Origin of the sequence: cf. Phormidesmis sp. LEGE 11477 (assembly GCF_015207105.1) — a bacterium.
Classification (GTDB): Bacteria; Cyanobacteriota; Cyanobacteriia; order Phormidesmidales; family Phormidesmidaceae; genus Phormidesmis.
In genome coordinates, this window is the sequence record NZ_JADEXO010000001.1 from 1 (window position 1) to 221,969 (window position 221,969).

The window sequence follows — 221,969 nt, forward strand, 5'->3', positions numbered from 1 at the left end:
GGGGTGAGGGGGTGAGGAGGTGATCGAAGTGTCTGGATTAATGAGCTGGTTGACTAGGTCGGCGGCGTAGATTTCTATCTGTTCGATCACATCTCCTACAGTGCGACAGTCAGTGCGACAGCTTTGGGTTGGAGGAAGGCTAGATGATTGGTAGGGTGTCGCTGGATCGTCGGTGAGCGGGTCAAAATCGAGATTCCAGGTTTGGGCGATCGCCCGGCTCAATCCAATATGCTCTGAGTTGGGATGACGGGCGATCGCCACTATCAAGTCTCGCAGCCGATCGCCTGTTGGACACTGGCCAAAGATATGGAGGCCGTCTCGGATCTGAGCCTCTTTCAGCTCACAGAGATAGCCGTCAATCTGAGGTAGCCAGGTCTGTAAGTCGAGCGATGCGGTTGGGGTGTGGGTAACAGATAGGCCCAAATCTTGCTGAAGTTGAGTAGTTTGTAGCAGATCGACAATCTTGCGGCCAATAATCTTTAGCCGAGTCGGATCTAGATTTTGAGCCTCGTAATATTCATCAACTAGACTTTCTAACTGCTGTAAAGGGCCGTATAGTTCAGCGCGAGTCATTGGCGGCGTCAGGTGATCTAGAATCACGGCGCTTGCTCGTCGCTTCGCCTGCGCGCCCTCACCTGGATCATTCACGATGAAGGGATAAAAATGAGGCATCGGTCCAAAGGCTGCTTCTGGATAGCAGTTGGCTGAGAGGGCAATTCCCTTGCCAGGTAGCCACTCCAAATTGCCATGCTTGCCTACATGCACCATTGCCTGTGCGCCGAAGTGCGATCGCAACCAGTAATAGAAGCCCAAATAGGCGTGAGTCGGCTCTAGATCTGGGGCGTGATAGTTCAGCGTCGGATCAATATCGTATCCGCGACTAGGCTGAATGCCGACGAAAACGTTGCCAAACTGAACGCCTGAAATTGGCAGGCAATCAACCGCTTCTTGGGCAGAGCTAAAGCGCCGCCATTCCTCGCTAGCCTTGCCCCAGCGGTTGACGACGCCTGTTTGTACAGAGGGAGAAAGCGATTGAAAAAACGACTGATAGCTCTCTAGTGACAGCGTTTGGTAGATGGGCCTAAGACCATATCCTTCGGGGTCGTTAGTGATGCCTGCTGCTAGCTGTGCCATCAGTGCATCGCCTGTTTCTGGTAAGTCGGTGAGGGTGTAGCCCGCTCGCTGAAGCGATCGCAATATCTCCAGACAGCTCGCGGGGGTATCTAAGCCCACCCCATTGGCCATGCGTCCATCCCGGTTGGGGTAATTAGCCAAGACCAACGCGATTTTACGATCTTGAATAGGCGTACGGCGTAGCTGAACCCATTTGAGCGCCAAGTCTGCTACAAAATCGATGCGATCGCCCTCTGGCTCATACACCACCACATCCGTCTGCAAGCTCCTACCAGCGCTTTTCCTATCGCTCTGCTCATTACTTCTCTCATTGCCTTCTGCGATCTGAGCGGAGTTGTAGAGCTTTGCTCTTCTCGTAGAGTAGCTTGCCGCCTTGAAAGAAATCGCCCGAGTGATTACCCGCCCATCTACCTCCGGTAGTGCCACATTCATGGCAATATCCCTAGGTGTGAGTCCTTGCGGATGGCTTTGCCAATAGTCGCGCGAGCTACCGCTACAAATCAGCTGTAAAACCGGAACATCTAGCTGCTGCCAAAGTGATGGTTTCGAGGCGGGGCTTGAGAGGTTAGCTGAATGAAATCCGGTGATTGCAAAACTGGTTGTGTTCAGCACTAGGTCAATTGCCGGGTGCCCGTCTTCAGGCTGACAGTAGCGAAGCAGTACCTGCTGAACCTCTAATTCTTTAAGTGAAGAAACATAGATAGGAACAGGAGTAAGATTGCGTTTGACAAGCGCTCTAGCAACTACATTAATTGCTTTGGTATTACCTGATAGATAGTGAGCTCGATAGAAAATAATCCCGATTCGAGCAAATGACTTGGCTCTTTTTGAGCTAGTTTCCAACAGAGGTGGCGGAGTGTGATCGTTTCTTTTGAGTGGATAACTCCCTTTGGGGTGAGATAGCTTTGCCTTACTCAATGACAGCGGAAGATCGCTTTCATCTATCAAATTAGGTATGTTTTCTATAGCCAGATTAAAAGTTGTTTCTTGAGATGAATTCAAAGTCTTTGAGCTCTTCAAATTTATCTGTATGTCTGTAGATAGATCTGACTTTTTATATCCTTTTGTGTTGGCTCTTGTTTTTAATCCTTGAACAACAGTAGGAGAAGTGTAAATGTCAGTAGGTGTGTAGAGACCCACTTTGGCTACGGTTTGGGGGAGCGGTGGATTGTAGTTGGTTGATAGCGTGCGATCGCTAGCGTACATGAGCCCGTAACATAGATTATCCACGCCTCCTTCCGTAAAGTACCGCCACAAGCGGTTGACAACCGATAGCGCAACCGTAGAGTGGCTCATCAGATCTAAATCTGGTCTGTCGTCTCCTGGCATCACGATCAGCCTGGCACCTGTCGCAGACACTAATTCCTTTAGAACTTCTAGGCCATATGACCAGTAGGCACGTCCACCTAGAATTCTGACAATAATTAAACGCGCATAGCTTAGAACTGTCTCGGCATAGGTATCAATAGTGAGCTGCTGCTGTAACTGAAGCAAGTTGAGCGCACGAATTTCCTCAAAGTCTTTAGGTAGCTGATTCAAACCCTGATTTAGTGCAGAGATATCGGTATCAGCCGCTGTCAGCAAAACAATTGGTGCAGGCGATTGTTCAACGAAAATAACTCCCTCTTTCGTGTTGTCCCAGCCGCCTGGCGTAGCCGCTAATCGATGCATGTATAAGAACTGAAATGTTAAAGAACTAGGGAAATAATACAGACCACAGATGAACTCGCGTTATCCTGCTGACAACTACAGAGCTAATACTTTAACAAGGCTTAAACAAAAGTTCTCAACCAGTAAGCGGTTTTAACTGGCCAAAGTTCCTCACTGAACTATTGAATGTGCTTGCTCGAAAATCGTTTTTATAGCTTCACTTTGGTTGGCTTTGTATTTTAATCTCTTTTTTTTGCCAAATATAAAGCAAAATATTTGTTTCTACATACTCCAGATACATTTGAGCGCTGCTAAGAGAAGATCCTATTAGTCATAAAAACTTCGCTAGTGTGATAGAACTACATCCTTCCAGAGATTGTTTGTCTTTATTTACATATTGTCTACATATCTACACGACAAGCTATTAGATTCTGACTCGCCTTAAGGATCTACCTTCTACAGTCACTTTTGATAGCTATTGGTCGGCTGTTCTTGTAGTAGCCTGGTCGCTGGTTTTTCTGTCTCCGTTTGTGCCTATCTGTTCTGCACATGCTCCCTGGTCGCTCTTTAAGTAATGCAAACTCCTCACTATTCTATTGCCAATCAAGAGTTTTCTCTGAGTGCCTATCAGCGCCTGAGAGAATCTTTGATGCGTCAGGAGCCATTCTTTAATTCTGTGATGACAGCAGCACAGCTTGCCGAGCATCGAGCTGCCGAACCTCATCACAAAGTTTCACCTCAAGATGAGACCCAACTAGATAAGACCCTAGCAAGTAAGACAAGCGGAAATACCAGCGATACCCGCTCGATTAGTGGTGTCGCAAGTGGTGGTATTACAGAGAGCAGCGATATTGCAGAAGTAGATTTTGTTTTGATGCGATCGCCTAGCCTCAGTGTCTTACTGACAGCCAAGCCGCTAGCTTCTTCACCGTCGACTGCTTTATTTTCGAACCGTGCATCGCTGAACCATGAATTACTGAGTCAGGCGTCAAGCAATAGTAGTGCGTCTGTCCCTTATGCCTCGACTGGCAGCGTATCCGTAGAACGGGCGCACTTGTCCCCAGATATCAATCGCCACGCTTCTCTAAATCTATCTCCCTTATCCCAACGGCAGCCGAACATTCATCATGCTCCGCATGCTGACCACAACCTCTCGCTTAGCTCTGCCTATTCTAAACCCGACTACAGAAGCGAACATTCAAAGAGAAGCGAACATTTAGAGAAGATAACGAAATCTCATACTTTAGATCTTCTCGATTCAAAAGCTAATTTGCAGAAGGCTGATAGATATCTTGTCAACCTCACAATCGACAACATCAAAATTGAGGCATTTATGACAGAACTAAAGTCTAGCGCCGCAGTCTCCGAAATATCCTCTAATATCCCTAGGGCCAAGACCCCTGGATCTAAGAGTAGCCCTGAGTCTGCAGGCAATCATTGTGCCGCAGCAGAAGACTCCTCCCCTCTATTACAAGATGCTTTCTTCCTGTCATGGGCTAAGGAGCTTGCAACTTCACCCGAAGGGGACCGTCAGCTAGATCAACCTACGGCCCTTAGGAACGAGATTGAACAGAGCCTGTTGCTTAACCAGGTGATTACCCGTATCCGGCACAGCCTAGATCTGCCTTCTATCCTAGAAACAACTGTGGCCCAGGTTCGTGAGTTTTTACTAGCTGATAGGTTAGTAATCTATCAGTTCAATTCAACGGATGAAGCTCAAAGAGGTGTTCACTTAGGCAAACATTTTTTTGAGTCTACGACTCACTCTAGTGCGACAGATACTGATCAAACTAGCGATGCCATTGTGGGTCATCAGGTGCATGCAGGCCAGGTGACCTATGAGTCTAGACTCTCAGAAGAGATTTCCTCCGTTCTCAATTTTTCCGAAGCAAGCTGTTTTTGCTCTACGCTGCCTACCTATTCACACTATTTAATGGGTCAGCCTGTAGCTGTCAATAATGTGGATGAAAAATATGCTGAGACAAGCTGTCTACTTGATTTTTTGCACGAGGCGCAAATCAAGTCTAAGATTATCGCCCCTATTATTATTAAAGGTCAGCTGTGGGGATTGCTGATTGCACATCAGTGTAAAAACTATCGAAACTGGCACAAAACAGAGGCTGTTTTTTTGCAGCATATCGCCGAGCACTTAGCAGTTGCGATTGAACAGGCTTCTTTGTACCACCAGCTCCGACAACAGAAAACAAGCCTAGAAAGCTGCGTCGTAGAGCGTACTCGCAATCTACAGGATGCATTAGCCGCTGCCGCCGCCGCCGATCGAACTAAGGGAGAATTTCTCTCGACTATGAGCCACGAACTACGCACGCCTTTGACTTATATCATCGGTATGTCAGCAACCTTACTACGCTGGTCTTTTGGTGAGTTAAGCGATCGCCAGCGTAGCTATCTAAACACAATTAATCACAGCGGTGAGCAGCTACTGACAGTTATCAATGACATTTTAGAGTTTGCCAAGGTAGAGTCGGGGCGATCGCTGCTAAACGTCAGCGCCTTTCCTTTATCTAATCTGGTTTACTCAGTTGTCAATCGGCACCAAGAGGCCGCTAAAAACCATAACGTGTCGTTGAGCGTAGATTGCGCGATCGATCCTGATAGCGCTAATTTTCTTGCTGACTTCGAGCGGATGGAGCAAATTCTTTCTAATCTAGTCGATAATGCAGTCAAGTTCACGCCTGCTGGCGGACAGGTGGTTATACGGGTGCAAAAAGAGTTAGATGCCATTGTGCTACAGGTAGAAGATACCGGTATTGGTATTCCTGAGTCTCAGCAGCAATTCCTATTCGAGAAGTTCAAACAGTTAGAATCCCCCTTTCAGCGTCAGTATTCAGGAACGGGATTAGGGCTAGCGATGACTAAGCATTTAGTCGAGCTGCACGATGGCACTATCCAAGTCACTTCGGCTGTAGGTAAGGGTTCTACTTTCATGGTGAGCTTGCCAATACGATCGAAGCCAAATTTGAGCGATCGCTATCGCGTGCCTCCCACTTTAGAGCGCACTACCAAGCCGGTTGTACTTTTGCTAGAAACCGAAGAAAATAGTGCTGCTATCATTTGTGAGCTGCTGACAGCGGACGGTTATGAAGTTATTTGGCTAACACTAGCCGATGATATTGCAGTTCAAGTGACGCTGTTGAAGCCTGCGCTGCTGATTGCAGATCTTGCTTTGCTAAGCCATCGACAAGACGATATTAAGGCAATCGAGCAATCAGTCACAGCGGTAGGTACTAGGGTACTTGCTTTGTTAGGACAATCGACTTCTGCGTCCTCGCACATTGCTCACCACGATACTTTGGACAAGCCAGTTAATCCTAAGAATCTGATAGAAAAATCTCGACAGTTGACGCTGCCTAATCTGTAACTGGCTGTGCGTAAGTAACCACACATCAGTAACCTTGGGTAAGTAGATGTGCGGAGTCTATTTGCCAAAGCAGCACTGTATCTAGTAAGACGATTTGCTTGAATGATCTATCAGGATTTTTTAATTAGTAGACGATCCTTGTATCGATAATGCTTATATGCTTCTTGCCAGTTCCTGCTCTAAGAGATATTTCAGGGTACATTAATCAGTAGCTAAGCTTAACGAAGCGCCTATTCAGCCTTTCGATAGAGTTTTGGTACTGGAAGTATGATTTCTTTCAGTGCGAATACATAGGTTCCGTGTCTTGCACAACAAACTCCTCTTTTCTGGTATGAAGCGACTCTTCCTTTCCTACTTACGCACCGGCTGGAGACCATTTCATCGAAAGTGGCTGGCTAGAGGCCGATTTTTTCAGCGGCAAAGAGCCTTTTTCGTTGGTTTATTACTCGCTAGTGGGTTGTTGCTAGCGGGTACTGGGGAGATGGTGCCTCACTCTCTAAGGCAAGCGGCGGTTGCGGTTCCAGATGCTCAGATTGCGCGGGCTAGTGAGCCCTGGCAAATTGCTTCTTTCCCAGTTGAAAATTTTCAGGCGTATACTTCTCCCTACGGCTATCGGGGCTCTGGTTTTCACTACGGTATTGATATCGCTGCACCGACCGGGAGCTATATTCGTAACTGGTGGGAAGGGCATGTCGTAGAAGTTTCTGACGATAGTGCTTGTGGAACATCGGTCGTCATCGAGTCAGGCGATTGGACTCACGTGTATTGTCATATGCAGGGCTATGTAACGAATGAACAAGGGCGAAGAGTTTTCTTGGATGGACCCGGTGGGGTTCGGCTCGTAGAAGGGCAGGCGCTCTATACAGGCGATCGCATCGGTAGAGTCGGTATGACTGGCCGCACCACAGGGCCACACCTTCACTGGGGGATGCGTTATCAAGGTGATTGGGTAGACCCCGGTCTAGTGCTTCAGGCAATGGCCGATGGACAGAGTCGGGCTTCACTACCTCGCTAAGAGCTAAGTGGCGAACGCTTAAATGACACCTGGTAGACTCAATTAGGATACAGCCATAGTTCCATCAGAAGAACTCCATCAGAAAAGCCCCGCTAAAGACTCAACGCTTTAGTGGGGCTTTTAGTTTGCCCTTAGTTTGTCTCAAGAACAATCGTTAGCCAATCTTGACTTCTTCTTTTTGAGGCAGCGTAATGTATTCGCTGACGATGTCACGAAACTCATCGCCTTCTAGCGTTTCTTTCTCTATCAATATATCGACTAGCCGGTCGACTAACACCCGATTGTCACTGATGATCTGCCTAGCTCGATCTAGACATTCTTGGGCGATTTCTCTCATCCTGTCGTCGATTTCGGTTGCTAGCTCGTCAGAATATTCTTCGCCCCCCCCCATAATATCGGTACGTACCGCTGACGCTTTCGAGTCGTCTTTGGGTGATAGTGCTGCCATGCCATAGTTAGTCACCATATCTTTGACTAGCTTGCTGACATAGCTGATGTCGCTAGAGGCTCCTGAAGTCACTTCAGCTTCGCCGAAAATAACTTCTTCAGCGGCGCGTCCACCAAGTGTCATCACCAGATCATCAATAATTTCGCCATAGGATCTGAGAAACTCGCTGTCTAGTCGATCTTCTTGAACGGCAAAGCTAGCAAAGCCACCAATGCCGCCTGAGCGCGGAATGATCGTTACTTTATTGAGCAGCCCACCGTACTTGCTGAGCGAGCCAATCAGAGCGTGCCCGACCTCGTGATAGGCCAAGAGTCTTTTCTTCTTGCTGTCCATCAATGGGTTGAGGCTAAGGCCGATAGTGAGACGATCAATTGCGTCGTTGACCTCAAGCATCGTCACGGCATCTTTTCGCCGCCTAGCGGTAAGAATAGCGGCTTCGTTGAGCAAGTTGGCGAGCTGCGCGCCAGAAAAACCAGTTGTTCGGCGGGCGATCGCATCTATTTCCACGTCGTCAGCAATTTTCTTGTCACGCGCATGCACTGCCAAGATGCCCAGTCGACCTTTTAGTCCTGGCAGGTCAACGGTTACCTGCCGATCAAAACGACCGGGCCGCAGCAGAGCCGAATCTAAGACGTCAGGGCGGTTAGTCGCGGCAATGACGATGATGCCGCTATTACCCTCAAACCCGTCCATTTCGGTAAGCAGTTGGTTTAGCGTTTGTTCTCGCTCGTCGTTGCCGCCGCCAATGCCTGTGCCTCTTTGACGACCTACTGCATCAATCTCGTCAATAAAGACAATGCAAGGTGCGTTCTCTTTTGCTTTTTTGAATAGGTCACGTACCCGGGAGGCTCCTACACCCACAAACATTTCGACAAATTCTGATCCAGAGATGCTGAAAAAAGGTGTCCCGGCTTCGCCTGCGATCGCCTTAGCCAGTAGCGTCTTGCCTGTTCCCGGCGGGCCGACTAATAGCACCCCTTTCGGAATGCGAGCCCCAATCGCTGTAAAGCGCTCAGGATTTTTGAGGAAAGTCACCACTTCTTGCAGCTCTTCTTTTGCCTCGTCGATGCCAGCAACATCTTCAAACGTGACGCCCGTTTTGGCTTCCATTTGGAACCTAGCTTTTGAGCGACCAAAGCTCATCGCCCCACCGCTAGAGCTAGCAGAGCGCCTTAGCAGCATCAGCATGGCAAACACCACCAGCATGGCTACGATACCCGTCGTTACCAGACTAGTTACGGCGCTGTTATCGGCGTTGCGCGTGACCTCCCAGGTCACATCGTTATCGTTTAATCTGTCTTGCAAGTCTAGATTACGGTCATTTCTGAATACTCTGACTTCTATTGGCTCGGCGTCTGCTTCTGCGGATTTGAGCTGGACTCTAGCAACGCCGTTGATCTGATCGAGTTCAACCGATTCGACTTCGCCATTATCGATTTTGGTGAGAAGTTCTCCATACTCCAGCGCCTCCTCTTCTTCACCTTCTGATCGCGCAGAAGGTAGCTGTGCAGTGAGCTCTCCAGTTTCGGAGCTGGTTTTGAAGGTAGTTTCAGAGGTGGTCTGCGCGATCGCAGGTGTTCTACTAGACGTTCCTCCTATTAATAGCGTGGCCGCTAGCAGGCTGGCTGAGAATGCACCGATTGCTCCCTTTGAGGCTCTTTTATAGACAGCTTTGCTAGCGGCGGCAATTTGAGAGGAGGTCTGAATCTGAGAATGATTTTGCTGCATAGGGGCTGCACTAGAACGATAAAAACGCTAGGTGGAGAAACGCCGGGTGGAACCGTAAGCATAACTGCGCCCTAGTCTAACCTTTTAATCTGGTAACTGACCGCAGAAAAGACCCTTACGGCGCGCTTTTTGGTAAGAGTTCGTTGATTATTTGCGTCCTCGCAGTATTTTTCAGGTATAGTGTGAGATCTGCAAACATACTTTTGGAGACAAAATGTCCCGATATAGAGGTCCTCGCCTAAGAGTGGTACGCCGCTTAGGCGACCTGCCGGGTTTAACCCGCAAATCGGCTCGGAAAGCGTATCCCCCTGGACAGCATGGTCAGGCTCGGAAAAAGAAATCTGAGTACTGTATCCGTCTAGAAGAGAAGCAAAAGCTTCGTTTCAATTACGGCGTTACCGAGCGCCAGCTCCTTCGCTACGTGAAAAAAGCACGTAGAGCCGGGGGTTCTACCGGACAAGTGATTCTACAGCAGCTAGAGATGCGTCTAGATAACACCATCTTCCGCTTGGGCATGGGGCCAACCATTCCCGCTGCTCGCCAGGTTGTCAATCATGGCCATATCACGGTCAATGGCCGTGTGGTCAGCATTCCTAGCTATCAGTGCCGACCGGGTGATGTGATTGGGGTTCGTGGTAAAGACGCTTCTAAGAAGCTAGTAGAAGGCAACTTGGAATTCCCAGGTTTGGCGAATGTCCCGACTCACTTGGATTTTGATAAAGGCAAGCTAGAAGCGAAGGTCACAGGCGTGATCGAACGCGAATGGATCGCCTTGAACATCAATGAGCTACTGGTAGTTGAGTACTACTCACGTCAGGCTTAAGCGCTCAATAGATCTCTTCTTTTTGCTGCTTAGAGAGCCTCTTAGTCTTAGACTGAGAGGCTCTTGTCATGTGCAGCTGCAATGTCTTTGTTCTTTCCGCACCTACCGTAGATATCTGAGAAGTTCAATACGTGTGATTGGGTTGATTAAAAAGCTGCTTTAGCGGTCGGTGCTTATCGGTGCTTAGCCGCACTCTTCGAGACTATTCAGCTATTCTAGAGGAAAGCTCAAGAGTAGGTGCTTAGGTTCGAGTAATGAAGTGCGAAGCACATCGAGTGATTGATTACATGAAACGTTAGACAGAACAATAGATGAGTATTAGCCTTACCACCGACCAAGAACGCTTTGTTCAGCGCAAACTTCGGATTGGGAATTATCGTTCTGCTGAAGAGGTGTTAGAGATTGCTTTTCGCTTATTAGACGAATACGAGCAGTCTAACGCTGAGTGGGTTAATGAAGTTCGAGCAAAAGTTGACGCAGCAATCGAAGCTTCAGAAAAAATGCCTCCGGTGGACGGCGAAACGTTTGTTGATAGCATGTTGGAGCGGTTGCAGCAGGCGAAGCGAAAGTGAACCGCTACGTTATCAGTGTTCTTGCTACTCAAGATTTAGTCGAAATTACTGACTATTTTGCTGAGTATGATATTGAAGCTGGTGAACGCTTTCTTCGCAAGTTCAACCATAAGTGCTCTCAGCTAGTGACGTTCCCGAAAAGCGGTAGAAGCTATGCGACAATTCGGCCTAACCTGAGAGGAATGTCTCTAGATGGCTACATTATCTTTTATAGGCTTCTAGATGATGGTATTGAAGTTCTGAGAGTTGTCAGTGGTCGTCGTGACTTTCCAGCTATGTTTGAGGAACCGTAGCAGCAGTTCCGTTTCTATAGCGCGGATGGCTTGGTGTCTAGCCGCCGATTTGGGACATGGTACGGCTGTAGGCTCCGGTGACGCCGGACTCGCGCATTTTGAAGTTAATCTCTGGTTTTTCGTTGACTAATACCGCTACTTGCTCGCGTATTTTGGATAGTGGAATGCCGTTGCGTAAGCTGGTACGCAGATCGATTTGGCCATTTTCGTTGAGCAAGCAAGGGCGCAAGAGACCGTCGGCAGAGAGGCGCATACGGTTACATCTGTCGCAAAAGCATTCTGACATTTGACTGATAAACCCGATGGTTCCTTTCGCACCTGTGATCTGAAATACGTCGGCTGGGCCGTTTCCCTTGATACTGCTGGTCTTAATTCCCCATCGATCGCGGATCTGAGCGCGAATCGATTCGCTATCAATCCAACCTTTGCTGCCAAACAAAGTGTCATTGCCAATGGGCATAAATTCAATAAAGCGAACATGCCATTCTTGCTCAATAGATAGGGCGGCAAGGTCTAGCACTTCGTGATCGTTAATCCCAGGAATGACAACGACGTTGAGCTTGAGCGGTGAGAATCCTACCTTGTGTGCGGTTTGGATGCCCCGCCAGACGTCTTGCCAACGCGATCGCCCCCTCCCACCAATGATCTGTTGAAAGGTTTCTGCGTTGAGCGAATCTAGGCTGATGTTAATGCGTCGCAAGCCTGCCTCGTACAGCGGCTGAGCTAAGTCAGCAAGCAGGAATCCGTTAGTCGTGATGGCGAGGTCTTCGGTTTGGGGAAGCTGGGCGATCGCACGCACCAATTCCACAATGCCGGGTCGCAGCAAAGGCTCTCCCCCGGTCAGCCGAAATCGAGTAAACCCCAATGGAATGAAGACCTCGCGTAAGAGCTGTAAAATCTCATCGTGTGTCAGCCAATGTTCCTTCAATGCGTACTGCAAGTCAGCGCCTTCAGGCATGCAGTAGACGCATTGGAAGTTGCATCGATCGATTAAGCTAATGCGTAGATAGTCAATTCGATTGGGCGGATTGGGCGAAGTCATCGCAATAGACGAAGGGGACAGTTCGTTCCCTCTATACTCCACTATTAATCGATAGATGTGTTAGCACAAATAGCTTATCTATAAGCTATAGCGAAGCAAATGAATGAATAGAACGGCTGATGAAGAGACTGATGAAGAGACCGATAGAGAGATGGATAAATCGCAGTAAAAGGTGGCTATGGTGAGCGCTCAGCCTAGGTGTGGCTATACGTTGCCAGTATTTGCCTGTGCAGGTGCGATCGCCGCTCTCCATCAGCTTATTCACCACGCTTCAGTGCCGACGGTCGCCTTTAATCTACTCAACCCTGATGAAACCGTCGAAATTGAGATTGAGCAAGTAGCTCCACTTTCCAAAAACTCTGCGCTTGCTATCACCCGTAGCGATCCTGGTGACAACCTAGATCTGACTCGCCACACGCCTATTTGGTCGATTGTAAGCTGGGCTGAGGCGTGCCAAACAGAACAAATTCTGTTAGAAGGCGGAGAGGGCATTGGCCATCATACCGACGGTGATGCTATCTATGCCTATGCTCGTCAACTAATTGTCACACATCTATCGGCACAGCTAACAGATACTCAAAAAATCAAGGTAACAATCGTTTTGCCCGAAGGTCGCCGATTGGCCTTACGTACGTCTAATGCGGCGTTTGGCGTGGTTGATGGGCTGTCGCTACTAGGAACTAGCGGCATTGCTCAGCCTTTGAGTGCGCCAGATCAGCTAACGGTATATAGAGAAACGCTTCGGCAGAAAGCCGCTGACTATTTAGACCTTGTTTTTTGCCTGGGGGAAAACGGCTTAGATCTGGCCACCCAGCATGGCATCGACGCAGATAGACGCTTAAAGACGGCGAACTGGCTGGGGCCTTTGCTGGTAGAAGCTGGTGAATTAGGCGTGCGCTCTATTTTGCTGTTTGGCTATCATGGCAAGCTGGTAAAGCTAGCGGGCGGTATTTTTCATACGCACCACCATGTAGCAGACGCTCGGCAAGAGATTATGGCAGCTTGCTGTGTGCAGGCTGGACTAGAAACGACGGTAGCGCAGCAGGTATTGGCGAGTGCAACGACTGAAGCGGCGCTAGAAATCTTGAAAAGTTTGGATCGCTCGAGCGGAGAAAACTGGGTGGAGCAAGTGTACGGCGTGATCGCAAAGCGAATTGATCAGCGATCGCACGCCTATATCAAAACCCACACAGAACAGTCGGTTCAAGTCGGCAGCATACTTTTTGATCGGCAGAGACAGATAGTCGTTAAGAGTGAGATTGGCCAGATTTTACTCGCTAATTAGTGCCTTAAGTCGCAGCCGGTTTGCTACTGTAATTAAAAAGTAAAATAATATATTCGTAACCCTTTCAACTTCAGTCGTCTATTGCCTTTCAAATCAAAACTACTTGCTAGCAAGACCATTAACTAAAGTGATGTCAAATCTGCCCAACTTACTGAACAAGTATTGTAAGTTTGATGCCTTTTAGTCGCCGCCACCTCAGTCTTGGGCTAATCGCGCTGATGGCCGTTTGTATTTTTTAGCAGCTTGAAAAGAGCAGTTTACGTTCTCGTTTTGGTGTAGTTAGATCCTTAGTCAGTCGATCGCACGAGCCGAAGTACTTTAGTCCTTCGGCGTATTTTCATAACTTATTTTCAATATGAACGGTGGGTTTCCACCAACGCCGCCAGGCATGCAAACTCAATTAACAGGATTGATTGTGGCTCCTCAAACTCCAGTCTCATCAGTACACCCTACCGGCTCCTTAGCTACTGTCGAATCCTCTAGCCTAAATCGTCAAATGCTGGCGATTTTAGATTTTGGTTCACAATACTCTGAACTGATTGCGCGCCGTATCCGCGAAACAGAAGTCTATTCAGAGGTGCTCTCTTATCGCACCAGTGCCCAGCAGCTTCGTCAGCTAAATCCTAAAGGAATTATCCTCTCTGGCGGACCTAACTCTGTCTATGACAAAGGGGCTCCAGCTTGCGATCCCGAAATCTGGAACTTAGGGATTCCAGTATTAGGGGTGTGTTATGGCATGCAGCTAATGGTGCAACAACTAGGCGGCCAGGTTGAGCGGGTTGAGCGAGGTGAGTATGGTAAAGCCTCGCTGCTGATTGACGCTGGCATCGACATTCTAGAGGGTGTGACGAACGCTTCAACTATGTGGATGAGCCACGGTGACTCGGTGACTCAGCTACCAGAAGGCTTTGAGGTATTAGCCCACACGGTGAATACGCCGCAAGCTGCGATCGCCAACCATCAGAAGAAATTCTACGGTGTCCAGTTCCATCCAGAAGTTGTTCACTCCACCGAAGGCAGTACCCTGATTCGCAACTTTGTCTACGACATCTGCCAGTGTGAACCGACCTGGACTACCGAAGCCTTTGTCGAAGAAGCCATTCGTGAAGTGCGAGCAAAAGTTGGCGATCAGCGCGTTCTATTGGCCCTATCTGGTGGGGTAGATTCTTCTACGCTTGCCTTCTTATTACACAGAGCAATTGGCGATCAGCTCACCTGCATGTTTATCGATCAAGGCTTTATGCGTAAACGTGAGCCCGAGCGCCTGATCGAAATCTTCAACAATCGATTCCACATCAATGTGGAATACATTAACGCTAGAGACAGATTTTTAGCCAAGATCAAAGGAGTGACCGACCCAGAAGAGAAGCGTAAAATTATCGGCCACGAATTTATTCAAGTCTTTGAAGAAGAATCGACTCGACTAGGGCCTTTTGACTATCTAGCTCAAGGGACGCTCTATCCCGATGTAATCGAATCTGCCGATACCAACGTCGATCCGAGTACGGGAGAGCGAGTCGCCGTCAAGATCAAGAGTCATCACAACGTCGGCGGATTGCCAGAGGATCTAAGATTCAAACTTATAGAGCCGCTGCGAAAGCTGTTTAAAGACGAAGTGCGAAAAGTCGGTGTTGCGGTCGACCTGCCTGACGATATCGTTCGGCGGCATCCTTTCCCCGGCCCTGGTCTGGCTATTCGTATTCTCGGTGAAGTGACAGATGAGCGTCTACATATCCTGAGAGATGCTGACTATATCATCCGTCAAGAAATCCGCCGAAGTGACAGCTATCACGATTTTTGGCAGGCATTCGGCGTTTTGCTACCAGTGCGTAGCGTCGGTGTCATGGGCGATCAGCGTACCTATGCTTATCCAATTGTGCTGCGTTTAGTCAGTAGTGAAGATGGTATGACGGCTGATTGGTCACGCGCGCCTTACGAACTGCTAGAAAGTATCTCTAACCGGGTGGTTAATGAAGTTGAGGGGGTAAATCGGGTGGTGTACGACATCACCTCCAAGCCGCCTGGCACGATCGAGTGGGAATAGAGATATGACAGCAAGCATGGACTTTTGGGAAGTCCCCAATTCTGTATTGTGGATTATGCCTGTAGTCGTATCTATCTACAGTGCATAGTCAGGGTTTGAGGTTTGCGGCACAATGAATCATACAGAAACGAACTTATAGCGCTATGAATACCGACACATTGACTGAACTGTTACAAAAAGGCTACCGGGTAACGCTCGGTGCAGCGTCTTCGGCAGTAGAAGCCATTCAAGATCCGCAGCGAGCGGCGGCTGATTTCTCAGCGGTTGGCACAGACTGGGAGCGGCTGGCAGACAAGTTAGAAGTTCGCGGCGCGCTGACCGAAAAAGAGGCGCGTGATTTTGTGGAAGGTGTGACTAGCCAGATGCCAGAACCGTTTAGAAGTGCCTCATCCCCTTTTACTCAAAGTGCGCCTGAGCCAAAAACAGTAACAACCGTAGCAACGCCCGTCGTAGACACTGAACTCAAAAAAGAGGTTGAGTCTTTGACGGCTGAGCTAATTGCCATGCGCGAAGAAATCGAAGTGCTCAAGCAAAATAACGGCTAGCTCTCTATGTTTTGAGTTCAGTGTTTTGAGTTCAGTGTTTTGAGTTCCAGTTATTCAACTGGTATGAACTTAGGCGATCGCAGAAGTCCCCAAATCCGGTGGTACGTCTTGCCAGCGTCCGGGGCCTACCGCTTTAATGGCATCTTCGAGAAAGATATCACCCGTATACAGCGCTTTGCCCACAATCACGCCAGACACACCGGCGGGGACCAGTCCTAGTAACCGCATTAGATCTGAGATAGAGCTAACGCCGCCGGAGGCAACGACAGGTATTTTAATGGCTGTTGCTAGTTCCCTAAGCGCGTCTAGGTTCGGCCCCTTCAAGGTGCCATCCCGCTTGATATCTGTATAGATCACAGCGGCTGCACCTTGCGCTTCCATCTGTTTTGCTAGGTCAATAGCCATCACTTCAGAGGTTTCTAGCCAGCCTCGGGTGGCGACTTTACCTTCGCGAGCGTCTATGCCAACAAGGATACGTTCTGGAAATTGACTGCTCAGCTGCCCGACTAATTCTGGGTTTTCGACAGCGGCGGTGCCAAGAATTGCATATTGCACGCCAAGATCAAAAAGTGCGCTAACCCGGTCGGCATCACGCAGTCCACCCCCTACCTGGATAGGCAGGCTAACGGCTGCTGCGATAGCTTCGATGGCCTGCCAGTTTTCGGGCTTGCCCGCTTTGGCACCATCTAAATCAACTAGGTGTAGACGGGTGGCACCTTCAGCTTCCCACTGCTTGGCAACCTCTACAGGATTCTCATTAAAGACCTGTGACTTTTCGTAGTCACCTTGAAACAATCGTACGCAGCGCCCTTCTAACAGATCGATAGCTGGGATAACATCCATTCACTTTTTGTTGATAGAACTGTCCCAAATTGTACCAAGGAAGACTGGCGCTGAGCGACGGCGGTCTACTAGCTACGGTTGAGGCCAGCAAGGATCTGTCGAATTTTGAGACTGTCCGGCGGGGCGGGGTGCGATCGCAAGTAGTTCTCCAGGTCTTTTTTAGCAAGCTGATTATTTTGCAGCTGATGGTGTATCAGGCCGCGATCGCGCAACTGTAAAACGTCTAAAGGTCGAAGCAGTAGCAGCTTGTCCAACACAGTAATCGCCTGTTTGTACGCCTCTAGCTGTACATAAATGCCCTTCAAATTCATCAGTACCCTGGCCAAAAACGATTTAGGCATCACCCCACCTAGAAACTCTGGCTGCCACTGCGCCTGCGGAAATAGCTGACTAAATCGCTGTTGACAGTCGGCGGCAAACAGCACTTCGCCCTGATGAAATGGATCGACAAATACCTCCATATCTTCAATCACAGGGCGAATCAAAAAGTGGCCTGGCATGCCTACGCCTACCATTGGGAACCTAAGTCGATGAGCAATTTCTAGATACACCAGCGAGAGCGAAATAGGAATGCCCAATCGTCGATCTAGCACACAGTTCAGGTGGCTATTATCCGGATCGTAATAGTCTATTTGATTGCCTGAGAACTTCAGCTCATCAAATAGATACTCATTGATGACTTGAATCACCTTCAGAGGATATCGGCCCTTTGGCAAGCGCGATCGCACGACTGCTGCCATCTCATCTAGCTTCTCTAGATAAAACGTCGGATCCATATCCCAGTACTCTTCCTGCGCGATGTAGAGGGCAGCGGCTGCCAAACTAATGCGGCCATTGGACTTTTGAACTTCCTGATAGAAGCGCTGCCCAGCGGGGGAAAGTCTCATAGAATTTCAGCAAAAAAAGAGCAAAAAGAGAAAGTAGGTTCGTTTTATTGTAAGACAAGCTTCCTCGCGCCCTTCGTGTCTGATCATTCAGCCAGCGATCATTCAGCCAGCGATCATTCAGCTGGCGGTAGAGAACCCTTCACAACGGCACTATTGCCATTATTACTGCTATTTGTACCGTTACTGAGGCCATTGATCGCACCCGCCAAATCAACCCCCGACGTTTGCTTGAGCTGGGTCATGAACGCCGCCGCCTGGGTCGCTAGATTGCCAGACTGAGTGTCGATGACGGTGACATTTTGAACGGCAACATCAGGAACGGTAGCAGTCAGCGTCTTGAGCAAAACTTCTAGCTTCTGTAGCAAAAAGATATCGCGAGCACTCTCACCCGCTGCTACCCAGGATTCAGCTAGGCTGCGGGTACCTTCGGCCTGAGCCTTTCCTTCTTCAATAATGGTAGAAGCACTCCCTTTTGCCTGGGCGATCGCGCGCTTACAATCTGCCTCTGCGGGTGCGATCACATCTGCTTTGAGCTGTTCCATAATCTGCTTGATGCGCTCTTGCTGTACCGGCACATCTGCCTGAATACGAGCCAGCTCAGAGGCGATTTCCGACTCTGCTTCTGCAATCACAGCCGCTCGCATCGTCAGGGCATCTTGAGTTCGCTGTTCCGCCGCTGCTTGGGCAATACCGGTATCGCGCTCTAGCCGACGAACCTGAGTGATTTTCTCATTTTCAGCCGTTTGAATTTCCGACTCGGCTTTGGCTTCTGCTTCTGCAATTCGAGCATCTCTTTGCAAGTCGGCCTGCTGCTTGCGGCCAATCGAATCGAGATAGCGTACCTCATCAGAGATGTTCTGAATTTGCAAGGTGTCGAGCACTAAACCTAGCTTTTCGAGATCTTCTTCGGCCTCGCTCAGCAGGCTTTTGGCAAAGGCAATCTTGTCTTCATTCACCTGCTCAGGGGTCAAACTAGCCAGCACGCCTCGCAGATTACCTTCTAGCGTTTCCTTAGCCATTTTTTCGATTTCTTTGCGGGGCTTGCCCAACAGCCGCTCGATTGCGTTGTGGATAGTCGGCTCTTCGCCCGCAATCTTGATATTGGCCACGCCTGAAACATGCAGCGGGATGCCGCCTTTTGAGTAGGCGTTAGACACCTTTAGCTCAATGATCATGTTGTTTAGGTTCATTCGCATCACTTTTTCAAGTAAAGGAGTGCGAATGCTGCTGCCGCCTTTGACTAGCCGATAACCTACTCTACTGTTGCCCGTTTTGCGACTGCTACCAGCAAAGATCAGCACTTCGTTAGGCTGACAGATGTAGTAGAGATTCTTGATCGTAAAAGAACCTAGCCCAGCGGCTGCAAGCAAGATGATGAGTAGTCCTCCCATCGGTTTACGCTCCTAGTTAAGTGAATTAAAGACTGTCGTTGAAAAATGGTCGAGATATCGGGTTGGTCGCACTGTTCCGCTACGAGATCTCAGGCTCTGGGCGATCGCGCTCAGTACCAGGGCTAGCGATGCTGTGCGAATTTAGCGTCCCAATCACGTCAATTCCCAGCGTTTGCTTAACTTGATCCAAAAACTGTCTGACCACTTCGGGATAGACATTTGCCAAGCTTGCGATCGCCTTACCATCGCCGTTGTCAATCACGTTGATATTTTGCAGCTGCATTCGGTGAGGAATGGCAGCGGCTTCTTTCAAAATCATCTCGATTTGCTGGAGTAAGAAAATCTGACTAGAGCTAGTTCCAGTCTCCTGCCATACCTCGGCTAGCATCTCGTTCACAGCCGCCGCCGCTTTTGCATTTTCTGCAATGTCAGCAGCAGCGCCCTTGGCCTGAAGTGCCTGTGCTTCTCGGCGAGCTTCAGCGGGCAAAACCTCGTCAGCTTGTAGACGCAGTCTTTCTAACTTGGCTCTGACTGACTGCAACTGCTGTTCGGCTCTGGCTCTCGCTTCTTTAGCCGCCGCCGCAGTGCGCTCTTCTTCTGACTTAGAGCGTTGGTCTAGCTCGGCTTTGATTTTACGCAGCTCGTTTTGCTTTTGCTGAGTAATCGTCAAGGCTTGAGACTTAAACATCTCAGCCCGCTTTTGACAGTCCGCTTCGATACGTTCTGCCTGACCTAGCGCTTCTGCCTCGGCGATTTCGGCATCGCGGACAATTTTAGCGATCTGCCGACGACCAATAGAGCTGAGATAGCCCATATCATCGGTAACACTCTGAACTTTGAGCGTATCGAGCTGTAGCCCGAGCTTGTTCAAATCGCGGGCCACGTCTTCGGCAATACGCTCAGCGAAGTTAAGGCGATCTTCGTTGACTTGCTCGGGGGTAAGATTAGCGACCACACCGCGTAAGTTACCCTCTAGGGTTTCGCGCACAACCCGGCGAATTTCAGAGCGGTTGCGGCCTAAGAAACGCTCAATAGCGTTGCCAACGATGTTGCGCTTGCTAGAGACTTTGACGTTTGCGATCGCCTGAATATTCAGCGGTGTTCCGCCCTTAGCATAAGAATTACTCACCTCCACTGGAATTGGCATGGTGGTCATATCCATCTTTTCGACTTGCTCAATGATGGGGATTACCAGAGCCCGCCCGCCGAATACAACCCGGTAGCCGACTTCGCGACCATCCGGCTGTTTGTATTTGCGGCCTGAGATAATCAAGATCTCATTGGGTTTACAGATTCTTAGGCAGGCTTTTAAGAATGCGATAACTGCGGTGATCGCAATCAGCGTTAGAACAACAGAGCCTCCTAGCACTACCTGGCTGGTATTAACCGCCTGTTGAGATTCGGCTGGTAGTACGCTTAGCTCCGTCAGTCCTTGCTGCTCTAGTTCTTGCTGCTCTAGTCTTTTTTGATCTTCTATAGAGCCTGTCTGAGCGGGTAGATAGACTAATTGATTATCTAGATTGAATGAGAAATCAGATTGAGACATCGGTTCACTCATGGCTAGTTGCTCCACAGATTAAAAAAGATTAGAGATAAGGTTAGAAAAACTAACGGTTAGAAGCGTTAGCCGAATTTCTATTAGGTACTGCGTTGTCTGCTGAGACGACCCACAAACGGTCGTGTGTTCGTCCTACGACTAGTACCGGATCGCCTACACTAAAGTCGCGTGCTTCGTCGGTCTGGGCTATTAAGTGCAAGGTGGCATCGCCCACTTCCAGCGTGACTTTGCCCTTACTCTGTGGATCAAAAGGAAGTTCGACCACGCCTACTAATCCGGCAAAATCTTCGTTACGCAGTAGGCTATCGACCTGACGATGTTTGAGTTGGCGCAAGACGCCAACTAAAGTGCCGCCGCAGAGTAGACCCATCATCAGGGCGATCGCAAAAATCAACCCGCTGCCCAAACCTGGCTCTAGCGCTCCCATCACTAGACCCGTCAGCCCAAAGAAAAAGCCGCCAAACGTCCAAAACTTGAAGCTGGTCAGCATAGATAGACTAAAGAAGCTTCTTTTCTGCTTTCTAGCATGAGCGCGTAGCAAGTCTGGGTCAGTATCGATTTGCAGATCCGTGTCGGTATCGGCATCGGCGTCTACATCACCGTCAAAGTCATTATCAAAATCACCGTCAAAATCGGCATCGGCGTCGAAGTCGGCGTCTACGTCAGTATCTAGTTCAACATCAAAGTCAACATCGGCGTCAGCATCAAAATCTTCTAGAGCGTCACCACCTACTAAAGAAAGGGCGACAAAGATTCCGCCAATGATCAAACAAAACCAATAAACAGACTGCACAGCTTATCTACTCTAAAAGTTAGTAGTTCTAAAAGGGAGTGGTTCTAAAAGTCAACGACTGTAATAGATTCTTCTTTACGACGATACTTATACAACCTAGGTTGCTACAACCTACGGTGCCCACATGGGGCACAATGCCCATCTACATCAAAGATGTTTGTTCTATCGTGTCTGTAGATACCGAAGGCGTCATCGTCATTCCTAAAAATCTTTACAAGCCTCAACCTCTTGAAAGAATTCAGCCGTTTAAAGCTGTAGGGAACGCCCTGAAAGAGCATTCCCTATGGTGTTCATCAAACTAAGCTGCTGATATCAAGACTAGCTAGGTTTCTTTTCTGGCATCAGGCACTTATCAGAATCACAGCCGGCTGGTCCAGCTTCAATCAGCTCACCCGCGTCGTGCTTTTCTAGAGCATCATGGAAGTTTTCGGTTCTTCGACGCGATCGCACTTCAACCAGCATCTCTTCATACCGCTCTTTGCTAATTGGTTCAAACGGCAACCTAGGGAACGTCTGCAAATCGTCAAACCGAGCTAACAGCGCCGCTGATACATAGCCCTCGTCATTTTGAATCGCTTCAGTAATCCGCTGCGCCAAGGGTTCAATCTCATTTTCGCGTAGTTCAATCGTGGCCGACGTATTGTGCGCCGTATAGTATTTCTGCACTTGCATGTAGAAATCAAACTGCGACAGCGCCGAGAACTGCTCAATCGGTACCTCGTCTGCACCCGGCAGATTCGCCCAGTCTACTTCCACTGGTAGCTCGACTAGCCACTCGCTGCAGCGTGGATCAAACGGATCTTCTAGCAGATTGCCTTTTTCATCCTTATCAGACTGAGAAGGAATCACGGAATAGCCGTAGTCCATACAGGCTAGGGCAACTGGATCATCCTTGCGGAAAGTAATTCGACGGATGAACCGCTGAGCTTTGGGTGGGTGCCAGCCGGAGGATGCACCCGTCAGCAGGCTTTTCGTACCTGCGGGTTGGACAGTGGTACAGCGGTTGGGGCGGCGGATATTATGGCGATCGCAATACTCCCAAACCGTCTCATGCACTACCTGCTTCCAGCGGCTCAGGTATGCTCTTTCCTTTTCTTTGAACTCCAGGCCCTGCATCGTATCAGGCCGACCTGCTGCAAACCACTCTAGCCACTCCACGCCGAACGCCTTCACGCAGAAGTCGAAGAAGCCAGTGAACGAAACGCCCACAATCGGATCTTCTTCGCGAGACTTCTGATAGCGTTCTTCCATGAATTTGTGATTCAGCAATGCCGCTACCGCAATACCGCCAGCCCTAAACGCATCATCTTGAGCCTCTTCATCGTTGGGGGAAATTTGGTTAAGATGAATTTCAGCCAAGTTACAGTGAAAATCCTGGCCTAATATCTCACCGCAAGGATTTAGACCGTATCGCCCCTTGCCCTGTGCTCTTCTCTCGGCCTCACCCGCCCACTGAATCGCGCCTTCACCAGAATAGAATTGCTTTCGTACTGCAGTCTCAATCTCCTCAGGCGATGGCTTTTCGTGAAACACTCGGGTATGGTTGGCCATCCGCAGCGCGTCCTTGGTTGGGTCGATGCTCCAATTGCCATCTGCATCTTGTCGCCAAAGGTTTTCTTTCGCTCCAGTGGCAACGTCATCGTTGCTATCAAACTGACGCATACCTGCACTGTTATGAGTGAGGTAGCCGTCACAATAGAAGCAATGGGCTTCCTCAACTTCTATATCGTAGGTCTGTACATGGTCATAGCTACCTAATCCGTCGACAGTCACCGGAATATCTAAGTCGAGATCGGCTTCGACACTATAGCGCTCATAGTTAGAGTCAACGCTGTAACTACCTTGAAATCCCATGCCTCGCATTTCGCTATAGGAATACGCTTCGCGCATCATCGCGCCGCTCAAAGTGAAACCGTACGTCTTAAGCCCTATGCGGACAGGACCTTTTGCAGAATGTGGTGCAATCAACGCATTGTATTGCCCTTTTAGCGCAGGTAGCTTGAGGTTGTACTTAATCTGCCAATTCGCATTGGTCGGAACGGTGGTCGAAAGACGTCCTGCAATTCCCAAGCTAGAGAGAACAGCTGCTACTTGACGAACAAAATTGCGGTAAACGCTAGTTAATAGATGGGGAGGACGGTTGTTCACTGCACCATCGCTATCCATCAATCCAGCTAAGTAGGCGGCTCGTGTATCTATAGAGCCCTGCAAGATGTAGCTAGGAACCTCAAGTGGCTGATTGGGCTGCTTGATATGAGTATGAAAGTACTCAGCTAGGCGAATGCTAGAACAAACTGACTTGGCGGTATTTTCGCCTCGAACGCTGCCATGAGTCGCAGTTAGTCCGAACTCGGCTAGCCCAGCGTCAACCTTAGACCGTAGCTGCGAAAGCAATCTTGGATCATTGTCACGCTCGTTCATTGCCCATTCCACACGACCATAGGGCTTATTGTGTTTATTTCGTCCTGCAACGTATCCATCACCGTGCGTAAAGCCAATTAGCCATGCTACGGCAGCATTTAGTTCAGGGATACGAATGTCTTTGGCGGTGTGGCTTTGCTCCGGTCTTTGGGCCGTTGTATCAGCCGGTAGGTGAGTGAGCGTCCCGGTAAGTATTTGATTGCTGTGCATGAGGCGATCGCCCTCACTTAGCTCAGCTAGCCGCTTCCATTCAACTTGACCCTTCGCATTGCCAAAAACAGCCACTTGGTGGTTCAATGTTGCCCTTGGCACAGGTCCATTTGTCTCGATCTCATAGACATCTTGCTGCCCCTGGTCGAACTTGTTCACGACCTGGCGGTAGCCTATCGGTGTCTGAACCTGATCGCCAACCTGAACATCTTTGATTGGTACGAGTCCTCTTGCCGTATGTACAAGCGCATCCTCTGGTAGGCAGCGTCGGATATTTCCGGCCACCACACAGGCCGCTGCCTCATCAATTAGCAAACAGCATTCAATTGAATTGAGCTGACGTCCAACCGCCGCATTCAAAATCTTGGCACAGCGCTCATATAGCTCAGGCAGCTTCACGGGGTTTGCCATACCACCAAATCCCTTTAGTCGCTCTCCAGCCGGACGAATATCACTTAGATCGATAATCGCCTCTACTTCTCCATCAAAGCGCCCGTCAGTCGATAGCTCTAGCAGCGTTTGGTAAGACTTCACCCAACCCTGACGACTATCACCTGCAATGATTTCAACGCGGCTGTTGGCTTCGTCTACCTTGATCTCAGCCTCTTCTCGGCGCTGACTGGCAACTGTCATGCCGACATCGCCACGCATCGTCACCGTAAGCTTGTTTCGAATAGGCGGGAGCTGGTTGATGTACTTCGGCTCTAGCACTGCGCCGGTTCCACAGCCCATCATTGCTAGATCCATCATCAGTCCAAAGGCCCGCCAGTCGAGGACGTTTGTGCTCGTACAGTTATACGCACCAGAGAAATTCTTGGGGTTTTTGCTCCAGTCCGTACCGCCAACCCACAGCCAGCGACCCGAAGGCATCGCTTTGAGTTCTCGCTGCATCCTAGAAACAAGCTCGCGCTCCGCGTCGGTGAGAGTGCCGAGTTCTACTAGTCCTTTTAGAGTGCGATCGCACACATCCTGCCAAGTTTCCCGCTTACCCTCTTCAGAGCGACGGCTGTAGGTGCGATAGAAGACAGGATAAGCCGCAGGCGCAGCTTCCGGGAAAGGGCTTTTGGTACGAGACCGTTCAAGCTCTTGAACCATGATGATTAAGCCGTGATGATTGAGGTGGTGTCCGTATGTAGCGTCCTCTCAAAGGTAAAACCACTACATGTAGCTAATAAGCATAGACATTAACACAGTTCTCGCACTTGGCAATACATCTATTTGTAAGGATTAATGCAGCAAAGCTTCGAAGGCCGCTCTAGCCTCTTTACCCACGGCAGCCCAGCTAATATGCTGCTTGTAGTATGCGAAAGTGCTGTGAGCCAAAGCTTGATAGCGGCCTGAGTCCATCATGTACTTTTGGATGAATTCGCAATAGGCTGCCGGGCTGCTATCAATAGGGAACGTTTTTCCGGTGATGTCTGCTTTGACAACGCTGCTGATGCCGCCTACTTCACTAGCCAAGGCGGGTACTCCATAGGAAGCTGCTTCACTTAAGACGATGCCAAAAGTATCAGCTTTCGTAGGAAATATTAGAAAGTGAGATGACTTAAATAGCGCTGAAATTTTTGCTTTTCCTTCATCTGTTGCTCGATTGATAAAGCCGTAGGTTTTGACGAAATCTGGTACGCTCGTTGGCGGATTACAGCCCACAATATGTAGCTCTGTAGCAATTCCCTTGCGGTTGAGCTCTTGGGCAATATCTACCGCTTTGCTCCCGCCTTTTCTTTTCCAGTCGACACCGACAAAAAGAAGCTTGCACGGGCGAATAGGACGTTCTTGGATAGCCGTTTTGATATCGATATCCGTGAAGCTATGAGTGTGGTTCGATCCGCGAGGAATAATTTTTATTTTCGATGGTGAAATGTCGTATAGCTCATGCGCTTTTTGAGCAGCCCACTGAGAGGTTAAGACCACCAGGCTACAATTTTCTAATACCTGCCGTTCCATTGCCAGCAGGTTGTCGCGAGTTTCCTTGCACAGATTGCTGAGGTATGGATAGAAATCGATTAGGCTGCCGAGCGTCGTATCAGTCCAGAGCACTAAAGGTTTGTCGGATTTTACATTGGCTAGTGGAATTGAATTTTCTGGACAAAGTAGGATGTCTGCTTCTGAAAGTGATAGCTGAGATTGGATTCTCCAGGCGCGGTACTTTGCTGCTTGGGGATCTACTTTGCCATAGAAATTTTTTTTACAGACGTTTCTGTAAAATTGCCATTTCAATCGAGTAATTGGATTGCCTTTAAGCTTTACTGGACCAATTGCTGTAATTTCGACTTCTTCTTCTTTTAGAGTCTGAATGATCTTGGCACCCGCTCCATATAAACCCAGGTGTCGTCTGGGCCAGCTTTTAGGATTCTCCAAGTCGAAGGTTGTGACGTATGCAATTTTCATAAGCTTTATATCTGGGCGTAAGTCAGCAATTCAACCAATGACTTTTCAATCAAATGACTGGTGATCTGGTTATGAATCTCTGCTCTTTAATTTGCCCACTTATCGAGAAACCCTTGCGGTAGCGACTCTAGACGCTGTTGCCGCTGTCTTCCATAGGTGAGGAAACCCGCACTCATATATCACCGTCACCGCCCTTGCCAGCATCACTAAAGTTCGCAACATTGAGAGGTAGCAGTTTATCGCACCTCTTTGCAGAGGCAGAGCTTACTATGACGACGGTTTTGGAACAGGGAAATATTAGTATCCATACCGAGAATATTTTTCCTATTATCAAAAAGTGGCTTTACTCTGACCACGAGATCTTTATCCGCGAGCTGATCTCTAATGGTGTAGACGCTATCAGCAAGCTAAATATGCTCTCTCGTTCTGGCGAGTATAAAGGCGAGACCAGTTCAGAAATCTCCATCGCTGTTGATAAAGAAGCTAAAACGCTCAGCATTAGTGATAGCGGCATTGGCATGACCGCTGAAGAAATTAAGAAGTACATCAATCAGGTGGCTTTCTCTAGTGCCGAAGAATTTATTAGTAAATATAAAGACGAATCCGATCAGCAAATTATCGGCCACTTCGGACTAGGGTTCTACTCTTCCTTTATGGTTGCCGATCGGGTAGATATTGATACTCTTTCGTGGCAAGAAGACGCGCGGGCCGTTCACTGGTCTTGTGATGGCAGTACCTCTTTTGAGTTGAGTGAGAGCGATCGCACCACACGCGGCACCACTATCACCCTCTACCTCAACGACGACGAGCAAGAATATCTTGAAGATGCCCGCATCAAGCAGCTCGTCAAGACCTACTGCGACTTTTTGCCTGTGCCTATCAGCTTCGATGGCGAAGTCATCAATAAGCAAGAAGCCCCTTGGAAAAAGTCTCCTAGCGATCTAACTGACGAAGACTACCTCAACCTCTATCGCTACCTCTATCCTTACGAGGAAGAACCCCTGCTATGGGTTCATCTCAACACCGACTATCCCTTCGTCGTTAATGGCATCCTCTACTTCCCCAAGCTAAAGCCAGACGTAGAACTGAACCAGGGGCAGATCAAGCTTTTCTGCAATCAAGTTTTTGTCAGCGATAACTGCGAGGAAGTAATTCCCAAATTTCTGACACCGCTACGGGGTGTAATCGACAGCACTGATATTCCGCTGAACGTATCTCGCAGCTTCTTGCAGGCTGATCGAACCGTGCGGCGAATCTCGGACTATGTTGCCAAGAAAGTAGGCGATCGCCTCAAAGAGCAATACAGAGACGATATCGAGAAGTACATTAGTATCTGGCAAGACCTAGGTACCTTCGTCAAATTCGGTTCTCTCAATGACGACAAATTCAAAAAGCAAGTTCAAAAATACGTCATCTTCCGTTCAACTGCGGACCTAGCCAAGGCTGACGAACCCAAAGTCTCGGTAGAAGTAGATACTCAAGCAGAAGGTGACGATGCCTGGTCGGATGTCAGTGAAAAGAAAGCAGTTGACGCTAACGGCAACTCTTACACCACTATCCAAGAATATCTAGATCGCAACAAGGAAAAGCACGAAAACAGAGTCTATTACGCGACTGATGAAGTCTCGCAAGCTACCTACATCGGTCTCTTGAAGAGCCAAGATATAGAAGTGCTGTTCATGGACTCATTCATTGACACCCACTTCGTCTCTTTTCTAGAGCAAGAATATTCAGACGTGAAGTTTTCTAGGGTAGATGCTGATTTAGACGACACCTTGATCGATGATGACAAATCAGATGACATCGTTGATGGCACAACCAACAAAACTCGTGGTGAGCAAGTTAAGTCAGTCTTTGAAAAAGCTCTAAACCGCCCTCAGGTAACTATCCGCACTGAAGCTCTCAAAGGCGATAGCACTGCGCCTCCGGCCATGGTTCTTCTCCCTGAAGAGCTGCGTCGTATGCAAGAAATGAGCGCTTTTATCCAGCAGCAGAGCGTTCAATTCCCTGAAGCGCATACGCTCTTGGTGAACACTGCTCACCCTTTGATTAAGAACGTCGCTAACTTAGATCAAGGAATTGTGCAAGCAGACGGTAGTCCATCGCCTTCTAGCCAGCTTGCTAATCTAATCTGCGAGCAAGTCTACGATCTAGCGCTTATGGCCCAGAAAGGCTTCGATGCAGATGGGATGAAAGCTTTCACAGAGCGCTCGACCAGTCTGTTGACAAAGCTAACCGAACGATAGAGACCGAAGGACTTTAGTTTTGCTCAGTCAATAGGTGCAACTGCTGCTGCTGCTGAGCAAAGCTAGAGGAATACTAAGCACAGAAGGCAGTTCTTAACCTGACATTCAATTTCTGAAGTAGTCAAAACCTTTTGCGATCGCCCAATTAAGTCCTAATCAAGCCCTTTTTTGTGCTAATGGCCACAGGTGTCTATAATGATTAACTCCGTTAGCGTAGAAAACCCATGTCAAAGAAGTGCGACCTCACTGGCAAAAAAGCCAACAACGCCTTTTCCGTCTCTCACTCTCATCGCCGTACCAAGCGCCTTCAGGAAGCCAACCTTCAAGACAAGCGCATCTGGTGGCCTCAAGGTAATAGATTCGTCCGCCTGCGCGTATCTACCAAAGCTCTCAAGACCTTACAGAAAAAAGGTCTCGATGCAATGGCGCGTGAAGCCGGCATCGACCTAAACAAGTACTAAGAGGATAAGCACCAAAGAAAATAGTCAGTAATACTTTTGGCTGAGTAACCGCCGATATAGCAATCTTATCTGACCAGCTTTCCCCCTGTGATACGCAGGGGGATTTTTTATGTTCGTAATCGCCAGCTTCATTTTCCGTATTTCTTCTATCCGTATCTTCCGCTGCCCCGAAACTGTTTTTATACGGTAATTTGTCCAGTTGATAAGCACATTCGTTGTTAGAACCCTTCAATCCTAGCGGTTTTAGATAGGTAGCCCTACTGATTCTCTTAATTGTTAAGGTTGGGTAGTCTGAGCGGGTAGCCATGCAAAGAGTACTCGGAAAACTATTTTCTCCTTTTGCATCTCCCCAATCAGTTAGGAAGCCTACCATGTCCGCCAAAAAGCAGACCCGCAATAGAACTCCTCGTCAGTCCGGCTCAGACTTTCAGCGGCTTTCTCGCCGCTTTATGAGTGGTTTACTGAAAAGTCTCTTTTTTGTCAACAAATCTGCTCGCTACAGTAAAGCGGGGTTTGTGCTTCCTACAACAGTGCTGTTGCTATTAGTCACGACACTGACGGTGGGGGCACTCAGCTTTCGGACGGCTAGTCGAACACAAACAGCATACTTAGCCAGAGAGCAGCAGGTAATTGATAATATTGCAGCTCCTGCGGCTGACAGAGCAAAAGCAAAGCTGGAATACCTGTTTGATAGGGATACGCGCTTTCCTAGTTCTGCGACTCCATCTAGCGATCTGCTAGCTGCACTGATGGCAAACGTGACTAGTACGCCATTAGGAGTTACTAAATTTGCCAAAGACCCATATACACTGCCAAAAGAAACGAGAATAGACATTAACGGGGACGGTACTGTTGATAACGCCTGGAAGTTTTCATTTGATCTCAATGGTGACGGCAGCGAAGACGAAAACGAAATTGTTGCATATTCTGTACTGATGGATGATTCCTCAGATAACGGTACTCCGGCTGATCTCACCGACGATATTCGCACTGAAGATGATCTGAGTCCAGCAAAGGCGAATGCTTTAGTCACTCGAAATGGTCCGATCAACGCTAATGAAGCGTTGGATGCTTGTGGAGGTTCAAGGGTCCCTGATCAAGGGTGGTACGAGGTCAGTACGGCCCTACTTGAGAAAAACTTTCAGGTGACTGCGTATGTGAGCAACGGCAAGGACGTTGGCCGCGTCAATAGTGCTTTGGAACTGCAGCAGGTGCGACAAGCTAGCAAAGGAAATCGATGGGGTGCTTGGTTCAAATACGACCTAGAGATATTTCCAGGTCCAGAGTTCAACTTCAACGGTGCGATGCATTCTGATGGCAACTTGATGGTTGACAACAAAGCCTACCTACATATGATCAGCTCTCACAACTCGTGTTTGTATTCAAGGGAATCTTCTAAAATCACTTTAGCGGAATCTGATGATTTTGTTGGGCAGCTCGTTGTTGGTAATACAACCAAGAACCAAATTGCCAAAAGTCAAGACCCCAAAATTCATATTTACAAGAGTGCTAGCGAGGCACCTATAACAGCTGGCGAAGACGGGAAGCTAACAAAAGATAACGATTCCGTGACACCCGACAACGATAATGTATCACCTCTAGATATAGCCCTAGATCCGTTGGCGCTGTTTACACGAGACGCTTCTAGACATCGCAAGACTGATACTTGGATCCGAGCTGCAGACTGGGAGACTAAAAAATATTTTTCCGAGGAGCGAGTTACTAATGAAACTCAGAATCCTCCTTTTCTAGACGACTTCTATCGGGCTGATAATCGCTATGGGCCTTATCCTTCTTATGACACCATCAATTGGGTTGAAGATACAGACAAAAAACTAGGTGAGACAATTTCCAGTGGTAATAGCCTCAGCAACGAGACGGCTGGGCTAGATGGTTATTGGGAAAGGCAGGCTAGAATTCATGGATTGCGCTTGATTGTTGGACAGCGTCTAGAGCTAGGTAATACGTATGGATGGGGAAAGGATCTTGATGACGATGGCACTCGTGATCCTGATATTCTCTACCCGCCGAATAGTACGTCTATCTCTAACCTTCAGCGTCAGCGACGGACGTTACGAGATAATCTAGCTGCCGTTCAAGGCATGGTGGTCTATCACTATGAAAGTGATGGCGGAAATTTCCCATTGGCTTGCTATGCAGCGACTTCTCACCCAGGCACCCTTGAAACCCTCCAAAGTAGCCGCACCTTTACTAACTGGGAGAATGAAGCAGAAAGTGGAACAGGGACTACGCTCAAAGCTGACTTCTTATCAGGTGATGGCACTAATGGCTGGGAGTTTCAGTTCCCCTCAGCGTTTGATACGGAAAATAAATTCGCTACTCAGCTCGCTAGCGACCAGCCCTTAGGAATTGCTCTTAGGAACTTGGCGCAGTTTGCAGGAGATCCTGAGGGAGGTTCACCTTCGTTCAAACCTGTACAAGAAGCTGGTTTGATTCATCCAGCCCCTAATATGTCAATGTGGGGAGACTTCTCTATGCTACGTAGAATCTTTGACGAGTACCTGGATAACAGTGTTGCATATGCTGATCTGAGTATCGCTGATAAGTCTACGTTGCACTCTGCTGCCTGCACGATGGGACTACTCGCTTACAACTTAGAGAAAGCAATTGCTGTTCAATCCCGTGCATTATCTGGCTCTTCTTTAACCTCGCTAGGTAACAAAATCTACGCTCTGGTCGATGGCACTAACTCTAGCGGGACTCTGACGGGTGGCAACCAAGAGATGGAAGAATACATCGGTATAACTTCTGGAGGGGTTACGATTGGCGATCGCAACGGTGATGGCGATGTCTCAGATGTAGAAGACATCAAACCGACTACATCATGGGTAGATCCGACGACCGGAGGTACCTGCTCTGTTACTGACTCGGCTGCTTACGAGAGATCTTGCGACGCGGGTGAATATTATGAGCAGTTCACATTAGAAGAGTGGCTGGCTGTTTTGAATTATCGTAGTGACTTGGGCAGTACGCTAGCAGCCCGTATAGGTCAGGCCACTGCTTATGTTAATGGCGCTCAGATATTGAGAGACCGTGCGCTTGGGTTCATTGACTCCGGTCTGCCCGTACCGATTGGTACCGCTGACAACGTGACATGGGATGTCGCAACGGGTGATACCGAAGTAGTTGGTTCTGGTGGTACGGCTACCTCCTTTCGTACTGGCTGCGACCCAGATATCTTTCGCGATAGCCTGACTGGTGGTGGCGGCGGACTAGATACGAAAGCTGTCGGTTTAGCGCTTGGTTTTTGCTCTAATATTACTGGCCCTAAATATCCATCTCTTTATTATCTTTTCCCATTGTTTGATCACGACCAAGATGGTGACGATAATACTGGTGCAGATGGCGTTCTAACTGCTGGTACTGTAGGCTTTGACCACAGCCAAGCTACGCTGGCCTCTGCCGAAGAATACATAGCAGATACTCAGATCAACTCGATTAACCCACCCGCCGCTACTCCTATCACTAGCGCAGACCTTGTCTACAGCGTTGTCGGTGACGATCACGCGGGTGATGCCGGATACGAGACTACGGATGATACAGGACTAAGTGCGATTGCCCTCGTCCCCCAATCAACCACTGCATTCGCTGACTGGAAACTTCTGCCTGCTTCGGCTGCGAGTGTGTCAGATACCTTTAATCCCGAGTCGATGAATATTGTGGTACCGGGAGGCAATCTACTTTCACTTCCTCTGTTAGACAAAGTCATGTACAACGGTCGCGAGGAAATGGCCGTTCGAGTTCTAGATATAGATCTTGGGCGTCTAACGCAAGAGACAAATCCTAACGGTTCAGATTATTGGGTTTCGGACGATAGGGATTCTACTAGCGGAATTATCTATGCGGCTCGCGAAGATGCGGCTCGGGAGGATTCTATCGTGAGGCCAGCAGCAGGAGCTTGGACAGATTGCGATGAATTAGCAAATATTGCAAACTTCACTTCTAATTCGATGTCTGCTAGCTGCAAGATGGTTGTTAACAGCGCCACGCCAACTGATCCACCGCTGACCAAAAGAGCGGATGGTAGTGTTGTAGGCATCAGCATCAAACCGATTGACTTCGCTCCCGATCCCGATCGGCGTCCCTATGGTTTTCGTTTGAACGCAGATTTAAATGGCAACAAAGGCGACATTAGCAGAGACAAGAATCGTACATGGGGTTTGTCTTTTGTTACAGACAACGCAGCCTATATAAAGGGCAACTTCAATCCACATTCTACAGACGGCGATGACTCTATCGAAGAGTTTACCGATACTCTCTTCGATGCGGGCTCTACAGGTACGTTTACTCCTGCCGAATTCTACGGTGATCGACAGGTCTCTGAGCGTAACTTAGATAATTTTGCAGTTGCCAGCATAGACCGTTGGCGAGTCGCAGAAGTTCTGGCAGATGCAGTGTCGATTTTGTCTGATAGCTTTGTTGATGGTGCGATAGAAGAAGGGTTTACCAGAGACTGGGATGAAGCATCTCCCGACTTTGGCTCTAAAACTTCTTTTCACAACCAGCAGCGTCCGCTGCAAGACAACGGCAACGACGTAGATATAGATAAGTGGGCTGATGAAACTGGCTGGGTAAGAGAAGATTCTGATACGCCTCACGATAGTGCTGCGCCTATCTGGGTCGGCAGAAATGGAGAATCCAAAACGGCTACTAACACGGTTGAAGAGGCCACCAGCGATAGTGACTTTACAATACGAAAGAGTAAAGACAACTCAGACCTGTATAGGGACATGCTAATTGAAGAGGCTACACCTCACAGAGTCAATGCCACTATCATTTCTGGAATCGTACCTTCTAGAGAAAAGCAAAGCTATGGAGGACTTCATAACTTTCCCCGCTTCTTACAAAGCTGGAAAGTCGGCAACAATAATACCAGTTTGTTTATGCAGGGAGCTTTCCTCCAGTTAAACTTTAGTACGGCTTCTACAGCGCCCTTTAGTATCGTCGCCTGGGAGCCCGGTGAGTTTAGTAATAAGAAGAAGGATATAATTCCCTACTACCAGCCTCCCGCTAGAGCATGGGGCTATGACGTAGCTCTGCAATATGCACCAGCAGGCCCTATCGCTCAACGCTTTGTCACAGTCGGAAGACCGCGAAGTGAGCACTACCGTGAGCTACCCATTGATGACCCATACGTAGTGGGATTGCGCTGTGCAGTGGTACCAGATGGGACGCCAGATGGAACGCCAGTCTTCTCTGACGAAAGCTGTCCATAGGCAGCGGGCCAAGTCGATCAGTCCTAATCATGTGTAGCTCTTGTTATGTCAAAAGAAACCAATTCGAAAATGAGAGAATCATGCAAAAAGCTAGAACCAAGCTGGTTGATAAGCAATAAGCTGATGGTCGATCAGTCAAAGTCAGAGACATCAGGACTGACTTTGATTGAATGTTTAGTGGCAATTGCTGTTATTGGTGTAACGACCGCAGCAATTGGGCCGATGATGGTGTTCTCAGTGGCGACTAGAATCCAAAATCAGAGGGCAGAACAGGCACTACAGATTGCCCAGGCAGAAATCGACAAGGCTCGTCTGATTGTAGAGATCGGCGGCAACTACCGAGATGACCTACTAGCGATCCCTCTACCCTCTACAACAACAACAGATGTTGTCCGCAATGTTAGTGCGCCAATCGCCTTTGAATCTACACCTAGCAACGTTACGAGTGTGACCGATGCTCGCCTAGTAGATTTAGACGGAGACGGCGATGATGACTATGCCATTCAGCTATTTCGCACAGAAGGAGTAAGTGCGGGAAGTACACCCGTGTTTTTTGATATTGGGGCTAGGGTCTATGATGCGAGACGTTCTGATCCTGACGTTAGAGCGCTCTCTACAGCTACTGCTGGATTGACCTTTACTAGTGGGGAGGGCCAAGCTGGAACCCGTCCTTTGGCTGTGATATATAGCCAGATCAGTCAAGGCGATAGACAAGCTTCTCTGTGTCAGCAGTGGGAATTTTTGAGTACTACTGGCTCAGCACCCTCTAGCATGGTATGCCCTGACTGATATCAATATTGCGAGATGTCACTTTTTTGTTCTAAACGACTATCGTGTATCTGCTCACTATTTCTCATATTTGTAAGACTATGCAACACTACAAACGCATACTTTCCCACTGCCTATTGCGTAGGCAACGCAAACGGTTTTTAGGTTTCACTTTGATGGAACTGCTAATAGCGATGGTGATATCGAGTATCGTCACCTCTGGACTGTTGTATCTTGTTGTAGAGATCATGCAGGTGGACCGGCGTGAGGCATCTCTAGACCAGGTGCAAAGGGATATGCAAAGAGCTATTAACTACATAGGAGATGATTTGCAAGAAGCTTTGTACGTTTATTCTAACCCAACCAGAATAGCGGCTCTAGCAACTTCGTTAGAAAATGATCCTCAGTTTCCAGACGCGGGAGGAGATACTCCAGTATTAGCCTTCTGGCGAGTTGATCCGATTGAAAATAATCTTCCTGACTGCACTAGCTATGCCGCAGGTACTCCTGCGTTACGACAATGTGAGTCTCTAAGAATTCGTCAAGCTTCTTACACTCTGGTGGTGTATGTGCAACGTGTTAATGACGGCAATGCCAACTGGCCAGGTCAGTCGCGCTTGATTCGATACGAGCTTTCAAAATATACAAATACAGCCACCATGGCAGTTAGAAACGGCTACCGTGACCCTGCTGATTTGGAAGATGGAGCCTCCACATTCGAAGACTGGACGCCCGCAACTGGTGAAGTTCCAGCCGGTACATCAGCAGTGCTAGTTGATTTTGTGAATGATCCGGGTGCAACTCTAGACCGCTCACCTTTATCTGACCCGACTGCGGCTTGTAGTACTTATGGCACTGACGCTTCAGGCGATTTTCTATATCAGGTAGTCCCTGATGGCGCTAATATAACAACAAACACTAGTTTCTTTGCATGCGTGCGAAACGCCGATACAGACACTGAAGAACGGGCTAACCAAGACGTTTATGTTTTCTTGAGAGGCAATGCCTTTGATGGACCCTCAGGATCTATCAATATGTCAAGCGAAGAAAGCGCTTTACCCGTTCTAGAAACCAGGGTACTGGTAAGAGGTGTGATCAACAAAAGAATCTGAGCCGAATAGACAAACTGATAACAGTAGTCTGAGCAAGATGTAGTCGCGAGTTGGCAGGTCGAACAGAAAATGAAACATCAATACATGAACAACGCCAACAGTGCGAAGGGCTTTACGCTGATTGAGCTTTTGGTAGTGGTAGTGATAATTGGTATATTGGGCGCGATCGCCGCACCGGGATGGCTAAGTTTCGTACAGCGTCAGCGACTAAACGCGGTTAGCAGCGATATGCTAAACGCCCTACGAACCGCTCAGACGGAAGCGATGACGAAACAGCAGTCTCGATCGGTGATTTTTTCTTCTACTGAGCCATCTCTTATCACTAGGCCGAGCGCTGCGACTACAGGCGGCATTGTCATAGCATTGGGCAACGACGATGTTAGAGACAAAGTAAGTATAAGCGCACCAGCATCAGTCACATTCAATCATGATGGTGTTGTCGATGTAGCGACACCGTTCATCGTTGACGTTACTCACGAGGGTGGTATTGGTAAGCGCTGCGTAATTGTAACTACCTTATTAGGCGGGATGAAATCGGAAGCTAACGATACCTGCGATACCTTTAATTCAGATTTTTAGATTTTGTTCCAGTTAGATTTTGTTCCAGCAAGTCTTTGAAAGCTTTGCTGCTGTGCAAAGAACAAAACATGGATGATAAGAGTCGACAGTCAACCTGAACTAACTTCTTTAGGTTTAAATCAACCGTGCGTCAAAATCAAACTGGCTTTACATTGTTGGAGGTTCTTGTTGTAGTTGCTATTGTTGGCATACTCAGTGCGTTTATAGCCCCTAGCTGGCTGCAATTTCTAGAAGGGAACCGATTAACTGTTGGCAGAGATAAGATACATTCAGCTATCCAACAAACTCAGACGACGGCTCAGCGTAGAGGAGTTACATGGCAGTTTAGTTTGAGAGAGCGAAACGGCTTTGTAGAATGGGCTGTACATCCCAAATCTGTTTCTCCAGCGCTAGCACAATGGGAAGCCCTAGATGCTGCCTCTGTACGCATAGATGCAGAAACGACTTTTGCCCGCTCGGGTGACGTTCATTACGTTCGCTTCAATGAGGAGGGCAATGTAGAATATCGACTAGGACGAGTAACGCTTTCTAGCGAACAAGCCCCTGCTATCAAACGCTGCGTGATTGTATCCACTATTATTGGCGCTACGCGCAAGTCTAAAGAGCAGCCGACACCGCAGGACGGAAAAACATGTTACTAAGGCGGCTTGTTGTCAGTTGCCACTGCCGTTAATGCCGTCGAATAGAAGAAAGAGCCCGCCTAGGAATATGGCGATCGCACAGACAGCCAATATCCAATCGAGTGAAGCTGTACTTTCCATGGTTTCACTTTTTTGTATGAGCTGATTATAGAGCTTTGTGAGCAGAGACGAATCTATCTACGCCTGATAGATCTAGATGTATATTGATGTGATTGTAGTTACCCTGTTGTGAAAGTAGGCTGGCTACTGTTTTCGCTTGGCCCTTCATTAGCTCAATGAGCCAGAGACCGCCAGGCTGTAGGTAGGGAGCGCTGCTGTCGATCAGGTGACGGATGCAGTCTAGCCCGTCTGGTCCACCGTCTAATGCTAAGTGAGGTTCGTGATTAGCGACTTCAGGCTGAAGGGTGGCAATAGTTTGACTAGGAATGTATGGCGGATTAGAGATGATACCAGTGAGCTGTCCCTTGAGATGAGTAAGCGGTGATAGCCAACTGCCCTGGCAGAAGGTAATGCGATCGCCTAGGTTATGCTTTTGGGCATTGTACTGGGCAATTTTGAGCGCTGATTCACTGATATCGACAGCGTGGATCGTGGCCTCTGGAAAGGCACCTGCCAAGCCAAGGGCGATCGCGCCACTACCTGTTCCTAAGTCAGCCCACTCGCCGGTATATTCTTGCCTCGCGATAGGGCTGTCGGCGGTTAACTTAGTTGCAATGTCGATGATCAGCTCAGTCTCTGGGCGTGGAATTAAGACGTCTGGTGTCACTGTAAGCAGGAAGTTTCGCCAGGGCACTTCGCCAGTAAGATACTGGACAGGAACGCTTTGACCTATGCGCTGCTGCCATTTTTCGGTTAGCTCATGAAGCGATATAGTCAGCAGAATATTTGGCTGATCTTGATAGGTGTTTAGCCGTAATGATAGCGGCGTGAGTTGACTGAACCCCTGTAAGAACCAATCGACCTCACTTTGGTCGGCGTTATTTTCTTTGGCAAGCTGAATTGCCCACTGTCGCCATCGATATAAGGCTTGCCCAGATATAGCTACAGGCATCTAAAGGACGTGCAGCAAGCTAGGGATGTCTGTCACTTCAGGGAACTGACGGATTTCGTCGAGCGCCTGTTGAAAGGAACCTTCGGATACTTCGTGGGTGACGACGACGAGTTCGACTAGGCCGTTTTGAATGCCGATTTGAACGATAGATTCCAAGCTGACGTCGTACTGCCCAAAGCAGGTGCCGAGCTTACCGATAACGCCAGGAGTATCTTTTACTAGCAGCCGAACGTAGAGCCGAGTGACCACTTCGGCGCTAGGGACGATATCGAGCGAGTAAGTATGAGAGCAGGTAAGCAGAGGATTAGGGTCGTTTTGCCTGCTGGGGTTTGCAGCGATCGCAATCAGATCGGCGACCACAGCACTAGCAGTTGGACCTTCTCCAGCCCCTGGACCATAGAGCATAATTTGGCCAATCGGCTCGCCCTCGATCAGGACCGCGTTGTTGACGCCATTGACGCTGGCGAGGGGATGATTGATCGGAACTAGCGTCGGATGGACGCGGGCCTGGATCTGACTGGGAAGAGAATTGATTTTATTTTCTTTTGGTATCTGTTCAGGCAGCTTGGCGATCGCTAGCAGCTTGATCACAAACCCTAGCTTTTCTGCGTAGGAGATGTCGGCGGCGCTCACATTACGAATCCCTTCACAGTAGATGTCTTCTCGGCGGATACGGCCACCAAAGGCAAGTGCTGCCAGGATCGAAATTTTATCGGCAGCATCTAGGCCGTCAACATCAGCGGTGGGATCGGCTTCGGCATAACCCAAAGCTTGGGCATCGGTGAGAATTGCTGCAAAGTCACCCCCTTCATTCTGCATGCGAGTGAGAATGTAGTTGGTCGTGCCGTTGATGATCCCCATAACTGCCTGAATGCGGTTCACGCTGAGGGCCTGTTTGAGCGGGGCGATCACCGGAATGCCCCCGCCGACGGCAGCTTCGATCATGACGTAGACGCTCTTCGCGTTAGCGGCTGCGTAAATTTCTTCGCCGTAGCGGGAAATTACGGCTTTGTTCGCACTGACGATATGCTTGCCGTTTTCGATGGCTTTGAGAATGAGAGAACGCGCCGGTTCTAGACCTCCTATCACTTCGACGATAATGTCGATATTAGGGTCAGTGACGATGCTGTCAAGATCGGTTGTGTAAAGGGTGTTAGGAAGATCGACGCTGCGGGGTTTGAGCGATCGCACTCCCACTCGCTCAATCTGTAACCTATTCAACAGCGCATGTCGGCCTTTCGTCTCTAGTAGAATCTTTGCGACCCCTGTACCCACGGTGCCCAGTCCCAATATTCCGACCTTTAGTACCGCCTTAGAATTCAATGCCTTGTAATCTCACGAAATGATCTTCCTAATTGTACAAGGAGGGCCGCTCCCTTTCGAGAACAGCCCTCCTGATTCATTTATTCAGAAACTGTTTGAGTTTGCCTTAGATAGGTCATTTGCCCTAGTAAGTCTCTACATTCCAACGATGGGCTTTTTTAAGCGTACGGCGATACTCAGACCAGTCAACGCCTGCCTTTTCAGCCTCTGCTGCCATAGCCTCGTCAATGCCGTCCTCCATACCTTTTAGGCCACAGATATAGACATAGGTATCGTCATTTTGAACCATCTTCCAAAGACGTTCTGCATTTTCAGCTACCCGGTGCTGAATATACATGCGACCGCCCTCTGAGTTCTTTTGTTCACGGCTGATAGCGTAGGTCAGCTCGAAGTTGTCAGGATACTGAGCCTGAATTTCCTCTAGCTCTTCTTTGTAAAGAATGTTCTCAGTCTTCGGTATTCCAAAGATGAGCCACGCTTTCCCGTTGAACTGATAGTCAGGATTTGCCTCACGCTCTTTGTCTTTGAACATCCGCCATAGATAGGCTCTAAAAGGCGCAATTCCTGTGCCTGTACCCATCATCACGATGTTCGCATTAGGGTCATCAGCCAGCAGCATCTCTTTACCGACCGGACCCGTGATTTTGACCTTTTGACCGACATCTAATCCGCAGAGAAAAGAGGAACAGACACCTTTGACCTGCTCACCAGTTTCAGGATCTTTGTACTCTAGCTGACGTACACACAGCGAGACAGTTTTGTCATCTACATCGTCTCCATGCTGGGTAGAGGCAATAGAATAAAGTCGAATTTTGTGCGGCTTGCCGTTCTCATCTTCGCCATCAGGTATGATGCCGATGCTTTGTCCTTCTAGATAGTGCAGATCTCCTTCTGAGAGGTCGAACTTGAGGTGTTTGACTGTGCCGATGCCGCCTTCTGCGACAAGTTCATCGTTAGAAAGACATTCGCCTAGATAGGGCGCTTTTGGGCGATAGATGTTAACGGGAACTTTCTTCTTTTCTTTGGCTTGAGTCATTGATTTTTTCTTAGAGTCTGGGGAGGTTGCAGATTGCTTAGCTGGTTCGCTGCCATTCCTAGATACGTCGTTATTAGACGAACTAGACGCAGATCCACTTGCTGCTTCACTAACGGGTCGAATGCTGACAATAGTGCCCCCTAGTTTCATGATGCGCTTGGTTTCTTGCTGCATGCGACCGTAGGGCACCACGATAGAAATAGTCCCACTACGACGAATTGGGGCATTTATACCAGCGGCCTGACCACTTTGGCCTAGACCTTCCACTTCGTAAACATAAAGTCGGCTGTCTGCGCTGGTAACAGTGCTGCTAGAGTTATACATCCTTGATGATCGCCTCGGGTTGCTTCATATAGCTATATAAAACATAGACTATCATTGCAGGCTGATGGATTTCATCTGCTGCTAAATATCTGTCAGGCGATTAAGTGCCGGAATGGCCTCACTCTGCAGCAAATTGTAGTGTGCTTGCTTAGATCTGAGGTCATCGTTTGCTGAGTTTTCAAAGAGTAAGAACAATGCTCTTGGTGAAAACGGTAGTTCAGTGTACTAGCTGAGTAGATGGTCTAAGCGGATGGTGCGGCTGACGGGCTGTGACTGAAGCAATTGGGCGATAGCCTTTGGCGATGACCTTCAAAGTAGCTGAAAGTAGCTGCTAGAAGAATGGGCCAACGTCAGTGGGGATCGCTCCTTTGAGATTGCTTGTTGTGACGGCGTGGTGTCTGATAATATTCAATATACGTAATCAAAAGTTTCAAATCATTAAAAAGTGTGATTTGTCTAGGTTCATGCTTGAGCTGGCGATAGGTGGGTTGCAGTTGCCGTTAGAACTAGGAGAACCTTTTCTTTTTGGGCAATCGTAACTGGCTTTTTATTGCCATGCAAAAGATTGTCTGTCTTTGATTCTTTAAAAATGATTTTGTTGTAGAGGACCCTATGACCAGTAAAGACGGCCAGGTAGTTTTAATCGGTGTTGCCGGAGACTCAGGATGCGGCAAATCGACTTTTTTACGTCGGTTGGCGGACCTCTTTGGTGAAGAGTTTATAACAGTCATTTGTTTGGATGACTACCACAGTTTGGATCGTAAGCAGCGTAAGGAAAAGAAGGTTACGGCGCTAAACCCGAAGGCGAATAATTTTGATCTTATGTACGAACAGATCAAGGCGCTGAAAGCGGGTAATGCAATCGATAAGCCGATTTACAACCATGAGACGGGCGAACTCGATCCGCCAGAGAAGGTGGAGCCTAACAAGATTATTGTGATCGAAGGTTTGCACCCTTTGTATGACGAGCGGGTGCGTAAGCTTTTGGACTTTAGTGTTTACCTTGATATCAGTGACGAGGTAAAGATTAACTGGAAGATTCAGCGCGATATGGCTGAGCGCGGTCATACGTATGAAGATGTGCTGGCGGCAATCAATGCGCGTAAGCCTGATTTTGAAGCTTATATTGACGTGCAAAAGCAGTACGCTGATGTCGTGATTCAAATTCTGCCGACGAACCTGATTCCCGATGATAAGGAAAACAAAATCTTACGGGTTCGCCTGATTCAGCGCGAGGGTATTGAGGGCTTTGAGCCGGTTTATCTGTTTGATGAGGGATCGACAATCAATTGGATTCCTTGTGGACGTAAGTTGACCTGTTCTTATCCGGGACTACGGATGCAGTATGGCCCTGATAGCTACTTTGGCAATGAGGTTTCTGTATTGGAGCTCGATGGTGAGTTTGATCGCTTAGAGGAAGTGATCTATGTGGAGAGTCACTTGAGTAATACTTCGACTAATCACTATGGCGAGATGACTGAGCTATTGCTGAACCACCGTGATTATCCAGGCTCTAACAACGGCAGCGGTTTATTTCAGGTGCTGGTTGGGCTGAAGATGAGAGCGACGTATGAGAAGCTGATGGCGGCTGAGAAGGTACCTGCGAGTTCGGTTGCATAGAGGTTGCCTGGAAATAGGTCAACAGGGCTATGGAGCTGCTGCTCAAAGAGCGAACTAGTGCCCTAGACTGCAGCGATAGTGTGGGAGGTAGCCAGAAAAGACTGCCTCCTTAATTTTTGAGCTGATACTTTTGAGGGGGCGGTGGGCGATCGCGGCTGCATGTGCCTAATACCGAAAGCGTTGTAGAGTAATGACTAAATAAACGCCCTTTGTGCGTTATTAAATCAGTTTTCTTTGGCACGCTATTAATGTAGCCAAGGACGGATATCTTTTCCTAAGCTGGCCAAAGCTATTGCTTCTTAGTTTATTCTGGCGTCGATTATGTCTTCAAGTTTTCCGCTCACTAGTATTCTAATTGTTGAGGATAGCCAGGGCCGACGTGAGATCTGTCTGGATAGCTCGGTTTATTCGATTGGGCGAGACCCAAAGTGCGATATCCGATTAGCCTCGCAGTTTGTATCAAGGCACCACGCCACCCTGGTACAGCTACCCAAGGATGAGAAGAAGGTGCTCTATCGAATTGTAGATGGCAATTTGAAGGGCAAGCCGAGTGCGAATGGCCTGCTAATCAATGGCCGGAAAGTGCAGTCGCATGATTTGGTGAATGAAGATGAGATTGTGTTTGGGCCACAGGCGAGAGCGATTTTTTATCAGCTAGCTAGAGATACTTTTTCTGGGGTTGCCCCAGACGAGTTTGATATCACTTTGATTAGCCCCAACATGGTGGACGAAGACGAGGGCTAGACGATGCAGACTGGCCAGGGCTCTGATCAGCCTCCAGTTCAAAAGATCAGGCTAGGTGATGAAGCAGCGCTAGTTGAGCTGAAGCAGTGCTTTCAGCAGCTTCGCCGAGAGAGAAATCTGGTTGACCGTCAATACAGAATTTTGCAAGAAGCTGAACGGCGAGAAATTCCGCTCGATCAGTTTGAAATGATGTTTGCCCAATATTGCGATCACCACGCTTTAACTAGGCGATCGGGCAGTTTCCTGAGAAAGGCTGCGGATGTAATAGGCCAGCTGAGCATCTTGTTTGGACTCTTTCTGTTTATAGCAGAGTCAGGCAGCCGCAAGCAGCAGGCCAACGAGCAAGCCTGGGGCGTTGTGATCGCGGCGCAGCGCGCACAGATAGCTAATCAGTCTAACGAGCCGGCCAACGAGCTAGGTAACGACTCTCATCTGGGTCGAATTTCGGCACTAGAGTCGCTGAATGAGGGCTGTAGAAAGGAGCGTGAGCTAGCTCAGCAGATGTGGTTGGTGAACCTATTGCCCTGGGAATGGCCACTTTGGCGACCTAAATGTGCAACGCTTCGAGGGATTTTACTCACGAAAGTGCATTTGCCTAGAATCCAGCTGCCCTATGCGACGCTACGTAATGCCAACTTTACGAGAGCTGGACTATGGTCTGCCAACTTTAAAGGGGCTGATCTATCGGACGCGGTTCTAGAAAGAGCGTGGCTGAACGATGCTGAGCTATCAGAGGCAAATCTGACTGGCGTCAACCTCAGAGGCGCTGATCTATCAAAGAGTGAGCTAGAGGGAGCAATCCTACTTGGAACTGACTTTTCAGATTTTCCAGGAACGGTAGAAGAGATTTCGCCTCAAAAAACTAAACTGACGCCAGCACAGTTAGAGGGCGCTTTGGTCTGTGGCGTATTGCTTCCTAAGTTTGACGAAGTGGCCGGAAACGAACTAGATCCACAGCGAGATTGTTCAACAATAGAGAGCACACTGCATGAGCGATATCCAAACGAATTTGAGAATGAGGCAGCGGCTAAAGCGTTTGTAGATAGCCTGCTGGCAGCGGCGGAGAATTAAACTCTTCAGGGGTCAGAGCTAATTTTGGAACTAGCTGGAAACAAGTAGAGTAGTCCTGATATCCAGGTGAGCGCAACCGCTGCCCAGAAAAGGAAAAGAGCGGCGTTTTGCCAGAGAGTGCCTAGGGGAGCTAAGAGCAGGGCGATCGCAGCAATCTGTACAACCGTCTTTGCCTTTCCCCAGATGCCAGCACCAGGAACGTTGTCTTTTTGGAAGGCTGGGTTGACTCGCCACCCAGAAATAGTGAGCTCTCTCGCCAAGATAAGAAAGACGCCCCAAGCAGGAATCTCATTCAGGCCGACCAAAGCCATCAGGGGTGCCATCACTAGCAGCTTGTCAACTAGCGGATCGAGGAATTTGCCCAGATCGGTGACCTGATTGAGCCTGCGGGCAAGGTAGCCATCGAGCCAATCTGTACCGGCAAAGATTACAAAAACGACAACGCTAATCCACCGCCGTAAGTCTGTGGGATCTAAGAGCGCTACTAAGACGATAGGAGCACCGAGAAGTCGGGAAACGGTAATCCAGGTGGGTAGATTCATTCAATGCCTTAAACGCTCACCTCTTGAGCACTCACTTCCGAAATTGCCTGATTTACTTGGGTGAAGATAGCGTGGCAATGATTCTGCTGGCGCAGGGGTAGCTCCTCATTTTTGACGATCAGGTCAATCTTGGCACCTTGAGGTTCAACGGCAGGCGGATTAAGCAGAATTTCGACGGTTGCCAACTGCGCCAAAGAAACTCGTCCCGGTTTTTCTTTGGCGACGATGTAGACGGGATCTTGATAAACCAAATCAAGGTCGCAGGCTTTTAATGCCGTAACCAGCCCTTGATGGACTTCTTCTTTGGGAGCGCCAGTCATGAATAGATTGGTGTAGCGAGCCATAGTGGTGAAGTTTAAAAATTGAATGATAGCGCGGCTACAACTGCCGTGCCTGTTATCCTATCGAAGACCAATGACAGAATACCGCTGTTTTTAGGAATTAGGAAATAGGCACCCCTAAATTGTGGTATAAATCAACGCCATCGACGCTGCGGAGATTGCGGAGACGGTGGCTAGGAGATAGGTGAATGCGTGGAAAACTGATCGTTTTTGAGGGCGGAGAAGGTTGTGGTAAAACGACTCAGCTTCAGCGATTATACGGTTGGCTAGTTCAAAGCGAAAGTTGGCAGTGTTTGCTGTCAAAAAATCAAGTTGCAGGCGTGAAGATGACCCGCGAGCCGGGAGGCACATTGCTAGGAAAGCAACTGCGTCAGCTTCTGTTAAACGAATCAGCCAATGAACTGGCCGATAAACTGACGGATGAACTGAGTCCGCCAGCAGAAACACCGACCCCGATTGCCAGCAGAGCTGAACTGCTGCTATATGCGGCGGATCGGGCTCAACACGTGGAAGAAACTTTGTTGCCCTGGCTAGAGACAGGCTACTGGGTGCTGTGCGATCGCTACACGGATTCAACGGTGGCGTATCAGGGCTATGGTCGTCAGCTAGATCTGTCACTGATTACGACGCTAAATCAGATTGCAACCAAAGGTCTTAGCAGCGATCTGACGCTGTGGCTGAACGTTCCGCCAAAGGTCGGGCTCGCCAGGATGCGATCGCGTGGTCAGGCAGATCGCATTGAGCAAGCGAGTATGGCCTTTCATCAGCGCGTGAGTGAGGGATTTGCCGCCTTAGCAAAAGAGAGTGCAATGACGGTAAGCGTGGCCGGCGATCGCCCTATTGAGGAGGTCGCTATGAGTATTCAGCAAGTCTTGCAGGTGCGTTTGAGACAGTGGTACCCAGAATGGTTGAGTGCTCTGTAGAGATGAGTAAAGAGATGAGTGAAAGATGCGTAAGGTAGAGGTGGAAGAGGCAAATAGCGGCGTTGCTCCTTTTGCGAATTTGGTCGGTCAAGAGCAGGCGGTGACTTTGCTGCGCCGGGTGGCGCAACTGCAGCGAGTTGCGCCGGGCTATTTGTTTGTGGGCCCGGCTGGAACTGGAAAGTCTTTAGCAGCGGTAGGATTCGCCCAACTGCTGCTGCGATCTAGGCAGGAACTGGTTGCATCGGATGAAGCGGTTTTGGCGAGAAGAATACGCGATCGCAATCACCCAGACCTGCTGTGGATAGAACCAACCTATTTACATCAAGGTAAGCTCTTGACGGCGGCTGAGGCGAGCGAAGCTGGACTAAAGCGTAAGAGCCCGCCTCGCATCCGTCTGCCTCAGATTAGGGAAATTGCTCGATTTTTGAGTCGGCCTGCCCTGGAATCAGATCGGGCCGTGGTGGTAATTGAGCAGGGAGAGAAAATGGCTGAAAGTGCGGCCAACGCCCTTTTGAAAACGCTAGAGGAACCGGGGCAGGCGACGCTGATTCTGATGACTCCCAATCAGCAAGCGCTGCTACCGACGCTGATTTCTCGCTGTCAGGCAATTCCTTTTCGGCGGTTGAACGCTCAGCAGATGGCGCAGGTATTGACCCATGTGGGATATGAAGAGATTGTGCAGTCGATGGAGCTAATGGCGATCGCACAGGGGTCTCCAGGACGGGCAATCGATAGCTGGCAGCAGATGCAAGCTTTACCCACTGAGCTGTTAGCAAGCTTAGAAACGCCGCCCACTCGCCTCCCAACTGCGCTGGAGATTGCGAGAGATATTAATCAGGCTCTAGATACAGAAGCGCAGCTTTGGCTATTGGACTATCTACAGCACCGCTATTGGCAGTGTGGGCTCAGCCAGGCAGAAGATCTAGCAGCTTTGGAGAAAGCGAGAGAATATCTGCTGGCGTACGTGCAGCCGAGGTTGGTGTGGGAAGTAACGCTGTCGGCGCTAGCGAAGAATAGACGACTCAGCTTGTGAGCAAACAGCTATTGGCTGAACTCTGGTATAGCAAAGTCACAGCGAAAAGAGACGAACGGCTTCAACAATCAAAATAACAGCCCACACCATAATGCTGATTCCAACCGCTGCCGCTGCAATATCTTTCGTGATGCGAATACGGTCGTTTTGCTGGGGCTCTACAAAATCGCAGAGCACTTCAATAGCGCTATTAAATAATTCAGCGGTTAGAACTAGTCCCATGGCCAACAATATGAGGCTGACATCTACCCATCGTCTAAAGAGAAAAGCCCAGCCTAGAATGGGTGCTGATAAGATCACCTTGTAGGCAACGCTAAAATCAGTAACTACAGCAACATAGAGTCCTGAAAAGATAACATTCAGCTTACGGAGCGGCTGATAGTTGGGGGTGCGGAACTGTCTAGGCATAGAGTAAGCATTCTATATAGAAAATAGAGTCCAATGATATTTTTATTTTATGCAAGTATTCTATAGCGCTGATAGGCTGCTATCCGTCGGCAGTATCCGAAGGGCTAAAGGACAGAAGGCGCGGATAAGGCAACAGAGAAGGTCAAGACTCCCCATGTAGCCATCCCCGCAGCAAGCCCTGCTCCAAGAATGAAGGGGGCGAGCCAAGCTGCCGTTTTAGTCGAGAATGGATGAATTTGCGAGAGGCCGTTTTGGATAGTCATCACAGCATGAGAACAGGCCCAAAGCGCGGCTGCAAGCAGTCCAACGTGTGCCAACCAAGGACCGCGCTCACTTGCGATCATTGTCGCCAGGTCTGGCAGAACGGCGCTGATAATAGCCAGCAAGCTTAGGGGAAGCACAGCCGTACCCAGGATAAAAATATCAGCCGCCCACAGCCCTCTTATCTGTAGCCAGACTTTCGCCAGTGAGATCGCTAGTACCATGGCCACAAAAGTGAGTCCGCCAGTAACCCACAGCCATGAAGCAACTAACCAGCTACTACTCATGAGCTGCTGACTAGTTCCGAAGACAAAGCAAAGGTTGGCAAGAATGGCCAAACTGTAGCCCGCTAAGCTGGTTTGACGTGGGCTAAGCTTTTCGTAGAGTGAGACCATTTCTCCAGCCGGGTTGCTAAGAAGCTTGAAAAGGTCAGCGCCGCCCGATGCGGTGAGGCGACGCTGTCGGCTCATTTTTACGGGTGCTGTTCTACGGGACGGGTGCTGTTCGGTTTGGCGGTTGGTTTGACCTGTAGCAAGAACCCCTCTAATCCATCGCGCAAGTCGCGATCGCCTGGCGCGATGAGACGATTTTGAGAACTGCTCTTTGATTACCTGCTGTAGATGGTGATAGCTCGCCAAATCTCCCTGGTTGCGATAAAGCTGCGCTGAGCGTCTGATATCTCTAAGCGCGTCGGTATAGTCATGCAGCTCCTGGTAGGCAATACCGCGCTGGTAGTAGTATCGAGCGTCGCCATCATCTAACCTGATAGCCTCGGAGAAAGCAGCGATCGCACTTTCTACATACCCCAGTCGATAGCGGGCCATCCCTTGATAATAGGAGACCTGGCTATCTACCACACGGCTCGTGCCGTAGAGCGAGACGGCCCTTTGGCAGTCAACTAGCACGCCAGAATCATCTCCTAGGACGTAGCGAACTTCAGCGCGGCGCAAATAAGCCTCTACAAACTGATCATTGAGTGCGATCGCCTGAGTATAGTCGGCGATCGCATCCTCGTAGCGGTGAGCGATGGCGGCGCGAATGCCTCGAAGATAGAACTCATCAGGTGACTGGGGGCTGGCGGGCTTTTTGTTGCCCGATACACCGCTGCTGTAGGCTTGTCGTCTGTCGTCTTTTCTATCGGTCTGCCGCCAGCTCTGATCGTAATGCTGCCTTTGGATACGGTCTTTGAGAACTTCGTAAGCCTGTTGAAGGGCGTGGAATTTGGCGGTGATTCCAGGCTGGTTAGGATGGAGGTCAGGGTGATACTGCCGGGCTAACCGTCGAAAGGCTGTTTTGATCTCTTGATAGCTGGCATCTCTTGAGACATGGAGACGACGGTAATAGTCATCAGGAGGAGCCATAGTCAAAATAACAGAATGTAAGAGAGCAATTCGGACGATAGATAAAAGAAGTCAGTAGTGCGAAGTGGCGCAGGCTGCTTTATCCTAGCAAGCTGCCTTATCCTAGCAAGCTACAGAGTAGCTGTTCGTACAGATGGATACTCTTTTCTACCTAGATATTCTACTCTTCTACCTAGAAAATCTAGACTTCTTCCTATCATTCCCGGCTTCTTAATGCGCTCCGTACTATAAATAAAGATTCTGTTCAGCTAGCTTCAGCTATGTTAATCAGCTATTTTTCGCTGTTAACACAGACAGCTGGAACTACTGATGTACTCTTTATGTAAGATACTGCCATGATTCTAGAAGTTGCCATTCTAGACGTGAAGCCTGATCAAGTTGCTGCATTTGAATCTGACTTTTCCAAAGCTCAGGAGCTGATTGTAGCCATGCCTGGTTACTTAGGGCATGAGCTGAATCGGTGTTTAGAGAAGCGCGATCGCTACATTCTACTAGTCCGATGGGTGACGCTAGCCGACCATACAGAAGGCTTTCGCGGTTCTGCTGAATATCAACAATGGAGCGCACTATTGCATCATTACTACGATCCTTTTCCAACTGTGGAACATTACGAGGAAGTTGTTCTTCCCGCTTCTTGAATGGGCGCAGTTAGGAGGACATCAAAAAAAAGACAGCCCGAGGCAGTACGGGATTTTCTAGGATGGCGACGCCAATGACTCTTTATAATGGCTTTGGCAAAGGTTTGACTCGCATGCTTGGTGGCAAAAGGCGAGTGCCTACATGTCCTTTAGAATTAAGCGCATGTAGGTACTCGCTAAGCCCTTATACAGGTAGACAGATGCAAAACGCTGTCCCTTCTCCTGGCGCTGATTCTACCGTGAGCTGTCCCCCATGAGTTTCAACCACAATTTGGCGTGCGATCGCCAGCCCTAGTCCCGTTCCTTTGCCAACGCCCTTAGTCGTATACAAATGGTCAAAGATTCTCTCTTTAATTTCCTCAGGCATGCCTTTGCCGTTGTCGCAAATGCGAATCTCTACCATCTTCTGTTCTTTTTTCAGCCTGGTTATTACCGTGATCGTTTGCTGATTGCCGTTAACCCTAGCTGCTTCTAGTTCGTCAAAAGACGACTGCTGCGCCGCTTCGTCAAACACATCAATCGCATTGGCCAAAAGATTCATGAACACCTGATTGAGCTGTCCTGGGAAACAGTTAATAATTGGCGGCTCACCGTAATCTTGTACCACTTTGATTGCAGGCCGCTGTTCGTTTGGCTTCAGCCGGTACTTCAGAATTAAAAGCGTACTGTCGAGACCTTCTTGAAGGTTGGCGCTGACTTTGTATTCTGTATCAGCTCGCGAGAAGGTTCGCAGGCTAGTACTAATCGCTTTGATTCGATCATTAGCCGCTGACATCGCTTTCAACACCTTGGGAAAGTCGTCAGCAATGAAGTCGAGATCGATCTCTTCAGCGTCTTCTTGGATCAGTGTGTCTGGTTCAGGATAGGCCGACTGATACAGCTTCAGATGATTGAACACATCACTCAAATAGTCTTGAGCATTTCTGACGCTACCGTTCAAAAAGCCGATAGGGTTGTTGATTTCGTGAGCAACCCCGGCGACTAGGTTGCCCAAAGAGGCCATTTTCTCTGTCTGAACTGTTTGCAGCTGAGCGTCTTCTATCTGCTTGGCGTAAGACTGCGACTGCTGGTACAGTCGGGCATTTTCTAGAGAGATTGCAGCCTGGGCTGAGAGGAAGGTCAATGCCAAAGTTCGATCTCGGGTGAATACGCCCTTAGTCGATTGATTGTGCAAATACAACAGACCAATGAGCTGCCTTTGGTTGAGTAAGGGTAGACAAATCAGACTTTTAGGATGGGTTTCTCTGAGGTAGCGATCAATCACAGGGAGTTCGGTTTTAAGATCATCAATGACGACCGTTTCCTGCATATTTTTGACATAGTGCAGTAATTTGACCGGTAGCTGAGGATTGTTGTTTAGAGGCGATCGCGTCTGGTCAGTTTGACCCGGTGTCGCCGTAGCCTCCAAGTGCAAGGTGCCTTCATCATCAGCGAGCACTAGCGCACAGCGATCGCCCCCTGACTGCCTAAGAATAATTTGGGTGAGCTGACTGAGTAAGCCATCCAGTTCAATCGTTCGACTGAGCGCCTGAGAGGCTTGCAGGACGGCTGCAAAATCTAGGGCTTCGTTGAGATGGGTAGAAAATCGAGCTGTCTGGGTTGCGCTCTTGGTAGACCCTTTGGTAAAGGTAGTGGGCGCTATGATAGTTGCCATGGTATCGAGCGAATTGATGCTCGACTCTGGCGTCTGCAGAATGGGGCTAAGCAGCTCAGGATAGCGCTGCTCTAGATCGCTGATTTTGGCTTCTGCACTCCAGCGAGCATAGCAGTAGTAGGCTTCTTGTAAATAGCCAGCAGCGACCTTTGGCTTACCCCAGCGGCGATAGAAGTGCGCGGCACGCTCGTAGGCGATCGCCTGATCTTGAACGTACTCATGGGCCTTCGCGCCTGCGATCGCCTGATCATAAAAGTCTATTGCCGCTTGATGCTCACCTAGGGCCTGTAGTCGCTCCGCTTCAATTAGCTGGTGCTTGTGGTGATAGTTCATCGGCGCATGCGTTGCCCAGTTCGCAATCTTCTGCTGACTCTCTTCTGCTTTGGCCATGAGTGCCTGTCGCTTCGCGGCGGTCTCTTCTGAGCTGTCTGCCTGATCAAGCGAGTCTATATAGCTGGCAAGCTGACTGAGCGCATCGTAGAAATAGAACATCGGCACGACAATGTTGCCCGTTACGCCCTGAATGTATTGCTCAGCGCTCTGAGCTCGATCCACCGCCTGGGAGAAGTCTTCTAGCAGATAGCCCAGAATCATCTCGTTGTAATAAAGGTAGAAAATGGCAGTCGCATTATGGTCTTGCTCATGCTGTGGCAGCATGAGATTACGATCGTAAATGTCACCTAATAACAGCGTGGGCTGTTCACTATTGCCTAACAGGTTATTGATCGCTTGATGCAGCGCCTGAGTAAGATTAACTGCATTCTGTTGTTTGTTCTGTTGCAGTTGAACGGTGTAATGAGCGATTCTTTGATCGAGCTTCTTCAGATTGTTGCCGTTGGTGTAAGCGTGGTAGGCATAGATGTAACTTGCCAACGCGGCAAATTCAAAATTACCCGTTTCTAGACCGACGGCATAAGCCTCTTGTAGTCCAGGTAGCGTAGTTGCCACGTGCTCCTGATAGTGCAGCACGTCGGCATTGACCACAAATAGCGCCTCGGCTCTAACCGCGATCGCATCGAGCTTATCGACCAGCGCCAACGCTAGCTGCCCAAACTGGTAGCCAACTTCGATGTTGCCAAGCACACCGCACAAAATGAGTCCCCAAAACCCATAGCTGCTGGCTGATAAAGGCGCGTTACCGTACCTCATCGAGAGATTGACTTGCTCCATTACCGTTAGCGGCAGCAGCATGGGAGCCGCTTGATAGGCGCAGGGACCCACTCGAGCCAAAATGCTTAAGGCTCCTAGCTTGGCTGGATCGCTCATTAAAGGCAAATCGATCAGTTCGCTGGGATGCCGCCCTGCCAGCGTTTGGAAGGTGCGGTTGATAGCGGTATCAATGTCGTCAGGCACAGGACTAGCGGGCAGATGAACGCCTAGCTGTTCTAAAATTTCTAGACCGTAGGCGATTGCCTCTGACAGTTTGCCCTGGGCCATGTATGCCTGAATTTGCACTTCGTACACCTTGATCAAGTCAAGGGTGTCTTTGACGTTGCCTTGCACCGCCTTGATCAGGCGCGTCATCTCGTCGAATTCGGCGCTGAGATAGGCGGCTTCGGCGGCGTCTTCGTGGAGCGATCGCATCAAAACGTATTGTGCATCCCAAGCCTCAGCAGGCAGCAGCATAATGCCGGTTTGAAAGCAGGTCATGGCCGTACTATAGGCCGCTGATAGTTTTGCCTTGCGACCTGTTTTGAGATTAAGCTCAGCCAACTCTTCTTTTTGCTGAGCCGTGTTGAGCCGCGCCGTGCCCAAGTTGAGATGGTTTGTGATTTCAAAAAGGCGATCGCTTTGTTCAATATCAACCTGACTATTTTCTTGAACTTGGGCGAGTAAACGCTGTCCGATAGAGAGGTGTAGTTCTGTTCTTTTTTCTTCAGAAAGTAAAGAATAGGCTGCCTGTTGTACCCGGTCGTGTAAAAAGCGATAGCCTGCATCTGCAGCTTCGATCAAGCTATTTTCAATAGATCCCTTCTCAATCTGCTCAGCCTGATAAAACTTATAAACGTCAGTGGCAGAAAGAACAAACCCTTCTTGCAAGGCAGGCCATAGATCTGCTGCGGCTTCTGTATGGGTTTTGCCCAGTGCGATCGCCAGGGTAGACAAATCAAACTGAGCACCGATGCAGGACGCAAGCTTCAACACCGTTTGAGTTTGCTCAGGTAGCTTTTGTAGCTGAGAGGCCATCAAAGAGACTACGTCGTCGGTGAGTGCAAGCGATCGCACCTGTGTCATATCGCACTGCCAGCTACCCGCAGCATAGTCAAAGCTGATATAGCCTTCCTGGTGCAGTCTCTTCAAGAACTGAGTGGTGAAGAACGGATTACCCTGGGTCTGGGCATACACCCAGTTTGTAAGGGGCTGGGCAATCTCAGACGAACACTTAAGCGTATCGGCAACCATTCGGTTGATGTCGCGCTCATCTAGCGGAGCTAGCGTTAGCGTGTTAACGGTAACTTCTGCTTTTTCCAACTCATCGACCGTCAGCATAAATGGATGGCCCGCAGAGACTTCATTGTCTCGGTAAGCGCCTAAGAACAATATGTTTTTGGCATTGTTCATCAACAGCTCTAGCAGCTTCAGCGATGCACTGTCCGCCCACTGCAAATCATCTAGAAAAATAGTCAGTGGGTGAGTTGGGCTAGGAACCGCCTGAATAAACTGTTGAAAGAGCCGGTTAAAACGATTTTGCGCGGCACTCCCCGATAGGGAAATTACCTCGGGCTGTGGTCCCAAAATTCGCGCTAGCTCTGGCACCAGGTCAATCAATATCTGACCGTTTTCCCCAACGGCGGCCAACACCTTGCTACGCCACTGCGCGAGCTGCTCATCCGATTCAGAAAGCACCTGAGAAATCAGATTGCGAATTGCCTGAACAAACGCTAATAGTGGCTTGCTGCGGTTGAACTGATCAAACTTACCCTGAATAAAATAGCCCTGCTGTCGGGTGGTAGGCTTCAGCACTTCTTTGACGACTGCCGTTTTACCAATACCTGAAAAACCAGCGACTAGCATCACCTCAGCCTCGCCCTCAGCCACTCGATCGAACGATACCAGTAGGCTGGCTACTGCTGCTTCACGACCATACAGCGCTTCTGGAATGAGAAAGCGATCGCTCACGTCGCGATCGCCTAGCTCGAACACGCCCGTCTCGCCCGTCTCTTTTAGCGCGCGCAAACACTGGGTCAAATCATGCTTCAAACCCACGGCACTCTGATAGCGATCTTCCGCGTTTTTGGCCAACAGCTTTAAAACAATCTGAGACACCATCAGCGGAATCTCTGAGTTGACCTCATGAAGTGCTACAGGCACTTTTGCTATGTGGCAATGAATCAGCTCTAATGGATCAGCCGAATCAAAAGGAAGTTCTCCAGTCAGCAGCTCATACAGCGTTACGCCTAAGCCATAGAAATCAGTACGGTAGTCAATACCACGATTCATCCGACCTGTTTGCTCAGGTGCAAGATAAGCCAAACTCCCTTCGAGAACATTGGGATTTTGAATTTCTTGAGTCTCTTTTGGCAGCCGCGTTGCGATCGAAAAGTCGATGAGTTGGATTTGTCTGGAGCTGAGATTGATTAGGATATTGTCCGGTTTAATATCTTTATGAACAATCTGATGTTGGCTGAGCCCGCTCAATATGTCTGCCATTTGAAGTGCGATCGCGAGTGACTCAATGACACTCAGCCTTTTTTGAAGGGTTGGCTGCTCGGCGACATACTGCTGAAGAGACTGGCCGTCAAAGTCCTCCATCACCAGGGCATATCCATTTTGCCAGGGCTCTAACGACAATGGCTGAACAACGCCTGGCACGCTTAACCCCTGAGTAATCGCATACTGATTGCGAAAGTGAGTCAGCTCACTAAAGCTAGGGTATGCCTGCGAAAGCACCTTAATAATGACCGGACGCTGCGAGTCGTTATGCACAGCTCGATACACCGCTGTTCTAGCGCCTTTGTATAGCTGAGCGAGTAAGGTATACCCTATAACCTGCGGCAAGTCAGAAGGGTCAATACTTTTAGGGATAACCATTAGCCGGATGCAGGACTGCGTGGAGAACACCTATAGCGTTCCCATCCCACTACAGTGCGGCTTTACTCGGTTGGGACGCACCGTGGTTACAGTATTGGAGGCAGTTACAGTATTGGGGCATTTTCCTGCCTTTAACATGCAGAGCGAATCGTTTCTAGACTATTAGCACCAGTTGAACAGTCGCAGTGGTCAAGACTACGAGAAAGTTGTTTTACCTGCCGCCTGAATAGGCGCTGCTAGGAGGACATCTAAAAAAACAAAGACGGCCCGAGGCAGTACGGCATTTTCTAGGATGGCGACGCCGATGACTCTTTCTAATGGCTCTGGCAAAGACTTGACTCGCACGCCAGGTGGAATCGGTTCTGCCTCTAATCTGGCGAGGACGGCTGCGCCTAGACCTTTGGTGACCAAGCTCATTAGCGTCGAGTCTTCGCGAACGGCGTAATCGATTGGCAGATGATAACCGAACCGAGCCAGATGCTCTTCGACTAGCGTGTTGTTCTGCGTGGAGCGTTTGTTCGCGGCGCGAGAATAGCCAACTAGCTCTTCCCAGGTTAGTGGAACGTCAGCTTTGGCAGTAGTCTTTGGCAGTGGGGGTAGAAGGGCAATAAAGTCGTCGCGTAGGATCTCCCAAGATTGGAAGTCAGCGGCGGTCGGCAGTAGGACAAAGCCCAAGTCAGCCCTACCTTCTCTGATTGCTTGCTCAACTTCTGCGTAGCGATCGTATTCATCAATTTCAACAGTAAGGGCGGGGTGCGATCGCCGAAAGCGGGAAATGACCTCTGGCAGTATGTGCGTAGCAACCGTGCGAAAAGCGGCTACCCTTACCCGGCCTGTCTGCAACCCCTTGGCCTGCTGGGCGGTGTGACGAATGCCATCAAGCTGAGTCAAGATAGCTTTAGCCTGCTGACAGATTTGGCTGCCTATTGGCGTGAGAACTGCGCCAGTGCGGCCTCGAATCAAAAGCACGATGCCCAGATCTGTTTCTAGCGTGGCGATCGCATGGCTGATTGTAGACTGTGCCAGGTTTAAGTGCAGTGCTGCGGCGCTGAAACTACCGTGATCTGCAACGGCAATCAGTGCTGCGAGCTGTGAAATCTTGAGCTGTGCCGCGTTTGCCATGCGTTCTACTGCTAGAAAAGCTAGATACTCGCTTTTGTTAGATGCTCACCCTATCAGTAGAACCGAGTCTGATTAACTACGCCATCGCTTTTATCGATACGACCTATCATCTTTGCCTCTTGCTATAGAGAGAATAAACTCTCTACTCTAAACAAGTCTGGCTTAAAGTAGACGGATTGGAACAGTAGCGTAGAATCCTATGACTTAGCGATCTAGCGACCATGATTTAGCACCGATGACTCAGCCCAAAAACAATCTCGATCTTGCTGTTGTTCTGTTTATTTCTTTCTGTTTGCTCGTTGGCAGTGCGATCGCTAGCGTTTTCATTGCTTATGCCCTATCTATCTCACTCTTTCTCTTTGGGGTGGTGCTAAATCGTAGAGGGTTTGCGGTCATCGCCTTGTTGCAAATGGGAATGCGCGGCGCACGTCAGGCTTTCCCGGTGGTTCAAGTGCTGCTGCTAATCGGCATGGTAACGGCGGTATGGATGGCCGCAGGAACGGTGCCAGCACTGGTCTACTACGGGATAAAGCTAATCTCGGCTCAGTTTTTTATTCTGTGGACTTTTCTGCTGACGGGAGCGGTCTCTGTGCTAATTGGCACTTCGTTCGGTACGGTAGGTACGATCGGGATTGCGCTGATGGTAATCGCCAGAGGCAGCGATGTTGATGTTAATCCAGTGGCAGGCGCAATTATCGCGGGAGCATTTGTAGGAGATCGATGTTCGCCGATGTCTTCTAGCGCGTATCTGGTCGCCAGTGTGACCGGTACAGATCTATATCGAAATTTACGCAATATGATAGTGAGCGGTATGTGGCCGCTGCTACTATCGCTGGCGTTTTATACCGGGCTATCTTTGTTATATCCCGTGCAGCTTGTAGAAGCCTCGGCCACTACAGCGCTGCCAGAAGTGTTTGATCTATCTGCTGTGGTGCTGTCGCCTGCGATCGCGGTGCTATTGCTAGCAATGCTACGAGTCGATGTGAAATGGGCGATGGCGGTGAGTATTGGTTTGGGATGTGCGATCGCTCACGCCATACAGAACTATTCTTTTTCAGCTCTGATGCGGTTTCTTGTATTTGGCTATCAGCTAGACCAAGACACACCACTACAGTCTATTTTGCTAGGTGGTGGGCTGTTGCCAATGGCCAAAGCTATGCTGGTCGTTCTCCTTTCTACCGCGTTTGCTGGTATCTTTGCAGACAGTAAAGTCCTTAGCTTTTTAGATCGGTGGCTTAGCCGCGTTCGCAACCAGCGGCAACTAGGCCAGGCGACTATTTTAGTCAGCGTCGTTGCTAATCTGTTCGGCTGTACGCAAACGATTGCAATTCTACTCACTGAGCAGATTATGCGCCCTTACTATCAGCAGCAGTTTAATGGAAAGGGCCGAGAGCAGCTAGCTTTGTCTTTGGAAGATACGGCAGTTGTGATTGCGCCGCTCGTTCCTTGGAATATTGCTGGACTGATTCCAGCGACTGTATTAGCTGTGGGGCCAGGCTTCATTCCATACGCTTTATATTTGTTCTTGTTTCCAATGTTTATCCTTTTCCGTACGCACAAGGCCCGGACGATTCGACCTGCTCGTAAAGATCTCTCCCTTTAGGTACTGGCATAGTGCAAACTTGTCCCGTAGCGTTGGATCGATTGATAATGCTGGAGACAACCCGTAAACATATGAGCGCCCCACAGAGAGTATCAGATTCCTTTGCTCAAGCATTTTCCACAGCAGAGCAGCTAGGGGGTCTGGTATCTGCCGTAGGCACTCAGATATTCAATCAGGTCTCTAGATCTGCGATAGAAACGACTTCTTGGGTCAGTGAAGTTGCTACAGAATCGGCTCATTCGGCGCTAGAGCAGACGACTGAGAGCGTGGGTAGAACGTTAGAACCTATTGCTGAAAATTCGGCTGTTGACTATGTAGCGAAGGTTCCTGGGCTTAAATGGCTGACCAGTGCGCTGGGCCGAGTAGATAAGGAAAAAGCCATAGCAGAAGTTATAAAGCTAAAAGCAGAGCATCCGTACGAGTCGGATGAAGAGATTTCACATCGAATTATTGTCGATACAACGATTAAAGCAGGTGGCGTAGGTTTTGCGACAAATATTATTCCACCAGTGGCGCTGGGATTGTTCGCAGTTGATCTAGCTGCAGTCTCGGCCCTACAGTCAGAGATGCTGTACCGAGTAGCTGCTGCTTACGAGTTTGACGTCAGCGATCCGGCTAGAAAAGGTGAGGCATTGACGATCTTTGCGCTGTCTTTAGGCACCTCTAGCGCGCTGAAAACTGGGCTTAGCGTAGTAGAACTCATTCCGTTAGTCGGCGCAGCCGTGGGTGCAAGCAGCAACGCTGGGATTCTTTACAGCTTTGGGATAGCAGCATCTCAGTTTTATAAGCGAAAGCAAGAGAGACTAAAAGGAAGAGTAGTGATGAAGTCGGAATGATGAATGATGAGTTCAGATTGAGAGCACTGATTTGTTCATCTGACTTGTTTGTCTGACTTACTGCTATTCGCTACCTACAGCCTTACTCTCTGAACTTGCTAAGGATCGAAAATTTAATAAGATGCACATTTTCTGCCGCCCTCACCCCAACTCTCTCCCGAAGGAGAGGGAGCTTGAAGTCCTTCTCCCCCAGGGAGAAGGATTTAGGATGAGGGCCTGCGGTAAGACTTGAAATCAGACAGTTTATTAAATTCTCGTTCCTAAGGGCTAGCAGGGAAAAAGCTTGGCACTGTTCATTGTTGTTGCTAGCTTAGCTTCTCACCTCTAATAGAGAGATCTAACAGCTCCATTGGATGCTTTAGCATGACTTTTTGTCCTTGGTTTTCCAAAGACTGTTTGATCTGTAGAGAGCAGCCTGGATTGGATGATGCAATCAAAGTCGCCCCTGTTTTGACTAGGTTTGTCGCTTTCATCTGCCCTAACTCTTCAGCGATTTCGGGCTGGAGCATATTATAGACACCTGCACTGCCACAGCAAAGGGCCGCGTCCAACGGCTCTTTGAGGGCGAGCCCTGGAATCTGTTGTAATAGCTGTCTGGGTTGGCGACTGATTTTTTGACCGTGTAGCAGGTGGCAGGCATCCTGGTAGACCGTGACTAAGGGATCTGTTTGTAAGGGATGCAGCTCTGCGCTTAGTCCGACTTCTGCTAAAAATTCTTGAACATCACGGACCTTTGCGGCAAAGGCTTTAGCTTTATCTGCGTAAGCTGGATCGTCTGCCAGGATATGTCCGTATTCTTTGAGGGTATGACCGCATCCGGCAGCATTGATGATGATATATTCAACGCCTGTCCCCTCAAAGCTGTCAATCATTTGACGGGCTAGCGCTTGGGCCTGCGCGGTTTCCCCTTGGTGCTCGGGTAGTGCAGAACAGCAGCCCTGGCTTCTAGGCACAATAATTTCGCAGCCGTTCGCGCTCAAGACTCTAGCAGTCGCCTCATTGACGCCAGAGAAAAAGACCCTTTGAACACAGCCCAAAATCATACCGACTCGATATCGTTTGTCGGTAGTCGCTGGAATTTCTTCTGGTAGGTTGTCGGCAAAGCAGCTAGCGGTAACGGGTGGTAGCAGACTTTCCATAGCAGCGAGGTTAGGAGAGATCTGCTTTAGCAGGCCAGTTTTTTTGAGAAGTTTGGAGATGCCTAGCTTTTGGTAGAGAGCCAGGGGTGTCAGCAGCAGGCGGATGCGATCTGGATAGGGAAAAAGAGAGAAAATTAGCTGGCGAACGGCCTTTTGCTTAATCGGGCGAGGGTGATTTCGCTGGATTTGAGGGCGGACGCTAGAGATGAGCTTGTCGTACTGTACGCCGGAAGGGCAGGCAGTGGTGCAGGCGAGGCAGCCCAAGCAGGTATCGAAGTGCTGAACGGAGGCGGGGGAAAGTGGTGCTTCTCCTTTATTGATGGCATCCATTAGATAGATGCGACCACGGGGAGAGTCGTTTTCTTTGCCAATGACGCGATAGCTGGGGCAGGTGGGCAAACAGAATCCACAGTGGACACAGGCGTCGATCAGGTTTTGTGGTGGCGGCGCGCTACCGTCGAAGCTCGGTAAATCAATAGGCGATTCGTCGGGGGTGGCTTCGTTGGTAGCGAGGCTGGTGTCTAGCTTCAGCGGATTGTCTGTGGTTTGCATGTTTGCTGGCCTACGCAATTCGTTTAGGTTCCCTGCTTTTTAGCTTAGCGCGTTTACGGAATGCGATCGCCATCGCCTGTAGCACCCTAGACCAGGGACACAAAAAGCTGTAGACGCCACGCTGACAGAGAAAAGCCCGATTCATTGATGTCTAGCAATCGTCTTAGTCGTATGCATAAGAAAACGCTCTCAATGTGATAACAGGAACTGAATAATAACGATGACCCAAGATTCTCTAAAGGTAAGATCCAAAGGCCGAAGCTCGAACCATTTTTCTGTCTTAATTCGACTGCTGCGCGATCGCCGCACTTTCCTAGAAGAAGTCCGCAGCGAAACCAAACTAGAAAGCAAAATTGGCTCTTTACTGATTGCTAGCACCTTTTTCTTTGCCATTTACGGCGGTATTGTCGGCTCATACGGCGGCGGCTTACAGATTATCTCTTCAGCGATTAAGTTGCCTGCCCTCTATCTGTTGACGCTATTGATTTGTGTCCCAACACTCTACTTTTTCGATATCTTATTCGGCTCCAAGCTCAGCTTCAAACAGTACGTCACCATGTCGCTGACTTCGGTTTCTGTAATTAGCGTTCTACTTTTCAGCTTTGCACCTGTGGTTCTGTTCTTTTTGATCTCGGTGCAAGGCTACAGATTTTTCTTATTGCTGAACGTGCTGGTGATGACGATTACTGGCTGTGTAGGCGTGCGGCTGTTCTACAAAGGGATGGTAGATATGGCTGGGCCTGAAGGCTTCGATCAAAAAATGCGCCTAACTCTGCTCAAAGGTTGGGTGGTGCTGTATGGACTGGTAGGTTCTCAGCTTGGTTGGACGCTGCGACCTTTTGTCGGCTCTAGCGATCGCACCTTCCAGATTTTCAGACCCGAGGTTGAGGGCAACTTCTACTCCAACGTTTTTCGGGCGCTGAGGGTAATGCTGGGCCTTTAGTAGTCAGTCCGGTAAGTCAGTGAAGATATCGCCTCTACAAAATCCGGCAATGAATAATTTAGTTATGAAGAATCTGGACAATCTAAGAATTACCCAGCGAGAACAAGATGAGATTACCGGGCTTGATGTGGGCGATGCAAATATCGGCTGGGCCTACCGTCAGACGGCTTTTTTACCAGAGTATCGCCTAGCGTTGCTAAGTGAGCTAGCTCTGTTGCTAATCGTTGGGCTGATTTTCTGCCTGCCGTTGACCTTGATGGTAGCCCGCTCGATCAGTGGCGATGATGTGCGGGTGGTGTGGAGCGTCTTGCCCTTTGGCATGGGGGCTGCGATCGCGCTGACTATCGCCTGGACCTATTACCGCTGGCGTGAGGGCAGACGCCTTCTTACCCTTAGCCATCTGCTCGATGAAATTGACCGCTTCAATGAAGTGGTCTCAGCCGTTGAGATATTAGAAGAGCTGGTGGCGGCAAAAAATACCCGTCTCTCTTCTTCTGAAATGAGAGGAAAGCTAAGCCTAGAGAACAGGAAAGACGTTCTAGAAGCGCTTCATCTGACTAGAGAAAGTCTGGTGTGCGGCCTCATGACTGAGAAGGTGATGCGAAAACATCAACAGTTTATGGCGAGGCGTCAAGAAATGTTCTCCAACATCGAACGCAATCTAGCCACGCTACAGCTACTCCAAGTCAGTGACACAGCGAGCGACTACGGTCGACTGCTAAACGAAGCCATCCAAATCGGCACTATTGTCTATCAGGAGCTAAGCAGATAGAAAGACTATCAACATGCATAGTATCGACGGATGCACAACGCTGGGTAGATTGCCGTACCACCAAAGATACAGCGCAGCCTTGAACCATAGGATATGTCTCTGTTGCAGCTCGCTCTCATCGTATCCTAACGTTCTAACACCCTATCGCTCCATGCTTTTAATCGATAAGTCATCTAGCTAGGCTAATTCAGTCGCGTTCATTACTCAACAATGAGTAGAGCCAGTCGTGAGTATCTCTTGCATAAGGAAAATTAGGAAATTCTTTTATTAAGTCGTCCAAATCTCGAATGGCTTCTTGTATATCCTCTTGGTGTACTGCGTTCTCAACGCTGTTTTGATAAACTTCCTTTGACTTGTCTAAGTCTCCAGAAACTAAGCAATAAAGTGCTAGATTGAAAGACCTTTGACGACGCGCGCTACTTTTTTGGCAAGGCTTTTGGGCTATCTTAATGGCTTTACTAAGGCTAGTTTCAAAATGAACAGATTGATCTAGGCTCAGATAAGTTAGAGCGATATCGTAATAGACCCAATCATACTCATCATCGATCTCGATAGCCTTGTTCAAGTCCTCTAGAGCTTCTTCATAACGACCGAGCTGTCGATAGGTTTCTCCACGACTTGCAATAGCAAAGGCATACTCACTATCGATCTCGATAGCCTTGTTCAAGTCCTCTAGAGCTTCTTCATAACGACCGAGCTGTCGGTAAGTTCTCCCACGATTTACGATAGCCAAGGCATGACTATCATTAATCTCGATGACTTTGCTATAGTCAGCTAGTGCTTCTTCGTAACGACCAAGCTGTCGATAAGTCTTACAGTAGCAAAAACATAATCATTATCAATATCAATAGCTCTGCTTAGATCTACTAATGCTTCTTCATAGCGCCCGAGCTGCCAATAAGTTGCTCCACGATTTGCAATAGCGAAAGCATCATCACTATTAATCTCGATGGCTTTACTAAAGTCCACTAGTGCTTCTTCATACCGAGTGAGCGACTGATACGTCTCTCCACGGGAAACAATGGCAAAGGCATCATTACTATTAATCTCGATGGCCTTGTTGAAGTCGGCTAATGCCTCTTCATAGCGCCCGAGCAGCCGATAAGTTTCCCCACGACCTACAGTAGCAAAGACGCAATCATTATCAATATCAATAACTCTGTTTAGATCTACTAATGCTTCTTCGTATCGACTGAGCAGCCAATAAGTTTCTCCTCGATACGCAATAGCAAAAGTATAATCACTATTAATCTCGATGGCCATATTGAGGTCAACTAATGCTTCTTCGTATCGCCTAAGCCGCCGATAAGTTTCTCCTCGATACGCAATGGCGCGCTCGTTTCGAGGATTCAAAGCTATAGCCTGCGTAAATTTTTCCAACGCTTCTTTATATAGTTTCTTAGAAGCTGCACTGCGACCCAACTGAAGGAGTGCATTGGATGATAAGTGATGAGAAGACTTGCTCAGATCACTACCTAGCTCTAACAAAAGTAACGCTCTCTCAGCGGGCCATAAGAAAAAACTATTAACCATCCATTGGTTATACCAGGTTGTCAGTCGAGTACGGAAGGCACGAATGCGATTTGGTACTAGGCTATCCGGTACTCTATTGACTGAGCTGATGAAGGTTTGAGAGAAACTCTTAAGCGCATTTAAGAATGAGGATCGACGCCATAGTGTAGAAAGTCTTCTTGTGAAAGCTGATATTCCTAGATTTGCGAAGGTGCGATTTATCCAAGCGCTGATTCTAACTGCCCACTCAATTGGACTCGTTAATGTCATCATTATCCGAGACCAAAATCCAGGTCGATAGGTTTCGGCAAACCTTTGTAATTCAGCTCTGGCCTGATCAACCTCGATACAAAGTGGCAGCAGCAGAGGTTCAGGAATTGTGTAAAGACCTCCAGCGGCAACAATATCAAACTGTTCCCATCGTTTCGCCGCCTTATCTAACAGCATACTTGTTTGATTTCTCTGCCGCTTACCTAAAAGCTGCGCTGCATAGCGACGAATGCTGCTGGAGCGAGGAGTTACCCCCGCCGAGGAAAAGGTAACAATGCTACGCAGCAGGGGCTCAGACCCTATCTCTGTATTAAAGATATATCTCCGCTGTTCGGCCCAGGCTTCGATATCACTACGATTCAGCAGCTTTTTGATAGCCTCCGGCTGTAAGGAACTGGCTCGATTAATCTGCTGTAGCGCAAACACGATGCTATATGGTCTGCCGTCAGTTTCTTTCGCAAAGACATCCATAGCTTTTTGAGAAACGGAAACGTCAAAGATATCTTCGGACGCGGCAACGAGCTCTCTGCGCTGGGTCAATGTCAGATCGGGGATTCTGATAAGACGAAAATCTTGTTGATCTAACCATTGGTGACATGACTTTGTAAGACGTTCCCTTTGAATAGTGACCAAAAAGTAGGTGTCAGGTCTGCATTGACGGATCGTTTGAATGCATTGGGAAAGGCGACCTAGCCTTTCTGATTCTGGACGCAGTCCTAACTCATCTACAAAGAACAAACAGCGCTGACGCTCGTCTAGCTCTGCAGCAATTGACTGCGATAGCAATTCTTGATCTATTAGATCCAACGCTGCTGTTGGTTCATAGACCGCTGAGATAGTGCCCTCTTCTAGGGCTACTCGAATCAGCTCTGCGGCTTCGCGAGTTTTTCCAGATTTCATCCAACCAGCAATTGCTACCTGCCCATATTCTCGTAATACATTAGCTGATGCTGCCTGACGATCAACCCAGGGAATTTGACCACTGCGTCCTAATCTACTAATGAGGGTTTCGTAGTTTGTTTGTCGGATAGGTTTACTAGTATCAAGCGATGGGATGAAGTAAGGATGCTTCCGTTCAAACCATGACTGCACAGGGAATAGAGCAAAAATGGTCGCAATCGTTGCAGAGAGTGCTCCTAGACTCGTAGCTACCGTAAAGACATGCTGAAGCCATCTTGGTCTCAACCATAGAGGAAGTAGCTCAGGGTAGTGCGAGTAAACCAGCCAAAAAACAACACCCGCTACAGCGAGCAGCATTGAAATCGTAATTATCCACCGAGAGGCAGGCCGTTTGGATTTAGAAGGCATCACTCAGCATTGACTAGAACACATCTGGTAAACTTACATGATATTCTGGCAGACTTTTCTATCTTCGCCTTGTCTGCTTGGACTGGAGGAAGAAGTGATGAGAGTATTAAGATTCGCCAACCACTACTGACAGCTAACCGATGAAGTGTAACAAGCTATAATCGTTCTACCTCTAACCCAGCTTAAAGGTCTGCAGATATGACTTCACTATCTCAAAATCGAGTAGCCATTGTCCGCACGGAAAGGGGATTAACAATTGCTGGCACACGAATCACGCTCTATGACGTGATGGACTACGTGTCGACTCAATACCCTAAGGCATTTATTCGCTCTCTGCTCAATCTAACAGAGAATCAAGTCAATTTTGCTCTGGCTTATATCGAAGCAAACCGTTCTGAGATTGAAGCTGAATATCAACTTGTTCTCAAACAAGCTGAGAAAAATCAGAAGTACTGGGAAGAACGCAACCGTGAGCATTTCGATCGCTCTTTAGCACTGCCTTCTAGACCTGGTCGAGAACACCTTAGGAAAAAGCTGCAAGAACAAAAGGTCAAGCATGAAGTGGAGGTATGATCTTTCTGGTTGATCACAATCTAGGAGGACATGCAGAAATCTTGTTAGGTAGTATTGCTAGCCGAGGCTGGTTAGAACTGCTTCCGATTCAGTTCGTAACTTTCAAGGAAATCAACCTTCCCATTAACAGCGGTGACCGAGTTGTTTGGAGAACGGCTCAATCGAACAAAATGATTCTACTTACGGCTAATCGAAGTATGAAAGAGGAGGGTTCTTTAGAGCAAGTTCTACGCGAAGAAAATCAGGCTGATTCACTTCCTGTGGTTACGATTGGTAATCCTAACCGTTTTTTAGAAGATAGAACTTATCGAGATTGTTGTGTTGATCGTATTCTTGAAATCTTGGTCGATATAGAAGATTTTATAGGGGTCGGTCGCCTTTTTATTCCGTGACTCAACCCGCCAACTCAAGCAAAAGAGCAAAGAGAAATTAATAACATCAACGCTCTTCCAAACTGCGAGGATCGAGCGCGTCTCTAAGGCCATCGCCTAACAAATTAAAACAAAGAACAACAATCACAATCAGCGCAGCAGGAGGCCAAACCAGCCAGGGGTTGAGCACCAAGATCGAAGCGTCTGTGCCAGCAGAGAGCATATTTCCCCAAGAAGGATCAGGCTCTGTGATGCCGAGTCCAATTAGGCTGAGGACGGCTTCAGATACGATGTAGCTAGGAATAGACAGTGTAGCGGCAATAATCACATAGGTAGCGGTTTGCGGCAAGATGTGGCGGGTGATGATATGCAGGCTACGTCCGCCCATTGACCGTGATGCCTGTACGAACGTTCTCTCTTTAAGCGAAAGTACTTCACCTCGAATTACCCTAGCTAGACCTGCCCAACCGATAAACGAGATAATCAGCACAATCAATAAGAACCGCTGAGCGCTATCGAGCTGAGGCGGCAAGATTACCCCTAACGCAACCAGTAGGTAGATAGAGGGAATCGTCATAATCACCTCTACTAAACGCATGATCACAGAATCAACAATACCCCCGAAGTAACCAGAGATTCCGCCTACTAGTAAGCCCAGCGGAAAAGAAATTGAGATGCCGACGATGCCGATGCCGAGGCTGATGCGTCCTCCGAAGACTAAGCGGCTAAATACATCTCTTGCCGCTCTATCTGTACCAAAGATGTTGAAATAGGCAGGGGTCGTAGTGACCGGGCTAATATCTTCATCGGTTGCGGTGGGTAGCGCTATGGGTTCTAGGAAGTCACTGTCTATTTGGTCTACGTCTGGCTGTTCTGCAGATTCCACTACAGGGTCGACTGTTTGAACCGGTGGCGAGGCCGCAGGACCAACCGGACCGAATAAATGCAGATCGCTAGGGATACCTGAAAAGATCTGGATTTCTCGCATCGTAATATTGTCTTCAAACGAGAAGCCAGTAATCAGCGGCAGCGTGAACTTGAAAAGCTGATACTGATCGCCGCGTACGAACAGGCGTAGCGGCGCAGGCCGACTGAAATCGACTTCCTTTTCTCTAAGCCCAGTGTCGATATCGATGGGGCCTTGAATAGTGGGATAGATATGCGGACCGATGAACCGATTGGTTTCCTGGTTGACCCAATAGATACTGGTGGGCGGCAGTAAAGAGCCGTTGGGCTGCTGGCTCAGCGGATTGTAGGGCGCGACAAAATCGGCAAAGATGACCGCGATGTAGAAGACGATCAGGACGATCGCACCAAAGCGAGCGAGCGGGTTGCGTTTGAGTTTCTGCCACCAGGATTTGGTTTTCATGACCGCGACTGCTTTGATTTACTGATGAGCTGATGGGGTATAGGGTAACAGGTTTGGTCCTATTTTTTTGCTGGCTAAGAGATCCCCTCAAATAGGGAAGTGTAAGTGATAATAGAAATATTAAACTTTTGTAAATACTTCACCAGCCAAAGCACATCCCTGTGACCTACCAAGATCTTCAGAATAATTTTCGAGACGATGAGGATAGATTGACGGAATCGGATATAACGCCTCTCTTGGGCTCAAGCGATCTCTCGGATGGAATTGCTAAGCGTAAGCAGCCAAAAAATCGTTCTAAGAACGTGATTGATTGGCTCAGCGGACCTAGGGGATTGTTGTTAGGGCTGGGTCTGGGGCTAGGGCTAGCACTAGGCGGTCAAAAGCTGCTGTCTATGGCTGTCTCGCGATTGGCCGCGCCGCCAGTTGAACCGGAGGTAGTGGCGAGCGCGACGGTGACGACAGTGCGATCGCAATCCACCCCCATCCGGCAAACAATCGAGACTAACGGCACCGTTGAAGCGTTTGATCTGCTGTCGGTATCGCCTAGGGCAGGCGGTTTACAGATTCGGTCGGTGAATGTGCGCGAGGGCGATCGCGTTGCGGCGGGTCAGATTCTGGCCGTCTTAGACGATTCTGTTTTGCGTAGCCAAATAGAGCAGGCCAGGGCCCAGGTAGGCGCTGCGATCGCTACCGTTGAGCAAAGGCAGGCAGAGGCGGCTCAGGCCCAAGCTTCCCTCGCTGCGGCCAGAGAAAACTTTGATCGATACAATTCCCTGTTCGAACAGGGGGCAATTAGCGCGGAATCCTTGACAGAAAAGAGAACCGCCGTCGCCACTGAGGAGCAAACGCTTGGCGCTCAGCAGGCTTCTATTGCCAGTGCTCAGGCATCTGTTCGTAGCGCCCAGGCCGAGGTAGAGCGCCTAGAAACCCAGCTAGACCAGACCCTGGTGATTGCACCCAGCGACGGCGTGATTGCCGAAAGAGCAGCAACAGTGGGCGATACCGCCAGTGTAGGTACGCCTTTGTTCGAGCTGATTAGCAACGATGAGCTAGAGCTAGCAGTCGAGATTCCGCAGGCGCAGATGGCTCAGGTAACGCCTGGAACGCCTGTTCAGATCTCATCAAACTCCGATGCTAATTTGCAGCTTCAGGGCTTTGTACGCTCGATTGACCCTACCGTTGACGCCCAGACCAGGAAGGCGACTGTAAAAGTAGGATTGCCAGGGAGCGATCGCCTCCGTCCTGGTATGTTCTTGCAGGCGGCGATTGTGATTGGAACTCGTGAGGGCGTAACCGTCCCAGCGGCGGCAGTATTGCCACAGAGCAGTGGCGGCTTTGTCGTGTATCAGCTAGCGGCGGACAGCACTGTCAGCGCCCAAGCCGTAAGAACAGGTGAGCAGATTCCGGCCAGCGGTGGGGCTAGTGGTGGCGAGCCTGCTCAAATCGAGATTGTTTCTGGCTTGCAGGCCGATGTGCCCGTAGTTCTAGAAGGGGCTAGCTACGTGCAAGACGGCGATCTGGTCAACGTAGTTTCCAATCAGAGTGACTTAGAAGATAGCCCGGACGGCGTAGAAAACAGGTCAGGCAGCGGCGTGGGAGGCGTTAACTAGACATGTTCAATATTTCTGAATGGTCAATCCGGCGTCCGGTGCCGACGATTGTTTTATTTCTGGTGCTGACGATTACAGGTCTAGTTGCTTTTGGCAATCTAGGTATCGACGCCAACCCCAACATTGATGTGCCAGCAGTGCTGGTGCGGGTGAATCAGACGGGGGCTGGCCCTGCCGAAATGGAAAACCAGATCACCAGGAAGATTGAAGATGCTGTCGCTGGTCTTGGCAATATTGACTCGCTGACCTCGACTGTCAGCGACGGTTCGTCGGAGACGGTAATCGAATTTAACCTGGGAGTGGATACTAACCAGGCCACTAATGATGTGCGCGATGCGGTTACCCGGATTCGACAGGATTTCCCAGAAGATGCCAGCGATCCGACTGTGCGACGGCTAGAGTTTTCTGGCGGGCCTGTTGTCATCTATACCGTCGGCTCAGATCGGCGCTCTGTTGAGGAAATTAGCGATCTGGTCGATAGAGAAATTAGCCGCAAGCTGCTGGCGGCAGAAGGCGTCGCCAGGGTCGATCGCGTCGGCGGCGTTGATCGGGAGATCCGCGTCAATCTCGATCCAGATCAGCTCAACGCCCTAGAGATTACAGCGACTGAGGTAAACAATCAGATTCGTCAGTTTAATATCAACTTGCCAGGTGGACGTAGCGATATCGCAGGCGTAGAGCAGGGCATTCGAACGTTGGGCAGTGCCGAGACGGTGGATGAATTGCGATCGCTGCAAATTGTCTTGCCATCTGGAGGAACCGCACCGCTTAGTAGCTTGGGGTCGGTCGAAGATGACTTTGGCGAAATTCGTCAGTCTGCCTATCTAAATGGTCAGCCAGTAGTGGGCTTTCGGGTCTACCGCAGCAAAGGCAGTGTCGTAGTGACAGTAGAAGACTCGGTCTCAGAGGCGATCGCGGAGCTGGAGCAAACGCTGCCAGACGATATCACTTTCGAGCTGACATACACCCAGGCTACCGATATCAGAGACTCGTATCAGGCGTCTATCGATGCGCTGATCCTAGGCTGCATTTTGGCGGTGATTGTGGTTGGTCTTTTCTTAAGGAACTGGCGGACAACTCTGATTACAGCGACGGCTTTGCCCCTCTCGATTATTCCAACTTTTCTGGTTTTGCAGGCTCTAGGCTACACGCTCAACAGTATGTCTTTGCTGGCGTTGACCTTAGCGGTTGGCAACTTAGTAGACGATGCGATCGTCGAGATTGAGAATACTGAGCGCCATATTCAGATGGGCAAGCCGCCTTTCAAGGCAGCGATTGATTCGACGGCGGAAGTGGGTCTAGCGGTGGTGACCACCACAGCAACAATTGTGGCGGTGTTTTTGCCAGTTGCTTTTATGGGGGGCATTCCTGGCCAGTTCTTCAAACCGTTTGGGGTGACGGTGGCAGTGGCGACGATGTTCTCTACGCTAGTGGCTCGGCTGGTGAGTCCGATGATGGCAGCCTATTTGCTCAAGCCAGCTACTAAAAGTGATGAAGAAAACACGGTTGTTGCCGCTGACGGTCTGCGAGTGCCACGCTACCTGCTGCCGTATCACAAACTGTTGAACACAGCGTTGAATCATCGTCTGATTACGATTGTGCTAGCGCTGCTGTTTTTTGTTGGCAGTATGAATTTGGCTCGGTTTTTGCCGACTAGCTTGTTTGATTCGGGGAATACCAGTCGGACCTCTATTAGCATTTCGCTGCCGCCGGGAACGACTTTGGGTAAAACGGAGGCGGTGAGCGATCGCATTACCAATCTGCTGCTCTCTAAACCTGCGACAGAAGACGTGTTTATCACTAACACACCGGGTGATGCCTCCGCTTCAGTGCAGCTAAAGCCCAAGAATGAACGGGTAGAGCGCAGCACTTACGAGGAGGAGCTACGCAAAGAATTTCAAGATATTCCGGGCATTAGAATTAACTTTGTCAGTCAGGGTGCTGGCGGCGGCAGCAAAGACTATGAATTGGTGCTAACGGGCGAGAACCCTGAGCTGCTGACGCAAACCGCCCAAGACCTCACTCAGCAGATGCGCCAGATACCGGGCATGGTTGAAGTGAACTCGACCGCTTCGCTGGTGCAGCCAGAAGTTTTGATCCGGCCCGATCCGGCTAGGGCCGCAGATTTGGGCGTGTCGGTCAGCAGCATTGCCCGGACAGCATCTCTAGCAACTCTAGGGGATAGTGAATCGAACCTAGCTGATTTTGACATTGGCGATCGCCAGATTCCTATTCGCGTGCGGTTAGCACCAGAAGCCGTTGACGACCTCAGCACCTTAGAGAATCTGCAGGTGCCCGGTCAAAATGGTCAAATGGTGCCGCTAATTGCCGTTGCTGACATTAGCTTTGGCAGTGGACCCGCTCAGATTGATCGCTTCAATCGCTCTCGTCAGATCACCGTCGGGGCCAACCTCCAGGGCATTACGCTGGGCCAAGCCATCGAGGCCGTCGGCGAGCTGCCCGTCATGCAGAACCTACCTGATGGCGTCAGAGAGCAGTCTACGGGCGACGCTGAGATCCAGCAGGAAGTCTTTAGTCGGTTTGGCTTAGCGCTAGGAACGGCGATCTTGATGATCTACGCCGTTTTGGTGCTGTTGTACAACGACTTTTTGTATCCTATTGCGGTGATGATGGCGCTGCCGCTGTGCGTTGGCGGGGCGCTGATGGGGCTGTTGATTGCTCAAAAGCCGATGGGACTGTTTGCCCTGATTGGCATTGTGCTGTTGATTGGTCTGGTGACAAAGAACTCAATTTTGCTGGTGGACTATGCGCTAATTGCCCTAAGAGAAGGCAAGTCACGGCGGCAGGCCGTGATAGAAGCGGGCATTACTCGGCTACGCCCGATTTTGATGACTTCGATTTCAACCGTGGCCGGGATGGTGCCAATTGCGCTAGAGCTAGGCGCTGGTGGTGAGACGCGCAGTCCGATGGCGATCGCAGTCATTGGTGGCTTCTCAACCTCTACGCTGCTAACGCTGGTGGTGATCCCTGTCTTCTTTACCTATATCAGCGGAGCCAGAAGCCGAACGGCGAGGGTGCTGAGTAGAACGACCGGAATCGGTAGACCTGAGGTGGTTGGGGACACGGTGCCTGCGCCCTAGCAGTTTCAAGCGGCGTTTTCAGGAGTGTTTTCAACTTCGCACCAGCTCAGCGACTACACAATATATAATGGGGGACTTGTAAAATTAGGTGATCGCTGTGACTGTAACGCCTCTTACTAAACCGACTGCCTCTATCGATGACAAACCGCTTTCGCCAGCAGCGCGCCCCGATTCATTCGGTCGCTTTGGCCGCTTCGGCGGGAAGTACGTGCCCGAGACCTTGATGCCGGCGTTAAAGGAACTAGAGGAAGCCTACTATCGATATCGGCAGGAAGCCGATTTTCAAGCGGAACTAGCCGGGCTGCTAAAAGATTATGTCGGTCGAGCGAACCCTCTATATTTTGCGGAGCGCCTGACAGAATACTATGCAAAAGCAGACGGTAGCGGGCCGCAGATTTATCTAAAGCGCGAAGATCTAAACCACACAGGCGCACACAAGATCAACAACGCCCTAGGTCAGGTTTTGCTGGCGAAGCGAATGGGTAAAAAGCGAGTAATTGCCGAGACGGGGGCGGGCCAGCACGGCGTAGCCACAGCGACAGTCTGCGCTCGCTTTGGCCTAGAGTGCATCGTTTACATGGGCGTAGAAGATATGCGGCGACAGGAGCTGAATGTCTTTCGGATGCGGCTGATGGGAGCCACGGTCAGTCCGGTAAGTGCCGGTAGCGGTACGCTCAAAGACGCGACCTCAGAGGCTATTCGAGACTGGGTGACAAATGTAGAAACCACACACTACATTTTGGGTTCAGTAGCAGGGCCACATCCGTATCCAATGATGGTGCGAGACTTCCATGGCGTGATTGGGTCGGAGACTCGGGCGCAAAGTCTAGAGAAGTGGGGTGGCACACCCGATGTGTTGCTAGCCTGTGTGGGCGGTGGCTCAAATGCAATGGGCTTGTTCCATGAGTTTGTTCAAGAGACTGATATTCGCCTAATCGGTATCGAAGCCGCTGGTGAAGGCGCTGAAACCCAAAAGCATGCGGCGACATTGACGAAGGGTCGCCCTGGCGTGCTACATGGCGCGATGAGCTATCTGCTGCAAGATGGTGAAGGTCAGGTGACTGAGGCGCATTCGATCAGTGCTGGGCTAGATTATCCTGGCGTCGGCCCAGAGCACAGCTATTTCAAGGACTTGGGCCGGGCGGAATATTACAGCGTGACGGATGCTGAGGCGCTAGAGGCATTTCAGCTCGTGTCTAGATTGGAGGGAATTATCCCGGCGCTAGAGACGGCTCATGCGTTTGCTTATCTAGAGACGCTGTGTCCAACTTTGACTAGCGAGAAAGTTGTGATTAATTGTTCTGGGCGCGGCGATAAAGATGTCCAGACAGTGGCGAAAGTGCTGAAGTTTGACTAAGCATGGTCGCGTTTCTCTAGTGCATTGTTTCTCTGAGGTAGGAGATGCATTAGAGAAACGCAAGTCACTTGGCTTGTTGCTAGGTTTGTTGTTTGGTTTGTTGTTTTGGGGGAAGAGCCGGGGTGGAGAATTTTGAAGTGTGCGATCGCGATCTCACTCCGCAGTTGCTAGAACGGTATCTGCAAGCTGATGCGATCGCGATAGATACTGAAACGATGGGTCTCAATCCAAGGCGCGATCGCCTCTGCCTTATTCAGCTCTGTGACCCTGATGGCTACGTCAGCGCCATCCGAGTAGAACGGGGACAGAGCTCAGCGCCAAACCTAAAGCAGCTACTAGAAGCTGACAATATTACCAAGATATTTCACTTTGCCCGGTTTGATCTAGCTACCCTGCAGCATCATCTTGGCATTGTAACAGCGCCAGTATTCTGCACCAAAATTGCTAGTAAGATTGCTCGTACCTACAGCCCTAGTCACGGCCTGAAATCTTTGGTCAAAGAGCTGATTGGCATAGAGTTAGATAAGTCACAGCAAAGCTCTGATTGGGGCAATGCGGCTGCGCTGAGCGACGAGCAGCTAAGCTATGCGGCAAATGATGTTCGCTACCTGCATACGCTGCGCGCCCAGCTGACAGAGATGCTGAAAAGAGAAGAGCGATGGCTTCTAGCAGACCAGTGTCTAAACTGCTTGCCTGTCTTTGTAGAACTAGATTTGAGACAGTTCGGCAGCGTTTTTGAGCATTAATTAGTTTTGCTACGGGCTCTTGAGAGCTAGCTTCGTCCAGAGGAAGTCATTGTTTTGCCAGTTGAGGTAGTTGATTATGATGCGACCTGGCCCAAGAAGTTTGAGGCGCTGAAACTGGGCCTGTGGCCAGCGGTACGAGATGTTGCGCTAACGATAGAGCATGTCGGCAGTACGGCTGTGCCAGGGCTAGCGGCCAAGCCTGTCATTGATATCGATATTGTCGTTCAAGATCGCACTCGTCTACTGATAGCGATCACACGACTGACTGATCTAGATTACATTCATCGTGGGAATCTTGGCATAGAAGGCAGAGAGGCTTTTCTGTCGCCGTCCGATACCGTTGCCCACCATCTCTATGTCTGTTTATTTAACAGTCCTGGATTGAACAATCATTTGACAGTTCGAGATTATCTGCGGCTTCATTCTGATGCTGCAAGTGCCTACGGAAGTCTCAAACAACATCTGGCGCAGGCGTTTCCGCGCGATATAGACGGCTATATCGCTGCCAAAACAGACTTTATTTTGAAGATACTTCAGACTGCGGGCTTTTCGCCAGATGCGCTTAAGGCGATTGAACAAACAAACAAAAGATCATCAGTCAAATAAAGTTCATCCTGTTGCCAACGGAGGAGTGCTCAATAGATCAGGAGATCAGGCCGATAGCTACCTTACGCTAAACACGTACGCAATCTTCACTTTGCTATATAGAACATCGGACTGCTGGGTCAGCCTGCTAAAGCTTAGTCAACGGCCTCTAGTGCCTGTACTGAAAGATAAGGTCTACCAGCATATGCTTCTGCAACTTCTGGCGCTAGCTCAACGTCGTAGGCCGCTTTGATAGCCGCTTCATCTAGATCTAAAATCTCGCCTGTCACCTCTATATTTGTGCCAACCTCAGGAATAGGAAAGTTTGTGATTGCCAGAAGCTCTGCACCACGAAGGGATTCTATATCGTAGACAGTAAAAATGTTCGGTGAGATGACCTCAGTGATTTCAGTGCTAACAGTCACAGTTTCTCCAATCAAATCGCTCACATCAGAAGAGCCCTCGCCCACCTCAGCACCTGCTGGCACGTCAGCCTGTTCGGTAGGTGTAGAGACATCAGCCTCAACATTATCCAGAGTCGGTTCACCTCCACAGGCTGCTAGAGATAATGCCGCAGCCGCCAAGATAGCGGAACCAAACTTCTTTTGCCTAGCTGTATAAAACATATAATTCACTAATTAAATTAGTACTTACAACAATTTTCACCGTACATTGCTTTTGAATGGCCACACTGCACCTAACGATAGAACTTACAGCAACACTTCGTCGGTTATCACGCAAGATGCTCGAACTACTACGATGACTTAAGTATAGAGTTATCGTAGTAGAAGCCCGCTAAACAAGCGTTCTATTGGTACAAACTTCTTGGGTACAAACTTTTTGAAAGCCGGGTCAGTATCTTTCTAGCAGCTTGAATTACATTCTTGTAACTTTATAGATTTTGTTTATTAATTACATTCTCGTAACTTTTCAGCTTTTTCAAGAGCTATCCTCCTATCGGCAGAAGCCTTAGAAGATTGTGCTTGTTTACTCTCAAAGCGAACGTCTATGTTAAGGATAGTTAGCACTAATGATAAGTTCCAAGAAAAAGTTTCCCCGGCAGTACGCTATTGGTTTGCTGTTAGCCGCTTCTATGACTGTAGTGGCCGCTTGCTCTGAAACACCTTCGGAGGTGACTACGCAAGAAGAAGCCACAGAAAACGTCACTACTGAAGAAATTTCTAGCGGTGCTGAGGGACTGATTGGAGAGACTGTCTCAGTTCGAGCAGAGGTTGAGGAAGCCGTTGATGAAACTTCCTTTCTGCTAGAAGACGATCAGCTCTTTGGTGGCGAAGATGTTCTAGTCATCAACGCTTCTGGCGAACCGTTTGTGCTAACCGAAGGCGATGATACGCCAGTTCAGGTGACTGGAGAGGTTCAGCAGCTTGTTGTGGCTGAATTTGAGACTGAGTACGGCCTAGATCTCGATCCAACCCTGTACGCTGATTACGAAGATCGCCCTGTTGTAGTTGCTCAATCTATTGCACTCTCTCCTGATCCAGGTGATATCACTAGCAACCCAGAGCAGTATTACAATCAGAGAATTGCTGTTGCAGGTGAGATTGAAGACAAGCTCGATGACAACACGTTCACACTAGATGAAGAAGAGCTATTTGGCGGAGATGACTTACTGGTCATATCCAATATGCCTTCGCCTCAAGCTCAGGACGGTGAAAAGGTGACTGTGACTGGCGTACTGCGCCCCTATATCAAAGCTGACTTTGAGACTGACTACGATCTAACTTGGGATCTTTCTATTCAAGAGCAAGTAGAAGCTGAGTATACAGAGAAGCCTGTGTTTGTTGCTGATGAAGTTTATCCTTCTGCAATGTAGTCTGCAATGTAGAAGTAATGGTATTGCGTGCTCTATCTTATCTACGAGAACCTAAATACATAGAATAGAGCTGCCTAGTAAGTTTTGCTAGGCAGCTCTCTCTTGCGAATGAAAGCCTGATATCAGACGGTTAACTACTTAGGCGGTGACTAAGACGTACTCACAGTATTATTACGCTTAGCTATTAAAGTTCCATTTATTAGCTTGAAGTAGTTTAAAAGTTCTAGTTTAGAAATTCGCTTCATAACCTGAAACATGAAACAAGTCACTAGGGTTACGACTAATAGAATTGCGGTTGTCTTCGACTTCGATGAAACACTGACGGCTAAAGACAGCTTCGATGTTCTACTAGAAAGCTGTGAACTTGACCCAAAAAAATTTACAGAAGACCGCATTCAGCCATTGATTGACCAAGGATGGGAGAAGTATCTAGCGAGAGCTTATGCCCTTATTCAGGTGTCTCAGCAGCGAGAAGAAAAGATTACTCAGGAGACGCTAGCCAAGGTGGGTCAAGGCATTCAGCTATACAAGGAAACCGATAAGCTCTTTGAGCGCCTACAGCAAAGGATTCATAGTATCCATGGTGATATCGAACTTGAGTTTTACCTAATCTCAGGTGGCTTTGTCGATATTCCGCGAAACACACCCATTGCTGAGAATTTTGAACATATGTGGGGCTGCGAACTGCACTACAACGAAACTGGCGCAGTAGACTTTATCAGCAGGCAGATGACGCATACCGAGAAGACGCGCTATCTGTACTATCTTTCTAAAGGAATTAAAGAGTCTAACAATGAGAAAGATTTGATATACAACTATTCTAGTTTGCCGCCATCAGACTTGCACGTTCCGCTCAACCAGGTAGTGTATGTGGGCGATGGCGCTTCCGATGTGCCTTGCTTTGACGTCATTCGAAAGTATGGCGGTATGTCTATCGGTATCTATCCGGAAAGTAGCAATGCAGAGGGCTGGGAATATATGGAAAGTATTAGTAAAACGCAAAGGCTCTCTAATCTAGTATCTGCCGGGTTTGAAGATGATTCTGAGCTGATGCAATCCCTCTATCTCTGCGTTGAGTGTATCGCTAAGCAAATTCAACTTCAGCAGCTCAGAGAAAGAGACAAATAGTTATTGTTGAAGAGGCTGCTTACTTGACTCGTAGCTTAGTTGGCGGTGTGATCGTTAGATGTGGCAGCGATTACCTCTATTGTTGCTGTATGAAATGCGATGCCTAGCCCGTATCTTTTGTTTGCCAGCTAAGCATCGCTTTAGGTGCTAGTCTTCTTAAGCGCTACCTCTCTAGCGTAAAAAGTGTCATCTCTGGTGGACAGAATATACGCATTGGTACAATACTCATGCCAATCCCAATATTGACGTAGAGGTTGTTTCCTGGCTTGCCATACCCTTTTGCCCAGCCGTCTGCGTAGACTTTATCCTTCTGGGTAAATCGTAGCCATGACCACTGGGGTGAGTAAGGCACACGCATCTGTCCACCGTGAGTATGTCCGGCCACAGCTAGTGGCGCTGTATTTGCCGGAAACAGCTCGAAGCTGTCTGGGTTGTGCATCAAGGCAATGCTAGGGCTGTTGGCCGGAATATCTGCTAAAGCGGCTTCTGCGTTGTCTCTATCAGCCCAGAGCGAATCGACAGCAGCCAGGTATAGCGGTTCGTCGCTGTCAGGCAACTGCATCACAACAGATTCATTTTCGAGTACAGGGATACCAGCGGCCTCTAGCTCAGATTTGAGGCTGTTTGCTAGCTGTGTGTCGGGCTCTGCTTTCTTATCACTCATGCCGTAGTCGTGGTTGCCTAATACCGCATAAGTTGGAATGCCTGCTTCAACGAGCGGCCTAACGATATCTACCGCTTCTCTGATCTCTTCTTCTGGGTTGGGCTTAGCATGATAGATAAAGTCTCCGCTAATCAACACAGCCGCAGGCGCTGCTTCAATCATCTGCTCAACGCTGCGACGCGCTGTGCCGACGTTGTCTCCCCACAAGCCAATCTGAAAATCTGATAGCTGACCGATTTGCTTACCTTCCCAGCTATCGGGCAAATTCGGAATTGTTGCGACCTCTTCTTTGGTATTAAGAAAACGTGGCTCGATGAATCCCCAGACTATAAGTAGGACAATCGCACTTATAACTCCAGTCGCAGTATATTTCAGTTTTTTGTTCATTATTGTTTGTTGTTGTCTTGATATCTTTGGGGGTAGAACGGTTGAAACTACTCTCTACTTGATTAGTGGCACCTTCTTATTCCAGAGTACAGGCTGTAGATACCTATCCTTCCCTACCCTTAGAAGTGGAATATGGCATGTATGCTTTTCTGTTGAAAAATGATCGCCGTAGTTTGGTATATACGTGTTATTACTTCTCCGCCTCTTCATTAGTAGGGTTACTCCGAGCTGTCGGTGCTACCTAACTTTTTAGGTGGAAGTAGATAGGTGAGATGTCGATTTATCGTTAGCTAAGATAGAAGCGCAGCTGAATCGAGCATTCCTAGCAGATGCTTCTTGATTAAATGACCTTTACTATTACTTCACAAACCGTTTTTACTTTCAACTTCGTCTAAAGACAAAGACAATTCTTATGTGTCAAGTATATCTTCTGCTATGAAGCGCTGATTTTCTCTTCTGACGTCCGCAGGTGGAGACTCGCGATGCGGCGCTGATCTTTCTCTACTACCCGTCTTACTTTGCTCAGACGACAGGCGCTGTGCTGGGCCTACTTTGTACTCCTCGATGCCTGCTGCTGGCAATTAGTAGATTAACCCTTCCTAAATCAGTGTCTTAGCCAGATAAATAAACCAAAAAGCTCAGCTTCCAAATATTGAACCAGAGACTAAACTAAATTAGTATTTACGCGCAGATCGACATTCTTTCATCCCCTCAATTTGTGATGGACTACCCCAGCTTTTCTATCGTTGTACCGACTTACAATCGGCCTTCGCAGCTCCAAGGATGCCTAGAGGCGCTTGCCCAAATTGACTATCCTCGCGATCGCTATCAGGTAGTCGTGGTCGATGACGGCAGCGTGCAGCCGTTAGATACGGTCGTAGAACCTTTTCAACCGGCGCTAGAGATCAACCTTCTGCGGCAAAAAAATGCAGGACCGGCGGCGGCTAGAAATGCGGGTGCCCAGGCGGCAAAGGGTGACTACATCGCTTTTACCGATGACGATTGTATGCCAGCAGCCGACTGGCTAGCGCAATTTGCGATCGCACTCGGTGCTCACCCTGATGCGATGATTGGTGGTCACACGATCAACGCTTTGCCTCAAAACCTGTACTCTTCAGCTTCACAGGCGCTCATTGACTATATTTACGAATACTACGGTTCGAGCGATGCTGATGTTTTCTTCGCGTCTAATAATATTGCTATGTCGCGATCGCAATTTCTAGAGATTGGCGGCTTTGATATTTCCTTTCCGCTCGCGGCAGCCGAAGATCGTGAGCTGTGCGATCGCTGGCAGCAGAGCGGCTATCCGATGCAGTATGCGCCTAGCGCAACTATTCAGCACGCCCATGCGCTTTCCCTCAAATCTTTTTGGCGACAGCACTTTGGCTATGGCAGAGGTGCTTTTTGCTTTCACAAAGCCAGAGCGCAGCGAACAGAAGAAACTATCAAAGTTGAGCCGGTCAACTTTTACACCGACTTGCTCACCTATCCGATGAAAAACAACCCTATGGAAGAGAGTGGATTTAGCGCTCCTCTGCAGGTGTCGGGCCTGTTTTTTCTTTCACAGGTGGCGACAGCAACAGGATTCTTCTGGGAGAAATGGACCGCTCAGCGTCAGCAAAATAGCGTCGCAAGTAGCTGAATGTTTTCTTTCGAGCGGATGTTTGTTTTAATTCTGCTGTGCCAGCGCCAAAAAAAGTATGCCTATCAGACCCACTGTACGAAAGCCCGGATACGGACAGCTTTCTTCTAAACGGAACAGCCGTACGCTCCGCTCAGTTCTGACGGTTGAGAACGGTCTGATTGTGCTGTTCTTCGTATTGGGTTTAGCCGGCATTCTTAACCATGAGATCTGGCGAGATGAGGCTCAAGCTTGGCTAATTTCTAGAGACAGTTCCTCTCTCGCAGACCTATTCTCTAACACTACCTACGAAGGACACCCGATTCTTTGGCACATTTGTCTATTCGTTATTGCAAAATGGTCGCCTAATCCATTTTTTATGCAGATCTTTCATCTGCTTCTTTCCACGGCTTCGGTTGTGCTAGTAGTCAAATGGTCTCCGTTTTCCCTATTGCAGAAGGGACTGCTTAGCTTTAGCTATCTGCTTTTTTACGAGTACAGCATTATCAGCCGCAACTATGCAATCGGCATTTTCTTTATCTTCTTATTTTGCGTCCTCTATACTCGCCAGCAGCCTAGATACTGGCTACTGGCATTAATTCTAGCTGTGGTCGCCAATGCCAACGCATTTTGCTTTTTGATTAGTTTTTCGCTGGCCTCGGTGATGTTGTTTCGCCTATGGTGTGAATCATCCGTTTCGCTAGCCACGGCCTTCCGTCGTCAGATGATTCAACCGCTGGCAATATTGATCACAGGCTGGGGGCTGACGCTGCTACAGCTAACTCGGTTTACCAGGTTGCCAGAAAGAGAGGTTGTCACCGACTCAGCCCAGCGTGCTGCGAAACGTGCTGCGGAAGGCGCAGACTCTATTCCAGAACCTGTCTCTGATTTTGCTCTAAGTCAGTTTGATCAGGCGATCGCGCTCGTCAATCGACTAGCCGGGGTCTCCGAACCCTTCACCCGCTCGTACTTGCCAATGATGAGGCCAAAGCTACACTTTTGGACAACGCATTTTTTGCTGGATTCAGAAGGGATAGGCACTATCTTTGGCATAAAAATTGGCACGATGATAGCGGCTATTCTAGCGATTGTCTTATTTTTGCTTGCAGTCAAAGCCCTAAGAAGAACACCGCTTTACCTATGGCTGTATGTCAGTGGCAGTGCTGCGCTCTATAGTCTCTTTATCGCTATCTATAGGGGCAGCAACCGCCATCAGGGGCATCTGATCATTGTCTTGATCGTCAGCCTGTGGCTAGCTACCTGGTCTCAAAACAGACCAGAGCAAATCAGAAGGCTACGCTCTAGCTTCACCGGGTTCAAACGCCCCGTTGTCGGTGGGGCACTGTTGACGCTGCTGTTGGTCTTTCAAAGTGTGGCCAGCGTCCAAGCCTACGCGATGGATATTATCTATCCTTTTTCGGGTAGCCATGCGATCGCCCAATACATCCAAACTAACCAGCTTGAAGATCTGCCCCTCTTCGCACAGAATGGGCGGATTTCTACTGGCGTCATTAGCTACCTAGATACAGTCGCTTACTATGCTCAGCAGAACAAATACGCTAGCTTTGCAGTCAATCCGTATAGAAGAGACGAAGAAACTAACGAGATCGTCTTGGCTAACGTCGAATCCTTCGCCCAGCAAGAACCAGAATTTTTAATCATTTCTAGAAACCCGATTGACTTTAGCAGCGCCCCTAGACAGGTTGATTTGCTTACAGCAGTAGAAGAAACCATCATTGCAAATGAAAGACTTTATCTGTATAAAGCTGAAGCGCCCTCTCCCTGACGCACTGGCTCTTTAGCTGATTCTTTTACCGTTTCAGTAACGAATTCTAGGATCGAGCACGCCATAGAGTAAGTCAGCGACTAGGTTGAACAATACGATGAGAACTGCATAGATAAAAGTAATCGACATAATCACAGGGGTGTCATTGCGAGTAATCGAGTCGATCAGCAACGAGCCAATGCCCGGCACGCGAAAAACCTGTTCAGTGACGAGCGCACCAGTAAAGACAGTCGGCACATCTAATGCGATTAGCGTAACGACAGGAATCATAGCGTTGCGAAGCACGTGGCGGACAATAACCTGCCAACTGCTAAGCCCTTTGGCATAGGCCGTACGAACATAGTCCAGGTTGAGCTGTTCAATCACGGCAGCGCGAATGTAGCGCATGAGTACTGCTGTCTGAAAGAGAGTAAGCACGGCTACAGGCATAATCGACTGTCTAATTTGCTGCCACAGGCTGCTGAAACTGTTTACTACTAGCGTGCTGTCATAGATGAAAGGTAGCCAGCCTAACGCAACGCTAAACAACAGAATAAACAGCAGCCCTGTAAAGAAAGGCGGAATTGAAAAGCCAGCAAAAGCGAAGGTTGTGGCTAGCTGATCTATCCAGGTGTAGCGCTTGAGAGCAGACAGAACCCCTAGTGGAAAGGCCACCAAAATAGAACAGAGATAGGCGCTGCCCACCACCCAAAGCGTCGTTGGCAACCGCTGCCAAATGATCTCGCTGACGGGCACAGGGCTAACAAAAGAGTAACCCATATTGCCTGTGAAAAAGGCAGTAGCCCACCTGATGTAGCGGATGTAGATAGGCTGATCGAGCCCTAGCGCTCGGCGAATATTCTCTCGTACCTGTGGTGTAATGGAGGGGCTGTTCGCAAGTTCTCCTAGCGGATCGCCAGGGGCAAGTGATAGAACCAGATAGATCACCATGCTGATGGCGATAAGTGTGGGAATGGCGAGCAGACTGCGCTTTAGAAAGTATTTGAGCATGGGCAGTGTTGAATCTATCCTTCAAGAAGATGCAGCGCCAGCAGCTTCGAAATTCAGGTCAAGTTAGTTCAGCGATAAGCAGCCGACTCTATGAGAAGCCGACTCTATGAGAAGGTGAAGCGAGAAGGTGAAGCACCTACGCCGCTGCCCGACTGCAGCAAAAGCAGCCAGGCTAATCAATCACCTTAGAGACTTACCCGGTGGCTGAGCGGAGCCGAAGTCACGTTTTCCCCCAACCGTCCATCTTCCAGGTGCTAGCTGCCCATGGCGTAAATTCTAGATTAGTCAACCGATTGGCGATCGCATAGGCCTCACTGCGCCGCACCAGCGGAATGAGTGCCACATCTTCGATCAGCAGATCGTTCATTTCAACAAATAAAGCCACTCTCTTCTCAGGATCGATCTCCTGGGCTAGCTGGTCTAGCAGAGCATCATACTCCGGGTTGCAGTAGCGAGAAGAGTTTTCTTTTGACCACTGATTTTCTTTTTGCGAAATCTGATCGCAGGCATATAGCTCCATGTACGAATCAGGTTCAGGTGTCTCACTGTCAAAGGCAAAGAGCTGCAAATCTGCTAGAAAACGATTCACAGAATCAGGGTTGGTCGCATCGCCAAAATATACGCCGGCTTCTACGCTTTTGAGCTCGACAGACATGCCGATCGATTCTAGGCTTTGCTTGATAATTTCCTGGGTTTTCTGGCGAACAGGATTCACAGAGCTGGTGAATAACAATTCCATTTCAACGCCGTTCTGATCACGAATGCCGTTATCGTTGGTATCGATCCAGCCCGCATCGTCTAAAAGCTGAGCGGCCTGCTGCAGATCGAGCGCATAGGTTGTGTTTGGCGAGGCATACTTCTCGGGTGCGACGACAAAGTTAGTGGCGACTGTGCCGGCTTCACCATAGAGCTGAGTCGTAATTGTTTCTCTATCGATGGCCAGACTAATGGCTTGGCGAACGGGTTTTTCTGATAGGAAAGGGTGAGGGGTGTCTTTTTGCGATCGCTCTCCGTCCACTTCTCTATTCGGGTCCGAAAAGTTGATATAAATTCTCTCCATCATCGGCTTAAACACGTAGGTCATCTCACCTCGCCCCTCAGCCTCTAACGCTTCGATCACGGCTGGTTCTGCTTGGATATTCCAGGCATAGTCTGCCTCCCCCGTTTGCAAAACCGCCCGCGCCGCTGAGACGGTATCGCCGCCGCCTTTCATTTCTACCCGGCTAAAACCAGGCGGGTCGCCTCTAAAGTTGGGATTGGGCTCATAGACAATCGTGTCGTCCGGCTTAAACTCGGTGACCATGAAAGCATTTGTGCCAACGGGGGCTGTATTGCCGGGTGCAGAACGAGCCTGAGCATTGACGTAGTCTGCGAAAATATGCTCCGGTAGGATCATGCCGCTGCCGCCGACAAAAGGATTCATCGGGGCAGGGGTGGGCTGCTCAAACGTGATTTTTACAGTGAGATCGTCTACCGCCTCGACGCTAGCAATTTCACCGTAGAACTCTGTAGAGGTAGAGCCGACTTCAGGGCTGATAATAAATTCGTAGGTGAACACGACATCTGCTGCTGTAAACGGTTCGCCGTCTGACCACAGAACCCCTGGTTTTAGCTGCCAGGTGACGGTAGTGCCATCGGCGCTGATGCCGCCGTTTTCGACCGTAGGAATCTCGGCTGCGAGGACGGGCTCTAGTTCCTCAGCCTTGTTGTAGGCTGCGAGTGGCTCTAAAATCGGACTTGCTGCCTCACGATCTTTTGTGCCTGGTGATAGATGAGGGTTTAGTGTGGTTGGCGCTTGCCAGTACAGCAGCTTTAGCGTTTGATCGTCGGGTTGCCCATCCACTTGGCCAGAGACCTCTCCATTCTGAGCACTGGGTTCGGGGTTGCAAGCTATCAGCGCGCCTATGCCCAGAGCAGAAAGCACAGCCACTGTAAGGCACCGCTGAGCTGACTGCCTAATCACCTGCCTGATTGACCGCCTAGTCAGCTGTGTCTTGTTTGTCTTGAGGGGGTCTGCCTTGAGGGGGTCTGCCTTGAGGTTAGTGAGCTGCGTTTTGAGATCGATGAGCCGCATACGATTCCTTGCCTATCCTTGCTTCTGATGATCAAAGCTATGAGCCAAAGTTGCTGTAGTCCGAAGTTATGGTTAGGAGAAACTATAGCGTGATTTGTCAGCCTCTTCAGAATCTAGCTATTTTGTGGCTGGCCTTCTACAGTAGGCTTTCTACGAAAGGGGTGTTCCAAAAGCGCCAGTTTTCTTTGTTAAACGGCGATCGCCAATGTCGAATCAATGCCGATTCTAGCTGCTGTCTGGCTGTGCGATCGCTCGGTGCTTTTGGCCAGAAGGCGATTCCTAGCTCACTGCTAAGGCCATGATCGTAGTGAGCCTGACGATAGTTCAGCAGGTAGCGCTTGCAGTCATGTTCACCTTTCCATCGCTGGTTTGATTTGATCGTTTCACCGATGTACAAGACTACCGGACGGCTGTGGGCAGTGCTGGCGTAGTCGATCACAAAATACATAGCAGCTACCCCGACATCATCAAACTGCCAGCGCCAAAATTCAGTGTTTTGCTGGCGTAGCGCAAAGGGATCGATGGTACCCACCAGGCTAGACAACGTAGCTTCGCTGTCGCTGCTGTCGCCATTGCTATGATCAGCGCTGCCGTCGCCAAATAGACGTCCTTGCTGTTCGATCGTAGCTAGCTGGGTCTGAAAGCCAATCACCCTTTTTTTCCAAGCTTTCAGCTCCGTAAATCCTACTTTGGTCGGCGGCTGAAAGTTTTTGTAGGTAGAATAGCTAGCTGCCTGCATCGCTGAGTCAGAAAGCAAAAAGGCTTGACGATCTTCGCTCATGGCTGGTCTGTCACTCTAGATATATCTGACGTTCCAGAATAGAGTACAGCGTATGGCTTTGATTGTCGCGTTTTATGACCCCTCTTAAGAAATCACCTAAAACCGTTCTCGGCATCGTTTTGGTGCTGCTGAGCGCGGTTGGCTTGGCTGCACAAAACGTCGTTTCTAGGGTCTTTTTTGTCCCGAATCAGATTTTTGGCAGGATTGCTTTTGGTGGATTCATCACCTCAGAGCTCAGTAATGTGGTGATGCTGCTGGCTATCCGTATGGCGATGATGGCTGTTTTGCTGATGCTGCTTGTGCCCTGGCTGCATCCTGGAACGTTTACGGCGCTAAAGCGACTGCCGCGATCGCCCCAAGTATTTAGAGCCGCCATAGCCAGCGGATTTTGCATCTTTTGCGGCTTAACTTGCCTGTATACCGCTTTGAGTCAGATTGCAGCTGGTGTGGTGATCGCGGCTTTCTTCATCTATCCAGCAATCACAGTGCTTCTAGCGCGCGTCTTTTTCAACCAGAGACTGCGTCCCTACCAGCTCACTCTGATGATTGTTATCTTCATCGGCGTGGCTTTGACTAATGCCAGTACAACAGCAGCAGCTAGCACCGATATCACCAACACACTTTTAGGACTAAGGCCTGGCCTTTGGGCTGGCTTAGGCGCTGGCCTGTGCTTTGGGCTCTACGGTATCTTCGCCGAGCTTTGCTTACAAGACCCAGATCTGCCGCTGCACCCGGTACCTTTCTCCTTGGTCACCTTTATAGGTGTCTCTAGCCTAGCGACTCTTTCGCTTTTGGTCTTGCCGCCTGTTTCTGTTCTTTTGACTACCTGGCCTCTGATTTTGGTGGCCACGCTTTTCTCCGCTATCTTGACCTTAGTTGCCTACGTGCTTAATAATTTCGGTATTCGCTACATCGGTGCGTCTCTCACCGCCCTAATCAGCGCTAGTTCCCCTGCCCTGACCGCTCTATTCGCCTGGATTACACTCCAGGAATCTCTCCAACCGCAGCAAAATGCAGGCGTCGCGCTAGTGACTATCGGGGTTGCTATCTTGAGTCTCAAAGCCAAAGCTTGAAAAATTGAATTCTGAAGAACTATAGATAAAAAGACTATGTCCTATTTCCTTGAGACCATCAACCAGATGACACAGACTGAGTTTGTTTCGGCGCTAGGTACCATTTTTGAAGAGACTCCCTCTATTGCCGAGCAGGCGTGGCATCAGCGCCCCTTCAGATCTGTTGAAGGGCTGTGGCAAGCCATGGTAGATATTGTCAAAGCAGACTCAGCGGCAGCGCAGCTAGCGCTGATCAAAGCGCATCCTGACTTGGGTAGTCGAGCAAGCATGGCCGATGCCTCTGTGCAAGAACAGGCAGGCGCGGGGCTTAGCCAAATGAGTGAGAGAAACTATGACAGATTTCAGCAGTTAAACGATGCTTACAAGCAGAAGTTTGGATTTCCCTTTGTGATGGCGGTTAAAGGCTACCAGGTAGAAGATATCTTACAAGCTTTTGAAGACAGGTTAGACAATGACGAGGACAGAGAACGGACGCGATCGCTCTTTGAAATTTTTCAGATTGCCCGATTCCGTTTAGAAGACTGTATTAATTAAAAAGGCTGTTAACTGCAAGGCTCTGTTAATTCAGAGACAGTTTTACCTGCGAGAAATTCTATAAGCGAGAAATTTTGAGCATTTCATTTCCTCCTGGCTGAAGTTCGTACGCTACTTTCTCTATTTCACACTGATATCCTCTTGATTGAAAATGTCCGACCACTGGTAAAAGGTGTGGTGACTTCTTTTGATCGAGCGTCAGTAGTGGAAAGAGTCTAGCCTCTTGGCTAATTCTTAGCATTTCTGTAATTGCTTTCAAATGAAATTCTAAATCTAGCTGAGCAGAATATAGAAAGAGAAAGTGAGAACAAAGGCTGAGACTAAAGCTATTTGCCTCGTAGCTCAGATTTGGTAACTCTCCAAACAGGTAGCGGCCCGCCGCCTTTCCCGTCTCATAGTCTGCATAGAAGCGCTCAGTCACCTTGATTCTGTTCTTTCTAAGATCAGCAGCTGACTTGTGATAGCTCCATACCCAGTTGTTCGGCGTATTTTCTATCTGAGTGATGATATTATCAATAACTGCGTAGAAGCGATCGCGAATTTCATCAGCGCCAAACGCATATAGCGGATCGCATGACTGAATTCGGATTCCCTTGGCGCTGCCTTCGGCGTTGAAGCTAGCAGGCCCGTCCGCTACCCCTAAAATAGAGCGGCCTAGGTCCACAGCATCTAGCGCGAACATCCGAACATACTCGTCGAACGATCGCCCGAACGGAACCACCTGATCAAGTCGCATTGTCATAAGTCTTCTAGAGAGTTGAGGTTATCCACTAAATATAGCAACCCGCTAATGCCTTAGAGGATTGCTATGAAACTAGGCGCTACATGCGACAAGAGCCTCAACTGCTAGAGATGGCCTAGGCGAAGTGCGGATGCTATAGCTCTCTCGTATTATCACAAAATGCTCTGTAATACAAAGTACTCTATGAGGATACATTCATTTTGCTGGCCGTATTGTAGCAGTACCCAGACGACCAGCATAATAGCTTGTCTTTAGTGACAAATCTCTAGCGACTTATCTCCAACAGCTTATACAAATTCAAAAGCACTACTGCTAAGCTGAAGATTTTGCCCTTTTTGAATGACAGCGATCAGCTCATCTTTTTGACCTGCCGGACTATCAATAAACAGAGCCTGGCCACTTTCTGTGCCCTTTGGAGCAGCCCCTAAACGGTAGCTATATTCCGCGCTTAGCTGAATAACATCTCCCTTCGACTGACTAAAATCAGTAATCAGTGCGTAGTCTTTTATGCCCATAGAGTTCTTCTGTCCATCATCATAAAAGGTACGATTTTTGTCGCCTAAAACAAAGCGATCGCCACCGCCACCCCCTGTTAAGATATCCTTCTCATTCGATCCGTTCCTAGAAGTGCCTTGTAACAAGTCTCTACCGCCGCCGCCCAGCAGTACATCGTTGCCCTGGTTACCGAAGAGCTGGTCATTGCCGCCACCGCCTCGTAGTTTATCGTTGCCTCCTCTTCCGTCAAGAATATCGTCTCCACGCTTCCCAACCAGGATCTGATTGTTAGCATCACCTACTAGTTTGTCATTACCAGCACTACCTTTAATAACCGAACGGCTATTGAAAGTAGGTTCAGGGGTAGGAGAGGGTGCTGGGTTTGGCGACGACTCAGGCGGTGATTTAGCGGCTGTCTCTGTAACCTCTCCTTTGCCAAATAGCTGAGTCCAGTAGTTGTTGTAGTTGACGCTGCCAGTATCGTTTTCTAAGAGGTAGTGACCCAAGCCAATCTCGTTGTAATCGGACTCTAGCATGTTAGCCCGGTGTCCAGGGCTATCAATCCAGCCGTCAACGACTGCCTTAGGCGTTCCGTAGCCAGCAGCAATATTCTCTCCTACAAATCCAGACTCGTAACCAGCTCTCTCAGCTCGATCCCATGGCTCTGAGCCATCTTTTCCGGTATGGCTAAAAAAGTCGTCAGTGGCCATCGCTTTGGTATGGGCGTCGGCTGCTTTCTCTAGATTTTGATCGAGAGAAAGTGGCTTCAACCCATTTCGCTGACGAAAGTTGTTAGTAAGCTTGAGAACTTCTTGTTCAAATGCCTTATTCTGCATGGGATTTCTCCGCAATAAAAGTTTTCTGTTCGGAGCAAAAGAAGGCTTGATTGGACTCAACTACGAGCCAACAAGAACCCTCTTCGCAACAAGTCGATCTATTTGCCATCAAGACAATAGAAACCTGTTTCAGTAACGCTAGGAACAAATTTTTCACACCAGAGCTAGAACACTACTGCCGAGCATCTTTCGCTCGGAATGTTGTGTTTTTAGATAGTGATTTTCAAGGATTTTTTGTAGATAGCACATCTATTAAAAGGCTATCTAGTCGCTAAAAGAACAGCTTTAAGTAACTTGCTCTCAAATATTAGATTCAGAAGGGTTGCCTAGAAAAGAGCAATGGTTCGTAAACGCTTTTGTCTTTAATCAAGAACTTGTCAGAATCCAGCATTTCTACGAGTTGTCTCTATTCTCAAGTGTTGGTAAGTTGGTACACTTCTCGTTTTGGAGGTAGCAAGCGAGCTGAGTGACTAACGCTAGAGATAGCATCTTCAGGCAAATGGAATCCTACAGCAGTAAAACACCAACTAAAGCTTGAATTCATTCGGTCGTATTTATGATGATTCTGTGACAATTATATTACTGTCCTAAAACCACTTTTTATCGTTCTTTTCGTCATGTGGCCGGGTTAGGAACTGCTCTCCTTTTCAGCCGAAACCTTCTCTATAGTTGACTTCTTCGTAGATTTTTTGGCAGCCGCCGTTTTAGTCGATTTCTTAGTACCGGCTGTCCTAGTTTTAGTACTATCAGCTGCCGTTTTCTTATTAGCTGTTGTTCTTTTAGTAGTTGTCTTTTTTCTTGTCGTTTTTGCCTTTGCTGTTTTCTTTTTGGTTGTTTTCTTCTTAACTTCGCCGCCTTTTTCCTTCAACAGTGCGACCGCTTCGTCTACGGTCACCTCTTCTGGTTTTTTACCCTCAGGTACAGAGACATTCACCTTGCCATGCTTGATATAAGGGCCATATGGGCCGTCATAGACGTTGATGGGCTCTTCGTCAACCGGATGCTTACCAATTTCGTGGATAGGTGTTACTGCCTTTCGACCTCGGCTAGCTTTGGGCTGAGCTAACAGTTCTAAGGCGCGCTCTAGAGCGATCGTCAGCACGTTATCGTCGCCTTTGATCGAGCGATAGTCGTCTTTGCCGTCTTCTCTACCTTTGGAATGAACAACGTAGGGACCAAAGCGACCCAGGCTAGCTTTGATGTTGTTCCCTGTTGCGGGATGAACGCCTAGCAGCCGAGGCAAAGACAGTAGGCCAACCGCCATTTCCGGGGTGACATCTTCTGCCTTGACGCCTTTTGGTAAAGAGGTTCGCTTGGGTTTTTTGTTTTCCTCGGTGACATCGCCAAGCTGAACGTAGGGGCCGTAGCGACCGATGAGTAGATACATCGGCTCACCTGTTTCCGGGTGAAGATCAATTTTCTCGGGGCCTTCGGTCTTTTGCTTTAGCAGCACCTCAACTTGTTCATCGTCTAGATCAGCCGGACTCACACCGTCAGGAATCGAAGCGCGAACGGTTTCTTCTTCTTTGTCTAGCTCGACATAAGCCCCGTACTTCCCAATTCGCACCTTTGCGGCTAGGTCGTCTAGATCGACCGTACGAGCCTCGGTTGGATCGATGTTATCCTGACGCTCTTCTACTTGGTGAGCTAGGCCATCGTCCCCACCATAGAAGCCTTTCAGATACGGTAGCCACTCTGCATTACCGACAGAGATATCATCTAGCGTCTTCTCCATGTTGGCTGTGAAATGAACATCCACTAAGTCGGGAAAGTTCTCTTCCAACAGCTCAGTAACGGCAAACGCTGTGAAGGTAGGCACCAGACTATTTCCAATCAGCTCGGCGTAGCGCCTAGCAACGATGGTACTAATCACGGTGGCATAGGTACTTGGACGGCCAATCCCTTCTTTTTCTAGCGTTTTAACCAAAGAGGCTTCGGTATAGCGAGCGGGCGGCTGAGTTTCGTGGCCAATGGCTTCTAAGTCGGCGCAGTCTAGCGGATCACCTGCTTTCACGTTAGGCAAGATCACCTCTTGGTTTTCGATGGCGGCATCGGGGTTGTCAGAGCCTTCGACGTAGGCCCGGAAAAAACCGGGAAAGTCGATTCGTTTGCCAGTCGCCTTGAACACTGCATCGTCCGCTTCGATTAGCATCGTGATGTTGGTTTGGCGAGCTTCTGCCATCTGTGTGGCAACGGTACGTTTCCAAATCAGGTCGTACAGCTTCAGTTCGCGCTCTTTCAGGCGAGTCTCTTGAGGGATACGAAAAACTTCACCCGAGGGACGAATGGCTTCGTGTGCTTCTTGAGCGCCTTTACTCTTGGCCTTGAACTGCCGAGGCTTGGGGCTGAGGTAGTCTTTACCGTATTTCTTCTGAACGCAGCTACGGGCAGCGGCGATCGCCTGCTGCGACAAGCTGGTCGAATCGGTCCGCATGTAGGTAATAAATCCTTTTTCGTAGAGACCTTGAGCAGTCCGCATCGTATCGCGAGCAGAGAGTCCTAGCTTGCGGTTGGCTTCCTGCTGCAGGGTGGAGGTCGTAAACGGTGGCGCTGGCTTGCGGGTGTTGGGCCGCTCTTCTAGGTTCGAGACGGTCCAGGCACTGCTTTCTAGTCGCTGGCGCAGCGCGATCGCCTCTGCTTCATTGAGTAAAAGTACGTTGCGACCCGCCTTGACTTTACCAGTCGCTTCATCAAAATCGCTACCGGTAGCCACGCGGGTACCGCCCACAGAGGTAAGCTTGGCATCAAAAGGCGCTGCTTTCTTGCCAGACGCTAGCAGCGCTGCTTTTAGATCCCAATAGGAACCACGCCTAAAAGCCCTTCTAGCCCGCTCCCTTTCTACCAGCAGCCGAACGGAAACAGACTGCACCCGACCAGCAGATAGGCCAAAGGCAATCTTTTTCCAGAGCAGAGGCGAAACGGTATAGCCCACTAGCCGATCGAGAATACGACGAGTTTCTTGAGCGTGAACTAGCTTGTCGTCAATATCTCGGCAGTTTGATAGCGCTTCTTGAATAGCCTCTTTGGTGATTTCATGAAAGACCATACGCTTGATCGGCACTTTCGGCTTTAGCACTTGCAGCAGGTGCCAGCTGATACTTTCGCCTTCACGGTCTTCATCAGTCGCCAGAATTAGTTCGTCCACCCCTCTGAGCGCATCCTTTAGGGTCTTGACCACCTTCTTTTTATCGGTTGGTACGATGTAAAGCGGCTCAAAGTTGGCTTCGGTGTTGACCCCGATTTGAGCCCATTTCTCTTTTTTAACCTTGGCCGGAATCTCTTTGGCTGACTTGGGTAAGTCACGAACGTGGCCCATCGACGCCTCTACTTTGTACCCTTTGGGCAGGTAGTTGCGAATGGTCTTGGCTTTGGTGGGGGACTCGACTATGACAAGCGTGGACATACGACCTATGCGGTGTTGGTTGAAGGTGAACGAGAATAGCAGATAAGCACTTGGAGCGGCTAGCTAAGAGGAAGCAGCCTGGGCAGTTGGCTCAATCATTCCCAGATAGAAGCGTTTGAGGCTACATCGTGGGTTCGAGTCACCTCTCTCTATATATAGCGATAGATCAAAAAGGTTCAATCCGTCTACCCTGACTTTTGAGCTTTGCTAACTATTTGAAAAAAATTGATGAATCACAGCTATAGATTTAGCTCAATTATTGGCTCAATTAATAGATCAAGCGTCAGTAGCCGCCAATCAGTAGCAGGCGAATGGGAAAAAGAGCCTCAAACAGTTCATCTGAAGCGTAGCCTGTCTTTTTTCTTTTAACGCCGAAAGCAATCACTCGGCTATGCATGTTCTGGGGTGATGTCCGTACAAATCTTGAAAGGAAGTGGGGTAATCGGAGGATACAAGGTAAGATTTCAAGTGGAAAACATTATCTTGCCTGTTTCCTGGGCTGACCTCGATGGATTTTGCCAATATTGCCGCTCAGCTAAATGCGGGCATCATCTTGCCAGAAGGAATCGTGATCATCACGATTATGACGCTGATCGTGACCGACATCATTGGCGGGCGCGGTGTGACAAAATGGCTTCCTTACATCGCTATGGCCGGGTTGCTGGCGGCAGTGGCCGATCTTTATCTCCAATGGGGTGCCGCTGAGCCAATTGCCTTCTTAGGAAGCTTTAATGGCGACGATCTCAGCATTGTTTTTCGCGGCATTATTGCGCTGTCGACGCTCGTCACAATTCCGATGTGTATTCGCTACATCGAGCGCTCGGGAACGGCACTTGCAGAGTTCTTGGCGATCCTGCTGACGGCGACGTTGGGTGGTATGTTCCTAACAGGGGCAGATGAACTAGTGACCATGTTTGTGTCGCTAGAGACATTGAGTATTTCGTCTTATCTGCTGACGGGCTATATGAAGCGCGATCCCCGCTCGAACGAGGCGGCGCTGAAGTATTTATTGATTGGTGCGGCAAGTGCGGCTATTTTCTTATACGGGATGTCTTTGCTGTATGGGCTCTCGGGGGGTGAGACGAATCTGAGTGCGATCGCTACCCAAATTGCCGCCGCCAACACAACTGCGCCAATTGGCCTAATTATCGCTCTAGTTTTTGTCATTGCTGGCATTGCTTTCAAAGTTGCAGCGGTTCCTTTCCACCAGTGGACACCTGATGTGTACGAAGGATCGCCTACGCCTGTTGTTGCCTTCTTGTCCGTCGGTTCAAAGACTGCAGGATTTGCGCTTGCCATTCGCCTGTTGCTAACGGCCTTTCCAATGGTTGCCGAGCAGTGGCGGTTTGTATTCGCGGCCCTAGCCATTCTTAGTATGGTGCTAGGAAACGTAGTTGCCCTGGCCCAAACCAGCATGAAGCGGCTGTTGGCCTATTCTTCAATTGGTCAAGCTGGCATCGTCATGATCGGCTTCATCATCGGTACTGATGCGGGCTACTCTAGCGTCATCTTCTATCTGTTTATCTACTTATTTATGAACTTGGGCGCGTTTACCTGCGTCATTCTGTTCTCTTTGCGTACGGGCACTGACCAGATCAGCGAATACAGCGGTCTATATCAGCGCGATCCTCTGCTGACCTTGTGTCTAAGTATCTGCCTGCTCTCTTTGGGTGGAATTCCGCCGCTGTCTGGATTCTTTGGCAAAATCTACGTCTTCTGGGCGGGCTGGCAGGCGGGTGCCTATACCCTGGTACTCGTAGGTTTGATCACTAGCGTAATTTCCATCTATTACTACATCCGCGTCGTGAAGATGATGGTGGTCAAAGAGCCTCAGGAAATGTCCGACTCTGTAAAAGAGTACGAAGATAACGATTGGACATTGCCAGGAATGCGGCCACTGCAGGTGAGTTTGGTATTAGCAGTCGTAGTGACGGCTTTATCGGGTGTTTTGGCTAATCCGCTGCTGACGTTAGCAAATAGCTCTGTAGCCCGAACGCCGCTTCTGCAGCGGTCTGTGCTAGCGCGAACAGCCGAAATTGCCTCGCTACAGGCTAAGCCACCCGAGGCATTAGAAGTCTCAAAGCGCTGATATAAAACGCTGATAAAAGGCGCTGATAAGAAGCTACAGCGCCAGAGCAGTCAATTTACGCCATCAGTCCGTACTCTATGTCGTCTTGATGCATTCGCTGTTTTGCGTGGATGTTCTTGATATGCTTTTTGACCGTATCAAGGCTAATCCATAGAGCTGCTGATATTTCTTTGTAGGCGTCTCCGCGTAGGCGTAGCTGCCAGATCTCTGTCTCGCGTTCGGTCAATCCATAGAGAGCTGCTTCAGACAGGGCCTTGTTCCGAGTCGTCTGCTGCCGATCTTCTAGGACAACTAGCAGATAGGGCGTGTGGCCAAAGCTAATATTTTGCACCCGGATACGAACGGTACCGAGTTTTGGCAAGATTAGATCGGCGTCTATCCCTACACTTTGGGATGAAAGAACGTCTCTTTTTTTCAAGGCGGTTTCACAGACGTGCCAGATTTCAGGAGGCAATGTACCCTCTCTAGCCTTGCCTTCTGTATCGAGTAGATGACAAATACGCTCGGCTGGCTGGTTGATTTGCTGAATGCCGCCAGTAGGGTCAGCAACGATAAAGCCGTCCTGCAGGCTGCCGAAGGCAGCCCCTAGAATACTGACTGTATGAGTTGATCGAGGCGAACAGACAACTGAGAGAGTGGGCGCTTGAGCGCGAACAGATTTCATGACGATTTCCAGAAACATCCTACATGCATAGTTATCGGCAATAGGAGGCTCGTTTCTGCAAGGATTTACTGACCCTTTACATTCTATGGTCTTTGTCTAGCTTTTTAAGCTACCTTTCTAAGCTATGAAGAGAAGCGGTGAGCGCTATGCAAAACGCTTCTTTAGGTTCTTAAAGTTGTCTATCTCTGTTTGTCTATAGATCTATGGTTACCATGCCTACTATGCTCAATCTCACTGCTGACTGGTTCAATCGCCCATCTTCTCAAGTTGCGGTTGATCTAATTGGCTGCAGTCTGAACAGGCGAATTGGCGGCGAGACTATCACAGGTCAGATTGTAGAGACAGAGGCCTACGAAGCGGGTGACCCGGCGATGTATGCCTATCAAAATAAAACAGAGCGTAATTCTGTGATTTTTGGGCCGGCTGGTTTTGCTTATGTCTATCGCATCTACCGTCAGTACCACTGTTTCAATATTGTTACGGATAGCATTGGCTTTGCTAGCACTATTTTGATTCGCGCTGTTCATTTAGAACAAAGACCTAGCTGGATAGATCCTGAAAAAGACAAGCTAGAAAAGGTTGCGGCTGGCCCTGGGAAGCTGTGTATCGCTATGCAGCTAGATACTTCGCTAAAGGGGATTGCTATCGAGCCTAGCTCAGGGCTATGGGTTTCTGGACGTTCGGATGCGATCGCTCACCAAATCTCAGACCAGCCGCAGAGCATCACTCAAACTACCCGTATCGGCCTCTCAAAAGGCGCGGAGATTCCCTGGCGCTGGTATCTTACGAACTCACCCGCCGTCTCCAAGAAAGTGAAAAAGCGGTAGCCTCCTCACATTGAGAAAGACTACCGCTTATGACTGCATTCGTTCGTAGACTGTTCTTGAAGGCGCTGTTGGGATAGTAACGTTACGAACAGCACGACAAAACCAGCGCTTTAGAAGCGAGTACCTACGTCTTTCCATAGCGTGCCTTCACCGGGAACAACAACTTCTACATCATTGTTGGTCGCTGTTGGGGTAGCTGCATCGGTTTGAGCTAGGCTGGCTCTGACCACGGTATAACCCAAAAAGAAAGTAACTCCTGCAACTAGCAAGCCTGCGATCGCGCGATCGATACCCGTAGTCTGAGCAAAAGATCGGGTCGCGGCGCGAGTAGAAGAATGATTGAGCATAGGAGAAGAGCCCCTTGTGTGAAACTTGTCTTCTCTATAGTCTCAGCATTTTTTAGTAGCAAGATATACCATTTACATCTCTTGACTAATATCTACACACAGAGATTAAAAGATCTAACGTTGGGACTGAGAGTGCCTAGTCTTTTGGTACTTAGTTTCCTAGTACCTATTGCGTCTAGTCTTTTGTCGCTCTAGCCTGCGCTGTCCTTGTGTCGCCTAATCTCGTAGCGGTGGCTGCACAGACTCTAGAGGCATCAGCACCTGGTCGGCCAAAGACAGGGGTAGATTCATCTCGTGCGATATAACACCGTGCGCGACGCCTGCGATCATACCCAAAGCTGCTGGTAGAACCAAAGATGCGAGATAGTTCATAAATCCTCCTAGAGAAAGATGGCATCTACAGATTCTCAGTTGTGAAGAATAATTTTTGTAGCTAGCCTTACAGTTCCCTCCCTCCCTGCTAAGAAATATGCAGAAAGTCGATGACTTTAGTCCGTTTTCTGCATGAAGTTTCTTCGTAAAACAGCAGCGGCCTTCTGGTGATAGAAGGCCGCTGCTGCGAAAAGGCATAAAAACCTAGGAGGCAGTTGGTTTCTAGCTTCCTGATGTAACCGCATCTAGCTTTCGCTGGAACAGGTCAGTCAAGAACGTAATCACTCGGCGCTTGCGTAGTTTTATATTGGCGTTCAGCGACATGCCAGATCGTAGTTCTAACGGCACCCCATCGGCGACAAACTGCTGTGAATCTAGCAAGACTTCTGCTGGAAAGCGATAGAAAGGGAACACCTCGTCTGGGGGCAGCGCATCCGTGCCGATACTGGTCAACGTGCCTTCTACGTCGCCGAATTCGCTAAATGAGTAGGCGTCAATTCGAACGTCTACTTTTTGACCAACTTGGACAAAGCCAATGTCTCTATTAGGGATGAAAACCCGTGCTACGAGCGCATCTTGAGGCACAATCTCCATCATAGGCTCAGTAGAGTTGGCGACATAACCAGGGCGGTTGGCTTTCAAATTGAAGACCGTTCCAGTTACTGGCGCGGTTAAAGCCTGATATTTGATGCTTTGGGCCAACTGCGCTCTCTGGCTGGCAAGTTCAGATAGCTGGCGATCGTTCTCTAGCAGGCGCTGAGTAAGCTGACTGTCAATTTCAGCGATTCGTTGATTGTTGACCGAAATTCGATCTTGCAGCGTCTCTCGTGATTCAAAAGAAGTCCGCGAGACCTCCTGATTGGCCTGTGATATCTGAAAAGACAGCCGATCGACTTCTTCCTTGAGCGTATTTACTTGGGTTTGACTGTTGTTAACTTCCTGCTTTTGCTGTAAGTAGGAAAGTTCTGCAACTGCGCCTTCTTCATTGAGGACTTTGAACCGGCTTAAGATATCTTGATTGGTTGCTAGTTCGCTGCGAGCATTCGCTAGCTGTAGCCTGGTTTGATTGAGTTGCTCAGATAGCTGAGCAGACTGCAGCCGATTGATTTGCTGTTGGGAAGCGAGCCTAGAGGTGGCAGTCTCCATGCGGTCAAGCTGTTCAGGAGAAAGTCCGGCAGTATCACCCGTGATTTGGGCCTGATAGAGCTGATTGCTGGCTAATAGCTGAGCGCGATCACGTCCCCGTTGAACCAGATCAGCAGAGATACCAGCCGGAGCCACGGCGTCAGCCGCACCCGATAGCTGCGCCCGGTAGTAGTCGTTCTCAGCGTTCAGGCGCTCGGCAATGTCTCTATTCGATTCGAGCTGCGCCTCTGTGGCCGTTTCATCTAAAGTCGCGACCACCTGACCCCTTTCGACCAGCTCGCCTTCTGTGACCATAATCTCTTCGACCACGCCGCCGACTGGTGCCTGTACCACCTGCACAACGCCTTCTGGCTCTAGCTTGCCTTGAGCCGCTACGGTTTCTTCAACCCTGGCAATGCAGGCCCAGGTGACCGAAGCTACAGTGACGCCCATGATGGAAAGTGCGATCGCCTTTGCCCAGCGAGGGGACTGCTTCAAAATGACTGGCTGATCAAATGACTGGGGCACATAAGGCACCACAGGGGCATCGCCATCACCATTGCTGGGGCCGCCGTTCGTACTAAAGCCACCATTACCACTACCAGACGCACCGTTGCCGCCGGCCTGACCATTTCCGAGGCTGCCATTACCTGGTACTAGCTTGGGTCTATTAGAAGTACTCGTCATTTGATTTATTCTCCCTGCTGCTCATATAGGCAGTAATAGCGGCCTTTAAGAGCCATTAGTTCTTCGTGCGTACCCAGTTCTACAACTGACCCTTTGTCCATGACTAGAATACGGTCGGCCTGACGGATAGTACTGAGTCGGTGTGTGATAAAAAATACCGTGCGACCCTGCGCCCACTGCTTTAAGTTGTAGCAAACTTGAGCTTCGGTATCGTAATCTAGGGCGCTAGTGGCCTCATCTAGAATTAGCAGGCGAGGATTTTGCAGGACAGTACGGGCGATCGCAATGCGCTGCCGCTGTCCCCCTGAAAGTGAGGACCCACGCTCACCTACCCGAGAATTGTAGCCGCCGGGCAAATCCATGATGAAGTTATGGGCGTTAGCGATTTTGGCCGCCGTAATCACACTGTTGGTATCGGCTTGAGGATTAGTTAGCGCGATGTTGTCTTGAATGCTGCCTTCAAATAGCAAGCTGTCTTGTGGCACAATGCCGACCTGCTGCCGCAAAGAATACAGCTCAACCTTGCTGATGTCGTAATTGTCGATCAAGATCCGGCCCGATTCTGCGTTGTATAAACGCGGTAGCAGCTTCATCAACGTACTTTTACCCGAACCGCTTTGGCCGACGATACCGATAAATTCACCTTTGTGAAATTCTAGGTTGATATTGATCAGCTGCAGTGGCCCTGATGGAGTAAAGCGAAAAGAAAGATCCTCATACTTCACATTGCCCTGAATTTCAGGCATCGGGATCTGAGCGCGATCTTCTTCAGCCTGCTCCTGGGGATGGTCGATAATGTCGCTGAGACGCTCTAGAGACAGCGCAGTTTCCTGGAAGTTTTGCCATAGCTGTGTCAGGCGCAGTAGCGGCTGCGTCACGTAGCCAGAGATAATTCTAAAAGCAATCAGTCCACCTAGCGTCAGGTTGCCTTCTAGTACCAGAGACGCGCCAAACCACAGTACTAGTAGGCCAGAGAGCTTGTTTAGAAATCCACTAGCCGAGCCAGCCGTAGTCGAAGTCAGCACCGTTTTGAAGCCGTCGCTGACATACCTGGCGTATTTTTCCTGCCATTTCCAGCGGGTTTTAAGCTCCATGTTCTGTGCTTTTACTGTCTGCACACCCGAGAGCGCTTCTACTAGAAATGATTGCGTTTCGGCGTTGCGCTCTGCCTTGGCCCTGAGCTGCCGTCGCACGATCGGTGAGACAAAGAAAGTCAAGATCATAAACAGCGGAATCGTTGCTAGCGATACAAACGTTAGCTTGATGCTATAGATGAACATCACCAGAATATAGACAACCGAGAACAGTGCATCGAGCACTACCGTCAGGGCAGTCCCTGTCAAGAACTGACGGATATTTTCTAGCTCGTTAACGCGGCTAGAAAGCTCACCCACTGGTCGCCGATCAAAGTATCGCAGCGGCAGTCGCAGCAGGTGGTCAATAATCTCAGCCCCTAAGGCCATATCGATCCGGTTAGTGGTATCGACAAATAGGTAGGTCCGCAGACTGGTCAAAATAGCTTCAAAGACGGCTACTACCACCAGAAAAACGCCCAGCACGTGCAAAGTATCAATGCTGTTTTGCATGATTACCCGGTCAATGATCACCTGGACCATTAGCGGGTTAGCTAAGCCAAATAGCTGAACAAATAGCGAGGCGACCAGTACTAGGCTAAGCGTGCCTCTATATTTCTTTAGAGAAGGAATAAACCAAGACAGGCCAAACTTTTGCTGTGGCGTTTGCTCAGTGGTTTCGACCAGCAGCACTTCGCCTTCTGGTCCCCAGATCTCGGCAAATGCCTCGGGCGAGTGGCGAATAATTTTATTTTCTGCTGGAACGCCCAGCACATATTCAGAAGGAGAGGTTTCGTAAACAACAGCAAAGCCATCTCGCCAGTTAATCAATGCCAGTCTAGGCAGGCGATCTATAGAACTAGCCGGAACCTTAGCCAACTGCGGTTTTAGTCCGATTAGATCCGCGACTGCGCCACATGCCGTCAAAGATAGATGACCTAACCTTTCTTTTTGGTTAACTAAAACCCGCTCGACCACATCTCGCTTGAACGGCATACCAAAGTGCTGGGCGATCATGGCAAAACAGGCTAGGGCTGTCCCCACATCTTCGCGCCCGCGCATGACCGGATACTTCAGAGCTTTGGCCCGATCAGAGCCTTCTTCTACGATGTTAGAGTCATAGGTCAGCTCTGGGGCGTAGGGTGTGTTTCTACTGGTGTTATCAACAAAAGTCGGCGTAATAAGATCGGCTGAGGAACTGCTGATATCAACGCCTGTCGATAGATCGCTGATGTCCCTGGGCTCATCGCTAAGCGCTAAAGCAGCGTTAGAATCCGCACTCCTCGGCCCGCTTTGGCTGGCTAGCTGACGCATGTCAATGCCGATGAGCCGCGTGTTTCTCTCGCTGGTAATGCGTCCATCTAGCATCTCTTGAAGCAGCCAGCTACCCGCTGGGTATTGAGCGATGCTCTGTGAGCTGACAAACCATAGCTGACTGGGCGAAGCGCTGTCGATAGTGACGGGACCAGCGCGTAGGGTGCGGGCGATCGCACCAGCTTGCAGCCGATGCGCTGTTTCAGCTAGATCATCGACGCTGCGAGCCTGTACCTGAAAATACTGACTGACTAGATCAAAGACTTCGGCCAGATAGCAATAGTCAGTGACTGCCTGAGCAAATCGCTCGTTGGTGGTCAACAGCTGTCTGAGCATGCCAATCGGGATCGTAATCGCCTCTACTTCTGACGAGGCGATCGCCGTTTCACAAGGTACGCCTCTGACTAGCCCTGCGAGCCCTAGCACCGATTTTGGCTTGAGCAAATCCAGCGTCATCGGCGATCGCTTATTGGCGTCGTAGCCCAGCAGACGAGCTTGGCCGGTTAGGATCACTACGACCTGATGAGGCATAGACTCTCGGCGCAAAATTGGCTGTCCGATTCGATAACGCAATCGTTGGCTATCGACAGCGAGTGATTGTAAAACCGGCGGCGGTAGCTGATCGAAAGGAAAAACTTCCCCTAAGCTCTGGTCGAGTGAGATATCGGTATAGGTCATAGTAGGAAAAAAGCCTGGGGCGCTGCATCGAAAACTAGCTGAAGCAATCGCTATAAAACAGATATAGAGCTGTTTTATAGCTGTAGATCTAAAGCTAATCTAGGGCTATCGGCCCTGATTCAAGGCCAGGATTAGCCTTGAATCTTCATTAGATTAACAATGGATGGACATGCCGTAGGTGATTTCTCGGTGAACCCTTAACAAAGATAAGTACACGAAACTAGTACGATCGTCAGGAATGTATAGATGCTACGAAAGGATTAGCCCGCCATTGCCTGAGGCGAGAGCGTTTCGTCTGGGCCTACCGCATTAGGCGCGGCAGCGCTGAGCAACCTTTCGTCTAGAACCGCTTCGCCTGCTGCTTCATCTGGCGCATTAGGCATAATTGTATTCACAGAAACCGTCTGAATCTGCTGCTTTAGCCATGCTTGGAACTTTTCGGCTAGTAGGCGTCTACGCATAACGTCATCAAACTTTGCTGGTTCAAACTGCTCTAGTCTGGCAATGACTAACCACTCGCCGATCTGAGTTGGCGACCACAGCTGTCTGGGTTTACTGACGGTCAGCATTCGGCTCAAAATAGGATGAGGCACACTGAGCTCTACTGGGCCTACCACCCCGCCCGTTTTTGATTCTTGCCCTTCAGAATATCGACTCGCCAGCTCCGCAAAAGAAGCTCCGTCGTCATTCAAACGAAAGTAAAGCTCTTGCGCTAGGCTAGCGTCCTTAGTTCTGATCAGTGAATAAGTCACCTGGTCGAGCTGCGCCTTTCGCTCTAAAAAATACGACTCGATTTGAGTACCCCAGGTCTGCTCTTGAAAAAGCTCTAACCGCCGCTCTCTGATAGCTGCATCCAGCATTTCTTCAGGTGAATGGTTTTGCTGCTGGCACCACGCCTGACGCTGTTCTTCTGAGAAAATGCCCCGCTTGCCACAAAACACTTCCATCGCCTTTTGAGGGTCACAGGCGATATCTGCCGTCGCTTGATCGACGATAAACTCCTGCACAAACTGCGGCAGCAGACGATATTTTCGCAGCCTTGCTACTAGCTCTGCGGCGTCGAGTGTCTCTTGACCAATCTGAAGAATTGCTGACATACGGCGATTTCTTCCATAGCACACATCAAGGGATACACCAGTCGGGCGATTCCTACTTAGAAATATCTCGCCTAGCTAAACATCTCGCTTAACTAAACACCTCGCCTAACTAAGTAAGCCCAAAAGAGCACTCTTTCTAATCAAGGTATATAGTTACATACCCTACTAAATACCACACATCACCTCAAATACATCTGCATAAAAGCTTTACCATAGCTAGAAAATGCACAAGGGTTCTGTGAAGAGCGCTACCTTATATAAACCTCTATCTACTGCATATTTGCTGCAGTAGATAACTTAATTTAGATACAAAGTTGTGCCACCAAGCCGCTCTTGGAAATGAAACTTACTCTTCTACTGCTTATTAAAGGCTATCGGCAGCTAGTATCCCCTCTGTTCCCACCTATGTGTCGATTTGAGCCTACTTGCTCGCGCTATGCCCTAGAAGCGATCGATCGCTTTGGCCCACTACAGGGTAGCTGGCTAACGGCTAAGCGCTTTTGTCGCTGTCATCCGCTTCACCCTGGCGGATACGACCCTGTGCCAGAAAAAGAGTCAATACTTTAAGGGCCAACGCTGTAAAGACCATGCCGTAAAAGCCAAATTATGAAGAAAATTTACGTCCTCGATACCAATGTACTGCTGCACGATCCAAATGCAATGCTGCGGTTTGAGGACAACGAAGTGCTGCTGCCTATTACCGTGATTGAAGAGCTCGATCGGTTCAAGAAGCGACCTGAGGAAATGGGCCGTAATGCTCGTCAGACGTCGCGGATGCTGGATGCGCTTAGAAAGCAGGGCAGCATCACAGCGGGCATTACGCTCAAAAATGGCGGTCAGCTTAAAGTCGCTCTTTGTGATCGCGAAACCTTAAAGGCGCTACCAGTAGAGCTGATGACCAGCGAAGGTGGAGACAATGCCATTTTGGCAGTAGCGCTAGAGGCCAAACAGCACTGTGAGTGCCCGGTGGTGATGGTCAGCAAAGACACCAACATGCGGATCAAGGCTGACACGCTAGGACTGACGGCAGAAGACTATGAAACGGACAAAATTGATGTAGACGAACTCTACACGGGCATGGGGGAAGTGCTAGTGAGCGCCGAGCAAATGAGCGCACTCTTTCAGCCAGGGGGAACTGAGCTGGCGAGCCAGGAGAAGCTTGCAGGAAAGTTCTTTCCTAACCAAGCGCTGACGCTGATTGACGTGAATAACCCTAGCCATACGGCGCTGGCTATCATCCGCTCAGATGGGCATTTGACCTCTCTGCCCAAGCTGCCTTACAGCGGCGTTTCCCGTATCCAAGCGCGAAATAGAGAGCAGCGATTTGCGTTTTCTTTGCTGCTAGACGATAGCGTGCCACTAGTGACGCTAGTGGGTAAAGCCGGTACGGGCAAAACGCTGCTGGCGATCGCAGCGGGCCTGCAAAAGGTCACCGAAGAAAAGCGCTACACTCGCCTGCTAATCTCGCGTCCGGTGGTGCCGATGGGTAAAGATATCGGCTATTTGCCTGGAGATATGACCGAAAAGCTAACGCCTTGGATGCAGCCACTGTATGACAATTTCGATCTGATTTTTAATACTCAAGATACGACTGATAAACCGGCCCACTGGCGTCGCGGTCACGAAGATTTGTTAGAGATGGGCCTATTGCAGATCGAAGCGCTGACCTATATACGTGGGCGTACTATCCCCAAGCAATTTTTCGTCATTGATGAAGCCCAAAACCTAACGCCGCACGAGGTGAAGACGATCTTGACTAGAGCCGGGGAAGGGACCAAAATCGTGCTCACTGGAGACACCGCACAGATTGATAACCCTTATGTAGATGCGGCTAGCAACGGATTGACCTACGTGATTGAACGCTTTCGCAACGATCCGCTAGCAGGTCACGTGACGCTATATCAAGGTGAGCGATCAGACCTAGCAGCGCGGGCTGCAAACCTGCTCTAAACGGTATGATCTTTCTATAGGAGACATCATCTGTAGGAGATATCTCTAGCTAGACTTTCATCCTGAGGCAAGCTGTCATGAATGATGCGATCGTCGATCCGATCTTGCAGCGGTATAAATTGGCGATCACGCAGCTTCTAGATCAGCTAAATCACTTTGCTCAAGCAATCGATAACGCAACGCTGACCAAAACTGTTCAAAACCTACAGGAAAATATCAACCAGCCTTTTCTGTTTGTAGTCATTGGTGAGGTCAAAGCCGGCAAAAGCAGTTTTATTAACGCTCTCCTAGGCAGCGGTGAAATCTGTGAGGTTGGCGCTGACCCGCGTACCAATATGGTCGCCAAGATTGTCTACACTCCAGGCGAAGGCTACAGCCGTGAAATCAAGCCCGGCGAACTGCGAGAGATCGGTCGCCCGGTGCCTATCTTAAAGCAGATTGCTATTGTCGATACGCCAGGAACCAATAGCCCCTTTCAAAAGCACGAAGATATCACCAAAGAATTTATTCCTAACAGCGATCTGGTGATCTTTGTCTTCTTCTCGAAAAACCCCTACACCAACACCGCTTGGTCTTTAGTCGATTTTGCTCACAAAGAATGGAGAAAGCCAGTCATCTTTGTACTACAGCAAGCCGATCTAGCCGACGACAGAGAATTGCAGGCTTCAGAGCAATACATTAGCCAAGAGGCACAGCAGCGGCAGATTGCCAATCCAAGCGTGTTTGCAACCTCAGCAAAGCTAGCTGTCGATAGACTAGAGCGCGATCAGCTAGCAAGTAACCGCTCAGAAAATGAAGACGCTGGATTTACGCTGATTCAAGATTTCATTCGCAGCACTATTACAGGCGGACAGGGCTATCGGCTCAAGCTGACCTCAAACATCGGTGCGGCAGAGCAGATTGTAAATCGGCTAGGGGATGATATGCAGCTAATCAAACAGCAGCTGTATCAAGACGAGGCAGTAGTCGCTAAAATACGCGATCGCCTTGGTCAAGGCCAAAGCCAGTCCCACTATGAAATCGATGCTTTAGTTGAACGGTTGATGGTTCAATATGAGCGCACTATCTATCAGATCAAACAAGAATTTCGAGACGGCCTTTCTATCTTCACGCTAGCCAAACGCTCTGTGCTCTCGATTTTTAATCGTAAGCAGCGTATAGAAACTTGGATGAACGATCTGAAAACGCGCGCCCAGAAAGAGCTAGAAGAGACTTTAGATGAGACCTCAAAAGAGGGCGCTAAGCGGTTCATCGACAGCATTCAATCGATGATCAAACAGCTGCTAGCAGAGGTCACCACACTAGAGAACGATGCGCTCAGAAAAACAGAAATTACCTTGCCGATGCTGGAATATCGCTACGAGGTGATTGAAAGCGTCAAGAACAAGATTTCTACTTTGCTCAATGACGAAACGTTTATGAACTGCCTGAGCGATACAGTCGATGGCGTAGGCCCCGGAGTTGCAGGCGGTGGGCTTTTAGCGGTTATTGGCGGAACCATCGCAGCGGTAACAGAAGTGGTGATTTTAGATATTATTGGCAGCGTGTTTTTAGGTGTGGGTGTGCTGTTAGCAGGCGGTGTACTGGTCGCAAAAAGGCGTAGGTTGATTCAGAAGCTAGATACTGAGCTAGAGAGAAACAAAGCCAGATTCGAGGCGACCGTATCAGAACAGCTAAACGCCCGGCTAAGCGGCATTTACGATGAAATCGGCGCTAGCTTTGTCGATCTCTATGACTACGTAGATAAAGAGAGAGAAAGTCTGACGCCTTTAATTCATCAGTTTGAGCAGATTCAGCGTCAGACGAAAGCGCTTGCAGCCGATATTCGCCAGCTATGACCCTCTAGCTGTCATCATCTTGAGTAACTATATTGTTCGTCTAGCTAAGGAAGCAGATCTCGTTCATATTCCTGTAATTGAAGCGAGAGCGGCTAGGCAGTTTGAACCTTACGCCACCGAGCTGGAGATCTCGGTGGATCTGCTCTCGGGTCTAACGCCAATGACTTTTTTGAAACGGGCGCAGGCAGAAAAGCGAATTTGGGTCGCGGCAATAGAAGCGCAACCAGTAGGATTTATCGTCGCTAAGTTTTTGTTAGAAAGCTGTTTTATCGTAGAGCTAGATGTGCTACCAGACTATGGTCGCCGAGGGATTGGCTCGGCCCTGATTGAGGCTTGCTGTGAAGGGGCTAGGTTGCGTAACCACACACAAATTACGCTGACTACCTTCCGCTATGTCCCTTGGAACATTCCTTTTTATCGGCAGTGTGGCTTTGAGATTCTTCCCCCAGAGCGCTGTTCCCGTGAGCTAAAAGCCATCGTAGAGCATGAAGCTCGCTATGGTTTTGTCCAAAAGCACCGGGTCGTGATGCGGCGGCTATTATCGAAGCGAGCCGAGCGGCGTGAGTGATGTGAATCAGGGCATGAACCAGAATGTGAATAAAACAGAGCGGCTAAGCATGATCGATAGCAGGGCGATTAAACAGCAGGCGATCGCCCTGGGGTTTCACAAAGTTGGTATCGCCGCTATTCCGGCGGCCATGTCCGACCCTGAAGAAACGGTTAAGCGCTCGCTGCAGAGCTGGCTATCGCAGGGCTATCAGGCAGATATGGCCTGGATGAGCAACCCCAAACGGCAAAACATTCGCGCACTCATGCCAGAGGCGAATGCAATGATCTGCGTTGCCCTCAACTATTACACAGACCATCAAAGGCCCACGGGCTCGCAATATGCCAAGATCTCTCGCTACGGCTGGGGTCGAGACTACCACCGAGTGCTGACTAAAAAGCTGAAGCAGCTTGCTGCCTGGTTGCGATCACAAAGTAGTGGAGACAGTGAGATTCTCGCTCGTCCCTATGCCGATACCGGCCCCGTCCAAGACAAATTTTGGGCGCAGCAGGCAGGCATCGGCTGGAACGCCAAGAATGGTAATGTGATTAGCCGCGAATACGGCTCCTGGATATTCTTAGGCGAGATTGTCACTAACCTAGTTCTGACGCCCGATCCTGTGCATACCGCTCACTGTGGCAACTGCACCCGCTGTATCACGGCCTGCCCTACCGCCGCGATTCGTTCGCCCGGCGTGGTGGATGCCAATCGCTGCATTGCCTATCACACGATTGAAAACCGAGCTGAGCAGCTACCGGATGCGATCGCCTCAAATCTACAGAACTGGGTTGCAGGCTGTGATATCTGCCAAGACGTTTGCCCATGGAATCAGCGATTTGCCAAAGTCACAGATGTAGCCGAATTTGAGCCCTACCCTGACAACGTCGATCCAACCTTAGCCGAGCTAGCTAGCATTACAGAAGAGGAATGGCAGCAGCGCTTTCCAGCCTCGGCCCTCAGGCGGATAAAGCCTCGTATGCTCAGACGAAATGCCAGCGCCGCCCTAGAACACAGCAGAGATCACATACACTAGTTGAGCTGATTACAGAGATGACAAGACGCGGTGACTGAAGACAAAAGTACGGCCCAGCAGATCGCAGCGACCGAGACTAAGGCAACTAAGACCGAGCCCAAAGGCTGGCGGCGGCTAGTCTCTGAGAATGTCCGTCTTGTGGCGATCGCACTGGTCATTGCGATTACCGTTCGCCTGTTCATCGCCGAACCTCGCTTTATTCCATCGCCTTCGATGGTGCCAACGCTATCAGTCGGCGATCGTCTCCTCGTCGAAAAAGTCTCCTACCGTCTTCATCAACCCCATAGAGGAGACATCGTTGTTTTTGAGCCACCACCACAGCTACAGGAGTATGGCTATACCGCTAGTCAAGCGTTTATTAAACGAGTGATTGGCTTACCGGGACAGACCGTACAGGTCACTCAGGGCCGCGTTTACGTCGATGGTCAGCCACTAGACGAAGACTACATTTTAGAAATGCCTGAATACGAAATGCCTCCGGTAGAAGTTCCGGCCAGCCGCCTCTTTGTCATGGGCGATAACCGCAACGACAGCAACGATTCTCACGTTTGGGGCTTCTTACCCGTGCAGAATGTAATTGGCCGCGCCGCGCTGCGGTTTTGGCCGTTGGATAAAGTTGGAACCGTAAGTATCAGCTAGGCTCAGACTTCAGAGGCATAGAAGAATTCAATTGTTTAGAACTTGAGATAGTGCAATAGTTCAACGGTCACTTCTGAGGTGAGCCGCAGCCGGTCTTGTAGATCGGCTAGATCTTTATAAGGCCCAGACTGCCGGTAGTGAACAATCGCCCGACCTAAAAATGTGTCGATAGCAGGAACCGCCGTCAGCTCTATCGCAGTTGCCGTGTTGACGTTTACTTTTTGAGGCTCTAGCGCCTCCGCCGCATCGTAGTAGCAGAATTGCAAGATCACCTGCCAGGGTCGAATCTGTTGAACGGGTAAACCCAAGGCGGCGGCGATGTCTTCGATGCAGGTGAAAGAAACTTTTTGACTGACTTTTTGACTAGTAAGATTGGTGAGCGATCGCGCCTGATGAATTGACAGCCCCGGCAGTCGCAGCCAGTCATCGACCGACGCCGTATTGGCATCAATCCGCATTCCCCAGCTAGCCGCCAACCGCACCTCTTCAAAGGATTGAAAGCGATAGTAGGGCTCTTGGCGAAGCCGCCGCTGCAGTGGATGGCTTTTGCGAAGGAATCTATCAAGCAAGATCAAAGAGGTAAGGGTTCAAACCTACCTAGTAAGAGATTGAGACTGTTCAAAAATCAGGTCGCTAATCAATTTTCCCCAAAAGTTTGCGGCGCTTCTGTTCAAACTCGTATTCCGTAATCAGTCCATCTTGGCGTAGCTGGTCAAGTTCTCTAATAGCAATGGCTACCTGCTGTGTTCGCTGGGCTTGAATATTCCCAAGCTTAGAACTATCAGAGCTAGATGTAAGGGGCGGCTCTACCTGCCTGTCATCAGCCAACAGGGTTTCTGCCTTAGGAAAACGAACTTTGGGAAAACGAGACTCAAAGCCCTGGTCGCTCTGACTCAGGTACCAAATGCCTTCTATGCAACAGGCCACTGCCGGAACACCCGTCGGCATTAGGATCAAGTACACAACGCCCCAGAGATACTGTCCTAGGTAAAACTTGTGTAGCCAGGTCAGCGGTAGCGGCGTGGGTAGGCTACCGGCAAACGCTAGTGCGATCGCAATCTTTCGACGTTGCATAGAGCCTTCAAGCAGAGTGTACAGCCGGAGCCTAGGATCGAACCCCTACTAAATACATTTACGGGTAGTGACTGGGCATTCTAGGTTTGGGGGGAACAGGCGATCGCATCGCCACTTTTTTCATGCCAGCAGCCGAACTCTTCACAGAACTTACGAATCTAGTCGATGTCGATCCCTTTGCGCTGATAGGCATTTCAGTCAGTGCAGACGAAAAACGCATTGCTAAACGCTACCGCAGCATTGCCAAACAGCTCCATCCAGATATACTAGCTAATCTGCCGAACCAGCAAGGTCTGACATCCGCACTCGCCGCTCAGGTGATAGCGCGTATTGTAAACCCGTCTTACCAAAAGCTCAAACACGAAAAAAGCCGTAAAGAAACCCTTACCATGTTGCGGCTACGAGTCCGTAGGCTCAGCCGCAGTGACAAACTTATTCCCACCTTCGAGCATGCTCAAAAACTAGCCGCTATAGAAGATAGCGGTATCGATGTCTACTACGAACAGGCGGTCAGCCAGCTCGCTCAGACCCAATTTGCGACGCTCGATCGGCTACACGCGCACTCTCTCGAACTCGGCCAGCTCAACTTAATATATCTGAGCCGTAAGATGACAGCGCCCGCCATCCGCAAAAAACGCTCTGGCCTGATCTCTAGCCCCATTATCCCTACCGCTGGCAATACTGTTGGTAGCACTGATCCTATATCAGCTAGTTCCCAGAGCGAAAGTCGAGGGGAAAACAGCTCAGCTTCTATACCAGCACCGCCAGCACCGCCAGTAAACTATGTGGCTAGGCATACAGAAAGAGCCAAAACGTATCTTAAGCAGCGTAACTATGAGTACGCTGTCCAAGAACTGCGCGAAGCTCTCAAGCTCTCTCCCCAAAGTCCAGAAATTCACTCTATGCTTGCCCAAACCTATTACAAGCAGTCACTCATTGGCATGGCTAAAGCCCATTTCAAGCAAGCGTACCGCCTCAATCCAAACCACTCAGTCGTCAAGAAGTATATTGAACTTTTGGGTCTGAGTGCTGAATTAGAAAAGGAAACCGCCCAAAGGAAACCGCCATCAGCAGTCAGTAAGATAGCGACTGATTCTGATGAAGATACTACTTCTACGACCTCTAAAACAGCCTGGCTAGGTAAACTGCTGCGACGATAGCTCGGCAGTGGTGATAACTCACCTTGGCGCAGACTATGTAAACGCTTACGCTATAGCTATAGAACTTAAGCTTTTAGTTTGACGCGGCAGTCGTCACGGAGTGTTGATAATCATGGGAATGTTTGATTCAGACCTAGTGCAGCAGGAAGCCAACCAGCTCTTTCAGGACTACCAGTCACTAATGCAGCTCGGCGGTAACTATGGCAAGTTTGATCAAAAAGGTAAAAAGATCTTCATTGATCAAATGGAATCGGTCATGGAGCGCTATCGCATTTTTATGAAGCGATTTGAACTCTCAGAAGATTTTATGGCCAAGATGACAATGGAGCAGCTAAAGACCCAGCTCGGTCAGTTTGGTACCACCCCGCAGCAGATGTTCGACCAAATGCATCAGACCTTAGAGAGAATGAAAGCAGAAATTAAAGAGTGACTTTCTTGAAGACGCTCTTTTGGAACCACTACGTAAAAGGCTCCGTTCTCGCAACTAGTCCGTTTTGGCAAGTAGGACAACTAGCAAGTAGGACAACTAGATAGCAAGGACGGGCTCGATTTTAAGGGCGGATAAATTCGTTAGGCTTACGGAACTGCTCAACGGGTTCATCTCGCAGCGCCTCTACCATGAAATCACGCCACACTGGCGCTGCGTAGCCACCCCCAGTTGCCCCACTGCCTAGCGGTCGATTGTCATCGTTCCCGACCCACACTGCTGTCGCCAACTGAGGCACGTAGCCGACGAACCAAACGTCTCGTTGCGAGTCTGTGGTTCCAGTTTTCCCGGCTGCTGGCCGTCCGATTTTCGCATTTGTGGCTGTGCCCTGTGAAATCACGCCCTGTAGAACATTTGTTAGCGCTGCGCTGGCCCAAGGGTCTAGCAGCAATTGAGGCTTTGGCGTATTGTCTAGAATCATATTGCCTCTGCTATCGGTCACCTGCACGATTAGCGTCGGGTCAGAATGCCAGCCATAGTTTGCAAACGTTGCATAGGCTCCTGCTAACTCTAAGGGAGTCAAATCTACCGCACCTAGCGGTAAAGAAATGACCGGGTCCATCGGGCTCTCGATTCCTAAGGTTCTAGCAATCTCCACGATTCGATTGATACCTACCGTCTGACCGAGCTTGATGGCAGGTACGTTTCGAGAGGTTTCGAGAGCCTTTCTAAGCGGAATATCGCCCATGAAAGAACCGTCATAGTTTCGAGGTGTATAGGTCTTGTAGCCGTCAGGGTAGCTAACGGGCGAGTCGCTGATCATGCTATCAGGCGTATACTTGCCTGAAGCGAAGGCGGCGTAGTAGACAAAAGGCTTGAAGGCCGATCCCGGCTGACGGGTGGATTGGACAGCGCGGTTGAACTGACTAGAGCCGTGGTCGACGCCCCCGACGAGGGCTTTGACAAAGTGGGTACGAGGATCGACGGCCACTAGCGCCATCTCATCGGCGTAGGCACCGCTACCAAAGTAGCGATAGTAGCTATCGGCAACCGTATCTTCAGCGAGCTGCTGTAGGTCTAGATCAATGGTCGTCTGAATACGCATGCCGCCTTTGGCCACGGCTTCTTCACCAAACTGGTCAGTCAGCTCTTTCATGACAGCTTCAGTGACGTAAGGTGCCTGGCTAGAGCGAAAAGACGTGATCTCACCGAGAGTGAGCGGCTGCTTTTTAGCTGCTTCTACTTCCTCGGCGGAGGCCCACTGGAGCTGCTCCATTCTGTTGAGAACCAGAGCCTGACGCTTTTTGGCTTCTTCGTAGTCAAGAAAAGGACTGAAGCTCTCGGGGGCCTGAATCAGACCTGCCATCATTGCCGATTCAGCTAGGGTGAGGTCCTTGGCAGATTTATTAAAATAGCTTTGGGCAGCGGTTTCAGCGCCGTAGGTATTGTGACCCCAGTACACTTGATTGAGATAGAGTTCAAAGATTTCGTCTTTTTCAAAGATCTGCTCGATCCGCATCGCTAGGACGACTTCGACTAGCTTGCGGCTGATAGTGCGCTCTGGCGTCAAGAACAGGTTTTTGACAAGCTGCATGGTGACGGTGGAGCCGCCCTGTACGGTTGAACCCGCTTGAAAATTGGCGAAGAAGGCTCTGGCGATGCCCGTGGGATTGATCCCCTGGTGGGTGTAGAAGGCGCTGTCTTCCATGGCTAGAACAGCTCGCTTCATATCTGGCGAGATATCATCGAGGTCAATAACTTCGCGGTTGGCTTCGCCGTGAACGTTATCTAGCAAAGCGCCGTTGATATCGTAGACGTAGCTGGTTTCTGAAGGAATATAGTTCCGCAGGACGCGCACATCGGGTAGGTTGCGAAAGCTGATAGCTAAGCCAACTAGTCCGCCTGCGACGACTGAGCTACCGAGCATCGCTACTGTTAGCAGGGTCGCTGCGCTGATTTGGCTAACGTCCTGAATATAGCTGAGAACTTTGGGCGATCGCACCAAAGGTGACCGACGGGAACGCGATCGCACTTTTCGGAAACTATTTGAAGACACAGGTAAACAATACTTCCTTAGTAGAGTTGAAGGGGTGAGAGGTAGATCCTTGCTTGGCTGCGCGTCGGCATTTCGGCATTCGTTACAGCTGAGTAGTTGGTGTCAATATAGAGGATATTTTGCAAATGTCTAGTGGTTTAGGGCGATATTGTCAAATAATTTTCAAAATACAGTTTTCAAAATACATCTAGCCGTATTAAGCCGCAGTAAATAGATGACATCTCACTAATGGCATCACTAGTGCTAGTGGCCTAAGACTAATAGCACCTACTAACGGGATCTCAAGCGTAGCGCAGCAAATAGAAGCATGACGAATTAGATGGATTCAAGACAAGTTTGATCTAGGCAAGACTGTCTACAGACCTGTTGATACCCATAGTTGATACCAACCCTTTGATGCTGACCAGCAGTAGAGTCTACTTAGCGACGGTGCTGGTACGCTTGATGCCAGCACATCTAACACCAATAAGCGGTAGCCAGCAGCATCCTTGGGCGGCTAACTTCTTCAGCTATAGAAACCGAGGAAAGCTACACTATCAGAGCCCCTTGTAACCTTGTATTCGTTGTCCTTCTTATGACTGCTGCCGCCACCGAATCTACAACCGAATCCTCTGAGATTAACAACATATATAGGGGTGTGAGTGAAGTCTTCCCGCACCAGCCAGAATCAACCAATGTTGATGAAAACTTGACGGCAAGGCTGACAAAAAGCGATCGCCCCCTGCGGGTAAAGCTAGGAATTGACCCGACCGGATCAGAAATTCACCTAGGCCACAGCACGCTAGTGCGTAAGCTTAGAGCCTTTCAAGATGCAGGACATACTGCCATATTACTGATCGGTGATTTCACAGCCCGAATTGGCGATCCGACCGATCGCGCCGAAGTGCGTAAGCAGCTGAGCGAGGCAGAGGTCAAAGCCAACGCGGAAACCTACATCGAGCAGATCAGGCCAATCCTTGATTTTGAAACGCCCGGTCGCTTAGAAATTCGCTACAACTCTGAATGGCTATCGGATATAGACCTAAGCAAGATGCTAGCGCTGCTAAGTACGATGACGCTAGGTCAAATGTTGGCCAAAGAAGGCTTTGCTAATCGCTATGAGCAAGGTACGCCGGTCTACCTGCACGAGTTTTTATACCCGCTGCTACAAGGATACGATTCAGTCGCGCTGAAGTCGGATGTGGAGCTTGGCGGCACGGATCAAAAGTTTAATGTAGCGGTCGGTCGGGATTTGCAGCGACACTTTGGCCTACAGCCGCAATTTGGCATGCTGCTGCCGCTGCTGCTGGGCACGGACGGCAATCAAAAGATGTCGAAGTCACTAGGTAACTATGTCGGATTGCAAGAAGACCCGCTGTCGATGTATTCCAAGTTAGAGAAAGTGCCCGATGCCGTGATTGGCGACTACTTTACCTACCTGACAGATTTGCCGCTAGGCGAGCTGCCTGAGAATCCTCGCGACCAGCAGAAGCTATTAGCCAAGACGGTGACAGGGTTGTTTCATGGCGAGGCCGCCGCAGAGCAGGCCCAGCAGGACGCACTGACTTTGATCGCTGGGCAGACAGCCGCCGCAGAGTCGGTACCAGAGTTTTCACTCGCTGAAGTGGGCTTCCCGGCTAAGCTGTTCTATCTATTGGGGGCGACACCGCTGTGTGAAAGCAGTAGCGAGGCCCGTCGGCATATCAAGGGCGGGGCGGTGAAAATGGACGGTGAGAAGGTGGGCGATCCAAATCTGACCTTTGAGCAGGCCGCAGAGCTAGACGGAAAGGTCTTGCAGATTGGTAAAAAGAAGTTTGTGCGGTTGGTACCATGACGCTAGCACCAACAGCAGAATCGCTAATAAATCGAATTATCGTGCCGTTGGATGTCCCGAGTGAATCGGCGGCGATCGCACTGATAGACGCGCTCCCTCAAGTCACCTTTTGGAAAGTCGGTCTAGAACTTTTTGTCAGCAGCGGGCCTGCGATCTTAAGCCAGCTAAAATCGCGTGGAAAGCGAATTTTTCTAGACTTAAAGCTGCACGATATTCCTAATACGATGGCGGGCGCGGGCCGGGCCGCAGGTCGCTATGGTGTAGAGCTGCTGACGGTGCATGCAGCCGCTGGTGGGATAGCGCTAAGGGCTGTACAGCAGGCGGCGATCGAAGGCGCGCAGCAGTCGGGCGAGTCGCCACCTAATGTGATTGCAATTACGCTGTTGACTAGCATTGGCCCAGAAGCCCTGACCACAGAACTTAAAGTTTCTCTGTCTGTAGAAGCCTATGCCGAGCAGATGGCACAGCTAGCGAAAGACAGTGGATTAGCGGGCGCGGTCTGTTCTCCGCATGAGGCGGCGAAATTGCGAAAGCTCTGTGGGAAAGACTTTCGGCTGGTCTGCCCAGGGGTGAGGCCAAGCTGGGCGCAAAAAGGCGATCAGCAGCGGACAATGACACCGTCTGAGGCGCTACAGGCGGGCGCAGACTATCTAGTGATTGGTCGACCGATTACGCAGGCAGCCGATCCCGCAGCGGCGATCGCGCGACTCTGTACGGAGATGGCGGCATGAGCGGGTCGCCTAACCGTAGAATACTGAGCGCGACAGTAGGCGCGATCGCCTGTCTGCTTTTGGGCTCAAACACCAACCAAGCCATCGCTGCTGCTGTTTTAGAACAGTCCGTGCTAGAACCAAGCAAGCAAGCAGACGCTCAAGACATCATCGAAGATCTAGAAGTCACTGACGAGACTATTGATGACGCTGAAGCGGTGCTCGAAAATATAGAAACCATTGAAGAGAATATAGAAACGATTGAAGAAAGTATTGAGGAAGCGCTGACTGAGGAAACCCGCACCGAGGAGGACACCCTGCCTAGTGTGCCGATTAGACAGACGATACAGTGCCCAAGCGAAATAGAACCCTTAGCAGAGCTGCTGATTCGAGATATTCCAGGCTATACCAACAGAGTTCTACAGCGGACAGTTGCGGTTTTGCCCTGGACAGAGGCTGACGTATTGCGATTGCAAGAAAGCGAAGAAATTGTTCGAGAACCCTACCGACCGTCTCGGGTGCTGGTGGCTGGAAAGCTCAACCTAGAGCCCCTAGATCTAAGCGAATATGCTTTTACCACTTCGCCTACCACTGGCGGGGAGGTGACTCAGCTCTTTTTTACAACGCTATCGCGGCAGTATGTTGACCTGCAAGCTGACGAAACCCAAGAATACCACTGGGTATTTTTGACCCAAACCACGGATGGCTGGCGGCTGGCCTTTATGTTCTCAGCCATAGATGATTTGCCTATTGTGCAGATTCCAACGCCGCCTAGAGAAAGCAGTGAAAGCAGTGTTGGCCAGGCTATCCAGCTATGGTTGCGAGACTGCAGAGCAGGTGCGATTGAGCCACCTTCTAGTGGCGAGCCGTAATAATTTAGCGATTTATAGAGGCTTTAAACTACTCAAGCGCCCGACAACCGACTCATCTGCTACCTTTTAGAAACAAATTCAGGAGTCAAGCACCATGGAGAAAGCCTTTGGACTAGAGATCCCTGAAAGCCTAGAAGATGCCTGCGAGCTCAATCGTACAGCGCTGGTAGTGTATGACATGCAGATCGGCATTTTTAGCCAGTTAAGCAACGGCGATCCGATCAAAGATAAAGTCTTAGCGGTTCTTCAAGTCGCTAGAGAAACTGGTCTACGCATATTTTTCATGCGCCATATGTCATTGCCCAAGGAGCTATCCGGCGTCTTTCAACTCAAGACCGCCAAGGCATGGCAGAGAGCGACTTCGACCGATGATGTCAATCCTTGGTTTTTACGGGATGCGCCAGGTTTTCAGCTGATTCCTGAAATGTCACCGCTGCCGTCTGAGGCCATCTTTGACAAGATTACAATGTCTGCTTTTGAGAGTACACCGCTCGATATTGCCTTGCGCGATTGCGGGATTGGGAACGTCATCGTTGTCGGTGTGGCTACTGAAATTGGCATTGAGCCAACGATTCGTCACGCTGCCGATCTTGGGTATATCCCGATTATGGTAACCGACGCCTGTGGCGCAGGTGATGAAGCAGCGGGTCAGCGCGCAGTGGCGAGTCTAAAGTTTATGGGCGATGCTTTTTTCACGCAGGTAGAAGAGATTTCTGCGATCCTTCGCGAAAAGGCTGGAATCCAAAGCTGACACGATTACATCTTGGGCTTTCGCAGCTTGAGCTTTAGGCTTAAGGGTTGCAGTAAAAGCAGTTTGCCGGATCGGCAAACTGAACTGACTCTGGGAATGGCCGATCTTGCTGAAACTGGCAGTGCTGGCAGCGATAGAGAACGGAGTGGGTGAGCAGCGTTGCCGCCCCGCACAGGCGACAGGGAAGTCCAGGGAAGCGCTGAGCAATGCTAAAGCCAGGATAGCCGCAGCTAGGGCAAGGGTTCGTGGCCTTGGCGATGAGATCTTGAGTCGCCTGGGCGATCGCACTCATTCGGGTAGGGTTATAGAGGGCTCGCATATCGGTTTCGACATGAGCTTTTCGCTCAGAAGACTGCTCTATAGCTAGCGTCACCGCCTGAACTAGATCGGTTTCTGCTGTAATTCCTTTCGCCACAGATTTTGTAGGGGTAGCCCTAAGGTTAGATCTCAATTCGCTAATACCAGAGTCACTAGAATCCGTGGAGACCACGTGCATCACCACGAGGCCGTGTTTAGGAAATCCTACTGATTCAGCAAAGTTCAGGGCTGCTTGGGGCTATCAACAGTCTGGCTTTGATAGTTGGTTTCGGTAGAGAGCGCTTCGCCAACAATCTCTAGCTCATGTTCAAGATCGAGCAAGAGCACTAGCTCGCGGTTGCAGGCCACAAAAGGAATTTGAGGGTGAGGGCCAAAGCTGCCTTCGCTGGCGATCGCTAGCCTTTCTCCGGTGAGCTCTAGCACTGCTTTTGCCTTGAGCCGAGCGGTCGCTAACTGATCTGCTGGGCGCTTGGTTTCTCTAGTGAAGGTGCCAAAAGCGTCAGTGTTGAAGTCGGTGGGAACCAGCGTCCTAACGCCTAGAGCGGGTTCTATCAGCGGTGCGATCGCCTGCTCTTTGTGATGCATGGTGGCAATGACTGCAACCCGATTCGTGAAAAGAGAAAGCGCTGTCATTGGACTGATTAAGACCGAAAAGGTTAAGACTTAAAAAAGGTTCGTTAGGCTTCGGCGCGAATCTCATCTAGCTTGGCACGTACGGCCTGAATGTCTTGCCACATCAGCCACTTGGGTTTGCCAGGATCTCTAGAAGGATTACGTAATAAATAGGCAGGATGCAAAATAGGCATACACTGACGGCCCTCCCATTCAATCCAGGTGCCGCGAATTTTAGTGATACCGCGCTTTTCGCTAGGAATAATGCCCTTCACAGAGGTTGCGCCAGTGAGCAAGATAATCTTAGGATCGACTAGGCGAATCTGTTCCAGAATGTAGGGACGACAGGCATTGATTTCTTTGGCAAGTGGGTTGCGATTGCCCGGTGGGCGGCACTTGACAATGTTGCAGATGTAGACATCTTCCTCTGTATCTAGGCGAACAGATCCTAGTATTTTCTCCAATAGCTGGCCAGATCTCCCGACAAAAGGTAGTCCTTGTTCGTCCTCTTGCTGGCCTGGGCCCTCACCAATCACCATGATCGGCGCTTTAGGGTTGCCTCGACTAACCACTATGTTGTTGCGGGTTTCGGCTAGCTCACAGCGCTGACAGCTTTTGCAGTGAGTCGCCAGCGGCGCGAGCGAATCGTAGGTTCCCGGCGGGATGGGTACGCTGGCGCTAGTTGGAATTTTGTCAGGATCGAAGTCTACGGGTGGCGGGGTGGCTTCGATACCGCTAGCGCTGAAAAGATCGATCTGTTCGGGCATTGACTATAGAGGTGTGGGAGGCTGCTTCTTTATTTTAGGGGAAAGGCGGGAAAGGGAAGAGCGGCAGAGTGATGAATGATAAAAGCAGAAGGGTGAAATGAGCGATGTTGGCGTCTGATGTTGCTCTATCTTTTGGTAGAGATTTGGCTTTTGGCAGAGATTTGGCTTTTGGCAGAGATTTAGACCAGGCTTTGGTATTTGAGTGTGAGGGTTTGCGCGATCGCATCCCATCCATAGTTTGCTTTGGCACACCGCTGAGCATTCTGTCCACGGCGTTTTCTTTCACCCTCATCAGAGAGCGCCTCAGTGAGAGAATCTACCAAAGGCTCTACCTCTGTTGGAACTATCCAGCCAGCCTCGCACTCTGCTACCTTTGGCCAGATATCAACGCCAGTAGAAATCACAACAGGTATGCCCGCCGCCATCGCCTCGGCAACAGCAATGCCAAAATTTTCGTAGTAAGAAGGCAGAACAAAGAGATCGGCAGCGCTAAGAATATTTATCTTTAACTCACCAGAAACAAATCCGCTGAAGGTTACACAGCATGACCAGCTGGAAGATTCAATCTGTTGTTTAATGCTGGTTTCATACTCTCTATCCTGCGGGTTTGAGCCACAGAGTAACAAATGAAAAGGATGATTATTTTGATGTATTTTCTCCAGGGCAGGTACGAGCAGATCGAAGCCTTTTTTGGGATCTATTCGAGACATAAACAATATAATGGGACGCTCTTTAGGAATGCTAAACTGCTCCCTAATACGAGATTGCGCTACGGTTCGCTCAGGTAGTGAAGGCAGCGAAACCCCCAAAGGCAAGACCATTTCAGACGTAGTCGTGCCAAATCGTTCGGAAACTTTAGCTTCTTGAGAACTGGTGAAGTGAAGCGCGGCTGCACCTGCGAGGTTAGGCTTTTCTAAGAGGTGAGCATACAGTTTTTTGAGCGTTCTCTTTTTCTGCAAGTCAGCAGGATCTAAAGTGCCAAGCGGTCGCATGATATAGGGTAAGTGACGCCAGCGGCAGAGCGTAGCCGCAGCAGTGCTTACGGGTGAGAACAGCGCATGGATATGAGCGATATCATAGCGGTGAGCATTAGCCCAAAGCCAGCGGAGCAGTTCTGTTGAAAACTTATAGCGACGAAAAGGAGCACACCGAAAATAGATAACTTCGTAGCCTGCTTGCTCAATCGGCTGAGCTAACGGTACATCTAAGGGATCTTCGTCTATGTCGCCGTTGGCATCGGTGGTGATGACAGTGACCTGGGCGATCGCCTGCTGCTGAGCTAACGCCGCTGACAAACCACGTACCATCTGACTAGGACCGCCGTAGACAAGCGAGAGAGAAGGCACTATCTGTAAAACTTTCAAAGACATAATGCGGTTTGAAGAGAGTTAGAACAGTGACTCGTAGAATTCAAGCTGTCGTTTGGCGAGTGCTTTGTTGGTGTAGTCTGTCATCGCTCGAATATGGCCGCGTTCAGCCAGGGCTTGTCTGTGCTGTGGGTCATTCATCAGCCGCTGAATACCTGCTGCTAGAGGTGCAGGCTTACCCTCGGAAACGACCAGTCCATCTTCTTTGATCACGTTTGGAATCTCGCCAGAATCAGAGCCAATCACTGGCACCTGGCAGGCCATTGCCTCAATCAAAACGTGGCCAAACTGCTCTTTCCAGCCAACAGCGGTAAAGGTGGAAATGTCATAGGTGGTCATAGACGGTAGCACTAGGGTGTCCATCAGATTGATATAGTCAGGCACCTGTTTGTGAGAAACACTCTCTATCCACAAAATATGTTCTGCAATATCTAGCTCGACTGCCATCTTTTCTAGCGCGGATTGGTAGGGTCCTCGCCCTAGCATCAGCAGTTTCCACGGTTTGCGCTCCTCTAGCTTGGTCTTTAGGTGGGCTAGCGCCTCAAAAAGGATCATCAATCCTTTCTCAGGCACAAATCTGCCGACAAATCCAACTACAAAGTCGCCCGGACTAATGCCATGCTTAGCAGCTAATTTTGGTTGGGCAGCGGGCTTAAACAATCTTTCATCAACGCCAAGCTGCGGCATGACGCAGGCCGGACCTCCGTAGCCATGATCTCGTAGAATGTCAACGCCGTCCTGGTTCCCGGCAATTAAGCCGTGGGTATTTTTCAAGTTATAGCGCTCTATCCAGGCGGCTAAGGATTGAGTGTCATAAGGCAAGTTCCACCAGGTAAAGAAGACATTTTTAGCCGCTAGCTTCAGCACTTTATTCAGCATAATCAGCTCGGTATAGCCGATAGACTTTGCGCCTTGTTCTACCTGAATGATATCTGGGTGGAACTCTTCTAGGAGTGGATAGATATCTAGGCCAAAGCTCAGCAGGCTTTGATTGTTGTCACTCAGATTCGAGATTGGCAGCACGCGAAATCGGCCTTCGTGTTTGGCCTGAGGCTCTATGATTTTATTTTGAACGCCACCTGGCCTCCACCGTTTAGGAACGACCACGGTTACTTCTACGGTAGGGTCGATCTGAACAAGCGATCGCAGCTTCTCACAGTTCAAATCGACAATATAGGTATGGCTAACGACAAGTATTTTCACTATTGAACCTCTGAGGTATACAACCGTCCATTTCGATGTGCGGGATTTAGCAGCGTAAAACACGCTTGAATAAACCCAAGCGTGTAGAATCCTAGCCGAGTGATAATTTTGATCGGCGATCCGCTTTTATTACAGGGCGGATTGCCAAGAACGTGGCAGTCAAACAACCTTCCTGATAGTCTTAGCAGTTGGCTAGGCGTCAGATTCTTTAGCGCCATCAAAAAGTGATTGTGATAGAAAGTGGTCTGATACTTAAGTGAGCGGGTGCTGATATCGTGGCACCCGCCTGTTTCTTCGCCTAGATGCACTAAATGTGCCTCGGGTTCGTACCAAATGATCAGTCCCGTCTTTCGCACCCGCAGACAAAAGTCTGATTCTTCTCGTACGGCGCTACCCTGAAAGCGTTCATCGAATCTCAACCCGTGCTGATCAAACACCGAGCGCCGAAAAGACATATTGCAACCCCTCGCGGTCAGTACTCTTTGCGGCTTTGTCGTATGCACTAAGTCGATGTGATACCAGGCAATTCCAGGGTCCATCGCCTCGGGTGGCAGCGTTTCGATCTCTGGCTTTTGCGACTCTGAGAGCTTCATTCGATCGAATACCCGGCCTGCGATCGCGCCGACTTCTGACCTGCCTTCAAACCCTTGGGCATGGGCCATCAGACAACCGTCGGGAAGTTCTACATCGTCGTCTAGGAAAAGAAAAATGCTGCCCTTGGCGCGGGCGATCGCATAGTTGCGTGCCGCTGGCAGACTAGCCCAAGGTACCGTATACAGTCGAATCTTCTTCTCGCTATCAAGTTGAGTTAGGAAGGACTGCGTCGTCGGCTCGTGCTGCTGAGTTTGATCGACCACAATCACTTCGTAAGCAGGATACGTCTGCGCCAACACACTATTAAGGGTGTCACATAGAACAGATTCTCTTCCATAGGTTGGAATAATTACCGAGATTAGAGGCCAATCTATTGTTGTATGTGCCATAGAACAAGAAATAAGAGAGCAGGAATAAGAGTTAACAGTCTGATAGATCGGGAGTCAGTAAAATAGGACTCAAAGTAAGTAGATCAGGACTAAACAGCAATTGGCCAGTAGGCTTTAAGTGAGAACGCTGTCTTCACCTTTCGAGATCGACCTAGAAGTAACTGATTGCTCATACGAAAGTAGCTTCTTCTTTTTTCCTGCGCTTCTTAGAGCCTTTTCCTTCTGCTTCCGGCGGTCTTAATAGCGCTGCCTGCCGCTCTTTCTCCTGCTTTTCTAGGGCAGGAATCTTCATGACAATGCCCGCTGCCAGCCAGTAGTAGACCGCGACCGGATCGACATCTAGAGGATAGTAATAAGGCGAATAGCTGATAAAGAAGATGAACACCCACATCGACGCCGCATAGCTTCGCAAGTTTTTATCTTTGGTCTGGCGATATACACGAAACGTCACTACCGTCATCGTGGTATACACCGCTAGCGCTGCCAGCAATCCTAACGGCCCTAGCTCATACACTAGCTTTGGGTGGTAAGTCTCAATCAGTGTTGTCTTACCAAAGGTTCTCGCCGAATTAGTGGCCCGGCCTACGCCAGCCCCAAAAATGCCTTCTTGCTCTCTTGAAACATGGCGAAATTGCTCAACCATGAACTGCTGAGGCGGAGACGCACTCCAGCGAGAAATTAAACTATCCACTCGCTCGTTGACTATCTCAGGGTTGTTGGCAATCAGATAAAACACTATTAACCCTAGCGGCATCATGATTGGCACAAACCGCCTGAAATTTGCCAACTGCCCTGTCATCACTACCAGTAAGGCGATTGAGAAAGGCACTAGTACCAGCGCAATCCGCTGGCCTGAGAGAAACGCCATGATAATTACAGCGACTAGCGAAGCCAGTCCAACAATCCGCCAGATAAAAGATTTATCGCTAAATGAGGTACCAAAGCTAAAAAACGTCCCAGAGATCAAGAACCAACCCCACTGCCACGGTGCTACAAACGTTCCCGGTAGACGAATCTGTCCCATAGAAGGGGCGTACAGCAAAGATCCGCCTACAAAACAACGCGCTTCTAAAGAGGCACGAAATAGCTCCTCGCCTTCACCAACCGTCCCAGGACAAACGCCCGTTAGGAGCAGACCATATTGAACCAGTCCTAGGCTGCAAGCGACCAGTACCAGCACAGCCTGTAGCCGCAGCAGTTTTTCTAGATCTTCTCGGGTACGGATCAGATAATAGATACAGGCTACTAGCGGAACATAGCCGAATAAGACTTTCCCTCCCCAGATCGCCATTACTAGCGGTAGCCTGCCATCGACTTGGCCAATCTGATCAGGTAGATTAGTGACTAGCGCCGTGATACAGGCCATAGCTACAAAAGCGATGAGCGGAGGCTTCAATGCCTTTGGCAAGATAATTGGCAGCTTGTTTTTCTTGCAGAACTGATAGACGCCGATCAGAGCAGGAATATAGAAAACATCTTTAGCAATTTGCAATAGACTGTTGCCGCCTAAGGCATAGGTTACGGTTCCAGCAAACGGCATGTAGATGATGAAGGCATAGAGCGCCAACCGTTGATACTTGAACGATAGAATCAGGCATATTAGCCCACCGCTAGCGGCTATGCCTAGCTTAGGCTCGACGAGTATAGCGACTAATAGACCAACAAACGCGCAGCCAAAAAAGACAGATGAGATAAACGAGATAACTACTTTTCGCTGGGCCGCTGCTGCTCGCTCTATCAGCCGTAATTGCCGGGGCGTTTGCGTTTGCGCTGTACTCTCTTCACCTGCGTCGTTTTGTAGGCGCTGGCGTTTCGTCTGCTTTTTGCCTGCCTGCCTACTTTTCTTGCCTTTCTTCTTAGGCTTACGACCTTGGTTCGCTAGATGACGCCGCTCATGCTGAGCAGACTGTTTTCGAGAGCGTTTCCCAGCGGAACGTGAAACCATATCGTCGGTGAAGAGATCAAGGAAAGCCTTGCTAGGAGAAAAGAGAAAAGAAAAGGCTTCTAGCCATTACCTAATCAAATTTGCCCAATCTCTCGCGCTAATATCTTCATCTCAAAGTTTTACTGAAGTTATGCTGCTGAAGTCTCGCTGAAGCCGTTTCATTTCAAACTTTCATCTCAAACTGAGCAGGCACTATCGACCTAGTCGATTGACAATGCCCTCACAGCCGCCGGGAATGGTTTCTCGGGTCTTGCTGCCGCCCCACTCACAGCAGTAGCAGCGCTGTGCTTCAGAAAGACGCCGGGTATTGGTGAAATCAGCGCCCTCGACGACTGCGCCAGTGAATTCGCCTGTTCTATAGTTTGGATTGTCTTGACGGGTGCGGGGAGTGACCGTTTCTAGGCTGCCATAGAACAGACGAACCCCCATCATGTCCGTATTAGAAAGGTCGGCGTCGCATAAGATAGCGCGAGAAAAGTTGGTACGTACTAGATCGCAGCCGGATAGATTGGCTCGAATAAGGTTAGCTTCGCTGAGATCTAGCCAGCGTAAATCGGTAGCTGCTAAGCTGCTAGCCGCCAGCATTACACCTAGATCGATTACCCTAGTTCCGGCCAGTCTGTCTTCTGCGTAGCCACCCATTCCATCTAAGATCGGTCGACCTAACCGCTGATCGCGAGCTAACGGCGTCAACAGCTTTGAGCGTGAGAGAAAGCGCAGTACCTTGGCTTTGCCACCCGCATCGACGCTGCTAAGAATGGCTGCGGTACGGGCTTCTGCAATAATGCGCTCTTGCGGCCAATCTTCTAGCAGACCTTCGTCGTCTAGTACTAGCTCTGAAATCCCTTGAAAGAAGGAATCGATAGTTTGCTGCTGGGTAATTAGGTTCTGCTGCACCGTCAAATCGCGAGAGATGATGTATTGTCGCCAAGCGACATAGACAGCGAGTATCGCGATAAAAATTTGTCCAATCGCTCCTAAAAAGTCGCCTAGTGCGCTGATAATATCCCAGCGCAGGCCGCTGCCCCAACGGGCAATAGGGCGGCTGATACCGCTGGTATAAACCAGGCCAACGATGCCAAACAATAGACCTGGAACGGCAATTAGTAGCGCCTTTTGCTGCTGGCTAAGATCGCTAAGCGCTTCTTGCAATGTGGGATTGAGCAGACGCAGGGAAACGAAGAAGGCCACTAAAGAACCCGCTAAGGTCAGCCAGAAGCTATCAAGAGTGAAGCCAATGACCACCACAATCACACCTGCGATCGCAACGACGCTAATCGGCGCTTGAGCAACTTTCACAGGATCAATCGCTGGCTGACGTTGATACCGCTCTGTAATCTCTGCCTCTGATTCTGTCCGCTGAGGCTGACGACTGAGCGGAACAGGCTCTTTTAGCACTTCGTTGTCGGCTTGCAAATCAGGGTCGGGATTGTAATCTACCGTGAATGGCTGGTAGTAGCCATTGCTACTAGATGACTCGCCAGACGGTTCATCCGCTAAATTACCGACTGAATGAGAGTCAAACCCAGCGGCAGAATTAGCAGGAGGCTCGGGTGAGGCAGTAGGATCAGAAGGGAATGGGGTCATTGAGTGCGCGCGTTGCTAGCAGTTCAGTGTAGCCGAAAGCTCTAAAAGCTTTTAGGGCGCTGCCACCATCCTCTACTAAAATAAAATTAAGAATTGATAACCCCTTAACTAATTTTCTTCTCGTAATTCCTTTTTACTTTGGCCTAGCGGTAGCGATCGCCGGTCATCATTCCTTATCCCTCCTTATGATTACAGTCTTACTTCTAGCCGTTGCCGTTGGCATCTTGGCCTGGGGCTTTTCAAAAGCCAAGCCACTGGGTCGACTAGGCATCTTAGCTTGGTTACAGACTGTAGTGCTCATGGCTCCCTGGCTACTGTTCTTCGGTTTTTCGGCTGTAGGTATCTATTTAGATCTAGCTGGTATTTTGCTATTGGTAGTATCTTCGGCTGGACTGTATATCTATTTTGGTCGTCAGCTTCGAGCGGCCAGCCAAGCAGATCTAGCGGCGCACTCTGCGAAGAAAGCGACAGGACTAGCTAAGAAGGCGTCTGAGCAGAAGACTCTTCAAGAAACAGGAGCCGCTCAGATAGAGCATGCGGCTTTGGAAGAGACTGCTGTTGAAGGGGCAGGTGAGGGGAGCGACCAAGCTCAGTCTCAGGGAGTGGGCGATCGCACCGCCGAGAACGCCGAAGATAGCGACAAGAGTGAACCAGAAGATAAACCGCTACCACCTATTCCACCTGAAGACCTCGCTACGATGGAGGGCTTCTTTGGTATCAACACTTTCTTTAGAACGAAAACAGTGCCCTTTCAAGAGGGAGCAGTCTTTAAAGGGAATTTGCGAGGTGACGCGGACAAAACAGCACAGGACATTAGTCAGCGCTTAGCAGATAAGTTTGGCGATCGCTATCAGTCTTTTCTACTGCTCGATCCAGACGACAAACCTGTCGTGGTGATCTTTCCTAGTAAAAACGGACCGAAGCCAACAACTTTGCCACAGCGCATATTAGCCGTGGCGTTAGCGATCGCGACCATAGCCACCTGCTTAGAAACCGCCGCCGTACTCCAAAGTTTCGACATATTCCAGTCCCCAGAACGCTGGCGCGAGGTGCTTCCTATCGGCTTCGGCATTCTTTCTACTCTCGGCGTCCACGAAATCGGTCACCGATTCTACGCCCGGCGGCACGACATTCAGCTCAGTCCGCCTTTCCTGCTTCCAGCTTGGCAGCTAGGTGCGTTTGGTTCTATCACCCGATTCGAGTCTGTCGTCCCTAACCGCACAGTCCTGTTTGACATCGCCTTTGCTGGACCTGCCGCTGGTGGCATTTTGTCTTTCCTCTGTCTATTTTGGGGTTTGGTGCTTTCCCAATCTGGCAGCCTCTTTCAGCTACCTGTCGAATTCTTTCGAGGATCTATTCTAGTCGGTGGCTTAGCGCGTCTGGTTCTAGGTGACGCCCTTCAGGCCGACTTAGTTGATGTCCAGCCTCTGTTGATCGTGGGCTGGATTGGTCTAATCATCACTGCAATCAACCTGCTACCTGCCGGACAGCTCGACGGCGGCAGAGTCATTCAATCGATCTATGGCCGCAAAACCCTGGTTAGGAGCACAGCCGTCACCCTGGTGTTGCTCGCTATTGTCGGCCTCTTTAATCCCTTGGCGCTCTATTGGGCCGTGCTGATTGTCTTTTTACAGCGTCAGCCAGAACGCCCTTGCACTGACGATTTAAGCGAGCCTGATGATACCCGTGCCGCTCTCGCCTTGGCCTCTTTACTACTTGTTTTACTAGTACTGTTACCCCTGACGCCAACGCTAGCCGCAAGATTAGGCATTGGATAACTGGGCACCAGATAGTTCAGCACCAGCTAGATGAGCACCGAATAAAAAATAGGAGAATTAGCAAGTATGTGCGCTCGCTTTACGCTCGATGTCGAAATTCAACAGCTAAGAGATGCCTTTGAGTTGACCAATAGCATAGAAATCCGGCCCACTTGGAACCGAGCCCCCGGCGCGATGTCCCCTATCGTGATCAAAGATCGAATCGGATTGGCAAAATGGGGACTAAAGCCCACTTGGGCAAAGCCAGGGATGAAGGCACCACACAATGCCCGGATCGAGACGGCTGCAACCAAGCCATACTTTAGAAACGCCTGGGCAAAGCGACGGTGCTTAGTCCCTGCTACTGGCTTTTACGAATGGCAGGCCACCAAGACTGGCAAACAGCCTATCTATTTCAGCTATCCAGGACAGTTTTTTGCTTTTGCTGGGCTATGGGAAAAAGTAAACGGGCAGAAAGCAGCCGACGAGGAGAAAGCAAACAAAGAAAGAGCAGGCAGTAAAAGAGCTGATGAAGAGCAGGCCGATAATGAAGTGACCTTTACTATTCTCACTCAGGCAGCTATCGATCCAGTGGCAGCAATTCACCATCGTATGCCAGTTATTCTGCCGCCAGAGGCATACGACAGATGGCTAGCTGGCGACTTGGCCACTACCGAGTCAGTCATTACCGAGCAATCCTCGCCCTATATGCAGACCATTGCAGCTAGACCTGTCAGCCGCACGGTCAATAATGCCCGTAATGACAGCGCCGACCTGATTGCCGAAAACTCCAAATAACATTCAAATAGCATGGGTGCCCATTGTGTCCGGTCCGCTCAGCACTGCTAGGGCCAAACGACTCTATCTATAGCTGATAGCGCAGGCTTCTCTCAAAAGGCGCAGCAGCGAACCGAACCTAATAGGGGTTGGAGACAAATTAATCAAACGCTAAGATAATTCTGGTTTGTTAATAGTTCAATAAGCAGGTGAGCAATAAACCGCTTGCTTGCTGCCGTTATTTGAAAGGGAAATCCCGCTGTGCTCAAGGCTATTGTCCAGGACTTTCGCATCATCTTTGACCGCGATCCAGCTGCTCGCAACTGGCTAGAAGTCATTTTTCTCTACCCTGGTTTTCAGGCGCTGGTTATACATCGCCTAGCACACTGGCTGTGGAACATAGGGATTCCTTTTGTACCCCGTTTGCTCTCTCACCTAGCTCGCGCTTTGACTGGCGTAGAGATACATCCCGGCGCAAAGATTGGCTCCGGCGTATTTATCGATCACGGTATGGGAGTAGTGATCGGCGAAACGGCGATTGTAGGTGACCTATCGCTAATCTATCAGGGTGTCACCCTGGGGGGAACGGGCAAAGAATCTGGTAAACGCCACCCGACTCTAGGCACAGGCGTGATTGTAGGGGCGGGCGCGAAGGTGCTTGGTAATATTCAAATTGGTAACGACGTGCGGATTGGCGCTGGCTCTGTAGTGCTCAGGGAAGTGCCTTCTGACTGCACGGTTGTTGGGGTACCTGGCAGAGTAGTCTATCGTTCGGGTGAGCGAGTGGGGCCGCTAGAGCATGCCCAGCTACCTGATTCAGAGGCTAGAGCGATCCGGGCGCTGATGGATCGGATGATCGCGCTAGAAAATGAAGTTTCTGAGCTGCGAGAAGCCAAGAAGCTTGAGACTAAAGAGGAGATAGCCGCTAAGATAGCCGAGCTTGAAAGTTTGATGTCTGTGGGCGCGGTTGGAGAAAATTGCGATCGCAGCAAATGCTGCGACTTAGACGATCGCGCGTTGCAGGAATTTTTTGACGGGACTGGGATCTAAGAAAAATCCTGTCCCCTCTCGTCTTTTTTGTTTGCTCGCACTTGTTCGCTCTGTAGGTTCCTCCTTTGAAAGAGAAACAGCATGTCACGGCTTGGTGGAATCGAAGCAAACAGGGCAGAGTTTATCTGCGCGGTAGGCACCAAGCCTAATAGCTGGAAAGCTCAGGTACGTATTGCCATTATTCAGCGTATCAACGACCATAGCGCGCTATCAAGAACGGGCGCAAAGGCCAGCTTTGTGGGTGCTTTCGCGCTGGCTGCGAGAGCATTAGATTGAACGGTCGTGGGAGAACTTGAAGCGCACCCTATGGAGGGTGTATAGGGCCACAAAAGGCCATATTCTATGCACCCTTGCCTCTAGTCTATTGTAGAACGATATAGACAGGAGAGAACTCAATGCTAAGAGAGTGCTGCGGCGTCTTCGCCGCACTCATCAACTAGGTAGCACATAGCTTTGAACCGTAGCATGATTAGCTGGTCGTACAGAGGGTTGAGCTTGCACATAGGAGGGATGTGAGCAATGGTGCGCTCGAAGAGCTTGACGTCACGCTCAAAAGGACAGTCTGCTGGGATCAAAGAGACGATGCGGTGAGCGGTTTTCTCATTCTCGACGGGGATGCCTTCAATCCAGTTACGTACTGGTTTCAGGATGTTCAGAGTATTTTTCATCTTAGGTAGAAGTTGAACCATAACGGCAAAAAATTAGCTTAATGACTCAGTAGTTTTCAGTGTTTCTGATGAGGGTACGGCGTTGACTGCAACGAAGATACCCAAGGAGTTAGTTGATTTATCAGAGACTATTTATGACATTCTGCGGAGATCTTGTTCTTCAGCTTTTTTTATCTGCTCGTCTTTTAACTAATTGACAGGGGTATGTCTTTATTCCTTTCGTTAACTATCCTAGTCCGCTCACATAGAATGACAAGTTCCTAAAGAACATTTTGACTATAAATTATGCAAAGTTCACATGTCTCTAATGCAGACTGTGTAGTAAATCGAATATTGCGCTGCTTCGCGGCGGCAACTCTCTAGCAGTCGCTAACCCAAAACCGCTTGCCACGTATAGCATGTACGGTTTTCTGCCGACTGTGGATCACTAAAAAACGCCCTCAAAAATACATTATGAGGACGCTATAAATTGAGAAAAAAACTCTCGTAAGTAGAAGTGCTTATGACGTAGTTAGAAGAAAATTATTTCGTGAGTAAGAGTACTTATTTTTATCTCTAATATTCTTCTTGTTATAGCTAGCGTTGGATATCTCTGCAGGCTAGCTGGCCACCTTGCTCTAATAACAAGGGTTTCATAGCTAGGAGAACATATAGAGAAAAATGGCGATCGCGATAGGTGAAAGTGCTTAGCGCATAGTCACAAACTCTTCTGCCGAGCTGGGATGGATACCAACAGTCGCATCGAAGTTAGCTTTGGTGGCTCCCATCTTGAGCGCGATCGCGATCCCCTGAATGATCTCCGCCGCATGATCGCCAACCATATGTGCTCCTAATACTTTGTCGCTTTCGGTATGCACCACTAGCTTCATTAGCGTTTTTTGATCTTTGTTAGGCAAGGTGTAGTACATCGAGCGAAAGCGCGAACGAAAGACGTGGATATTCTCTTCTCCGTACTGTTCGATCGCGTCTGTTTCAGTGATCCCGACCGTGGCCGCCTCAGGTGTTGTAAAGACAGCAGAGGGAACGTAGTCGTAGCTCATCAGTCGATCTTGTCCGCCATATAGGGTATCTGCCAAGACGCGCCCTTCATTAATCGCGACCGGAGTGAGATTGATTCGATCAGTGCAGTCGCCGATTGCATAAATACTGGGATCGGCGGTTTGACAGTGTTTATCGATGGCGATCGCTCCCTTGTTTGTCTCTACCGCCGTATTTTCTAGTCCTAAGTCGTCTAGGCTAGGCTTTCTGCCTGTTGCCGACAGGCAAACCGCGTCGACCACAATCGTAGATGCTTTAGCTTCGTCACCGTTGTTAGCATTCCCCTCAACAATTTTGACAGTGACACCCTCCTCGCTCTGCTCGATCCCGACAATCTCAGAGCTGTTGAAGATTTTGATCCCTTCCTTTTGCAGGGCCTCGTGCAGCTCATCACGCAGGTCCTCATCAAAGCCGTACAAGATCTGTTCTTTGCGAATCACCATAGTGACTTCTGTCCCTAGCCCGTTCATGATGCCAGCAAATTCACAGCCAATATAGCCGCCCCCTAGGATCACTATCCGCTGGGGTTGCTCTGTCAGCTCAAACATTCCGTCAGAGCTGATGGTATGTTCAATACCGGGAATATCTGGCTTCACCGGATGCCCGCCGACCGCAATCAAAATTCTTTCGGCAGTGACCTTTTCATCACCCACTTCTACCGTATGCGCGTCTAGCAGTTTGGCATACTGCCTATACAGTTTGACCTCGGCGCTATCGATCATGCGCTGATAGATCCCGTTTAGCCGCTCAACTTCGCCATGAACAGCCGCAATCATCTTCTGCCAGATAAAGCTACCAGAGTCAACCTTCCAACCATAGCCGACTGATTCTTCTGCAGACTTAGGGAAGCGAGAAGCATACACCATCAGCTTCTTAGGAACGCAGCCGCGATTTACGCAAGTGCCACCGAGATCGTGGGCTTCAGCGACGGCTACTTTTGCCCCGTGAGAGGCTGCCCGCCGAGAGGCGGCGATGCCACCAGAGCCACCGCCAATTACAAAAAGGTCAAAATCGTAGGTCATAGTCCCAACACAAATAAATTAGGTCTCTTGATCCTAAAGGAGTTATAGATAAATTTCTCTGTTCGTGTGAATGATGTTAGGAATCAGAACAGGTAGGATTTTAGTCAGCAGCTAGTCAGTCACTATCCAAGCGTCACATCCAAAAACATCATCGCGACAAAACCAATCATGACCCCGACTGTACCAACTTGCCCAATTGCCTTTTGATCGATATCTGGAATGATTTCATCGACGATCACAAATAGCATGGCACCTGCGGCAAAGGCCATTCCCCAAGGTAAAAGCGTTTCTGAAAAGCTGACTAGACTGGCCCCGAGTAGCCCACCGACTGGCTCGACTAGGCCAGTTAGGGTCGAAATAGCTAAAGAATACAGTGGGCTATAGCCAAGATTGCGAAGGGCGATCGCAACCACTAAGCCTTCTGGAATATTCTGCAGCCCAATGCCACCAGCTAGGGCCAAACCACCGTTGGCTCCAGAACCCACGCCGACGCCCACAGTCAGTCCTTCTGGAAAATTATGGAGCGCGATCGCAATCACAAACAGCCATATCTGCTCAAAGTACTCGCTCTCTTTACCTTCTTTGCCTTTAAAGAAATGTTCGTGCGGGAAAAAGGCATGGGCTAGCCAAAGCGCCGCGCCGCCAAGCAAAACGCCAGCGACCATTAGCGCCGCTGCGGTAGTTTCTGAATAGCCAAGGGCAATTGCCGCTTCTGTCCCTGGCATTAGCAGTGAAAAAGACGTTGCTGCTAGCATCACCCCACCGCCCACGCCCAGCAAAATCCCCTGCGCCTTCTCCGATAGATCAAACGGTAGCATCACTGGCAGCGCGCCTAGTCCGGTTGCCAGTCCAGCACCTAGGCTGGCCAAAAATCCCATCAGAACACTATTCATACTCAGCCTTCGTCATTGAACCGCTAGATATCTTCAAAGATTGACTACTTCTAGCTATGGATAAATCATACTCGTTATGAGTACGACTTGTGTGTTTTAAGGGTTTGCAGAAGTTGCTAGTTGCGATCGCCCGGTTCCTATCCAGGCAAAAACTGATCAGACCAAAGCCCCTTCGACTCTAGCCATTCCCGGTTAAATATCTTGGACTGATAGCGAGCACCGCCATCGCACAAAATCGTCACAATCGTGTGCCCCGGTCCCATCTCTTTAGCCAGCGCTACCGCTGCCGCCACATTGATACCGACAGAGCCGCCCATAAACAGCCCTTCCTTATATAAGAGCTGATAGATTGCCTGTAGCGCTTTGTGATCATCGATCTGAATTGCATCATCAATTGGTACGCCCTCCATATTTCCAGTGACGCGGCTATTTCCAATCCCTTCTGTGATTGAGTTGCCTTCTGGTTTGATCTCACCCGTTTTCACATAGCTATACAATCCGCTGCCCATTGGGTCTGCGACAACACAACGTGACTTAGGATTCTTTTCTTTTAGAAACATAGCCACGCCAGCATAGGTTCCACCCGTTCCGGTCGCCGCCGTCCAACCATCGATCTTGCTGCCCGTTTGCGCCCACATCTCTGGGCCAGTGGTTTCATAGTGGGCCTGACGGTTCGCTAGATTCTCAAACTGATTGGCCCAGATAGCATTCTCAGTTTCTGCGGCTAGGCGACCCGAGAGCTTGACATAGTTGTTCTCATCTTTGTAGGGCACCGCAGGCACCGTCCGCACGTCTGCCCCTAGCGTTCGCAGCAGGCTAATCTTCTCTTCCGACTGGGTTTCAGGAATGATGATGACGCACTTGTACCCTTTGGCATTGCAGATATGCGCTAGGCCAATGCCAGTATTGCCTGCTGTACCTTCTACAACCGTACCGCCAGGTTTAAGCGTGCCTTCCTTCTCAGCCTGTTCAATGATGTACAGCGCGGCTCTATCTTTTACCGAGCCGCCTGGGTTGAGGAATTCGGCTTTTCCTAAAATCTCACAGCCAGTTTCTTCGCTAAAGCTATTGAGCCGAATCAAGGGCGTATTGCCGACCGTACCTACAAAACCCGATTTGATATCCATGCGTATGCGTTTTGCCATTCAACCCCTTTATCCTAATGGGGAACGGTTCAGCCAAGGTACTGCCTTGCTGTGGGAATACAGAGTAAGTCACTATACTGAAGGAATACTTGATACGACTTGGGAAAGGGCTGAGAGTGTCAGCCTCAATTACATTCGACCAGTTGATCGCTGTTGTTCAGCCTGTAAGGATTGTAGAAATAAGAAGTGCCTACGGTATGGACAAATGGAAGTATCTACATCACGGTCTATGTCAAAGACCATCAACCTCCACACGTACATGTTTCTGACTCTGACAACGAAGTAAAGGTAGACATCTCGAGTGATGTGCCTGCATTGATGAGACGGAGCAAAAAAGAACGTATCAACAGCAATAAGAAGTTTGATAAAGCCGCACTCAAGCTAGTCGCTGAACACATAGTTGTTTGCAAAGAAGTTTGGAGATTGAAGCATAATGGAGAATGAATTTGAGCGAGTGGTCGTTGCTGCTGAATATGTGACCCATCATCGCCAGCTAAAAATAGCTCTCAGCGATGGGTCTGAACACTTCATTCCGATAGATCGCCTACAGATGGAGCGATGGAACGGCAGCTCTATAGAGGCGCTACCACGTCCCGATGACTTTCAGCTCGAAACCGTCAAAGTATGGGGCGGCGGCGGCTCTATTCTATTTCCTGAGATTGAGCAAGTTTTCTTAGCCGAAGATCTAGTGGCTGGTCGCTATGGCGATTCTAAGTGGATGACTGAGATAGCGGCAGACGCAGTCCCAGTCGACTAACAGAGGATTAGAGCCTAACAATCCCTAAATCTACGATGCGCTGGTGCTTTGTGCGAGAACTCTATTGCGCTGACGAATAGGACTTTGGATGCCCCAATAGTTAGCGGCTTCGGAGGCGACCATTGTTAGGAGCTGTTCGTTTCCGGCAGATAAGGTTTTGTGAGGGGCGGTAGGTGCATGACCGAGGGCTTTAAGGATTTCGGTGGCGATCGCACGTGCTAAAGGCGGCGGTACTGAATTGCCTACTTGCCTAGCGCCGTGCCATTTGGTGCTATGAAAGCGAAACCAGTCAGGAAAGCCGTGCAGCCGGGCCATTTCTCGCACGGTGATGCAGCGAGGATACTGATAGTGGATGGGTCTAGGACTGGTAAAAGAGCCTCTAGCGGAGTCGGTGCCAGCCCGCAAAGTGTTGCAGATGCCATCTGGAGATAGACGAAAGAAATGAGAGATAGGCTCGCGGGTGCCAGGTGGAGTGCGGGCAAAGCGATCGCGTGATGTCTGAGAATGATTCGTGCGAATGCTGTTGGTGAGCAACGCAGGATTCCACTGGCGACGATAGCCATAATACCAGCCCTGCTCTGAGTAGCAGCGCATTAGAGCTGCGTAGAAATTACGAGGCTTTGGTAGAGAAGCGAGGGTTTCTCCGTGGGCAATCAGCTGCTGAAACTGTTCGGCATTGGGTAGGTCGCTAAGGGCATCGTGACAGGTCGGAGGATTCTGTAAGGGCTGAGGATAGCTTAGCAGCGGTTTGTTGCTTTTCGCTCCAATTAGGAACAGTCTCTCTCTGTTTTGAGGAATACCATAATCACAGGCATTGAGGATTTTCCAGGGATATATGATCTGATAGTTGATGTCGGCAATCCGGCTAATGATGATGTCTAGAAGGGGCCGATTGCGATCACACGTTAACCCTCTCACATTTTCAAACACAAAATAACTGGGCTGAAGCTCGGCAACTAGTCGTAAAAAGTCTTCGACTAACCTGTTGCGCGGATCGTTCGACAAACGCGGTCCCATCGCCGAAAATCCTTGACAGGGCGCACCGCCAATCACGGCTGCAATCGATTGCTGGGCAGATAGCTTTGCGACAGCTCGAATTTGCTGACCAGTCGTTTTAGTGATCGAACGTGGAATAATTTTGCATAAGGGAAAATTAAATTGATGGACTGTTGCATGCACCGGGTCGATCTCTACGGCTACTGGCACGTCAAACCCAGCCTGTTCAAATCCTAGACAAAGTCCTCCGGCTCCGGCAAACAGGTCAATTGCGATAGGTCTGTTGTTTTCAGCATTGGCCATGCAACATACTGTACTGCATAATCTTGCGGCATTGAAATTTGTTGTATAGAACGTGTCAATTAGGAGTAAAAGTTGTAGGAGAAATCACTCGAATACGCTCCCGATAGAATAACTATCTTTGAGCATTAAAAGTGCTCTGTACAGATCACTTGTATGCGGCCAGCCGACGAAGCCAGCAAAGAGACAGTCACCTGCATAATTGGCCAGAAAAACATGATGAATACCCATACGGTTTTGCCAGGTGCGTAGGACCAGACCGTGGGGTAGCAGAGACCAAAGCTGAGATTCTTCGAAGCCTTTGTATCGGGCATCGGTGATACCAGGGATCGCTTGGAGCTGACGGATGACGCGATCGCACCCACTTTCCACTGGCTGCGGCAGGCATAAATGGTCGCGACTTTGCCAAAACTGCTGAATAATCTCGGCAACAGCGGGATGCTTTTTCATCCGAGCGTGAGCGATATTGGGCACTGAGATGTAGCTAGCCCGGTTGAATTTAGTACACTCTACGGGCACCACGCCGTCACTGCCCTGTCTATAGTCACTTGCAATGATCAAAGTTGGCACTTCGGCGGCAATGCGTTCGGCTAGGGCTCGGCGGTTACGGCCTAGGTCTTTGGCAATACCGATGCCTAACTCCAGCGGATCGACCAGCCTGCCTAGATCAGCGCCGCCTACCGGAGAGGCGACGAGCACCAGTGATTCGACGAGGGGCCACCATTCGGGATGACGAGCTAAGACTTCTAACCAAATTAAGCCTCCCATCGAATGGCCGACGATTCTGAGCGGCGTGTTGGGATGTTCGGCCTGGGTTTGCTGGGCGATCGCCTCGACTCGATCAATCAGTGGCTCTATTCGAATCCAGGTATTAACAAACCCCAAATTTGGCACAATCACTCTAGCGGTAGGACTGGCAACTGTTTTCGCTAGCTGGCCGATGCCCTGGTTAATATCGGCCCAGCCGTGCTGAGCGTAGAGAATGTAGTCGGGAGGAAAAGGCATGGCTACGGCTCCGCTTGGCCACCGAGGTGAGCGGATGAGAGGACAAAATGGTTAAGCAGAGGGAGAATCAGAGCGAAGAATTTCTGGGGGTAAGGCGGTAACGGTAATGGATTGGCCAGTACGCGGATGAGCAAAGCGCAGGCGGTAGGCATGTAAGTGATAGCCGCCCTCACCCGGCAGGGCGAAGCCGTCAGGATCGGGAATGCCGCTAGCGGGATACAGCGGATCGCCCAGAAGCGGATACCCTGCGGCAGCAAGGTGAATGCGAATTTGGTGGGGTCTGCCAGTTTGAATAGTCACCTCGACTAGCGTAGAGTCAGCGCGGCGCTGGAGGACAATGCCTTGGCTACGAGCAACCATACTATTTATTGAGCGGGCTGTCTTTCCGGTAGTGTGCGTATTTGTCAGGTGACCGTAGATATGGCCCAACCGATTGTGTGGCAGTTTGCCGATGGGGTAGGAACAAGTGAATCGATCGCCTAGCTGATTAGGCGTCGTCGGACCGACTAGAGCGCGGTAGGTTTTGCTGAGGGTGCAGCTGCTGTCGGCGGCGGCGCTAAGGTTAGCGCTACGATGTCTGAACTGCCGGGCAAGCTGCGCTCTGGCGGTGGTCGATTTGGCAATCAGCATAGCGCCGGAGGTGCCGCGACCTAGACGATGGACGGGTACGGGCTGCTGCTTTGGGTAGCGCGATCGTAGCTGATGTAGCAAGGTGTGTTCTAAAAAGCCGCCAGCGGGTAAGACTGGCAGTCCAGCGGGCTTATTGATTACCCACAGGTCTTCGTCTTCGTAGAGTACTTCAAACTCTAGCGGTACGGTAGGTTCTCGCCAAGGCGATCGCACATAGCTGAGGATCTGCCCTGGCTTTAGCAGGGTGCTGTTTTGAGTGCGATCGCCGTCTAAAAGGATCTGACCTGTCTCAATTCGATCTTGCCAAACGGCGCGATCAGAATGGCGATAGCGCGCTGTGTAATAATTCAGCACCGTTTGTCCAGCCGCCGATGAGCGCACCTCATCTGTGTAAGTCCATCCTTGGTTCAGCAAAGTTACTCTCGCTAGGTCTGGCTGTGCATCACAGCGCAAGCTTCAAATAATCTATCTTATGAGTACATAATTTCACTTTTCCCAAAAATTTAACCTCTTAATTTATCCGATGGTGCTTACTTCTCTTGCTGGCGGCTTTCGCCTCTTTAGACATAGTTTTATCTGTGGCCTGCTGATACTGCTGCTCAGCGGCTGCGCCATTCCCAGAGTCAGCGCTGAAGATCGGTTGTTTTTAGATATTTCTGTAGACTTAGTCGGCAGCGCTACGTTAGAAAAGCAAACCTTTGACGGTGAGCCTGTGGGTGGGATCTCGGCGATCGCCTACGATGTAACGCGCGATCGCCTATATGCCCTTTCTGATAATCGCGATCGCCCTCGCTTCTACACCCTCAAGATCGACAGCCTTTCTACCCTCTCAACCGCTGCCGACTCCCAGCCTACACTGGCGGACCCGCTGGCACTCTCCATCGAAGCAGTCACCTACCTCACCGATGCCGCTGGCGAGCCTTATCCCATCAGTACCCTCGATCCCGAAGGCATGGCGCTCACACCCACTGGCACCTTGCTAATCTCGACAGAGGGCTCTCCTAGCCGTCAAGTTTTGCCTACTGTCGGTGAATACGATATTGCTACTGGCCAGCTCAAAACGGCCATTCCCGTCCCCGCCCGCTATCTGCCTGATAGTGCCGAATCTCAGAGCCTCGGCGTTCAAGAAAACCTCAGCTTCGAAGCGCTAGCGATCAATGTATCGTCGGGAACAGGTGGCGTCTATGAACCGTATCGTTTATTCGTCGCCACCGAAGGCCCGCTGCTACAAGATCTAGACTTTGAGCCAGACGTCCCTTACAAAAATCGTCTGATCCACTACACGATTAGCCCATATCAAACCACGCTGATTTCAGAGCACCTGTACGAAATGGACGCAGTGCCTACAGGCGCAATACTTCACGGCCTACCGGAGATTGCCGTACTCGACCAGAGTGGTCATTTTCTGGGGTTAGAGCGTTCGTACGGGCTTCGAGGGTTCGTCCTCAAACTATTTCAGCTCGCCTCCGGTGGGGCTACAGATATCAGCGCCATCGATTCTCTCAAAGGAGACATCAGCGGCATCAGTCCGATTCGCAAACAGCTAGTGTTAGATTTTGCTGATCTAGACCTGCCGCTGCAAAACTACGAAGCGATGACATTTGGACCGACTTTGCGTAATCGAGGAAACAGACAGGCAAACCCGAGCCGTAGCCTCTTGGTCATGAGCGACGATAACTTCTCAGATGACCAAGAAACTAGCCTGCTGATATTTAGCCTGCAGCAGGAATGACTCAACGAAAAATACTATCTTCACGACCTGTATCTTCACGCCTGACAACCTTCTACAGATCTTCTATGGGTAGTGTGTCAGAGCGACCCTTCATACGCTGTGCATCAAGAGCTGTGCATTCAGATTTCTACCCTCAGACAGAGGCTTTCTGAAGGCAACTGGTTCAATTGCCTTCAGCTTTAAACTTGTCTTAAACAACGCACGTTTGCGCCTTATAAACTTTTATGCCGAGATAGAAAAACTTCCCTACCCGCGCCCTAAACGCCTCAAAAGTGGCTAAAAAACTGATGGCGGTTAAATCTCAGCTAATAGGCTACATATGGCTGACTAGTCATTTTGTGTCCTCCGAGTCTTTTTTACAGCCAGCCGTTCGGAAGAAATACCCATCTAGCGCCCTAAACCTGATAAATTGAGCATCAGCAAAGAACACAAAATTAAAGGTTTCACAAAGAAGCAACATGCGAGTCTTAGTAATCGGCGGCGATGGATACTGTGGCTGGGCAACAGCGCTCTATCTCTCCAATAAAGGTCATGATGTAGCGATTCTAGATAACCTTGTGCGTAGGCTCTGGGATATGGAGCTTCAGGCTGAAACTCTGACCCCGATTGCGCCTATCCAAACCCGGTTGCAGCGGTGGAAGGATCTAACGGGTAAGGACATCGAGCTCTTCATCGGCGATGTCAATAACTATCCCTTTTTGGAGCAGTCCATGCTCCAGTTTCAGCCAGACGCCGTGGTTCACTTTGGCGAACAGCGCTCGGCCCCCTTCTCGATGATCGACCGCGAACATGCGGTGATGACTCAGTCGAACAACGTTCTGGGCAACCTCAACTTGCTCTATGTGCTACGCGATCATTTCCCTCAGTGTCACCTGATTAAGCTAGGCACGATGGGTGAATATGGTACGCCCAATATCGATATCGAAGAAGGCTACATCACCATCAAGCACAACGGGCGAGAAGACACGCTTCCTTTCCCCAAAAGTCCTGGTTCTTTCTACCACCTCAGCAAAGTCCACGACACCCACAACATCCACTTTGCTTGTAAGATTTGGGGCCTGCGAGCAACGGATCTAAACCAGGGTATCGTCTACGGCGTGCTGACTGAAGAAACCGGCATGGATGAGCTGCTAATCAACCGCCTCGACTATGACGGGGTCTTTGGTACGGCGCTCAACCGCTTCTGTATTCAGGCGGCTGTTGGCCATCCTTTGACTGTGTACGGTAAAGGCAGCCAGACCAGAGCCCTACTAGATATTCGCGACACCGTTCGCTGCGTCGAAATCGCCTGCGAAAACCCAGCCAACGAGGGCGAATTTAGAGTCTTTAACCAGTTCACAGAGATGTTTAGCATCAACGAGCTGGCAATGATGGTGAAAAAAGCAGGCAATACTTTGGGCCTAGATGTAGAGGTTACTAACCTAGACAACCCTCGGGTCGAAGCAGAAGAACACTACTTCAACGCGAAAAATACCAAGCTGATTGACCTCGGCCTAGAGCCACATATGCTTTCTGACTCTTTGCTAGATTCTGTTTTGAATACAGCGATAAAATATAAGCATAGAGTTGATAAAAAACAGATTCTACCCACCGTTAGCTGGCGTCGGTAGCGCTCTGGTTTGTGAGTCTCTAAACTACTTTCAAAAGGTCGGTTTGTAACTGTTGCAAGCTGGCCTTTCGTATAGCCAATACCCACCGGTTACCCTTCTTTCATTTTATGCGTATTGCCATCTTCACCGAAACCTTCCTTCCTAAAGTTGACGGCATCGTCACCCGGCTAAAGCATACTGTCGAATATCTTCAAAGCTTCGGCCATGAGGTCTGTGTATTTTGCCCTGAAGGCGGTTTGACAGAGTATAAAGGCGCAAAGGTCAGAGGCGTTTCTGGCTTTCCATTACCGCTGTACCCTGAGCTGAAGCTGGCGTTCCCACGGCCTTCGATGCGTGAGGCCATAGAAGATTTTTCTCCTGATCTGATCCATGTGGTGAATCCGGCAGTGCTGGGCCTGGGTGGAATTTATTACAGCAAGTCCTTAGACATTCCACTGGTAGCGTCGTACCATACGCACTTGCCTAAGTATCTAGAACACTACAATCTAGGACTGTTAGAAGGGGTACTGTGGGAACTATTGAAGGCGATGCACAATCAGGCAGCGCTCAATCTATGTACGTCTACGGTGATGCAGCAAGAGCTGACCGAGCACGAAATCGAGCGGGTAGAAGTTTGGCAAAGAGGCGTGGATACGGCGCTGTTTCGGCCTGATCTTAGGAGCGAGGAGATGCGATCGCGTCTCACTCAAGGACATCCAGAAGCGCCCATTTTGATATATATTGGTCGGCTTTCCGCTGAAAAAGAGATCGATCGAATCAAGCCTGTGCTCGAATCTATTCCGGGCGCTCGGCTAGCGCTAGTCGGCGATGGCCCTTATCGCGAAGAGCTAGAACAGCACTTTGAAGGAACGCCTACTCACTTTGTCGGATATCTCGCGGGTGAAGAGCTGGGTGCGGCCTATGCTTCAGCCGATGCGTTTATCTTTCCCTCTCGAACAGAGACGCTGGGGCTAGTGCTATTAGAGGCGATGGCGGCAGGCTGTCCGGTGATTGCTGCGAATGCAGGGGGCATTCCAGATATTGTGACTAACGGCGTGAACGGCTTTATGTTCGACCCGACGGATGAGCAAGGAGCTATTGTGGCGACGCAAAAGCTGCTGGGAATGAAGGCGGAAAGAGAATTGCTGCGTCAAAATGCCAGAGTAGAGGCAGAGCGCTGGGGCTGGGAGGGATCAACTCGTCAGCTAGAGCGGTTTTATATCGAGGTGCTAAATGCCGGGATGGGTGCGATCGCAGCGTAATCAAACGGCGATCAGTCACAGGCGGCTTGGTCACTACTCAACCAAAAAAGCTGTGTTGACTATCCCGCCAAGCTTCAGTTTCTGCATAACTATTAGCGATATATCAACCTCTGTCTCTTGCTCTTTGCAAAATAGTACGTGTATCTGGTTCGCTCGATTCAGTCGGAGTCTGTATATCTTCTGTTGCTTCTTCAACCGTCGAGGGTTCTACAGAGTCTTCAGGCAGCGTTTCTTCTGTCGGCTCTGTCGGCTCTGTCAGCTCCATCGGCGCGTCGCTAATCACACAGCAATCTAGAACAGGAACGTTAACCAGATCCGAGAGATCTAGAGCAGTTAAAAAGTCCTGCCATTCTCGCTCGACGATCGCATCGTCTGGTCGTAGCTTTCGTAGGCTAGCTAGCTCAGTCAAGGCGTCTTGTAGAAATCCAGCATTGGCATAGAGCGCGGCGCGATTCTGACTATCGGCTTCACCGAGATCGTTAGCCAGACTGTCACTTGGCGAACGTCTTTCTATCCAGCCGCTGACTGTCGTGCGCTCGGTTTCATTACAGTCAACAGTGAGAGACCACTGATAGGGCATGTTGGGTGATAGCGCCACTGGCAAAGGCGCAACCACAATGCCATTACCATCAGTAGAGCCAATCAGCTGACCCTGATATAGCAATCGCTCGCTGCTGTCTTTTAGGATGAATTCTGTTGGTGTGTTGGATAGTGCCTGTGGCAGGTAGAACAATAGGCTGGGCTGGGCTATTGTCGTCAGGGTGCCTACGATTTCATCGGTGCGGGTAACGCCTAACTCGGTGATTACTTGGGTGTCGGCATAGGCGATCGCACTCAAAGGCAATCCCTCCTGGCAACTTCCCCGAGAGCCACCGCCTCTGCGTCTGCCGCCCGGTCTGCCAGGATTGGCGAGTTCACCTGGTCTGAACTCAATCGGCAGAGGCGGTAGCTGTTGAGCGGCGACGGAATAGGGTAAAGAAAATGGTAGGGCAGCGAGGACAATTGCACCGAGTAAGTTGCGACGCAGGTTTTGGCTGTTGAGCAGGGGCATTGTGCGGGAAGGGGGCGAGAGGGAGCGGAGGATACTACTTTATAGGATGCAGGGCTTCTAGGATGCAGGGCTTCTAGGATGCAGGGCTTCTAGGATGCAGGGCTTTAGAGGAAAGTTTCCTTTGGGAAGCAGCACATGAGGTTAGGGTAGCCGTAGGCAGGGCGATCACGCTTGGTACCCACGGAACCCAAACGGCCAGGCGCACCAGCCATAGCCAGCTCATCAACAATAGTAAACTGCCAGCGAGTAGCAAGTATACCAGTGCATACAGCCTTCGCGTTGAATAAGCACCGATCAAGCCGCCGAGTAAGGCCCAGATAGCTATCCAAACAACCTCCTGCCATTCAGCCCAGCTCCCGATCAAAGGACGCTCGTCTAGCGCGTGGCTGATCAGCTGGCTAATCATTTGAGCGTTGAGAAAAACACCCGGTACTTCGTCCGTTTTGACATAGGGGCTTTTTGTATAGGGCGTACGCCAGCGATCGCCTGCGGCATAGTCCATATCTGTTGTCCCAATCAAGATAATCTTGTCTTCGACTATCGATCTTAGCTGTTGTGGATCTTTAGCTAGCAGCTCAGAGACTGTTAGACATTCAGCCGGTGTCTCTCTAACACTGCCGCAGTTTGTTTGTTTTGGATCGTGAGTAATTCGATAGTTTAATAAAAGCTGAGTGCCGCCAGCATCGGCGCTGTGGTATCCGCCAAATCTTTCTGTTAAGAAAAAAGGCTCCAGCGCCATATCTGCATCTGCTAGATACTTAAAAGCAACCACCGTACTAAACGTATTAACGAAGGCTCCTTGATCCGAGGGGTTGCTAGGACAAAGCGAGTTTGACGCTTGTGATAGCTGCAGCAGATGCCGCCTCAAGATTTCTCCGCGCTTTGAGAATGCAACAAAGTCATTGGCTCCAATCCGTGACATATCTTCGATTTCTGGCGGCGGCGGTTCTCTAACAAGTGTTTCTTCGTCGGTGTAGAACGGCTCTTTGCAGATAGCGATCAAGTTTTCAGTATTGTGTATTTTTTGTTTGAGAGCAGGCAGTTTATTGTCATGTCCGTGATAGATATCTAACCCAATCGCGGCTGGATTTGCCGAGGTCAGCTTGTCTAAGAGTGTCAGCAAAGTGTCATCAGACAAAGAACTTTTTCCGGTTGTATTCGGAAATGCTGCAATGTCTTTTGTCGTGTTGGTGACGATGAGAATGCGGCTGTCGGGTAGCTCTGTTGGACGAGTACGCAGTGAATAGTCGTAGCCTTTAATTTCTAAAGGTTCTAACAGTCCGAATAAACGGCCTGTGGTCAGTATAGATGCGACCGCCAGTCCGCATCCTAGGCCCACTTTCAGCTTACTGAAAAAAGATAATTTGCTGATAGATAGATCCTGTAATACAGGTTCTGGTGCTAGCTGGCCAGATAAATTAGGGTCAGCGTTACTCGCCGATAAACCCACAGGTAAAGGGACAGTAGCCAAATCAGATGAGTCAACGGTTCTCTGCGGTGCCGTCTGTAGTGGCCCCTGCAAGGACTGCCAAGTCGGCGGTGTTTCTGCTAGGTTCTGAATGATCACCGGTAGCCAGGTAGCACAGGGAAATCGAGACTCCATCCCCTGTAGCTTTTCTCTAGCCTCTCGAACAGCCGTATAAAAGGGCGTTCCATTAGAAAAAGATTCTAAGAAACCCTGCAAGAAAGCATGAGCCACCTGATCGGGTACAGGCTCTCTCATCACCAATACCTGAGGAATGTGCAGATCGGCTAGATCGCTGGCAAGTCCCAAACCATCACAAGAATTAAAAATCGCCGTGTTAAGACCGCGATCGATTGCTTTTTGCAGTGCGTGCCTAAGCTGAGAGATAGTGAGCTTTTCAGAAGGGTTTAGCCAAATTTCACCGCTGCATTCAGGCTGACTTTGAACATATTCTGGAGAGGGTACTTGAGTAGGCTCCTGAGAAAACCTTTGAGAATAGCTGCTGCTGTGACCAGCAAAAAAGAGAATATCCCAGCCCTGCTCGTCCCATAGCGCCTTTGTGAAGGTCTGGCAGTTAGGAGAATCGAGAAAGTGAATATCCGCACCCGCAAGATTCTCCAGCAGCACTCTATCTATGGTGGTATCTAGGCCAGTGTCATCACCCAAAACGGCTAGGATTCGGACTCTTTCGCAGCGACTGCCGCTGTAGTAAACCTGCTGGTAGGCCACCGGACAGATGCCAACTTCGGCGTTGCGATAGCGTTGAAAAAAATCAAGCTCGTACCAGGGAATCCGCTGGAGTAGAGGATCTGAGGTCTGTAGCAGAATACGAGCTGTATCAGTTGGACTGAGCTGTTCGAGGATTTTTTCGCGGATGGGTTGAAATTCTGGGCTATTGAGCCAGTGGCGAACGCGATCGCGCAACTGACGGCTAAGCTTTCGACAGTTCTCTAGTCTAGAAACATCAGAGAAATTGGTTTCGCCGGACAGTGCCTCTAAGCGAGAAGGTAAGCCCATCTGCCAGTAAGCACGCTGCCACTGGTAGTAGCATTGAGCTAAATCCTTTGCAGATGGTAACCCTGCCTGAACTTCCACCTGCGGCGGTGCCCCTTCGCTACCCACTTGAACAGCAGCCGTATAGCCAGTTGCCAGCGTGCCCGATCCAATTTTGATAACGATGCGCTTATCCATCGACTTATCCACTCTCTACCTATTACGGTATCAGGCTGTAGATCGCTGGAATGGTCAAATAGCAAACTGTTCTCTAAACACGCTTTGACCTAGCTTGATCCGAACCCCAAACTGTTCTCCAGCCTGACCGCTAAATCGCAGCTGAATGTAGTTATCGATGGCTCTAGACGTGGCTGCTAGATAGTTGGCGTTATTCTCATCAAGCACAGTAAGCTCAACGCCCTCTGGCAGATAGAATGATTCTCCTAGAGGGCGTACTTGTAGAATCACGCTGGTTCGTCGGTCAGCCGTTTGAGTAATGTGGACGACCAAAGCAACTCGAACCGATTGCTCTAGCTGGATACCCAAATCAATCAGCTTGGCTCGGCTGATATCAGTCACCGTCGTTGGCGCGTTTAGCGTCGGTGAAACCAAATCAACAGAGGTACGAAACGCCAAATCGAGTTCGGTTGGATTAATTAATTCTGCCGCCGTTTGCCAGCCTGCTTCAATAATGCCATCTACCCACTTGCCAATCTGGTTGAGCACATACGGCACGCTACTCGATCGACTTGATGCCGCTGGAGACTGAGAAACTTGCAGTTGATGCACCCGATCAATCAGCGTTTCAATCGGATCAAAGCTCTCTGTAGAAACGTGCTCCACTTGGGGAATGGCGGTGCAAAAGCCAACTAAGGTAGCCTGGCGAGCGCTTTCATCTAAACGGACGGCAATATAGCCTATGCGATCGTGCCAATCCTCAGGCGGAATTTGACAAGTGTCATGATCAGGCGTGATTGGTCGACAGGAGAGCGTGCCAATATTAGGGAGCTTGAGGTCGGCCACGTTGGCCACTAGCTGCATAATCGGGTTCCAACTATCGCTATCAGCTAGATCAGTCGGAATAGACAGTAGCTGTAAATAAGCATTGACTGCATGAACAGCTAATGTGTTTTGTCTAATCTGTTCAGCTTTCTCAGGAGCAGAGCACTGCTGAGCGAACCGCTGAGCAATCTGCGTAGATTCTGTGGTGATAGGTACAACAATACCGGACTGTTGGGAATAGATAGTAGTAACCATGTTCTAATCCCCCGAATTTATGGGGTGACAATAGTGAGTAAGTAGTTTGATAAGCCGCCTAAAAACGGCTTTATATAATATGTTGAGAAGCTATTAAAGGTATCCTTGCGACTTGCCAAACTCTCTGAGTAAGGGAAAGCATTTGCGATTGTAAAAGCTGCTTAGCGTACCGATGGACAGCCCACAGTCCTTAGAGAGCTGTTTCCAGGGGGTTTCTGGCGGCAAGCGTCTGAGGATGAGTAGCTGAGCAGTGACATTAGGGTGCTGATTGATACAGATGGATTTGAGCGTGTCGTCTGCGTCGGTTTCGGCCCAGGCGCGGACTTGTTCTAGTAGAGGCGGAATGTCGGCAGGCGCGGGCAGTCTATCGATCGGGTCTAACACTGTGCCATCTTCTCTGCGAACCACGCTGCTGGACTGGCTTTGGATATTGACACGTCGATAGTTTTCATCAATTTGAAAGTCTTGAAGGCGACGCTTGAGGTAGGCGTTTAGCCAGGTTGTCAGTCTAGCTTGGGTGGGGTCATAGGCTCTAGCTGTTGTCGCCTCGCAAAGGTTGCGGCAAAAGTATATCCAGGTTTGCTGTAGCGCATCTGGGTAGTAGGTATCGTAGGTATGCCAAAGCTGATTGGTCAGGGCCTGAATCAGCTTGGTGAGTCCTCTTTGTCTTTGACGGCTGCCAGTAGGATGCTGACAGGTCTGTTGGACCAGCTCCAACAGGGGCTCAAGGCGATCGCTGGATCTGGACATACTCTGAAGCACAGTTTTAGGGGCGGAGACTTTACCCATGCGTCCTCTCGTTAAAAGTGCAGGATTAATCAGCTATCACTACTGAGCTCAAAAGTTCTGCAAATTTCTCCACAATTTTGAAAAAATCTAAGAGAAATTTGATAGCCACTGTTTGAACTAGCAGGTGACAGCTTTACTTCTGGTCTACTTTTGCAAACCAAAGCAATATAATCACTGATGCTGATGCTAATGTCAGTGATATGACTGTTGACGCCACTAATGATCGGACTAGCTGGTCAGTCATAGCAGTCGCAACCAGTTCTTCTTTGACTATTCAAGCGTTATTTTATTTTGTGTTCTTATGAAAGTCACCACTTCCTTTCGGCGAAATGTATCAGGAGTTTTTGGCCGTGTCTTGACGCTAAATACTCAATTTCGGTCTCGTGGAGCGCGGTCTGGATCGCAATCCATACCTGATGCCGCCGGAGCGCGGCCTAGACCGCAACCCGTACCCGATAATCCACCGCGCCCTACTAGCCACTAGGTTCTACCAGACACTTGTTAGCAAGGCGTGTTAGAAGACGCGGGTTAAAATTCTATGCGCTCTGTTTGGATAGCGATCACACTCCTCTCTCCTATTGCTGCGGCTGAACTGGCTGCGAGTCCATATCTGCTAGCGGCCCAGCCGCATCTGTCTGAGATTGAGCAGCTGATCGATGAGGGCAATAGACAGCGAGGCGGCGGTGAGCTTGATGAGGCGATCGCAACTTTTCAATCGGCCCTGTTGCTGATTGAAAGCAGTGAAAATCGAAGCGACATTCGCTTTAAGAGCACGGCACTATACGGATTGGGAAAAGCCTATCTACGCGCCGGAGACTATGCGACGGCCCTGCCAACCTTAGAAGCAGGGCTTGCTCTGGTGGCTAGCAACGAACGAGAAGCTCAAGGCATCGCCAGCGATCTTGCTGACTCGCCCAACGCTGGTGAAGTGATTAATTTCTCGGGTGCCATAGCAGAAACGCATCAGTGGCTAGGTCATCTAGGCTCGGCTCTAAATTACTATCGGCAAGCGCTAGCGGGTGGGGCAATTGTGCATGAACAAACACGCGCTGTGCTGCTATTTAACACCGGCCTGATCGAAATTGAAACGGGTCAGTATCAGCAGGCTGAGCAGACTTTGGACAGGGCTATTACCCTACATAGTCGGCTGGAAAATCAACAGGGTGAAGCGAGCGCAATGCTTTCGCAAGGTTGGCTGTATGAGAAGCAGGGTGACCTAGCTAGGGCGATTGACAATTACGAAAGTGCGATCGCTCTCTATCAGCAGGTTGGCAACCTCCCTGAAGAGATCGATACGCTGAGCATCTTGGGCGCTGCTTATGTTGAGCAGGGCAATTTGATCGCCGCTAGAGAGACATTGGATAAAGGGTTATTGCTGCTAGAAACACAGACCGATCTATTTGCGCGATCGCAGCTATTAAGCAGCCTAGGTCAGCTATATCAAAAAGAAGGCGACTCCGCTCAGGCTTGGTCTGTTTACTTAGAAGGTCTGCAAATCAGCACTCAAAGAGACAGTAAAGTCGATGAGATTGCCGGAGCGCTCAATCTGGCTGCTGTGATGGAAGCGATCGATCGGCCTGCCTTGGCAATTTTCTTTTACAAGCGCGCGATCGTTGACATTGAAACCGTTCGCGACGACTTGCGAACCCTTGATGTCACCGTACAACAGAAATACGCCGCCACCGTTGAAGACTTCTATCGCCAGCTAGCCAAACTGCTTTTACAACAGAATCGAACCGCTGAAGCCCTACAGATTCTAGAACTGCTGAAGCTACAGGAAGTTAAAGCTTATTTTCATAGCGACCCGACTACCGATCAAGCGCGTAATCGAACTGACAATCAGCTCTCTTTATACACGCCCGCAGAAGCCAGATTAAACTCTGCTCTAGAGACTATTCTAGAAAGCCCATCGATCCTTGAGCTAGCAGATTTTCTCCAGCTATCAGAAGTAGGATCTGTCACATCAGAGATGAGTGCTGATCCCGACGCTTTCGACTTACGGGTGATTGAATCGCTGCAGTCAGCGCTCTCCGCTCAGCCTGTCGGTACAGCGGCGCTCTATCCTTTGGTGCTACCCGATCGCCTAGAGCTAATTTTGATCACATCAGCCGGTCCACCCATACACCATACGGTCAGTGTCTCTGAATCTGAGCTGACTCAAACTGTTGGCAAGCTGCAATCACAGCTAATGACCGATAGTTTAGAGCCGACAGTCGCTGCTCAGCAGCTCTATGGCTGGCTAGTTAAGCCGTTGGATCCAAGCTTAAAGGCTCAAAGCATCGAAAATATCATCTACCTGCCGGACAGCGTCTTGAGATATGTTCCCCTCGCTGCGCTTCATGATGGCAATCAGTGGCTAGCTCAAAAATATCAATCGCATAACATCACCGCCGCTTCGGTCGATCGCCTCACTCAGCCCAGATCGCTAGGTTTAACAGTTGTGGCAGGTGCGTTAACCGAAGATAGTCCTACCCACCGCGTCAATATAGGACAAGAACAATTTCCATTCGATGGCCTTTCAGGTGCCAAACAAGAAGTCGATCTACTAGCAACCGTCATGCCCGATACGGTGGCTTTATTCGATCGCTCATTTACACCTAGAACCATACTCGATGCGGCTAGCGATCGTCACATCGTTCACCTAGCAACCCATGCCAAATTTCTACCTGGTCAGCCAGAAGACTCTTTTGTTCTATTTGGCGATGGCAGCATAGTCACGATGAGAGAGCTGGGTCAGTGGCAGCTCCCGAATGTAGAGCTGGTTGTCTTTAGTGCCTGTCAGACAGCGACCAACGTAGAAGGTGATGGCAAAGAGATTTTGGGCCTGGGATTCCAAATGCAGCAGACAGGTGCTCACAGTGCGATCGCCTCACTTTGGGCCGTTGATGACATCGCTACAGCGGCGCTAATGAATCAGTTTTACATTGCGTTGAGTGAAGGCAAATCCAAAGCTGAAGCATTGCAGCAGGCTCAGACAAAGCTGATCGAAAATCAGAGATTTCGGCATCCTTACAACTGGGCTGGTTTTATCTTGATCGGCAATGGTTTGTAAGAGTCACGAAGTGTTTGTTACCCGACTGACTAGGAGCTGACTGACTAGACCTGCCTAGCCACAGTCCCCTGGTGCCAGGCACTCAAGTCTCTACCAATCAGTGTTTCTAATGCCCTGATATCTGGCGTCAGCTCCATTATTAGGCGTTTCTTCAGCTCGGCGTCTATCGGCGGACGAGAAACTTTTTGCGTATTTAGCGACTTTAGGCTCGCCTTGGTTCTCTCTAAAAGACTGCGACGCCAGGAGCGAGGCATCGGCAACAGATGCTTGCCTATTTCAAGCACTCTAGCAGGCGGATATTTCAGCAAAGACTGTAAAAGCGGGCTGCGCGCTCTTTTGTTGGAGTTTATCTTGGCAAAGCTGGGTTCAAAGTCGGGAGAAACACCGATAAATTCAAGCGTTTCTCTGTAGACGCTAGCTGTTTCTTGCTTAAAATCTTCGAACAAAATCACTTTCACCTGATCTCTATCAAATACGTCAAAGTATCTTTTTACTTGCTCAAAGAAGCTCACGACTTCTCGATAGAGCAGCATCTCAGGGACTTGGCACCTTTGAGGAATGCTGTTTCCTTGCTTGCGATCGGTTTCTAGTGCAACTGCTGCCGCAAAGTCTTGAACCGTTTCACTAGAGCCATTGAAAAGTAGCTGAGAATGAAAAGAATGCATCACCGTAACTGGGCTGCGAAGCATGATGATAATTTTCGCATCGGGGTTGAACTGGTAGATGTTTTTCGCCGCCGCCTGGGAGTAGAGATAAGACGTACTTCCCTCGCCACAGACTTTGCCTTTCCCTTCAGCAAATTTCTCTAGATAGTCTGGCAGAGAGTGAACGTATTTCTTGGTTTTGAAGTCTGTGTCGAAATAGTTTAGTTCCTTGGGCCTGGAAACAAAAACATCAGGATGCTGAGCAAGATACTTGCAGAGCGCTGTGGTTCCACATTTAGGCGCACCTACTAGGAAAAAGCTAGGCTGCATCATAGATATCCTCAATCCAAACTATACGCAGCTATAGTGCCCATCTGTAGCATTCACCGCCTTGCTCAAAAACCTAAGGTGACGTAATTTTTGCTTGGCGGTAGCTAGAGGCACTTAGCCGATACAGACATAGGCTTTGGCCGCCGTAATAGCGAGTCGTTACCCCGTCATACTGCATACCTAGGCGCTTGATTAGAGCGATAGAGCGTTTGTTCTTGGGGTGGGCGATCGCCAGCAATAGCGATAGATTTAATGCCTGAAAGCCGTATTCAGCTAGGGCACGAGCAGACTCTGTCGCATAGCCAAACCCCCAGCTAGCAGGCCGAAAGTGCCATCCAATCTCGATATAATCGTCGGTATTGGTGCCATTTAGAATTGGTTCTACAACATGGTCAGGCCGAACTTCTGGGAGGTCTAGCAGATGTAGGAGCGCTACATGTCCAATTACTCTCCCAATATCTTTTTGAATAACCGCCCAGCTACCGGTTCCGTCTTTTGACTTTTGGGTGCTGTCCCTATAGCGCTGTAGCCTGCCTTGTACCTGACGCAGCGAGCTATCTTGACTATCTTCTATCCAGCGCATGACTTTAGCATCCCCAAAGATATCCATAGCATTACGAACATCTTCCACCGGATGCCATTGTCTAATGATGAGCCGCTGGGTTTCGAGCTGCATATTCGAGCTACACAAGAATTGAATGGACGGTGATTGGATGGGCAAGTCGAGAGGCTGCGCCTGTAGAGCGATCGCAAAATCACTGTTAGAATCACTGAGGCGTGACCACCTTAGGTGTCACACTGCAATGAAACTATAGATAGGATATTTCCATGGCGCTCTCAGTAGGTACCAAAGCTCCTGATTTTACCTCTACAGACGACGCTGGCAACAGCGTTTCTCTATCCGACTTTTCGGGTAAGACAGTGGTGATCTATTTCTACCCCAAAGACGACACGCCTGGCTGCACCAAACAGGCTAATAGCTTTCGCGATTCATACAGTGAATACGAAGGCAAAGACATTGTTGTCCTCGGTGTCAGCATGGATGACGAAACTTCTCACAAAGCATTCAAAGAGAAGTTTAACCTGCCTTTCCCACTGATTGTCGATAGCGACGGTGCGATCACTAAAGCCTTTGACGTCGAAGGTGGTGGCTACGCTAAGCGAATAACCTTCGTCATCAACGGCGAAGGTACGATCACCCAAGTATACGACACTATCAATACTGAGACTCATGCTAGTGATGTGCTTGCGGGTTTAGCCTCATAACTACACGGCCCTAGCCAATGGGCATAGATTTATATATAGACTTCTACGTCCGTTGGCTGAGGCTCGATTAACTTGTCTTAATTTTTCTAAAAAATATATAGCCACAAGTCTCGGATCTAACCGACTAGACTCGACATAGTTTCCCTGATCCCAACGAACAATAAGAAAGGGAAGTGTGTAAATTAAGTCTACTAACCTCCGCGTTATTACGCTATCTATGCGTAAAGAAAGATGGCAATATACTGTTGGAAATTATATGAAATACTTGCTAGGTACTTGGCAGAAGATCGTCAGCTTATCTAAGTAACTCTACTAGATATAGAGGCAACCCTTGGAGTGAACTTCTTTTTTGAAGTGGGGTGAGATCCGTCTACGTCTGCTTTATATCAACTATGACAATGAAAGCACTTAATTATCCTTCAGCAAATTAAGAAGTGAGAAAAGTTGCAAAAGTGTTGCAAAGGTGAGAAAAGTCATAAAAAGAGTTAGGGATGGCCAAGCCCTCTACTCGTTCTAGAGCGACTTTAAAGCGTAGGACTTTGGGCTTACAAGGCTTTACACTAGCTTCTTTCGTTAACAGGACACTCTTTCGTTAACAGGACATTAAGTAATATTTTTCGCGTTAACTGTTCAAAATTACAGCTTTCTAATATTAAAGAGTTTAACATCAGAGATACCGAAACTAGAGATAATGACTATCTCTTCTTCATTCCTAGTAACATTCGCTATTTCTTGATGTTCGAGCGGCTTCCTAATCGTAAAAGCGATCAGACAAGCCGCTCTCTCACTGCCTTCGGGTGCATCTTCACGTATAATGCCTGCCACTTTCTTTACATGGTCTCAGCCCGCACGCTTTCTAGCCCATACGTTTTCTAGCCCATACGTTCTCTAACCGTAAAAACCTGATCATAGAAGGGCAAAATGGTCAGTCGGTGGATGGGTACTGTCGCTGCGGCTATACCTGCATCCACCAACTGCACTGCCACCAACTGCACTGCCACCAACTGCACTGTAAGAGCCAGATACAAGTTCAGACGTAGAATCTAGACATGAAGGCGGGGTGAAAGCACCCAACTTGTAGGGAGCAGGCTAACCCTCCTAAATCCACCCTGCTAAGTTCGCATTGTCAAATTCTCTGACTGCGAAAAATTTGTCATTGTTTCTAGTATTGCAAACCACCACACTATCTAGATGAATTTTTCATGAACAATTCACTTTACCTGTTAAAAACTTTATACGACGCGAATGCAGACGGTATCTACGACCGCATTATCACGTACACTTATGATATGGTCGGGAACAGAATCAGAATTTCTACGGATACTAATGCAGACGGCATGCCTAACTCCACTATTAGCAATACTTACGACGCGGACGGTAATTTAATCAGGCGACTTGAAAATCCCAATCTCGATGCGGCGTCTGACATAAAAACAACTTTCACTTACGACGATAATGGAAATCTGCTCAGTGAATCTTACGATACTGACGGTGACGGTTCTCCTGACTACGGCTATCTCTACACCTACGATAAGAATAACAACAGAACTAGCCAATCTTACGACCGCGATGGCGATGGCGAGGCCGATCGCATCAGTACTTACATTTACGATGATGACGACAACTTAATTAGGACTTTAGAAGATACCGACGCCAACGGTAAAACCAACCGTATCACCAACTATACCTACGACGATGACGGTAACCAGACTGGCGTCTTTTATGACTCCACTGCTGATGGCAAGCCTACCTTCATCAGCACCTCCACATACGATGACAGGGGGAACCTGGTCAGAGTTGAGGATGACTTCAATGTAGACGGCATCGCTGATAGCATCACCACGTTTGCCTATGATCGCGCTGGTAACCTAATTAGGAAGTCTAAAGATACTAATGCGGATGGCATCGTCGATCGCACTACGACTTTTGCCTATGATCGCGCTGGCAACCGGACCAGTGAGGTATTTGACTTTGACGCCGATGGCGTAGCCGATCGCGTTTTTGCTTTCACGTATGATGACCAAGGTAACCAGACTAGCGCTTCTTTTGATTTCAACGGTGATGGCGTATTTAGCTATACCTACGACTACGTTTTCGGCGCGCTAACGAGCAGTGGCGTTAATGTCATCGAAGGGACTAGCGATCGCGACTATCTAACGGGCACAGACGGCGCTGATTCGATCATTGGCGGCGACGGTAACGATCGCCTAGATGGAGGTGCAGATAACGATACGCTAGAAGGTGATGCGGGCAAGGACTTCCTGATTGGCGGTCTAGGTGCTGATGTCATAGATGGGGGTAGCAGTACTGACACCGCCGACTATCGCAACTCATCAGCGGGTATCGCTATCAACCTGAACGGTGATGCTGGTATAGGGGGCGAAGCGGAAGGTGATGTTCTAACCAGCATGGAGCGAGTCTTTGGCTCCGAGTTTGACGACACCATTACGGGTACGAGCGAAAATGAAGAGCTGCGGGGTAATGGTGGAAACGATATCCTAGTTGGCCTCGCTGGTGACGACGAACTGCGCGGCGGCTGGGGTAGCGATCTGCTAGATGGCGGCGACGGCAATGACCGACTACGCGGCGGTGCCGGGGCTGATATGCTCTTGGGTGGTGGCGGCAGCGATACCTTTTATCTACGTAATCTCAAAGAGTCACGCTTATCTGGCTACGACCGTATCACCGATCTTGTCATTGGAACTGACCATATTGCGATCGGGTTTTTCCCTTCTATTGCAGCTGAAGATGTCGCCCAGCTAGGCAGCGTCGCTGCGCTTGACGAAGCCAGCATCAGCGCTTTGCTGAATGAATCAGACTTTGGGGCTGAGACTGGAGTCACCTTTACATTAGGAAGCGAAAACGGCGATCGCACCTTCCTTGCTCTCAATGACGGCACTGCTGGGTTCCAAGATAAAACGGACGCCATCATTGAGATTACTGGCTTTACGGGCTCACTAGCCGAGCTAGCAATCTTGTAACTGTAACTACTGCAGTAGCCGTCTCACCGCATCTACCTTCAGCGCTGCTGCAGACTGTCAAAATCCACATAGCAATCTTTTTGTCATTCCCTATCTGTACATAGCATCTGCACATAACAAACAGATAAAGCGCCTGCAAATGCCTCTGATGATAGCGATATAATTCAACTATCAAAGTTGTTTTGTGTCGAAAGCTGATTCGGATGACGGTATGAACGTGACGGTGCAAAAGGTGTTAATTATTGGCGGCAGTGGGCGAATTGGCCGCAGCGTCGCTAATGATATCAGCAGGTACACGGACGCCCAAGTAACGCTGACAGGTCGCCGAATAGAGCCAAACTTTACGCTGCTAGACCATCAGACCTATCAACCTTTGACCTTGGCTGACGAGTCAATGGTGGCAGCGGCGATTGCTCAACACGATCTAATTGTTCACTGCGCCGGCCCTTTTCGCAGCCGTAATCATCACGTGCTCGCTAGCTGCATCGATCAGGGTAAACCATATCTAGATGTCGCTGACAGCCCAGACTACGTAAATCAGGCGCTCAGCTATCGAGAAAAAGCAGAAGCAGCTGGCGTCACTGCGATTATCAGTACGGGTATCTTTCCAGGTATTTCCGGTAGTATGGTGCGTCAGGGCATAGAGCAGCTAGACACAGCAAAAACGGTGCATTTGAGCTATTTAGTCGCAGGGTCGGGCGGCGCTGGATTGACCGTGATGAGAACGACGTTCATAGAACTGCAGACGCCGTTTATGTCGAAGGTAAATGGGCGCTGGCAGACGATCGCACCCTATAGTCAAAGAGAAGTCATAGACTTTCCTCGCTATGGCAAAGGCGGTGTGTACTGGTTTAACACGGTCGAAGCGCTGACCGTGGCCGATACCTTTCCAGCGCTTAAGACTATCGTGACCAAGTTTGGGTCTGTTCCTGATTACTACAATCGACTGACCTGGCTGATGGCTAGACTGCCTCACGGCGTATTAAAGAACAATCTTGTCGTCGAAGCGCTCTCTAAGATTAGCTATCAGATGACGCAAGTAACTGATTCGCGCACAGGTGTCGGTATTGCTATGCGCGTTGAAATCAGCGGAGAAAAAGAGGGAAAATCAGCGACTTATCTATCGACTTTAGAGCACGAAGATACGGCCTACTGCGCGGGATGTGGAACGGGTGCGATCGCCCAGCTAATCCTTTCAAACAGGCTAGACAAGCCCGGCGTCTGGCCCGTCGAACAAGCGCTGCCCACGCCACTATTTGAAGAAACCTTATCTCAAAGACAGCTAGCCGTTAAGAGAGAATATCAGGAGCCGTAGCTTTCTGTAGGTGGTGCAGGTGGCGGCGTCCGACTGCACGCACTCATACGGCCATATATCTCTAAAAATTCAGTAGTCTTTCAACTTCTACGGCTATCCCCGGCAGATTGATAGGCGAGATTTTGCCGACTGAGCGCTTCACGATAGACCGATAGGCTGCTTCTATAGGCTCTCTATGAATCCAAAGCTGCCTTCCTTTAATATCGATTACCCAATACTCTTGAATGCCATCCTTCGCATAAATTCTAGCTTTCTCTCCTAAGTCATAAGCAAGCGTAGAGTTTGAGACCTCAATTAGTAAACTAATATCTTCTGGGCCAGGATGCCTGTCGTCGTAGCGAGACTCTGGTGGGATAACAACGCAGATATCTAGCTCCGGTTCACCATCGCTCGGTAAGGAAACTGGCGCGGCGGAAAAAACAACGCTTTTCTCCTTTAAAAGTGCTTCTAGATACCTTACGCCGCGTCGATAAGTCGCCCTGTGAATAGGTAGCTCTGGAGCCATATCGACAATCTTCCCATCAATAAGTTCTACCTGGCGTCCGGCCAACAATCCGTTAGCAATCATCCGATGATAGTCGTCAAGGGTCCACCGGGTTAGCGTTCTAGTCATCGGCAAATACCTCGCTGACGAGCTGCTCGAAGTCGGCAACAGAGCCTTCGACAATGGAGAGACTGTCTTGCCAGAACTGTGGTTGGCTGAGATCTTTTTGAAGATGGTGTTTGACCACTGCCTCGGCAGTCATCGTGCCAGTGTCGCGCAGTAAGTCGGTGTAAAGCTGATTGAAGTTGTCTCCATAAACCGGCTGCTGGGCGTAGATGCCGAGGCTAAAGAGATAGCCAAACAAATAGGGATAGTTGTAGAAGCCGAGGCTAGAGATAGAGAAGTGCAGTTTGCTAGCCCAAAAGAGATCGTTGTATTGGCTAAGGCTCTCTTCAAACCAGAGCTGCCAGCTTTGATCCATCATTTCGCACAGTTGGGCCGGGCGAAGCGCACCGATTTTACGAGCTTCTACCAGGCGCTTTTCAAATTCAAACCGGGCTGGAATGTTGAGCAAAAAGACACCTGCACTCTGCGCGTCTTGCCAGGCAATCTCTAGCTTTTGAGCAGGCGTAGTCGCTTGAGCCATCAAGGCTTCACGAACGAGAGTTTCAGCGAAGATGCTGGCCGTTTCTGCTAGGGTCATTGGGTAGCGGCATTTCATAGCTGGTAGGTCGCGCATCACCCAGTTATGCCAAGCGTGACCCAGTTCGTGAGCTAGCGTCAGCACGTTGGTCATGGTGCCTTCGTAGGTCATGAAGATACGCGGCTCTCTAGGATCAGAAAATTTGGTGCAGTACGCGCCAGTAGCACGGTTGGGCGTCGGTTTGCCGTCTATCCAGCCTTTTTTCGCCATCATCGTGGCGAAGTCTCCCATCTCTGGGGTGAGCTGATTGAAGGCATCGGCAATTAGGGCGATCGCAGCTTCAAACTCAATCTTCTGATCGCTACTTTCCTTAGCCGCTGGCGCTGGGGCCATCGTGTCCCAAGGATGCAGTTGAGACTGGCCTAGAGCCTTTGCCATCGCGCTCAAGGCTCGTTGTCCGATCGCTCTGTTTTGATAGGTTGTCTCCATCAGCGCGTCGAGCGTCGCCCGCTCAATCCGGCTCTGATGACAGCTTTTATCTAAATAGTGAAGCTGACGTTTGCCCGATCGTTTCTGAGCCGATTCTAATCGCCAGCCGTTGATGGCGTTAAGCCCTGTGGCTACGGTAGTCTGCTGTGTAGCCCAGGCGCTGCGAATAGCCTCCCAAGCCGCTTGACGAGTGTTTGCACTAGGATGGCCGAGCATATTTGCGGCCTTGGCTAGCCCCATTACTTCACCTTGGATCTCGCATTTCAAGGTGCCTGCCAGTTCACTGTAGAGATTGCCCCAGGTATGCAGCCCGTTAGTCGCTAGCGCGGTCATTAGCTGCTCTTCGGCAACGCTAAGCAAGAAGTCTTTTTCTTTGCGACTGTGGCGCAGTAGAAAATCTATTTCGCTCAGGGCCGGATCGGCGAGCAGGGCAGTGATAAAATCTTCGCTAGCGCGTTGGAGAAAGACGTTGAGCGGCGTCATCCCTTCTGAGAGATCGGCGCTGAGCTTTTGCAGGATAGGCATCCAGGTGTTGGCGTCGGCGTCTTGAGTATCGACGCTGAGCGCCGTATAGATGTAGGTATTGACATTGCCTAGTCGCTTGAGGACATCGTTGCGCTGTAGGTGGATCGGTCGAACTTGATCGATCAAGGTCGTATAGTCGCCTGACTGAATGGTTTCAGCCGTGTCAACTTTGGCAGTGAAGGGTTGGCAGGCGGCGGCGATCGCGTCAATATCCTGTCGTAGCTGACTGATGGTAGAGGCGATCGCAGGATCGGCAGTACTCGTAAAAAATTGAGCGTTGTCCCAAGTAGTCAGGTAGGTAGTGGTCGGACGATTGAGCGTTTGCATAGGAGAAACTAGAGGATGGGCGGATAACTGCGATAACTAGATTGGAACGGCTCTGGTACGGCTCTGGTGAGAAAGTGAAGGACTCTGACGCTGCTAGGTCTATGGCTATTGAATCTAGTGATATGAGGTGTAGAAAACTCGCGGCGACGAACTAGAAAGCGTAATACGCGCAGTTGTCGGTGAAGTAAGGACAAGACACAATAGGGGCGAACGCTATAGGGGCAGCTATAGAGGCAACGGTGGAGCCATGCGGGTAAAGAGGTTATGAGTAGTTTAATTGGAAAACGCCTGCAGGGGGGTAAATATAAGCTGGAGTCGGTGTTGGGCCGAGGGGGCTTTGGGCTGACGTTCAAAGCCCACCAAGCCTATTTGGAGCAGGTCGTCGTCATCAAGACGTTGAATGAGTCTTTTTGGACAGCGCCTAACCTAGAGGATTTGCAAAAGCAGTTTCAGGATGAGGGCAGGCGACTAGCCCTATGTCAGCACCCTAATGTGGTGCGGGTGACTGACTTTTTTGTAGAAGATTACCTGCCCTACATGGTGATGGACTACATTCCAGGGCGATCGCTCTACGATATTGTGTTCGACCATCCCAACGGGCCGCAGCCACTCAGTGAGGCGATCGCACTCAGGTATATCCAGCAAATTGGCAATGCCCTACAGGCCATCCATACAAAGGGGCTGCTGCATCGAGATGTCAAACCGCAAAACATCATGGTGCATGAGCGCACCAAAGAGGCGGTCCTGATTGACTTTGGCATCGCCCGCGAACTGACGCCAAACCCAGCGAAAACGCATACCAGTATCGTCTCAGAAGGCTATGCTCCGATCGAGCAATATCTGCCAAAGGCGCAGCGATCGGCAGCAACCGATGTGTATGGCCTAGCTGCCACCTTGTATTTGCTGCTGACAGCAGAGGTGCCAGTAGCCGCAGTATTGCGCGATCGCACGCCGATGATTCCGATCCAACAATTGCGCCCCGAAATTAGCCCGGTCGTTGTCAACGCGATCGCCCAGGGCATGCAAATTGAGCTAAAAGATCGACCCCAGTCCGTTGCCAGATGGTTATCGCTCCTGACCACTCCACAAAAGCCAGGCCAACAAAAAACGGGACAGCAGAACGCAAGTTGGCAAGACCCAAGCTTCAGCCATTCACAAACGCCCGCCCCCAATAGTCAGCCACTGCTGCCACTGCCCGCTTCTCCATCACAGTTTCCGACCAAAGTCGTCGCACCCGCCTACCAAACAGATCCTTACCAAACAGACTATCGCTCTGCTAAGACCTCTACCAACGCCTCTACCAACGCACCCGTCAACACCGCCGCGAAGACAGTTGTCGTGCCAGTACCCAGAAAGGCAGAGACTGCGATCGCACCCAATCAGCCAATTAATCAACCCGCTAATCAAGCAGACTACAACAGCACTCAAAAGCAGGGAAACGGCTGTGGTTTGTTTATTGTCGCTTTGGTGTTGACCGGGCTCGCTGCAGCAGGTGGTTTTTGGGTAGTCCAACAGATTCTAAGTAGAGATGCAGATGCTCCGACGCTTGAGCCAACAGAAATCGAAGTTCCAGAGCCCGTCCTAGAAGAGCCAGTTGAAGCCGACTTAGAAGAGGATGAGGGAGAAGACGCTGAAGAACAAGAAGAACCTGAAGAGCTCGAAGCTGTAGATGAAAACCTAGAAGAGCCAGATGAGGAAATTCCACTGCCTCCTGAGCCCGAACAGCCGAGCGACACTGGCGAACAAACGCCGCCACTGCTATTAGAAGACAGTGGCAATCCAGGCAATGCCCAACCTGGAGCCTCCAGTGAGATTGTGCCTATTCCCGGCTTCCCCCCCGGCAGCTCTAGAAACAGGGTTCAAAGTCGACTGGGAAGTCCGAACCGGGCTGCAACTGTCAACGGCTTTCCGATAGAAGTCTATAATCTTATGCCTAACCGGGTCAGACTTGCTTATGTGTTCGATCCTCAAACGAGGAGAGTTCAACAGACAGAAGCGACCTTCTCGCCAGCCATTGATCGCTATCAGATCCGAACGGCGCTGACGTCTACGCTTAAAGGTGGCTCTACTCTAGAAATTGAAAGGGGTCTGTATGCGGTGGTTGATGGCAAGCGCGATCGCTATGACTTTACCACTCAGCGATTATCTGGCACGATTAGGCGTAATCGCCACGGCCACATCCACATCTATGTACGAGACTGAATATTCGATGCTAAGTCTTGTGCGATTCATAGAAAAAGCCTAGAGTTTGATGGCATCGATACTACGACTGACCGCCAGACTCTAGGCATGTGTGGTGTGAGGAGAAAAGGATGCCTCTGCCAATGAAGCTTCGGAACCCTCAGAGAAAATGAAGAGGATAGGCACCCAGACTTAAAGAGTGACAGCCCTGAGCGGAGAAGGACGGCTCAGGGCTGAACTCAACGTTTTGGTGGCTGGGAGGTACCTGTTTAGCGAAGACGGAAACCGAGGGCTGAGCGGAGTCGAAGTCCGGCTAGGTTGTGCCTTCGACTCCGCTCAGGCAGCGTAATATGCTGCTTTTAGTCTAGGTACGCTAAGAGAGCGGCTTGACAGGAGCGGTCCCAGCCGCCAAAACTCAATGTTTATACCAAAGTTACTTCGTACGAGTATCGAGACTAGCAAGCCGCGTTGCTTGAACATCGTCAACTGCCTTTGTTTGATTGTTGAGGAACTCCAGCCGAGCATCTTGAAGGTTATCAATAGCCTTTGTCTGATTATTAAGGAACTCTAGTCGAGTCTTTTGAATATCATCAACTGCTTTGGTCTGGCTATCTAGATGAGCTAGTCGAGTTTTTTGGACGTCGTCAACAGCCTTTGTCTGATTATCGAGGAATTCTAGGCGTGTAGCTTGAACATCGTCGACAGCTTTAGTTTGACTGTCGAGAAACTCTAGTCGAGTCTTTTGAATATCATCAACGGCTTTAGTTTGCGTGTCGAGAAATTCTAGGCGGCGTTGTTGAAGAGAAGTCGGGATGACGTCAGCGGCATTGGCAACAGGTGCAAAAGCGAGGGTAGCAGCGGTCAAAGCGAAAGCGGATAAGAGGATATTTTTCATGAGCTGGCTCCTTAGGAATCAATGTGGAAATCAATGTGTTTGCTTCATTGATTTAATAATGCCAGCGCCGAGCGGTAGGGTAGTGAGGGCGAAGTAAGGGGTAACTGAGCGTAAGTGAATAGGTTCGGATGAAAGCACCCAGCTAATCCTCAGCCTCTGCTCATAAACCAACTGGTTCGCACTGGGCGGCGTCCGAAAAGTGGTGTTCTAGGCAATAGTCTGCAAACACAGGTCAGCTTGGCAATTTGATATCTAGCCAGAAAATCCAACTTTGCGTAGAGGTTGCTATACACTTTGAGCGATATACTTAGCGGCTCAAATATAGGCAGTACTTTTATGGCGACAGTCTCTACGTCAACCCCTGATCAGTGGCACACGCTCGGCATTGATGAGACAGCAGCGACACTTGACGCAAACATCACAGATGGACTGTCGAGTGCAGAGGCAGACGATCGGCTGAATCAGTATGGTCCTAACGAGCTAGTAGAAGCTGGAAGACGCAGCCGCTGGCGGATCTTGGTCGATCAGTTTGCCGATATTATGCTGATCATGCTAATCGCGGTGGCGATTGTGGCAGCGGTGCTAGATGTGCGGGCCGAGAATTTTCCGAAAGATGCGATCGCGATTGGTGCCATCGTCCTTCTAAACGCGGTTTTAGGCTACTTTCAAGAAAGTAAAGCAGAAGATGCTTTGGCCGCGCTCAAAGGACTCAGTGCTCCAAACGTTGCTGTGCTGCGCTCCGGCAAGGCTACGGAGGTCTCAGCCAAACAGCTAGTGCCAGGAGATTTAGTTTTAATAGAAGCGGGCAATCAAATTGCAGCAGATGGTCGTCTGCTAGAATCCGCTGCCCTGCAAGCGAGAGAATCGGCTTTGACTGGCGAAGCGACCGCCGTAGAGAAGCAGGCCAACGCTACCCTGCCGGCTGATACTAATCTAGCTGAGCAGAAAAATCTGGTCTTTCAAGGCACAGAGATTGTTCATGGTCGCGGCAAGATGCTGGTGACTAGGACGGGCATGAACACTGAGCTAGGCAAAATTGCCACGATGATTCAGTCCGTGTCTGAGCTGAGAACGCCTTTGCAGCAGCGATTAGATCAGCTAGGCAAAACACTGGTGATCGGTTCGCTTTCTTTGGTGGCCTTGGTGGTCATCGGTGGCTCGCTGGCAACGGGCTGGTCTGCCTTTGAAGAGCTGCTGACGGTATCTTTGAGTATGGCCGTAGCGGTGGTTCCAGAAGGCTTACCCGCTGTGATTACGGTAACTTTGGCCCTGGGCACGCAGCGCATGGTCAGGCGGCAGGCGCTGATCCGACGGCTGCCAGCAGTAGAGACACTGGGCTCGGTAACGACGATCTGCTCTGATAAAACAGGCACGCTGACGCAAAACAAAATGGTGGTGCAGCAGGTTCATGTGCCGGGACTGCCGTTTGAACGTGACTTTGAAGTGAGTGGGCAGGGCTACGCGCCAGAGGGTGAATTTCGACTAGACGAGAAACCAATTGCGCCTCTAGAAAAGTCAGTGCTAGCTCTACTGCTGTTGGACTGTGCGCTTTGCAACGATGCGGCTTTGCAAACTGAGGTTGATGACCAGGGTGAGCACAAATGGGCCATTGTTGGCGATCCCACAGAAGGCGCTTTGGTGACGCTAGCCGCGAAAGCGGGCTTGGAGAAAAAGACATTAGACTACGAATTTGAGCGCCTAGCAGAGTTTCCGTTCTCTTCTGAGCGCAAGCGGATGAGCGTGGTGGTGTCGGTGCCACAGGGCAATCGACTGGGCATTGATGCGCCGTATGCTGTGTTTGCTAAAGGGTCGGCGGAGCTATTGCTAGAGTGCTGCAGTCGGTTTGGCAAGGGGGCGCGATCGCTGACCGCAGCAGATAGAACAGAAATTCTAGAAAAAGTGGAATCTTTCGCCGCCGCAGGGGGCCGGGTATTGGGCTTTGGCTATCGCCCGGTGACAAAAGATCTCGCTACAGCAGATGTCAACAGCGTTGAGCAATTCACGGAAGCAGATGCAGAGAAAGACTTAATCTGGCTCGGCGCAGTCTCTATGATTGATGCCCCGCGCCCAGAAGTGAGAGAAGCCGTCAAACGCTGTCAGCAAGCTGGCATTCGCCCGGTAATGATTACCGGGGACCATCCCTTAACCGCCAAAGCAATTGCCGCAGATCTCGGCCTAATCACCGGAGAAACGAGTGCTTTCTCTGGCCAGCAGATAGAAGCGATGAGTAAAGAAGAGCTGGAAACTGTTGTTTCTACAACCAGCATTTATGCCCGCGTCTCGCCTGAGCATAAGCTGCGAATTGTGCAGGCGCTGCAGGCTCAAAAACAGGTAGTAGCGATGACAGGAGATGGCATCAACGATGCGCCAGCTCTGAAGCAGGCAGATATCGGTATCGCTATGGGCATTACGGGCACCGATGTCAGCAAAGAGGCTAGCGACATGGTGTTGCTAGACGATAATTTTGCTTCGATTGTGGCGGCTACAGAAGAAGGTAGAGTCGTCTACGGAAATATTCGTAAGTTTGTTAAATATATTTTGGGCTCGAACATTGGCGAAGTGATTACGATTGCGCTTTCTCCTTTGCTGTTGCCGATTGTGGCTGTACCGCTGACGCCACTACAAATCCTATGGATGAATCTGGTCACAGATGGCTTTCCAGCTTTGGCCCTAGCGCTAGAGCCATCAGAGCCGAACATTATGGACAGGCCGCCCCATGACCCAGAAGAAAGCATTTTTGCCAGGGGGCTAGGCGCGTATATGCTGCGGGTGGGCATCGTGTTTGCGATTCTGGCCATATCGCTGATGCTGTGGGCGTATGGCTATACCCACAGTGAAACGGGGCAGTCGATTGGCAACCCGGAACGATGGAAGACGATGGTATTTACTATGCTGTGTTTGTCTCAAATGGGTCATGCGATCGCCGTTCGTTCTAGCAATCGACTAGCGATAGAGATGTCTCAATTCTCTAACCCCTATGTGCTACTAGCGGTCGTAGCCACCACTGTCTTACAGCTATTGTTGATCTACGTTGCTCCTCTGCGAAACTTTTTCGGCACGTACTATCTATCGGCAACAGAGCTGCTAGTTTGCGTAGGCTTTAGCTCACTGCTATTTGTCTGGCTAGAGCTAGAAAAACTGTTCATTCGCAGCCGCCGCCAAGGCCCGACTCAAAGTAGCCTCAAGTCAAAAGTTTGATCCAATCAATAGGCTGATTCGATCAAATAACCTAACCAAATCACGCAGTATAAAGCTGGCTCAAGCCCAACTTCGTCAGACCCTTGCGGTAGGCGATAGAGGTTTGGTCAGCTTCAATATGGGTTTCTACTCTCAGATCGAGCGGTAGATCTTCTGGATATTGCGCTTCGACGATCTCTTTGTCTTCGTTGAAGATTTGATAGTTGAACTCATAGACCGGTTCGAGCGGCTGATCTTTGTCAAAGTTGCGGGCGATCGGGCAAAAGACGCGGGTCTGGCGAGCAGACACCGGAGAGGCAGCGTTGAGAATGCACAGACGGCCCCCCTCGGGGAAATGAACCCTGAGTAAAGCGGTAAAGGGTAGAAATACCTCGAAGGCACGAAGCCACTGAAAGTCTTTTGGGGCGCGGTGCTGGAATCCTTTTGGAAAATTGCTAACGTTGCTGATGTAGTCGGCTTTGAGTCCGTAGGCAGTGGGCGTTACGCTGTAGCTGGGAACGACAGGGTTGTTGCGATCGCCAAATGATTCTGCATGCACCCAGGCAAAATGGGCCACATCTAGAAAGCCTTCCATCTGCCGCCCCGCCGCCGCATCCACGTCAACAGAATCCGGCAAAATTGGCTGATAGTCATTCTCTTCCCACTCAGGAAAAGCAGGCAGCGGCGTACTTTCATCTCCTCTTAGCGTTGTCCAAATTAGGCCATAGGCTTCTTTTACAGGGTATGTCTGCAGGCAAAGCCGAGCTGGAATTTTAGCCTCTGGATTAGCAGGTATTCGGGTACATTGACCGCTGGCGCTATAGTGAAACCCGTGATACTTGCAGATAATCTGTTCATTCTCAACGTGGCCCATGCTCAGCGGCACGCCTCGGTGAATGCAGATATCGTTCGCGACACAGAGCTGCGAATCAGGCGAGGGTGAGGTTCGCCAGACCACTAGGCGCTGATCGAGCAGCATGGTGCCAATCGGCTCAGTTTTGACATCTTTACTGAAGGCAATGGGATACCAGAAAGGTGCGATCGCATCCCAATCCGTCTTAGAAAAAGTACAGTTCTTTGGATACGGCTTCTTTTTACTAGAAGTTCCTCTGCTGCGGACTTCTTTGGTAAGGGTTGAAGAATTAGCTACTGTCATCTTCTCAAGGACTCCATACTGCATGCAATACTGCATTAATCTTAGGGCCGATCCTGACGGAAGCGTTCCAAACGTTCTGTTATATACATCACTATTCAGACTATGGTTAGAACTATGAGTTATGCATAGGCGGTGTTAGGTGCCGAAACCAGATGCTGGCAACTGACAGATTTCCATAGCTTGAATCAAGCCATGCTCAAGGGTAAAGCGGTGACCGACCTGTTCATCGGCGAGTACGGCCCCAGCCAGATCGCGCACGACCTGATGCACCTTAACTAAGACCTGCCCATCTTCCTCCAGGTGAAAGGCAACTGGCTCAACCTGTGGGTTGATCTCGTTCCACTGCTCCATCCAGTAAGCGCAGACTGATTCAGGCCCATGGACAACTCCCCCTTTGAACGCTCTCGGCCAATGCACGTCGGCAGTCATGACAGCAAGGGCGGCGTCAATGTCTCGCGCGTTAAAGGCCGCATATGCTGCGTGTAGCAGCTCAATCTTTTTAGCTTGATTTGTCATAAGTCGGTCTGGCATGAGAGCTAGGTAGAGGAAAGTAGACGACTTTACGGTAGTCTTAGCCTCACCCTGCCGTCTCATCCAATTCTGCTAAAATTATCCTAATCCTGTTTTGGATGTGCCTTGTCTGGTGTGTGTGCCTGAGATCCGACACCCTAACTGGGTTCAAACCGATCATGAATCATGCTACTTCCCCAATCGACCTTACCAACCAGCAGGAAGTCACACGACTACTTCCACAGCCGCCCCTAGTCGATAGCTATCATACGGGATGGAAAGGGTTAACCTTCACTCATTACTGTCATCCTCCCCACCAAACAGTGGAGCATGGCCTCCTACAGCATTCACTGGTGATCACAGACCCCAAAAGTTGCTTTCAGGCAGAGCGGCGTTTTGACGGCAAATATAAAAGCGCCGCTCACGGTAACGGCCAGGTAGATATTATTCCAGCATTTCTCAATCACCAGACAAGCTGGTATCAGGAAGTCGAATTTTCAGTAATTTCAATTTCTCCAACCTTGTTGAATCAGACTACTCAGCAATCGACAGAGCGTGATATAGAACTGATTCCGCAGGTTGCGATCGATGATCCGGTAATCGGTCAGTTAGCCCTAGCGCTCAAGATAGAAATCCAAACGGGGTGTCTGTCTGGCAGGCTGTATGGAGAGTCATTGGGAACTGCGATCGCCGCTCGTTTAGTACAGAACTATGCAGTTAATAAGCCCAAGCTCAAAGCCAACGGTTTGCCCCCATCGCAGTTAGCGCGAGTGGTTGATTATGTGAAGGCAAATTTGGCACAAGATTTATCCATTTTGGATCTAGCGACCCTGACTAACATGAGCGAATCTCACTTTAGCCGCTGCTTCAAGCAATCAGTAGGAATTGCGCCCTATCAGTACCTGATACAACAACGTGTGGAACAAGCCAAGCAGCTACTAAAACAGCAAGCCTCGAAGCAGGCCCTCTCAATTAGCGCCATTGCCCTAGACTGCGGCTTTGCAAATCAAACTCATCTTACAAAAGTCTTCCGTCAGATCACAGGGACAACACCCAAAGCCTATCAAAAGCAGTGGTAGATAACCAGGAACTTAGCACCAACAACTCTCAACTATCCACTGCATTTGAATTGTTAGGCGTTGGGCAACAGCGGCAAACGACGAATCCGAATACGGCTAGGCTCAATGGTAACGGCTGAACCCTGCTCTAATTCCTCTGCACACTCATTAATTGTTGTCAGTAACAGGTCCGCCAACGCGCGAGCACGTAATCTCTCAATCCGAATGCGAATGACTGAGGGAGAAATGGCTTCATCAAGTGCTAGCAACGTATGAAAATCTGCATCAAGCGTAGTAACAACATACCCTTCATCTCTAGCTTTCTGGATGATTTCTATATCTTCGGCTTCAGCCATGTCCACTTCACCTACGTGGGTAGTATCAATACCTGCATCGCGTAATAACGCTGCTGCAGAGAGCGGTAATCCCTGATCAAGCAACAGCTTCATAGCGATTGGATAACTCGATAATGCGATCGTCCAAATAGGAAGAGACAAAAATTAAGGCTTGCTGGATGTCTTCATCTTCTAGCTCTGGAAACTCTTGATGTAATTCTTCTCGATTAGGATAAATTGCTAGTAGCTCAATCACCCGACGAACCGTAAGGCGAAGATTGCGAATGCAGGGTTGCCCGTTCATCCGTTTTGGATTGCTCGTAATACGATCTAGTCTCATAAGGTAACTACTCAGGCTCTATATATAGTTTTCAACAATGCTAAAAGCGCTACCAGTAGTGGTTAGATGTCTGATTGTTCTAAATAAAACTACAGAAATTCTCAATAGTCCTTAAATATCTCGACTTATTGAGAATTGTTTTTTCGGAAGAATTGGCTGAAACTTCGATATGACAGGCTTAGACAGGTTTTCATGTACCCCCTGAGTAGTTACCTCATAAGAATAGTACCAACTTTATTACTATCTTAACCTCTAACAAAGATGAGGCTTAACCTACCATGTCAGCTTAGCTTTTCGTCCGTTTGCTGCCTTGATATCTGACAAACAACTACAAGATCTGTCTCCAGTCCGGCGGAGCTGCCAGCTTATGGCCCTTAAAGAGTCTGCCGCCACTTCTCTCCAAAACTTCCTCAGCTAGGGTTATCACTTGAGTAGCACGCCCCGTCGTAAATAGCGCCTGGAAGGATTCTTCGAATCGAACTGCAAACTCAGGATCTACTTCTCGTAAGCGTCGCGGAATTGTTTTGCCCTTGGCAGACCATAATTGTCTCGAACGCAGAAAGTGGTTAGCAAGCTGGGAAAATAGCACCGTTGCTGAAGCAATTTGCTCTGCGCGTGAACGTGGCGCATAGAGATCATCAACGATGTCGGTAATCGCATAGCGAGAGTTATCAACATCCAGTGCTTGCCAGTGTGGCGGGCCTTTGGCAAGCACTGACCGCGCTAGCGCTTTGATAAAGGATGAGAAGTCTGACGCTGCTGGCACTTCGACGCCCTCGTTCACCATATTGGCAAGTGATGGTACGCCATCAGCACGATCCAAGTCAAAGAAGTAATGCAGCGTTTCTGGATCATGCACGAACGCTTCAACTGGCCAGTCATCGAATCTGAAAGACTCCCGATAGGCGTTTTCCAGTCTTCGAAAAATCACAACAAGATCGAGGTCAGACGTCGGTGTGCTTTCACCTCGGATAATTGAGCCGGACAGAAATATGACTTCCGATCCTGGATATCGTTCAGCGTGAATTGCTTTCGTGGTTCTAACCAAGCTGTTGTTCATCATTAACTCTCACTATGCAACCCTTCTGCTGCCTAATAGCAAAAGTGAGCGGCAGCAGTCATCACCAAAGGGGAGCAAGAAATCTCTGTACCATCTGCTCTACAGCCATGTGTGATATTGCATTGCTAGGTGGCGCTATGATGTTTCAGATTTACTGTGTCCATCCAGCCATACGCAATCTCAATAAGATTAGCGCCTCCCCTTTCAATCTCTTTTTCATACACTTTTTGTCCTCCAAGCGTTTCATAGAATCGACACGCAGGATTCTGGGCTAATACCCATACCAGCATGGAATGAATCTCCGTTTGGCTTAGCTTCTGTGCCACCACCCGAACCAACTCACGCCCAATTCCTTGCTGTTGATGACTCTTTAGAACATAGATCGCATTTAGCTCGCCTCGATAAACCGGATCGCCTGCGCGTTCTACTTCACCGTTTGCAAAGCCGACAATTTTGCCTGATTGACTCTCTGCGACATAAGTGAAGTTGCTGTCTTTTGCAGCGTTGTTTAGGACTTGATGCCAGCCGTTCTCTCGCTTTTCGTAGGATAGATTTGCCAAAATCTCATCTGGGACAATCCCTCGATAAGTGGTTCGCCAAGTATCCACGTGGACTCGTGCTATTGCAGGGATGTCATTACGGATCGCCTCTCGCACAATCATACATCTACTACCTTTAAGTGTCCGTCACAAATGACAGTAGCTCGATACATCTGAATAATGACTTCATTGCCATCGCCTAACGTCACCAAATCCTGAACATCCAAGGCAAACCCATCGAGTCAATCATAGTACTCTTGGCTAAACTTTGAATGACTTTCATGCTCCACCTAATAGGCGGAATTAGGCGCATCAAAGGTTTCGGCGATAGTATTGATACAGCTAGTCGCTCATCAGGTTAGTGCTTTAAAGTGAGGGAGTAGTTTGCTAAACAGTTCTCGTATGAGTTTGGAAGTGCATCGTGGAATTTATCTGCCACCGCCAGACAGAATGAAGTATCCAGCTTCAGCAGAGCATTGCCTGACGCTTCATATTGCGAATTCCGATCTAGCAGAACTGAGTCTGAATGATGGCAAAAGACGCAGCAGCAAAACTTATCCAGGGTTATTTACTTTCATTCCCGCTCAATGTTCTTCGGAATGGTGGTGGGAAGAAAAAGTAGAGCTATTAGAAATCGATTTGTCACCCGCTTTACTAGAGAAAACTGCGATCGCATCTAGTGATAAAGTCCCCCAGCAGATTGAACTTATTGATCGCTTTGCTATCCGCGATCCTTTTCTCGAACAGCTTACTTTTGCGCTTAGCGCTGAGTCAAGCGGTGCTGAATCAGGCAGTGCTGAATTAGAAAGTAATGCTGCTGGTAATCGTCTGTACTTAGAATCGCTGCAAACGGTATTAGTCACCCATCTACTACGCAATCATTGCTCTGTTCCAATCACCACTTCTTCAGTATCAGGAAAGTTGTCAAAAGGCAAACTCAAGCTAGTTGTTGATTATATTCAAGATCATCTCAATTTCAATATAAGTCTAACTGAGCTATCAGAAATGGTTCAACTTAGTCCTGATCATTTCAGAAAACTATTTAAACAAAGTACGGGACTCTCTCCCCATAAATATCTGCTGCAGTGCCGCATTGAAAAGGCAAAACAACTTCTTTCAAACGAGCAGTGGACGATCGCTGAAATCGGGCAAATGGTCGGATTTTTCGATCAAAGTCACTTCACTAATACTTTTCGTCGCCATACAAACTATACGCCCCGTCAATATCGCCTTCGGATATAGAGACAGGTCAAATCCGAAGCCTGAAGAACACCAAATTTTACAAGTTTTCGCTCTAATTTCCAAGATCTTTAGAGTGTGGCTAACCTATGCTGATTTTTAGAGAAGGATTTTTCAATTAGCAGGGTTTGCAATGACATTGTTCATCTCTACTCAAAAGACAGTCAAGAAATAATCACTTAGCGCCTACAGAGAAAACAATGAAAATAGCTATCAGCGGAGCTACCGGTCAAGTCGGCAGCAAAATTGTTAGTCAACTAATAGATGAAGATAGCTGTGAACTGGTGCTTTTATCTAGAAGGGGAGTTGGGCTAGAAGAAGCTGAAAGGAAAGGAGCAACTGTTTACACTGGCGACGTTAAAGAACCGGCTTTTTTACGAGAAGTGTTGGCTGGGGTAGACACTTTTTATCTAATGTTTCCTCCTCAAAATAAGGTGGATGACGTTATCGGCCACTACCAGATAATTTTAGATAATGCGATCGCTGCTATCAAAAAGCATCACATTCCTAGAGTAGTGCTGCAATCTTCCTATGGTTCACATTTATCTTCTGGTACTGGCCCGGTTGTCGGTACTTATCTGGCAGAAAAAGCTCTGAGGACACTAGATATTGACTTTACGGCTGTTCGACCTAGTTATTTCATGGAAAATTTTCTGTGGTTTGCCGACTCGATTCGCGAAAATGGCGCTGTTTTTCTACCTATTTCTGGTGAAGCATCGACTTGTTTTATGGCAACTCAAGATATTGCCAAAGCAGCTGCCGAAGTGATTTTAGATACTCAATGGCACGGAAACCAGATAAAAGAACTTCACGGTCATTGCGATCTGACGTTTGATCAAATTGCTCAAATAATTGAAAAAGAGCTGAATTTTCCAGTCAAGCATGTTGACTTAAGCGATGAAGAAGCAATCTCTGCTTTCGTTGCTCCTGAAGTTGGGTTTAGCCGTCCCTATGCTAAAGCGTTTGTTGAGGTACATAGAGCCATTGAGAATCAATGGTTAAGACCTGAATTTCCTCATAGTCAAGAAACTGAAACAATGGCTTTCGACCGCTTTGTTCGAGATTTTCTCAGGCCAGCGATTGCCGATACAAAATAATTGAGCCGCTCAATCATCAACCCACTTCAAATCATGTCATCAGCTAATATTTCATCCCCACAGCTGCCGGAATCAGAGCCAGAGTCAGAACAACAGCAGGAAAAGCATAGCTTCCTAACAGGGAAACTGCCCGGATGGTTTCTAGCTATCTTACTGATAGGTGGAGGCGTAATAGGCGGAGGCGTGATTTTATGGCAAGTGTTTGTTACTGGCTCTGCACAAACAGCCGAATCTGGTATAGAAGCGCCACCACCCACATCTGTTGAGACTACAGTTCTAGCATCGGGTGCGGGTAACAGACAGGTGAGGTTGCTAGGACAAGTGGAGGCCGGAGAAAGGGCAACGCTGAGTCCGCAGCTAGACGGTACGGTGCATAGCGTTTCGGTGAGAGAAGGCGATCGCGTCACGCCAGGAATGACAGTCGCCGTTCTAGACGATGCCGATTCCAGATTGGCTTTGGCTGAGGCACGAGCAAGACTGGCCCAAGAAAGAAGCAATTTGGCCAGGTTACAAGTCGGTACTCGCCCTGAGATACTCGCCCAAAGAGAAGCGGAATTAGACGCCGCTAGAACGAGAGAATTGGCAGCGCAAGACAACCTGGAACGGATATCGAATTTGACTGAACAGGGAGCGTTATCTCAAAGAGATTTAATCGAAGCAAGCGCTGAAGCCAGTGCTGCTAGAAGCGAAAAATACCGCGTTGAGGCTCTTTTGGCCGAGGCGCAAGCAGGCGCTACCCAAGAAGAAACTGATGCTCAGCAAGGTTTAGTAGATGCTGCTAATGCAGCTGTTGAACAAGCGCAGTTGAGCATGCAGCGCACAGAGATCAAAGCAGCCTTTTCAGGAATAGTCCAGTCGCGGGAGGTCGACCCTGGCGATTACGTCGAAGTCAGCGATTCTGTCTTGACTATTGTTAGCGATCGCACGCTAGATATCTTTTTAGAATTACCTGAAAGCTTAAGCGGTCAAGTCGCCCCAGGAATGTCCGTCACCCTCAATGCTAGGGCTCTACCCGACTGGCAACAGGCAACTAGAATTACCGCTGTAGTTCCCACCGCTGACACAGCGTCTCGTCGGCAGCGTGTGAGAGTGAGTTTGGATGATCCGCCGCCAAGATTGGTACCAGGCATGGCAATTCAGGCAAGTTTAACGATGCCTATTGACAGCGTTGGCAGCTTTGTCGCGCCTCGTGATGCGTTGACCAGGCGGGGCGACGAGTGGTTGTTGTTTATGATTGAAAATGATAGGGCGCGAGAGCTTGAAGTAGAAATAGTTGCAGATTTAGGGCAAGAAGTCGTCATTGCAAATTCTGAATTGAGAGAGGGTCAAATTGTTGTTATTACCGGTGGTGATGGTTTAGCGAATGATGCTGCGGTGCAGGTCGTTAATTAGAACAGCGAACATCAATCAACCACTAACTATCTAAGAAAATGAGTTTAATCAAAACCGCCGTTCGATGGCGACACGGCACAGGCGTTTTATTTTGCCTTTTAGCACTCTTTGGCGTTCTGGCACTATTCCAATTGCCCCTAGAGTTACAGCCTGGCGGCGACCTCCCCGAAATTAGCATCGCCACGCCCTATCTAGGTGCTTCTCCGGCAGAAGTAGAAGACTTGGTAACTCGCCCGATCGAAGAAAGACTCGAAGAGGTCCAGGGTGTCCAGGAAATTACCAGCACCAGTAATGCGGGCATCAGCAATATCGCTGTTGAATTTGAATGGGGTAACGATATTGATCGTTCCTTAGTCGATGTGCTCAACAAATTACAGCAGGTTGAAGCCTTACCGGCAGAGGCCGCCGAATCTGATGTAGAGGTGGTTAGCGGTAGCAGTGATGCGATGATGTGGGTTGTTTTAGTGCCAAAGGAAGGTTTTACCGCTGATGATTATCACTATCGAGATTTAGTTGACGATGTGATTGTGCCGCGCTTTCGTCAGGTTCAAGGCGTGGGGCAGTTTTTCATATCGGGAGGCAGAGCTAGAGAAGTTGAGGTGATTGTCGATCCTAAAGCCCTAGCCGATCGCAATCTTACCATCGGTGATGTGGCGACAACCCTGCGTAACAACAACCGTGACATTCGAGGAGGACCACTAGTATTAGGACGAAGAGAGTACCGGGTACGGACAGTCAGTCGAATAGAAGATGTGGGACAGTTAGAGGGGTTTGTGCTGCGTCGAGATGAGTCGGGAACGGTCTATCTGGGTGATGTTGCCGAAGCCCGTATGGGACGCGCCATCCAAGATCGCGCCCTCACTGTAAACAACGAACCTGCGGTCGCGACAGGCATCGTACGACAGGTGGGGGGAAACGTCCCCGAGATATCCGCAGGGATTAGAGAAGCCCTCGTAGAACTAGAAGAGAGATTTGATCGCGAGGGAGAAGGGATTACTTTTGAGATTGTTTATGATGAAAATGACTACATCAATGAGTCGATCTCTTTTGTTCAGAGTAATCTAATTATTGGGGCGGTGTTAGCGGCGTTAGTGCTGCTGCTGTTTCTGGGCTCGCTACGAACCGTAGGGGTGATTGCGATCGCTATCCCCACTACTCTAATCACGGTCTTCATCGTCTTCTATCTCTTAGACCGTACGCTCAATGTCATTAGCTTAGCGGGATTAGCTTTTGCCGTTGGGATGGTCGTAGACAATGCCATTGTTGTTTTAGAAAACGTCTTTACTCACATGCAGCAGGGCAAAACGCCGATGAGAGCTGCGATTGACGGCACACAGGAAGTCGGCGGTGCAATGCTCGCGTCTACCCTAACGACTGTCGCTGTGTTTGCGCCGATCGTGCTAGTGACTGGAGAAGCCGGGCAGCTCTTCTTTGATATCGGGATTGCGCTTTCTGCTTCGGTGCTATTCTCCCTGTTTGCTGCCTTGACCCTGATTCCAATGCTGGCAGGTCTCTTTCTCAGCCGATCCGAAGCCGAACAAATGCTGTCAGGTGGAGAGTATCGAGGCGGAAATTGGTTAGAGCGAACTGTCGCTCAAACTTCGGCTGTATTTCGCCACTTTCAAGGTAGATTAGAGCAATTTATCTTAAAGACAGTACAGTGGTCGATTGGTAGAGGAAAATTAAAACGTCGCCTGATCGTTCTATCACTCCCCGTCGTCTTATTATTCGCTAGCTTTCTCCTATTACCGCCCGCCGACTACTTACCAGAAGGCAATCGTAATATGATTATCTGGCTAGCCGAACCCTTTCCGGGTACGAGCATTCCCGAAGGGATTGAACTGTCTCAAGCGCCCAGAGATTTTATGAGCGCTCAGCCGGAAATCTTACATACCGTTTCTGTACATCGTTCGAGCGACAGATTCATTGGCGGTTTCCTCAAGTCTGAAGAAACAACCAGCAACAAGCTAGATAATCTAGTCAGTCTTCTGGGCGCTAAAAGCAGCGACTTTCCGGGCTATCGCTTCCTTGTCCCGATACGCGCCTCTATTTTCGAAAATCCAGGCAAAGAATTTGAAGTACAAATCATTGGTGCAAACTTAGAAGAAATAGACGCACTACAAGAACAAGTCAGACAACAAATCAGTGAACTATCAGGCATTGAAAATGTTCGTTCCAACTTTGTCACTGGCGCACCAGAATTGCAGATAATACCCAACCGCGAACGTTTGGCAGAAGTGGGTCTATCTGAAGGTGAAGTCGGTGAAATGGTACAGGCTGCTTTGGGTGGGCTGAGGGTCTCAGAATTTGTCGATGGGAAACGCGAACTAGATGTTTCGGTTGAACTGCGAGATACCTTTGTAGAAACGCCCGAACAATTGCGACAGCTAGCCATTTATAACGGCAATGGTCAAAGCATTCAGCTAGCCGACGTTGCTGAAGTATTAGAAACAACCGGGGCAGATGCCATTAACCACGTGGGTTTAGAAAGATCGATCACTTTGACCGCCTCTGTCTCCAGAGAAGCGCCACTAGGTGCATTAGTTGACCAAGTAGAACAAGACATCCTTGAGCCGCTGCGTACAGCACTCCCTTCAGGTGTCAGAGTTGAGCTAGCAGGGTCGGCAGACGTTTTGAGTGAAACGCTCTTTCAGTTAGGCTCTATCTTCTTACTTTCTCTCTTAATCACTTACTTACTACTGGTTGCGCTGTATCGCTCTTTTGTCTACCCGCTGTTGATTATGGCAACTGTTCCGATGGGTCTGACGGGTGCGTTGCTTTGTCTGGCGATCGCAAACACTATTCCCGGAGTCGTCGTTCCGTTAGACATGATTACAGGGTTAGGGTTTGTCATTCTCACTGGGGTAGTGGTAAACAACGCAATTCTGCTGATTGACCGGGCCCTTCAGCTTCAAGAAGAAGGGATGGAATACGATGCCTCTTTGTATTGTGCGGTGCGCGATCGCTTACGACCCATCTTCATGTCCGCCGGGACGAGCGTTCTCGGCATGCTACCGCTAGCAGTCCTTCCAGGGAAAGGCGCTGAGCTTTATCAGGGCTTAGGTATCGCACTAACGAGTGGTTTGGCTTTATCTACTTTCTTAACGCCGACAGTCATTCCTGCACTGATGGGGTTAACACGAGATTTTCAGTCTAAAAGGAATCAGAAAGTGAAAGATTACAATCGAGAAAAAGACGTGGAATTAACGTTAGGTCAACATCAAAACAATTGAGCCCAAATTTTCGTACAAGAGTTTCCCTAGTTTTTTACACAGCACAAAGTCATGAGTAACAAAATCACAAAAATAGCTATTGCCTCACTAACCGGGCTTTTGGCAACGGTGGCAGTCGCTGCCAAAACAAATCTTCAGTGGACAGACGCATCGCCCCTTCCCGTAGAAAGACAAGAAATTTATGCTGATGTCAGAGACGACAGAATATACACCCTCGGTGGCTTGTTTGCAGGCGCACAAAACGTTGGAGACGATTTTCTCGAATATGACGCATCTAGGGATGTATGGACTGAGCTAAGCCCCTTGCCGGAAACGCGCCATCACGTTGTTGTCTCTATTATTGAAGACAAACTGTATGGAATCGGTGGATTTGCGGGAGGCTTTCCTGGCTGGGAAGCCCAGAGCGACGTATTTGTTTACGACTTTAATACTGAGGAATGGACTGAAAGTACGCCTCTACCAGAACCGCGCGGTGAACATACGGCTGCGGTTATAGATGGGAAGATTTATGTGGCGGGCGGGCGCTTTAAAGGAACGCCTGAGTCGGCAGATTTCAACAGCCATTTTGATACGGCTAGCATGGTAGTTTTCGATCCTATTGCAGAAGAGTGGTTATCTGCGCCTGATATGCCGACTGCTCGAAATAGCCACGCAGCGGCAGTTATTAACGGGAAAATGTACGTCGTTGGCGGGCGACAATTTACAGAACAAGAGAATGGTGAGTATGCAAACGTCAATGTAGCGAGCCTTGAGGTTTACGATCCGGCAGCAGAAAGCTGGGAAACCCTTGCCCCACTCCCCCAAGCCGCAGGGGGAATAACCGCAGCAGTTCTAGACGGGAAGCTCTACGCCTTCGGCGGTGAACAATGGGTTCCAGAGAAAACGGTAATTGCTGAATCCTGGGTTTACGATCCGGCGTCAGACCAGTGGACTGCGGCTCCAGACATGCCAACGCCACGTCATGGAATCGCGGCAGGAGTAATTGGTAACCGGATCTATGTATTAGGTGGTGCAACAGAAACTGGAGCTGGGGCCGTTAGTACAAACGAGACTCTCGTAGTGCGCTGATTGAAGCTTGAAAGTGTCCCACACAAAATGCGCCTCTCCTCACGCCATGCTCAGGCATCAAACTTACTAGCTGATACCAACCAATACTGAATGGCCAAATTCCGCAGCTGCTCTGTAGCAATCAATGAGACCTTGTAGCTCAGATGTTAGGCTTTCCCTCCACGCTTCTATTGGTCTCCTAGATCCAAGATCGAAGCTTGCAACCAGACGCTCGATCTCGATATGCTTCATCAATTCTGCTAGCTGTTGCGAAATCTGATGCGAGACGATGTAAAGGTCTGATTCGTAGCAGGGTTCTGTTTCGTGAACCCATCTTTCTGCTCCCGAAATGGCTATTCTTGCCAGCTCATTTGCCTGTGCTTCATGGCGTGAATTAAACGCTGTTAATAACAAAGCTTCGTGGATCTCATGCGTCTTTTCAAGATAGCCTGTGGGAAATCTTTGTACATTTAGTAAGCGTTCTCTTAATCTTTGAATAGCAACTGGAGACTGGCCCTCTGTGATTTCTTCAATCTCACCATCATCGATTTGTTTGAACCACCAGTACATTCCTGAGCCGTATCCCCACAGGCGACTAAACACTGCCCTGAGTTCTTCGTCCTGTGACAACTGCGAAAGGATAGAGTCAGGAACTACTTCATAATAAGTCGAGATGCCCATAGTTACGCCTGGTGCATAGTGAAACAACAGTGCCAGATGAAACAACAGTGCCAGATGAAACAACAGCGCAAAGTAAAAAGCTCACTGTTGAGGAGAGTGTTCAGCAACGGCAGGTTTAGGAAGACAGTGATGTTGTTATTCATTTTAACTGCGTTCTTGGATATGCTAACTTTTGAAAAAGTTTTGGGGATAGAAGTTGAACACAGCAATTTCTGATTACATCAGGCCCAGTTTTGAGCAATCGATTTAGGTAATGTACTGGTATCAAAATTATGGTTGCTCTAATCAAACCAAAGACGATATACTAGCTTCTTCTGGCAATTTCGCTGTTTTGTCCAAGACGGAATTCTAAGATAAAACGTTGAAGCGCTCAATCAAGAGCCGCAGTAAAAAGAGCCATCGCTGAAAAGCGATGAAACAAGAGCGATTATACGGTCATATGCTGCGAGAGTCTCTATCAGACCTTCTAGGCTTTGCCGTTTTGGGATAGGCCCCACATTGCAACATCCTCTCGGTGAGTAGGTTTCTACCCTTCACACTTCAAACGGGACAGGCAATTCAAGGCTGCTTTATCGCCCTTGTATTACATGCCTGTGTCACCCTACCGAGTCCATAACCTGACCCATTTTCCTTCAGTTCGTTTAGTTAGTGCCTAGTCGTCTAGACACAGATGCTGAGGCAAACAGCTATTGAAGCAAACAGCGACTAAGTTGCGCTCAATCACGGATGGTCTGCACTTAGCACTCCATTCGCTTGCCTTGTTTCGCTTTTCTTGGTGTGCTCTCTAAGATTCTGGGCGTTTCGGCATCAGATAATCTCTGGCACTAATCTTTGGTGGCCTAGCTTCAAGCAGAATCTGCTTTTGACGGCACTCTCGACTCAATCTGACATTTTTTATCACCTTACGTACCTAGAATCTAGGTTGTTTTTCACATGCCCGCTACCGAAACATCTTTCAAAGATCTCTCACTGATTCCTGCTGTCCTCCAATCCTTAGACGATGCCGGCTACGAGTCACCGACACCGATTCAGGCGCTTACCATCCCACCGATCTTGGACGGCCAAGATATCATCGGCCAAGCGCAAACCGGCACCGGTAAAACCGCCGCCTTTGCCCTCCCAATCCTCTCCCAAATCGACGTCTCTAATACCGATCCCCAGGCTTTGGTGCTAGCCCCCACCAGAGAACTCGCCCTGCAAGTCGCTGAAGCGTTTCAGGGCTATGCCTCGCATATCAAAGGCTTTCATGTGCTGCCGATCTACGGTGGGCAAAGCTATCAGGTTCAGCTCAGGCAGCTCAGAAGAGCGGCGCATGTGGTCGTCGGAACACCTGGCCGGGTAATCGATCACATTAAACGTGGCACGCTAAAGCTAGACAATCTCAAGTTCTTGGTGCTGGATGAAGCCGATGAAATGCTGCGGATGGGCTTTATTGACGATGTGGAGTGGGTGATTGCTCAAACGCCTAAATCCCGCCAGGTGGCGCTGTTTTCGGCTACTATGCCCAACGCCATTCGCAAGATCGCCCAAAAGTATCTCAACTCGCCCCAAGAGCTCGCGGTCAAAAACCAATCCAAGACAGCTGATACTATTCGTCAGCGCTTCTGGCCTGTCAGCGGCTACCACAAGCTCGATGCCCTTACCCGCATTCTAGAGGTCGAAGATTTTGACGGCATGATCGTTTTTGTCCGCACCAAAGTCGCCACCGTCGAGCTGTCCGAAAAGCTAGAAGCTAGAGGCTACAACACTGCCCCTTTGAGTGGAGATGTCCCTCAAAACCAGCGCGAGCGCACCGTAGAGCGGCTAAAGCAAGGCAAGCTCGATATTCTGGTCGCCACTGATGTCGCCGCTAGGGGATTAGACGTAGAGCGCATCAGCCATGTGATTAACTACGATATGCCCTACGACCCTGAAGCCTACGTTCATCGGATTGGGCGCACGGGCCGAGCGGGTCGAGAAGGTGAAGCCATCCTATTTGTCACTCCGCGTGAGAAGCGCCTGCTAAATTCAATTGAGCGCTCGACGAAGCAAAGAATCGAGCGGATGGAGATGCCTTCTACCGAAGTCGTCAACGATCAGCGAATTGAACGCTTCAAGCAAAAGATTACCGACACGCTGGCTCAAGAGGATTCGGCTTTCTTCACTAAAATTTTGGAGCAGTATGAGCAAGAACATGATGTGCCAGCGATTGAGATTGCGGGCGCGCTGGCGAAGCTATTACAAGGCGATGAGCCATTGCTGCTAGAAGAAAAGGCGTTAGGAAAGGGTGGACCAAAGCGCCGCGATGCCGGTTCTGGTGCGGCTACGCAAAGCGTAGGCATGGAGCGCTTTCGTATCGAGGTGGGTAAAGAACACAGCGTGAAGCCGGGTCATATTGTCGGTGCGATCGCCAACGAAACTGGCCTTGCCAACAAATATATCGGTCGCATCAGTGTCTACAACGACTACAGCACCGTCGATCTCCCTATCGGCATCCCCAAAGAGACCTTCGACCTGCTCAGGCGCGTAGAAGTCTTAGGCAATCCAATGAACATCACCAGCCTAGGCAAAACCCGCGACGATGGCAACTGGCGCGAAGGTAAGCCCAAGCGCCGCCGTAATACTAGAAGCGGCCCTCCTTTCAAAAAGAAGCGCCGCAAAGATAAGGCATCTGTTTAGGTCGGATTTCGACTCCGCTCAACTCTCGGGGCACAAGTTCTGCAAGTATCTAGCACTTGTGCCCCCTAGCCTGTAGGCCGAGCGGAGTCGAAGCCTAAAACCCTGCCTCACGGAAAGACTGATACGCCTTCTCTGGATGGTACAGGTGACACTGGCTAACGATGTCCATCATCAGCTTCCAGGTAAACTTGCGCTCAACAATGTGCTCGCCCCAGTTCTCTTTGAGATTGGCATGGGCGGCGCGGAGGTTGTATGAGGGGATGCCGGTCGAAACGTGATGGGGAACGTGGACGTTGATGTCGTGGCAGAGGAATTCCACCCAGCGAGGATAAGTGCAGTGAACCGTACCGGCTAGCTGCGCTGCTCCCGCATTCCACTCGGCTTCTGGCAGAAACTGAATTTCGGGAATGGTGTGATGCACGATGGTAAACGTGCTCATCCAAAAGTGGTAAACCATCCAGGGCACCAGCCAGAACTTGACGAAGCCCCAAAGGCCAGTTGTAGCAATCAGAATCGGGAAGGCAACAGCGGCGAAGATAGCGACTACGACAATTGAGAAAAGCGCTTTGGCGCGATCGCGTTCTCTAAAATTCCGTAAGTCAAAGTGATACATCGCCCAGTGGCCAATCGAGCCCATCCACCAAAAGTAGCTGCGGATGCTGCGCTGAAGAAACCGCATGACTGGAGAATAGCTGAGGTAATCTTCGATGCGTAGCGGCGTCCAGGCATTGTCTTCTTCCATCTTGTTGGTGTGCAGATGGTGATGATCGTGCAGCAAACGCCAGCAGTGAAACGGATAGATCAGCGGCAAGAAAGCCAAATGACCGACTAAATCATTGACCCAGCGCTTCTTGGCAAAAGAACGATGGCCCGCGTCGTGGCCAATCACAAAAAAACCGGTCAGCGCCGTACCGGTAAAAAACCAGCTAAAAGGAAGCAAAAATGAAGGGAGAAAAACGATGGCGCAGTAGCCCAACACGACGGCTGATACGCTGATAAGAACGTGCTTCCAAGCTTTGCTCGAATCTTTCTCAAAGTAGACCCGAGGAAGGCTACGGATAATCTCTTTGAGCTGCAGGGATGCTTCTGGGGTCTCGGGACGCACAGTCGCAAACCTTTCTGTTGTGGCGGTCAAAAGTCAACACTCCTTTGAAGGTCGAAAATAAAGATCGAAAAAGCACCTCGTTTCGTTAAGCGATCGCTCCTTTGAATCAAAAATGCTTCAGAAACCTTAACATTTATCACCTCACTGAGGGAGGGAGATAGCGAAGTTATACGGCATTTTTCGTACATTTTTCGTACACCGTATGCCTTTGGTTGCTTTTACAGTTTTGCCATAGGATAAAAGAATCCCCTAATCTGTCTACTTAGCTAACCTTCTTCAGCCAATACTTCAACCAAGCTTCTATGAGTCTGATTACCTTTCAATCTGTCAGCAAAGACTTCGGTATCAAAGAAGTGCTGCGTGAGGGATCGTTTAGCATCGAACCCGACGATAAAGTCGGCGTTATTGGTGTCAACGGTTCTGGCAAATCGACATTGCTAAAGATGATGGGCGGCATCGAACCGATCGACAGCGGTCAGCGATTGACAAAGTCTGGCGCGAGGCTGGTGTATCTACCACAACAGCCAGATATCGACGAAGATCTGACGGTTCTAGACCAGGTATTTGCTGACTGCGGTGAGCAGATGCAGCTAGTGCGAAAGTATGAAACGCTGTCGCACCAGATGTCTCAAGCGACCGGCAAAGAGCTCGATCAGCTAATGAACCAGTTGGCAACCGTCGGCGAAAAGATGGAGACTTCTGGCGCTTGGGAGCTAGAGACTAATGCCAAGATTATCTTGAGCAAGCTAGGCATCGAAGATTTTGACGCGAGAATCGGCGATCTTTCGGGTGGCTATCGCAAGCGCGTGGCCCTGGCAACCGCGCTGATGAGCGATCCAGATCTGCTGCTGATGGATGAGCCGACCAACCATTTAGATGCTGAGTCAGTGGAGTGGCTGCAAGACTATCTGGGCCAGTTTCGCGGGGCGCTAGTGCTGATTACGCACGATCGCTATTTTCTAGACAAGGTCACCAACCGCATCATTGAAATTGACCGCGCCGATCTGTACACGTACGCAGGTAATTACGCCTACTACCTAGAGAAAAAAGCCGACCAGGAAGCGTCAGCAGCCAGCTCTCAGCAAAAGTTCAAAGGCATGCTGCGACGAGAACTAGCCTGGCTACGGCAAGGGCCAAAGGCGCGTAGTACCAAGCAGAACGCGCGAATTGGGCGGATTGACGAAATGAAGGAGAAGATCTTTAAGGAGACTCAAGGAAAAGTTGAGATCGACACGGCAGGGCGGCGAATCGGGAAAAAAGTAATTGAGCTAGAAGAGGTGAGTAAGTCGTTTGGCAATCGCGCTCTAATCAAAGACTTTACTTATGAATTTACCGCGAGCGATCGCATTGGCATCATCGGCGGCAACGGTGCTGGCAAATCCACCTTGATGAACATCATCACGGGCAAGCTCGAACCCGACAGCGGCAGCGTTGACATTGGCCAGACCATCCATATTGGCTATTTTAATCAGCACTCCGAAGAGCTGCTCGAAGCGCTCAACGACCAGCAGCGGGTGATGGACTATCTCAAAGAAGAAGGCTCGTTTGTCACCACCGCCGACGGCAGCCAAATTAGCGTCTCTCAGATGCTGGAGCGCTTTTTGTTTACTAGCAACCAGCAATACACACCCATCCATAAGCTCTCCGGTGGAGAAAAGCGTCGCTTGTTCCTTCTGCGCGTCTTGCTCAGCGCCCCTAACGTTTTGATTCTAGACGAGCCCACCAACGATCTAGACGTGCAGACCCTGACCGTTCTAGAAGACTATTTAGAGAGCTTCACTGGTTGCGTCATTACCGTCTCTCACGATCGCTATTTTCTAGATCGCACTGTGCAAAACATCTTTGCACTAGAGCCCGGTGGAAACATTCGGCGCTATCCGGGCAGCTACAGCGTTTATCTAGAAACCAAGAAAAAAGAAGACGCTGCTCAAAAAATAGAACAGAAGTCAGCTCAGACCCAAAAAGTAACGGATACAGAGAAACAGAAAAGCGTTAAACCTTCTCACAGCTCTGCTAGCAAAAAAGCTTCAAACAAAGAGAAGCGAGAGTATGCCTCGCTAGAAACAAAGATCCCCCAGTTGGAAGCTAAAAAAGCAGAATTAGAGGATCTGCTGTATCCGACGCCACCTAGTGACTATGAGGAACTGCAGGAGCTGTCCGAGCAGATAGCCAAAATTTCTAACGAAATTGATACCGCAACCGAAAGATGGATGGAGCTAGCTGAACTGATTGCTTAGAGCTACCTAAGACAGATTATGAATATTAATGCTTCTATTATCGACCAAAGATTGACTTCGCTAGTTGCGAATATTCAAACTCAGATTCAGACTGAGCTGAAAATTGTTGAATCAGTCAAGGTCAAATCTGTAGCTTTTGTGTATCTGTGCGTTCAAACGATCCTAGATTTAGAGCATGCCGAAGCATTTGATTGTTTAACAGAAGGTGGAGGTGACTTTGGTGTAGATGCTATTCACATCTCCGAAGAATATGACGGCGAGTTCACAGTTAGTTTATTTCAGGCAAAGTATAAAAAGAATTTAGAAGGTGATTCTAACTTTCCTGAAAATGGCATTAAGGCATTGATCAATGCTATTAACTATTTGTTTGACCCATCCGCTCAGTTGGAATACACTAATCGACGATTGCTAACTAAAGTAGAAGAAGCTCGCAGTTTGATTCGTGATGGCTATATTCCTCAGGTAAGAGCGATCGCTTGCAATAACGGCTTGACGTGGAATGACTCTGCACAAGAAGAAATCAAACGCGCTGGTTTTGGTGAACAGGTATCCTGGGAGCATGTGAATCACGAACGCTTGGTGAGCGTTTTACAAGCTTCAAAACCAGTTAAAGATACTTTACAGCTTGTTGGTGCTGCTGTTGTAGAGGATATGAACTACAGCAGAGTGTTAGTTGGTAAAATTTCTGTGCTCGAAGTGGCTGCCCTCATCGAGCGACATGGAGAGCGACTATTAGAACGCAACATTCGCCGCTATCTGGGTTTGCAGGGGAATCGAGTCAATGAAGCGATACGCGATACGCTTTTGAGTGATGAGAAAGCCAACTTTTACTTTTACAACAACGGTCTGACGCTAACCTGTGATACTTTTGTTTATAATGCGCTACAAAATGGTGATTATCGAGTCCGCGTTGACAATTTACAAATTATCAACGGGAGTCAAACCTGCTTAACTATCTTCAGAACGTTACAAGAAAACATTGAAACCAATCAGGATAATTCGGCTTACGTTTTACTTCGTCTATATCAGCTGCCGCGTGACAATAATGAGCTGATACAAAAGATCACCTATGCTACAAATAGTCAAAATCCGGTAGATCTGCGCGACCTACGTGCCAATGATGATCGTCAGCAAAAATTAGAAATAGATATTCAACAGCTAGGCTATCAGTATCGTCGAAAACGCTCAGAATCAAGCACCCGTTCAACGGACATAACTTCGGGAGTGGCCGCTGCAGCGGTTCTGTCCGTATGGCGTAAAAAGCCTCACCAAGCCAAATTTTTTGCTAGGGAGCATTTTGGCAAGCTGTATGACTTTATTTTCACTAATCGATTAAATGGAGCGCAGGTAATTATCTCTGTTCAGTTGTTTAGGCTTGCCGAAAATCGACGGAAGCGACCAGAGTCTACTGATCTAGAGTTTATTCGATATGCCTCCTATTTTATTGCAATGCAAATGGGGCAAAAACTATTAAAAGATATCGATATTCGCTCAGAAGACGAGCTGGATCATACTAATTTCGACCAAGCGTCGCAGCTTATAGAACGTCATGGAGAGAACTATCTAACTGACGCTGTTGAAGATGTTCGCCAGGCACTGAAAAGTTTGTACGGGAAACAGACTATTTCTTTTCAGCAGCTATCAGCGACTTTTCGCAGAGGTGATTTGATCGAGAAGCTACAGCAAATAGCGTGATTTTTGTTTGTGTTTAGAAGCGATCGCCCACGCTAAACAACACATTGATATCCCCTTGGTCATTGGCACCTAGCTCTACTCTACCTGTGGCAAAATCGGTGACAGCTCGTAGACCGATGCCGCCGCCGAAACCGCTACCGGGCTTATCTCTTGCTTCACCCGGAATGCCGATCACAGTATCGCCCGACCCTAAATCACTGCCAAAGTCTGTGAAGAGCGTACCGCCTAGATTAATTTCTCTGTTGAAGGTGTTGAAATTAGCGAGAGGAAAGCGATATTCAGCGGTAGCTTGAACAAAGCTGCGCCCGCTGCCCACCTCGCCTCGTTCATAGCCACGAACAGAATTAGGGCCACCGAGGCTAAAGGCCTCATACGGTGGGGCGTCGCCGATGATAGTGCCGCCTTGAGCGTTGAGTACCAGAGTGCGATCGCCCTGGGCAAATCCAAACAAATTCAGCGGCATGAAGTAGGTATAGCTAGCACTGATGCGATTAAAGAAGATACTGGCATTGCCCACTGGAATAGACTGATCAACACCAATCAACAGTCTCGATCCGCTAGCAGGATTGATCGGATTGTCTCGATAGTCTAGCTCGCCAACTAGGTTGATAGTGAGTAGATCGTCCGCGCCACCCTCGCTAACAGTGAGCGAGTTGCCGACTTCATCAAAGGCAAAAGTATCGTCTGAAAAAGCGGCATCTCTAACGGTCACACGCTGATAGGAGAGCCCTACTGCGCCCGATAGCGCCGAATTAAACTCGCGGAAATACTCTGCGCCGCCGCCAATACGATGCACCCAAGGATCACCGCCGCTAGGTGTATCAATATCGATTTCGCCTTCGTCGAATTCAGTTTCTACACCGCGCTGATTGGCGAAGTTGATCGCCAGCCCTGAACTGTCATCTAGCTGGTAGGAATAGTCAAGCTCAACGCCCAGGGCATTGATACCGCCGACAACACCAACCGCTAAGGATTGGCCGCTATCACCGATATTGGCAAGTCCGCCAAAGGCACTAATAGAAAATCCGACAGCGCGATTAGAAACGGTGTCGGTAACATCAGGCCGTAGTGGCCCTCTCAGCGCGGTGGGTTCTGAGAATCTGCCAAAGCCATAGAAGAGTTTGTTCGGTTCTTGCGCGGTGATGACTAACGCAATCTGCTGAGGGTCGGCGGTCGGTTCATCTGTGAAGGTGATTTGCTCAGCGAAATCTTCAACTTTTGCAAGGCTCACTTTAACAGCATGCGGATCGTAAGGATCTCCGGGCTGTAGGTTGAGCGCCTGGAGAAAGCCGTGTGGATTGGCAATTAGACGCAGCCTGCCAAATTCGTCGAGGACGCGAACCTGGATGTCGGCGATAGTTTTTTCGGCTGTTGGGGAGATGCCTACTGAAGAAGTGTCTGGCTGAGAAGCTCCTGTTTGTGGCCTGTTGGTTGGGAGAGCACTTGGAAGTGCATCTGTGGGTTGAGACGCGATCGCCCGCCCACCAAATAACAACCCGTTCTCAATACCATCAGTTCCCATACCCAACGCTAATGTAGAACTGACTACAGCACCTAGCGCGAGCTGGCCTACTCTTTTCAACTTCCGAGGAAAAGCGTACGACAGTAAATAAGTTTTCACAGGGTTTTTCACGAGGCTTTTCACAGAGGGGCGATCCAAACAACAGCAAGTCGCTGCCTACTAGACAGCGACTCATAGAATACAGTCCTCACAATACAGCGTAATGCTGTGGTGATGACGTCAAATTGGATTAGCCAAGACCGCCAGCAGTCGGATTAGGACCTGCTAGGAAGTTCTGGGACACCTCATTAGCATCAAATGACTGATTGTAAATAGCCACCAGATCCAAAGTGCCTAGCCAAGGCCGCTCAGCAGAACCCAGCTCATTGCCCAGGGCAAACTGATGCGCTGACCCCCAGTTAGAAAAGTTGCCTCCTACTGTGTCAGTACGAACCAAGTCGCCGTCGACAAAAATGGAGGCATCTCCTGCTGCTGTGCGGGTATAAACCACATGCGTCAGGTCAGTACTGACTGATCCACCTGGAGAAGCCACAGAGCGTCTGCCGTTTTTAGAAGTGGCAGTTGTTCGCAGCCGGACGTCGAACTTGTTGCCAGCCTGTCCTAGCGTGAAATTGCGGCGGCGCGTATTTTTTGAGAGGGTGGCAATTCTAGCTGGGCCGCTCTGACTGATATTCTCGGGTGTTATCCAAGTCTCGATGGTGATATTACCGTCATCCAAACCGTCAATTAGCTTGGTAGCAGATTCATCTGAAGAAATCAAAGTAGCATCATTTAGAGTCAACGAACCGTCACCCCAAGTCACACCTGTTAGATCGTCAATACTCAAATCGAGAGCATTACCTTCCCCTGATGTATCCCCAACGGTATGACCGCTGCCCTCGTCAAAGGTATAGAGCGCCAGAAGCTGATCGGTAACACGACCAGCGGACTGATTCAACTCGTCTGCACCGTCAATAGTCACCGTCACCGTTGCAGTATCGCTACCACCGTTGCCATCCGAGACGGTGTAAGAGAAGCTATCAGTAGCGGTTTCACCTTCGGCCAGCGACTCAAACTGACCGTCTGGATTATAAGTAAAAGTGCCGTCGTTGTTGTTGGTAACTAGTCCTATGGTGATAGTCGTATCGATATTGCTGACGCTGAGCGGATCTTGGTCAGCGTCACTATCGTTGTCGAGGACGTTGCCGGTAGTAAAGGCTATGTCTTCACTAGTCGTGAACGCAGCGACAGCGCCTGTCCCTGGGTCATCAGCTGCGACCGGTGACTGATTCTCGCTCACCTCATCCGCACCGTCAATAGTTACTGTCACCGTTGCAGTATCGCTGCCGCCGTTGCCATCCGAGACGGTGTAAGAGAAGCTATCAGTAGCGGTTTCACCTTCGGCCAGCGACTCAAACTGACCATTTGGATCGTAGGTAAAGGTGCCATCGTTGTTGTTAGTGACTAAACCTAGAGAAGAAGTCGTATCGAAACTAGTGACACTAAGTGGGTCTTGGTCAGCGTCGCTATCGTTATCGAGTACATTGCCGGTAGTGAAGGCCGTGTCCTCATTGGTCGTAAACGCAGCGGCAGCGCCTGTGCCTGGATCGTCTGCCGCAGTAGGTGAATTGTTGCTAGACGAAGGGGTTAGATAGGTCTGCTGAATGTAGCTTTCGACTGTATCAAACTCGTTTGTATCTAAAGCGCGATTATAGATAAATGCAGCAGCGACACTCATTGGCGTCACTCCACCATCGAGGTTTTGGCCAATCAGCAGCTTTTCAAGCACTGTGTTGTAAGTTTTGTTGCCAGAATCAATCTCTACGCCGTTTACGTAGTGCTTGAAGGTTGTACCATCAAATACCACAGCATGAGAGACAAAGCCACGCTGCTGACCCGTATTAGGATCGATCACACCATCGATGCTAGTACGCTCATCGTTTCTTCTTCCCCAGCCTTGAACGGTAAAGTCGTCGTCATTTCCATTTAATGTCAAACCAAAAGCTTGGTTCTTAGCGGCTTTACCGTACGCTAGACCAGCGTATTCATCATTAGTGACGTCCTCATAATCAACGACAAAGAACATTGTGCGAGGATCGTTCCCGCTAGCAAACCCTTGTAGCGCCGCGTCACGGAAGAGATAGTCACCACTGCCATCTAATACAACGGCAGACTGACCAGATGGCGTCGCATTTTCGACTAGCTGCGGATTGCCTGCTACCAGCAAGTTGTTACCAAAATCAGACTGGTCGGCCCATCCGGTTACTGTCGTACCGTTCACGCTGATTCCAGTAGAAGCTTCTATTCTAAATACCGGATCGTTAGACTGAGAGACTACTGCATCTACGCCCTCAATAGTGACGGTGACAGAGGCAGTATCGCTGCCGCCGTTGCCATCGGAGACGGTGTAGGAAAAACTATCGGTAGCTGTTTCGCCTTCGGCAAGTCCTTCGAACTGACCGTTCGGGTCATAGTCAAAGGTACCATCCTCGTTATCGGTGACTAGGCCCGTAGTAGAGCTGGTATCGATATTACTAACGCTGAGCGGATCTTGGTCAGCGTCAGTGTCATTCGTGAGTACGTTGCCGGTAGTAAAGGCTGTGTTCTCATCGGTTGTGAACGAAGAAATAGTATTTCCATCTGGATCGTCGGCTGCGACTGGTGGCTGGTTCACACTTACCTCACCCGCGCCGTTGATAGTGATCGTAACCGCTGCAGTCGCCTCACCCCCATTACCGTCTGAGATGTTATAGGAGAAACTATCGGTAGCTGTTTCTCCTTCTTCGAGAGTATCAAACTGCCCATTCGGGTCGTAGGTAAAGGTACCGTCTCCGTTGTTGGTGACTAGTCCTACTGTGACAGTTGTATGGATATCGCTGACACTCAGCGAATCTCCGTCAATATCGCTGTCGTTATCGAGTACATTACCGGTAGTGAAAGCTGTGTTCTCGTCGGTCGTGAATAGAGCTGTATTCCCACCCTCTGGATCGTTGACTGCCACCGGTAGATTGTTACTAGACGGCGGGGTTAGATAGTTCTGCTGAATGTAGCTTTCGACCGCACCAAACTCGTTTGCGTTCAAAGCGCGATTATAGATATACGCAGCCGCAACACTCATCGGCGTCTCACCACCGTCTAGGTTCTGACCTATCAGCAGCTTTTCTAATACCGTGTCGTAAGTCTTATTTCCAGAGTCAATCTCCACACCGTCTACGTAGTGTCTGTATGTAGTGCCATCAAACACGACGGCATGCGAGATAAAGCCGCGCTGCTGACCGCTATCAGGATCGATCACAGCGTCAATATCAGTGCGCCGATCGTTGTTGTTGCCCCAGCCTTGAAGGGCGAAGTCGTCTTCGTTGCCATCTAAAGTCAGACCAAAAGCCTGGTTCTTATCTGCCTTACCGTAGACGAGGCCAGCGTACTCGTTGTTGGTAACATCTTCGTAGTCCACAACAAAGAACATCGTCCGGGGGCCGTTTCCGCTTGGAAGTCCGTTCACCGAACCCTCTCGGAAGAGAACATCACCATCACCATCCAAGGCAATTGCAGGCTGGCCAGATGGGGTAGCGTTTTCAACGAACTGCGGGTCACCCGCTGCCGATAGGATGTTGCCAATGCCAGATTGGTCAATCCATCCCGTGACGGTCGAGCCGTCTAAACCAACTTTAGTAAAGGCTTCTACCTGAAATACTAAACCTCTGGTAACCGGTAGCTGATTATCGATACCCACTCGAATAGGAACCGAATCAGAAAATACTGGATCGGCCTTGCCGTCTGAGATAGTAAAGAGAGCGTTGTATATCCCGTCATCTGAGTAGGTATGGGAAATTTCAATATTGCCATTAGCATCGGGGTTGCCAGTGACAACTGGTGAACCATCGCCGAAGTCAACTGTGTAGGTGAGTGCGCCAACTGGGTCATTGACGTCAGCAACAGTCGCCGTGAAGGTGACCTGGTCGCCGGCCTCAATAAACCCAAAATCTGAGCCAACTGACTGAAACTCAGGCGCACTATTGACACTACCGGCAGTGATAGTGACAGGTTGGCTCAGCGTTGTATTAGATCCATCATCGACACGGAGCGTGACATCGTAGATACCTTCAGACGTGTACGTATGAGAAACCGTGATCTCACCTGTAGTTGGATCAGGCGCGCCAGTGGCTATCCTACCATCGCCAAAATTGAGGCTATAGTTCAATCCGGTAAGCGGAGTATCATTGTCACCAACAGTAACGCTGTAGAGAACATCTAAGGGTACCTGCGTACCGGCCTGGTCGTTAGGATCACCCTGGCTATCGGTCACGCTAGGAGACATTAAAAAAGGTGCCATATTTTCACCAAAGGTGATGCGCTGCACCGTACTATTGCCTTCTAAGCCAGGTATGCCCTGAGGAACGTACTTGATGTAGTATAGGGCTCCGTCAATGCCCTCTTCTAAGAAGACTACTTGAGTGATGTCATCGCCCTCAGGAACGAGTTCGTAGTCACCTTCAACCTGATCGCCTGTATCATTCAAGTCAAGAAACTTGATGTAGTTATCTTTGTAATTACCGAAGAAATAAACGCCGTCAAACTCTTCTGGGAACATATCGCCCCGGTAGACAAAGCCACCTGTCAAAGAAGAGTGAGGCTCGTCGTAAATAGGTGCCGAGAAGTAGTCGCCGTTACTAGGATCAGCTAGATCAGTATCAGGCTGCGGAAACTCAACTGGGTTAAACGGTGACTTGTTCGGGTTGTAGAGAAGGGTGCTATCAACGCCTTCATAGAAGTTCCAGCCGTAGAAAGCGCCACCTTGATCGAGTGAAACCACATGAATATCGTCGGTTGAGCGTCTACGATTACCGCCCACTTCGCCAATATAGCCTTTGCCGTATTCGTTATCAAAAGCAAACCGGAACGGATTACGCAGACCGTAAGCCCAGATGGATGGATCAGGCTGGTACGGCTGCCCATCGTCTGCCAAAGTCGGATAGGGGCCATCGATGACACCATCGACATAGGGATTAGCTGGCCAGCCGTCTGTACCATCTGGAATCGTGCCATCACGGTTGATGCGGATGATCTTGCCGCTGGTGCTTTCTAGGTTGAGCGGCACATCGTCATCTGCGCCGCTTTCACCGCCGTTAGACGTGTTGAACTTATCGGAGCTAGTTAACCAAAGCTTTCCGTCTGGGCCAAAGTCTAAGCCGCCGCCGTAGTGACAGCAAGAGTCATAGCCATCTGTGTCGGTCCAAAGGATCGTCTCGCTGTTACGCCTGGCTCTACTAGAAAGTCCACCTGAGCCTTCTTGGTGCTTATAGCTAGCGATTACAGCGCGATTAGTGTTGCCTGAGCGCGTATAGAAAAGATAGATTTCGTTGTTACCGCTGGCTGGGTCGGGGTCAAAATCAGGGGGAATAGCTATCTCTAGCAGCCCACGTTCTTGCCCGGAGTTAACAATATTGGAGATATCTAGATAGAGAGACTTCTGCCCCGAGTTAGGGTCGGCGATGAAGATTCGCCCGTCCTTCTCTAGCAGCAGCATCCGATTGTCAGGCAGAAAGCTGAGGGCAATTGGCGCATCGAGTCCGTCAGTAATCACGCCTTCGTTGACAAATCCATCCAAGTTAAAATCGGCCATTCAGGAACTCCTGTCCATGTTAATTACTTTAAAAATTCGGTGATGAGGGTAGAGACGTCCTAAAAAATCAGCTTTGAGGAAAACTATGAAGAACAAGACAAATAATGCTAAAGCTTTGACTCAATAACATAAATGACTGTCGTTCGTGGACTACTTTCATGAACTAGTAGACGCATGATTTTTCCTCACGCGATTTAGTCCTTGGAAATTTCCTTCGAGACCTTGGTATAACTGACTTTGAAAACTTGCCAGAGATACTCCGTCTAGAACAAAATTATAGAATCGCCTGCGGGGTTTTGCTACGCATAGCCTCCGCAATTTTACTTACTCTAAATTCAACTATCTCTTCTGTGAAGAACACGACAAGTTGCGCTAAAGCGTTGTTGTCTTATTCTGTGAAAAGCACAACAAGTTGCGCCAAAGCTCAGACTGACTTCAGATACAAAAATGTGCAAATACCCGTAGAGAGAGGTGTGTCTACGTACGTTGCTAGCCGCATACCCCATTCCTGCACCAAACTTTGCCGGTGCTATTTTGTTTTGGCCAAGTAAGAGAGCTATAGTTACTGCCCAAGCGGTGCTGTTTAAGAGTGACTGCCCAAAAGTGACTATGCGAGAAAAGCTTGTGAGGGAAGACCGTATCGGTGCAGCCCTGCATTTCTATCAAGATGCATTTTATACTAAAAATAATATGAAAGCCGATGGAATGGCACGCTGTTTCTATGATTGGTTCTAGCAAGCTTACCTTAAGGCTGAAACCCTGTGCAAAAAGTGACTGTTCTTAAAAACAGACAGATGAACAACAGAGCAACAGAATATTTTTGTTTGACTGGCTATGAGCTACTTTTATAACCATTTTTTCTCTACTTCTTTTGATGGAGATAGCAAAGCTACGACTTTGGATAAAGCACTCCTTCGACATACTCCTACGACATAGTGATTACGCAGCTACCTAAGTTTTGGATGCTGAGACGTTAAGTGCTGTTAAGCGTACTTCTTTCTAGCGACTTTCATCTTATTCTTATCGCTTTATCCTGCTTGTTACTGCCTTAGTTTTGTAGACTTTGGACCTACAGTATGTGACCTGATGCAGTTCGATTGATATACTGTCCCATGCCAGCGCTGCCTAGCCACTGCTCACCCTCTACAATTAACTTCCCGCGTAAAAAGACTTTTTCGACTTTGCCCTGTATGCTCCGGCCCTCGAAAAGAGAGTAATCTACGTTTGAATGGTGAGTATTAGCACTTAGCGTATGTTCTTTGGTGGGGTCGAACAAGATAATATCGGCGTCGCTGCCGACGGCGATGGTTCCTTTTTGGGGGAATAAGCCGAACATTTTGGCTGGTGCGGTGGCGGTTAGCTGTACGAATCTGTTGAGGTTGATTTTGCCTGTCTGCACGCCGCCATCGTATAGCAGTTCTAGCCGAAGTTCTACGCCAGGAGCACCGTTGGGAATTTTGTTGAAGTTATCTTGACCGTAGCGTTTGGACTTGAGCAGCCCCATTGGATTTTCGTTGAAGCAAAAGGGGCAGTGATCGGTCGCAACAATTTGCAAATCGTCAAATCTAAGGCCGCGCCAAAGTTCGTGCTGGCAGTGATGGTCGCGTAGGGGGGGAGTCATGACATATTTAGCACTCTCAAACCCTGGATGGTCATATTGAGAATTGTCGAGGAAAAGATAGTGTGGGCAGGTTTCGGCGAAGGCGTGGATGCCGCGATCGCGCGCTTCTACAACGGCATCCAAGGCTTCTTTGGCCGAGAGATGAACAATATACACCGGCACTTCTGCGAGCTCTGCAATTCGGATTGCTCGGTGGGTGGCTTCTCCTTCCATCAGCCTGGGCCGAGTCAGCTGGTGAAACTTAGGAGAAGTGTTGCCCGCCGCCAGCGCTTCTTCTATTAGGGCTTGAATCACCATGCCGTTCTCAGCGTGGACATTGACCATGCCACCGTGACTGCCAACTTTTCGCATGATTTTGTAGATGGCCGCGTCATCTACCATCAGCACGCCTGGGTAGGCCATGTATAGCTTGAAGCTAGAGACGCCTTCGTGGTTGACCAGATCTGGGAGCTCTGCGATCGCATCGGCATTCGCATCGGTCAAAATGACATGAAAGCCATAGTCCACACAGCATTGCGGCGCGGCATCTGCCAGTCTGCGATCGAGCGCTAGCTTAGGGCTTTCCCCTTTAAACTGCTGAGCAAAGTCGATGATCGTGGTCGTGCCGCCAAAAGCAGCAGATTTAGTCCCACTTTCAAACGTATCGCAGGTATAGACGCCGTCGCCCATCGGCGTTTCCATATGAACATGCACATCCACGCCACCGGGCAGCACCAGTAGGCCGGTGGCATCGTGAATTTGGGCCTCTTCTACCGCTAAGGAGCGGGCGATCGCCTCAACTTTTCCGTCTTGAATCAGCACGTCTGCTATGTAGTCATCGACGGCGGTGACGACTCGGCCACCCTTGATCAGCGACTTGCTCATTTGATCAGCTCCTTTTTAGCTTCTTCTTAGTGCTTGCTTGACTTCTTTAGTCAGCTTGACTTTTTTTCTAGTTTGCTTTGGTTAGCTTGGATGCTGTTCTTTGTAAGCAGCCCATCCACCAAGATGTGAAATATCGGGATAGTTGTTCTCTTCTATCAGCGCTTTGGGATAGAGCATCGCGATCGCCTGCTCTCCATTTTCCAAAGTAATCTCTTCTGGATACATATCTGGCGGTTCTGTCGAGACCAGATATTCGTACTGTTCTAAAGTCAGCTCGTACAGTTCCCCTGGAATAGAGACACCGTTTTCAGCAGTTTCATAAATACCTGGATGCCAGCCGTCTTTGACTGAATGCAGCCGATAGCGGGGTGCCGTTTTGGCTGCTCGAATCAGCGTAGCCGACTGCAGATTTTGATGGTCGGGCTGGCCGGTTAGCGCTGAGCCACAGATAAAAACAAACTTAGAAGGAATTTTCGACATAGAAGAAGATAGCGTGATTTAGTTGACTGTAGGGTTAAACCTAACTAGCCAACTTTTAGCAGAAATTAGTTCTTGTGTAGGGCAAATGATACTTAGTGATACTTAGGGCCATACCTAAGGCGATACTTTGGTAAGGCGATACTTTGGCCAGCAGAAGTCGCCATTCATTCGCTTTCTCGCTTTCTATAGTCTGCGCCTGTGAGCAGAGCAGCCCGCGATCGGCCCAGAGCAAAGGGAAATTCGCTCGATATTTGGATAAACCGGATACAGTCCTTGCTTCTGCCCAAAGCTTATGATCAGGTATTGCGGTTCAAAAGAAGTCAAACGTACTACGTCAACCCTAGCTCGGTCTCGATCGGCAATATCGCTGTTTCTAAGCCTTTCCCTATCGTGAATGCATATGGCTCTATCAACGACTAAGTCACCAGTTTCTGTAGCGACTGAGCACTCAGTCGCTGACCGTAAAGCAGAAGCGGCTGGCGTCTCCCTGCGCTCAGTGACTAAAAAATACGGTTCTTTTACCGCTATTCAAGACATCACCCTCGATATCCCAGCCGGTGCTTACTGTTGCCTGCTAGGACCGAGCGGCTGCGGTAAGACCACGGCGCTAAGAATGATTGCTGGGCATGAAACCGTTACAAAAGGTGAAGTCTACATCGGTGAGCGGCAAGTGACCCATCTACCGCCTGCCAAGCGCAACACGGCGATGATGTTTCAAAACTACGCACTTTTTCCTCATAAAACTATCTGGCAAAACGTGGAGTTTGGGTTAAAGATGCAAAGGGTCTCGGCGCGCGATCGCCAGCAAAGAGTCGGCGAGATCCTAGAGCTCGTTGGGCTTAGCCACACTGCCAAACGCCGCCCCGATATGCTCAGCGGCGGTCAGCAGCAAAGGATTGCCCTCGCTAGAGCCTTGGTGACCCGGCCTCAGGTGCTGATGCTAGATGAACCGCTTAGCGCCCTCGACGAAAATTTGCGGGTTAGAATGCGCGGCGAACTACGCAATATTCAGCAACAGTTCAAACTTACCTTCATTCAGGTCACTCACCATGTAGAAGAAGCATTTTCGCTTTCTGATCAGGTCGTCGTTATGAATCATGGACATATTGACCAAGTCGCTACGCCAACCGCACTCTTCAACGCACCCGCCTCTCAGTTCGTTGCCAAGTTTATTGGAGACAATAATATATTCACTGGCAAAGTTGTTGGCACATCTTCTAATAAAACCGATCGCGAGCTGATCGAATTAGACGTTGAAGGCGTTGGGCCAATCTTTTGTCAGGGAATTCCTACCCCTAGAGGATCTGAGGCTGCCTGCTCTATCAGACCCGATCTAATCGAACTATCGCCGTCGCCAGATGGCTTTTCCAACAATGCCTTTTCTACTAATGGAGCGACCTCATCCCTAAGCGCGACTCGAATTAATGCGGTTACAGCGCGAGTGACAGACGTAGAAATGACTGGCTACGTGACTCGCGTTTCTCTAGTTTTAGCAGCGACCGGGCAAGCCTTACTCTACAAGGCTCGAACGACCGACTGGGCAAATGCCAATCTTACTGTCGGCCAGGCTGTTTCCGTGCGCTGGGCTGCAAGCGACTGTGTTTTCCTACCTTACTGATTTAGCCTGTGCCGGCACTAAAATTTGTAAGGAAACGGACGTTGTTAGTATTTATTTTTCACGCACTGTTGTTTAATAAGCTATCTCTGCTAGATTCACTTATTAGTTTCAAGAATCTGCATCCGTTAACTCTTCTATCTCGCAGAGCCATATGCCAGACAACAGCGAATCATTCCAACAGATCTGGCATCGTGATTGTCCTATCGTGATTTTATCTCACTAAGAAAATGCCCCAATTCACTCGTAGACGCTTACTTCAAACTGGATTAGCAACTGGCGCAGCGCTAGCAACTGCTCGCTGTGGTCAAGCCGATGCTCCTCTAGGTACGCCTAATAACCCCGCAACTGGCCCAGAAGTAAATGCCAACAATATCAAAGATGTCACGCTTCGCTTCATTGGAACAGGCGTTGCCCAAATCAACGATATTCGAGATAAAGCTCAGGAAGATCTAGGATTCAATATCGAACTTAGAGCGCTGAGCACTGACGAAAATAATCAGATTGCAATTACGCAGCCTGGCCAATATGACATGTTTGATGGTGAGTACTTTAGCTTGCCGCTAGTCGTTCCATCGGGAAATCTACAGCCCATTGATATCAGCAGAGTCAAAAACTTCGACAAAATTGTCTCGATCTTTACTGTTGGTGAATTTAACGGCCTGCCGGTCGAAAATGCCCAGGGAACCGCACCTATCAAAGTGATGTACCTCAAGGATAAAGACTCACGAGAATTCTCAGATACGCCTACCAACTGGGCCACGCTGATCCCTTTTCAATACAACGCTGACACTTTGGGCTATCGGCCTGATTTAGTCGATAAAGAGATCACTAGCTGGGCCGATTTGTTTGACCCAGCATTTCGAGGAAAAACTTCAATTCTAGATATCCCTTCGATCGGCATTATGGATGCGGCGCTGGTCGTAGAGGCGGCGGGTCTGATGACCTTTGGCGACAAAGGCAACATGACCAAAGCAGAGATCGATCAGGTTACGAATATTTTGATCGAACAAAAGAGAAATGGACAGTTTAGAGCATTCTGGAAAACGTTTGATGAGTCGGTTAACCTGATGGCTTCAGGCGAAGTGGTCTTGCAGTCAATGTGGTCTCCAGCGGTGACAGCGGTGAAGGCGAGAGGCTTGGAATGTGTCTATGCGCCCCTAGAAGAAGGCTATCGGGCCTGGGGTGGCGGTATCGGCATGTCGGCAGCTATGGAGGGAATTAAGCTAGATGCCGCCTATGCCTACATGGACTGGCTGCTCGATGGTTGGGTAGGTGCGTTCTTAGGTCGCCAGGGCTATTACAGCGCCGTGCCTGAAAATGCGAGGAAGTTTATGTCGCCAGAAGAGTGGGACTTTTGGTATGAAGGACAGGCCGCCGCCGTGGATATGGTCGATCCGTTTGGGACAACCCTAGAGAAAGCGGGCGCTGTTAGAGATGGCGGCTCGTTTGAAGAGCGAATGGGCAGTGTTGTTGTTTGGAACTCAACGATGGATGAACAGGTCTATCTGGTGCAAAAGTGGAATGAGTTTATTGCCGCCTAAGGATAGGGCGACCAAAGATAAGGACAGAGAAGACAGCAGCGTCTAATGACAACAAGGTCTAAAAAGACTATGTATAGAACTTGGAAAACATTTCAACCTTATCTTTTAGCGACACCGCAAGCGTTGATTCTCTTGATGTTTTTGGTGTTCCCGATCGTTATGATTGGGGTTGTCAGCTTCTGGCAATTTAACGGCTATTCGATGACGCCTGCCTTCTCATTCGACAACTACATTAGTATTTTCACTTCGCAGGTTTCTCTTGCTACCTACATCAATACTTTCAAGTATGTGGTGTTAGTGTGGGAAGCTTGTTTGGCGATCGCACTTCCGATCGCCTACTACCTTACCTTTTGCATAGAGCGCGAAAGCGTACGGGTGCTGCTGTTTTTAATCTGCACGATTCCCTTTTGGACCTCGAACATCATCCGCATGATTTCGTGGATTCCGCTACTGGGCCGAGAAGGATTGGTCAACCAGCTACTGCTAAATCTAAACACTGTTCAAACGCCCGTAGAGTGGTTTCTCTATTCTGACTTTGCCATTGTTCTAGGCATGGTTCATTTGTACAACTTTTTTATGATTGCGCCTGTGTTCAACAGTATGATGCGGATCGATCGAACGCTGATTACCGCCGCCAGAGACATGGGCGCATCTGGCTTCGACGTTCTCAAAGAAATTATCTTGCCACTCACTGCGCCAGGCATCGCGATTGGCTCTATTTTCGTGGTCACGCTGACGATGGGCGAGTACGTCACAGTGCGGCTGATGGGCGGTGGCCAGTCTGCTTCTGTTGGCAAGCTGATCAGCACTCAAATTGGTAGCTTGCAATATCCGCTAGCCGCAGCAAATGCAGTCATTCTACTGCTGATCACGCTAGTACTAGTCACCGGCATTTTACGAGTGGTTGATATTCGCAAAGAATTGTAGTCCAAGCGCTGTCGTCAAAGTGCTGTAGTCAAAGCGTGTCGTCATCGCCCCTGAGTTTCCTTTCACCATCATGACCAAAAAAATCCTGACCGTCTTCTTTGCGCTCTTTGTGCTTTTTCTCTATGGCCCGATGCTGACAATCTTTACGCTGTCGCTGCAAGGCCCAGACGGCGCGCTGACTTTTCCGGTGCGTAGCTTTGGCGTTTACTGGCTAGGTCAGGTGTTTCAAGAACAGCGAGTAGGCAGCTTTGTCGAGTCATTTCAGCGGTCGTTTTGGCTGGGGCTGCTGGTGGTGGCGATCGCAATCGTTGTCAGTGTGATGGCGAGTATGGCATTTCGCGCCCGGTTCAAAGGCTCCTTAGCACTTTTTTATCTGACTATCTCTAGCCTAGTAGTGCCGGGCGTATTGATTTCTCTTGGCATCGGTATCACCTTTCAGGTTTTAAGCATTCAGACTAACTGGTTTACATCCGGCTTGGGCGCACATCTAACCTGGACGGTGCCGTTTGCATTTTTGATTATGCTAGGCGTGTTCAACCGCTTTAATCCCTACTACGAAGAAGCTGCTAAAGACCTAGGCGCAGGTGATGTGCAAACGTTTCGAGAGGTAGTTCTGCCACTGATCTTTCCTAGCCTAATTGGCATTGCGCTGCTAGGGTTCACGCTCTCCTATGACGAATTTGTCCGTACGTCTCTAGTATCTGGGCAATACAACACCTTGCCCCTAGAAATCTTTGGAATGACAACCAACGTCACCTCTCCAGCTTTGTATGCGCTAGGGACATTAACGACGCTATTCTCGGCCACAATGATCGCCGTTGGATTCGGTGCCTACAAGTTTTTCTCTCGCTAGTTAATCAACTCGTTAATCAAACCAGACATGCGCCGCACCAAAAAGCCGAAAAAGTTACAGCAGAAGCCACAAGAACAGGTGAAATTCTGGCGAGATCCGGTGCTGCGCGACTTGGAGATGCTGCGTGCTACCTATGTTGACTACTCTTTCTCTCGCCATGCCCACGAAGGGTTTGGGATTGCGATTGTTGAATCAGGCGCGATGAAGTTTGAGTATCAAGGTGCGGTGCATACCGCGCCAGCAGGCAGTATCGTGGTGACGCATCCAGGAGAAATGCACACTGGGCAAGCCGTCCTGGAAACGGGGTGGACCTATCGAACGCTGCTGCCTGCTATTGACTGGCTGCAGCAGGCCACGTCAGAACTAACAGAAAGGCGCATAAGCTCGGTGCCTTATTTTCCCTCTCCTGTCATCCACAATGCATTGCTCAATCGTCAAATGGTTGCCTTGCACCGCGTCCTTGAAAAGTCTCCTTCCGCGCTGGAAAGAGAATCTCGCTTCTTGTGGGGACTGTCGCAGTTAGTCCGAGGCTATGCGAGCGATCGCCCTGCCGCGAAAATCATTGGCAAAGAACATCAGGCAGTCCAAAAGATCCGTGACTATCTACGCGCCTATTACGCCCAAAATATTGCTTTGAGCGAGCTGTCAGCTCAGGTTGGGCTAAAGCCGCTGCGTCTGCTTAGGGCGTTTAAAGCAGAGATCGGCTTACCGCCCCACGCCTATCTCACTCAGGTTCGGGTCTACCGAGCGAAGCGGCTGCTAGCTGCTGGCTGGTCGATTGCCGCCGCCGCCGTAGAGACAGGATTCGTCGATCAAAGCCATCTACATCGGCACTTCAAGAAGATTGTGGGCGTTACGCCTGGGCAGTATGTACGCGGCTGCAAAAACGTACAAGACTGAGTGCGACTTCTTCTAATAGGCTAGTGATCTCAATCTAGACAACCAGGTTCTGGAAGTATTACTAGCTGATGTCAAAGTTTCTCTCTAAAGGCAAGCCACTGATAGATCCATCGCCTAGCACCGAATTTTGGGCAGGTGCGAGAGACATTATTCCGCTAGTGGTAGGCGCTGTTCCGTTTGGTATTATCTTCGGCACGCTCGCAACCACGGCTGGACTTTCACCGAGCGGCACGCTAGCGATGTCGATCTTTGTCTTTGCAGGTTCATCGCAGTTCATTGCGGCAGGGCTGATTGCAGCTAAAACGAACTGGCTACTAATCGTGCTGACTACGTTTGTGGTGAACCTGCGGCATTTGCTATATGCGGTGAGTCTGCTGCCGTATGCAAAAAAGCTGCCGCAAATGTGGAAGATGCTGATGGCTTTTTGGCTGACGGATGAGTCGTTCGCAGTGGGTATTCGTCGGTACGAATCGAACGAGCAATCTGCTTTCAAGCATTGGTACTACATCGGCGCGGCGCTAACAATGTACCTAAACTGGCAGCTATGCACGTTGCTAGGAATTACAACTGGTCAGCTAGTTCCTAATGCCGCTGAGTGGGGATTGGATTTTGCCATGTCGGTGACGTTTATCGGCATGGTTGTGCCATATGTGAAGAATAAGCCGATGGGAATCGCAGTGATAGTCGCGGGCGTGATAGCGGTTCTAGGATATGGAATGCCGCACAAGCTAGGTCTGATGGCGGCGGCGATCGCAGGCATTATCGCAGGCGTTCTCAGCGAGAAAGCCATAGAACCGACTGCTAGCATCAAAAACTAGGAGAATTATCATGAATGAATTTTTGATTATTAGCGGCATGGCGATCGCAACTTTTGTCATTCGCTACAGCATGTTTGGCGCAAGCCATCGTATTGTTCTTTCTCCTACTTTACTCAAAGCGCTGCGCTATGTGCCGCCAGTCGTACTCACAGCAATCGTGATACCCGAAGTGCTGATCAGTGAAGGCAGTTTGGCCATCGGCTATGGAAACGCAAGGCTAGTGGGCGCGATCACCGCTATCCTGATCAGCTTAATTACCAAAAACCTGTTACTGACGATTGTGCTTGGCATGGCGAGCTTCTTTGGCTGGCAGGCGGCGCTGAGTCTGCTATCTTGAGAATTCTGAAACTCCGTCAGTCTGATACTCCGCCAGAAAGACAGTCGAGTAGGCTGTGCCTCAGTAAAACGCTGTGCTTCAGTAAAACGTGGAATAGGTGACAGTGTCACACCAAACCCAAGCAGATAAGGCTAAAGGAAAGACAATATAGAAGTTGTTCTTGAGACAGTCACTTATAAAATTGAGCCAAGTGAGTAGGCAAATAGTACACAGTTCCAAAACAATAGGATGAGTAAGGAGCCGCCTTCATTGAAGGTTACGCTGCGCTGTACTGAACCACAGCGCACAAACATTAGCGGCATCAGCGTTGCCACCTTGCTTCACATTGATCTTTATCTACTTCTTGTTTGTAATGCTATCTTTGAAAAAATCACATCGTAGCTATGTTCTGCTTCCAATATGTGCGCTCCTAATGCTCTCTACAGCTTCTTGTGGAATCGCTTTCAACCGCAACAAAGCTGCTGTGGAAGTTTCATCTACAGGCATCAAAACTATCGATTCTTCTAGCCAGCTGATAACAGAATCAGCCTTTGGCGAGCCTGCTGAGCAGGTAGCTGATAATCTTACGAACATGCTCGGTGCTGCGATTAAGACCGAAGAAAATCATGCCTGTGGCTTGACGTTTATCACCTGGTCGAATGGACTAGAGATTGCGAATAGAGACGGTAAGTTCATTAATTGGTCAGTCTGGAGGCCGGAGGAAAATTCTGTTGATATCGCTACGCCGGATGGTCGCGGCCACGGCACGACGTTGGTTGAACTCCGGCAGATTAGCGAGACTACCTCTGTGCCCGTCGGCGATTGGAATGAGTTTGAAACCGATGATGGCTATCGTGGGATTCTAAACGCAAACAACGAAAGGGGGACAGTTGTGGTGATGAGAAGTGGAGAAGAGATTTACGATGGATACCAGCTCATAGGGGACTGCTCAAGGATTTCCTTTGAAGAGTAAAGCCTGGTGGGTAGTGCCGCCTAAGAAAATGGGTGAAAATTGGCGAAAGTTGTTTTACACCGATGATTGGAGTGGCTACGAGCGTATCTTGACCCTCTAAACTACACATGATGAAACTGAAAATCCTGCGACTGGCCGAAAATGCGAAGCTGCCTCGCTATGAGCATGAGGGTGATGCGGGTATGGATCTGTGTGCGATCGCGCCCCAAACTATCCATCCGGGCGAAACCGCTCTTATTCCGACTGGCATCGCCATCGAACTGCCTCCCCATACCGAAGCCCAAGTTCGCCCTCGTAGCGGCCTCGCCCTCAATCACGGCATTACCGTCCTGAATACGCCCGGCACCGTCGACGCCGGTTATCGCGGTGAGATTCGAGTCATCTTAATCAACCACGGCAAACGACTTTTTGAGATAGAAGCTGGGATGAGAATTGCTCAGATGGTGATTGTGCCCGTGATTCGAGCAGAGTTAGAAGAAGTAAGCAGCCTGTCAGACTCGGCTAGAAATGAGGGTGGATTTGGTTCCTCCGGTCTGTAAGGACCCAGCAACGAACACCTGACAAACACCGGGCACGGCAACGGATTACGAGCACCGGGTTCAGGACGGCCAAACTACTACAGGGTTGACGGTTGAATTCGCAGGTATGTTTCATTTAGAGTGAGGGGAATTGCTATCTTCTCTTCCTATGACAGCTCTTTCTGCTCCGCCTAATTCTGCTCAAGATTCGGAGCGATCGCTTCAAGATCTGATTCAAAGTCAGCGTGCTTTTTTTGCCACCGGAAAAACAAAGCCACTAGACTTTCGGCTAGAGCAGCTAAATAAGCTTAAAAGCGCCATTACCGAGCGGCAAGATGCAATTATTCAGGCGGCGCAAGATGATTTGGGTCGCCCAGAGTTTGAAGGCTACTTTGAGATTGGGGTGACCGCTGAGCTGAGCTATGTGCTCAAGAAGCTGAAGTCTTGGGTGAAGCCGCAAAAAGTTGGCATCCCGCTTTCTCAAATGCCGGGTTCGGCCTGGGTGCAGCCAGAGCCGTTGGGCTGCGTGTTGATCATTGGCCCCTGGAACTATCCATTTCAGCTAGTGATTTCGCCCTTAATCGGTGCGATCGCCGCTGGCAACTGCGCCATTATCAAGCCCTCCGAAATCGCCCCAGCCACCTCAAAGGTTGTGGCTGAGCTGATCGAATCCACCTTTGATCCTAGCTATGTCGCCGTTAGAGAAGGCGGCGTTGAAACTGCTCAGGCACTGCTGGCCGAAAAATTTGACCATATTTTCTTCACAGGGGGCACTCGCGTTGGCCAGATCGTCATGGAAGCAGCAGCCAAGCAGCTAACGCCCGTCACCTTAGAGCTAGGTGGCAAAAGTCCGTGCATCATCGACAGCGATATTAACGTAGAAGTTGCTGCTAAGCGAGTGGTTTGGGGCAAATATCTAAATGCCGGGCAAACCTGCGTGGCTCCAGACTATTTGTTAGTTCACCAAGATATTAAGTCGGACTTTGTGAAGGCTCTACAGCAGGTGATTCAAGACGCCTACGGCGATAATCCAGCGCAGAGTTCAGACTTTTCGCGGCTGGTGAGCGATCGCCAGTTTGACCGAGTAGCGAGCCTGATTGAAGGTGAAGAAGTGATCACGGGCGGCCAAACGGACAGAGGCGATAAGTTCATTGCCCCTACCGTGCTAGATAGCGTGAGCTGGGATGCGCCTGTGATGCAAGATGAGATCTTTGGGCCGATTTTGCCAGTGTTGGAATATCAGGATATTGATGATGCGATCGCGCAGATCAACGCTAGGCCCAAACCGCTCGCCCTCTATCTATTTTCTCGCAGTCAATCTTTGCAAGAAAAAGTTCTCTCTTCTACCTCATCTGGCGGCGTCTGCATCAACGATGTTTTCTTACACGTTGCCATTTGGGGGATGCCCTTCGGTGGCGTCGGCGATAGCGGCATTGGCGCATACCACGGCAAAACCAGCTTCGATACGTTCTCACATATGAAGAGCATCTTAAAGAAACCTTTCTGGCTAGACCTCGACTGGCGCTATCCGCCTTACGCCAAGAAGCTAGATTTCTTCAAAAAAATCGTCAGCCTGTCTTGATACCCCATCGACTTAACAACGTCTCATACATAGGAAAAATATGAGCAACCAACACAAGATCACCTACCTCGAACTTCCAACCACAGATATAGAAAAGACTAAAGCCTTTTTTACTCAGATTTTTGATTGGAAGTTCGAGGATTATGGCTCTGACTATACCGTTTTCATAGGGGCAGGCATCAACGGCGGATTTTTTAAGTCTGACAAAAAGGTTTCTACAGAAGACGGTAGCGTGCTAGTTGTTCTCTACAGCGAAGCATTGGAAAGCACCCAGTCTAAGATAGAGCAAGCAGGCGGTACGATTGTCCGACCTATCTTCTCCTTTCCAGGCGGACGTCGTTTTCACTTTACTGGTCCTAGCGGTAACGAATACGGCGTTTGGTCAGATACTTGAAGTAGAAAGCGTCTGCGTGACAGATACTCGCAATGCCGCCGCCAAATGCCACCGATGGCGGGGTCAACCTCAGCTAGGCAAATTCCGGGGCGGCGTCGCGTCGCCCTGATAGAACTTTTTCTCTAGGTTTCCTAACCACAGCCACAGTGCTCCTGCCGCCAGCGGTGTAGCGGCTAGCAAAGCAGTTGTAGATAAAGAAAGCGTCCCGAAAATCAGCGCTGTCAAAGGAAGAAGAGACCAAATAATTGCACTGATAATGAGCGCAGCTTGGCGAATCTGCTGAATGCGTCGAAGCGCCGAGAGGCAGCTACTACAGTGTTTAGTATGAGAGTGATAGCGATCCATCAAAGCTTCGGTAGACCATTCGGGCGGTAGCGGCTGACCAGGAAACGGATCGGCAGCAAACTCACTGACCCACTTGCGAAAGGCCACCACATAGCGGTCTGCCTGGGTCGGTAGATAGCAGGTTTGGGCGTAGGGGCGATCGCCTCTCTTCTCTAGCAGCCTCTCTTGAATATGCAAAAAGATTTGATCATCTTCTAACACGCGGTTGTTATTGACATGGCTGTACCAGCGAGGAGTTAGCCCAATGAAAAAGCCCGGCAGCTTCGAAGCAAACTTAAAAGGGAACCTGGCAAACACCCGGCACTCACCTTTGCGAATGGGCGTCGCGTACACGACCGTCAACGTTCTGCCAAACTGCTTTGAGGTCAGGTCATGATACATCAATGCCGGTGCCACAAAGGTAGTGTGTTGAGTCCCTAGTTCACCCTTGCGTGGGCCTTCCGGCCAGATTCCCTGAAAGCCTTGCTTGCCCGACGCGACTAAATCCATCTGCATCGGCGCAGCGTTTTCCCGTTTGCTGACCGTCTTGTGATGGGTATAGGGAATGTGACTAGCATCTAATACATTTTCTAATAGAGTCAGTGCGTCGTAGGGCAAGTCGCGAAAGGTGTTAAGCATGACCCAGCCTTCTGGCTCGGCCTCTAACGCTTCAATCGTAGGGATGTCTACAAGCGCCGCGTTTTCTGGCTTGCCAGGATAGACAAAGAGAAGATCCTGGCAGATCTTTGTAGGCAAAGAATCAATGCAGGCCCGGTTAGACAGATGCGCTTCCCCGTCTTGGGACTGCTGCGGAATCTGTTCGCACGCACCGCTACCGGCAAAGGCCCAGCCATGATAAGGGCATTCCAATAGCCCTGCCTCATTGATGCGCCCTTCTGATAGGGGTGCTAGCCGATGCGGACATTGGTCAGCCAAAACCCGCCAGGCTTGTGATGATGGCTCCCACCAGATCACTACATCTTGTCCGAGCAGGGTAAAGCGAGTCGGCTTAGTCTTATTTAGATCTTTTACATAGTGAACGGGATACCAGGCTTCAGCCCAATCAAATCGATCGGGGTCTGGCCCACCTGCAGCCAGCCGAGCTGGACTCTTTGCTTGAGTCGAAGTTTTATTTTGGATAGCCGTCATATGAGTCAGAAGAAGCTAGTCGTACCCCTCTATTGTGTTACAAAACTTTATTGGTAGCAGAATTTTTCTGCTACCACGGGTGTGATTCTGTGGTGGAGGGGTATGGCTGGTTGGATATAGCTGGGGCCGGATGCGTCGAAGGACGCTATAGGTAGTGAACGCCGCCCAATTTATTCGGCTATGCACATGTATTAATTTATTACATTTTCCCTTAATATTTATTTACATCGCTTAAAGCAAAGGTTTTTTGCCTCTGATGCTGTTTTGTCAATACGGTTTATGAACTGCACTGACGAACGAGAGCTGAAAAAAAGCTTGCTTGTTCAGTCCTCTCACTCTTTCGATTCTCTATGCAAGATCCTGTTTCTGCCAACCAAGATCCTGTTTCTGCCAACCAAGATCCTGTTTCTGCTAACAACGACGTGGGCCAGTCACTAGAAAGACAGCTCTTAGAGGAAACATTATGCCAGCTATTACCCGCCAGCATCGGTAGCTCATCAGCGCCTGATGAGCAGGCTCTTTCTATTGCCGATGAGCTGCTGCCAATTATCGCGGCGGCTATAGAACAACTCTACAAGGAGCGCTTAGGTAAGCCGCCTCAGCAGGTAAATTGCGATCTGCTTTCCAATCGACTAGTCGTGTGGATAGAAGGCAGCATTACGCCAGTCGAGAGGTTCCTATTTGAAGAAGGGACTCGTGAAGCTCAGCAGCTTTGCTTTACAGTCGATGCATTGATGTATCGACATATAGCCGCGCTAATTGAGCGACACCTCAACGTGAAAGTCATTACTATGATTGCTGATACCTGCTACCAGCAGAGCTGCACGGGTCTGATCGCGAAGCTATCCGCTCCCTCGAATAAGCCCTCGTCTATGGGGTAGTCATCTACAAGGGCTTATTCAAGGACACTTAACTATGAGGACACTTAGCCCAATCAGATAAGATGTTTTGATCCAGCGCGGTGTGACAGCAATGGCTGCTGCCGATCGATTGTAATAAAAAATCCAAAGTTTCTAGAGGTTGCAGGTTGCAAAAAGGAGATATCAACGACTGTCAGGTCAAACTCTCGCATCAGCGCTAGTGCGAGCTTTCCTTTTAGGTTCTGATTGATGGTGAGTCCTATATCGTATGCTAGTTCTGGCTGCTTTTGCTGAAGCAAAAAGATCTCTGTAGCTGAGTGTTTCCGCTTTACATTGATAGCTATATCAAAACTCTGGAGTATTCGACAGTCAACCTGACAAAGCTCATAGCCTAGCGCAGTTTTGAATAGCTTCTTAACTTTGTCTTCTATAGGAATCTTTAGAAGATGCAAATTATGCAGGTGCTTTTCCATCTAAGCAGACATTCATGCTGTTGGGCTACATCCATATAGTAGAGCCTCCCTATGTAATGACTCTATAGCAGAGGGTGTAGAGTGTGACATGTACAGTCAGACGTTTTATCTTCATATAGACATAAAGGCTTACTTTTTTAAGACTCTTTTTTCATAGGACACCTATCCTGCGCCTATGTAGCTGTAGCCGTATGATATTTGTTCAAATCTGAGGCGTAGGCAGATAGCTGCGCCAAAGATCTGAATAGATCACCCGTTCACTCTGCCAAGGCTTGTGATGTCCGCCGCTCCAGTGAATCACCTTCATATCCTTGGGACGCTTCCCTAAAAGTTTTGCGACCCAATGAGACTGACCATAGCCGCAGCAGTTCCACTGGGGGGGCAAAGGACGGTAGGTATCTTTAAACATTAGATTGAAGATCGTTTCATCACCCAAGTGATATAGGCGATAGCTATTCTTTTTATCTAGGTCTAGATAGTGCTGAAGTAAGTCGTAAGTTTGCGCTGTCCAAAAGGATAAATCGGTGAGCAATACGCCACTATTAAACGTGCTTTTAAACTTACGAAGATCAGAAAATACTTTGAACGGATTGCTGAAGTAGAAGATTGCTGGAAAGAATTGGGGAACGGCGGCAAGGTAGCTCCTTGGGGTAAGGATGTCACCTTTAGCGAAGAGCGATCGCACATCCCCTAAGACAATAATATCCGCATCGAAATAGATCATGCGGCCTACATCTGGAAATATTTCCTTAAAGAAGAGTCTCGCGTATTGCATGTAGCGAGAAAGTCTTCTTTCTAGTTTCTTTTCCTGAAATTTGTTGTCTAAATATTGCTTCAGGTAGCCAGGCGGTGTAAATTCTCTGACTCGAAACTGAACGCGATCGCCCTCATACTTAGCGGCAAATGCCTGCTCTAGCTTTTCTTCAAAAAAAGCACTCTCTCCTACCGGTACCACAATATTGAACCGCATTGGCGCGTCCACTTGATGAGTTGTATTGCTCAAGATGGAATTAATCACTACCAATAGCGGCACCTGAAGCGTACGGTTAATAGAAAGAGCAATATCAACAGGCATAAGCAGGGCCAAAAAGAGCATCCAAATTAAATTCGCTAGAGCATTGTACCGTTTGGCCCCAACAAAGATATTGATATTTGAAACAGTGGTAGAACAGCGTCGAAGCAAGATTAAAAGGCAGTCAGTCAACAGACAACTGGTTAGCAGGCGTCAGTTGAAAGCCGACCTAAATTTTTTCATCATTCACGCTTCAACTTTATCTAGCGCCTGCTGTGCTTCTGCCTGCGACCAGCGCTGAGCATATAGCGGCGCTTCGTTTTGGAAGTAGATCCCATTAGATAGCGATCCTGCATCGACAGGAGAAAATTGGGCTTCTTCGATCAGTTGGGCCACGACAGCCTTAGCCTCGGCATTATCCCCTGCGTAGAAGATGGCTAGCTTTTCTTCGGTTTCACCATTGGCTCGCGCTTCCATTTCCTCAGCGAACATCATATTAAAGGCTTTGACCACCGCTGTGCTAGACAGTTTTTTGGCCAGCGCTTCGCTCTGACTAGGGGCGTTAATTTCGATATCGCCATCGCGCTTAGGGTAATAGTTAGAAGCGGTGATGAGTATCTTGCCAGCGAGTGCATCCACAGGCAGCGTCATTGTGGCAGAAAAAGGAACAGCTTCAAAAATGAGATCTGCAAACGCGATCGCCTCGTCAGTAGTTCCCGCCTGCGCGCCGTTTCCCGCTTGCCTAGCTAAGCTGTCTAGCTTCTCGGGATGCCGCGATGAAAAGAACACCTCGTGTCCAGCCTTTGCCCACAGTCGACCGAGCGAACCACCAATGTTGCCGCTGCCAATGATGCCAATTTTCATGTTCGATCCCTTCGGGTATATTCTAGCCTCAGTAAATTTTACCGTAGCCACTAAAATGTCCAGCTCACGCCCGCGCTCACGTTAAATCCAGGCTGGTCAAACCGATTGCGCCGCTGATCGAATAGATCTTCATTCGCATCCAAGAAGCGCACGTCAGAATATTGCACATATTCGTTGTTGAACAGATTGAACAGACCTAGATTAAACGTAACATCTGAATCGAGGCGGTAGTATCCAATTAGATCAAACAGGGCAAACCCGTTGGGAACAAAGGGGTCTTGTCCATCTTCTGGATCAAACCCTTCACCTCTGGCTCTACCGACTAGCGTTGTAATCAGTTCTGTGCCCCACCTGTTTTCGGGGGCTCGGTAGCGCAATCCGGCGATCGCCTCAATCGGATCAACCGAAGAGAGCGCCTCGCCACCAGTAATATCGTTACCGATCGTCCAGGCCACAGAGCTGAGTAAACTAAAGCCGTGAGGATCGGGGCTAAATCGATACTCAGCGTTCGCCTCTATACCGAAGGTCTCTGCCTGATCGATGTTGACGTTCTGGAAAACATCAAAATCACGACCGTTAACCACTTCGGTATCCACGAGCTGAAAGTCGATAAAGTCGTCATAGCGGTTATAGAATCCGGTCAGCCCAAAGTCAAACTGTGGATAAGCACCTCTAACACCTAGCTCAAAGCTGTTGCTAGTTTCGGCATCAAGATCTGGATTGGGCAGCGTGCGATAGCCAAAGATTTGATTGGTAAAGCCGCTATTGACTTCGTTAAAAAGGGGAGCGCGAAAGCCACGGGAATAGCGTCCGTAGAGACTGATCTGCTCGGTTGGCTGGTAGACCAGCGACAGGTTAGGAGAGAATGCACCATCGCTAAACTCAGCGGCTACCGCGCCGTTACGCTCAAAGTCTTCATCAGAATCCACACTTAGATCGTAATAGTCGTAGCGGATGCCGGGGATGACGCTAAGCCTAGCGCTGGGAATTTCAATGACGTTCTGCAGATAAGCGCCAATACGCAGCGTGTTGGAATCAGGAAAATCTTTGGTAGGAAAGTTGTCAGGAATTGCACTCTGGGTGCGATCGCCAGTAACTAGATCGATTTGGGTGCGATCACGTGGCCGATTGTTAAACGTATTCGACACATCTAGCCCATAGGTTAGCTGATGCTCGCTGGTCCCAATCTCAAAATCGCTGCGTAGCTGCACGTCGCCGCCAAAGATTCGATCGGTAAAGCGGTTTTCACTTACTCTTAGCGCTGGCTGGCTCGAAGGCCGCATCGTCACAAAGTCGAAAGGGAGAAGAGTTCGCTCGTTCTCTTCGGTGGTCTGCGAATCTTGAAAATAGATCCGCGCCTGACCAAAGTTCAAGAAGCTGTCGCTAAATTCATCGTCATATTTGTAGGCTAGGCTAAAGCGCGATCGCTCTGTATCGATCTGTTCTGTAAAGGCGGTAGTCGTACTTGAGATCAGCGGCAGGTTTTCTTCTGAGGTGATTGTGTCGGTGCGATCGCCAAAGTACTCAGCGGTAAAATCTAGGCTCTGCTCATCACTAAACCGATAGACAAAACGGCCCAAAAAGTTGTTGCGATCGGCCTCTTGGTCGTCTTCTAAGTTCGCTGACTCCGAGCTATCTCGGCGCGTATAGGCCAGCAGCGCATCGAAATTACCAAAGCGATTTGCCTGCACCACCGTATTCACAAAGCCGCTGTTTTCACTATCAAACTTGGCCGAAAGTGCTGTAGATGAATTGGTTCCTGCCGCGTCTAATAAGCTGCTCGGCTCTAAGGTAAAGTAGCTCACCGCGCCGCCTAAAGCATCGCTACCATACAGCGCCGAGGCTGGCCCTCTAATAATCTCAGCCGTCCTTAAGATCTCTAGATCAAAATAATCTCGCCCGATGTTAAAGCCCTGCCCTACGACCGACTGACTGCCCGACTGAAAGGCAGGTGGTAAACGAATCCCATCGACCTGAATCAAGACGCGGTTGCCATCGATGCCCCTGATATTAAACCCCTGCGAGCCGAACTGAAGATTCTCTTGAACCGAGATGCCGGGCTCATATCGAATCAGATCTGAGAGATCGCGAATCAAGCGCCGATCGATTTCTGCTTCATCAATCACCAGCACATTGGCTGGCGTAATTTGAATTGGTCTAGGGTTACGAGTACCCGTTACGTTCAAACGGAGCACTCCTCCCGACTCTGCTGAGGGAATCTCCTGGTCGAACGCTTCCTCGCCAAACTCTTCACTGTCAGCGTCGTCATTGTTAGCTTCTGCCTGAGAAATTTCCACTAACACCATCTCTGTTTGGAACGCAGCTTCATTGATGGCCGTTTCTTCATCAATCGCCGTAAAGTCCTCGGGTATCTGCGTTCTAGAAAGCTCTGAGAAAGACTGCAAACCTGGGCGATTAGATGGCTTCTCGGCGGCTTTATCGACAAGGTTAATACGATAAGGCTGAGCAGATTTCGATATGGCAGGCGGAAGCAGCAGCCAAGAGACAAAAGCGCTAGGAGCAAGAATAATTATTGATAGAAGGTGACGAGTCATGGGGCTAATGAATGAATAACAGGATTCTAATCGCGGCTTAATCAGGCTTTAAGGTAAATTCAGCCTAGGTTTAGATGAGAATAGATGTCAAGTAAATTTTCTATGATTGCTCATCAGTCATTGACAACTTCATAGGAATCACAAGATACAAAGTAGACCGAACGGTGATCACCGCTTTTCTGATTGCGCCTTGCCCTAGCTATTGGTTTTTATTATCAATAAAAAGATCTGATGCGGTGTTGATTGATCGAAGATGCAGTGAAGAGCCAAACTGCCATCGATCAGCCGCCGATTAGTGAAAGGCAGTTTTTCAAAAAATCAGCGCGGATAGATGCTGCTAAATGCTTCTCTTGTTTACAAAAGTTAACTTCAATCTATCGAGAATTACTCTACTGCGTCTGCCGAAGATCTACAGTCTTGATTGTCAATAGCGACTTTTGTTGGGATAGCTCTTGCTCGCTAAAGTTACGTTTGCTAGAGCCAAGCTTGCTAGAGATACGCTTAGCTATCAACGCGATCGCCAATACATTTTTAAAGAGATTCACATAGCCTGTAGCAGTCTCGTTTGTCTCGATAGCCGATTTGTCTTGAAGTTTTGTTAGCGACAACAATCTAGTATTTTTCCCTTTGATCTATACGATAGGCATGAACGATAGGCATGACAGCGGCCAGTTTCGCAGTAGAACAGCCGTCTAGTTAGGAATAGGTTTCTTCGCTTTACCGACCGTTTCCCGCTAACATCATTATTAAATGAGGAAGACAGACAGCAGATGAGTTAGCTGCGGCAATCTTTCCTCTCGGCTATCGGGTTCACCTTTACTCTTTTATGTTGAGTAAAGGTGAATTTTTCTCTTCTTTTTTACGCTTAGGATACCTATTTTGGATACTTACGAATTTGATGTGATTATTATCGGTGGCGGCCCCGCAGGCTGCACTTGTGCCCTCTACACATCGAGGTCTGATTTGAAAACAGTGATTTTAGACAAGAATGCAGATGTAGGGGCTCTGGCGATTACCCACAAAATAGCCAATTACCCAGGCGTCGCTGGGGAGGTGAGCGGCGGTGAACTCTTGGATGTAATGCGGCAGCAGGCAGTTGACTTTGGTACTACCTATCAGCGCGCTCAGGTCTTTAGCATTGACATCAGCGGCGAAGAAAAAAAGGTATACACCCCAGAGGGGACGTTCGTCGGCAAGTCGCTGGTGCTCGCGACCGGGGCAATGGGTCGCAAACCCTCTTTCAAAGGAGAAGCCGAGCTTCTAGGCCGTGGAGTCAGCTACTGCGCGACCTGCGATGGCGCTTTCCACAGAGGGAGTGAGGTCTTGGTCGTGGGCGATAATCCAGAAGCGGTAGAAGAAGCAGAAGTCTTGACTAAGTTTGCCAAGACGGTGCATTGGATTACAAATAAACAGCCTAGCGAAGGCAATCACCATGCTCAGTCTCTATTAGGACGATCTAATGTTCAGCACTGGAACCGCACCAGGCTGATGGAGATCAACGGCGATGATGCTGGCGTTAATGGCGTTCAGATCAAAGAGAAAGGAACCACCGACGTGAAAACGCTCTCTGTTGAGGGGGTGTTTGTCTACAAAAGTGGCTCTAAGCCAATTACCGATTTTGTCGGCGATCAAGTTGCCTTGAATGACGATGGCGGCGTTCAGGTAGACGATATGATGTCAACGAGCGTAGAAGGCGTATGGGCCGTTGGCGATATTCGCAATACTCCTTTTAAGCAGGCGGTTGTAGCGGCAGGAGATGGCTGTATAGCGGCTATGGCAATCGATCGCTACCTCAAGGGTCGTAAAACGGTCAAACCCGATTGGGATCATTCATAGACGGCTATGGATTCTGTTTTAGTGCGTAAGGTATTAGGCACCACTGACGGACGGCAGGTATTGCGAGGCGTATTGGTTGGCGTGAGCATCGCGGCGACGTTAGTCTGCGCTGGGCTATGGCTAAGAACGCGCAACCAAGTCCATCACATCACCTTTGCTACTGGTGGTGAAACGGGTGAGTACTATGCTTTTGGCCGGGCGATCGCACAGGTCACCCAAAAGCACGCACCCGGCATTCAAATAGAGGTTGTTGCCTCAGCTGGATCGGCTCAAAATATGGACAGCGTGCAAAAAAGCGCCGCCGATCTAGCCCTGGTACAAAGCGATACCCCGGTGCAGCCAGCCGTCAGAGCGGTAGCGCAGCTATATCCTGAGATGTTTCACCTGATTGCTCGCAAAACGGCCAACATCCAGACCCTACGAGACCTTCAGGGAAAGCGGATTGCCCTGATGCCAGCGGGCAGCGGTTCCTATCAGCTATTTTGGCCATTGGCCAGTCACTACGCCCTATCCGATCGCGATCTTGAAGCTGTGCCGATGTCAGCAGGAGCTGCCCACACAGCCTTACGCGCAGGCGAGGTTGACGCCCTATTTCGCATTATCGGCTTAGGCAATCCATCGGTGACCGAACTCTTTCAAGACGATCAGCTTGAGCTCGTTGAAATCTCACAGCTAGGGGCTCTACAGCTTACTCAACCCTACTTAGAATCGACGGTGATTCCCCAGGGCAGCTATAGCGGCAGCCAGCCGATTCCGCCTACTGACTTGCCTGTCATTGCCGTGAGCGCGCTGCTGGTTGCGAATGAAAAGGTCAATCCTGACATTGTTAAAGCAATCACAAGTGTGCTGTACGAGCATCGGAATGAACTGATTGCTCTCACGCCTAGAGCCGCGAATATCCAGTCGCCTGAGCGCAGTCAAAATCTTGGCTTTCCGCTGCATCCTGGGGCTAGTGCCTACTACAGACAAGACACGCCTTCTTTTGTGGTGAGATACGCCGAGGCTATGGGCTTCTTACTGTCTTTATCTTTTCTGACGGTTTCTAGCGTCTGGCAGTTTCGTCAGTGGCTAATTGGGCGTCAAAAGAACCGGGCAGATGATTACAACTTAGAGATTTTGGCACTGATAGAACAGTTGGAGCAGGCCGAAACGCTCTCTCAATTACAGATACTGCGACAGCAGCTCTTTTCAATTTTGCGGCAGGTGGTGATTGATTTAGATGTCGATAAAATCTCGCCAGAATCTTTTCAGTCTTTTACATTTCCGTGGGAAGTTGCTATGACAACGCTTCACCATCAAGAGCTTGTTCTATATCAAGCTGAATCCGGTGGACAGTCTAGCGATTGAATCGCTGTTCGATGGCGGAGTGAAGTGGCTAAGGAGGTTTATGATAAGACAATGCAAAAGCTCACCTTGACTCGGCCCGACGATTGGCATCTGCACCTGCGTGATGGCGCGGCTTTGCAGGCTGTTTTGCCGTATACGGTGCGCCAGTTTGGGCGAGCCATCGTGATGCCAAATTTGCAGCCACCCGTACGCTCATTGGCGGATGCGGCGGCCTATCGCGATCGCATTCTAGCCGCTATCCCAGCAGGTCAGCAGTTTGAGCCGCTGATGACGCTATACCTGACTGACAACACCTCTTCAGAAGACATTGTTGCAGCGAGCGCCTCTGCCTTTGTCAAAGCGGTGAAATACTACCCGGCTGGTGCCACCACTAATTCAGAATTTGGCGTTACCGATATCCGCAACTGCGATGCGGTCTTTGAAGCGATGCAGCAGGTCGGTATGCCGTTGCTGCTACATGGAGAAGTCACCGATACAGCGGTCGATATCTTCGATCGCGAGCAAGTCTTTATTGAGCAGCAGCTAATCCCGCTGAGACAAAGATTTCCTGATCTGAAAATTGTGATGGAACACATCACCACCGCAGATGCTGCAGAGTTTGTCCTCAAAAGCAACAACATTGCGGCGACGATTACACCGCAGCATCTGTTGTTTAATCGCAATCAGTTGCTGAAGGGTGGGATTCGTCCTCATTTTTATTGCCTGCCCATTTTGAAGCGTGAGCAGCATCGTCAGGCGCTGGTGCGGGCGGCGACCTCAGGCAATCCGAAGTTTTTCCTGGGGACGGATAGTGCGCCTCATAGCCGCGATCACAAAGAAACCTCTTGTGGCTGTGCGGGCTGCTTTTCAGCGCTACATGCTATGGAGCTATATGCAGAAGTCTTTGAGCGGGCCGATGCTCTAGATAAGCTAGAATCATTCGCTAGCTTCTACGGCCCAGATTTTTATCAGCTGCCGCGCAATACTCAGCAGATCACTTTAACCAAAACGAGCTGGCAAATTCCTGAGCAGGTGCCTTTTGCCGATTCTGGGCTGGTGCCTTTAGGTGCAGGCACTCAGCTAACGTGGCAGATGGTATAACACGCGCTTAATCTGGTTAATGTCAGTTCGAGTTGAGTAATTCACTAACTGATTGCTGCCTGAGGTAGATCCCCTCCAGTGGAAAACGCATAAAAGCAGCCGAGGGATAGCATAGTGTGTTTCCCGTAGGGTGGGGTGGGTCTTGCTACGTGCGCTACACACCGAAACCCACC

Annotated in this window: 173 protein-coding genes; 91 read left to right on the forward strand and 82 right to left on the reverse strand. The window is 49.4% G+C overall.

The window, feature by feature from the left end:
* Positions 1 to 2,805: cobaltochelatase subunit CobN (locus IQ256_RS00005; protein WP_193853096.1), on the reverse strand; the 2,805-nt coding region annotated here is incomplete at its 3' end.
* A 553-nt stretch (positions 2,806 to 3,358) separates the two neighbouring features.
* Here IQ256_RS00005 and IQ256_RS00010 point away from each other — a divergent pair.
* A complete protein-coding gene (locus IQ256_RS00010; protein ID WP_193853097.1) occupies positions 3,359 to 6,163 on the forward strand; it encodes a GAF domain-containing sensor histidine kinase in 2,805 nt (934 codons plus the stop codon).
* Between the two features lie 331 nt (positions 6,164 to 6,494).
* On the forward strand, positions 6,495 to 7,178 hold the full coding sequence (locus IQ256_RS00015) for a M23 family metallopeptidase (RefSeq protein ID WP_228024422.1): 684 nt from the start codon (positions 6,495 to 6,497) through the stop codon (positions 7,176 to 7,178).
* Between the two features lie 154 nt (positions 7,179 to 7,332).
* On the opposite strand, the gene ftsH is transcribed toward IQ256_RS00015, so the two are convergent.
* Positions 7,333 to 9,354 (reverse strand): ATP-dependent zinc metalloprotease FtsH, encoded by a 2,022-nt coding sequence (gene ftsH / locus IQ256_RS00020; RefSeq protein ID WP_193853098.1) that lies wholly within the window; start codon positions 9,352 to 9,354, stop codon positions 7,333 to 7,335.
* Between the two features lie 214 nt (positions 9,355 to 9,568).
* Here ftsH and rpsD point away from each other — a divergent pair, with 214 nt between their 5' ends.
* From rpsD to IQ256_RS00035, 3 genes are all read left to right on the forward strand, one after another.
* Positions 9,569 to 10,177, forward strand: coding sequence for a 30S ribosomal protein S4 (rpsD, locus tag IQ256_RS00025; protein ID WP_193853099.1), 609 nt, complete (start codon positions 9,569 to 9,571; stop codon positions 10,175 to 10,177).
* 311 nt (positions 10,178 to 10,488) lie between these two features.
* Positions 10,489 to 10,749 (forward strand): type II toxin-antitoxin system ParD family antitoxin, encoded by a 261-nt coding sequence (locus IQ256_RS00030; RefSeq protein ID WP_193853100.1) that lies wholly within the window; start codon positions 10,489 to 10,491, stop codon positions 10,747 to 10,749.
* Entirely contained in the window at positions 10,746 to 11,042 is a 297-nt protein-coding gene (locus tag IQ256_RS00035; protein ID WP_193853101.1) for a type II toxin-antitoxin system RelE/ParE family toxin, read from the forward strand. The genes IQ256_RS00030 and IQ256_RS00035 overlap by 4 nt, the downstream gene beginning before the upstream one ends.
* Positions 11,043 to 11,079: 37 nt before the next feature.
* On the opposite strand, the gene moaA is transcribed toward IQ256_RS00035, so the two are convergent.
* Positions 11,080 to 12,084, reverse strand: a complete 1,005-nt coding sequence (moaA, locus tag IQ256_RS00040) for a GTP 3',8-cyclase MoaA (protein WP_193853102.1) — start codon at positions 12,082 to 12,084, stop codon at positions 11,080 to 11,082.
* Positions 12,085 to 12,262: 178 nt separating this feature from the next.
* On the opposite strand from moaA, the gene cbiD reads away from it, so the two are divergent.
* From cbiD to IQ256_RS00055, 3 genes are all read left to right on the forward strand, one after another.
* Positions 12,263 to 13,369 (forward strand): cobalt-precorrin-5B (C(1))-methyltransferase CbiD, encoded by a 1,107-nt coding sequence (cbiD, locus tag IQ256_RS00045; RefSeq protein ID WP_193853103.1) that lies wholly within the window; start codon positions 12,263 to 12,265, stop codon positions 13,367 to 13,369.
* A 496-nt stretch (positions 13,370 to 13,865) separates the two neighbouring features.
* On the forward strand, positions 13,866 to 15,413 hold the full coding sequence (gene guaA, locus IQ256_RS00050; RefSeq protein WP_193853291.1) for a glutamine-hydrolyzing GMP synthase: 1,548 nt from the start codon (positions 13,866 to 13,868) through the stop codon (positions 15,411 to 15,413).
* Between the two features lie 143 nt (positions 15,414 to 15,556).
* Positions 15,557 to 15,958: a hypothetical protein gene (locus IQ256_RS00055; RefSeq protein WP_193853104.1), complete on the forward strand. Its 402-nt coding sequence runs from the start codon at positions 15,557 to 15,559 to the stop codon at positions 15,956 to 15,958.
* A 69-nt stretch (positions 15,959 to 16,027) separates the two neighbouring features.
* On the opposite strand, the gene hisA is transcribed toward IQ256_RS00055, so the two are convergent.
* The 7 genes from hisA to IQ256_RS00090 form a co-directional block, all read right to left on the reverse strand.
* Entirely contained in the window at positions 16,028 to 16,801 is a 774-nt protein-coding gene (gene hisA / locus IQ256_RS00060) for a 1-(5-phosphoribosyl)-5-[(5-phosphoribosylamino)methylideneamino]imidazole-4-carboxamide isomerase (protein ID WP_193853105.1), read from the reverse strand.
* A gap of 68 nt (positions 16,802 to 16,869) precedes the next feature.
* Positions 16,870 to 17,688: a SirB1 family protein gene (locus IQ256_RS00065; protein ID WP_193853106.1), complete on the reverse strand. Its 819-nt coding sequence runs from the start codon at positions 17,686 to 17,688 to the stop codon at positions 16,870 to 16,872.
* 113 nt (positions 17,689 to 17,801) lie between these two features.
* On the reverse strand, positions 17,802 to 19,079 hold the full coding sequence (locus IQ256_RS00070) for a flotillin family protein (RefSeq protein WP_193853107.1): 1,278 nt from the start codon (positions 19,077 to 19,079) through the stop codon (positions 17,802 to 17,804).
* A 79-nt stretch (positions 19,080 to 19,158) separates the two neighbouring features.
* Entirely contained in the window at positions 19,159 to 20,637 is a 1,479-nt protein-coding gene (locus IQ256_RS00075; RefSeq protein WP_228024423.1) for a flotillin family protein, read from the reverse strand.
* Positions 20,638 to 20,686: 49 nt separating this feature from the next.
* Positions 20,687 to 21,430, reverse strand: a complete 744-nt coding sequence (locus tag IQ256_RS00080; protein WP_193853108.1) for a hypothetical protein — start codon at positions 21,428 to 21,430, stop codon at positions 20,687 to 20,689.
* A gap of 318 nt (positions 21,431 to 21,748) precedes the next feature.
* On the reverse strand, positions 21,749 to 25,156 hold the full coding sequence (gene nrdJ, locus IQ256_RS00085) for a ribonucleoside-triphosphate reductase, adenosylcobalamin-dependent (RefSeq protein WP_193853109.1): 3,408 nt from the start codon (positions 25,154 to 25,156) through the stop codon (positions 21,749 to 21,751).
* Between the two features lie 132 nt (positions 25,157 to 25,288).
* The gene (locus IQ256_RS00090; RefSeq protein ID WP_193853110.1) at positions 25,289 to 26,452 is read right to left on the reverse strand and encodes a glycosyltransferase family 4 protein; all 1,164 of its coding nucleotides are present in this window, start codon (positions 26,450 to 26,452) and stop codon (positions 25,289 to 25,291) included.
* A 269-nt stretch (positions 26,453 to 26,721) separates the two neighbouring features.
* On the opposite strand from IQ256_RS00090, the gene htpG reads away from it, so the two are divergent.
* The 7 genes from htpG (at position 26,722) to IQ256_RS00125 (ending at position 37,496) form a co-directional block, all read left to right on the forward strand.
* Entirely contained in the window at positions 26,722 to 28,698 is a 1,977-nt protein-coding gene (htpG, locus tag IQ256_RS00095; protein WP_193853111.1) for a molecular chaperone HtpG, read from the forward strand.
* Positions 28,699 to 28,922: 224 nt separating this feature from the next.
* The gene (gene rpmB, locus IQ256_RS00100) at positions 28,923 to 29,159 is read left to right on the forward strand and encodes a 50S ribosomal protein L28 (protein WP_006457519.1); all 237 of its coding nucleotides are present in this window, start codon (positions 28,923 to 28,925) and stop codon (positions 29,157 to 29,159) included.
* Between the two features lie 371 nt (positions 29,160 to 29,530).
* Entirely contained in the window at positions 29,531 to 34,396 is a 4,866-nt protein-coding gene (gene hpsA / locus IQ256_RS00105) for a hormogonium polysaccharide biosynthesis protein HpsA (RefSeq protein WP_193853112.1), read from the forward strand.
* Between the two features lie 123 nt (positions 34,397 to 34,519).
* Positions 34,520 to 35,185, forward strand: coding sequence for a type II secretion system protein (locus IQ256_RS00110; RefSeq protein ID WP_193853113.1), 666 nt, complete (start codon positions 34,520 to 34,522; stop codon positions 35,183 to 35,185).
* Positions 35,186 to 35,265: 80 nt separating this feature from the next.
* Complete coding sequence (locus IQ256_RS00115; protein WP_228024424.1) at positions 35,266 to 36,276, forward strand: PilW family protein; 1,011 nt, start codon at positions 35,266 to 35,268, stop codon at positions 36,274 to 36,276.
* Between the two features lie 69 nt (positions 36,277 to 36,345).
* Positions 36,346 to 36,855 carry a GspH/FimT family pseudopilin gene (locus IQ256_RS00120; protein WP_193853115.1) on the forward strand — a complete coding sequence of 170 codons (510 nt, stop codon included), beginning with the start codon at positions 36,346 to 36,348 and terminating at the stop codon, positions 36,853 to 36,855.
* Between the two features lie 125 nt (positions 36,856 to 36,980).
* The gene (locus IQ256_RS00125) at positions 36,981 to 37,496 is read left to right on the forward strand and encodes a GspH/FimT family pseudopilin (RefSeq protein WP_193853116.1); all 516 of its coding nucleotides are present in this window, start codon (positions 36,981 to 36,983) and stop codon (positions 37,494 to 37,496) included.
* 145 nt (positions 37,497 to 37,641) lie between these two features.
* On the opposite strand, the gene prmC is transcribed toward IQ256_RS00125, so the two are convergent.
* From prmC to petH, 3 genes are all read right to left on the reverse strand, one after another.
* On the reverse strand, positions 37,642 to 38,547 hold the full coding sequence (prmC, locus tag IQ256_RS00130; protein WP_193853117.1) for a peptide chain release factor N(5)-glutamine methyltransferase: 906 nt from the start codon (positions 38,545 to 38,547) through the stop codon (positions 37,642 to 37,644).
* On the reverse strand, positions 38,548 to 39,870 hold the full coding sequence (locus tag IQ256_RS00135) for a homoserine dehydrogenase (RefSeq protein WP_193853118.1): 1,323 nt from the start codon (positions 39,868 to 39,870) through the stop codon (positions 38,548 to 38,550).
* A 124-nt stretch (positions 39,871 to 39,994) separates the two neighbouring features.
* Complete coding sequence (petH, locus tag IQ256_RS00140) at positions 39,995 to 41,230, reverse strand: ferredoxin--NADP reductase (protein ID WP_193853119.1); 1,236 nt, start codon at positions 41,228 to 41,230, stop codon at positions 39,995 to 39,997.
* Positions 41,231 to 41,842: 612 nt separating this feature from the next.
* Here petH and IQ256_RS00145 point away from each other — a divergent pair.
* From IQ256_RS00145 to IQ256_RS00155, 3 genes are all read left to right on the forward strand, one after another.
* Positions 41,843 to 42,850, forward strand: coding sequence for a phosphoribulokinase (locus IQ256_RS00145; RefSeq protein WP_193853120.1), 1,008 nt, complete (start codon positions 41,843 to 41,845; stop codon positions 42,848 to 42,850).
* 321 nt (positions 42,851 to 43,171) lie between these two features.
* Positions 43,172 to 43,594, forward strand: coding sequence for an FHA domain-containing protein (locus tag IQ256_RS00150; protein WP_193853121.1), 423 nt, complete (start codon positions 43,172 to 43,174; stop codon positions 43,592 to 43,594).
* Positions 43,595 to 43,597: 3 nt separating this feature from the next.
* Positions 43,598 to 44,665: a pentapeptide repeat-containing protein gene (locus IQ256_RS00155; protein WP_193853122.1), complete on the forward strand. Its 1,068-nt coding sequence runs from the start codon at positions 43,598 to 43,600 to the stop codon at positions 44,663 to 44,665.
* Positions 44,666 to 44,670: 5 nt separating this feature from the next.
* Here IQ256_RS00155 and pgsA read toward each other — a convergent pair whose 3' ends face one another.
* Together pgsA and IQ256_RS00165 are read right to left on the reverse strand one after the other, a co-directional pair.
* Entirely contained in the window at positions 44,671 to 45,207 is a 537-nt protein-coding gene (pgsA, locus tag IQ256_RS00160) for a CDP-diacylglycerol--glycerol-3-phosphate 3-phosphatidyltransferase (RefSeq protein WP_193853123.1), read from the reverse strand.
* An 8-nt stretch (positions 45,208 to 45,215) separates the two neighbouring features.
* Positions 45,216 to 45,551, reverse strand: coding sequence for a hypothetical protein (locus IQ256_RS00165; RefSeq protein ID WP_228024425.1), 336 nt, complete (start codon positions 45,549 to 45,551; stop codon positions 45,216 to 45,218).
* Between the two features lie 185 nt (positions 45,552 to 45,736).
* Between IQ256_RS00165 and tmk the strand changes: the two genes are divergently transcribed.
* Together tmk and IQ256_RS00175 are read left to right on the forward strand one after the other, a co-directional pair.
* Entirely contained in the window at positions 45,737 to 46,471 is a 735-nt protein-coding gene (tmk, locus tag IQ256_RS00170; RefSeq protein WP_193853124.1) for a dTMP kinase, read from the forward strand.
* A 25-nt stretch (positions 46,472 to 46,496) separates the two neighbouring features.
* On the forward strand, positions 46,497 to 47,504 hold the full coding sequence (locus IQ256_RS00175) for a DNA polymerase III subunit delta' (RefSeq protein WP_193853125.1): 1,008 nt from the start codon (positions 46,497 to 46,499) through the stop codon (positions 47,502 to 47,504).
* Positions 47,505 to 47,540: 36 nt separating this feature from the next.
* On the opposite strand, the gene IQ256_RS00180 is transcribed toward IQ256_RS00175, so the two are convergent.
* Both IQ256_RS00180 and IQ256_RS00185 read right to left on the reverse strand, forming a co-directional pair.
* Positions 47,541 to 47,912: a diacylglycerol kinase gene (locus tag IQ256_RS00180; protein ID WP_193853126.1), complete on the reverse strand. Its 372-nt coding sequence runs from the start codon at positions 47,910 to 47,912 to the stop codon at positions 47,541 to 47,543.
* Positions 47,913 to 48,016: 104 nt separating this feature from the next.
* A complete protein-coding gene (locus tag IQ256_RS00185; RefSeq protein WP_193853127.1) occupies positions 48,017 to 49,534 on the reverse strand; it encodes a DnaJ domain-containing protein in 1,518 nt (505 codons plus the stop codon).
* A 335-nt stretch (positions 49,535 to 49,869) separates the two neighbouring features.
* Here IQ256_RS00185 and IQ256_RS00190 point away from each other — a divergent pair, with 335 nt between their 5' ends.
* Entirely contained in the window at positions 49,870 to 50,172 is a 303-nt protein-coding gene (locus IQ256_RS00190) for an antibiotic biosynthesis monooxygenase (RefSeq protein WP_193853128.1), read from the forward strand.
* A gap of 184 nt (positions 50,173 to 50,356) precedes the next feature.
* On the opposite strand, the gene IQ256_RS00195 is transcribed toward IQ256_RS00190, so the two are convergent.
* Complete coding sequence (locus IQ256_RS00195) at positions 50,357 to 55,858, reverse strand: ATP-binding sensor histidine kinase (protein ID WP_193853129.1); 5,502 nt, start codon at positions 55,856 to 55,858, stop codon at positions 50,357 to 50,359.
* A 195-nt stretch (positions 55,859 to 56,053) separates the two neighbouring features.
* The gene (locus IQ256_RS00200; protein ID WP_193853130.1) at positions 56,054 to 56,980 is read right to left on the reverse strand and encodes a LysR family transcriptional regulator; all 927 of its coding nucleotides are present in this window, start codon (positions 56,978 to 56,980) and stop codon (positions 56,054 to 56,056) included.
* 235 nt (positions 56,981 to 57,215) lie between these two features.
* Between IQ256_RS00200 and IQ256_RS00205 the strand changes: the two genes are divergently transcribed.
* Both IQ256_RS00205 and IQ256_RS00210 read left to right on the forward strand, forming a co-directional pair.
* Positions 57,216 to 58,583 carry a Na+/H+ antiporter NhaC family protein gene (locus IQ256_RS00205; RefSeq protein WP_193853131.1) on the forward strand — a complete coding sequence of 456 codons (1,368 nt, stop codon included), beginning with the start codon at positions 57,216 to 57,218 and terminating at the stop codon, positions 58,581 to 58,583.
* 71 nt (positions 58,584 to 58,654) lie between these two features.
* Complete coding sequence (locus IQ256_RS00210) at positions 58,655 to 59,419, forward strand: hypothetical protein (protein ID WP_193853132.1); 765 nt, start codon at positions 58,655 to 58,657, stop codon at positions 59,417 to 59,419.
* Between the two features lie 305 nt (positions 59,420 to 59,724).
* Here the strand turns inward: IQ256_RS00210 and IQ256_RS00215 are convergent, their stop codons facing one another.
* Positions 59,725 to 61,110, reverse strand: coding sequence for a (Fe-S)-binding protein (locus IQ256_RS00215; RefSeq protein ID WP_193853133.1), 1,386 nt, complete (start codon positions 61,108 to 61,110; stop codon positions 59,725 to 59,727).
* A gap of 220 nt (positions 61,111 to 61,330) precedes the next feature.
* Here IQ256_RS00215 and IQ256_RS00220 point away from each other — a divergent pair, with 220 nt between their 5' ends.
* Both IQ256_RS00220 and IQ256_RS00225 read left to right on the forward strand, forming a co-directional pair.
* Positions 61,331 to 62,053 (forward strand): actin-binding WH2 domain-containing protein, encoded by a 723-nt coding sequence (locus IQ256_RS00220; protein WP_193853134.1) that lies wholly within the window; start codon positions 61,331 to 61,333, stop codon positions 62,051 to 62,053.
* 49 nt (positions 62,054 to 62,102) lie between these two features.
* On the forward strand, positions 62,103 to 62,825 hold the full coding sequence (locus tag IQ256_RS00225) for a hypothetical protein (RefSeq protein ID WP_228024426.1): 723 nt from the start codon (positions 62,103 to 62,105) through the stop codon (positions 62,823 to 62,825).
* A 187-nt stretch (positions 62,826 to 63,012) separates the two neighbouring features.
* Here the strand turns inward: IQ256_RS00225 and IQ256_RS29980 are convergent, their stop codons facing one another.
* Complete coding sequence (locus IQ256_RS29980; protein WP_370623320.1) at positions 63,013 to 63,582, reverse strand: tetratricopeptide repeat protein; 570 nt, start codon at positions 63,580 to 63,582, stop codon at positions 63,013 to 63,015.
* Positions 63,583 to 63,599: 17 nt separating this feature from the next.
* The gene (locus IQ256_RS29985; protein ID WP_193853135.1) at positions 63,600 to 65,915 is read right to left on the reverse strand and encodes a tetratricopeptide repeat protein; all 2,316 of its coding nucleotides are present in this window, start codon (positions 65,913 to 65,915) and stop codon (positions 63,600 to 63,602) included.
* A 198-nt stretch (positions 65,916 to 66,113) separates the two neighbouring features.
* Here IQ256_RS29985 and IQ256_RS00240 point away from each other — a divergent pair, with 198 nt between their 5' ends.
* Both IQ256_RS00240 and IQ256_RS00245 read left to right on the forward strand, forming a co-directional pair.
* A complete protein-coding gene (locus tag IQ256_RS00240) occupies positions 66,114 to 66,488 on the forward strand; it encodes a DUF433 domain-containing protein (protein ID WP_193853136.1) in 375 nt (124 codons plus the stop codon).
* Complete coding sequence (locus IQ256_RS00245; protein ID WP_193853137.1) at positions 66,485 to 66,880, forward strand: ACP S-malonyltransferase; 396 nt, start codon at positions 66,485 to 66,487, stop codon at positions 66,878 to 66,880. The genes IQ256_RS00240 and IQ256_RS00245 overlap by 4 nt, the downstream gene beginning before the upstream one ends.
* 46 nt (positions 66,881 to 66,926) lie before the next feature.
* Here IQ256_RS00245 and IQ256_RS00250 read toward each other — a convergent pair whose 3' ends face one another.
* Entirely contained in the window at positions 66,927 to 68,228 is a 1,302-nt protein-coding gene (locus IQ256_RS00250) for an ABC transporter permease (RefSeq protein ID WP_193853138.1), read from the reverse strand.
* A 161-nt stretch (positions 68,229 to 68,389) separates the two neighbouring features.
* Between IQ256_RS00250 and IQ256_RS00255 the strand changes: the two genes are divergently transcribed.
* The 5 genes from IQ256_RS00255 to IQ256_RS00275 all read left to right on the forward strand — a co-directional run bounded on the left by IQ256_RS00255 (position 68,390) and on the right by IQ256_RS00275 (position 75,648).
* A complete protein-coding gene (locus IQ256_RS00255) occupies positions 68,390 to 69,838 on the forward strand; it encodes an efflux RND transporter periplasmic adaptor subunit (RefSeq protein WP_370623315.1) in 1,449 nt (482 codons plus the stop codon).
* A 2-nt stretch (positions 69,839 to 69,840) separates the two neighbouring features.
* Entirely contained in the window at positions 69,841 to 72,939 is a 3,099-nt protein-coding gene (locus IQ256_RS00260) for an efflux RND transporter permease subunit (protein WP_193853139.1), read from the forward strand.
* 133 nt (positions 72,940 to 73,072) lie between these two features.
* The gene (trpB, locus tag IQ256_RS00265) at positions 73,073 to 74,296 is read left to right on the forward strand and encodes a tryptophan synthase subunit beta (protein WP_193853301.1); all 1,224 of its coding nucleotides are present in this window, start codon (positions 73,073 to 73,075) and stop codon (positions 74,294 to 74,296) included.
* Positions 74,297 to 74,418: 122 nt separating this feature from the next.
* Positions 74,419 to 75,042, forward strand: coding sequence for a ribonuclease H-like domain-containing protein (locus IQ256_RS00270; RefSeq protein ID WP_193853140.1), 624 nt, complete (start codon positions 74,419 to 74,421; stop codon positions 75,040 to 75,042).
* A 54-nt stretch (positions 75,043 to 75,096) separates the two neighbouring features.
* On the forward strand, positions 75,097 to 75,648 hold the full coding sequence (locus IQ256_RS00275; protein ID WP_193853141.1) for a GrpB family protein: 552 nt from the start codon (positions 75,097 to 75,099) through the stop codon (positions 75,646 to 75,648).
* A 134-nt stretch (positions 75,649 to 75,782) separates the two neighbouring features.
* On the opposite strand, the gene IQ256_RS00280 is transcribed toward IQ256_RS00275, so the two are convergent.
* Entirely contained in the window at positions 75,783 to 76,262 is a 480-nt protein-coding gene (locus IQ256_RS00280; RefSeq protein WP_193853142.1) for a hypothetical protein, read from the reverse strand.
* Positions 76,263 to 76,657: 395 nt separating this feature from the next.
* Here IQ256_RS00280 and IQ256_RS00285 point away from each other — a divergent pair, with 395 nt between their 5' ends.
* Positions 76,658 to 77,461 carry a hypothetical protein gene (locus IQ256_RS00285; RefSeq protein WP_193853143.1) on the forward strand — a complete coding sequence of 268 codons (804 nt, stop codon included), beginning with the start codon at positions 76,658 to 76,660 and terminating at the stop codon, positions 77,459 to 77,461.
* Positions 77,462 to 77,716: 255 nt separating this feature from the next.
* Positions 77,717 to 78,589 carry a haloacid dehalogenase-like hydrolase gene (locus IQ256_RS00290; RefSeq protein WP_193853144.1) on the forward strand — a complete coding sequence of 291 codons (873 nt, stop codon included), beginning with the start codon at positions 77,717 to 77,719 and terminating at the stop codon, positions 78,587 to 78,589.
* Between the two features lie 163 nt (positions 78,590 to 78,752).
* On the opposite strand, the gene IQ256_RS00295 is transcribed toward IQ256_RS00290, so the two are convergent.
* Entirely contained in the window at positions 78,753 to 79,640 is an 888-nt protein-coding gene (locus tag IQ256_RS00295) for a metallophosphoesterase (protein WP_193853145.1), read from the reverse strand.
* A 721-nt stretch (positions 79,641 to 80,361) separates the two neighbouring features.
* Between IQ256_RS00295 and IQ256_RS00300 the strand changes: the two genes are divergently transcribed.
* Positions 80,362 to 81,282 (forward strand): glycosyltransferase family 2 protein, encoded by a 921-nt coding sequence (locus tag IQ256_RS00300; RefSeq protein WP_193853146.1) that lies wholly within the window; start codon positions 80,362 to 80,364, stop codon positions 81,280 to 81,282.
* Positions 81,283 to 81,340: 58 nt separating this feature from the next.
* On the forward strand, positions 81,341 to 83,047 hold the full coding sequence (locus tag IQ256_RS00305; protein ID WP_193853147.1) for a hypothetical protein: 1,707 nt from the start codon (positions 81,341 to 81,343) through the stop codon (positions 83,045 to 83,047).
* Positions 83,048 to 83,080: 33 nt separating this feature from the next.
* Here the strand turns inward: IQ256_RS00305 and IQ256_RS00310 are convergent, their stop codons facing one another.
* The 3 genes from IQ256_RS00310 to IQ256_RS00320 all read right to left on the reverse strand — a co-directional run bounded on the left by IQ256_RS00310 (position 83,081) and on the right by IQ256_RS00320 (position 86,892).
* Positions 83,081 to 84,037, reverse strand: coding sequence for an ABC transporter permease (locus IQ256_RS00310; protein WP_193853148.1), 957 nt, complete (start codon positions 84,035 to 84,037; stop codon positions 83,081 to 83,083).
* A 220-nt stretch (positions 84,038 to 84,257) separates the two neighbouring features.
* Positions 84,258 to 86,111 carry a peptide ABC transporter substrate-binding protein gene (locus IQ256_RS00315; RefSeq protein ID WP_228024428.1) on the reverse strand — a complete coding sequence of 618 codons (1,854 nt, stop codon included), beginning with the start codon at positions 86,109 to 86,111 and terminating at the stop codon, positions 84,258 to 84,260.
* Between the two features lie 136 nt (positions 86,112 to 86,247).
* Positions 86,248 to 86,892 carry a GIY-YIG nuclease family protein gene (locus IQ256_RS00320; protein ID WP_193853149.1) on the reverse strand — a complete coding sequence of 215 codons (645 nt, stop codon included), beginning with the start codon at positions 86,890 to 86,892 and terminating at the stop codon, positions 86,248 to 86,250.
* A gap of 74 nt (positions 86,893 to 86,966) precedes the next feature.
* Between IQ256_RS00320 and IQ256_RS00325 the strand changes: the two genes are divergently transcribed.
* Positions 86,967 to 87,965, forward strand: a complete 999-nt coding sequence (locus tag IQ256_RS00325; RefSeq protein ID WP_193853150.1) for a DMT family transporter — start codon at positions 86,967 to 86,969, stop codon at positions 87,963 to 87,965.
* Between the two features lie 36 nt (positions 87,966 to 88,001).
* A complete protein-coding gene (gene uraD / locus IQ256_RS00330) occupies positions 88,002 to 88,499 on the forward strand; it encodes a 2-oxo-4-hydroxy-4-carboxy-5-ureidoimidazoline decarboxylase (RefSeq protein ID WP_228024429.1) in 498 nt (165 codons plus the stop codon).
* Between the two features lie 58 nt (positions 88,500 to 88,557).
* Here uraD and IQ256_RS00335 read toward each other — a convergent pair whose 3' ends face one another.
* The 3 genes from IQ256_RS00335 to topA all read right to left on the reverse strand — a co-directional run bounded on the left by IQ256_RS00335 (position 88,558) and on the right by topA (position 93,975).
* Complete coding sequence (locus IQ256_RS00335) at positions 88,558 to 89,241, reverse strand: SAM-dependent methyltransferase (protein ID WP_193853151.1); 684 nt, start codon at positions 89,239 to 89,241, stop codon at positions 88,558 to 88,560.
* A gap of 287 nt (positions 89,242 to 89,528) precedes the next feature.
* Entirely contained in the window at positions 89,529 to 90,572 is a 1,044-nt protein-coding gene (locus IQ256_RS00340; RefSeq protein WP_193853152.1) for a CAP domain-containing protein, read from the reverse strand.
* Positions 90,573 to 91,200: 628 nt separating this feature from the next.
* A complete protein-coding gene (topA, locus tag IQ256_RS00345) occupies positions 91,201 to 93,975 on the reverse strand; it encodes a type I DNA topoisomerase (RefSeq protein WP_193853153.1) in 2,775 nt (924 codons plus the stop codon).
* Between the two features lie 508 nt (positions 93,976 to 94,483).
* Between topA and IQ256_RS00350 the strand changes: the two genes are divergently transcribed.
* Positions 94,484 to 96,064 carry an NAD(P)H-quinone oxidoreductase subunit N gene (locus tag IQ256_RS00350; protein ID WP_193853154.1) on the forward strand — a complete coding sequence of 527 codons (1,581 nt, stop codon included), beginning with the start codon at positions 94,484 to 94,486 and terminating at the stop codon, positions 96,062 to 96,064.
* A 55-nt stretch (positions 96,065 to 96,119) separates the two neighbouring features.
* Here IQ256_RS00350 and IQ256_RS00355 read toward each other — a convergent pair whose 3' ends face one another.
* Complete coding sequence (locus tag IQ256_RS00355; protein WP_193853155.1) at positions 96,120 to 96,728, reverse strand: helix-turn-helix transcriptional regulator; 609 nt, start codon at positions 96,726 to 96,728, stop codon at positions 96,120 to 96,122.
* A gap of 203 nt (positions 96,729 to 96,931) precedes the next feature.
* Here IQ256_RS00355 and IQ256_RS00360 point away from each other — a divergent pair, with 203 nt between their 5' ends.
* The gene (locus tag IQ256_RS00360) at positions 96,932 to 97,555 is read left to right on the forward strand and encodes a DNA-3-methyladenine glycosylase (protein WP_193853156.1); all 624 of its coding nucleotides are present in this window, start codon (positions 96,932 to 96,934) and stop codon (positions 97,553 to 97,555) included.
* Between the two features lie 110 nt (positions 97,556 to 97,665).
* Here the strand turns inward: IQ256_RS00360 and IQ256_RS00365 are convergent, their stop codons facing one another.
* The 5 genes from IQ256_RS00365 to IQ256_RS00385 form a co-directional block, all read right to left on the reverse strand.
* Positions 97,666 to 97,902: a hypothetical protein gene (locus tag IQ256_RS00365; RefSeq protein ID WP_193853157.1), complete on the reverse strand. Its 237-nt coding sequence runs from the start codon at positions 97,900 to 97,902 to the stop codon at positions 97,666 to 97,668.
* 216 nt (positions 97,903 to 98,118) lie between these two features.
* Entirely contained in the window at positions 98,119 to 98,274 is a 156-nt protein-coding gene (locus IQ256_RS00370; RefSeq protein ID WP_193853159.1) for a hypothetical protein, read from the reverse strand.
* A gap of 222 nt (positions 98,275 to 98,496) precedes the next feature.
* Complete coding sequence (locus IQ256_RS00375) at positions 98,497 to 100,086, reverse strand: HlyD family type I secretion periplasmic adaptor subunit (RefSeq protein ID WP_193853161.1); 1,590 nt, start codon at positions 100,084 to 100,086, stop codon at positions 98,497 to 98,499.
* Between the two features lie 5 nt (positions 100,087 to 100,091).
* The gene (locus tag IQ256_RS00380; protein ID WP_193853162.1) at positions 100,092 to 103,151 is read right to left on the reverse strand and encodes a type I secretion system permease/ATPase; all 3,060 of its coding nucleotides are present in this window, start codon (positions 103,149 to 103,151) and stop codon (positions 100,092 to 100,094) included.
* A gap of 260 nt (positions 103,152 to 103,411) precedes the next feature.
* Positions 103,412 to 104,248, reverse strand: coding sequence for a peptidylprolyl isomerase (locus IQ256_RS00385; protein WP_228024430.1), 837 nt, complete (start codon positions 104,246 to 104,248; stop codon positions 103,412 to 103,414).
* A 339-nt stretch (positions 104,249 to 104,587) separates the two neighbouring features.
* Here IQ256_RS00385 and yidD point away from each other — a divergent pair, with 339 nt between their 5' ends.
* From yidD to lepB, 6 genes are all read left to right on the forward strand, one after another.
* Positions 104,588 to 104,815: a membrane protein insertion efficiency factor YidD gene (yidD, locus tag IQ256_RS00390; RefSeq protein ID WP_193853164.1), complete on the forward strand. Its 228-nt coding sequence runs from the start codon at positions 104,588 to 104,590 to the stop codon at positions 104,813 to 104,815.
* Positions 104,816 to 104,854: 39 nt separating this feature from the next.
* A complete protein-coding gene (locus IQ256_RS00395) occupies positions 104,855 to 106,198 on the forward strand; it encodes a PhoH family protein (RefSeq protein WP_193853166.1) in 1,344 nt (447 codons plus the stop codon).
* A gap of 77 nt (positions 106,199 to 106,275) precedes the next feature.
* The gene (locus tag IQ256_RS00400) at positions 106,276 to 108,036 is read left to right on the forward strand and encodes a dynamin family protein (RefSeq protein ID WP_193853168.1); all 1,761 of its coding nucleotides are present in this window, start codon (positions 106,276 to 106,278) and stop codon (positions 108,034 to 108,036) included.
* Between the two features lie 19 nt (positions 108,037 to 108,055).
* Entirely contained in the window at positions 108,056 to 108,604 is a 549-nt protein-coding gene (locus IQ256_RS00405) for a GNAT family N-acetyltransferase (protein ID WP_193853170.1), read from the forward strand.
* A complete protein-coding gene (queG, locus tag IQ256_RS00410) occupies positions 108,597 to 109,616 on the forward strand; it encodes a tRNA epoxyqueuosine(34) reductase QueG (RefSeq protein WP_370623316.1) in 1,020 nt (339 codons plus the stop codon). The genes IQ256_RS00405 and queG overlap by 8 nt, the downstream gene beginning before the upstream one ends.
* Before the next feature lie 30 nt (positions 109,617 to 109,646).
* Complete coding sequence (gene lepB / locus IQ256_RS00415) at positions 109,647 to 110,255, forward strand: signal peptidase I (RefSeq protein WP_193853172.1); 609 nt, start codon at positions 109,647 to 109,649, stop codon at positions 110,253 to 110,255.
* Positions 110,256 to 110,290: 35 nt separating this feature from the next.
* Here lepB and IQ256_RS00420 read toward each other — a convergent pair whose 3' ends face one another.
* On the reverse strand, positions 110,291 to 110,824 hold the full coding sequence (locus tag IQ256_RS00420; protein WP_228024431.1) for a ComEA family DNA-binding protein: 534 nt from the start codon (positions 110,822 to 110,824) through the stop codon (positions 110,291 to 110,293).
* A gap of 64 nt (positions 110,825 to 110,888) precedes the next feature.
* Positions 110,889 to 111,329 (reverse strand): SHOCT domain-containing protein, encoded by a 441-nt coding sequence (locus IQ256_RS00425; protein ID WP_193853173.1) that lies wholly within the window; start codon positions 111,327 to 111,329, stop codon positions 110,889 to 110,891.
* Positions 111,330 to 111,415: 86 nt separating this feature from the next.
* Between IQ256_RS00425 and IQ256_RS00430 the strand changes: the two genes are divergently transcribed.
* Together IQ256_RS00430 and IQ256_RS00435 are read left to right on the forward strand one after the other, a co-directional pair.
* Positions 111,416 to 112,489 (forward strand): tetratricopeptide repeat protein, encoded by a 1,074-nt coding sequence (locus tag IQ256_RS00430; RefSeq protein ID WP_193853175.1) that lies wholly within the window; start codon positions 111,416 to 111,418, stop codon positions 112,487 to 112,489.
* 112 nt (positions 112,490 to 112,601) lie between these two features.
* Positions 112,602 to 112,919 carry a DUF1825 family protein gene (locus IQ256_RS00435; protein ID WP_193853176.1) on the forward strand — a complete coding sequence of 106 codons (318 nt, stop codon included), beginning with the start codon at positions 112,602 to 112,604 and terminating at the stop codon, positions 112,917 to 112,919.
* A 121-nt stretch (positions 112,920 to 113,040) separates the two neighbouring features.
* Here IQ256_RS00435 and IQ256_RS00440 read toward each other — a convergent pair whose 3' ends face one another.
* Positions 113,041 to 114,972: a transglycosylase domain-containing protein gene (locus tag IQ256_RS00440; RefSeq protein ID WP_370623317.1), complete on the reverse strand. Its 1,932-nt coding sequence runs from the start codon at positions 114,970 to 114,972 to the stop codon at positions 113,041 to 113,043.
* 574 nt (positions 114,973 to 115,546) lie between these two features.
* Here IQ256_RS00440 and tyrS point away from each other — a divergent pair.
* The 4 genes from tyrS to IQ256_RS00460 all read left to right on the forward strand — a co-directional run bounded on the left by tyrS (position 115,547) and on the right by IQ256_RS00460 (position 119,118).
* Entirely contained in the window at positions 115,547 to 116,785 is a 1,239-nt protein-coding gene (gene tyrS / locus IQ256_RS00445) for a tyrosine--tRNA ligase (RefSeq protein ID WP_193853178.1), read from the forward strand.
* Entirely contained in the window at positions 116,782 to 117,516 is a 735-nt protein-coding gene (pyrF, locus tag IQ256_RS00450) for an orotidine-5'-phosphate decarboxylase (protein WP_193853180.1), read from the forward strand. The genes tyrS and pyrF overlap by 4 nt, the downstream gene beginning before the upstream one ends.
* Positions 117,513 to 118,367: a hypothetical protein gene (locus tag IQ256_RS00455; RefSeq protein ID WP_193853182.1), complete on the forward strand. Its 855-nt coding sequence runs from the start codon at positions 117,513 to 117,515 to the stop codon at positions 118,365 to 118,367. Before pyrF ends, IQ256_RS00455 begins: the two co-directional genes overlap by 4 nt.
* Positions 118,368 to 118,461: 94 nt before the next feature.
* Positions 118,462 to 119,118 (forward strand): cysteine hydrolase family protein, encoded by a 657-nt coding sequence (locus IQ256_RS00460; protein WP_193853183.1) that lies wholly within the window; start codon positions 118,462 to 118,464, stop codon positions 119,116 to 119,118.
* A 40-nt stretch (positions 119,119 to 119,158) separates the two neighbouring features.
* Here the strand turns inward: IQ256_RS00460 and IQ256_RS29345 are convergent, their stop codons facing one another.
* From IQ256_RS29345 to IQ256_RS00495, 8 genes are all read right to left on the reverse strand, one after another.
* Positions 119,159 to 119,533, reverse strand: a complete 375-nt coding sequence (locus tag IQ256_RS29345; RefSeq protein WP_228024432.1) for a DUF6671 family protein — start codon at positions 119,531 to 119,533, stop codon at positions 119,159 to 119,161.
* A gap of 125 nt (positions 119,534 to 119,658) precedes the next feature.
* The gene (locus IQ256_RS29350; RefSeq protein ID WP_228024433.1) at positions 119,659 to 120,069 is read right to left on the reverse strand and encodes a DUF6671 family protein; all 411 of its coding nucleotides are present in this window, start codon (positions 120,067 to 120,069) and stop codon (positions 119,659 to 119,661) included.
* A gap of 44 nt (positions 120,070 to 120,113) precedes the next feature.
* Complete coding sequence (locus IQ256_RS00470; RefSeq protein WP_193853185.1) at positions 120,114 to 120,815, reverse strand: uracil-DNA glycosylase family protein; 702 nt, start codon at positions 120,813 to 120,815, stop codon at positions 120,114 to 120,116.
* A gap of 179 nt (positions 120,816 to 120,994) precedes the next feature.
* On the reverse strand, positions 120,995 to 122,185 hold the full coding sequence (gene hpsP, locus IQ256_RS00475) for a hormogonium polysaccharide biosynthesis glycosyltransferase HpsP (protein WP_228024434.1): 1,191 nt from the start codon (positions 122,183 to 122,185) through the stop codon (positions 120,995 to 120,997).
* A gap of 18 nt (positions 122,186 to 122,203) precedes the next feature.
* Positions 122,204 to 123,385, reverse strand: coding sequence for a hormogonium polysaccharide biosynthesis glycosyltransferase HpsO (hpsO, locus tag IQ256_RS00480; protein WP_193853186.1), 1,182 nt, complete (start codon positions 123,383 to 123,385; stop codon positions 122,204 to 122,206).
* Positions 123,385 to 124,368 carry a hormogonium polysaccharide biosynthesis glycosyltransferase HpsN gene (hpsN, locus tag IQ256_RS00485; RefSeq protein WP_228024435.1) on the reverse strand — a complete coding sequence of 328 codons (984 nt, stop codon included), beginning with the start codon at positions 124,366 to 124,368 and terminating at the stop codon, positions 123,385 to 123,387. Before hpsN ends, hpsO begins: the two co-directional genes overlap by 1 nt.
* 169 nt (positions 124,369 to 124,537) lie before the next feature.
* Positions 124,538 to 126,313 carry a hormogonium polysaccharide biosynthesis protein HpsL gene (hpsL, locus tag IQ256_RS00490; protein ID WP_193853187.1) on the reverse strand — a complete coding sequence of 592 codons (1,776 nt, stop codon included), beginning with the start codon at positions 126,311 to 126,313 and terminating at the stop codon, positions 124,538 to 124,540.
* 192 nt (positions 126,314 to 126,505) lie between these two features.
* Positions 126,506 to 127,900 carry a pentapeptide repeat-containing protein gene (locus IQ256_RS00495; RefSeq protein ID WP_193853188.1) on the reverse strand — a complete coding sequence of 465 codons (1,395 nt, stop codon included), beginning with the start codon at positions 127,898 to 127,900 and terminating at the stop codon, positions 126,506 to 126,508.
* Between the two features lie 185 nt (positions 127,901 to 128,085).
* Between IQ256_RS00495 and IQ256_RS00500 the strand changes: the two genes are divergently transcribed.
* The 4 genes from IQ256_RS00500 (at position 128,086) to IQ256_RS00515 (ending at position 131,760) form a co-directional block, all read left to right on the forward strand.
* On the forward strand, positions 128,086 to 129,678 hold the full coding sequence (locus IQ256_RS00500) for a site-2 protease family protein (RefSeq protein ID WP_193853189.1): 1,593 nt from the start codon (positions 128,086 to 128,088) through the stop codon (positions 129,676 to 129,678).
* A gap of 66 nt (positions 129,679 to 129,744) precedes the next feature.
* Positions 129,745 to 130,455 carry an SOS response-associated peptidase gene (locus IQ256_RS00505; RefSeq protein WP_193853190.1) on the forward strand — a complete coding sequence of 237 codons (711 nt, stop codon included), beginning with the start codon at positions 129,745 to 129,747 and terminating at the stop codon, positions 130,453 to 130,455.
* A 240-nt stretch (positions 130,456 to 130,695) separates the two neighbouring features.
* Positions 130,696 to 131,484, forward strand: a complete 789-nt coding sequence (gene cysE / locus IQ256_RS00510; protein WP_193853191.1) for a serine O-acetyltransferase — start codon at positions 130,696 to 130,698, stop codon at positions 131,482 to 131,484.
* 81 nt (positions 131,485 to 131,565) lie between these two features.
* Entirely contained in the window at positions 131,566 to 131,760 is a 195-nt protein-coding gene (locus IQ256_RS00515; protein WP_193853192.1) for a hypothetical protein, read from the forward strand.
* 122 nt (positions 131,761 to 131,882) lie between these two features.
* Here the strand turns inward: IQ256_RS00515 and IQ256_RS00520 are convergent, their stop codons facing one another.
* The 4 genes from IQ256_RS00520 to IQ256_RS00535 all read right to left on the reverse strand — a co-directional run bounded on the left by IQ256_RS00520 (position 131,883) and on the right by IQ256_RS00535 (position 136,250).
* On the reverse strand, positions 131,883 to 132,152 hold the full coding sequence (locus tag IQ256_RS00520; RefSeq protein WP_193853193.1) for a Mo-dependent nitrogenase C-terminal domain-containing protein: 270 nt from the start codon (positions 132,150 to 132,152) through the stop codon (positions 131,883 to 131,885).
* Between the two features lie 686 nt (positions 132,153 to 132,838).
* A complete protein-coding gene (gene gorA / locus IQ256_RS00525; protein ID WP_193853194.1) occupies positions 132,839 to 134,212 on the reverse strand; it encodes a glutathione-disulfide reductase in 1,374 nt (457 codons plus the stop codon).
* Between the two features lie 122 nt (positions 134,213 to 134,334).
* Positions 134,335 to 135,105, reverse strand: coding sequence for a ZIP family metal transporter (locus tag IQ256_RS00530; protein WP_193853195.1), 771 nt, complete (start codon positions 135,103 to 135,105; stop codon positions 134,335 to 134,337).
* 137 nt (positions 135,106 to 135,242) lie between these two features.
* The gene (locus IQ256_RS00535; protein ID WP_370623318.1) at positions 135,243 to 136,250 is read right to left on the reverse strand and encodes a cysteine synthase A; all 1,008 of its coding nucleotides are present in this window, start codon (positions 136,248 to 136,250) and stop codon (positions 135,243 to 135,245) included.
* Positions 136,251 to 136,436: 186 nt separating this feature from the next.
* Here IQ256_RS00535 and IQ256_RS30245 point away from each other — a divergent pair, with 186 nt between their 5' ends.
* Positions 136,437 to 136,694 (forward strand): DUF4160 domain-containing protein, encoded by a 258-nt coding sequence (locus IQ256_RS30245; protein WP_193853196.1) that lies wholly within the window; start codon positions 136,437 to 136,439, stop codon positions 136,692 to 136,694.
* Positions 136,684 to 137,007, forward strand: a complete 324-nt coding sequence (locus IQ256_RS00545) for a hypothetical protein (RefSeq protein ID WP_193853197.1) — start codon at positions 136,684 to 136,686, stop codon at positions 137,005 to 137,007. The genes IQ256_RS30245 and IQ256_RS00545 overlap by 11 nt, the downstream gene beginning before the upstream one ends.
* A 30-nt stretch (positions 137,008 to 137,037) precedes the next feature.
* Here IQ256_RS00545 and IQ256_RS00550 read toward each other — a convergent pair whose 3' ends face one another.
* The 3 genes from IQ256_RS00550 to IQ256_RS00560 all read right to left on the reverse strand — a co-directional run bounded on the left by IQ256_RS00550 (position 137,038) and on the right by IQ256_RS00560 (position 140,352).
* Entirely contained in the window at positions 137,038 to 138,306 is a 1,269-nt protein-coding gene (locus IQ256_RS00550; protein WP_193853198.1) for a DNA cytosine methyltransferase, read from the reverse strand.
* 84 nt (positions 138,307 to 138,390) lie between these two features.
* Positions 138,391 to 139,308: an alpha/beta fold hydrolase gene (locus IQ256_RS00555; protein WP_193853199.1), complete on the reverse strand. Its 918-nt coding sequence runs from the start codon at positions 139,306 to 139,308 to the stop codon at positions 138,391 to 138,393.
* Positions 139,309 to 139,359: 51 nt separating this feature from the next.
* The gene (locus tag IQ256_RS00560) at positions 139,360 to 140,352 is read right to left on the reverse strand and encodes an RluA family pseudouridine synthase (RefSeq protein WP_228024436.1); all 993 of its coding nucleotides are present in this window, start codon (positions 140,350 to 140,352) and stop codon (positions 139,360 to 139,362) included.
* A gap of 109 nt (positions 140,353 to 140,461) precedes the next feature.
* On the opposite strand from IQ256_RS00560, the gene IQ256_RS00565 reads away from it, so the two are divergent.
* The 3 genes from IQ256_RS00565 to IQ256_RS00575 all read left to right on the forward strand — a co-directional run bounded on the left by IQ256_RS00565 (position 140,462) and on the right by IQ256_RS00575 (position 144,521).
* Positions 140,462 to 141,670, forward strand: a complete 1,209-nt coding sequence (locus IQ256_RS00565; RefSeq protein ID WP_193853200.1) for an esterase-like activity of phytase family protein — start codon at positions 140,462 to 140,464, stop codon at positions 141,668 to 141,670.
* Between the two features lie 458 nt (positions 141,671 to 142,128).
* Positions 142,129 to 143,280, forward strand: a complete 1,152-nt coding sequence (locus tag IQ256_RS00570; protein WP_193853201.1) for an NAD-dependent epimerase/dehydratase family protein — start codon at positions 142,129 to 142,131, stop codon at positions 143,278 to 143,280.
* 107 nt (positions 143,281 to 143,387) lie between these two features.
* Positions 143,388 to 144,521 (forward strand): glycosyltransferase family 1 protein, encoded by a 1,134-nt coding sequence (locus tag IQ256_RS00575; protein WP_193853202.1) that lies wholly within the window; start codon positions 143,388 to 143,390, stop codon positions 144,519 to 144,521.
* Positions 144,522 to 144,624: 103 nt separating this feature from the next.
* On the opposite strand, the gene IQ256_RS00580 is transcribed toward IQ256_RS00575, so the two are convergent.
* The 4 genes from IQ256_RS00580 to IQ256_RS00595 form a co-directional block, all read right to left on the reverse strand.
* Positions 144,625 to 145,572, reverse strand: coding sequence for a DUF928 domain-containing protein (locus IQ256_RS00580; protein WP_193853203.1), 948 nt, complete (start codon positions 145,570 to 145,572; stop codon positions 144,625 to 144,627).
* A gap of 73 nt (positions 145,573 to 145,645) precedes the next feature.
* Positions 145,646 to 148,228: a CHASE2 domain-containing protein gene (locus IQ256_RS00585; protein ID WP_193853204.1), complete on the reverse strand. Its 2,583-nt coding sequence runs from the start codon at positions 148,226 to 148,228 to the stop codon at positions 145,646 to 145,648.
* A gap of 54 nt (positions 148,229 to 148,282) precedes the next feature.
* Complete coding sequence (locus IQ256_RS00590) at positions 148,283 to 149,287, reverse strand: DUF1822 family protein (protein WP_193853205.1); 1,005 nt, start codon at positions 149,285 to 149,287, stop codon at positions 148,283 to 148,285.
* Positions 149,288 to 149,380: 93 nt separating this feature from the next.
* Positions 149,381 to 150,076 carry a sigma-70 family RNA polymerase sigma factor gene (locus IQ256_RS00595; protein WP_228024437.1) on the reverse strand — a complete coding sequence of 232 codons (696 nt, stop codon included), beginning with the start codon at positions 150,074 to 150,076 and terminating at the stop codon, positions 149,381 to 149,383.
* Positions 150,077 to 150,614: 538 nt separating this feature from the next.
* Between IQ256_RS00595 and IQ256_RS00600 the strand changes: the two genes are divergently transcribed.
* Positions 150,615 to 153,128: a CHAT domain-containing protein gene (locus tag IQ256_RS00600; protein ID WP_193853206.1), complete on the forward strand. Its 2,514-nt coding sequence runs from the start codon at positions 150,615 to 150,617 to the stop codon at positions 153,126 to 153,128.
* A gap of 44 nt (positions 153,129 to 153,172) precedes the next feature.
* Here the strand turns inward: IQ256_RS00600 and IQ256_RS00605 are convergent, their stop codons facing one another.
* Together IQ256_RS00605 and IQ256_RS00610 are read right to left on the reverse strand one after the other, a co-directional pair.
* Complete coding sequence (locus IQ256_RS00605) at positions 153,173 to 154,105, reverse strand: sulfotransferase domain-containing protein (protein WP_193853207.1); 933 nt, start codon at positions 154,103 to 154,105, stop codon at positions 153,173 to 153,175.
* Positions 154,106 to 154,175: 70 nt separating this feature from the next.
* A complete protein-coding gene (locus tag IQ256_RS00610) occupies positions 154,176 to 154,778 on the reverse strand; it encodes a GNAT family N-acetyltransferase (protein ID WP_193853208.1) in 603 nt (200 codons plus the stop codon).
* A 152-nt stretch (positions 154,779 to 154,930) separates the two neighbouring features.
* On the opposite strand from IQ256_RS00610, the gene IQ256_RS00615 reads away from it, so the two are divergent.
* On the forward strand, positions 154,931 to 155,368 hold the full coding sequence (locus IQ256_RS00615; RefSeq protein WP_193853209.1) for a peroxiredoxin: 438 nt from the start codon (positions 154,931 to 154,933) through the stop codon (positions 155,366 to 155,368).
* A gap of 872 nt (positions 155,369 to 156,240) precedes the next feature.
* Here the strand turns inward: IQ256_RS00615 and IQ256_RS29990 are convergent.
* The gene (locus IQ256_RS29990) at positions 156,241 to 156,369 is read right to left on the reverse strand and encodes a hypothetical protein (RefSeq protein WP_255516172.1); all 129 of its coding nucleotides are present in this window, start codon (positions 156,367 to 156,369) and stop codon (positions 156,241 to 156,243) included.
* A gap of 201 nt (positions 156,370 to 156,570) precedes the next feature.
* On the opposite strand from IQ256_RS29990, the gene IQ256_RS00620 reads away from it, so the two are divergent.
* Together IQ256_RS00620 and IQ256_RS00625 are read left to right on the forward strand one after the other, a co-directional pair.
* On the forward strand, positions 156,571 to 158,349 hold the full coding sequence (locus tag IQ256_RS00620) for a bluetail domain-containing putative surface protein (protein WP_193853210.1): 1,779 nt from the start codon (positions 156,571 to 156,573) through the stop codon (positions 158,347 to 158,349).
* A 184-nt stretch (positions 158,350 to 158,533) separates the two neighbouring features.
* Positions 158,534 to 159,664, forward strand: a complete 1,131-nt coding sequence (locus tag IQ256_RS00625) for a saccharopine dehydrogenase family protein (RefSeq protein ID WP_370623319.1) — start codon at positions 158,534 to 158,536, stop codon at positions 159,662 to 159,664.
* Positions 159,665 to 159,725: 61 nt separating this feature from the next.
* Here IQ256_RS00625 and IQ256_RS00630 read toward each other — a convergent pair whose 3' ends face one another.
* Positions 159,726 to 160,277, reverse strand: a complete 552-nt coding sequence (locus tag IQ256_RS00630) for a Uma2 family endonuclease (RefSeq protein ID WP_193853211.1) — start codon at positions 160,275 to 160,277, stop codon at positions 159,726 to 159,728.
* Complete coding sequence (locus IQ256_RS00635) at positions 160,270 to 162,132, reverse strand: M3 family oligoendopeptidase (RefSeq protein ID WP_193853212.1); 1,863 nt, start codon at positions 162,130 to 162,132, stop codon at positions 160,270 to 160,272. Before IQ256_RS00635 ends, IQ256_RS00630 begins: the two co-directional genes overlap by 8 nt.
* A gap of 264 nt (positions 162,133 to 162,396) precedes the next feature.
* Between IQ256_RS00635 and IQ256_RS00640 the strand changes: the two genes are divergently transcribed.
* A complete protein-coding gene (locus IQ256_RS00640) occupies positions 162,397 to 164,334 on the forward strand; it encodes a serine/threonine-protein kinase (protein WP_193853213.1) in 1,938 nt (645 codons plus the stop codon).
* 412 nt (positions 164,335 to 164,746) lie between these two features.
* Here IQ256_RS00640 and IQ256_RS00645 read toward each other — a convergent pair whose 3' ends face one another.
* Positions 164,747 to 165,208 (reverse strand): hypothetical protein, encoded by a 462-nt coding sequence (locus IQ256_RS00645; protein ID WP_193853214.1) that lies wholly within the window; start codon positions 165,206 to 165,208, stop codon positions 164,747 to 164,749.
* Positions 165,209 to 165,544: 336 nt separating this feature from the next.
* Here IQ256_RS00645 and IQ256_RS00650 point away from each other — a divergent pair, with 336 nt between their 5' ends.
* Positions 165,545 to 168,406: a cation-translocating P-type ATPase gene (locus IQ256_RS00650; RefSeq protein ID WP_193853215.1), complete on the forward strand. Its 2,862-nt coding sequence runs from the start codon at positions 165,545 to 165,547 to the stop codon at positions 168,404 to 168,406.
* Between the two features lie 40 nt (positions 168,407 to 168,446).
* Here IQ256_RS00650 and IQ256_RS00655 read toward each other — a convergent pair whose 3' ends face one another.
* A complete protein-coding gene (locus IQ256_RS00655; protein ID WP_193853217.1) occupies positions 168,447 to 169,541 on the reverse strand; it encodes an aromatic ring-hydroxylating dioxygenase subunit alpha in 1,095 nt (364 codons plus the stop codon).
* Between the two features lie 135 nt (positions 169,542 to 169,676).
* Positions 169,677 to 170,072, reverse strand: coding sequence for a nuclear transport factor 2 family protein (locus tag IQ256_RS00660; protein ID WP_228024438.1), 396 nt, complete (start codon positions 170,070 to 170,072; stop codon positions 169,677 to 169,679).
* A 158-nt stretch (positions 170,073 to 170,230) separates the two neighbouring features.
* Between IQ256_RS00660 and IQ256_RS00665 the strand changes: the two genes are divergently transcribed.
* On the forward strand, positions 170,231 to 171,130 hold the full coding sequence (locus IQ256_RS00665) for an AraC family transcriptional regulator (RefSeq protein WP_193853219.1): 900 nt from the start codon (positions 170,231 to 170,233) through the stop codon (positions 171,128 to 171,130).
* A gap of 53 nt (positions 171,131 to 171,183) precedes the next feature.
* On the opposite strand, the gene IQ256_RS00670 is transcribed toward IQ256_RS00665, so the two are convergent.
* From IQ256_RS00670 to IQ256_RS00685, 4 genes are all read right to left on the reverse strand, one after another.
* Positions 171,184 to 171,558 carry a DUF5615 family PIN-like protein gene (locus tag IQ256_RS00670; RefSeq protein ID WP_193853221.1) on the reverse strand — a complete coding sequence of 125 codons (375 nt, stop codon included), beginning with the start codon at positions 171,556 to 171,558 and terminating at the stop codon, positions 171,184 to 171,186.
* On the reverse strand, positions 171,542 to 171,784 hold the full coding sequence (locus IQ256_RS00675; RefSeq protein ID WP_193853223.1) for a DUF433 domain-containing protein: 243 nt from the start codon (positions 171,782 to 171,784) through the stop codon (positions 171,542 to 171,544). Before IQ256_RS00675 ends, IQ256_RS00670 begins: the two co-directional genes overlap by 17 nt.
* A gap of 328 nt (positions 171,785 to 172,112) precedes the next feature.
* Complete coding sequence (locus IQ256_RS00680) at positions 172,113 to 172,844, reverse strand: nucleotidyltransferase domain-containing protein (protein ID WP_193853225.1); 732 nt, start codon at positions 172,842 to 172,844, stop codon at positions 172,113 to 172,115.
* A 125-nt stretch (positions 172,845 to 172,969) separates the two neighbouring features.
* A complete protein-coding gene (locus IQ256_RS00685) occupies positions 172,970 to 173,506 on the reverse strand; it encodes a GNAT family N-acetyltransferase (RefSeq protein ID WP_193853227.1) in 537 nt (178 codons plus the stop codon).
* 279 nt (positions 173,507 to 173,785) lie between these two features.
* On the opposite strand from IQ256_RS00685, the gene IQ256_RS00690 reads away from it, so the two are divergent.
* From IQ256_RS00690 to IQ256_RS00710, 5 genes are all read left to right on the forward strand, one after another.
* Positions 173,786 to 174,625, forward strand: coding sequence for a helix-turn-helix transcriptional regulator (locus IQ256_RS00690; protein WP_228024439.1), 840 nt, complete (start codon positions 173,786 to 173,788; stop codon positions 174,623 to 174,625).
* 197 nt (positions 174,626 to 174,822) lie between these two features.
* Positions 174,823 to 175,719: an NmrA family NAD(P)-binding protein gene (locus IQ256_RS00695; RefSeq protein WP_193853231.1), complete on the forward strand. Its 897-nt coding sequence runs from the start codon at positions 174,823 to 174,825 to the stop codon at positions 175,717 to 175,719.
* Positions 175,720 to 175,752: 33 nt separating this feature from the next.
* A complete protein-coding gene (locus IQ256_RS00700; RefSeq protein ID WP_193853232.1) occupies positions 175,753 to 177,111 on the forward strand; it encodes an efflux RND transporter periplasmic adaptor subunit in 1,359 nt (452 codons plus the stop codon).
* Positions 177,112 to 177,149: 38 nt separating this feature from the next.
* Positions 177,150 to 180,344: an efflux RND transporter permease subunit gene (locus tag IQ256_RS00705; protein WP_193853234.1), complete on the forward strand. Its 3,195-nt coding sequence runs from the start codon at positions 177,150 to 177,152 to the stop codon at positions 180,342 to 180,344.
* A 51-nt stretch (positions 180,345 to 180,395) separates the two neighbouring features.
* The gene (locus IQ256_RS00710; protein ID WP_193853236.1) at positions 180,396 to 181,412 is read left to right on the forward strand and encodes a kelch repeat-containing protein; all 1,017 of its coding nucleotides are present in this window, start codon (positions 180,396 to 180,398) and stop codon (positions 181,410 to 181,412) included.
* A gap of 66 nt (positions 181,413 to 181,478) precedes the next feature.
* Here the strand turns inward: IQ256_RS00710 and IQ256_RS00715 are convergent, their stop codons facing one another.
* Positions 181,479 to 182,072, reverse strand: coding sequence for a hypothetical protein (locus IQ256_RS00715; protein ID WP_193853238.1), 594 nt, complete (start codon positions 182,070 to 182,072; stop codon positions 181,479 to 181,481).
* 933 nt (positions 182,073 to 183,005) lie between these two features.
* Between IQ256_RS00715 and IQ256_RS00720 the strand changes: the two genes are divergently transcribed.
* A complete protein-coding gene (locus IQ256_RS00720; RefSeq protein ID WP_193853240.1) occupies positions 183,006 to 184,730 on the forward strand; it encodes a DEAD/DEAH box helicase in 1,725 nt (574 codons plus the stop codon).
* 94 nt (positions 184,731 to 184,824) lie between these two features.
* Here the strand turns inward: IQ256_RS00720 and IQ256_RS00725 are convergent, their stop codons facing one another.
* Entirely contained in the window at positions 184,825 to 185,865 is a 1,041-nt protein-coding gene (locus IQ256_RS00725) for a fatty acid desaturase (RefSeq protein WP_193853242.1), read from the reverse strand.
* Positions 185,866 to 186,137: 272 nt separating this feature from the next.
* Here IQ256_RS00725 and IQ256_RS00730 point away from each other — a divergent pair, with 272 nt between their 5' ends.
* Together IQ256_RS00730 and IQ256_RS00735 are read left to right on the forward strand one after the other, a co-directional pair.
* Positions 186,138 to 188,072, forward strand: a complete 1,935-nt coding sequence (locus IQ256_RS00730) for an ABC-F family ATP-binding cassette domain-containing protein (RefSeq protein WP_193853244.1) — start codon at positions 186,138 to 186,140, stop codon at positions 188,070 to 188,072.
* An 18-nt stretch (positions 188,073 to 188,090) separates the two neighbouring features.
* A complete protein-coding gene (locus IQ256_RS00735; protein ID WP_193853246.1) occupies positions 188,091 to 189,767 on the forward strand; it encodes an AIPR family protein in 1,677 nt (558 codons plus the stop codon).
* A gap of 13 nt (positions 189,768 to 189,780) precedes the next feature.
* On the opposite strand, the gene IQ256_RS00740 is transcribed toward IQ256_RS00735, so the two are convergent.
* From IQ256_RS00740 to IQ256_RS00765, 4 genes are all read right to left on the reverse strand, one after another.
* Entirely contained in the window at positions 189,781 to 191,289 is a 1,509-nt protein-coding gene (locus IQ256_RS00740) for a BamA/TamA family outer membrane protein (protein WP_193853248.1), read from the reverse strand.
* A gap of 229 nt (positions 191,290 to 191,518) precedes the next feature.
* A complete protein-coding gene (locus IQ256_RS29355) occupies positions 191,519 to 196,891 on the reverse strand; it encodes a cadherin-like domain-containing protein (RefSeq protein WP_228024440.1) in 5,373 nt (1,790 codons plus the stop codon).
* Between the two features lie 1,069 nt (positions 196,892 to 197,960).
* Complete coding sequence (hydA, locus tag IQ256_RS00760) at positions 197,961 to 199,376, reverse strand: dihydropyrimidinase (RefSeq protein WP_193853249.1); 1,416 nt, start codon at positions 199,374 to 199,376, stop codon at positions 197,961 to 197,963.
* A gap of 81 nt (positions 199,377 to 199,457) precedes the next feature.
* A complete protein-coding gene (locus tag IQ256_RS00765; RefSeq protein ID WP_193853251.1) occupies positions 199,458 to 199,856 on the reverse strand; it encodes a gamma-glutamylcyclotransferase in 399 nt (132 codons plus the stop codon).
* 400 nt (positions 199,857 to 200,256) lie between these two features.
* Here IQ256_RS00765 and IQ256_RS00775 point away from each other — a divergent pair, with 400 nt between their 5' ends.
* The 11 genes from IQ256_RS00775 (at position 200,257) to IQ256_RS00825 (ending at position 210,296) form a co-directional block, all read left to right on the forward strand.
* On the forward strand, positions 200,257 to 201,474 hold the full coding sequence (locus tag IQ256_RS00775; RefSeq protein WP_193853255.1) for an ABC transporter ATP-binding protein: 1,218 nt from the start codon (positions 200,257 to 200,259) through the stop codon (positions 201,472 to 201,474).
* 227 nt (positions 201,475 to 201,701) lie between these two features.
* Complete coding sequence (locus IQ256_RS00780; RefSeq protein ID WP_193853257.1) at positions 201,702 to 203,015, forward strand: PotD/PotF family extracellular solute-binding protein; 1,314 nt, start codon at positions 201,702 to 201,704, stop codon at positions 203,013 to 203,015.
* Between the two features lie 69 nt (positions 203,016 to 203,084).
* A complete protein-coding gene (locus tag IQ256_RS00785) occupies positions 203,085 to 203,942 on the forward strand; it encodes an ABC transporter permease (protein WP_193853259.1) in 858 nt (285 codons plus the stop codon).
* A gap of 70 nt (positions 203,943 to 204,012) precedes the next feature.
* A complete protein-coding gene (locus IQ256_RS00790; protein ID WP_193853261.1) occupies positions 204,013 to 204,795 on the forward strand; it encodes an ABC transporter permease in 783 nt (260 codons plus the stop codon).
* 27 nt (positions 204,796 to 204,822) lie between these two features.
* Positions 204,823 to 205,695 carry an AraC family transcriptional regulator gene (locus IQ256_RS00795; RefSeq protein WP_193853263.1) on the forward strand — a complete coding sequence of 291 codons (873 nt, stop codon included), beginning with the start codon at positions 204,823 to 204,825 and terminating at the stop codon, positions 205,693 to 205,695.
* Between the two features lie 68 nt (positions 205,696 to 205,763).
* Positions 205,764 to 206,513 carry an AzlC family ABC transporter permease gene (locus IQ256_RS00800; protein ID WP_193853265.1) on the forward strand — a complete coding sequence of 250 codons (750 nt, stop codon included), beginning with the start codon at positions 205,764 to 205,766 and terminating at the stop codon, positions 206,511 to 206,513.
* Between the two features lie 10 nt (positions 206,514 to 206,523).
* Positions 206,524 to 206,850: an AzlD domain-containing protein gene (locus IQ256_RS00805; protein ID WP_193853267.1), complete on the forward strand. Its 327-nt coding sequence runs from the start codon at positions 206,524 to 206,526 to the stop codon at positions 206,848 to 206,850.
* Positions 206,851 to 207,313: 463 nt separating this feature from the next.
* Positions 207,314 to 207,802, forward strand: coding sequence for a hypothetical protein (locus IQ256_RS00810; protein ID WP_193853269.1), 489 nt, complete (start codon positions 207,314 to 207,316; stop codon positions 207,800 to 207,802).
* Between the two features lie 110 nt (positions 207,803 to 207,912).
* A complete protein-coding gene (gene dut, locus IQ256_RS00815) occupies positions 207,913 to 208,341 on the forward strand; it encodes a dUTP diphosphatase (RefSeq protein ID WP_193853270.1) in 429 nt (142 codons plus the stop codon).
* A 148-nt stretch (positions 208,342 to 208,489) separates the two neighbouring features.
* Complete coding sequence (locus IQ256_RS00820; RefSeq protein ID WP_193853271.1) at positions 208,490 to 209,902, forward strand: aldehyde dehydrogenase; 1,413 nt, start codon at positions 208,490 to 208,492, stop codon at positions 209,900 to 209,902.
* Between the two features lie 40 nt (positions 209,903 to 209,942).
* Complete coding sequence (locus IQ256_RS00825; RefSeq protein WP_193853272.1) at positions 209,943 to 210,296, forward strand: VOC family protein; 354 nt, start codon at positions 209,943 to 209,945, stop codon at positions 210,294 to 210,296.
* Between the two features lie 69 nt (positions 210,297 to 210,365).
* On the opposite strand, the gene IQ256_RS00830 is transcribed toward IQ256_RS00825, so the two are convergent.
* The gene (locus IQ256_RS00830) at positions 210,366 to 211,769 is read right to left on the reverse strand and encodes a Rieske 2Fe-2S domain-containing protein (RefSeq protein ID WP_193853273.1); all 1,404 of its coding nucleotides are present in this window, start codon (positions 211,767 to 211,769) and stop codon (positions 210,366 to 210,368) included.
* Positions 211,770 to 212,119: 350 nt separating this feature from the next.
* Between IQ256_RS00830 and IQ256_RS00835 the strand changes: the two genes are divergently transcribed.
* The gene (locus tag IQ256_RS00835) at positions 212,120 to 212,650 is read left to right on the forward strand and encodes a Na-translocating system protein MpsC family protein (RefSeq protein ID WP_193853274.1); all 531 of its coding nucleotides are present in this window, start codon (positions 212,120 to 212,122) and stop codon (positions 212,648 to 212,650) included.
* A gap of 53 nt (positions 212,651 to 212,703) precedes the next feature.
* Here IQ256_RS00835 and IQ256_RS00840 read toward each other — a convergent pair whose 3' ends face one another.
* From IQ256_RS00840 to IQ256_RS00855, 4 genes are all read right to left on the reverse strand, one after another.
* Positions 212,704 to 213,102 carry a hypothetical protein gene (locus IQ256_RS00840; RefSeq protein ID WP_193853276.1) on the reverse strand — a complete coding sequence of 133 codons (399 nt, stop codon included), beginning with the start codon at positions 213,100 to 213,102 and terminating at the stop codon, positions 212,704 to 212,706.
* Between the two features lie 202 nt (positions 213,103 to 213,304).
* Positions 213,305 to 214,177, reverse strand: a complete 873-nt coding sequence (locus tag IQ256_RS00845) for a glycosyltransferase (RefSeq protein ID WP_193853278.1) — start codon at positions 214,175 to 214,177, stop codon at positions 213,305 to 213,307.
* Positions 214,178 to 214,360: 183 nt separating this feature from the next.
* On the reverse strand, positions 214,361 to 214,978 hold the full coding sequence (locus tag IQ256_RS00850; protein ID WP_193853279.1) for an NADPH-dependent F420 reductase: 618 nt from the start codon (positions 214,976 to 214,978) through the stop codon (positions 214,361 to 214,363).
* A 50-nt stretch (positions 214,979 to 215,028) separates the two neighbouring features.
* Complete coding sequence (locus IQ256_RS00855) at positions 215,029 to 217,533, reverse strand: TonB-dependent hemoglobin/transferrin/lactoferrin family receptor (protein ID WP_193853281.1); 2,505 nt, start codon at positions 217,531 to 217,533, stop codon at positions 215,029 to 215,031.
* 879 nt (positions 217,534 to 218,412) lie between these two features.
* On the opposite strand from IQ256_RS00855, the gene IQ256_RS00860 reads away from it, so the two are divergent.
* Genes IQ256_RS00860 through pyrC form a run of 3 tightly spaced genes read left to right on the forward strand, consistent with a single transcriptional unit; the run spans position 218,413 to position 221,796 of the window.
* On the forward strand, positions 218,413 to 219,369 hold the full coding sequence (locus IQ256_RS00860; protein ID WP_193853283.1) for an NAD(P)/FAD-dependent oxidoreductase: 957 nt from the start codon (positions 218,413 to 218,415) through the stop codon (positions 219,367 to 219,369).
* A gap of 6 nt (positions 219,370 to 219,375) precedes the next feature.
* The gene (locus IQ256_RS00865) at positions 219,376 to 220,716 is read left to right on the forward strand and encodes a TAXI family TRAP transporter solute-binding subunit (protein WP_193853285.1); all 1,341 of its coding nucleotides are present in this window, start codon (positions 219,376 to 219,378) and stop codon (positions 220,714 to 220,716) included.
* Positions 220,717 to 220,767: 51 nt separating this feature from the next.
* Complete coding sequence (pyrC, locus tag IQ256_RS00870) at positions 220,768 to 221,796, forward strand: dihydroorotase (RefSeq protein WP_193853287.1); 1,029 nt, start codon at positions 220,768 to 220,770, stop codon at positions 221,794 to 221,796.
* Positions 221,797 to 221,969: the final 173 nt, after the last annotated feature.

Excerpts from the sequence above, each read along its gene's own strand:
- petH (WP_193853119.1), bottom strand. The coding sequence starts at position 41,230 with ATGTATAACTCTAGCAGCACTGTTACCAGCGCAGACAGCCGACTTTAT.
- IQ256_RS00340 (WP_193853152.1), bottom strand. The coding sequence starts at position 90,572 with ATGCAGAATAAGGCATTTGAACAAGAAGTTCTCAAGCTTACTAACAAC.
- pyrF (WP_193853180.1), top strand. The coding sequence starts at position 116,782 with ATGACGCTAGCACCAACAGCAGAATCGCTAATAAATCGAATTATCGTG.
- hpsA (WP_193853112.1), top strand. The coding sequence starts at position 29,531 with ATGTCCGCCAAAAAGCAGACCCGCAATAGAACTCCTCGTCAGTCCGGC.
- IQ256_RS00300 (WP_193853146.1), top strand. The coding sequence starts at position 80,362 with ATGGACTACCCCAGCTTTTCTATCGTTGTACCGACTTACAATCGGCCT.
- IQ256_RS00665 (WP_193853219.1), top strand. The coding sequence starts at position 170,231 with ATGAATCATGCTACTTCCCCAATCGACCTTACCAACCAGCAGGAAGTC.
- IQ256_RS00110 (WP_193853113.1), top strand. The coding sequence starts at position 34,520 with ATGGTCGATCAGTCAAAGTCAGAGACATCAGGACTGACTTTGATTGAA.
- topA (WP_193853153.1), bottom strand. The coding sequence starts at position 93,975 with ATGTCCACGCTTGTCATAGTCGAGTCCCCCACCAAAGCCAAGACCATT.
- IQ256_RS00845 (WP_193853278.1), bottom strand. The coding sequence starts at position 214,177 with ATGCCTGTTGATATTGCTCTTTCTATTAACCGTACGCTTCAGGTGCCG.
- rpsD (WP_193853099.1), top strand. The coding sequence starts at position 9,569 with ATGTCCCGATATAGAGGTCCTCGCCTAAGAGTGGTACGCCGCTTAGGC.
- IQ256_RS00585 (WP_193853204.1), bottom strand. The coding sequence starts at position 148,228 with ATGGATAAGCGCATCGTTATCAAAATTGGATCGGGCACGCTGGCAACT.
- IQ256_RS00590 (WP_193853205.1), bottom strand. The coding sequence starts at position 149,287 with ATGGTTACTACTATCTATTCCCAACAGTCCGGTATTGTTGTACCTATC.
- tmk (WP_193853124.1), top strand. The coding sequence starts at position 45,737 with ATGCGTGGAAAACTGATCGTTTTTGAGGGCGGAGAAGGTTGTGGTAAA.
- IQ256_RS00500 (WP_193853189.1), top strand. The coding sequence starts at position 128,086 with ATGATTACAGTCTTACTTCTAGCCGTTGCCGTTGGCATCTTGGCCTGG.
- pyrC (WP_193853287.1), top strand. The coding sequence starts at position 220,768 with ATGCAAAAGCTCACCTTGACTCGGCCCGACGATTGGCATCTGCACCTG.
- IQ256_RS00555 (WP_193853199.1), bottom strand. The coding sequence starts at position 139,308 with ATGCCTTTTCCTCCCGACTACATTCTCTACGCTCAGCACGGCTGGGCC.
- IQ256_RS00765 (WP_193853251.1), bottom strand. The coding sequence starts at position 199,856 with ATGTCGAAAATTCCTTCTAAGTTTGTTTTTATCTGTGGCTCAGCGCTA.
- uraD (WP_228024429.1), top strand. The coding sequence starts at position 88,002 with ATGTCCTATTTCCTTGAGACCATCAACCAGATGACACAGACTGAGTTT.
- IQ256_RS00660 (WP_228024438.1), bottom strand. The coding sequence starts at position 170,072 with ATGCCAGACCGACTTATGACAAATCAAGCTAAAAAGATTGAGCTGCTA.
- IQ256_RS00145 (WP_193853120.1), top strand. The coding sequence starts at position 41,843 with ATGACCAGTAAAGACGGCCAGGTAGTTTTAATCGGTGTTGCCGGAGAC.
- IQ256_RS00380 (WP_193853162.1), bottom strand. The coding sequence starts at position 103,151 with ATGACCTATACCGATATCTCACTCGACCAGAGCTTAGGGGAAGTTTTT.
- IQ256_RS00015 (WP_228024422.1), top strand. The coding sequence starts at position 6,495 with ATGAAGCGACTCTTCCTTTCCTACTTACGCACCGGCTGGAGACCATTT.
- hydA (WP_193853249.1), bottom strand. The coding sequence starts at position 199,376 with ATGAGCAAGTCGCTGATCAAGGGTGGCCGAGTCGTCACCGCCGTCGAT.
- IQ256_RS00225 (WP_228024426.1), top strand. The coding sequence starts at position 62,103 with ATGAATAATTTAGTTATGAAGAATCTGGACAATCTAAGAATTACCCAG.
- IQ256_RS00825 (WP_193853272.1), top strand. The coding sequence starts at position 209,943 with ATGAGCAACCAACACAAGATCACCTACCTCGAACTTCCAACCACAGAT.
- IQ256_RS00470 (WP_193853185.1), bottom strand. The coding sequence starts at position 120,815 with ATGCCCGAACAGATCGATCTTTTCAGCGCTAGCGGTATCGAAGCCACC.
- IQ256_RS00635 (WP_193853212.1), bottom strand. The coding sequence starts at position 162,132 with ATGCAAACGCTCAATCGTCCGACCACTACCTACCTGACTACTTGGGAC.
- IQ256_RS00800 (WP_193853265.1), top strand. The coding sequence starts at position 205,764 with ATGTCAAAGTTTCTCTCTAAAGGCAAGCCACTGATAGATCCATCGCCT.
- IQ256_RS00165 (WP_228024425.1), bottom strand. The coding sequence starts at position 45,551 with ATGGCTCGCTACACCAATCTATTCATGACTGGCGCTCCCAAAGAAGAA.
- IQ256_RS00550 (WP_193853198.1), bottom strand. The coding sequence starts at position 138,306 with ATGGCCAATGCTGAAAACAACAGACCTATCGCAATTGACCTGTTTGCC.
- IQ256_RS00505 (WP_193853190.1), top strand. The coding sequence starts at position 129,745 with ATGTGCGCTCGCTTTACGCTCGATGTCGAAATTCAACAGCTAAGAGAT.
- IQ256_RS00580 (WP_193853203.1), bottom strand. The coding sequence starts at position 145,572 with ATGCCCCTGCTCAACAGCCAAAACCTGCGTCGCAACTTACTCGGTGCA.
- gorA (WP_193853194.1), bottom strand. The coding sequence starts at position 134,212 with ATGACCTACGATTTTGACCTTTTTGTAATTGGCGGTGGCTCTGGTGGC.
- IQ256_RS00425 (WP_193853173.1), bottom strand. The coding sequence starts at position 111,329 with ATGCAACGTCGAAAGATTGCGATCGCACTAGCGTTTGCCGGTAGCCTA.
- IQ256_RS00065 (WP_193853106.1), bottom strand. The coding sequence starts at position 17,688 with ATGAGACTTTCCCCCGCTGGGCAGCGCTTCTATCAGGAAGTTCAAAAG.
- IQ256_RS00260 (WP_193853139.1), top strand. The coding sequence starts at position 69,841 with ATGTTCAATATTTCTGAATGGTCAATCCGGCGTCCGGTGCCGACGATT.
- IQ256_RS00575 (WP_193853202.1), top strand. The coding sequence starts at position 143,388 with ATGCGTATTGCCATCTTCACCGAAACCTTCCTTCCTAAAGTTGACGGC.
- IQ256_RS00820 (WP_193853271.1), top strand. The coding sequence starts at position 208,490 with ATGACAGCTCTTTCTGCTCCGCCTAATTCTGCTCAAGATTCGGAGCGA.
- IQ256_RS00535 (WP_370623318.1), bottom strand. The coding sequence starts at position 136,250 with ATGGCAAAACGCATACGCATGGATATCAAATCGGGTTTTGTAGGTACG.
- IQ256_RS00730 (WP_193853244.1), top strand. The coding sequence starts at position 186,138 with ATGAGTCTGATTACCTTTCAATCTGTCAGCAAAGACTTCGGTATCAAA.
- IQ256_RS00720 (WP_193853240.1), top strand. The coding sequence starts at position 183,006 with ATGCCCGCTACCGAAACATCTTTCAAAGATCTCTCACTGATTCCTGCT.
- IQ256_RS00670 (WP_193853221.1), bottom strand. The coding sequence starts at position 171,558 with ATGAAGCTGTTGCTTGATCAGGGATTACCGCTCTCTGCAGCAGCGTTA.
- dut (WP_193853270.1), top strand. The coding sequence starts at position 207,913 with ATGAAACTGAAAATCCTGCGACTGGCCGAAAATGCGAAGCTGCCTCGC.
- IQ256_RS00400 (WP_193853168.1), top strand. The coding sequence starts at position 106,276 with ATGAATGATGCGATCGTCGATCCGATCTTGCAGCGGTATAAATTGGCG.
- IQ256_RS00780 (WP_193853257.1), top strand. The coding sequence starts at position 201,702 with ATGCCCCAATTCACTCGTAGACGCTTACTTCAAACTGGATTAGCAACT.
- cbiD (WP_193853103.1), top strand. The coding sequence starts at position 12,263 with ATGGTGAGCGCTCAGCCTAGGTGTGGCTATACGTTGCCAGTATTTGCC.
- IQ256_RS00865 (WP_193853285.1), top strand. The coding sequence starts at position 219,376 with ATGGATTCTGTTTTAGTGCGTAAGGTATTAGGCACCACTGACGGACGG.
- IQ256_RS00055 (WP_193853104.1), top strand. The coding sequence starts at position 15,557 with ATGAATACCGACACATTGACTGAACTGTTACAAAAAGGCTACCGGGTA.
- IQ256_RS00435 (WP_193853176.1), top strand. The coding sequence starts at position 112,602 with ATGGGAATGTTTGATTCAGACCTAGTGCAGCAGGAAGCCAACCAGCTC.
- IQ256_RS00155 (WP_193853122.1), top strand. The coding sequence starts at position 43,598 with ATGCAGACTGGCCAGGGCTCTGATCAGCCTCCAGTTCAAAAGATCAGG.
- IQ256_RS00115 (WP_228024424.1), top strand. The coding sequence starts at position 35,266 with ATGCAACACTACAAACGCATACTTTCCCACTGCCTATTGCGTAGGCAA.
- IQ256_RS00355 (WP_193853155.1), bottom strand. The coding sequence starts at position 96,728 with ATGAAATCTGTTCGCGCTCAAGCGCCCACTCTCTCAGTTGTCTGTTCG.
- IQ256_RS00075 (WP_228024423.1), bottom strand. The coding sequence starts at position 20,637 with ATGAGTGAACCGATGTCTCAATCTGATTTCTCATTCAATCTAGATAAT.
- IQ256_RS00620 (WP_193853210.1), top strand. The coding sequence starts at position 156,571 with ATGAACAATTCACTTTACCTGTTAAAAACTTTATACGACGCGAATGCA.
- IQ256_RS00365 (WP_193853157.1), bottom strand. The coding sequence starts at position 97,902 with ATGCTCAATCATTCTTCTACTCGCGCCGCGACCCGATCTTTTGCTCAG.
- yidD (WP_193853164.1), top strand. The coding sequence starts at position 104,588 with ATGAAACTTACTCTTCTACTGCTTATTAAAGGCTATCGGCAGCTAGTA.
- IQ256_RS00570 (WP_193853201.1), top strand. The coding sequence starts at position 142,129 with ATGCGAGTCTTAGTAATCGGCGGCGATGGATACTGTGGCTGGGCAACA.
- IQ256_RS00740 (WP_193853248.1), bottom strand. The coding sequence starts at position 191,289 with ATGGGAACTGATGGTATTGAGAACGGGTTGTTATTTGGTGGGCGGGCG.
- IQ256_RS00630 (WP_193853211.1), bottom strand. The coding sequence starts at position 160,277 with ATGACTAGAACGCTAACCCGGTGGACCCTTGACGACTATCATCGGATG.
- ftsH (WP_193853098.1), bottom strand. The coding sequence starts at position 9,354 with ATGCAGCAAAATCATTCTCAGATTCAGACCTCCTCTCAAATTGCCGCC.
- IQ256_RS00690 (WP_228024439.1), top strand. The coding sequence starts at position 173,786 with ATGAGTTTGGAAGTGCATCGTGGAATTTATCTGCCACCGCCAGACAGA.
- IQ256_RS00150 (WP_193853121.1), top strand. The coding sequence starts at position 43,172 with ATGTCTTCAAGTTTTCCGCTCACTAGTATTCTAATTGTTGAGGATAGC.
- IQ256_RS00775 (WP_193853255.1), top strand. The coding sequence starts at position 200,257 with ATGGCTCTATCAACGACTAAGTCACCAGTTTCTGTAGCGACTGAGCAC.
- IQ256_RS00190 (WP_193853128.1), top strand. The coding sequence starts at position 49,870 with ATGATTCTAGAAGTTGCCATTCTAGACGTGAAGCCTGATCAAGTTGCT.
- IQ256_RS00200 (WP_193853130.1), bottom strand. The coding sequence starts at position 56,980 with ATGGCAAACGCGGCACAGCTCAAGATTTCACAGCTCGCAGCACTGATT.
- IQ256_RS00650 (WP_193853215.1), top strand. The coding sequence starts at position 165,545 with ATGGCGACAGTCTCTACGTCAACCCCTGATCAGTGGCACACGCTCGGC.
- IQ256_RS00375 (WP_193853161.1), bottom strand. The coding sequence starts at position 100,086 with ATGACGAGTACTTCTAATAGACCCAAGCTAGTACCAGGTAATGGCAGC.
- IQ256_RS00830 (WP_193853273.1), bottom strand. The coding sequence starts at position 211,769 with ATGACGGCTATCCAAAATAAAACTTCGACTCAAGCAAAGAGTCCAGCT.
- IQ256_RS00460 (WP_193853183.1), top strand. The coding sequence starts at position 118,462 with ATGGAGAAAGCCTTTGGACTAGAGATCCCTGAAAGCCTAGAAGATGCC.
- IQ256_RS00120 (WP_193853115.1), top strand. The coding sequence starts at position 36,346 with ATGAAACATCAATACATGAACAACGCCAACAGTGCGAAGGGCTTTACG.
- IQ256_RS00210 (WP_193853132.1), top strand. The coding sequence starts at position 58,655 with ATGAGCGCCCCACAGAGAGTATCAGATTCCTTTGCTCAAGCATTTTCC.
- IQ256_RS00850 (WP_193853279.1), bottom strand. The coding sequence starts at position 214,978 with ATGAAAATTGGCATCATTGGCAGCGGCAACATTGGTGGTTCGCTCGGT.
- IQ256_RS00245 (WP_193853137.1), top strand. The coding sequence starts at position 66,485 with ATGATCTTTCTGGTTGATCACAATCTAGGAGGACATGCAGAAATCTTG.
- prmC (WP_193853117.1), bottom strand. The coding sequence starts at position 38,547 with ATGCCTGTAGCTATATCTGGGCAAGCCTTATATCGATGGCGACAGTGG.
- IQ256_RS29350 (WP_228024433.1), bottom strand. The coding sequence starts at position 120,069 with ATGACAGCGCTTTCTCTTTTCACGAATCGGGTTGCAGTCATTGCCACC.
- IQ256_RS00240 (WP_193853136.1), top strand. The coding sequence starts at position 66,114 with ATGACTTCACTATCTCAAAATCGAGTAGCCATTGTCCGCACGGAAAGG.
- IQ256_RS00385 (WP_228024430.1), bottom strand. The coding sequence starts at position 104,248 with ATGTCAGCAATTCTTCAGATTGGTCAAGAGACACTCGACGCCGCAGAG.
- IQ256_RS00220 (WP_193853134.1), top strand. The coding sequence starts at position 61,331 with ATGACCCAAGATTCTCTAAAGGTAAGATCCAAAGGCCGAAGCTCGAAC.
- IQ256_RS00640 (WP_193853213.1), top strand. The coding sequence starts at position 162,397 with ATGAGTAGTTTAATTGGAAAACGCCTGCAGGGGGGTAAATATAAGCTG.
- IQ256_RS00455 (WP_193853182.1), top strand. The coding sequence starts at position 117,513 with ATGAGCGGGTCGCCTAACCGTAGAATACTGAGCGCGACAGTAGGCGCG.
- moaA (WP_193853102.1), bottom strand. The coding sequence starts at position 12,084 with ATGACTTCGCCCAATCCGCCCAATCGAATTGACTATCTACGCATTAGC.
- hpsN (WP_228024435.1), bottom strand. The coding sequence starts at position 124,368 with ATGGCACATACAACAATAGATTGGCCTCTAATCTCGGTAATTATTCCA.
- IQ256_RS00520 (WP_193853193.1), bottom strand. The coding sequence starts at position 132,152 with ATGAAAAATACTCTGAACATCCTGAAACCAGTACGTAACTGGATTGAA.
- IQ256_RS00495 (WP_193853188.1), bottom strand. The coding sequence starts at position 127,900 with ATGACCCCATTCCCTTCTGATCCTACTGCCTCACCCGAGCCTCCTGCT.
- IQ256_RS00795 (WP_193853263.1), top strand. The coding sequence starts at position 204,823 with ATGCGCCGCACCAAAAAGCCGAAAAAGTTACAGCAGAAGCCACAAGAA.
- IQ256_RS00250 (WP_193853138.1), bottom strand. The coding sequence starts at position 68,228 with ATGAAAACCAAATCCTGGTGGCAGAAACTCAAACGCAACCCGCTCGCT.
- IQ256_RS00320 (WP_193853149.1), bottom strand. The coding sequence starts at position 86,892 with ATGAGCGAAGATCGTCAAGCCTTTTTGCTTTCTGACTCAGCGATGCAG.
- IQ256_RS00205 (WP_193853131.1), top strand. The coding sequence starts at position 57,216 with ATGACTCAGCCCAAAAACAATCTCGATCTTGCTGTTGTTCTGTTTATT.
- IQ256_RS00645 (WP_193853214.1), bottom strand. The coding sequence starts at position 165,208 with ATGAAAAATATCCTCTTATCCGCTTTCGCTTTGACCGCTGCTACCCTC.
- IQ256_RS00395 (WP_193853166.1), top strand. The coding sequence starts at position 104,855 with ATGAAGAAAATTTACGTCCTCGATACCAATGTACTGCTGCACGATCCA.
- IQ256_RS00185 (WP_193853127.1), bottom strand. The coding sequence starts at position 49,534 with ATGGCTCCTCCTGATGACTATTACCGTCGTCTCCATGTCTCAAGAGAT.
- rpmB (WP_006457519.1), top strand. The coding sequence starts at position 28,923 with ATGTCAAAGAAGTGCGACCTCACTGGCAAAAAAGCCAACAACGCCTTT.
- IQ256_RS00565 (WP_193853200.1), top strand. The coding sequence starts at position 140,462 with ATGGTGCTTACTTCTCTTGCTGGCGGCTTTCGCCTCTTTAGACATAGT.
- IQ256_RS00600 (WP_193853206.1), top strand. The coding sequence starts at position 150,615 with ATGCGCTCTGTTTGGATAGCGATCACACTCCTCTCTCCTATTGCTGCG.
- IQ256_RS00785 (WP_193853259.1), top strand. The coding sequence starts at position 203,085 with ATGTATAGAACTTGGAAAACATTTCAACCTTATCTTTTAGCGACACCG.
- IQ256_RS00090 (WP_193853110.1), bottom strand. The coding sequence starts at position 26,452 with ATGAAAATTGCATACGTCACAACCTTCGACTTGGAGAATCCTAAAAGC.
- IQ256_RS29985 (WP_193853135.1), bottom strand. The coding sequence starts at position 65,915 with ATGCCTTCTAAATCCAAACGGCCTGCCTCTCGGTGGATAATTACGATT.
- hpsL (WP_193853187.1), bottom strand. The coding sequence starts at position 126,313 with ATGGTTTCACGTTCCGCTGGGAAACGCTCTCGAAAACAGTCTGCTCAG.
- IQ256_RS00855 (WP_193853281.1), bottom strand. The coding sequence starts at position 217,533 with ATGACTCGTCACCTTCTATCAATAATTATTCTTGCTCCTAGCGCTTTT.
- IQ256_RS00680 (WP_193853225.1), bottom strand. The coding sequence starts at position 172,844 with ATGAACAACAGCTTGGTTAGAACCACGAAAGCAATTCACGCTGAACGA.
- IQ256_RS00805 (WP_193853267.1), top strand. The coding sequence starts at position 206,524 with ATGAATGAATTTTTGATTATTAGCGGCATGGCGATCGCAACTTTTGTC.
- IQ256_RS00840 (WP_193853276.1), bottom strand. The coding sequence starts at position 213,102 with ATGGAAAAGCACCTGCATAATTTGCATCTTCTAAAGATTCCTATAGAA.
- IQ256_RS00295 (WP_193853145.1), bottom strand. The coding sequence starts at position 79,640 with ATGAACAAAAAACTGAAATATACTGCGACTGGAGTTATAAGTGCGATT.
- IQ256_RS00195 (WP_193853129.1), bottom strand. The coding sequence starts at position 55,858 with ATGGTTATCCCTAAAAGTATTGACCCTTCTGACTTGCCGCAGGTTATA.
- IQ256_RS00615 (WP_193853209.1), top strand. The coding sequence starts at position 154,931 with ATGGCGCTCTCAGTAGGTACCAAAGCTCCTGATTTTACCTCTACAGAC.
- IQ256_RS00305 (WP_193853147.1), top strand. The coding sequence starts at position 81,341 with ATGCCTATCAGACCCACTGTACGAAAGCCCGGATACGGACAGCTTTCT.
- IQ256_RS00545 (WP_193853197.1), top strand. The coding sequence starts at position 136,684 with ATGGAGAATGAATTTGAGCGAGTGGTCGTTGCTGCTGAATATGTGACC.
- IQ256_RS00705 (WP_193853234.1), top strand. The coding sequence starts at position 177,150 with ATGAGTTTAATCAAAACCGCCGTTCGATGGCGACACGGCACAGGCGTT.
- IQ256_RS00595 (WP_228024437.1), bottom strand. The coding sequence starts at position 150,076 with ATGGGTAAAGTCTCCGCCCCTAAAACTGTGCTTCAGAGTATGTCCAGA.
- IQ256_RS00695 (WP_193853231.1), top strand. The coding sequence starts at position 174,823 with ATGAAAATAGCTATCAGCGGAGCTACCGGTCAAGTCGGCAGCAAAATT.
- IQ256_RS00735 (WP_193853246.1), top strand. The coding sequence starts at position 188,091 with ATGAATATTAATGCTTCTATTATCGACCAAAGATTGACTTCGCTAGTT.
- IQ256_RS00285 (WP_193853143.1), top strand. The coding sequence starts at position 76,658 with ATGATAAGTTCCAAGAAAAAGTTTCCCCGGCAGTACGCTATTGGTTTG.
- nrdJ (WP_193853109.1), bottom strand. The coding sequence starts at position 25,156 with ATGGTTCAAGAGCTTGAACGGTCTCGTACCAAAAGCCCTTTCCCGGAA.
- IQ256_RS00605 (WP_193853207.1), bottom strand. The coding sequence starts at position 154,105 with ATGATGCAGCCTAGCTTTTTCCTAGTAGGTGCGCCTAAATGTGGAACC.
- IQ256_RS00685 (WP_193853227.1), bottom strand. The coding sequence starts at position 173,506 with ATGATTGTGCGAGAGGCGATCCGTAATGACATCCCTGCAATAGCACGA.
- IQ256_RS00370 (WP_193853159.1), bottom strand. The coding sequence starts at position 98,274 with ATGAACTATCTCGCATCTTTGGTTCTACCAGCAGCTTTGGGTATGATC.
- IQ256_RS00710 (WP_193853236.1), top strand. The coding sequence starts at position 180,396 with ATGAGTAACAAAATCACAAAAATAGCTATTGCCTCACTAACCGGGCTT.
- IQ256_RS00675 (WP_193853223.1), bottom strand. The coding sequence starts at position 171,784 with ATGAGACTAGATCGTATTACGAGCAATCCAAAACGGATGAACGGGCAA.
- IQ256_RS00610 (WP_193853208.1), bottom strand. The coding sequence starts at position 154,778 with ATGCAGCTCGAAACCCAGCGGCTCATCATTAGACAATGGCATCCGGTG.
- IQ256_RS00700 (WP_193853232.1), top strand. The coding sequence starts at position 175,753 with ATGTCATCAGCTAATATTTCATCCCCACAGCTGCCGGAATCAGAGCCA.
- IQ256_RS00310 (WP_193853148.1), bottom strand. The coding sequence starts at position 84,037 with ATGCTCAAATACTTTCTAAAGCGCAGTCTGCTCGCCATTCCCACACTT.
- IQ256_RS00010 (WP_193853097.1), top strand. The coding sequence starts at position 3,359 with ATGCAAACTCCTCACTATTCTATTGCCAATCAAGAGTTTTCTCTGAGT.
- IQ256_RS00360 (WP_193853156.1), top strand. The coding sequence starts at position 96,932 with ATGGTTACCATGCCTACTATGCTCAATCTCACTGCTGACTGGTTCAAT.
- IQ256_RS00180 (WP_193853126.1), bottom strand. The coding sequence starts at position 47,912 with ATGCCTAGACAGTTCCGCACCCCCAACTATCAGCCGCTCCGTAAGCTG.
- hisA (WP_193853105.1), bottom strand. The coding sequence starts at position 16,801 with ATGGATGTTATCCCAGCTATCGATCTGTTAGAAGGGCGCTGCGTACGA.
- IQ256_RS00325 (WP_193853150.1), top strand. The coding sequence starts at position 86,967 with ATGACCCCTCTTAAGAAATCACCTAAAACCGTTCTCGGCATCGTTTTG.
- IQ256_RS00350 (WP_193853154.1), top strand. The coding sequence starts at position 94,484 with ATGGATTTTGCCAATATTGCCGCTCAGCTAAATGCGGGCATCATCTTG.
- hpsP (WP_228024434.1), bottom strand. The coding sequence starts at position 122,185 with ATGTCTTTGAAAGTTTTACAGATAGTGCCTTCTCTCTCGCTTGTCTAC.
- IQ256_RS29355 (WP_228024440.1), bottom strand. The coding sequence starts at position 196,891 with ATGGCCGATTTTAACTTGGATGGATTTGTCAACGAAGGCGTGATTACT.
- IQ256_RS00030 (WP_193853100.1), top strand. The coding sequence starts at position 10,489 with ATGAGTATTAGCCTTACCACCGACCAAGAACGCTTTGTTCAGCGCAAA.
- IQ256_RS00515 (WP_193853192.1), top strand. The coding sequence starts at position 131,566 with ATGTCACGGCTTGGTGGAATCGAAGCAAACAGGGCAGAGTTTATCTGC.
- IQ256_RS00335 (WP_193853151.1), bottom strand. The coding sequence starts at position 89,241 with ATGACAATGCGACTTGATCAGGTGGTTCCGTTCGGGCGATCGTTCGAC.
- IQ256_RS00315 (WP_228024428.1), bottom strand. The coding sequence starts at position 86,111 with ATGCGGCTCATCGATCTCAAAACGCAGCTCACTAACCTCAAGGCAGAC.
- IQ256_RS00790 (WP_193853261.1), top strand. The coding sequence starts at position 204,013 with ATGACCAAAAAAATCCTGACCGTCTTCTTTGCGCTCTTTGTGCTTTTT.
- tyrS (WP_193853178.1), top strand. The coding sequence starts at position 115,547 with ATGACTGCTGCCGCCACCGAATCTACAACCGAATCCTCTGAGATTAAC.
- pgsA (WP_193853123.1), bottom strand. The coding sequence starts at position 45,207 with ATGAATCTACCCACCTGGATTACCGTTTCCCGACTTCTCGGTGCTCCT.
- IQ256_RS00175 (WP_193853125.1), top strand. The coding sequence starts at position 46,497 with ATGCGTAAGGTAGAGGTGGAAGAGGCAAATAGCGGCGTTGCTCCTTTT.
- IQ256_RS00290 (WP_193853144.1), top strand. The coding sequence starts at position 77,717 with ATGAAACAAGTCACTAGGGTTACGACTAATAGAATTGCGGTTGTCTTC.
- IQ256_RS00215 (WP_193853133.1), bottom strand. The coding sequence starts at position 61,110 with ATGCAAACCACAGACAATCCGCTGAAGCTAGACACCAGCCTCGCTACC.
- guaA (WP_193853291.1), top strand. The coding sequence starts at position 13,866 with ATGCTGGCGATTTTAGATTTTGGTTCACAATACTCTGAACTGATTGCG.
- IQ256_RS00070 (WP_193853107.1), bottom strand. The coding sequence starts at position 19,079 with ATGGGAGGACTACTCATCATCTTGCTTGCAGCCGCTGGGCTAGGTTCT.
- IQ256_RS00715 (WP_193853238.1), bottom strand. The coding sequence starts at position 182,072 with ATGGGCATCTCGACTTATTATGAAGTAGTTCCTGACTCTATCCTTTCG.
- htpG (WP_193853111.1), top strand. The coding sequence starts at position 26,722 with ATGACGACGGTTTTGGAACAGGGAAATATTAGTATCCATACCGAGAAT.
- IQ256_RS00655 (WP_193853217.1), bottom strand. The coding sequence starts at position 169,541 with ATGACAGTAGCTAATTCTTCAACCCTTACCAAAGAAGTCCGCAGCAGA.
- IQ256_RS00835 (WP_193853274.1), top strand. The coding sequence starts at position 212,120 with ATGCAAGATCCTGTTTCTGCCAACCAAGATCCTGTTTCTGCCAACCAA.
- IQ256_RS00530 (WP_193853195.1), bottom strand. The coding sequence starts at position 135,105 with ATGAATAGTGTTCTGATGGGATTTTTGGCCAGCCTAGGTGCTGGACTG.